Source organism: Colwellia sp. Arc7-D, from assembly GCF_003061515.1.
Taxonomy (GTDB): Bacteria; Pseudomonadota; Gammaproteobacteria; order Enterobacterales; family Alteromonadaceae; genus Cognaticolwellia.
Genome location: NZ_CP028924.1, coordinates 2249185 through 2479870, shown reverse-complemented (window position 1 = coordinate 2479870; position 230686 = coordinate 2249185). Strand labels below are relative to the sequence as shown.

Here is a 230686-nt window from a genome sequence, read left to right as displayed (position 1 = left end):
GGTTTCTTAATAAAATGCCTAATAATATCGGGTTATTTTTAGGCATGACGGGCGCAATTTTTAATGCGGCAGACGCGTTAAACATTGGTTTAGCTAATGTTGGTATTAACAGTAGCTTTAAAAATGATGTAATAGCAGACCTGAGTAATATTGAATGGCAAAGTAATAACGAAAACTATGACTTGCTAGCTCAAGCGTTGAGTAAATTTGTTCAACAAAGTGAGCTAGCATTCAAACTAATACCCTCTAACGTAGTTGACCATCATGCGGTGATTACGCAATTGACTGATTTTGATAATGGCGCAGATATCTATCAAGCTATTTCAGCCCTAGAAACTGATAATGACTGGTTACAGCGAGCACAAGCAAAACTGAAAAAAGGTAGCCCGCTTTCGGCGATAATAACCTATCAACATTTAATAATGAGTAAAGATCTCACTTTAGCAGAGTGCTTCGCCGCTGATCTCAACTTAAGTTTACGTTGTTGTCAGTATCCAGAATTAAGTGAAGGCGTTCGAGCACTGCTGATAGATAAAGATAAAAACCCACGCTGGACCTATGAAAACATCAAGGATATTCCGGCAGAATTACTGACTTGGTTTTTTACCCCTTTAAAAAAACTAAGCAAATAAATTATTAATATCGGCTTTAACTCATTTAATACCTATGTAGTTTAAAGCCGACGTTACAAACTAATAAAAAGATAAACAGAGGATTAACTATGAATTTAAACGGTAAAACTATAGTAGTGACTGGCGGCGGACAAGGTCTTGGTCGTGCAATTGCCTTAAACTTGGCGAAATCAGGCGCAAAATTAGCACTTATTGATCTCAATGAAGAGCAATTGCAAACCACTGTTAGCTTGATTGAAGAAGCAGGTTCGCAAGCTAAATACTATTTAGCAAATGTAACTAATGAAAGTGAAGTAGAAGCAATATTTGTAAAAATTAATGATGACTTCTCAGGTATCGATGGCTTAATCAACAATGCTGGTATTTTACGTGATGGCATGTTTGTTAAAGCTAAAGATGGCGTTGTAAGTAAAAAAATGTCACTAGATCAATTTCAATCAGTCATTGATGTTAATTTAACGGGCGTATTTTTATGTGGACGAGAAGCTGCTGTTCATATGATTGAGGGCAAACGTAAAGGTGTGATCATCAATATGTCATCAATTGCCCGTGGCGGTAATATGGGTCAAACAAATTATGCTGCTTCAAAAGCAGGTGTAGTTGCTATGACAGTTACATGGGCAAGAGAGCTTGGCCGCCATGGTATTCGTGTTGGTGCAATTGCTCCTGGTGTTATTCGCACAGCAATGACAGATGCAATGAAACCTGAAATGCGTCAACGCTTAGAGAGCATGAAGCCTGTTGGTCGTTTAGGCGAAGCTGATGAAATAGCTCATACCGTTAACTACATTATTGAAAATGAATTTTTCACAGGACGTGTTGTAGAGATTGATGGTGGCTTGTGCATGTAAATGCGATACTCATTATCGAATGTGTAGCTTAAATTGTTAAATATATAAGTCATCAGCACAGGCGTGCTCTTATCCTTAAGAGCAAGGCATCGTTAATACTTACTTTGTATATAACGATGCCTTCAGAGTAAATTGCTAGTTTATAGCGTATTTGAAGCAACTAAATAAGAAAGTAATGATGAATAAAGCACTTTTCCTTGATAGAGATGGCATCATCAATGTAGACCATGGTTATGTTCATAAAGCAGAAGATTTTGAATTTTTAGAAGGAATATTTGAGTTATGCCAACTAGCTATAGACAAAGGTTATCAAATATTCGTTATAACTAACCAAGCAGGTATAGCTCGAGGTTATTATGATATAGCGACTTTTGAAATATTATCGAATTGGATGGTTGATGAATTTAGTAAGCACAAGGTAACGATAACCAAAGTGTACTTTTGTCCACATCATCCTACAAAAGGCGTTAACAACTTTGTCATGCCATGCAAGTGTCGCAAACCTGAACCAGGTATGATTAATCAAGCACAGAAAGAGTATGGTATTACCTTAGCGGATAGTATTTTTATTGGTGATAAAGTTTCTGACATGCAAGCAGCCGATAATGCAGGTATAAAATCTAGAATTTTAGTCGATAGCCGCTATACTCAAGAGTCACCTACAGACAATCTTGAGGGTGTAATTCGCATCAATGAGCTAAAACAAGCTATTGAATATATCGTTTAAGCTTGAATTATCGTCATATTGTATAATTAAAAAGCAAACAAACACATTTACGAAATTAAATGCACTTTAGGTATTGACGTGAGGTCAAAAATCTCTAAAATGCGCTCCAGTTCCAAGGGGTCACCCCAACGAACTGTTTTAATAAGTTATCTAGCACGGTTTAGGCTGAATTGGTTAACTTAACGTTTTAAAGAGAGGTTTTGAAAGTTTTAAAAACTTTTAAAATAAATTCAAATAAAACGTTGACATTAAAACTGAGTTGCGTAGAATGCGCATCTCGCTTCAGGCAAGGCCTGCAGCAACGAAGCAAAGCGAATGAGATTTTGTTTCGGTTAGTTTTTTACTTCGAGTATCAACTAACGTTCTTTAACAATTAGTTATCATGCAATTTGTGTGGACACTCACATTAACGTTGATTTTACATAGTTACCTTCGGGTAACAAAAAAAACAGCTTAATATGATGTCACACAAAAAATAAGTATCATTTAGACTTTCGAGTTTAAATATACGTTTTATGTAGTTACTTTCTTCTTTAGTCGGATAGAGAGTGACACGACAGAATTCATTGAGCAGATGTCTTTTCTTAGTCAACTTCGGTTAGTTAAGGTGAGCATCACAAACGATTTTTAATTGAAGAGTTTGATCATGGCTCAGATTGAACGCTGGCGGCAGGCTTAACACATGCAAGTCGAGCGGAAACGAGAATAGCTTGCTATTCGGCGTCGAGCGGCGGACGGGTGAGTAATGCTTGGGAATATGCCTTTGAGTGGGGGACAACAGTTGGAAACGACTGCTAATACCGCATAACGTCTACGGACCAAAGGGGGGGACGCTTCGGCACCTCTCGCTCATTGATTAGCCCAAGTGAGATTAGCTAGTTGGTAAGGTAATGGCTTACCAAGGCGACGATCTCTAGCTGGTTTGAGAGGATGATCAGCCACACTGGGACTGAGACACGGCCCAGACTCCTACGGGAGGCAGCAGTGGGGAATATTGCACAATGGGCGAAAGCCTGATGCAGCCATGCCGCGTGTGTGAAGAAGGCCTTCGGGTTGTAAAGCACTTTCAGCGAGGAGGAAAGGTTAGTAGTTAATAACTGCTAGCTGTGACGTTACTCGCAGAAGAAGCACCGGCTAACTTCGTGCCAGCAGCCGCGGTAATACGAGGGGTGCAAGCGTTAATCGGAATTACTGGGCGTAAAGCGTGCGTAGGTGGTTTGTTAAGCAAGATGTGAAAGCCCTGGGCTCAACCTGGGAACTGCATTTTGAACTGGCAAGCTAGAGTTTTGTAGAGGGTAGTGGAATTTCCAGTGTAGCGGTGAAATGCGTAGAGATTGGAAGGAACATCAGTGGCGAAGGCGGCTACCTGGACAAAGACTGACACTGAGGCACGAAAGCGTGGGAGCAAACAGGATTAGATACCCTGGTAGTCCACGCCGTAAACGATGTCAACTAGCCGTCTGTAGACTTGATCTGTGGGTGGCGTAGCTAACGCGCTAAGTTGACCGCCTGGGGAGTACGGCCGCAAGGTTAAAACTCAAATGAATTGACGGGGGCCCGCACAAGCGGTGGAGCATGTGGTTTAATTCGATGCAACGCGAAGAACCTTACCATCCCTTGACATCCAGAGAAGAGACTAGAGATAGACTTGTGCCTTCGGGAACTCTGTGACAGGTGCTGCATGGCTGTCGTCAGCTCGTGTTGTGAAATGTTGGGTTAAGTCCCGCAACGAGCGCAACCCCTATCCTTATTTGCCAGCGCGTAGTGGCGGGAACTCTAAGGAGACTGCCGGTGATAAACCGGAGGAAGGTGGGGACGACGTCAAGTCATCATGGCCCTTACGGGATGGGCTACACACGTGCTACAATGGCAAGTACAGAGGGCAGCAATACCGCGAGGTGGAGCGAATCCCACAAAGCTTGTCGTAGTCCGGATTGGAGTCTGCAACTCGACTCCATGAAGTCGGAATCGCTAGTAATCGTAGATCAGAATGCTACGGTGAATACGTTCCCGGGCCTTGTACACACCGCCCGTCACACCATGGGAGTGGGTTGCAAAAGAAGTGGCTAGTTTAACCCTTCGGGGAGGACGGTCACCACTTTGTGATTCATGACTGGGGTGAAGTCGTAACAAGGTAACCCTAGGGGAACCTGGGGTTGGATCACCTCCTTATCTTGAAGTAAAACAGCTTAATGAGAACTTCGGTTCTACGAGTGTTCACACAAATTACATGATAACAAATTAGAAGAAGTCCAAACATGCTAGCTTCGGACGTAAATTCTTGAAAGAGAAATAGGTCTGTAGCTCAGCTGGTTAGAGCGCACCCCTGATAAGGGTGAGGTCGGCAGTTCAAGTCTGCCCAGACCTACCAATTTACGCCACTTGCGGCGTTGGTTCATCACTCGTGTAGAAATACCTACACTTCGCGATAAACCGCCTTGCAACTGACGTAAATCTGCGTTTATGTTCTAGCTAAAGTATGTTTCCCATTGCGGGGCTATAGCTCAGCTGGGAGAGCGCCTGCCTTGCACGCAGGAGGTCAGCAGTTCGATCCTGCTTAGCTCCACCACTTCTTCACTAAGAATTGAAAGACCAAACTTAAGTTATGCTTTTTTTAAGCTACTTTAAGTTTGGTTTTTAACCAAGTCACCACCGAATGCGTGTGAATGACAAGTTCTTTAACAATCTGGAAAGCTGATATAAATACCGGTATTTATATGGCAAACACGGTGTCGCGCTGTTGTTTGTAAATTATAAATACCAAGCTGTTGTTAACGGGAATATCGCCTGTTAATGATGGTGATTACGGGTCCTCCTCGGAAACGTAATCAACCCGGTAGTTTATTTACGTTTAGTTTACTAATCGTAATGAATTACCACTCTTATTCAAGACACACTTTGTGTGCGTGAAAATGTCAGACTTTACAATTGAGCGGGTTTTGTCACCTGCTTGTACCAAATAGGAAACTACTTGGGGTTGTATGGTTAAGTGACTAAGCGTATGTGGTGGATGCCTTGGCAGTTAGAGGCGATGAAGGACGTGTTAATCTGCGAAAAGCTTTGGTGAGGTGATAAAAACCGTTATAGCCAAAGATGTCCGAATGGGGAAACCCACCCAAGGTAACTTGGGTATCATTAAGTGAATACATAGCTTAATGAGGCGAACCGGGAGAACTGAAACATCTAAGTACCCCGAGGAAAAGAAATCAACCGAGATTTCGTTAGTAGCGGCGAGCGAACGCGAATTAGCCCTTAAGTGGTTTGTAAGTTAGTGGAATCTACTGGAAAGTAGAGCGATACAGGGTGATAGCCCCGTACACGAAAATAAACTTATCATGAAATCGAGTAGGTCGGCACACGTGAAACGTTGACTGAACATGGGGGACCATCCTCCAAGGCTAAATACTCCTAACTGACCGATAGTGAACCAGTACCGTGAGGGAAAGGCGAAAAGAACCCCTGTGAGGGGAGTGAAATAGAACCTGAAACCGCATACGTACAAGCAGTGAGAGCCGGATTTAGTCCGGTGATTGCGTACCTTTTGTATAATGGGTCAGCGACTTATATTCTGTAGCAAGGTTAACCGAATAGGGGAGCCGTAGCGAAAGCGAGTGTTAACTGCGCGTTTAGTTGCAGGGTATAGACCCGAAACCCGGCGATCTACCCATGGGCAGGTTGAAGGTTGAGTAACATCAACTGGAGGACCGAACACACGTATGTTGAAAAATGCGGTGATGACTTGTGGGTCGGAGTGAAAGGCTAATCAAGCCGGGAGATAGCTGGTTCTCCCCGAAATCTATTTAGGTAGAGCCTCGCACGAACACCATTGGGGGTAGAGCACTGTTAAGGCTAGGGGGTCATCCCGACTTACCAACCCTTTGCAAACTCCGAATACCAATGAGTGATATGCGGGAGACACACTACGGGTGCTAACGTCCGTTGTGAAGAGGGAAACAACCCAGACCGCCAGCTAAGGTCCCAAAGTACTAGTTAAGTGGGAAACGATGTGGAAAGGCATAGACAGCTAGGAGGTTGGCTTAGAAGCAGCCATCCTTTAAAGAAAGCGTAATAGCTCACTAGTCGAGTCGGTCTGCGCGGAAGATGTAACGGGGCTAAACTAGTCACCGAAGCTGCGGATTTGAACTTAGGTTCAAGTGGTAGGGGAGCGTTCTGTAAGCCGTTGAAGGTGAGTTGTAAAGCTTGCTGGAGGTATCAGAAGTGCGAATGCTGACATGAGTAACGATAAGGGGAGTGAAAAACTCCCCGCCGAAAGACCAAGGTTTCCTGTCCCATGTTAATCAGGGCAGGGTAAGTCGGCCCCTAAGGCGAGGCGGAAACGCGTAGTCGATGGGAAACAGATTAATATTTCTGTACTTCTATATATTGCGAAGGAGGGACGGAGTAGGCTAGGTGAGCACGGCGTTGGTAGTCCGTGTGAAAGTATGTAGGCGGTTGTCTTAGGTAAATCCGGGACTTCATTCAACGCTGAGATACGAGACGAGACTCTACGGAGTTGAAGTCATTGATGCCATGCTTCCAGGAAAAGCTTCTAAGCTTCAGATATATAGGAACCGTACCCCAAACCGACACAGGTGGTTAGGTAGAGAATACTAAGGCGCTTGAGAGAACTCGGGTGAAGGAACTAGGCAAAATAGTACCGTAACTTCGGGAGAAGGTACGCTCTCTCGTGTGAATCCCTTGCGGAGTAAGCACAGGAGAGTCGAAGTAACCAGGTGGCTGGAACTGTTTATTAAAAACACAGCACTGTGCAAAATCGAAAGATGACGTATACGGTGTGACGCCTGCCCGGTGCCGGAAGGTTAATTGATTGGGTTATCTTCGGAGAAGCTCATGATCGAAGCCCCGGTAAACGGCGGCCGTAACTATAACGGTCCTAAGGTAGCGAAATTCCTTGTCGGGTAAGTTCCGACCTGCACGAATGGCGTAATCATGGCCACACTGTCTCCACCCGAGACTCAGTGAAATTGAAATTGCGGTTAAGATGCCGTATACCCGCGGCTAGACGGAAAGACCCCGTGAACCTTTACTATAGCTTGACAGTGAACATTGCTCCTACATGTGTAGGATAGGTGGGAGGCTTTGAAACCGTGTCGTCAGATGCGGTGGAGCCAACCTTGAAATACCACCCTTGTATGCGTGATGTTCTAACCTAGGGCCCTTATCGGGCTTGGGGACACTGTCTGGTGGGTAGTTTGACTGGGGCGGTCTCCTCCTAAAGAGTAACGGAGGAGCACGAAGGTTGGCTAAGTACGGTCGGACATCGTACGGTTAGTGCAATGGCATAAGCCAGCTTAACTGCGAGACAGACACGTCGAGCAGGTACGAAAGTAGGTCATAGTGATCCGGTGGTTCTGTATGGAAGGGCCATCGCTCAACGGATAAAAGGTACTCCGGGGATAACAGGCTGATACCGCCCAAGAGTTCATATCGACGGCGGTGTTTGGCACCTCGATGTCGGCTCATCACATCCTGGGGCTGAAGTCGGTCCCAAGGGTATGGCTGTTCGCCATTTAAAGTGGTACGCGAGCTGGGTTTAGAACGTCGTGAGACAGTTCGGTCCCTATCTGCCGTGGGCGTTTGAGAATTGAAGAGGGCTGCTCCTAGTACGAGAGGACCGGAGTGGACGAACCGCTGGTGTTCGGGTTGTTATGCCAATAGCATTGCCCGGTAGCTACGTTCGGAACTGATAACCGCTGAAAGCATCTAAGCGGGAAGCAGGCTTTGAGATGAGTTCTCACTGGAGCTTTAAGCTCCCTAAAGGGTCGTTGGAGACTACAACGTTGATAGGTTGGGTGTGGAAGTGCTGCGAGGCATTGAGCTAACCAATACTAATTACCCGTGAGGCTTAACCATACAACACCCAAGTGGTTTTGTTGTATGAAGTTTGACAAAAGTGTAGGAATACACGCATCACGCATGACAATTGTGTGAATAAGAGAAAAAAAACGTATTTATTATCATTGAGACACGTCTTAATGAACAGCTTTCAAGATTGTACCTTTTTTGTCTAGCGACAATAGCGACATGGCCCCACCTGATCCCATTCCGAACTCAGAAGTGAAACGTGTTAGCGCCGATGGTAGTGTGGGAGTTCCCATGTGAGAGTAGGACATTGCTAGGCTTCTATTTAGAAGAGCCCGTTACGATAGTGACGGGCTTTTTGCTGTCTGGAATTTATAAACTAAAACTCGTTATGTGAGAGGGACACCGTTCCTGCACATACATGTTCTCACGGCATTAGTGCATCTCGGTAATTGCTCCTGCATTACTCTACTAACCTACATCCATGTAGGAACTTGCACGTCATTGCTAGGCTTCTATTAAGAAGATCTCGATTCGAAAGAGTCGGGCTTTTTGCTGTCTGGAATTTATAAACTAAAACTCGTTATGTGAAAGGGACGCCGTTCCTGCACATCCATGTGCTCACGGCATTAGTGCATCCCTGCACATCATTGCTCCTGCATTACTCTACTAACCTACATCCATGTAGGACTTGCGCGTCATTGCTATGCTTCTATTTATAGAAACCCGTTACTGATGTAACGGGTTTTTTGCTTTCTGTCGTTTATAAAATACAAATGGTGGTTAAAAATAAAATAACTATAGTGTGACATGACCACTTTTATTCTCTCGACTACGTTGTTCTACTATTCTATATCTTATTAATCTTTAAATTTTTATCTAAGTGCTTTTAATTCAAAGTTATTTTACATAGGATAAGCTATTAATCAGCGTTTTATTTTAGCGCAGTTGCCTCCCTTATTTTTGATGGAAAATGTGAATCATAATGAATATAGATGGAAAGTTAATAGCCAAAGAATTAAGAGAAAAATTAACTGTTGAAGTTGCCGAGTTAAAAGCGAAACACGGTGTACAACCCTTATTGACTGTCATTATCGTTGGGGACGATCCCGCTAGCCATATTTACGTTAAGAATAAAGTTAAACAAACGCAAGAGGTTGGTATGATCTCTAACGAGATATTATTACCTGCTAATACCACTGAGCAATATTTATTGCAGCAATTAGAACAACTTAATAATGATACTAGTGTGCATGGTATTCTCGTTCAATTACCTTTACCAAAGCATCTAAATGAAAGTGCTGTTATTTCCGCTATTAACCCAGATAAAGATGTTGATGGCTTTCATGCGGTTAACTCAGGTAGATTATTTAATGGTGAAAGTAATGCACTCGTTCCATGTACGCCTCAAGGTTGTGTTTTACTAGCTAAACATCATATAGGTGAAGACTTAACTGGTTTACATGCTGTCATTATTGGTCGTTCTAATATTGTTGGTAAACCTGTCGCTATGTTATTTTTGCAAGAAAACTGTACGATTACGATTGCTCATTCAAAAACAAAGAATTTAGATGAAGTGTGTAAGCAAGCAGATATTTTAGTAGCTGCTGTTGGTATTGCTCAGTTTGTTAAAGCTGATTGGGTGAAAAAGGGAGCTACGGTTATTGATGTAGGCATTAACCGCATTATAACCGAAGATGGTAAAACCAGATTAGTTGGTGACGTTGACTACGATAATGTCGTTACTAAGTGTGGTGCAATTACACCAGTTCCTGGCGGTGTAGGACCGATGACCATCGCTTGTTTATTGAAAAACACCCTGGTAGCGACTAAACGCTATCTTACATAATTTTATAAATAGCTATGGTTAACATTATCTCTATAACTCTCTGATATTTTACAGTACCCAACTAGCAAGGTGTTAATCGTCATAAGTAGAAACGTAAGTGGGTTAATTTTGGCTAGTGATACCAGAGTGGTTACTATATAAATAACAGTGAAGGTTTGGTTGTTTGCTTTGATAACGGTTAAGTCGTTGCCTGAGCTCTTGCGGTAGTGTTTTTATTTCGGCAGTAGAATTATAAGTAACGAAGAGATTCTTTATATAAAGCCCTTGTAATGCAACATCAGCGAAACAGATTATCTTTTTGAATTTAGATCCAAGATGTTCACTATTTATAATTGCTTGTAAAATCACACTCGCTATTTTTTTACCACGCATTACTTTATCAATAACTAAGCCATGTAATAACCAATAATCACCACATACTTGACCTGCAGATAATATAACGCTCGCTACAATTTTGTTATTAAGTTTAACTATGTAGCAATGATCTTTGCCAATAAATCTAGCAGAGTATTGTTGTGATTTATAAAACCTCATAATATCTTTTTTATCTGATTTTAACGCTTCTACAACTTTGTACGGCGATGATTCGAGCTTCATATTCATTAATTTATTTGTTTTAATCCGCAGTAAGTGACACGATGAAGTTTATTTATTAACAATATAAAACGTAGATAAATAGTTATCAAAAACCCAGTAGTAAAATATTTTGCTTATTGATTAAATAGTTTGGCTTAATGTTGAAGTTTACAGGTTATAATAAGCCAATGAATATCTTTATGTGTCAATGTAATAATAAAACACCAGTTAATTAACGTGGAGAGTAAGCTTGCAGTTTAGTGATTTTGGTTTAGATAGTAAAATAATGTCAACAGTAGAACATTTAGGTTTTAATGCACCTACTGAGATCCAGCAGCAAGCAATTCCTGCTGCTATGACTGGTCATGATTTAATAGCATCATCTAAAACAGGCTCAGGTAAAACGTTAGCATTTATTATTCCTGCCATGCAGCGATTGTCAAAGAATCGTGCATTAAGCAAACGAGATCCTCGTGTACTTATATTAACGCCAACCCGAGAATTAGCTAAACAAGTTTTTACACAATTACGAATGTTTACTTCAGGTTCAGCTTTCAAAGCAGTTCTTATTCTTGGCGGCGAAAACTTTAACGACCAAGTAAAAGTACTTGAGAAAGACCCTCATTTTATCGTAGCAACGCCAGGTCGTTTAGCAGATCACTTAACGCAAGGTCACTTTTATCTTAGTGGTTTAGAATTGCTCATTCTTGATGAAGCTGATCGCATGCTAGATCTAGGCTTTGCAGAACAGTTGGCACAAATTAATAAAGCAGCTGATCACCGTAAACGTCAAACGTTACTGTTTTCGGCAACTTTAGACCATGCACAAGTTAATGATTTTGCTTTAGCATTATTGAAAAAACCAAAACGTATCGCTATTGGTAGTGCTCATACTGAACACAAAGATATCACCAAACGTTTTTATCTTTGTGATAATTTAAGCCATAAAGAAAAGCTTCTTGCGCACTTTATTGCCACAGAGAATCATCAACAAATGATTATTTTCACGGCAACTCGTGCTGACACTGATAGGCTTTCTACTTTATTATCTGAGCAAGGGCTTAGTACCGTAGCCCTCAGTGGTGAGCTTAACCAAGGCCAACGTAATCAGATAATGGATGGCTTTAGTAAAGGCCAACAAAAAATCTTGATCACCACGGATTTAGCTTCTAGAGGCTTAGATTTAATTAATGTTTCTCACGTTATTAATTTCGATATGCCAAAGCACACCGAAGAGTTTGTTCATCGTATTGGTCGTACGGGCCGAGCAGGTAGTACGGGCGATGCTATTTCTTTTGTTGGACCAAAAGACTGGATAAGTTTTAAAAACGTTGAAGGCTTCTTACAACAAAAATTAAGTTTTGATACTGTTGAAGGCTTAAAAGCTAAATTCAAAGGAATAAAACCTAAAAAGCCAATAATTGATAGCAAAACCAAAGACAGTAAAAAGTCGGTTGTAGTAACTAAAAAAGCAAAGCCAAAGAAAAATGTGAAAAATACTTTTTTAGCGCAAGATGCTGGAGATTTACCTGTATTAAAACGCAAGCAAACGGTTGCTCCACAAAATATTGAAAATAATGATGTTGATGAAGTCGATTAAATTTCAATAGCGAGTTTAGCTAATAATACCTACAAACCCACTTTCCTGTTTAATTTTAATAAAAAATAAAACAGGAAAGTGGGTTTTCTATTTTATAGCATGAAATTAAAAATACATTCCATTCTTTAAGCTCTCATAAATTCAATTTACGAATACTATCTTCTATGAAAATAATGCCAAATAAAGCCATTGAATGCTGCATTATCATATTCAGCTATTCGCTATTTTTTCTCATATAAACAATACTAATAACAGTTTAAAATCCATTAAATTTATAAAGAGTTGCCAATAGGCAAGCTGTACTCTTTCTTGTAGGGTTACAATACGTGTCAACCAACAATGAACAAGAAGCTAGCATTTTATTAGGAGCCGTTAATCAGCACTTCAGTGTAGATACTGAGCTTCATCAAGGCTTCCAAATAGGCAGTCTTGTAGTAGAGCCTGATTTAGGTGTAATCATCCGAAATGGTCAGCGATACCATTTAGCACCCAAGGCGATGGAAGTTTTACTATTTTTAGCTTCAACTAATGGTGAAATAGTCTCTCGTGAGGATATTCTAGCTTTTGGCTGGGGCGATAATCATGCAGCAAAAACTAATGTAACTCATATCATCAGTGAAATTAGACATGTGCTTGATGACCACAAAGAATGTCCGACATATATTCAAACAATCCCTCGTAAAGGCTACCGTATGCTTTTACCAACAGAGAAAATTTCTACTAATAGCATTTGGCCATTCTCTAACGATGATCTAGAACAAAGTGGACACTCAGCCAAAAAATGGAAGTTATCTTTTTCATTATTAAAAAGTAGCCGACTTATTAACGCTAGCGCGGCATATTTAGTGGTTTCTTGGGTTTTATTACAAGTATTTTCAATTGTATTACCTATTTTTGATGTACCAACATGGGGAGGGAAGTTAGCCGCCTTAGCTTTAGTGGTAGGCTTTCCTATTGTGATCAGTTTTCAATGGTTTAAGGAGTTTAAACTTAGAAAAAAATTTGCAAATGAAGATAATAAACAACCTAAATTTATTTATCGCCAATTCGCTGTTGATAGTTTTTTTGTTTTGCTGATTTTATTTTTTATATATTACATTTCTACTCATTTAATTAAAAAAATAGAAACGGAAAGTACCATTCAACCACTTAATATGACGCTGGAAAATAAGGTACCGATAGTCAATGTAATTGAAAATGCAGTAGCAATTCTTCCATTTCATACTTCAGCTACTGATAATCATCAATACTTTGTTACAGGCTTACAAGAAGAACTGATTAACTTATTAGCCTTAAAGCCTGTTTTTAAAGTCGCCTCTATTCGGGCAATTAATGCTTTGGATCCTGAAGCAAGTATTGAACAAATTAAAAATAACTTGGGGGTTAAATATATTGTTGAAGGAAGATCTAAAACGGTAAAAGATACTTTAATTATTAATACTATCATGACTGATGTAGTTACCGGCTTTCAAGTTTGGTCGGATGAATCTGTAGGGTCATTCGATGGCTTGGTTTTACTTTATAATGAACTGTCGCGCAAAATTATAAGCGCATTACATTTAGTGGTCGTGGGTGATAAGTCAGTTAATAATGTTAATTATATGCCGACAGAAAACTTCTCTGCTTACGATGCTTACTTGCAAGGTAAGGAAAAATATAGAAATTCAAAAAGTATGGCAAGTTTAATTGCAGCAGAGGAGCTATTTATTAATGCCCTGCAATTAGACCCTGATTTTGTTCAAGCATCGTCAGCATTATGCCAGACCTATTTAGATAAATACTTGCTTAACGATGATACAAATGAATACCAGAAGGCACTGAATGTTTGTCAGTTAATTGCAAGTAATGAAACTGTATCTTTTGAATCTCAATTAGCATTAGGTACTTTGTATCGTGTTAATGGCCAATATGAAAAGTCTGAACTACATCTAAACAAAGCAAGGTTGATTAAGCCAACATCAAGCGAGGTACATATATCATTAGCGGCTTTATATGCTAAACAAGAGCAAAGTGATAAAGCTGAAAATTTCTATCAACAAGCCATTGATTTAGAACGGGGTAATTGGCAAAATTATTATGATTATGGGTTGTTTTTATTTTACTCAGGTCGTTATGAACAGGCGATAAGTCAATTTAACAAAGTCATTTTAATCAATAAAAATACTGCCATGGCCTACAATGCGCTGGGCGCAGTTTATTATCTGGTGCTTGATTTCGAACAAGCTAATATTGCTTGGTCAAAATCATTAGCCATTAAACCCACTGCAGTAACCTTTTCAAATTTAGGTACCGTATTATTTTTTATGCAGCGGTATGAGAATGCGGTCGAAATGTATTTACAAAGTGCTGAGTTATCTCCATTAGACCCAACAGTTTGGGGTAATTTAGGTGACGCATATAAATACAGTAAAAATAGTACAGAAAAGGCAAACTCTGCTTACGAAAATGGTCTTAAGTTAGCGAAAAAAAATGCAACAATTAATGATAAAGATCCTAATATTCAAGCACTCATTTCTCGTTATTATTCTGAATTAAAACAATGTGAACAAGCAAAAAAACACCAAAACATTGCGCTTAATCACAACCTAAAAGACCCTTATATTTATTACGACTTAGCAATCGTTTCCATTAACTGTTTCGATGAAGATATTTTGAAGTCGTTTATTGAAAAAGCTATTAATTTAGGCTACCCAAGTAAGCTTTTATTGGCAGACCCGCAATTTTACGACTATAAACATTGGTTGAAAGAAGTTATTTGATGTTATTAACCTGAATAAGGAAGATTCAATGAATACGCTAAAAGTAAAACCCATAAGTACGATGGTTAAAGTATTAATGTTTTTAATCGCGTCTAGCTCTATATTCGCAATGGCAGCGAATAGTAACAAAGATAGGCAGCTAATAATTGAAGTTAACCCATCTACACATTGCGCAATAAATGTGGTTCCATCAGACCATGAAAGTAACTGCGCCTTGTTATACCCTGCAGATAAAAACCCCTGTAAGAATGATCCCGAATGTGTCTGTTCCAAAAAAGAGAAATACATTTCTTGGCAAACAAGTACAGGTGATGAATTCGATATCAACTTTACTGATGGTTCGCCTTTTAAAAGGTGTGACTACAGTGCAGGTCGTGATGGAAAGGTTCGTTGTAAAATAAAAAATGATGGTGACTATTATTATGAAGTCAATGTCGAAGGGTGTGATTCCAACCCTTATGATCCGCGAATAGTAGTTCAATAAGTGTTGGCAGTATTAACTATAATTAAGGTAAGTCATTCAGCAAATAACTTACCTTAAGTTTCAGCTACGTTTATTCTAAACTAATTTGTTAAAACGACTTATTCATCGATAAGTTGTTTCACAAAATACGAACTTTCTTCGCTACCTAAATGGGTTTTTAAATAAGGAAGTATTTCATTCAATTGGCTATTTAATTGCCATGGCGGATTTACAATAAATAATCCTGTACCTGTCATACCGTATTCTTGTGTATCAGCTTGTTGGCAATACTCTACTTGTAATAAATTACGTACATCACTTTTTACGAACGAGTCTTGCATCTGTTCAACTAGTTCACGCTTAACAATCGGGTACCATAAAATGTAAGTGCCGGTTGCGAATTTCTTATAAGCATTAACGATAGTGCGAACGGCTTTTAAGTAATCTTCTTTTAATTCATAAGGCGGATCGATTAACACTACACCGCGTCGGTTTGGTGGTGGTACTAAGCCTAAAACACCTTGATAACCGTCAGATTGCTTAACATGAGACTTATTCCAACGCTGACTGTATTCTTTTAAGTGCTCAATGTCAGTAGGGTGAAGTTCAAATAAATGTGCGCTGTCTTGACGTCGGGTAAACTGTCGAGCGATACCAGGAGAGCCAGGATATAAAGAAAGTTCATCTTGATCACGATTTAAGCCTTTGACTAAATCAATGTAAGGCTCAATGGCTTCAGGTAAATCTTGTTGCTCGATTAATTTGGCAATACCATCTTTATATTCACCTGTTTTTTGTGCATATTCATCGGCTAGTTGATACATACCTGCACCCGAATGGCTATCAATATAATAAAAGCCTTTTTCTTTTCGGGTCATATATTCGAGTACTAAGGTTAATACCGAGTGTTTTAAAACATCAGCAAAATTTCCGGCGTGAAAAGCATGGCGATAACTGAGCACAGTAGCTCCTTTAATAAACGTTAAATAAAAATAAAGGTATCATAATAAGATCATGATACCTTGTTAAGCATTGCTAAATGTGAGCTAAGTCTATACTTGAGAAGCTAAATATTCGTCGTAGCCACCTGCAAAGTCAGTGTATCCACCATCTTCTAATTCGATAATACGCGTCGCTAAACTTGAAACAAACTCACGGTCATGACTGACGAATAAAATAGTGCCTTCAAACTGCTCCATTGCCATGTTTAGTGACTCAATAGATTCCATATCCATATGGTTAGTCGGTTCATCCATAACAAGAATATTAGGCTTTTGCATCATTATTTTACCGAAAAGCATACGTCCTTGTTCACCACCAGAAAGCACTTTCACTGACTTGTTAATGTCATCAGCTGAGAATAATAAACGCCCTAAATAACTACGAACGGCTTGTTCGTCGTCGGTTGGTTGACGCCATTGACTCATCCATTCGAATAAGGTCATATCATTTTCAAATTCATGGCTATGATCTTGTGCGTAGTAACCAATGTTAACGTTTTCTGACCAAGTGTATAAACCTGACGTGGGTTGATACTCAGCTTCGCCCATCATGGTACGTAAAAATGTTGTTTTACCAATACCGTTTTGACCAATAATAGCCACACGTTCGCCTACTTCAATCATCATATTAAGGTCAGTTAAAACCTTATTATCATCAAAGATCTTGTTTAGATTCTCGAGAACAAGGGCATTACGGAATAATTTCTTTTCTTGTTCAAAACGAATAAACGGATTAACACGGCTTGATGGCTTTACATCGGCCAATTGAATTTTATCAATTTGTTTAGCACGAGAAGTGGCTTGTTTTGCTTTTGATGCATTGGCAGAAAATCGCGCCACGAAAGCTTGTAGTTCACCAATTTGTGCTTTTTTCTTGGCGTTGTCAGACATCAATTGGGCTCTAGCTTGCGTAGACGCTAACATGTACTCGTCGTAGTTACCTGGGAATACACGTAACTCACCGTAATCTAAATCAGCCATATGGGTACAAACACTGTTTAAAAAGTGACGGTCATGCGAGATGATGATCATGGTTGAATCACGTGCGTTCAAGGTTTCTTCTAACCATTGAATGGTATGTATGTCGAGGTTGTTGGTTGGCTCATCAAGTAATAAAATATCGGGGTTTGAGAATAGTGCTTGGGCTAATAACACACGCAATTTCCAACCAGGGGCAACTTCACTCATTAAACCGTAATGTTGATCAACAGGAATACCTACACCCATTAATAGTTCGCCAGCGCGACTTTCTGCACTGTAACCGTCCATTTCAGCATATTCAGCTTCTAAATCACCGGCACGCATACCATCAGCTTCACTCATTTCTGGTAAGGCGTAAATGCGGTCACGTTCTTCTTTTATCGCCCACAACTTGGTATGACCCATGATTACAGTATCAACAACAGAAGTTGCTTCAAAGCCAAACTGGTCTTGACGAAGTTTACCAATGCGCTCGTTTGGATCTAAGGCAACGTTGCCAGATGTTTGCTCTAAATCACCACCCAAAATTTTCATAAAGGTTGATTTACCACAGCCATTGGCGCCGATTAAACCATAGCGGTTGCCGCCACCAAATTTTTGTGAAATGTTTTCAAATAACGGTTTAGCACCGAATTGTTGGGTAATATTGTTTGCAGCTAACATATGAATTCCGTAGCGAGTGTTTAGATGAGTTAAGTTAAAGCGTTAACTCATACTTTAAAAATGTAAATAATGCGCGCGATTATACAGGTGTTTAATGATTAGCGAAAGTAGAGCACTTGCTTAACTTTACTTAATCTAGAATACGAAAATAGAAGGGGACTGTAATAGCAAAGAAAAGACGCTTTGAAGGGGGTAAAGTAACAATTAGTCGCTCGGTAGAATAATTATTATAAGCTTTAAGCTACTCATTGAACTTTCATATTACTAATGCTCAGAAAGTTTATCAGGCTAGTCATTATAATTTGTTTTTCAAAATGATTTTTATACAGGTAGGTTTAAGTGAATACTAATAAAATTTTTCTGGTGTGCTTTTATTTTTTAACCTGTTTTGCGTATTGACGCCGTAATGGGCGAGAATCTCATTACCCATTTAAAATTTTAATGTGACACTTTACTTTACTTTATTTTATGTAGACGGGGTGTCCATGCAATTATTTTTGGCAAAGGCTAATGCAAATGCAAACATCGGTATATTCACTATGCACCGATGCTTATACATTATTTATAAAGACTACTTCACGCGTGAGGTATTAAGTTTTAGTCTTCTTTACGGTAAATACTTATCAAGCATATCGCTAGAAGTAACGTCGCAATCATGCCCGAGGCGCCAGCGACACCAGATGGAAGAAAACCATCACGCCCAAAGGTAATTAAAATGCCATTGGCAAACATAGCAACCCCACCCGCTAACGCTGTAAGGCCTCCTATCGCTTTGCCACCTTTAGCTATACTTGTCATTCCAAAAACAAGTGCTGCTAACCCCAATAATACTTTGGCTGCATAGTAAATCATGAAAGACAAAGCAACCACGCCACCAATTAAAGGTTGCGCTCCTTCAATTTCACCTGCAACTTTTCCAAATGATGAAAACAAAGTCAGGCCAATACTCACCTGCACGATGTTAAGTACAGCACTAAAGGCAATAGCCGACCATCCCAGTTGACAATTTTTTGCTTGCACCATGGCTGCACCAGCAAAGGCGACAAGAACAGTAAATATCAATGCTTCTAGCCCCCATGCAAACTGCCTTGAAAAACTAATTTCAGCAGTGTAAAGAGCAGTAAAAATAGCCTGTGTTATCGCCAACACCAATAATAAAGATGCCGTAATTAGCATTGTGCGTTTATTTGTAAATTCCATTATGTACCTCTAATAATTATATATTTAACGCTTTCTCATAGCTTTATTTCACTAGATTAGCCCAAGTTTTATATGGCCCACCACAAATAAGTAGCAAATGAGCGTAAGTTGTTACCTCGCCTAAAACATAAACTATCGAAGCTACTATCAGCATGCAAATGGCTTACACTGTTAAGTGATTTAAACGGGTAGCTATTTTTTAAACAGCATCTTCCATTCAGAATATAAAATCCACTAAATCAAGTTATATACAGAGCTGTTACTGTGACTTAACGCTCTAAAAAGAGTTTTATGGGTGCAGTAGCTTTGAAAACGTCAAATAGATGAGACTTTTTATGACGTAGTTTTCATACCTGAAAATATAGGACAGGCAATACTATTTAATTCTTTCACTCAAACCTATAAAAATAATAATTCTTAGAAATTAGGATGATACCCATTTAAGATTTTGATGTTGTGATATTTTATTAAGCGAGGGTGAACCCACAATTTCGAGAGGACAACTGTATCTATCACGTTTGGGTGAACAATGTTTTAAGGTGTTTCTATCTGGAGCACAAACAAAAAAAGCCTAGCGATAACGCTAGGCTTTTTGACTTTTATCAATAGATTAATAACTTAAACTTTAACGCGGATTGTTACTACGTTTTTTCTTTACAGGGCTTGTCGGTTTTCTGTCACTAAATTGATTATCAGAAAAACGTGTTAAACCTTGTTTAGCTTTATCGCCAGGTTTAGCTTTTTTAGCGGTTACTGGCTTTTTACCATAACGCTTTTCTTGGCCCGGCGAGGTTTTATTGCCTAAGGCATTATTTTTACCTTTGCCGTTATTTTTATAATGCACCTGTTGGCTTTCATTTCTTGTTTCATTAGGTACTAAACAACCAGGCTTACTACCAATGAGTTTTCTTGCAAGGCCCATTTTTGTTAAAGCGTCACGAATAATGCCCCAGTTAGCAGGATCATGATAACGCAATATCGCTTTATGCAAACGGCGCTGAATTGTGCCTTTTGGTACGGATACAGACGCGCTATCTTTTTTTACATTGCGCAATGAATCTATTTCAGTGTGATAAAGCGTTGTAGCGTTTGCCAAAGGCGACGGATAGAAATTTTGTACTTGGTCGAGCTTAAAGTCGTTTTCTTTTAACCATAATGCGAGGTTTACCATGTCTAAATCGGTAGTACCTGGATGCGCTGATATGAAGTAGGGGATCAAATATTGCTTTTTACCGGCAAGTTTAGAGTAATGATCGAACATTTCTTTAAACTTGTTATAGCTGCCCATACCAGGCTTCATCATTTTATTTAATGGCCCTTCTTCGGTATGTTCAGGGGCAATTTTTAAATAGCCACCCACATGATGAGTTGCTAGCTCTTGAACATATTCAGGGGATTCAATCGCTAAATCGTATCTCACGCCTGAAGCAATAAGAATTTTTTTAATACCTTTAACTTTTCGCGCTCTGCGATATAAATTAATGGTTGGAGTATGATCGGTATCTAAGTGACCACAAATAGTTGGCCAAACACATGACGGTTTACGACAAGTTGCTTCAGCTTTCTCACTTTTACAATTCAATTTGTACATGTTGGCGGTAGGGCCGCCAAGATCGGAAATAACGCCAGTAAAGCCCGGTACTTTCAGTTTAATATCTTCAATTTCAGCGATAATAGAATCTTCACTACGACTTTGAATGATACGTCCTTCATGCTCAGTGATAGAGCAGAAAGTACAACCACCAAAACAACCACGCATAATATTGATTGAGGTTTTGATCATGTCGTATGCAGGTATTTTAGCATCACCATATGAAGGGTGAGGTACACGTTGATAAGGTAAACCAAATACACCATCCATTTCAGCTTCTGATAACGGCTTTGCTGGCGGGTTTAACCAAATAAGGCGGCTACCGTGCTTTTGTACTAATGGTTTGGCAGACGTTGGGTTTACTTCTTGATGAAAAATACGTGAAGCATGGGCATAAAGGGTTTTGTTGTCTCTTACTTGCTCAAAGGTTGGCAAGTTAATATAAGTAGTTTCCCATGGTTTTTTCTTGTCTGCCCACGACACATTTTTATGGGCAGCCGCTCTAAACTCACTTAACTGAATAGGTTGCGCTGTTTTCGTTACATCTTTTTCCGCTGCATTTGTTACCATTTCTTCAGCGGCTTTAGCTGCAGCATCGGCCGATGTTGTTGCACAATCAGGCGAGGTCATATCTTGGTAAGGGCTATAAATAGGGTCAATTTTCCCAGGCTTATCAATACTACGTGAGTCAATGCCTTTCCAACCCGGTAGTACTTGGTTCGCTAAAAATGCGCTACCACGTACATCGGTAATGTTTTTAACATCGTCGCCATTGGCAATGCGATGGGCAATTTCAATAAGCGGACGTTCGGCATTGCCGTATATAAGTAAATCAGCTTTCGAATCAAACAGTACCGATTGACGCACTTTGTCAGACCAATAATCATAATGAGCTACCCGGCGTAAACTCGCTTCGATACCACCAATAATAATAGGCACGCCTTTGTAGGCTTCTTTACATTTTTGGGTATAAGCGGTTACGGCGCGGTCAGGGCGTTTGCCACCTTCATCGTTAGGCGTGTAGGCATCATCATGACGCATACGGCGTTCAGCGGTGTAGCGATTGATCATCGAGTCCATATTGCCGGCGGTTACACCAAAAAATAAATTAGGTTTACCTAGTTGCATGAAAGCGTCTTTGGTTTTCCAATCAGGTTGAGCAATTATGCCAACGCGAAAGCCTTGCGACTCAAGCATACGACCAATAACCGCCATGCCAAAGCTAGGGTGGTCAACATAAGCATCGCCAGTTACAAGAATAATATCGCAACTGTCCCAGCCTAACACATCCATTTCTTGTCGAGACATCGGCAAAAATGGCGCAGTGCCATAACATTCTGCCCAATACTTAGGGTAATCGAATAGTTTTGGTGTTGTTTTCTGGGTTGGAGCTAAGTTCATACATTACCTAAATTAATTTTTATACTAGAGACTCGCGTGATTTTATTCACGTTTATAGCCTAACAATGATCATTTACAGTACATTCACATTGATAAGGCGCGCGATTATAACAGAGATAAAAGCTTAAGCCTAAATAAGCTTAACGTGGTTTCTGATATTGACAGGCTTTCATCTTATAAAATTCGTTATTGGTCGTGTTAACGCTTAGTTTTATTGAATATTTAGTCATAGCTTAGTATAACTAGGCGTAATTATTTTGATGAACAAATTTATAACTTTCACAGTATTAACGTATTTATTAACAGTTATTTAATCGTTTAGATAAGTATTCTTTAGTCAGACCCCTTATAAATAAACCAATATAAGTAAAATAAACTATGAAACTACAATTAATTGCTGCTGCTATTAGTTTTTCTTTAGCCGCATGTGCATCAACAGCTCAGAAAAAGGTTACGTTAGATAATAATGCTATGACCAGTGAAGCGCCTGTTAGTGTTTTAGCAACATCTGCTGCAGGCGCGGCAAGTGCAACGACAATTACCCTAGAAAAAATTATGTCTGATCCTGATTGGTTCGGTCGCTCTCCTGAATCATGGTACTGGGGCGATGACAGCCAAACTGTTTATTATCAACAAAAGCAAGTGGGTAATCCCTTAAGAGATTTAATACAAAAAAATGTTTCAACCCAAGGTAATGGTGACGCCGTTAAGTTAGCGCAAATGCATGTTGTGGCTGACACCAATGCGGTATTAAACAACGCTGGAACACATGAAGTTTATACCTTTGAAGGTAATGTTTTTGTTAAAACGCTCGCTACACAAGCGGTGCAGCAATTAACCTATACTTCTGCCGTTGAATATTCAGCCATGTTTCTAACTAATGGCAATGTTGCATATCGTGTGGATGATGTTTTTTACGCACATGATATGAATAGCCAAAAAATTATAGAATTAGCAAATTTAAAAATGTCTGATGGTGAAAGCGCAGCCACAGATACCCCAAACTATATCGCTAACGAACAGCATGAGTTGATAGAATATATTGCTTTGCAAAAGCGTAATAAAGATTTACGTGCAGAACAAAAACGTCAGTTAAGAGTGAAAAATAGCACTGTAACACAAACGAATTTTTACTTCGGTAAAGGTAACGAGGTTGTGCATGCTAGCCTTTCTCCTGCTGGCGATAAGCTAGTAGTAAGTGTTGCATCAGACAAGTCAGCACGAAATGACAGCGATATAATGCCTAACTATATTGCTGGCGATGGCCATATTAAAGCACAAAAGGTGAGAAACCGTGTCGCTGATAACCGCCAATATGCTGAACAACTTTATATACTCGATTTAAGCCAAGGCACTAAAGCATTATTGAATTACGACAGTTTGCCAGGTTTTGATGAAGATGTACTCGCCAGTGTTCGTAAAGAAAACTACGCTCGTGAAGGAAAAACATACACCTCTAAAAAATCAGCACGTAATATTCATGTAATGCAAGCTTGGGATCCTATTCAATGGCAAAAAAATGGCAAGCAAGTTGCTGTAATGTTGGAAGCTTGGGATAACAAAGACCGCTGGATTGCCACCGTTGATTTAGAGAAAAAAGCGTTAGTTTCTCAGCACCGTTTACATGACGATGCTTGGATTAATTACACCTTCAACGAAATGGGATGGTTAAGTAACTCTAGCAGTTTATATTATCTTTCTGAAGAAAGTGGCTACGCACAATTATATGTTAAGCCTATTAACGGCAAAGCCAAGGCTTTAACATCAGGAAGCTATGAAGTTAATGATTTAACTCTATCTGCTGATGAGAAAACAATTTACTTTAAGGCTAATAAAAAACATCCTGGAATTTATGAGATCTATAACGTTGATTTAGCCTCTGGTAAGGTCAAAGCGTTAACTGATTTAGGGGGCATGAATGATTACGCCCTTAGTCCAGATGAATCTAAACTTTTAGTTCAGCATTCAAAAATCACCATGCCGCCTGAACTTTATATTAAAGAATTAGCGAGCAACAGCGAAGCAATTCAAATAACTCACACTGTATCTGAAACGTTTATGGCTATGCCATGGTCTGCACCCAATGTAGTCGCGATTGAGTCTTCACACCAAGAGCAGCCTATTTATTCAAAAGTGTATTTACCTAAAGGGTATGATCAAAATAACACTAAAAATAAAGCGGTAATGTTCAGTCATGGTGCCGGTTACCTGCAAAACTCACACTTAGGTTGGTCAGGTTACTTTCGTGAATATATGTTCCATAGCATGTTAGTACAACAAGGTTACGTGGTTATTGATATGGATTACCGCGCATCAAAAGGTTATGGCCGTGACTGGCGAACCGCTATTTATCGACATATGGGTAAGCCAGAAGTACAAGATATGCGCGATGGTGTAAATTGGTTGGTTGAAAATGCCAATGTTGATGCTAAACGAGTAGGTACTTATGGTGGCTCTTATGGCGGTTTCTTGACCTTGATGTCGATGTTTACTGACCCCGAGTTATTCCAATCTGGATCAGCATTACGTTTAGTGTCAGATTGGGCATATTACAATCACGGATATACCGCCAACATTTTAAATACACCCGCTGATGACCCTATCGCTTATGAGCGTAGCTCACCAATTTACTTTGCAGAAGGCCTAGAGAAACCTTTACTTATCAATGCTCCAATGGTTGATGATAATGTTTTCTTTCAAGACACGGTACGTTTAGTACAACGTTTAATTGAGCTAGAAAAGCAAGATTTTGAAACCGCTATTTATCCGGTAGAGCCGCATGGTTTTGTACAGCCAAGTTCTTGGTTAAATGAATATCGTAGAATTTATAAGTTGTTTGAAAATACGCTTTAAGCGTTAAAGCTTATACACTGTTAAAGGCCTCATCTGAGGCCTTTTTATTATCACAAATGAAGCTATCAAACATTGCGTGAATTTACTTAATGTTGATAAAACTTAACTTTATCGTTTAATAAATAGCAGTCGTAAGTTACGTAAGTTACGCAAACTTAATATAAACTATTGAACATAAGTTAAAATAAAGAGTAAAACATGGACAATATGCTTGGTTATTTAGAAACACTATCCGCTATATTTATATTGCTGCTGGCGTTAGGCGTATGCGCAATTATTTACATGTATATTGTAGATAAAACACAAAATAAACAGGCCATACGCCGTAATTATCCGGTTATTGGCCGCTTTAGATATGTATTTGAAAAACAGGGTGAGTTTTTCCGACAATATTTTTTCGCCATGGACAGAGAAGAACTGCCTTTTAATCGAGCTGAAAGAAGCTGGGTTTATCGCGCGGCTAAAGATATAGATCGCACGGTAGCTTTTGGCTCAACAAGAAACCTAGAACCACCGGGTACTATTATGTTTATGAATTGTGCCTTTCCAACGCTCGAAGAAGATGCGGTGTCGCCAAGTAGTATTACCTTTGGTCTTCACTGTAAAGAGCCTTATAGTACCGACTCAATTTTTAACATCTCAGCCATGAGTTTTGGATCATTATCAGCACCTGCCATTAAAGCGCTATCAGACGGTGCGGCGAAAGCAGGTTGTTGGTTAAATACAGGTGAGGGTGGTGTTAGCAACTACCATTTAGCTAGTGGAGCTGATCTTATTTTTCAAATTGGTACCGCAAAATATGGCGTTAGAGATGAACATGGTCAGTTGTGTGATAAAAGGTTGGCAGCACTAGCGGCTAAACCACAAATAAAAATGTTTGAAATAAAAATGAGTCAAGGTGCTAAGCCCGGTAAGGGCGGTATATTACCCGGTAAAAAAGTAACTGAAGAAATCGCCGCAATACGGGGTATTAAAGTTGGCGTAGACTCAATTAGCCCCAATGCCCACCCAGATATTAAATCGGTTAAAGATATTTTAACCATGGTCAATCGAATTCGTAACGTAACAGGCAAACCTGTTGGATTTAAAGCGGTTATTGGTGAGTCGTTATGGTTGAGAGATTTACTTGAGGAAATTAATCTTCAAGGGGCTGAGTTTGCTCCTGACTTTATTACTATAGACAGTGCCGACGGCGGCACAGGTGCAGCACCTCAACCGTTAATGGATTATGTTGGCTTGCCGTTAAAAGAAAGTTTACCTCTGGTGGTAAACTTATTGGTTGAGTATGGTTTACGTGAACACATTCGAATTATTTGTGCAGGTAAACTGATCACACCATCAAAAGTTGCATGGGCATTAGCCGTTGGCGCCGATGCAGTCAATTCAGCTAGGGGCTTTATGTTTTCTTTAGGTTGTATTCAAGCGATGCAGTGTAACAAAGATACTTGCCCTACCGGTATAACAACTCATAATCCTAAACTACAACAAGGTTTAGACCCAATAAGTAAAGCCGAGCGTGTGGCTAACTACCATAAGTATATTCAATATGGTGTAGGCTTATTAGCGCATTCGTGTGGGGTTAAACATGCAAGAAAATTAGACCGTAATCATCTGCGTGTGATTCAAGACAACGGTTTATCCGTTGCACTTGATAAGCTTCATCCTTATAGCCAACCTAAACATTAGTTCGTTTAGCATTGAAATAAGCCACAGTAAATACAACTAAACCACCGATAGCACCATATAAATGTGCGTCGGTGGCAACACTTGCCCCGATAAGTTGTTCTACATCAGCGCTAGCACCATAAATTTGTTCATGAATAATTTTTGCTATTACGCCTATTAATAATAAGTAGCCTGTTTTCTCATTATGCTTAATATCCATTAATGCTCCCCAAACAAAAAAGCCGTGTAATACACCTGATAGCCCAACATAAAGTGTGATGTTTTGTGCAAACCAGAACATACCAAGGCTACAAATAAGAGCACTGACGATAAAAATAATGAGGTAACTTTTATAATGGTAATATTGACCATGTAACGCCCAAAGTAGAGCTACAGCGGCAGCATTGAGCATGAAGTGATTACCATTTGAGTGAAAAAAATGGCCAGTAATTAAACGCCAATACTCACCTTCAATAATTAATCTACGATTATAAATTAATAAGTCTGACGTTTGGTCATCAAAAATAAAGGCTAATAGAGCGAATATCAATACTAACAATGGGCCAATAAATTGAGTTGTTTTTATGGGGAACGGTTTTAATTGCAGCATGTGTTTTATTATTTTCTGTAAAAATATAAGACAAATAAGAGATAGCTGACTTTAACAGTTGGCACTCGGTTTATAAACACAAGATTTTTAAGGCTATAGATAACTTGCTTAGCTCAAAACTACGATATTGTGTGCTTTACTCGAAACTTGTCCAATCTTAAAAGCTAATAGGTATTAAAAGTAATTTAATAAATGACTTAAACTCGACGACAAACTTACGTAAACTTAGCTTTTATTTTTTAGTTATTTTAATTAAATGTCCAGAGCTTTATGTCAAGAATGTCAGCGCCCGACAAAGGCCTGTATTTGCAAGTTTGCAGTAAGTATTGAAAATGATATTTCGGTTATTATACTGCAACATCCCAGTGAAGTTGGCCAAAGTAAAGGCACGGTGAGTTTATTAAAGCAGTCGCTTGCGAAATGTGAAGTTATTGTTGGTGAAAATTTTGATGACTCTGCTGTATTATCACTGCGACTTAAACATTATGCTGATAAAACAGCACTGTTATATCCCAGCGAGCAGGCATCACTATTAAATTATTCAGCGCTAAAGCCAGCAACACTCAATATTGACAATTATGTTGAAAGTGATGTTGAAAGTGAAGTTGAAAGTGAAGTTAAAAGTACTGTTAAATGTGGTGTTGAAGATGAAAGCACCAAAACACTTACAAATGGCGTATTGGCTGATATTGAATGCATAATTATACTCGATGGCACATGGAAAAAAGCTTATCGAATGTTTATGCTCAACCCTTGTTTGCAGCAAATAAAACATATTGTTTTACCGCAAGGAATAACGAGTCTTTATCAAATAAGAAAGACTAAAAAAGATAACGCGCTCTCCTCTTTGGAAGCTTGTTGTCATGCATTAGCACGTTTGGAAAATGCCCCTGAAAAATATCAAAACCTGTTAAGTAGCTTTGTTAAGTTTAATGAATTTCAACGATCATTTAATCAATCTAATCATTAATTTTAAAAAATGGGTAATAGGTAAGTTTAAATATTAATTCGATACTGCTAATGTACTCACACCAAGCTGGCGCATTTATAAACCCAGCTAGTCTCTATTAGCTTCTCATAACGCTCTATTAAGGAACATCATGTCAAATTTAGTCACTAAAGGGCTTTTCTCTTTACTCTTTATCTCCACCAGTTTATGTGCAACCGCCGCGCCAGATACAAAAAGACAAGACCGCGAACCAGAAGCCGCTACGGGCTTAATAATTAAAAAAACTGTGGTGACAGATCATGCCATGGTTGCTTCAGCAAATCCTTATGCGAGCAAAGCAGGTTTTAATATACTAAAGCAAGGTGGTAGTGCTGTAGATGCAGCGATTGCTGTGCAATTAGTATTAACCTTAGTTGAACCACAATCTTCAGGTATTGGTGGCGGTGCGTTTATGTTGCACTGGGATAAAAAGTCGCAAAAATTAACGACTTTTGATGGCAGAGAAACCGCACCTTCAGCAGCAACCAGCGATATGTTTTTAGATGAAAATGGTCGAGCAATACCTTGGATAAAAGCCGTAGTTGGAGGTAAATCTGTTGGTGTGCCTGGTGTATTAGCGGGTCTAAAAAAAGCGCATGAACAATATGGTAAATTACCTTGGAATGTTCTGTTTAAAGATGCAATTGAGCTGGCAGAAACTGGCTTTATTGTTTCCTCAAGGTTAGAAAAACTGGTTGCGATGGAATTCAATCCTGGCATTACAAAGTTACCAACTATAAAAAACTACTTCTTCCCTGAAGGTAAGGCAATAAAAGCAGGGCAGTTATTAAAGAACCCAAAACTTGCCGCTGTTTATCGTAGTATTGCTAAAGAAGGCACAAAAGTATTTTATCAAGGTTGGATTGCCAAGAAAATTACTACAGCAGTACAACAGTCACCCATTGCACCTGGCCGTTTGACCCTTGCTGATATGAGCAACTATCAAGCGAAAGAATTACCTGCAGTATGTGGCCCTTATAGACAATACCAAATTTGTGGAATGGCACCGCCAAGCTCTGGTGGTGTTGCCATTATTCAAATGTTAGGGCAGCTTGAGCATTTCGATATTGCACAGTATTCGATGAATGATCCTCAGTTTGCTCATTTATTTACTCAAAGTTCGCGTTTAGCTTTTGCTGATCGTAATCGATATATTGCTGACAGTAGCTTTGTTAATGTTCCTACTCAAGGCTTGATAGATAAAGGTTATTTGGCTCAACGCGCTAGCTTAATTAATCTTGATAAAGATATGGGGAATGCTGTTGCTGGCGAACCTGAAGGAGCATTAGCACAAGCCGATGACAATGCTTACGAATTACCGTCAACCAGCCATATTTCAATTGTTGATGAATACGGCAATGCTATTTCGATGACCACCAGTGTTGAAATGGGTTTTGGCTCAGCGTTAATGGTTGAAGGCTTTATTTTAAATAATCAGTTAACTGACTTTTCATTAGACCCTAAAAAAAATGGTCTATGGGTGGCAAACCGTTTAGAGCCAGGTAAACGACCACGCAGTTCAATGGCCCCTATGATGGTATTCAATCAAGATAAGGGTTTAAAAATGGTTATAGGCTCACCTGGAGGCAGTCGAATTATTAATTATGTAGCACAAACTATGATCGCAATTCTTGATTGGCAACTTGATCCTCAATCAGCGATTAATTTGCCACGCATAACTAATCGTAATCAAGTGACCACACTAGAAAAAGGCACAGATTTAGTCGAACTTAAACCAGCACTAGAAGAAAAAGGCCATAAGGTGGTAGTGCGCGACTTAAATAGTGGCATTCAAGCGATTGTGTTATCAAAGGGTAAATTGCACGGTGGTGCTGACCCTAGACGAGAAGGCATAGCAATTGGCTATTAAATGCTAAGTTGTAAACATTAAGCTTTACATAGACATTTATAAAACTTTTAAAGTTATTTTCTAAAGCAACTTTCATCGTTATTTAGAAAACAAAACGGCGTCATTATTGACGCCGTTTTTAGTTTTACTGTAAAAATATTAAAAGGGATCTTTCAATATTTTATCTATAATCCATTTATCTTCTACTTGTATCAGCGATAATCGCTTTACATCTTTTAAATGGTTATTTTGATAATAACCATCAAAGTAAACCGTAATTACTGCAGAGTTTTTAAACTGCTCTCTAACTTTAACACCACTATCGTCTGGGGTTATTTCAACATTATCAAAAGACATATTAAACATATGGCGAGCAACAGCTTTAGTTGATTTATAGTGCAAGATAATACGAGCTAATTTAGGACTACATACCGATGCCGCTTTTTTAATGTTTTGTTCGTTATACAAGGCATTAAAAAATTCAATGGCAACCACTTCAGGGTTGTCAACATTTGTAATTGTATCTTTGGATGACTCGCCACAACCAAAAATTAAAAGCATGAAGCTTAAAGATATAAGTTTTATATAATTCATAAAGTAACAATTATCTGTGTAATATTACCTGCATACTACCGTAATAATTGTTGCTAAACCTAATGTTTTTTAAAATAAAAAAGGCGTGATTATTTATAAATCACGCCTTTAAATTTAGGGTCAATATATAAGGTTATATGCTTTAGGGTAAATGTAATTTTTATCATTTATCCTAAAATAGCTTAACCTTAATAGTTATTACGCTAAGTCTTCTTCACTAAATGAGTCAGTAAACAAAGCGCTTGAAAGGTAACGTTCGGCAGAACTTGGTAAAATAACAACAATATTTTTACCTGCATTTTCTGGTTTTTCAGCAATACGCTTGGCAGCTACAACCGCTGCGCCTGATGAAATACCGGCAAGAATACCTTCTTCTTTCATTAATCTATGCGCCATTGCCATAGAGTCGTCATTTGATACTTGTTCTACTGCATCAATAATAGAAAGGTCTAAGTTACCAGGAATAAAACCAGCACCAATACCTTGAATTTTATGAGGACCAGGTTTTAACTCTTCACCAGCCATTGCTTGAGTGATAACAGGAGAATCTGTTGGCTCAACCGCTACTGAAATAATTTTATGCTCTGCTACGCTTTTAAGGAAGCGTGTTGTACCGGTAATTGTGCCACCTGTGCCAACTCCAGCAACAAAAAAGTCTACATGGCCTTTAGTGTCACGCCAAATTTCTGGTCCGGTAGTTTTTTCATGTATTTCAGGGTTAGCTGGATTATCAAATTGACCCAATAATACAACGTTGTCTGGATCAGCATCTTTAATTTCTTGCGCTTTAGCAATAGCGCCGCCCATACCTTTAGCGCCATCGGTAAGTACTAATTTAGCACCTAAAGCGATTAATAGTTTTCTACGCTCCATACTCATAGTATTAGGCATAGTAAGCGTTATTTTATAACCACGAGCAGCAGCAACAAATGCTAGTGCGATGCCAGTATTACCACTGGTTGGCTCGACAATAGATTTACCTTCGGTAAGTAAACCTTTTTTCTCAGCATCCCAAATCATGTTGGCACCGATGCGACATTTAATACTAAAGCTTGGGTTACGCGCTTCAATTTTTGCATAAACATTAGCTGAGTTTTCGCCACTTATAACACGGTTAAGTTTTACTAGCGGAGTGTTACCAATTGATGTTGAGTTATCTTCAAATATAGTCGACATTATTTTTAATCCTATTGTCTCGGTATAACTAAGTATGTCATACAGATCATTTATTTGTTTGTATGTGTTAACTATCGAAAATTATTTCAATATAGTCAACAATTGTAATTAGGTTAACCCTTTATGGCAGAAAAAGAAGTGATATTTCGGTATCTTATATGCAAAAAAGGAATAGATACCTAACTAAGAGGGCTGCAAGACATTATTTAAAATGTTAAACATTGATTTTATTAGTTATTATGCGTTTGTAAAATAGTTTGCTGTAGAATCAGTTGATTGATATTGTTAACTTTATTGCATGTGTGTACCTGTAAATATACACATCGCCCAACGATAACGGAATAAATGTGACCAAAACTGTAGATAGTCAGGCTGATAATAATAAATCAGAACACCTTGAATCATTGTCAAAAGCGGCAAAACATAAAGCTACGGCAGATAAATTGTCTGGTCAAGAAACGCGAGAAATATTAACTCCACTGGCTTTTAAAATAGATAAATCGTTATTTGGTATGGCACTTGCGGTGCCATGGCGACGCGGAGCAGCACTAACAGTTGACTTATTTTTGGTGGCGCTATTAAGTGAAGTACCCGGTGAGCTTTTGGCATTGTTAGTTGCTGTCACACTTTATAATGTAGGCAGTAAAAAACGGGCGAAAAAGCGAGGAAAAATAAGTGGTATAAGACAAACAATACTTCGTATGATTGCCGCCTTAATCGTTTTCGTTGTATTAATCGACATTCTACCTAAGCTATTTTCTAAATTAGACACAATTAATAACCAAGTTGAGCAAGCAGGGCTATCCAGTGAAAATAAAAAGCAGGGCAGTGATGGCACCAGTAATGACTTTATTAAAGTCACACTTACGCTTGCTGCTAACCTTGCTGTTTCGCACAGTGAGTGTGAAACCTTACCTTGTTGGCAAGAACTCAGTAATGATTTAGCTTCAGGCTATGCTGAACAAAGCACCTCAGCAATTGATGCTAAGCAATTTAACGCTAACTTACTTGAGAATATTACTGAAAAAAGTGATTTAACTGAGCAAGAAATAACGATTATAAGTGCACAGTTACAAAAAGAATACGCGCTTAAGCAAACTGAAAAAACGCTTATAGATCAAGATATGCTGAAAGTTACTGTGCTAAATAACGCAGAAGCAACGAAAGTAAACTTAGACAATAATCCCAATGAAATAGCCGATTCAACGTCGTTAGATGAAGCTAAACAAGTGAATGCTGCAGATATCGAACCAGCCAATCCAAAAGTGTATAAAGGACTTGCTTGGCTTAAAGGGCTAGTTGAAGATTTAGGCTTAGGTTTTGGTTGGGCAGCTTTCTACTTTACTATGTTTACCGCACTTTGGTATGGACAAACACCCGGTAAAAAACTCTTCAATATACGAGTAATTCAGCTCGATGGTACACCATTATCAGTTTGGGATAGCTTTGGACGGTATGGTGGTTATGGTGCTGGAATAGCAACTGGTTTACTTGGTTTTGCCCAGATATTTTGGGATCCCAATAGACAAGCTATTCACGATAAAATATCTTCAACCATTGTTATAAACGACAGTGATTTTGGCAAAAAGAAATATAAACAAAATATTATTGAACACCCAACAGGCGATGCGAGCTAACTCATAACTTATTAGTTATCAAATGGTACATATTGACTAAAGTCGCACCTGATTTAGGAGCTATTGTTGTTCTGTTGTCAGTATTAACGCAGGAACTATTGTCGTAATTATTATCGTAATGATTGTCGTAATTAAAGTTGTAATTAAAGTCGTTTCTGTTGTCGGTAATAATACAGGGAGTTAAGTTGGTAAGCATATTAGGCATTATCGTTGGATAAATGCCGAAGTAAACGCGGAGGAAGGTGTTTTACGCAATACTATTTCACGAGTAGGTAGCCAAAAAAAACATTTATTATCGACGACCTACTGTGAATTTAAATAAGAAGTTATAGTGCCTTAAGGTAACCACGCATAACTAATTTTAGTGTAAATTGTACGTTGCTCACGAGATAAGCTCTTCAATCTATCATCTTGATAACTATTATCTGAATAACCTAAGTAGAACACCGTTTGAGGGTTTATTTTATATGCATAGATAAGTTGCGTAGTTAAGTTATTATCTTTCGCTGTATAAGCGTTAGGGTTATTATCTAAGTTAAAATCAATATCGGTGTAGACCAAGTTGAATTTTAAGTAGCTATTAACATTAAATTGATAAGAAACTCGAAGTTCGGTTAAATTTTCTGTAAATACATTGGCATTATCTGCGTCTAAATCACTAAAGGTATGAGAAAACTCAAACTGCAGATGCTTGTTCACGTTGTAGTTAATACTGCCATAAAGTGCGACATAGTCGCCAAGTCTATTGTTTTCATAATCAATTTTATCACCTACGGTCAATTCAAGATTGGTAAATATTTGTGCTGTAGGTTGAATAGAAGCATAGAAAACCGCTTGATTTTCTTCAAACCGATCTGTGTTACCGTCAATGGTATTATCTATCGGTAAATCAAAATTTAACTCATGGCGACGTAACCCCACTTTATCAGCGGCAACGAGTAAAACATTAAACAATGACTGCATAGGACCATCGATATTAAAGCTTGATGATATCGAGCGCTCAAGTAATTCACCGTTTTCATTGTGTAATATTTGCCACTGCCCAGCAAAGGTCATTTTTTGCCAAGCACTTTCTGGCTCACCGTACATTAATCGGTTAACTAACAATTTACTTTTTTGATAATCTGCACGTGGCATAAAACCAAGATCTGCACGGAACCTTGCACCAATTTCTTGGTGTTCAGCACTAACTTCCCAATATTCTGAGTCATGTTTAAAGTTTAATTTAAAGGCATTATCATTATAGTTTTCTTCTTTACCACTATCAGTAAACTGAGCCGAGTCTTTGGTATCAGCCATCAGCACTTGTGCTTGAAGCGAGTTCGAGTCATTGAATCGGTATTTTGAATCTATACCAGAGACAAAGTTATGGTAATTTTCGGTTTGGCGTAAAGTACTGATCACACCAACTGAAAAGTCCTCGTTAACATCGTAACGATACTTAATAGCACCTGACTCACTATCATCGGTTAACGAGATTAATCTTGAACCCGTATTACCCGGAAGAATAATATTGGTTTGCGTATCATTGGTCATGAATGCGCCGTAAGTGTGTTTGCCTTCAGTGCCGGTTAATTTAGCACCATATTCAGGGTCAGCTATATTACGGGTATACACTAGATCAAAGTTACTGGAAAAGTACTCTGAGTTCTCTACAAAAAATTGTCGTTTTTCGTCATAAAAAAGCGAAAAGGTTTTATTAACACTGAGTTGACCTGAGTCGGTTTCTATATTCGAAAAATCTGGATTTAAAGTCACATTTAACAGAGTGTTGGCATTAATGCCCCAACGTAGGTCTAAACCTGCATCAATGTCGTTTTCAGCTTCCCAGTCAGTTTTGGGGGTGAAAATTTCACGAGTTTCACTTCTGCTGGCGACTAAAGTGGGCGTAAGCATAATGTTTTTACTTGCCTTAGCGTTTTTAAAACCAACAACTTCAGGTGTTTGGCAAAGCCAGCAAGGGTTGTTACGATCTAACTCAATATGAGATATTCTCAACGATGTGTCTCGAGGATAAACTCTAATTAGTTCTATTGCCCAAGTTTTAACGTCATCGTTGTCGTTAAAATTTAGGATATGGTATGGAATAGCTATTTCAACTTGGTAACCATCTTTTGTTATTTTTCCTGCAGACTGCCAAATTCCATCCCAAGCAGGGTCTTTACTGACGGTCATTTCATTAAAAATAGCATCATGTTGTACGCCATGAGGATTTACAAAAAACTCATAATTTAAGCGACGATTATTATATGTGTCTAATTTAAACCCAACTAAATCATCAAACCAGCGTGTGTCGCGGTCGCCTAAGAAGCCTTGAATTAACTCAGGGTTAGGATCTTGTGCAATAAAAGCAATGTAGAGGTAATCGCCATTTTCAACAATTTTTGCATTCGTTGAAACAGGGCTGGGTTTGTTGTTCCACGGGCTGTTTACAATATTCATTGGAACATCAAGAGCTTGTTGCCAAATGAGATCGTTTAATTCGCCATCAATGGTTAATTCAAGCTCAACATGAGGGATATTTAATTGTGCCTGGTTTACGGTATTTTCTTGCGCAAAACTCGGTTTTACAAATAGCATAAAGGCAGTGGCAACTGTAAACAGGCCACGAATACTAAACTTCAATTTTACCACTCCAATATTATTATTATTTTATGTGTTTAACGTAAGTTATATAACGTTAATAATAATTCCTTTTTTTAAATTGTTACAAATTTGCTAACAGATGGCAATATATAGTTCAATTTTGGTATAAAAAAACTACCATTAACGGTGGTTATTTATCAATAGATATAAATTGATACGCAGGCAATAATATTCAAGGTAAGGTTTACTTAAGCCATGCATAACTATATTTCATAAACACGCTGCGCTGTTCTTGCGTTAAATCTTGAATAGTTTCATCACTGTAGTGTTGATCAGAGTAACCTAAATAAAATACTGTTTGAGGATTTATTTTATAGGCATAAAGTAACTCTGAAGAGAGGCTTTTGCTATGACGATTAATATCTTCAGGCGCAATATATAAATAATTACTTGTGTTTCTACTGGTATTGTTAAAAACGACACTTAAACGGAGAAAGCTTTGTACATTAAATTGGTAAGTGGTGCGTAAATCAGTTAACCGGGCAATAAATACGTTTTCTCCTTCTGCATCTAGTTGCCTAACGGTTTGCTTTAGCTTTACTTCAACATGTTTATTGATGTTCCAATTTATATTACTACTGAGGCGATTTATTTTTCCTAAGCGATTATTGCGATAGTCAATTTTATCTCCTCGCGTAACATTAGCGTTTATATAAAGACCTAGCATAGGTTTTGTTTCTGCAAAAATAAAAAATTGATGCTCTGTAAATAACGTGCTGTTATCCGTAATTGCCAACTTGCTCTTATCAAGCCTACTACCTACGCTCTCACGTTTTGTATAGCCAACTCTAAAGTAAGAGCTATAACGAGCATGAAGTTGTGCGTTTATATCAAACTCTTTTTCTATTAATTCATTGTTATCATTGTGAATAAGGTCCCAGTCAGAATATATTTTAAACTGAGTCCACCATTTATTTGGTTCGGCATACCATTTTCGATCACCGCCAACAGAAAATTTATTATGATCAACACGCGATATAAAGCCTAAATCACCACGAAACCCCGCGTTTTGTCGATCATAAGTTACCCGGTAATACCAGTTACTGTCATTATGATAATAACCTGCTTTAAAAGCGTTGCCGGTAAAGCTTTCTGCTTTTATTGTCCTTAATACATTTTCGTTATAAATACAGTCACCAAACTGGCAATCATCGTTATTTTCTGGTGTTGCGCAACGAGCTTGTTCATCTTCTTCGTCGACATTACAAAATTGCTTAAATAAATCGTTTGGATACTGGGTTGTAGAAAATAACGACTGAAATTTAAAAACGTCTTCAGTGTTTAAGCGAAATCTAGCATCAATTCCGTTAACGCGGTTTGAATAATCTTCTGCTGTTCGTAACGTGCTTATCCAGCCAAGTGTAATATCGTTATTTAAACTATAACGATATCTTAATGCCGCCGCCTTTGACTCACCATCAATAGTGGCAACCGACGAAGAACGATTACCTGGTATTAAAATATTGGTATTTTTGTCATCGGTAATAAATAAGCCAAAGGCATGATTGTTTTCACGACCCGTTAATTTAGCGCCGTAATTAGGGGCATTAATGTTACGGGTATAAACCAAATTATAGTCACTATCAAAATAGTCTTGATTGTCGAGAAAAAACAGTCTTTTTTCACGATTAAATAAAGCAAAATTATTGTTTATATTGAGTTGCGCGTTATCGGATTCAACCGTAGAAAAATCGGGGTTTATAGTCGCGTTTAGTAACCAGTCAGGGGTGATTCCCCATCGCAAATCTAAACTACCTTCAGTATTGTTAGTATCTTGCCACTCGTTATTATCATCACGCTCTTGTGCTGCGCCCAAAACAATCGAAGGTGTAACCGTAAAGTTGCTGCCTTGTTTTGCACCTTTAAAACCTGAAGCTGTAGCTATTTGACATATTTCACAGCTGTTACCACGGTCTAAATGAATATTGGATAAACGTAAGCGCTCTTCGCGAGGGTAGTATCTAAGTAACTCTATTCCCCACGTTTGTTTACCTTCGCTTTCTTGAAAGTTTAACATTCTCAAGGGCAGGGCCATTTCAACAATAAACCCATCGTCAATAATTTTGCCTGCGCTTTCCCATATGCCGTCCCACGCATCGCTTTCTTTTTGTGTTACCTCACTTTCAATACCGTCTATTTGTACACCTAACGGATTTACCAAGAAGCGATAGGCACTGCGTTGGTCGTTGTATGTGTCTATTTTTATACCGACCAAATCATCACCCCATGACTTGTCTCTATCTTTTAAAAAAGCTCTTATCTCTTTAATATCAAGGTCTTTAGCAATGAAAGCCAAATAAAAATAACCTTCACTTTCCATTAATAAGGCTTCGGTATGTACGGGGCTGGGAATATTGTCGTAAGGTCGTGTGATATTGTTAATTAAAACTTTTTTAGCAGAGCGCCACTGTGGTTCACTTAATGAAGCATCTATAACAATGTCACCTGAAATCTGGGGTATTTCTATAATTTCATTTTGATTGCTTATTATTTTATGGGCCGTGGTTGCATGCACTAACTGCATTGATAATAAAATAGTTAAAGTCAATACCATTGGCTTTATTGATAAATACATTCGGGCTCCATCGAGGCGAGTTACAAATAATTACATACTGGCGAGTATGCTGAATAAGCAAGTTCGATGTGTCAAAATATATACGACAGTTGGGGCTTTTATCAGGTTAAATTACTTAATAAGGTCGCATTATTTGATTTTTGTGGCAAATTGTCGACGAAAGTATTTAATTACTTAGCGCATTATTGCCTTTTGTTTTGTTTCTAATATAAAAGAATAATCGCTCGAATATTAAAAAATTCTGAAGCATAATAACGGTATCTTCAGTACAAATGATTTGACTTGAAATATACTATGCCAATATACCTACTTGATGTGATCGCCTTAAGCTGTTTCTTTATTTGTTGGGCCGGGTACACTGGTTTTGCACGTAAAAAAGCAAAAACAACAAATTGCATTGCTCGATGTTTACACCAGCATAGAGTGCATTGGATGTATGAAGTTATTGGACGCGATATTCGTGTTGGTGAAGCGGCACTTCTAGCTAACTTAGAACGCAATATTTCATTTTTTGCTTCTTCTACCTTATTAATATTAGCCGGTGTACTTACCTTGTTCGCTCAGGTTGACCGGCTCGAATCTGTTATTGGTTCAATTCCTTATACTGAAACCCCAAATCATGCCATGGTGCAATTAAAGTTGAGTTTGCTGGCGCTAATTTTTGTTATGGCATTTCTACATTTTACTTGGTCATTAAGACAATACGGCTTTTTAAATGTAATGATTGGAGCATGCCCATTTGATGACAGCGGTGAAAACGAAAACCTAAATAAATATGCTGAGCAAATGGCGGTAGTACAAGACCAAGCCGCGCATGCATTTAACTATGGGTTGCGTTCGTATTATTTCTCTATCGCTGCCTTGTGTTGGTTTTTTCATCCGCTGACCTTTATTCTTGCCAGTTTATTTGTTGTTTACACTTTATATAATCGTGAATTTCGCTCAAAAGCGGTAAGAGCGATAACATTAGGACAGCAGTATCTTGATCAGGAATTTGCCATTAGGCACGCAAAAAATAAATCACCCCTTAAAGCTGATAGCAGCACAAGCAGTAAGTAAACATTATGTCAGCTAATAATTACGCTAAATTTTCACCAAAGCATTTTGATAGTTTTGATTGTTTAACATTAGCGCCCGGTATTTACTTTATTTTATTGTTCGTCTTGAGAGCTTATATTATTTGGATAATGTCGGTAACAAACATGCGTGACAATGTGGGCTTTATTCAGTGGGTATATCCACAAACGGCATTGTTTTACTTAAACTTAGCTTCTGGTGTTATCGGCCTTTTTGTAGTGCTTATTTTAAGTTTACGGCGACCTAAAGCGCCCACATGGGTTCGAACCTGTTGGCAAAAATGTAAAACGTTGCTTATTTTAGCCTTAGTGTTTGATTTAACGATTGGAGTGCTAGGTTACTTAATATGGCAGTTGCAGTCATTAGTTTGGATTATAATGCATTGTTTATTGGTAATATCTGCTATTACCTATATTTTACGAAGTAAAAGATTTACCATTAACATTGCCGAGTTTCCTGAAGTATTACCGGAAAATAACACGCGTAAACATAGAAAAACTAAAGGGTTAGAAATTGATTGAAGAAAACACACAAGACGAACGGCTTATAATACTCGATACAGAAACAACAGGTATTAACCCACGAGAAGGGCACCGTATTGTTGAAATTGGTTGTGTAGAAATGATCAACCGGCAATTAACCGGCAGAAATTATCATGTTTACGTCAAGCCTATGGCACATGGTATGCAAATGGTAATGGACCAAGAAGTTATTAATATTCATGGTTTAACCGATGACTTTTTAAGAGATAAACCTAGATTTGAACAAATAGGGCAGGAGTTTTTAAACTTTATCAAAGGTGCACGTTTAGTTATTCATAATGCCAAGTTCGATGTTGGTTTTATGGATCATGAATTTGCCATGATGCCAGGTTTTCCAAAAACGACAGATGTTTGTTCGATTACCGATACTTTAAAAGTATCAAAAGACGAGTTTGGCTCACCTAAAACCTTAGATTATTTAGCGCGTTTTTATAAAGTTGATAAGTTAATTGACCGTACCTATCACGGTGCATTAATTGATGCCCAGTTGTTGGCCTTTGTTTACATAGAGATGACCCGTAAACAAGCTACCTTCAATTTAAACCAAGGTGAAGGCCAAGGTAGTGATGCAAACGCTATTCGCAGACTAACTAATGACCGCCCAAAATTAAAGGTTTTAGCTGCTACTGCCGATGAACTAACAGAGCACGAAAACCGTTTAGCAATTGTCAAAGACAAAGGGGCTGCGCCGCTATGGTTAGAATAAAGAGAATAAAAATAAAAAGGCTTAAAATAATCAATCTTTTGTTAAAAAACGCTATAGGGCGTTTTTTTACTATCAAAGCATTACTCAATAAATTTTTATCTACTACTGTACTTACCTTACTATTTAGCTTAAATGCTAATGCACAGCAATTACCCGCAGAAATTGAATATTACAACGACGATAACGTAACCAACCAAATTCCTTATTTTGATAACCGCTTTCGCATTGACGCTCAACTTGACGAAGTTACTTTGCTGTTTTATCACAAAAATGGCGCTCAGCCCGTGATACTTGTTAGGCCGAACGGTTCGAAATTAAATATCAATAACTATCCTGAAGATAAAGTGCAATGGTTTGATGACAGCACATTCGACATGATTAAAATCAAATCGCCAATGATTGGGCCTTGGCAAGTTATAGGTGAAGTACAACCAAACAGTAAAATCATGGTTGTTTCAGAAATTAGATTAGAGGTAACGCCTTTACCTGAAATTATTCTACAAGGCGAAACACTTAAAATGTCAGGCAGGCTATTTAATGGCGATGTGCCAATTGACAACCCTTCCTTTAAAGATGTTCTTGCACTTGATGTTGATTTTTTCAGTACCAATAATTCAGCGTACGATAACTTCGGTGCAGCGCCCGTTAAACTGGCGTCATTTAGAGACGACGGCAGAGACTTAGACGAACACGCTAAGGACTCAGAGTTTACGGGGAATTCAAATTAGACTTTGCTCCTGGTGAATGGCAACCTATCTATATTGTTAAAATGCCAATGGCCACGAGAGAATTAAGACAAAAGCCGGTGGTGGTGCATAAAAACCCAATAACTATATCGGTAGCAACAACTCAAAACATCAACGGTGAGCATATTGCGACATTTACTATCGATAACACGCTAGTAAAAGCCGAAAGCATACTTATTCAGGGTAAAGTAACGTTTCCAGATCGTCAGGTATTGCCTTTTACGGTTAAGCAAGAAAAAGGCTTAAAGCGTATACACAAAATTGCATTTACTGAACCTGGCGTACATCGTATAGAAACAAGTGTATTCGGCGACACCATTAACGGCAGAGAATTTAGGGCTCAACTGCCCGAGTTTACGTTTAATGTTGAACGCGCAGGTAATTCAGGTACTTCAACTCTCAGTGGTGATACTAGTCATTTAACGTTAGAACAAAAAAAAGCGCAAGCAATGGCTAACGCAGCATTAGAAGCTGAAAAAATGGCCCAAGCATTAGCACAAGCAAAAGCAGATCAAGCGGCGAAAATAGCCCAAAAAGAAAAAGAAACATTATTCTATATTATTGGCGGAAACACGTTAGTGATCATCATTGCGGCACTTATGTTTGTTTTTATTCGCCGTAAAAAGAATAAATAACGAAAAGTTTTCGTATTTATTTGCCTGTTTTGCTGTTAAAAACGTCGGATTGTTCATCAATTAGACATATAAACAAATGAATGGAAAAAACTGGTTGACGGCATCGAATGTTAACCGTATTATTCCCGCCGCATTCAACGAGTTGTTGTTGAAAGCAGTGATTAATGTGTGGAGTGGTAGTTCAGTTGGTTAGAATACCGGCCTGTCACGCCGGGGGTCGCGGGTTCGAGTCCCGTCCACTCCGCCAATTAATCCAAAGGTTGTAAGTCCTTTCAAAATTTACAGAAGCGAGATGTGTGGAGTGGTAGTTCAGTTGGTTAGAATACCGGCCTGTCACGCCGGGGGTCGCGGGTTCGAGTCCCGTCCACTCCGCCAATTGTTTCAAAGGTTGTAAGTCCTTTCAAAATTTACAGAAGCAAGATGTGTGGAGTGGTAGTTCAGTTGGTTAGAATACCGGCCTGTCACGCCGGGGGTCGCGGGTTCGAGTCCCGTCCACTCCGCCAATTGTTTCAAAGGTTGTAAGTCCTTTCAAAATTTACAGAAGCAAGATGTGTGGAGTGGTAGTTCAGTTGGTTAGAATACCGGCCTGTCACGCCGGGGGTCGCGGGTTCGAGTCCCGTCCACTCCGCCAATTGTTTCAAAGGTTGTAAATCCTTTTAAAATTTACAGAAATAAATACGCGGAGTGGTAGTTCAGTTGGTTAGAATACCGGCCTGTCACGCCGGGGGTCGCGGGTTCGAGTCCCGTCCACTCCGCCAATTTATTTAAATTTTTATCTGTGGCAACTTAAAACCTCACACAATTACCTAAAGCAAACCCCAAAGAAAGCACCTCTAAATAAAACTTAATAATCTAAAAAAAACTTAAGCCGCTTAACTACAGTTTAATTATTGCTTATCTAATTTTTTCTTAAAAAAATCACAGTTCACTTAGCTTATATTAAAGTTGATAAAGGGCTTGTAACTCCATTTGCACCGCGCTCTATCACATGGGTATATATTTGCGTTGTTCTAATGTCACTGTGCCCCAATTGCTCTTGTACCGTTCGAATATCAGCACCTCGTTGAAGTAAGTGTGTTGCAAATGAATGTCGTAAAGTATGACAAGTAATATTTTTATCTATACCTGAATTTTTAGATGCTATTTTTACCGCTTTTTGAATTGCCGTTTCGTTTATATGATGGCGTCTTAATTTGTTGACCTCAGGATCTAAATATAAGCGATTTGATGGGAATAAATAGTGCCAATTAAATGTTTTAGCAGCACTTGGGTATTTTCTCGATAATGCAAAAGGCAAATATACTCCAGAGTAATCATCATTCCTCATATCTAATACATAGTAAGACTTTACCAGCGATATTTGTTCTTTGAGTGCCGTAGCCAGTTCAGTTGCTAGGGTAACTGTTCGATGTTTACCACCTTTGCCATTCCATACTTCGATACAATGATAGTCAAAGTTTATATCTTGTACTCTTAAGCGCACAGCCTCCATTAATCTTAAGCCACTGCCATACATTAATTGGCATAGTAAAAGGTGATTTATATTTATAGCCGATAAAAGTGCTTTTACTTCTGGGGTAGTTAATACAGTAGGGAGTTTTGGGTTTACCCTAGATTTATTAAAGCGCAAATCAAGGCTAAGCGGTTTAACTAAAATATGTTTATACAAGTAATTAACAGAGTTTAATGCTAATGCTTGAGATTTTGGCGCAAGATTTAAATTATTCGAAAGGTAACTTAGAAATCTTTCAACTTCTTTATCATGGCAATCTTTAGGATGAACTTTTCCAATAAAAATTATGTAAGCTTTAATCCAATATAAATATGACTCAATAGTTCGTTTAGCGTAGCGTCTGGTCCACATTGTTTCTTTAATGTGTGAGAGAAATTCAGATTTCATTATTATTCCTTAATAATTAAAATAGATACTGTTTATTTGTACAGTATAGCTGTATTTCCCGCTTTATTGTAGAAAGGCAGATTTAATCTGTCTTTCTACTGCCTTTTATTCAGCACCTAACAATAACGCATTGAATAATAATATTAAGTTATGTATATTGATTTGAACAAATATTCATTAGATGGACGTTTCACTTGTGGAAAGTGGGATATTATCTGTCTAATAAACTGTTAGCTGTACAAGGATAAACTCTATCAAAGTAGTCATATTAAGCATTTTTTGGGTTGGTATTTCAGCTTTCATTCTCAGCGTAATCTCGGCAAATGCGATTGACTTTCACCCTGGATTATTTAATGTACTGGATTTTTCTGGTCATTTTATAGCACTTGTTGTTGGTTATATTTTGTGGTGTTATTCAATTTTTTGGCTGTATCATAACTACCAAAAATTAAGTTTATGGTTTGTTCCTTTTATTATTTGTTTGGTTTTCTTTTTTGAAGTTTGGGGTTACTTGTTGGTCATGACCTTATTAATCAAAAAGTACCCATTAATTCCGAGCAACATAAAAGTGTCCAGCTAACAAGGGTTTTCAAGTCGGACAAATTACAGTTGGCTTTTTGTTCGTGCCTCACTTATTTTAGCCAACTGCAATTTGCCGCTTAAAACGGCGTTAGCAGTAAAGGTAAGCATGGAAGTTAGTATCAAAAATTCTATAAATAGATTTGCTCTGGTTTTAGGCGGAGTTATCGCAATACAGGGTATTGGTCTAAATTTTATTATCTCTTTAGCAATCTCGATTGCGTTAGTTTTTGCAGCATCATCATTATTTGGTCAGCCAATTAGAAATGCGATAAAAAGCGGTGTACTGACTAAACAAGAGCTACAAAAAATGCTGCTAGTTTCCCCATATTGTTGGGGCGGAGTTATTTGTTTCATTTTACTGGTAATTATATTCTAGAGTTTACTGCTAACAAGACGTTCAAACGGACAAAAAACAGTTGGCTGTTTCACTCCGTTCACAATTTTAGCCAACAATTTTTTGCCGCTTAACGTGGCGTTAGGTAGCAAAGTTTATGGAAGCAGTATCAAAAATATTCCTAATTGTTGCATTAGTTAGTTGGGGATATTCTCTATACAAGTATTTAGCTGCTGTAGAAATGGTTGCTCAATCCATTGGTGCCGTAGATGATGTTAAATTCCTTGGTATTTCATTACAACCAACAAAGCTTATCTTAATGTCAACGCCACTTTTTACTTTGTCTTTAATTTCTAAGTCTTACGCTGATAAATATCGAAATAATCAGGAATTGCTAAATGGATTCAACTTAGCAAGAAAGTATCTTTTATTTATGCTTTTATGTATGACTTTCGTGTTCATAACTATAATACTTTCAAAAGTATAGAGTTTTACCGTAAGCTACCTAACAAGGCAATAAAGCAGGAAAATTTACAGTTGGCTGTTTTCACTGCGTTCAACATTTTAGCCAACTACAAATTTCCTCTTATTGAGGCGTTATGTAATTATCAGAGGTAGGAGTTTTAGTGAAAATATTTTGGGTGCTATGTTTAGCTTTATTTAATTATTCATGCTCAACTATGAAGACAATTGATCCTATTTATAATCAGGTGAAAGTATCGTATCAAGGGCATAAAAGTTATTGTAAAGGTATTCCTAGGGTTTATAGCGGAATTTCCTATAATGCGTGTTTGTTATATGGGGAGCCAAACGCCAATGGAACTTTAAGTTCTATTAATGGGGTCCCAACTTTTCTTATAGATTCTGCATTTTCCCTTGTAGCAGACACTGTTGTTTTACCTTACACAATTTATACTCAGGTTAACAAAGGAAATATTAAGGTTAATTAATTACATAACAAGGCGCTCAAGAGGGAAAATTTACAGTTGGCTGTTTTCACTCCGTTCAACATTTTAGCCAACAATAAATTTCCCCTTAGCGGGGCGTTAGGCGTCTAAAGGACTGTCGATGTCAATTCAAAGTATTCAAGTTGAAAGAGGTTTAAGTTTACCTCAGGAATATCTTAAATTGCTTTCATCTCTTGATGAGGCAGATGAATATTGTTTCAATGAATATCCTCAAGATGATCCCGACTTTGAAGGTCGTTGTTGGTGTTTCCTAAACGAAGAGGAACTCAACGAAGAAATAGATATGCCCGGTGTAGGTAAATCACCTGCTCACAAACAACTTGAGCTCTATATCAAATGTTTCATTGAATATAGCGATAATCAATTTCTTACTTCTCCTAACGGAAGAGTACCAATTCAGTGTGTCATTAATGGTTTCGTTATTGCCGAAGATAATGGTGATCTATTATATCTAGATCCTCTTGATGACTTTTCCGTTTGGATATTCCATCATGATGGCAGTGACGTAATGAAAGTCGCGAATTCGATTGGTGATTGGCAGTCTCGTGCAGTCGTCGCCTAACAAGCAAATTAACAGGACTAAAAACAGCGGGCTGTTCGCTTCGCTCCATTTTATCCCACTATTTTTAGCCCATTATTTGGGCGTTAGGTTTTATCATGGATAAGTCGGAGAAAAATTTACTACTATGGAGTTTTATTTACTGGGTTGCATGTTTAAATACAATAACCGCTATCGGCTTTACTTTGTTAACTGAGACGTATGATTATAGCTACTCAATTTCAGCTACAAAATTAGCTTTAATTTGCGCGACTTTGCAATTTCTATTTTTAAAATACCAAGGTGGGCTTCCTTTTTACAAACAATTCGGTGTTATCTTCCTAGCAACTTTTATTTATATGTCGTTTCTAGAAGTTGGCTCAAACTTACTTAATTATAATGTGGAAAGTTTAGGGATGTACCTTACTCTTGTCTTTATGTTCTCTTTACCTCTTGTTTTGGTCTCATATTTTGTTAAATTCAGACTATATCGGTACAGTGAAAAACCTAACAAGAAAATTAATCAGGACAAATAACAGTTGGTTTTTGCTCCTGCGTCGCTTATTTTAACCAACTGATATTTGCCCATTATTTGGGCGTTATGTTTTTATTAAGCTTTCTAGTTTGACTGAATAGGAGAAAATGAATTTGTGGGGAATGTACTGGCGATATCTACTTTCAATTTCTTTAACATTAGTCCTCGTCGCATTTTTGAGTGAGCAGCTGAATTTATTAAATGTAGTCAATAATTCTGGCTTACTACCTACAATTTATTGGAGTATTATTGCGGTACTTTTTATTTCAATAACACTTTTTCAAAACAAAGGATTACCTTACGTATTTTTAGGTAGTAGATTACATCTAACTAATAAGGCTTGGTGTTGGTTTAACTTTATGACCATCTCTCTTTTTATAGTGTTAGCGGTAATTGGCTATATTGTTAACCAAATAACTAAAGCGGAAGTATGGGCTCTTTATAAACTATTCGGGCAACCGCTCTGTTTAGTGTTTCTTCCACTGTTTGGCGCATGGTTTATTACAAGGCGCGTAAAAACATAACAAGTGACTATGGTGTCAAACCTTAATGTTTAATTCATTTTTGGATCCCAATAGACACCATCTCTTACCATCGAATTTAAGATCACAATCATCTTCCTAACACACGCTATTATGGCTATTTTCTTTGGTTTTCCCGCGGCGACTAGCCGCTGATAAGTTGCTTTGAAAACGGGGTTACATTGCATTGCTGACATCATTGACATGAACATGGCAGTACGTATTTGATGTCGTCCACCCCGTATCATTCGCTTACCTTTAAAGGCGCCACTTTCTCTATTTATTGGCGCTACCCCGACTAAAGCTGCGGCTTCTTTATTGTTGATATAACCCAGCTCTGGCATGTTACTTAACAGACTAAAAGCAACGACATTTCCGACACCAGGTACACTTTGAATAATGTCGTTTTTTATTTTATATTCGTCACATTGCTCAATCAGTTTTGCCATTTTTTTGTCTATTTTAGTTAGCTGATTATTGATGGCTGTGAGCATAGGGTTAATCGTACTGGCTAGCGATTTAGGCAGTATTTGAAGTCTGTTTTTCTCCATTGTCCGCATTTCCATTAACTGACATCGCCTTGATAATAGGTCACTCATTTCCCTGAGTGTTTCAGGCTTAAGCGTAGATAGTTCGGGTTTTAAGGCTTGGCTATAGTGAGCAATTAACTTCGCATCAAGCTTGTCGGTTTTAGCTAATTGACCAGCAGAGCCCGCAAACTTTTTAATGCGAACGGGGTTGGCAACAACAAAGGGTAATGTCTCTTTTGCGCAAGCAATGATAAAGGCTTGTTCAAGCCGTCCTGTTGCTTCAATGACAATGCGTGTTGGGTTGTGTTTTTTAATTTCTTTTACGGCTTTATTGATACCTTTTTCATCGTTGGTCACGGTGAAGTAAATGTCTAATGGGCGTATGTAAATATCGATTTGAGTTTTACCGGTATCAACCCCGACGTTAATTTCATTTTGATTATTTTGTGTATTCATAATAAGCTGACTCTGCCTTGCTAATTCGGGCTCGAGGCCCCGTTGACTATCCGAGTTTATTGCTTGGAGTTTTATACGATGTTCCCACTTGTTATCGGTCTCTCAATAGAGGAGCCATCATTCAATCGAACTATCGTATAAAAAGGCTTTGGTTGCAGCCAAAGCTTGGGCCTCACTTTACCTAAACTGGTTTTAAAAAAGAACATGGATGTGGGTGTTATTATCCATACAAGTAATTAAACAGGGACTAAAAACAGCGGTCACTTTTTCGCTCCGCTCAAGTTTAGCCCACTATTTTTAGCCCGTTAATTGGGCGTTATGTTTCTAGGTGACTATGAGTTCTTTTCTAACAATGGAAGTTTTACCCGAAGTTGATGATTGTTTAAAACTTAGGGTTAGTGGTTCAAGCTTTGGTTTTTCCGGTCAAGCAGATTGCTATGTTAACGAAAGTGAGTTTCTTGCTTTCACTAAATCGCTACAAGGTTTCCCTAAAAAAATGGATCAGTTGTTAACATTTGATTCAGGCAAAAGTAACACACTTTCAAACTTTGAATTAAGTTTTAGTTGTGTAAATAGTTCTGGGCACGTAAAACTAGAAGTTGAAATTACGCACATAGCATCATACGTAAATTCAAAGAATAATCGTTTTAGTTCCTCATTTAGTTTAGTTATCATGCCTTCGGAAATTGATACTTTTCAAAGTAATCTAATATCAGTGGCAAACTCAAATAATGTTGGTCAATTGGCTGAGTTGCGTACAGAAACATAACAAGAAATTAAACAAGGACAAAAAACAGTTGGCTTTTTGTTCACTCCGTTCACTTATTTTAGCCAACAATTTTTTGCCTGTTAATTGGGCGTTAGGTAGCCATGAAAAGTTTGGTGTCAATAATCGGGTTAAGCGCTGTAGGTTTTTTTTCTATGGTTATAGCGGCAAAACTTTTTTGGTTTGCTTATCCATACCCAAATAATCCATCACAAGATGAAATTAATCTTGTTTGGAGTGTTCATATCATTGCTGAAAAACTTTTTGGGTACCTTGTTATTGTATTTACATCGGTTTATATAACCTACAAGTATAGGTTAACTCACGGCTTTCAAAGTGTTTATTTAGCAATTGTCTGTGCAATAAGTTACAACGTAATAGCGGCTATAATTTGGATAGCCCAATTTGGTTATGAACCTTACTTTGAGCATTCATTGCCTTTAAAGTTATTGTTCATTGTAATAGTCTTGTCAGCAGTTGTATCTCTTATTTCATACCAATGGCTACCTAACAAGGCGCTCAAGAGGGAAAATTAACAGTTTGCTGTTTTCACTCCGTTCAAAATTTTAGCAAACTATAAATTTCCCCTTAGCGGGGCGTTATGTGTTTAGGTGTATGAAACGAATTAAGTGTACTGCTAAAGCAGGGGATTTCTTATTTTATGCTATTGGTTGCGTAATATTTTCTGGGCTTAGCTTTTACGCTTTCGACTTTGTGTTTATTAAATTTATCCTAGCACTTGAAAATATTAATGATAAACCGATATTATATTTCTTTTCAGTATTGTTAACTTTATTGTTGCTTAGCCCTCTTTTGGCGGTTAAGCCATTTATAAAAATTTACAATAAGATAAAAGGTACTGAGCGCTTTATTGAACTTACTAAAGACTATATTAGTTTTCCTAAGTCGCTCAGCTCATTGGAGTTTGAAAAAATTAAGATTAGTACAATTACTAATGTGTATTTTTCTCAAGACCGACATGACAATGATGAGAATTTAATCATAAAATACAATGTAGATTGCCATGCATATATTGATGTTAATTTAGTTAGCGATTTTGAATTAAGACAAATTTACAATAAGCTTAGAATTACAGTCTTACTCTAAAAAAACACATAACAAGGGTTTTCAAGTCGGACAAATTACAGTTGGCTGTTGTTCGTACCTCACACATTTTAGCCAACTGCAATTTGCCGCTTAAAACGGCGTTATAAATACAAAGGATGGTTCCATGAAAATTTTAGGCATAATATTAATACTTATTACTTTTAACTCCTCTGCAAAGTCAGAAAAAGGAGTTGTTGTAAAAATACTTCCTGATAAATTAGTTTTATCTATAGACTGCGAAGCGAAAGCAAACTTGCTAGAAGAAAAGGCTTCGGTTCTCTATACTTGCAAGAATTCAGAAGGTGGAAAATATTTCATGGATTTTCGCTTAAATGATTTAGATTTAGTCGCCGACTTTAAACGAAGCTCAACCGATGTTATTGTTAATGAAAGTCAATTTAAGTCATATACACTTTATGAGATATCAGCAATGGACTCGAAAGGCAATCCTCAAAAGTTTGTTTCTTATTGTACAAAAGAAGTTTGTCTTGATCTAGTTGGTGATTATGAGCAATCAATTAAAGCTTCTATAACGTCGCAATTGCGAGGGTAGTATTCATAACAAGCGCTTAAGCGGGCGTTATAAGTCAAGAGATCGCTAATTGATGAATCTACTACCATACCTATTTTTAGTATTCATAATATCTGGCTGCGCGCCAATGAAAACTCTTTATTATAGCCCAGTAATATCAGGTGAATTGTCTCAAAGCAGATCTGGTTGTGGCGGCCCAAAAGACAAAGTAAGAATTGATCTTTTGGATGATGTATATATACAAGTTAGATTAAAACCTTATTTAATTGACGAGTTTTCAATTCATCTCAGTATTTATATCCCAAAGGATTCAAATTTAAAATTTGAATCCGAGCGTTTCAGTCTAAATAGTGAATGGTCAACCACAGCCAATGTGAAATATATTCAAAAGCTCATATTCGATCAAGATTCAACACACGGACTAAAGGTGTTAAAACTAGAACCTACAACTTTGTTAACAAATCTCGATTTGGATGGAAATAATGATTATGAGTGGTACACAGTTTATTTTGAGCTTATCCTCAAAACAGAAAATAAAATAAAACTCATATTTCCAAAATATAAAATTAATAATCGTCTCGGTACACCTATTGAAATAGATTTTGTTTTAAGTGAAGGTACATTTATTTACCCTGTAAATTGTTGACTTATAACAAGTTACTCAAACGGACGCTAAACAGTTGGCTAGTGCTCGTTCCTTGCAATTTTAGCCAACTATTTTTCGCCGCTTAGTAAGGCGTTAGGTACAGGAGTATATTTCTTAAATGGAAGTCAATTGTAGTAAATGTAGAAGTAAAATAGATTCAGAAAACATCAATGTACCGAAAGATACTGCGTACTGTTTAAGTTGTGAAAGCCTAACAAGTTTATCCTCATTGCTTGAAGCAACCCCAAATAAAAAATTTGACATTAAACAAACCATAAGTGGTATTGCTGTTGATGAAAATGGATATAGTTGGACAATTAATGCATCTAACCGAAGTTTAATGGCACTATTTTTAGTACCTTTTACACTAGTTTGGGCTGGTGGTTCTCTTTCTGGAATTTATGGGTCTCAATTAGTCAGTGGCGAATTCGATCCTGGACAATCACTTTTTGGTCTACCTTTCCTAATCGGTAGTATTGTCCTTATTAGCTTTACATTAATGAGTTTATTCGGCAGAACAGTCGTTAGTTGTGAAAATGGGAAAGCACTGGTATTTATTGGTATAAAGTCAATTGGTTGGTACAGAAGGTTTGATTGGAGAACAATTGAAAGGATCACAGAGAGTGATTCTCGCCAAAATAGTCACTTATCTCTTGAAGGTGCTAAGAGAATAAACTTTGGTTGGGGTTTAAGTAGTGAAAAACAGTATTTTATATCTAATTACCTTAAAACAAAATTAAAAAAGTAACTTAACCGGTTGCTTAAACAGACAAATAACAGTTTGCTGCGCTTCGCGCATTGTAGCAAACGTATTATTTGCCCCTTAGCAAAGCGTTAGGCATATAGGAGTTTCATCTTGGTTCGAATACTTAGTTTAGTTTTAATTGGTGCGTTGTCTGGGTGTGCTAGTACAAAAGATGCAGAGAAAGTATCTGAATATATTTCACCAATTCAAGCAATTGAAAGAGCCGCTGAAGCTTCACCTAAAGGTGTAAAGGGATTCTTTGAATTACATGTAAAAGCTACAGGAAAACCAAGAAATATTGTATATCTAAATTCCGAACTTGATTATCGGGATCCAAGAAATATTTCAATTGCTATTTCTCCTAAAGTAAGGGAATCATTTATAAAAAAACATGGGGAAACTCCTGAGATATTTCTTAAAAATAAAAAAATCATTGTTTATGGCGAAGCAAGAAAAGTGAAGATATCTTTCGGATGTAATGGTAAAAAAAACGAAAATCAGTATTATTATCAAACGCATGTGAGATTCAGTTCTTTAAGTCAACTCCTTATAGTTCAGTGAAATATGCCTAAAAAGTTACCCAAAAGGGCAAATAATAGTTGGTTTTTGCTCCTTCGTCGCTTATTTTAACTAGCTATTATTTCCTCTTAGTGAGGCGTTATGGTGCTTTATATCTCACCATCTAATAAGGAAGTTGTATGTTCTACTCAATACCTCACTTTAGGTTATTTAAATTAATATCAGTTTTACTTTCGACCGTCATGTTCTCTTCAATTGCTCAATCAAAAAACCTTGAAATAAATGCGGAACAACGTAAAGAAGTGGTTGAAAGTATTTCTCAGATCATTATTGAAAATTACGTTTTTCCTGAAGTTGCAGCACAAAATGCTACTTATATTCAAAAGCAATTAAACACAGGGGAATATAGTAAGATTATTGATGCTGATAAATTTGCAACCAAATTAACTTTAGATTTACAGCACATAAACCATGATAAACATATGGAAGTTCGAGTTAATAAGCCTAAAAAAGCCCAATTAGAGCAAGTAAAAACAAATAATCCCCACTTAGAATATTTAAAGCAGGAACAAACAGAGAACTATGGTTTCAAAAAAATTGAAATACTAGACGGTAATGTTGGGTATGTTGATTTCCGATATTTTAGCGGTTTCGACTCAGCAAAAGAAACAGTTGATGGCGTATTGAAAATTATTAAAAATACGGATGCCATTATTTTTGATTTACGAAAAAATGATGGTGGCTCTCCTGAAATGGTGCAATATATTTGCAGTTATTTTTTTGGTGAAAAGACTCATTTAAATAGTCTATATTGGAGAAAAGGAAATAGAACTCAGGAGTTTTGGACTCTTGATGAATTGCCAGGTAAGCGTATGCCTGATGTGCCGTTATTTGTTTTAACAAGTAAATATACTTTTTCTGGTGCTGAAGAGTTTGCTTATAACTTGAAGACTCGTAAAAGGGCAGTAATTGTAGGTGAAAGTACTGGCGGCGGTGCAAACCCGGGCGGACCGATAGAAATAAATAAATACTTTAGTATTAATGTTCCTACAGGCCGTGCTATTAATCCTATTACTCAAACCAATTGGGAAGGTACAGGAGTTATTCCAAATATTGAAACGACAGCAATCAATGCTTTTAATAAAGCTCACGCCTTAGCCATGAGTTCAGCAGAAACATACCGTAATGCGAAAGAACAAAAGGCGCGTTGAGGTTGAACCCAGCACCATTACAAGAACTTCAAACGAAAAATTTACAGTTAGCCGTTTTAAGTTCCTCAAACATTTTAGCCAACTAAAATTTTCCGCTTATTGCGGTGTTATATTTCAAGGAGGATCGATGCACTATTTGGAGATAACTTTAATTGGAATGATTTTGTTTTATCCTATCGTTGATTTAATCATCGAAAAATATAAGTCAAAGAATAAAACTTTCGAATTTTTAAAAATCTCATTTATTATGTGGCTCCCTACTTTATTGCTGATACATCTTTTTTCTAATGGTCAACTTTCAGTTGCCAACTTTGGGTTTGTGATTGAAAATAGCTGGCAAAATATTCTATTTGCATCGTTACTTTTAATTGCAATAATTTATTTACTACTCTTAATCAGATCAATTCAATCAAGTGAGGAGTTAAGAACGGAAATAAAGAGTAAGTTCGCAGCATATAAAGATATTCTACCGGTGACTAAAAATGAAATGCTTGTATTTACATTGATACTTTCTGTTTCAGCGGGAGTATGTGAAGAACTGCTTTTTCGTGCTTATCTTTTTACTCTCATAGATAGTCATATTGGTATGGTTGCTGCAATATTATTAAGTAGTGCTGTTTTTGGCCTTTGGCATATATATTTAGGATGGCAGGAAGTCATTAGGACTAGTATTATGGGAGCCGTTTTTTGTGGTGTTTTCATTTTTACAGGTAATATTATTTTACCCATATTGCTACATATATTTGTTGATGTTTACAGTGGGCTTATGTGTTATTTTGCAATGCGGAAATCATCATCATCTATCATTCAAGAAAGCTAACAAGGCAATTAAGCGGGACTAAAAACAGTTTGCTCGGTTTTGCTACGCTACACATTTTAATAAACAATTATCAGCCACTTAAACGGGCGTTAGCAAGCACAAGGATGCGTCAATCAGATGAGTAAATGGATATTCGCGTTAATTCAATTCTTTCCATTATCTACTTTTGCAACTTTTGCTTTTTGGAATGGAGTACCATCCAATGAACGTTGGCTAGACGCATTTCAACTCGGTGCGTTGTTAGGTTTAATTCAGTTAGCTATTTTATTACCTCAAAATAACCCATTAAATAGACTTGTGCTTGCAGGTAACATCTACCTCATACTCGGTGGGCTAGCTGTTTTTTTCCAACAATGGTGGTATTTAAAACTTTATGACTCATTACGCGAGTCAGCCATTATTCTTTTAATAGCTATTATTGGTACCATTACGACCTTTGCATCTTCATCAGGCTTTATTGCGGTTAAAGGTAGTACCCGAGAACTTTCAATTTACCTACTCGTAGCAACTTTTTTAATGTTACCTTTCGCCATTTATTTTGAGGGAAATCGAACTTATGCAGCAGTTTTTCCTATTATATTTCTAGCAATTTTTCAGCGCTATTTATCTTATATTGCAAAGGAAAGGCTTGTAGTTCAAAGTACTAGCTAACAAGTAAGTAAATAAGGATAAATATAGTTGGCTCTTGCTACTTCGTCGCTTATTCTAGCTAACTATATTTAGCCCGTTAACAGGGCGTTATGTGAATTGATTAAACAATGGAGTGTATATGAAAAACTTATTAGTCCTAACTAGCCTCGTATTTTTAACTGTATCGACAAGCAGTATAGCGAAAAATATATATGGTGATGTACAGGTTACAGATATAGCACCTGCAAATAACTTTATTTGGGAGCGAGCCAATCAAAACACGCCTAAATATCCAATAGAGCTTGCCCGCTCAGGGGTAAGAGGTTGTGCTGTTTTATCTTTTAATATTTCAGCTTCGGGTAAAACTGAAAATGTAGAAATTATCAATTCATTACCTACTAAGCACCTTGGTAAATACTCACGTAAAATGTTAAAAACATGGAAGTGGGTTCCTGTAGTAACAAGTACTGACATTTCTCATGAGAAAAGGACTTTGAGGCTAGATTTCTGTATGGCCGGCGAATCAACGGAGCAATCTCAAAAAGCCTGTATACAGCAAACAAAATTAGCATGTGGCTAATTCACATAACAAGCAAATTAAAAGGATTAAAAACAGCGAACTGTTCGCTTCGCTCCATTTTAGCCTACTATTTTAGCCCATTATTTTGACGTTATGTTTATTTTCATCATTGGAGTTCAATTGATAAATTTCGTTAAAAAATCATTATTATTATTTTGTAGTATTTTGCTTTTTGGGTGTGTTACAACGAACCAAGCCATTGAAAGAAAAAATTATTTTCCTTGGGAGAATGATACTGGCTATACGCAAGTAGTAAAAAATAATAACACGCTATATATCTCTGGTATTACGAGCGAAAAAATCAGCTTTGAAAGCCAAGTAGACGATATATACATTAACATCAAGAAGATACTGTCTGATTATAATGTTGGAACAGATGCTATCGTAAAAGAAGTTATTTTCACTACTGACATTGAAAAGTTAAAGTCAGCAATTCCAATACGTAAGGCTCATTTTGACGGTAAATATCCGTCTGCCAGTTGGGTTGAAGTAAAAAGGCTATGGAGTGAATCCCACTTTTTAGAAGTTGAAGTTGTTGTTGTGTTACCGTAAACATAAAAAAATAAACAAGGACAGTTGGCTACGTTTCGCTTTGCTACACAATTTTAGCCAACCATTACTTAGCCTGTTATTTTGACATTATATTTTTAATCTACATGGAGTGTTCTTAATGAGAAAAGTGGTAGAGTTTAACAAAAGAAAATATTGGGGCTTTGGATCTGTTGATTTAGATGCTCTTAACAATCAACTTGATGAAATTAGTAAAGAGGGTTGGGAGTTACTTTCTATCAATTCTAATACTTGGTTTAATGGGGTTGTCGTTTCGTATACACTTTTAATAGAATCTAATTAGACCGTATTAATAACAAAATATAAGTCATTTAAAGGACAGGAAACAGTTGGTTTTACTCCTTCGTCGCTTATTTTAACCAACTATTTTAGCCGCTTAAGTGGCGTTATACCTATTCAACAAGGATCGAGTTCATGGATAGTCAAAGTTCAAAAATTCAACGGAGTGCAATATTAATTAAATGCTTTATGGCTTTAGTTATGCTTTTTCTAGCCATTAATATTTATACAACTAGCGTTATTGATTTTGGTTCGGTGGCAGGTGCTATTGGTATTTTATCATTGTTACGCGGATTCCTTTGTTCTCCTAGTTTATTATCAATGCCAATTAAAAGTTGGTTAGGAACTGATCATAAACTATCTAAAGAAAGCTATTTATATTTTATTTTAGCTCTTATATTAATTATTGTAAGTGGCTTTTAAAAATAAGTATAAATCGTTAAAGCAGGACAAAAACCGTTGGCTTTTGCTCCTGCGTCGCTTATTTTAACCAACTATTTTTAGCCTCTTAATGAGGCATTATGTTTATATGGATATTTCATTTTATGAGTCTAAAAAAGGCACTAGTTAGCTCCCTTATTTCTTTATGCATTACATCATGTGCATTCCAACCAGCTCTTGATAGCCAACCTTATTGTCAACGTGGTGAAACATTCACCAAAAAGTTAACTTTAAAAGCAACTGATATGGATGACATCGAAATTTGTGAGGATAGAAATTTTGGAGAATGTTTAGTGGAAATAGGTTTAATAGTACCGGTGAGTTTCATAATCTCAGGTAGTGTAGTTTTATTAGGCAATACCTTGTATTGGACAGAGCATACATTGAGCTGCTAAATAAATTGAACAAGAACTTCAAACAGAAAATACAGTTGGCTGTTTTTACGGCGTTTAACTATTTAGCCAACTATATTTTCCGATTAAATAGGCGCTATATTTCAAGGATGATTAGGCATTGGATTCACTGAAGTTAAATGATTATCTCCATTCAAGACCTCCGCCAAAATGGCTTGATGTTTTATGTAAATTACAGCATTTTGCCATAATTACTTACGCTGTAGATCCTGCAAGATTTGATGGACTTTTCCCTGAACGTTTTAAGCTGGACTGCGTTGAAATTAATGGAGTAGAAAAAGCTCTAATTTCTGTAGTCCCATTTATAGATGTCGATTTTACTTCCGCTGTTTATCCATTCCCTAAATTTACTATGGGACAAACCAATTATCGAATTTATATAATCGATAAACAAACCAACGAACGTTGTGTCTGGTTTCTAGGAACTACATTGGATTCTTGGACGCTTGCAGTTCCAAGACTTTTATGGAACTTGCCTTGGTATTCAGGTGAAGTTAAATTCGACTGCGACTTCGATGAATCACAAAAGATATATCGTAAATATAAAATGACTACCGATGCCACTTGGGCTCCAGCGAGTGTTGAATTATCACAAGAAAAAGATGCTTCAATTGAGCTTGCAGGGTTTCCTGATACTGAAACTGGACTTGTATATTTAACTCATCCATTAGCAGGCTTTTATCATCGTAGAGATGGAGTACTAGGTACTTATCGTGTTTGGCATAAGCAATTAAAAGTATCATCTGCAAACCTTAAGTCTGCTAGCTTTGGTTTATTATCTAGATTGGGATTAGTAACACAAGAAGAACAACAAGTTGCACATAGTGTACTTATTGAGCCAATTAATGAATTTACTATTTATTTACCGCCAAAAGTGGTGAAATAGAAATATATCACGCTAATTATTAAAGACGAATAACAGCAGGATATTTGCTCTTTAGTCGCTTATTTTAACTAATTATTATTTACCTATGAGTAAGGCAATATGTGCCAAGGAGTAGTCTGAGCATGGATTCAAAAATAGACTTTTCATCTTATTCTCTAGAAGAGCTTTATTCTTCCTTGGAGAAAATTGATAAAGATATCTACCCTGAGAGAGCAAAACAAATAGAGGAATTAATTCGCCTAAAAGAAGCTGAGAGCCCTGAAGAAATCAATACGATTAAAAATATTGGGGAAAAGTCTACAAAATCTGACAGGTTAGTGGCAGCAATCATAGATGGTGCGTTAGGACTCGCTACTTTGATCCCCGTTTTTTATTACGTAGGTTTTGATGCATTTAAAGAACCATCTATATATTTAATCGGCACTTTGTTTATATACGGTGTTTTTACTACTTTGTTATTACATGGATATCTTTTGTACTATTATGGGCAAACAATTGGCAAGAACTATATGTCTATTCGTGTTGAAAATTTAGATGGCTCCAAAGCTAGTTTAATTACTATTTACTTTAAGCGAATGTTGCCGATGCAGTTAATTGGGTTAATTCCATCCTTTGGACAGTTTATATCAGGTATTGTAAATCCACTCTTTATTTTTGGTAAAGAAAGACGTTGTTTACATGACTATTTAGCTAAAACAAAGGTTAGCTATACAGACACATAACAAGCCGTTAAAGCAGGGAAAATAACAGTTAGCTATATACTCCTTTAACGTATATTTTATCAAACAATAAATCTGCTCTTAGCGGGGCGTTATATGAAAAAGGGTTTAAGCACTTGAATATCAATGCGACTTTATTCGGTCAGTTTGTTTTTGTCTCAATGTTTATCGTTGGTGGTTTAAGTTACTACTTAGGTAAACGTAAGAGTTCCACACCCAAGGTGGTAACATTAATCGGTGTAATATTATGTATTACTCCACCTCTTAACATTGTTTACCTAATTGTTTTAATGCTAAAAAATGATAATGTATCAAAACAAAACCCCTGAAACTTGAGTGTTATTTCTATATAAAAAATCATTAAACCAGTACATGAAATAGTTGGTTTTTATTCATTCGTCGCTTATTTCACCCAATTATTTTAAAGCTCTTTTTGAGATGTTATGTGCTAAGGAAAAAGGATGTATGGATGCAATTTTAAAAAGTTTTATTGGTAGTCATCTTTTCTTGCTCGCTGCCATACTCTTATTATCTAATGGATCTGAAGGTTTACTATTATTACCGATAGTTATTTTTTGGAGCTTATTTGAACTGTCTTTAATAACAGCTTTAATTAATCAGTTATTGTTAAACGAAGAAAAGAAAGGTTCTGTTATCTTGTGGTTTATTGTCATTTTAACTGTACTTATTTTATTTACTCAGATGACAAATTAATATTAGTAGGGTTACTTACCTAACATGAAACTAACATGAAACTAACATGAAATAAAACAAGGACAAAAACAGTTTTCTGTTTCGTTCTTCAACATTTTAGCCCTTTATTTAAGGGATACGTATTAAGAAAATAATGGGGTGTAGAATTGAATCAATTAGCTGAAAAATCTATTGGGTGTCCATATTGTGGAGAGAATATTGAGGTTTTGATAGATCCATCAGACACGGAACCAACAATATATAGAAGATTGCCAAGTTTGTTGTAAACCAATAAATTTCTTAGTTTCTGAAAGTGTAGATGGTGAGCTATCCGTTAATGTTTATAGTGATGATGAAGCGTTTTAATATATACAATTAATAATTTTAAAAGAACAAAAGACTCTGCGCATTTATAAAGGATTGAGATGCAAATTAAACAAGTAATAATAACTTTAACTGTTTATTTTCTTTTGTCGTGCAAATCGACAGATTCAATAAGAAAATCAACACATTCACTTGAAGTAAAAGAAGTTACAGGGATAACTCAATACAAAAAAGGAAATTATAAAAAAGCATTTCATTTACTTAAGGAGCCTGCCGCTTGGGGATATAAAGGCTCGCAATATGTCTTAGCTTATATGTTTTTAAAAGGTCAATATGTCGAGCAGTCAATTTCACTTGGTATGGGCTGGTTAGGCGTAGCTAAAGAAGCAAATGTTAAAGAATGGAATGAAGAGTTTAAATCTTTTTATTCCTATGCCACAGCTCAACAAAAACAAGATATAGATGAAATAGTCAGGGAATACATTAAAAGGTATGGGTTAAAATCTCAACATGTAACATGCCAAAAATCTATTAATACGTCCTCAAATAGAGTCGATGTTAAATGTCATAAGTATGAAGGACTTAGTACGCTGTATGAGATTGATTTGGTTGAGTAATAAGTGGTCTATTAAGCAAGTAAACGAAACACATTAAGCTGGCTGCACTTATTCTTCGCAAAGTTTAGCTAGCTTTAGCCTGTATAAGTTAGCCCGTTAATATAGGTGTTATATTTTGATATAACACTAATTTAAAGCAATACAGCTAAGAGTTTACTCGGTTTCGTTTCGCTACACATTTTAGCAAATTATTATCAGCCCTTTAAGTAGGGGCAATATACAAAAGGAATTTATTGTGAAATCTACAATTATATTTTCATTGTTTACACTATCTATTTTCGTAGGTGGCTTTTTTACAGGAAGCTATATTGGTATAGCTGCTGGTGCGACCCCAGCCGTTAATCAAATCTGGGCTGGCGCGAAAGAAATGCAAGCAGCTATAATTCTTATCAATGAAAATGATGTAGATAAAGCTAAAACACTTTTGTGTAATTCTATCAAAACTCGACTTGTTATTATGAATATGGCTAAGCCTGCGCAAACGACAATTGCTGATCGTCAGCTGCAAGAACTTGAAGAGTCTACATATCAAAGAATAAATAAAGACAAACGAGCATTAGCTGAAATTTGCATCTAAGAAGCTGCTCAAGCCACATTTTCAACCGTTGGCTAGATTCCACTTCACTGCACATTTTAGTCAACAATTAAAAGCCGCTTAACACGGCGTTAGCATTATAAGGATTCGAAGTCAGTTTATGTCTCTAAAAATTAAAACACTTACTTTACCTGTTATTTTATTTTTGATTAGCTCATGCTCTACGACCCCACCAATGGTAGTTCATGAGGAATATGGTGAAATGTTAGCTGACAATGCATTGTTTCAGAAAGATGCTAGTGAATGTGCCTTACAAGCTAAACAAGGGGTTAGTGGCACAACATTAAATCAAAATTCAGAGAGTCATGATGTAACTTTTGCTGGTATTCAACTTTTTTCATTTTTTAACGAGAATGCGTCATGTATAAAATCAAAAGGTTGGCGTATTCAAGAGTAATACTAACAACAGCTCATGAGGGGGTAGCACGTTAAATTTAGCTAGTTGTTACAAAGTTTAGTCAATATATAGCCTTTATTATTTAGTCCGTTAAAATGGGCGTTATACGTTTTTATGTAGAGGTACTCATGAGAATTTTTTTATTAATTTTAGGTTGGTCTTCTGTTGTTGGCAGTTTCGGTGATGGGGCGCTTGGCCTTTATCTACTTTGGCTTAATTATTTAAACGAATGGTCTTTGTTAAGCATTTCAATTAATGATTTCCTAAAAGAGTATGTTCAAATTATATACTGGGTTAAGCAAGTTTCCTTTTACGTTTTACCTGAAGGTGTAGTTTTATGGTTGTTTAATTTGCCAGCCTTATTATATTTTCCAATTAGGATCATCATTAGCATATTTATAGGTTGGTGGGCTTTGTCTAAGGCGGCACAATTATCAAACCAAACAGCACACAGTTAAACGTATGACAAGGATCGAGTTAGTTTGTTTTTGCTCTTTAGTCGCTCTTTAGTTTAATGCTCTACTATTAATAAAATTTGTATTTGGAGGTTTCAATAAAATGAATCTTTTGTCTGATATTTGGCAAAGCTATTTGGGATTACGTACGTGGGTAAAGATCTGGGTTTTTTTGATACTTGTGCCGGTGAATATAGCTTCCATTTTTTTCATGGGAAATCCAGGATCGAGTTTAGTCGTTAGTTTTGCAATTGCAGGTCTGTTATTCAATGCAATACCAATATGGTTTGACCGTGGTTTTTCAAGTGCGATGACAATTCCACATATAATATTTTGGATTCCTCTGACAATTATTCTGGTTAATTATTTAATGATTTCTGAAGTAGTGCTAACGAACAACTACCGATATTTTTTAATCATTCTAATGGTTTGCAATCTAATTTCTTTATCCTTTGATATTCCAGACTTATTTAAATGGCTTAGAGCTAGAAAAAAGACTATCCAATAAATGCATGATAAGTGGGTTATTAGGAACCGCTAAGGTGAATAGAACTCATAATAATTTGTCAGCAGATTGAAGTGTGGCAACGGAGTATCTATAAATATTTGTTATGCAAAATAGTGTTATCTTTTCCAATAACATCAGGAAATTTAGATAGGTCAACGATAATTTAAAATGCTTTTTAGCTTTATTCTAAGCAGAAAATATGAAGATTATTAACTGATGATATCAGCATATTTAGCTTGTAACGATAATACGATACTGTCAGGCGATAATTCTATTTCTAACCCACGTTTACCACCGCTAACAAATAGGCTATTCAACACTTCTGCGCTTTTATCTAACACGGTGACTAAGGCCTTTTTTTGACCTAATGGACTTACACCACCGAGTAAATACCCAGTTGAATTTTGCACTTTATTCACTTCTGCCATTTTAATTTTTTTAGCTTTTAATGACTTTGCTAATTTCTTTAAATTAAGCTGTTTTATAACCGGTATTACTGCAACGGCTAAGTAACTATTGTCGACATCAACCACTAAGGTTTTGTAAACAAGTTCAGCGTTAACTTTAAGCTTTTCAGCTGCTTCAAGACCATAAGACTTAGCACCAGGCTCATGGTTATATTGATGCACTTTATAAGTTAAATTTAACTTGTTTAGTTGATTAATAGCAGGTGTCATTTGGTTTACCCAACGTTGAAAGTCTAATGGATTATTCTACATATATATTATTAATAATTTTTTGTGCTAATTGGTTAATACTTTGTCGCATTTTTTCTACTGCGTGCTCATAGCCATTTTTATCGAGTGACAATGTAAGGGTAAATTTATGGGGTTGTGGTTGTTTTACCGTGTTGCTATTTTGAACCCAAAAAGTACCTGTGAGTAAGGCTTGTGATTGATGTGTCGCATGAAATGCCGTTACTTTAATCGTAATGGCTTCTATTGATGCTTTTGAGGTTGTAGTTGAATTATCTATATAATTAAAACGATTATCTTGTTGATTTAAATCATCTAATAACGCTTGTGAAAAGCTGTTTTGTAAAGGCTCGGCCCACATATGAAAGTGAGAGTAGTGCAGTTGGTGACTTGAAAGTTGCAAAACTAAACTTGGCTGCTTTAGGTAATCGGGTAACTCTAATAAACTAACAGTAATGTTTTGCTGATTTTCATTGCTCACTGTTGAAGCGCTATTATTTGTTGGGCTATTGAGTAAATAGTACTGTGTTTTTGTAGGTGCATTAGAGCTACAAGCCGACACCATCATTACGAGCCAAATAGTTACTATTATTGACTGTCTCATTGTTGCGCTCCATTAAGCTTTGTAGGGGTAGGCTCGGTTGTTTCACCACTATTGAAAATTAAGCTATTGGGTTTATGTTTTAATTGATTTAGCAATGGCTTTAATTCATTCATGGTAGCGTTTAGTGTGTGTAAGGTGGTGCGTAACTCTTCGTAACCTTTAGAGCCTGAAGACATGTCTTTTGTTAAGGTGGTAATACCTTGCAAGGCTTTACTGAGTTCTGCGCTTACTTGTGTTTGCTCAGCTTGACTCAGTAACTTATCAAGGCTTTGGCTTACTCCTTGTAATTCTTGTGCTGTTTGGGTGATTTCTAGCATTAATGTGTTGGCATTCTCACTCATGTTTTTAAGTGGGATATTATTTAGGTTATCAATAAACTGTTCAGCTTTAGCGGTGATTTGTGAAAACTCATCACCGTTAGTTGGAATAATAGGGTAGTTACCATATTTAGCTATTGTTGTGATTTTTTGATCTTTTTTATGCTGTAAATCAACGTATAGACTACCTGTTAGAATATTACCTGTTCGCAAAACTGCTTTTAAACCATGCTCAATCCAATACATGTTTTGCGCTCTCATTAGGTCTTCACCTTTTTTATTATCAGGCATTCCAACTCTACCAGGCTGCAAGCTAATAAGTACGGGGATTTTAAAGTCTTCTTCTATTAGTTTTTCTGGTGGTTGAGAGTGTATTAAATTAGTGGATATCACTTTACCTATTTGTATGCCTTTATATTCTACTGGTGCTCCAACTGATAAGCCTCTGATTGAGTCGTTTACAAGTACGACAAATTCAATTGAGCGACGATAGCGTTCGTCGTCAGCCTCTTCATAGCTGGCGTAAATATCATAATATGATCGTTCACCAATTTTCTCTCCTATGCCCATGCCTTTTGGTATGCCAAATGTTACTCCATTGGTTAACATAGTTTCAAAGTTCCCAGTTTTAACGGTTATACCATCGGAATTTAAATCTAATTGTAGTCCGCTAACATCCCAAAACTTGGTGTTACTGGTGATAAGTTGATGGTATGGAGATTTAACAAAAGCATTGTAATAGACAATACGCTCTTCAAAGTTAAAGTAGATGTCTTCAAATTGGCCGACGGTTAACCCTTTATAGATAATAGGATCACCTTTTTTATAAGCAAACTGGTCGTTACTATTGAGCGTAATATGCAAGCCCGGCGTACCTGCTGGTGTAACTGGTGGAGAGTTTAGCGCGTCAAATAGGTAACGCTCGTTTTCGCTTTTTCCGGGTGCTATTTCGATATATACACCTGAAATTAAAGTGCTTAGGCCTGATATGCCCGCATGAGAAATTTGCGGGGAAACCACCCAAAACATACTGTCGGATACAAGGAAGTGTTCAGCTGATTTTTTTATTTTTGCAGTTACAATGACACCATTACCATTTTTATTTAGCTCAATTTGGCTCACTTCTCCAATATCAACATTACGTGATTTGATTCTTGTTTTTCCTGCTTCCATGCCCTCAGCGGTAGAAAAATGAATGGTTATCTCTGAGCCTGCATTGCTCCATTGATAATAAATCATCCAGCAACCAATAAAGACAGCAATTAACGGGATAAACCAGATTGTAGATACTGTTTTAATTTGTTTTATTGTCGCGTCTGGTGTTTGTGTATCATTCATATTTTTTTCTATCATTCCAAATCAATTGAGGTTCAAAACTCATGGCGGCTAACATAGTAACAATAACTAAGCCTGAAAAAGCTAATGTAGCGGCACCGGGGGTAATGCTCATAGTCGGTCCAAGTTGAATTAAACTCGCAAGTATAATAACGACAAAAACATCGATCATTGACCATCGACCAACAAATTCTGCCATACGATACCATTTAACTCTCTGTAAGCTTAATCTATGACTTTGTTTTTGAACACTATAATTTAACCAAGCCAGGACTAATATTTTAGCCACAGGTATAATAACGCTAGCAATAAAAACAATGGCAGCTATAGGGTAGGAGCCACTTTTCCATAATAAAATTACACCACCAATGATGGTACTGGCCTCGTTTTGACCAAAAAAGTGTGTTGTCATGATCGGAAACGTATTAGCAGGTATATAGAATACAACCGCGGTCAGCAGCAGTGCCCAGGTTTTTTGTACACTTAACGCATGCGCATTTGAGGGAACTTGATCTACACCAAGCTTACTTTGTTTTATTTCAATCTTATGTTTTTTTTCAACCTGAGCTAATAGTTGATATAGCTCACGCTTATCAATATGTAATATGACGATAGTCATCGATAATGCAAAAAGTATGAACGCATAAAAAGATAAACCTAATGCGATTTCAGCCATGGAAATAATTTTAATTAAACTTACTAACGCACCAATGAGGAAAATTTCAACCATACTCCAAGGTATTAGCGTAAATACCATGTTTAACACTTTACGCGCGTGTTTTGGGTATAAACCTTTATTCATGGGAATAAGTAGATAAATTAATGACAATAACACCACGGTTGGAATGGCAAAAATAGTCAGAAACTCAATTAAGGCTAACAGTTGATAATCATTATCTATTAAGACAAAAAAACTGGTAATAGCGTCGAAGTGATTTTCTAAACCATTAGCACTGAATGACAAAAACTTAAAAGGTAAAGAGGCTATTAAAAAGATTAAGGCGGTTATTGAGAATGCAATAATACGTTGATTAGCATTGCGATGAATAGCACTAAGTGTGTAACCACAGCGAGGACATTGTGCTTTTTGCTTTTCTTTTAATATGGGTATATTAACAGTCAGCGCACATTCGAGGCACTGGATCTGTGTTTGGCATATTTCAGTGGTTTGCAAATTGTCTGGCATCGTTAATGCCGCCCTCACTTTTATTATTTTGTTATATCTAAATTAGCATAAAGTTCAGCATTGGAGCTAAATTTTTTTATGAAAAATAGTGATTTACTGTTAATTCTGGTGAATCAATAAACTGAATTTAATCGGTTAAACTTAATGCTTATTGGTACGAGCATTTGTTTAAGTTTACATCATCATAAAGAATTTTATTTAGATAAGATTTTTGATTACTGGGCAGGGCTTAATATTGTGTTTTGACAACATAAACATATCAGGCCGTAGTTATAATTATTAAGTTTGTTTGAATTGAAAATAAAAAAAACGCTGTTTTCAAATAATGAGAACAGCGTTTTTATATTTTAAAATAAACTTATTAGCGTTTAACGGCTACTTTTTTATTCACAACAACTTTAGCTTCTATACGTCTGTTTTCTTTATGAGCTTGTGCAGTATTAGCTGGGTTGATTAACTCTTCTTCACCCATGCCAATTGCTGTTAATCTTGATGATTTAATACCAAACTCATTAATTAACACAGCAGTAATAGCGTCAGCACGCTGTTGAGATAGTTTCTTATTGAATGCTGCAGAACCAGTGCTTGATGTGTGCCCTTTAATTTCTAAAGTGGTATGCGGGTATGTTTTCAAAAAGTCAGCGGCAGCTTTAATGTTTTCAAAATATTCAGGTTTAACAACTGCTTTAGAGTTATCAAATTTAACGTGTAAATGCATTGCATCATTTTCTTCAGTAAAAACGGTACAACCATTACTGTCAACTTTGTTATCAGCTGGTGTCGCTTTACAAAGGTCTTTGCTATCTATTACACCATCGTTGTCAGTGTCTAAAGGCTTAACCATTGCAGGAGTTACTGGTGCTGCTTCCATTGCAGGTTTAGCGCGAACGATTTTCTTTTGTGTATCACCAAAAAAGTAGATAAAACCGATTTGAGCACTTAAATCTGTATAGGCTTCATCTAATTGATAATGTCCGTTACCTTCAAAATAGATTGCACTTCGGTCGCTGATATAGTGACGGTAGCCAGCACCAAGGTTAACCGATAATTTAGTCTCAATAACTTCTAGTGCACTGGCACCCGCCATTAGATAAAAGTTTTCTTTGTTAGGGAATAAAAGGTAATTTAATGCGATATTTGAACCAGAAGGTGTACTTGGAGCCCAACCTACTCGCGTTAAATTTAGGTGAGTATAAGATAATCTGTACTCAGATTTTTCGCTATAGCGATATCCTATTTCAGCACCCATACCATTACCATGCTTAATAAAATCAACATTATTCGATGTGAGTCTATCATCGTCAGTGTTCATTCTTGTACCGTGAATACCGACATAAGTTTTACCAACAAGATCTTCTGCTTTTGGTTGCTCTTGAGCATTAACACCCAGAGCTAAAACTAAACTAGTTATAAGTAGAGTTGTTTTTGTTTGTAGACGCACAATAAAATTCCTTTTGGGATATATGTTAATAAATTGTTTCATAGCGAGTATTTTAGGGTAAATAAGTTGTAATTGCAGCATTTATATGCAAATTTTGAAGTATTTAATACTTTATATTGAACTATTTGTAAAAAATGAGATTTTTTAATAGGGTGAAAATAAACAAAACCTAATTTTTAGATCAGTAAATATAGGCGGGGAGCCTTTATCAATTCTTAAAGCCCTTAGCTAGGGTTGCTAGTAATTTTGTATATTACGAACACATTTTTTACATAAACCTTCCTGTTATCTGAAATAACCAACTGTTTGCACTTATATTTATCTCATAAATTATATTTGATTGTTATACTTCAACGTTATAATGGATTGTATAATCTGGCAAAACGTAAAACTTATTTAGGTAATTATATGAATACAGAAGCAGCATACCCTATTGGCGAACATGGTAAAAAGTGGACTGATGGAGATAAAGAATCATGGTTTCAACAGCAGAATAAAAAACGTAGTTACTATGAGCAGGTTGTAAGTCATTTAGATAGTTTAAATGAGGATTATATTATAGAGCAATATGGCAGCTTACTTTACGATGCTGAAAATTATCCTCTATATGCTCTTAAGTCATTAAATTGGAACGATGATAAACCTAATATATTAGTAACTGGCGGTGTGCATGGTTATGAAACCAGTGGAGTTCAAGGCGCTATTCGCTTTTTGCAAACAGCGGCTAAGCCATTTCTAGATGATTTTAACTTTGTGGTTTTACCTTGTATTAGCCCGTGGGGATATGAAACGATTAATCGTTGGAATCCATTAGCAATAGATCCGAATCGTTCGTTTTATGAAAACAGCCCAGCACAAGAGTCGTCAGCCGTTTATCAATACATTAAAACACTAGAAATTGAGTTTTTGTCGCATATTGATCTTCATGAAACAACCGATAGCGATAATAGTGAATTTAGACCCGCACTTGCCGCTAGAGATGCGATAGAGCAAAAAAACTGGAATATACCTGACGGTTTTTATTTGGTTGCTGATAGCACTAAACCGCAAGATGCATTTCAAAAAGCCATTATTAGCTCGGTAGAAAAAGTTACCCATATTGCCCCCGCTGATGATGAAGGTAAATTGATTGGTGTAGCGTTATCGCAAGAAGGGGTAATAAACTATGCTGCACGTGAGCTAGGCTTATGTATGGGCTTAACTGACGCACCTTATGTAACTACGACAGAAGTTTATCCTGACAGCCCAAGTGCTAATGATGAAATTTGTATTATTGCTCAAGTAGCGGTGATTACAGGGGCATTAAACTACTTAATGAGCCTTTAAGTCGGGGATTTAGCCGATATTACCTTGCATAATAACTAATACATGTTATTTTTCTTGAATAAATTAATTGAGGATGGTTTTTAATGCCAAAAGCTAGTGATATAAAAAAGAATGCCGCGATAGAATATAACGGTAAAGTAATGATTGTTAGAGATATTGAGCGTTCAGTCCCTCAAGGTCGTGCGGGTGGTAGTTTATACAGAATGCGCATGTACGATGTAGTAACCGGCGGTAAAGTCGATGAAACATTTAAAGCCGACGATATGCTTAACTTTGCTGATTTAACTCGTCGCCCAGCGATGTTTTCTTATATTGATGGTGAAGAATATGTTTTTATGGATAACGAAGACTACACACCTTACAATTTGAATGAGTCGTCTGTTACTGAAGAAGTTTTATTCATTAATGAAGAAACTCAAGGCATACAAGTCATTATTGTTGATGGTGTGCCAGTAGCGATTGATTTACCGTCAAGTGTTGAATTAGTTATTACAGAAACTGATCCGTCAATTAAAGGTGGTTCTGCTACAGCTAGAACCAAACCTGCTATTTTATCCACCGGCTTAACGGTGCAAGTACCTGAGCATATATCAACGGGTGATAAAATTAAGATTAATACCGAAGAACGAAAGTTTATGGGTAGAGCAGACAAATAAGTTTTTATTTAGCTTACGGTTAGTTTGGTTTATATCCGAGCTAATGTGGCCTTGTAAAAGCTAGCTTAAAATAGTTAGCTTAGTAAAATAAAACCAGTTAATTCGTTAGCTGGTTTTTTATTTTCGGTAGTATCAAGGTAGAGACTTTATTCTGTTAATTAATTTGCTTTGAGGTCGCTTACTTGCTTTTAAAGATAATAATGAGCGAACATTCATCAAAACATGACATTCAAACACTACATTCAAACACTACATTCAAACACTACATCAAACATTACATTAAACACGACATTAAACACGACATTCAAATATTGAATCCAAATATAAAATTAGCGATGAGATAAATTTACTCGTCAACAATAGTTAAAGTAATTCAGTAACAATTCGTTTTAATAAATACGTTTCACGTTCAATCGATAAGCCTTTTTTCTCACTATTTTTTATAACATCTTCATTGTGCTTAATAGCTTGGTGAATGTTCATCCATAACGGTTGCATACCGTTTTGTAACTCATGGGGTTCAAACTCTGGCGCAAGCAGTTCTTGATCAATGTCGCAGGTATAGCAATAAGAAAGCATATGCATGACATCATAATCTTCTTTATACCAATTACGATATTCTTCATAACAACCAAATGCTTGCACGTTAGTAACATTTTGGGCGCCTGTTTCTTCTCTTAATTCGCGAATAAGACCCGTTACGTTGTCTTCTCCTTCATCAATGCCGCCTCCGGGTAGGCTGTAATCATGATATCGCTTGGTGTAAAGCAAAAGTATGTTTTCACCGTTTAATACAATGGCGCGAGTAGCTTTGCGTGTGAAATGATGATTAACATTTGTATGTAAATCGGTTACTTGTGTTGATTTTAGAAGGCGCATAGATAAATTTTTTAATTACTTTTTTTCATTTATGGGGGTGGGTATACGTTAAATCAATAGTAAGTCTATTAGGTTGATGAAAGATAAATGAAAGTCGATATGAAAGCTTTTACTTTTTAGGTTTTTGATTAAGTTTTAGCTTGTATGTTGTTTCAATTCCAGCCATTTTGGTTTCGTTTTGGTTGTGATTTAGTGTTTTTATGTTTCGATTTGTAATTTATTTTGAATTTTACAGTGTAAAATGAAAGTTACTATGTAATAATACAGGGGTGGTAACGTTAATCAGGAGAGCATTATGGCTCACGAAGAAACAGTGAATGTAATAGAACCTAGCGAAAACGCTAATGGCATGTTAAAAACTATTGATCAGCAATTAACTGATGCTAATGCAGAAATTGACGATCTTAGAATGCAAATTGCTTGGTTAGAACGCTCTTACGAATAAAAAATATTATGTTGAAAAGGCCAGTATGAATTTCATACTGGCCTTTTTTTTACCTAAAATTTGATCAGATAAATACATTTTTGCAAAGTGGGTAGATTCAAGATTCGTTTTTACAAATTAATGACGGCAAAAAAAATTAAATTTTTTATGAAATCGTATGCAGTTGGTCAGACTGCAATTTAATGTGTACTCTCGAAATATTGTCTTTGTTGTTGCCTTACTTCTGATATTGAATTAAATGGGCAGCATTCATGTTTAAGGTTATAAAATGCGTTGTTGTGTATCAAAAATCACTCATTTCAGTAGACTAAAAATTGTGGCTTCAAGCTTAATATTCGCTAGTTTTTTGCCCGGTTGTACAATTGAAGATGGAGAGTCGATGAACTTAACTGATTTAAGTAATGTAGCTGAGATTGCAGCGAGTAATGAACATGCTGAACAAGGTAAGCCTGTTGTTTATCAGGTGTTCACTCGGTTATTTGGTAATAAAAATACTACCAATAAGCCTTGGGGAACGATAGATGATAATGGTGTGGGTAAGTTTAGTGACTTTACTGATAAGGCATTACTCGGCATTAAAGCGTTAGGTGTTAGTCATATTTGGTACACCGGCGTTCCACATCATGCCTTAATTGGTGACTATACAAAATTCGGTATTAATAATGACGACCCAGATGTAGTGAAAGGGCGTGCAGGCTCACCTTATTCTGTTAAAGACTATTACAGTGTTAACCCCGACTTAGCCGATAACCCAGCTAATCGCGTAGAAGAATTTGAAGCCTTAATTGCCAGAACGCATCAACAAGGCATGAAAGTGATTATTGATATTGTGCCAAATCATATTGCACGCGACTATCAATCGTTAGGTAAACCTGAAGGGGTACGTGACTTTGGCGCTGACGATGACAAAACGGTTGAATTCTCAGCGGATAATGACTTTTATTATGTCGTGGGAGAAGACTTTAAAGTACCTGAATCTAATGATGGCTATGCACCCTTAGGTGGTGAAAAGCATCCGTTAGCTGATGGGATATTTAACGAGTCTCCTGCAAAGTGGACTGGCAATGGTTCTCGTGCCGCGCAGCCCAGTATTAACGATTGGTATGAAACCATTAAAGTGAATTATGGAGTAAAGCCTGATGGTAGCTATACGTTTGCAAGATTACCTGAGTCGTATCGTTTCAAAAGTTATCAAGCGCATAGCGAATTTTGGCGTAATAAAAAAGTGCCTAATTCTTGGGTGAAATTTCGTGATATTACACAATTTTGGCTGGATAAAGGCATAGATGGCTTTCGCTACGATATGGCAGAAATGGTGCCCGTTGAGTTTTGGAGTTATTTAAACTCAGCCATAAAAATGACCAATAAAGATGCTTTTATATTGGCAGAAGTTTACAACCCCAAACAATATAGAAATTACATTCAGTTAGGAAAAATGGATTACTTGTACGATAAAGTAGATTTTTATGACCGCCTGAAAGATATTATGCAAGGTCACGGTAATACCTCTGATTTAGCTAATATTGCGCAGCGTTACAGTGATATTGAACAACACTTGTTACATTTTTTAGAAAATCATGATGAGCAGCGTATTGCCAGCCCTGACTTTGCCGGCAGCGCTGAAAAAGCAAAGCCCGCCATGGTGGTTTCCGCGTTAATTAGCCGCTCGCCAACGATGATTTATTTTGGCCAAGAAGTTGGTGAAGATGGCAGTGAAGAAACGGGCTTTGGCGACCCAACGCGTACCACTATTTTTGATTATGCCGGCGTACCTGCACATCAACGTTGGATGAATGGCGGCAAGTTCGATGGTGGCCAATTGTCTGATGATGAGAAAAGTTTGCGAGACTTTTATCAACGCTTGATGACCATTTCAGCGCAAAATAGCGCAATGTTAGGGAATTACCAAAGCTTACATGAAAATAACCGCAAAGCGTTAAGCACTTATAATCATCTGCAATTTGCATTTGCTCGTTGGCAAGCACAAGAAAGGTTAGTTGTTGTTAGCAACTTCGATAGTGAAAATAGCTATCAATATAACTTGCAATTACCAAGCAATTTAGTGAATCAGTGGCAATTACCGGCGGGCGAATACCCGCTAGTAGATTTACTTTATGGCAGTTCAAATATACTAACGGTTCACGCTGATAAAACCGCCACTGTTAACGTGACTATGTTGCCATTAAGCTCTTTTGTTTATCAACTTCAGGCCGTTAAGTCATGATGAAAAAAATCACTTTTGAATCCAAAAAAATAATGCAATCGAGCGCTTTATATCTTCTTGCCTTGATTTTAATATTTATTAGCTGGCAGGGATTAACTCGCGATTATATTGATCATCAATTATTAGGTAACACCTTAGCAGTAAGGACGAGCGATGGTATTGTTGAAATTAATGCGCTTAATCAATCTGCGTTCGAAGTGCATTATCAACCGATTGGTTTCAAGCAATTACCGTCATTTGCTATCGACACCGTTAGCACGTCAAACAATAAAGATGAAAGAAACTTAACGGTTGTAGGTTCTGCGAAAGCGTTAACGTTGAGCAGTAAATTCTTGGTGGCGATTATCAATAAATCACCTTTTAATATTCGTTATACCAAACCCAATGGCGAGTATATCGCTGCTGAAGAGCTTGGGCTTTTTACTCAGCAACCTCAAGCTGTAATACCAAAAGTAACTGTAAAAACTGACGTAATTAAACTTCCCGTGGACAACGAAGTCATTGAAGTAACAGAGTTAAATACAGAGCCTCCGATTGAATTTACTTTAGGGTTTCGTTTTAAATTACAACCTCAAGAGAAAATTTTAGGTGGCGGTCAGCGCGTGTTAGGTATGGATCGTCGTGGTCAAAAAATGCCACTATATAATCGTGCTCATTACGGATACGAGGATCAGTCAAATCAAATGTACTATGGCTTGTCGGCCATTATGTCGAGTAACAAATATATTATCGTCTTCGATAATTCTGCAAATGGCGAGCTTGATATTGCTCACGACGAAGCTGACATATTACAGTTTAGTGCCGTTGGTGGACGCACGTCTTATTTGATTATTGCCGGCGATAGCTATCCAAAATTAATTGAGAACTTGGTTGATGTTACCGGAAAGCAACCATTACCTCCGCGTTGGAGTTTAGGTAATATTGCCAGCCGTTTTGGCTACCATAGCGAGCAAGAAGCGCGTGCTGTGGTACAAAAATATCATGATGAAGACTTTCCGCTTGATGCCATCGTGTTTGATTTATATTGGTTTGGCCCTGATATAAAAGGCCATATGGGTAATTTGAATTGGGATAAAATAGCATTTCCAACGCCGGTTGATATGATCACAGACTTTAAAGCCCAAGGGGTAAATACCATTATGATCACGGAGCCCTTTATTCTAACTTCTTCAAGTCAATGGCAAAGTGCGGTTGAAAATAGCGCCTTAATGAAAAATGACCAGGGGCAGCCTGAAAAGTTTGACTTTTATTTCGGCAATACGGGTTTAGTCGATGTTTTTGATGAAAAGAGTCAAGACTGGTTTTGGCAATATTATCAACAACTCGCCGAGCAAGGTGTGGCAGGATGGTGGGGGGACTTAGGCGAACCTGAAGTGCATCCTGCAAATGGTTTGCATAACTTTGCTGGGGGTAAAGTTACCGGTGATGAATTGCATAATGCTTATGGTCATAAATGGGCTGAAATGGTTTTTAAAAGATTACAGAAATTTCAACCTGAAACACGGCCATTTATCTTAATGCGTTCAGGTTTTATTGGTTCACAACGCTACGGCATGGTGCCATGGACAGGTGATGTAAGTCGCAGTTGGGGTGGTTTTAAACCACAAGTAGAATTAGCATTACAAATGAGCGTGCTCGGTTTAAGTTATATCCATTCAGATTTAGGTGGCTTTGCTGGCGATGGCCCGATAGATAAAGAACTTTATATCCGTTGGTTACAATACGGTGTTTTTCAGCCAGTTTATCGCCCGCACGCTCAAGAAAATGCCAAACCAGAGCCAATATTTCATGACACTGAAACTAAAGATATTTTGCGTGAATACGTTAAGTTACGTTATCAGTTAATGCCTTACATTTACTCGTTAAGCATTGAAAATAGCTTAACAGGTATGCCTATAATGCGTCCGATGTTTTTTGAAGATGAAAGTAAGCTAGATCTTATTGATGAAAAAGATAGTTATTTTTATGGCGATGCCTTACTTGTTGCACCTGTAACGGAGCAAAATGCTCGTCAAATAAATGTGAACTTACCTAAAGGTGTTTGGTTTAACTTTTGGAACGATAAACGTTATTTAGGCAATCAAAAAGTAACTATAGCTGCACCGCTAGATCAAACGCCGGTGTTAGTTCGAGGTGGCGCTTTTATTCCTATGGTTGAAACGGTGCAATCGACCAAAGATTACAAGACCAAAAATTTAACCTTACATTATTACGCTGACACATCGGTAAAATCATCTTCTGCAGTGATGTATAACGATGATGGTAAAGATCCGAATTCGCTCGCTAACGGTGATTATGAAACACTGACCTTTAATGCCATACAACAAGGCAATAACTTGTCGTTAAACTTACAACAAGCGGGTGACTTTTCAGGAATGCCTGCATCACGTAAATTGAGCGTAGTGATCCATCATTACGGTGATACTTCAGCAAAGATAAAAGTAAATAATAAGGCGATAAAACTAGTAGCGAATCAACAGCAGTTAACTGATCACACTATTGCTGCTTGGTATGATAGTAGTGCTAATCAACTGCAAATTAAAGCTGAGTGGAATAAGACGGTGAATATAACTATAAATTAAATGAGCTTATGAGCATTAACATTTTTTAATGCTCATGCTTTACTGAACATAGTTTTGATGTGCAGCTTGCTTTTTAATACCAATATATAGTTTTGATTTGTATTAAAATGTTACTGTTTTTTTACGTAATATATAGCTCTACTTAAAGGTTACACTACTTTTTAACAAGTTAAGCCAAAATACCATAAGCAGTTAAACATACTCAGGTTGAAGGGCACTAATAATTAACTTACACTGATGTTTCGTTGTTAAGAGAACTAAAGCTGTGTTTAATCGTTTGTTAATTATAATGTTTACTCTTTTGTTTGCTGGTCAAACAATTGCGTCTGCTTTTGATTTACACAGCAGCCACCAAAATACAGACTCAACGCAAAATTTGTCTCATCGTAACTTAGATCAATCACATAAATCTCATCAAGAAGGCACGTTAGCTAGTACACTTAATAATGCTGATGCCGGTGAACAAGACCCATTCGATTGTCATCATTGCTGCCATTGTCATGCGCCATCGGTTGTTTATATTACTTGTAATATTTCAACAAGCTTTACGCACAAAAGTAATGATAATATTTTGACCAGAAAAGTAGCCTTAGTGTCACTTTGGATAACACCCGAACATCGCCCACCTATAGTTTAAAACTTACCTCAAATTTATCTGAACATGCAATGCACTGGTTTGGATATTTATGCTTTGTTAATCGATATGTTTTGTTTACTTTAACAACACTCAGCTGAGTTATTTGCTTTATGCAACTCAGTGCTGCGTGATGCGTTTTAGTCAATCAAATAAATAAACCTCGATTTTCAATCTTAAAAGTCATCTTAAAAAACTAAATTAAGAGTATCACTATGAGTAAGTTTCACCCGAGTAGCTTTAATATGGCTGCGCTATTTTTACGTTATATTTCACCTTGTTTAATTATAAATTCACTCGCAAAGCTCGCTGTTTTAACAGGTATATGCACTCTCAGAAAATCAGCGGTTTTATTAGTCCCTTTCACATTAACTACGTTACTTAGTACTTCAGTGATGGCAAGGGAAGTTAATGTGACAAGCGAAAAATCACCAGAAAAAACGGCAACATTGTTAGATAACCATGCCAGTCATGATCACAAAAGAAATAAAGCAACTGAGCAAAAAACCAATAAAACTAAAGTTAATCCACACCAACATGGAGTAGAAGGTGCTGAAGAGGACCATGAAAATCATGGTGAACAAAATGATGTTAACCAAAACTTTTCTCAAAGCGCTTTACTATCCTTATCAAGCGATAAAGAACCTGCAGAAGGTAATCATCAAGAAGGTGTAAGTTTCAGTGTGGAAAAAATGGCACTTGCCGGTATTGAAATTTCAGCAATATCAGCAAAAACATTTGCCAGTCATGTTTATGCACCAGGTGAGATTAAAGCCAATGGCTATAAAAGCTATATTGTTTCTCCGCGCACTGAATCTGTGGTGGTTTCTCGCCATGCCACGCTAGGGCAACATGTTGAAAAGGGCGATGCTTTAGTCACTCTGTTTAGTGAATCGGTTGCCGAAGCACAAGCGAAATATCGTGTTGCCTATAATGACTGGCAACGAAATAAAAAACTCGGCAAAGAAACCGTGAGTGAAAGCCAGTTATTAAGCTCAGAAACCGATTATATTTCTGCATACAGTCGTTTGAAAGCCTTTGGCTTAACTGAAACCGCTATTGCACAAATTGTTAAGGGTAACTTGCTAAATGCTTATGTTGAGGAACTTGGTGAATACACCTTAATTGCACAGCGAGCAGGAGCTGTACTCAGTGATGATTTCTCACAAGGGCAAAGGCTATCAGCAGGTGACGCTATTATGGTGTTAGCAGATGAAAGCGAGCTATGGGTTGAAGCGCGCGTTTCGCCAAATAAGCAATTGAATTTGCCCAAAGGTACGCAAGCGGTTATTGAAATTTCTGATCAATATTTTGTCGCCACTGTCATTCAAGAGGCACATACTATAGACCCAAAAACGCGTACTCGTATTGTACGTTTGGCGGTTAAGAATGATCACGACCGTCTTCATCCTGGCATGTTCGTTAATGTAAATTTTAGCTTTGAAACTAATACGGCAGTAATGGCGGTACCCGAATCAGCACTTATGCGCTCAAGTGATGGTGATTGGACGGTGTTTGTTGAAGATCATCCCGGAGAGTTTACGGCGGTTGAAGTAACATTAGGTCGTTCATTAGGTCGTTATCGTGAAATTATTGGCCTAGCTCCATTAACTCGTATTGTGACAAAAGGTGCATTTTTTGTGGCCTCTGAAATGGCTAAAGGCGGCTTTGATCCGCATAACCATTAATTCATCAATAGCGAAGAAGTAGGAGCAGAATATTATGTTTAATAAAATGATCGATTTTTCTGTCAATAATCGCCTATTGGTGATGTTGATGTTAGCGGCAACACTGGTTGGCTCAGTGTTTATTATCCCACAGTTAAATTTGGATGCTTTCCCTGATGTGACTAACGTACAAGTCGCAGTAAATACAGAGGCACCAGGCTTAGCGGCTGAGGAAGTAGAACAATTAATTACTTACCCTATTGAAGCAGTAATGTATGCCATGCCTGATGTTGAGCAAGTGCGCTCAATTTCAAAAACTGGTTTGTCGGGTGTTACCGTGGTTTTTAAGGAAGGCACGGATATTTACTTTGCTCGTCAATTAGTTTTTGAGCGCTTACAAGCGGCGAAAGAATTAATACCACAAGGTGTAGGTACGCCAGAAATGGGGCCAAATACCTCAGGATTAGGGCAAGTATTTCAATATTTACTGATTGCTGATGAAGATGCTGGTTATGACGCGATGGCGTTACGCAGTCTTAACGATTGGATTGTTAAGTTATTGCTGATGCCGGTTGATGGCGTGACCGACGTATTATCGTTCGGCGGTAATGTTCGTCAATATCAAGTGAATATTGAACCGAGTAAATTACTCTCTTATGAGCTGAGTCAAAGCGATATTGTTGGCGCGCTAGAAAATAACAATAGCAATGTCGGTGGTTGGTACATGAATCGCGGGCAAGAGCAATTAGTGGTACGCGGAACTGGTTGGTTTAGTGGCGGTGCCGCGGGCTTGACTGATATTCAACAAGTTCCGGTTAAAACGGTAGCTGGTACGGTAATTACAGTTGCGGATGTCGCCACCGTTGAACTTGGTAGTGAAATTCGCCAAGGTGCGGCCACTATGACTAGGCGTAGCAAAAATGGTGATATTGAAAGCCTAGGTGAAGTGGTTTCGGGCATCGTACTTAAGCGTATGGGTGCAAATACAAAATCGACCATTGATGGTATTAATGCGCGCTTACCTTTAATTGAACAAGCATTGCCAAAAGGTGTGCGTTTTGAAGCTTTCTACGATCAGTCTGACTTAATCGTGAAAGCGGTTAACACCGTCGTTGAGTCACTTATTCTTGCGTTTATTTTTATCGCCATTGTACTAGCTTTGTTTTTAATGAACTTGCGTGCGACTTTTCTAGTATTAATCTCCATTCCTATTTCAATCGCGATCACGTTAATGATCATGTCGTACTTGGGCTTATCGGCAAACCTAATGTCTCTGGGCGGAATAGCTGTAGCTATTGGCATGTTGGTTGATGGCTCAGTAGTGATGGTTGAAAACATGTTTAGGCATCTTAATCGACCTGATGAAGCGCATTCGAGTAGTGTTATTTCTCGAAATGATACTAAGTTTACTGACAGTGACTCGCATGATGTGTTGCACTATGACCGTAGCGGAATACCATTAAGATTAAAGCAAGCAGGTAAAGAGGTTGCTCGACCAATATTTTTTGCGGCGTCTATTATTTTGGTGGTATTTATGCCGCTATTTAGTTTTGAGGGCGTGGAAGCTAAATTGTTTCAACCTATGGCGATAAGTATTATTTTAGCGGTAATTTCGGCTATTTTTGTCGCTTTGATTGTTGTACCTGCTTTGGCTACTTATATGTTTAAAAAAGGTGTTAAAGCGCGTGAAAGTATGATTTTACGCCCACTTGAACGTTGGTATCGCAAAAGCTTAGCGCTCGCGATGCAACAGGCCAAAATGATTATTGGTATCTCATTAATATTGCTATTTAGTGCTTTGGTTTTAGTACCTAAAATAGGTACTGAGTTTGTGCCTGAATTAGAAGAGGGGACGATTAACCTGCGTGCTACATTGGCCCCGTCTTCGAGTTTAGCTACCGCGTTGCAAGTCGCCCCGATATTAGAGGAAAAGTTAATGGCTTTTCCTGAGGTAGACTATGCACTAAGCCGCATGGGACGAGCTGAAATTGGCGGTGATCCCGAGCCTGTAAACAACATTGAAATCTATATTGGTTTGAAGCCCGTTAGTGAGTGGACAAGTGCGAGCGATCGTTACGAACTACAACGTCTTATGGCAATAGAGTTAGAGCAATTTCCAGGATTATTGCTTAATTTTTCACAGCCTATTGCTACCCGTGTAGATGAATTACTGTCGGGGGTTAAAGCGCAATTAGCGATTAAACTTTTTGGACCTGATTTAACTATTCTCGCATTAAAAGGGCAAGAGATTGAAAGCGCTATTAAATCGGTAGAGGGTGCTCGCGATGTTGCCATGGAACAAATTGTTGGTGAAGCGCAGTTAGTGATTAAGCCTAATAGGCAACAGTTGTCTCGTTTTGGTTTTTCTGTTGGTGATGTAATGTCATTGGTACAAAATGGTATTGGCGGTATAACTGCTGGCCAAGTTATTAATGGCAACGAACGTTATGATATTTATGTGCGTTTACAGGAGAGCAGTCGTAATAGTCGCGATACCATTGCAGAGATACGTCTGCAATCACCGACGGGAGCTTGGGTGCGTCTAGGCGACATTGCCGATATTTCACTTGAATCTGGGCCACCACAAATTCGTCGTGATGATGTTCAGCGCCGAGTGGTTATTCAAGCCAATGTGCAAGACCGAGACATGGGCAGTGTTGTAGCTGATATTCGTGCGGTTATTGCCGCCAATGTTGATTTACCTGCGGGCTATTCAGTCGCTATTGGTGGTCAATTTGAAAATCAGCAGCGCGCGCAGGCTAGACTCGCTATAGTTTTACCTGTGTCGCTAGGGTTAATTGCATTATTGCTATATTTTGCTTTTGGCTCAATAGGTCAAGCCATGCTAATTTTGGTGAATGTGCCATTAGCGATTATAGGTGGTGTGTTTTCATTATACCTTTCAGGGCAATATTTATCAGTACCAAGCTCTGTAGGTTTTATTACATTGTTTGGTGTGGCGGTATTAAATGGTGTGGTGATGGTGGAAAGTATCAACCAAAGAATTCAAGGCGGCTCAGTGGTTTCAAAAGCTGTATTTGAAGGCGCAACTTCACGTTTAAGGCCCGTACTGATGACGGCGATAACGTCTGCGTTAGGGTTAATTCCTATGTTAATGTCTAATGGTGTAGGAGCAGAAATACAAAGGCCTTTAGCGAGCGTTATTGTGGGTGGGCTAGTAACGGCAACTTTGCTAACATTATTTGTATTACCGGTGCTTTTTAGTTGGTTTTCGAAGGCTAAAATAGTGGAATTGAAACGTTAATTTAGCGAATGAAAGCTAGCGTTTTTATAGTGCATGAATAAGGTCAAGGTCGACTTATTCATGCTGTTTTTATTATTAGTACTACCAAGAGGTAAATATGTCTGGTAATCATTCAACATCTCGTAATCACTTAAATAACCACTCACATAACCATTCTCATAGTCACTCTCATGGTCACTCAGGAAACGGGAAATTGACTGTTGCCGTATTGATTAATATTTTACTCACCGTTGTTCAAATTATTGGTGGTGTCCTATCGGGTAGTTTATCTTTGATCGCCGACGCCTTACATAACTTAAGTGATGCTGGCGCGATTTTAATTGCTATTTTCGCCCGTAAAATTTCGGCTAAGCAAGCGGATGAAAATATGACATTTGGTTATCAAAGAGCCGAAATCGTAGGTACGCTGATCAATAGCATTACACTTATTATTGTTGGTCTTTATCTTATTTATGAAGCGATAAGTAAATACTTTAGTCCAACTGAAATCGATGGCTGGATAGTGATTTATATCGCCACAATTGCTTTGGTTATTGATATTGCCACTGCGGTATTAACCTATATGTCAGGTGCAAAAAGTAGCATGAATTTGCGCGCTGCGTTTATTCATAATGTTTCTGATGCTATGGCGTCTGTCGCGGTTATAATTGCTGGCATTTTGATTATATTTTATCAGTGGTATGTTGTAGATGTAATTGCGACGATATTAATTTCAATCTATGTGCTTTATCACGGTGGATTACTAGCGCTTGAAAGTATTAAAATATTGATGCAAGCAGTGCCTGATACATGTGAAATCAGTGAGCTTAAGGAGGATATTGAATTAATTAAAGGTGTGAGTGCCGCTATAGATATTCATGTTTGGCAACTCGATGAACATAAATTGTTTTTAGAATGTAAGGTAGAGCCTGTAACTAACAACGTTTCCATAGATTTAGCTGAGATTAAAACTATGTTAGCAAGTAAGTATGGCATTAAACATTCAACCATTGAAGTTAACCAATCAGGTAAGGCGATAGAATCTAGTTGTTATTAACGTTAATTTTTGATCGCGCTAATAATTAACTTTAAAATTTGCTAAGGTAGAATTCTTGCTTAAATTATTATCAATAAATCAATTGATTGCTTTATTATAACCGCATGTAACATCATGGATAATGAGGATCTGTAATAATGAATTTCGAACAAATTGTTTCGAGCATTAACAATGTTTTATGGGGTGAGGGGCAGGTACTCATTTATGTATTGTTGTTCGCTGGTTTTTGGTTTTCATTTAAGCTGAAATTTATACAAATCCTTAATTTTCGTCATATGTTTTCAGTGATAAAAAACAGCGGTAAGCAGGATAAAAACACCGATGACAATTCTGGTATTAGTTCACTGCAGGCATTGTTTATAGGGTTGTCTGCGCGAGTAGGCACGGGTAACTTAGCTGGCGTAGCTGTTGCCATCTCGCTTGGTGGTAGTGGTGCAATATTTTGGATGTGGGCTATTGCTTTGTTAGGGATGGCTACGGGATTTGCTGAAAGTGTTTTAGGGCAACTTTATAAAGTGAGCGATGACCATAAAGAATATAGAGGTGGGCCAGCTTATTATATTCAAAAAGGTCTAAACCAACGTTGGTTAGCGATATTATTTTCATTGTGCTTATTCTTAGGTTATGGCTTTAGTTTTAGCGCGATGCAAGCTAATACCATTGCCGACTCTTTAAATCACGCATTTAACATTCCGAGTATGTATTCAGGGCTAGTGATCACCATACTTGCGGGTGGCATTGTATTGGGTGGACTTAAGCGTATTGCTCGCTTTGCCGAGTTAGTTGTACCTTTTATGGGCATTGCTTTTGTTTTAGTCGCGATAGCCATTACCTTAATGAATATTACTGCTGTACCTGCGATGCTTTATGACATTATAACGTCAGCTTTTGGTTTACAAGAGGCTGGCGCTGGCATGTTAGGCGCGGCGATTAAAAATGGTATTCAACGTGGCTTGTACTCTAATGAGGCAGGAGCAGGTAGTGTACCTCACGCCGCTGCCAGTGCTAGGCCAGTACCTAATCATCCTGTTACACAAGGTTATGTGCAGATGCTAGGGGTGTTTTTAGACACTATGGTGCTTTGTACTTGCACCGCGTTTATTATTCTACTGGCTGATATTAATTTTACCGGTGAAATGGAAGGTATTCGTGTTACCCAAAATGCTATTACTCATCATTTAGGTGAGAACGGCGTTTATTTCGTTTCTGCGGCTATTAGTTTGTTTGCCTTTACATCCGTGGTTGCAAATTACGCTTACGCTGAAAGTAATTTACATTTTTTCAAACTCGATAATAAGATTGGCCGAACTATATATACAACTATGTATTTAGCGATGGTTTTTTGGGGTTCAAGTGCTAGTTTAAAACAAGTATGGAGCATGGCTGATGTGGCTTTAGGGTTGATGACTTTAGTGAATGTTATCGCTATTGTGCAACTAACACCGACCATAGTTGCGTTAACTAAAGACTATAATGCCAAACGAAAAATTGAAAACGTAAGTGATGCTGATATGGCATTTAACGCTGATGATATTAAACTTCAGGGCAAAGTAGAACAGGGTATTTGGCAAAAAAAGAGGCTTAATGATTAAGTAATGCTAGCCTATAAATCTAACGATAGTTTTAGCTCGTGATGATAGTTCTACTCAAAGCTTAGCTATTGCGCAGTAGAAGTTAGGTTAAATATAGTCAAATATTGTGTCTTATTTTTTTACAATATATAGACCCAATAACAGCAGCTTACAAATTAATCTAATGCTATACTTTTCATTATATTAATGTGTGTTTTTTATATTTAGGAGATTTTTATGGCACAGCAAGGTTCAGGCGGTAATGTGTTAGCCGCGATTTGCAGTCTTTTTATTCCAGGTTTAGGCCAGTTGGTTCAAGGTCGTATATTGCCGGCATTATTGTTTTTTGTTTTTGCGAGCATCTTTTGGGGACTTTCATGGTTAGTATTCCCCATTGCATTTGCGGCAATTACGCATTTATGGGCAATTATCGATGCTGCAAAATTTAGTAGCGGTAATAATTTATGAAAAAGTTAAAAATGCAAAAAAGTGTTGTTTCAAAATTTTCATTTATGCTTGTTACACTCGTATTGCTAGCCGGTTGTCAGTCGGCTTATTACTCAGCTATGGAAAAAGTTGGCGTACATAAGCGCGATATTATGCTCGATAGAGTTGAAGACGCACAAACATCACAAGAAGATGCACAGGTGCAGTTTAAATCAGCGTTAGAGCAACTTACGCAATTGATCAGTTACGATGGTGGTGATTTAGCGACGCAATATGAGATGGTTAATGATCAGTACTTAGCAAGTAAAGCTTCTGCTGATGAAGTAACATCTCGTATCGACGCTATTGAAAGTGTGGCCGATGCCTTGTTTGATGAATGGAATGATGAAATTCAACAATACGCGAGCAATAGCTTAAAGCAACAAAGCCAACAAAAATTAAGAGAAACTGAACGTACTTATCAAAGACTTATTAAGTCTATGTATCGTGCCAAAGACAGAATGGCGCCAGTTTTATCTGCATTAAAAGATAACAGTTTATATCTTAAACATAATTTAAATGCGCAAGCCATTGGTGCTCTACAAGGTGAATATAAAACGATAAAACGTGATGTTGAATCGTTAGTCGCTGACATGAGTCAAGCTATAGAGCAATCTCAACAATTTATCGACTTGTTAAAAGCCGAGTAGCTTGTTAAGCTTTTTAAAAGAGGCTATCGGATAATATTTCGATAGTCTTTTCATTTTTTGAATCATATAAACAGTACAATAACATTTCAATGAAGTTGTTCATGGTTGTGCTTATTTGTTATATATAGGAATCTAGTATGGGTCGTTATTTTAAACGCCTAGTTCAAATTTTAGTTATCAGTTTTATCGTTATTTATGCTCTCATTTGGTTACTCTCACCAACTATAATACGCTACGTTATCAATACTTACGGCTTACCTAAGCCATTACTACTTACCGATAAATCGAGTATTCGCTATAACCCATTTACAGCACATTTAACGATAAGTGATTTAGAAGTAAAAGCGAATGAAAAAAATAGTGCACTTAAACTGCAAAGTCTCAATGCAGAGTTGCATTTGTACCAGTTACTTTTTGATAAAATATATATCGCTGAATTTACCCTCAATGGTATCTTTATTCCTATTACGGTGAACGAATCTTCCCTCAATATTGCCGGTATTGAATTAATGGATGAAAACCCTGTTCCAGTCGAACCTGAGCCTGAAAACGTTCCTGACAGTGGCAACTTTCCTTATCAAGTTATTGTGCCTGAATTCCAATTATCAGATGCACATATTGAATTAATGTATTTTTCACAGAAACATAACATTCAATTAGACTCTATTTCATTACAGAACATTTTATTGTCTCAACGTGAGCAAGATATTAAATTAAACTTGGTCAGCCATTTAAATGGCGCACCAGTTAAAGTGAAGATTGATGGGAGTTTACTGAAACAACAAGGGATTATTAGTGTTGAGCTTGATGCCAAAAATATCGAATTAAATACAGTAAAAGCCTTCTTACCACCAGAGATTTTAACGCTCAAAGGCAAGGTTAGTCATGCCAGTAAGTTTAATATTGCCATTAACGAAAAAGAAACGTTAATTAATTTTAAGGAACTGTTGTTAGCTGTTGAAGACTTAATTGTTGAGCAAGAGAACCTAGCCATTTCAGTTAAAAAGCAAATACTTGAATTTCAATCGCCGCCATCATCTACATCTTCTGTTTTAAAAGCTGATAGTGAAGTTGATAGCAAAGTAGCTAATTCTAACCAATACAATATCGCGTTAAGTAAAGCGCAAACATTAGTTAATATGGGTGAGTTGATGCTGACTATTGATGATCTTAATGTTGTGCAAAACAATATTGCTATTGCGGTTAAAAATCAAAAAGCTCAGGCAAAAAACTTAGCGGTTATAATTTCTGATAATAACCCGATAAGTATCGATACCTTGATTAATGTGACCATCGATGGAGTTACGGCAAATGCAGCAGACAAAGAAGCATTGTTAGCCGAAATTGCAAATATATCGATTAATAATATTGCTCTTCAATATCAAGACAACAAACCGAAAGTAAATATTGAAAGCGTGGTTGTTGCTAAAAGCCAGTTCTCAAAAAATATTGAACAAAAAATGCCATCGTTAGCCGCATTTAACGGTTTAACTGTAAATACAATTGAATACAGCCCAGAGCTTATTGCTATTAATGATATAGCCCTATCTGGGGTGGTTGCTAATGTGTTACTCGATAAAGATAAACAGTTAGCTACACTTGTTGCTCTAAATAGCGCAAGCAGTAATGAAGACACAGATAAAACGATTGAAAATCCAAAGGTGACTAACGAAGTAACGAGCAAGGAAGACAGCAAGCAAATTAGCGAAGAAGCTGCCGAGTTAGACAAAGCTGCTCCCGTGGCGAAACAAGCATTTAGATTAGGTAAATTTACCTTATTAGATGATGCTCAAGTAGACTTTAAAGACAGCAGTGTTACACCGAACTATGAGCGTAATGTCAATATTACGCATCTGCTTTTATCTGATGTTGATACGGGTACCCCTGAACAAGAAATGCTACTTGATATACAAGGGAAAACAGATAAATACGCTAGCTTTGATATAAAAGGTCGCGGTGTTCCGTTTGCAGAACAACAAAAATTCAAACTAAATGCTGTGGTTAAAGAACTCAGTTTACCGGGTGTTTCTAGCTATATTAAACAAGCATTAAAATATGAAATTGAAAGCGGTCAACTCGATCTCACTATTGATGCTGGCTTGACTGGAAATAAAATTAATGGCGATGTTGATATTTTATTAAGAGGTGTAGAGTTTACTGCGGCTGATAATAATGAAAGAGGCGCGATATCTGATGGCTTCAGCGTACCGTTTAATGTTGCTTTAGGTATGTTAAAAGATTCTGATGGTAATGTTGAACTGACCTTGCCGTTAAAAGGTGACACAAACTCACCTTCTTTTGGCTTATCAGGATTATTAACATTACTGGTTAAGCAAGCGACTATGTCAGCAGCGAAAGACTATTTAATTACCACATTTGTGCCTTATGCAAGTGTAATGAAAGTAGCAATGGCAGCAGGTGAGTTTGCACTTAAACTGAGAATAAATGATTTAGTTTATCCTGCAACAGCTATTGAATTAAACGCAGAACAACTAGAGTTTAGCCGACAAATGGCCGTGATGTTGGCAGACAGGGAAAATACCAATGTTAAACTTTGTGCGGTAGCAACGGCGAGTGACATAGAGCTAGCGGATGCGACACAAGCACATTTACCAGAAAATATTGCACGTTTAAGCAAAATATCACAACAACGTGTTGATTTATTCAAGTCTCACTTAGTCGATCAATTAAAAGTGCCTTCAGCTAGGCTATTATTTTGTAAAGCACAAATAGATACATCAGAAGGGGCTAAACCTCGTATTAAGTTTGTTATTTAGTCTACTTTAAAATCTATGACTAATTAAACTCACATGGTCAGCACTAAGGCTGTCCATGTGAACATAGAGCATGAAATAATTCCTAATCGGTTAATGAGGAAGCTCATTAACCGACAATTACTTTACTGAGCTTAACCTATAAAATAGCGGTGCCAATTGAACATTAACCTTTCAAGACTCTTTAATATAATTACGTTTGAAATCGTACGTTTATTTAAAACTAAACGCGGCTTACTGGCGTTATTAGCATTTGCTGCTATCTGGTTTATTATTCTTTATTATTTTGTTGGCTCTGCATCAGCGATTGTTACATCGAACTCGTTTGAAAGTATGGCAAAACAATTATTTGGCGCTTTAGGGCTTTCTGCCTTGTTAGATTGGCCTGTTGCTGAATACGCTATTTATTGGTTAGTGGCGATTTACTTCTTTCCAAGCTTTGCGTTATTGGTATGTAGCGATCAAATTTGTTCAGACAAGCAGCGTGGTACATTAAGGTTTATTACTTTACGTACAACCCGAGCAGAGTTAGTTTTGGGACGTTTTTTAGGGCAATTATTAATCATGTCGATATTGATTTTATTGACTGCTATTGCGACAACTATATTAGCAAGTTTAAGAGATATAACCTTATTGACCGACAGTATTATGCTTGGCATTCAACTGTGTTTGCAATTAATTATCGTGGTAGCACCGTTTATTGCACTTATGTCTTTGCTTAATACTTTTGTTACCTCTGCACGACTTGCTATTGTGGTTGCAACCCTATTTTTTGCCTTAGGTCCTTTATTCGTTGTATTTATAGAATATCAATTTGGCCAAAATTTTTATCTCAACTTAATATTTCCTGGTGGGCAAATCAGTAGTGTTTTATCTCAAAGTAGTGATATTGCAAGTCAATACTTTTTGCCTTTACTACAAACGGCTGTTTTACTCATTGGTAGCCATTTAATGATGAAGAGGGCTTCATTATGAGTTTAATTATTGATGTTCAACAATTAACGAAAAAGTACGGTAATAATACGGCCCTCAATAATGTTGAATTTTCGTTAGAAAAAGGTGCTCCAGTTGCGCTAGTTGGGCCAAATGGCGCTGGAAAAACCACCTTATTTAGTTTGTTATGTGGTTATATACAACCGTCTTCAGGCAATATCAGTGTTTTGGGTCATTCACCCGGACACTCTGCATTATTTGGGCGTTTATCAGCATTACCTCAAGATGCACAATTGGACCCTAGGTTCTCTATCGCTATGCAATTATCCTTTTATGCACGATTGCAAGGCATGAGCCGAAAACAGGCTAAAAACGACACGCTAAGAGTGTTAGAGATGGTGGGCTTATTAGATGCTGTTAACAGTTTACCTAGCGAGTTATCGCATGGCATGCGTAAACGCGCCACTATAGCTCAAGCTTTATTGGGCAGTCCTGAAATTGTGATGCTGGATGAGGCTACTGCGGGGCTTGACCCTGTAAATGCTAGAGAGATTCGTGCAATTGTTGCGGATCATGCTAGTGAGGTTAACTTTATTTTAAGCTCACATGATCTTAATGAGCTTGAACGATTATGTGATCGGGTACTGTATCTAGAAAATGGTAAATTAAAGCAACATCAAACTCATGGTAATAATGTCAATACTCGTTATTTAACCTTGAGAATGAAACAGCAATATCAAGATATAATAGCGTCAATAAGCCAAATACCCAGTGTTGAACATATTGATATGACGCAAGATAGAGAATATTTACTCACGATTAATAATGAGCATGACGTAGGTAATGTTGAAATTGAATTACTCAATATGTTAATAAAAAACAATTGGTCTTACACACAAATTATTAATGGTAAAACTTTAGAAAACCAATTGTTTTAAGCATAATTAGTGGCGCTATTTATCAACAGGAATAAATTCGCCATCTAAACTTTTAGGTATTTGACCATTAGTCAGATTGTTTAGCCATTCTAGGTAATCATCATAAGACATAGGTTTAGCATAAAAATAGCCTTGACCAATATCACAGCCGAAACTGCGCAGGGTTTCTTCATCTAAAGCACTGTTTATACCTTCGGCGACCACTTCTAATCCAAGTCCTTTTGCCATTTTTACAGCAGTTTCAGCAATCACTTTACGTTTAATGTCACTACATACATCTTCAACAAATTCTCGGTCTATTTTGAGTTCTTGGAAGGGTAATTGATTAATTTGAGATAGCGATGAGTAACCTGTACCAAAGTCATCAATACTAATAGTAATACCCAGTTCAATAAGCTTCTCAATAGTATTTATAGCAATATTATTTTGCGCAAAAGAAATAGACTCAGTTAATTCAAAAATAATTTTTTCAGCTTTAATATCACAACGACTAATTATACCGGCAACGTCATCAATAAAATTAGCTTGAATAAGATCTTTACCGCTGATATTTATAGAAACCATATGGTTTAGACCCGTATGTTCAGTAAGCCGAGCCTGTTGAGTTAGCGCCGTTTCTACTACCCATAATGTTAGCGATGGCATTAAACCAAAATCTTCTGCTATCGCAATAAATACATCGGGATATATTGCGCCTAGCACTGGGTGATTCCAACGAATTAAACACTCGCTACTACAAACTTTATTTGTTTTTAGGTCAATCTGCGGTTGATGAAATAACTCAAAGCCTTTATGGGTTATCGCTTGCTCTAAATCAATGGCTAATTGTATTGAAGATGGGCTATTTTCACTGTCTTTTTGCGCATAATAAGTCCATTTGCTTTGGCTAGTTTCGGCATTACTTGCGGCAATTGATGCATTACTGATTAAACTTGCACTTGAACTACCATGCTCAGGATACGTAGCTAAACCAACAAACGCTGATAAGGGTAACTTAAGATTTTTAATCGAGTAAACATCTTGAACTGCTTGTTGAATAGAGTGAATGAATAGCTCTATATTTTGCTCATTATCTACGTTGTTAATCACCATTGCTAAGCTACAGTTTTCCAAATAGCATAGTTTTTCGAGTTGGTCAGTCGTATGAAGTACAGCATCATTGAACCTAAATAATGACGAGAGCTTTTGATTTAAATCTTGAATGAATTTAACTCTAGTTTGCTCATCTATATAAAGCTCAATACGTTGAAATTGCTCAGGCTTAATGACGATAACAGTGAAGTCTTGAATGTCGTCCTTTAAAATTTCATTAATTTTGTGTTCTAGATTAGTTTGTCTAGGGAGATGATTACTTTGATGATAAGCAATCATGGTTAATTTTTCTTGCTCGCTTCGGCGAATGCGTTCAGCTAATGCAAAAGCCATAAAGGTAACTTCAATCATAATGGCAAATAGAAAGGCATGACCGGTTAAAAAGCTATATTCAAGTTGATTTAGCAACACCATAGGTTGAATAATTGCACCAACAAACAAAGGCAACCAAGATAAAAAGTAAAAGCGTGCCCAAGAAAAATCTTGTTTTAAACGATTAAAAATAAGGTAAAGCGCGACAATATAGAATAATGGCTGTATGGAGAAAAATAGTTTGGTTTGTGCTAATTCATCTAATGAAAGTGAATACAGAGCTAATAGACTTATAATAGCGACAAAGCCAATGCAAACTTTATAGGCCCAGTGATTTAATCTGTCATAGCGTAAAAAGAATAAAGTAAATAATAGAAGGAATATAATTAATAAAAAGTCATTAAAGATGAGGTATTGATTAAGTAAGTGCATTACCTGTTCAGAAAAAAGAAAGTACCCATAGCCAGTTAATGATGAAAGCACGGCAAAAGCAGATATGAGGTATCCTATATAGAGTAAATAAACCTTATCTTTGCCAGCAAAAAATAGTACTAAATTATAGATAGCAATAATGAGCAAAATGCCAATAAATGCACCATATATAAGCTGAGACAATAGTAACCTTTGTTCAAAATCGTCTGGTTTAAACAATTGCAAAGGGATATTAGGAGGACCTGAGCTCTTTAGTTTTATTAAGTATTCGCTATAACCAAACTGGTTTAGCTCTAGATTTACTGCAGGATATACGTTTTGGCTAACTTCTAAGTCAGTTAAAGACTTGTCAAAAAGTATTGTTGGTGCTTTGATTGCGCCTAGCTCGTAAACAATAAAGCTATCAAGCATACTATGCTCAGCCATTAAGACTAAATGCTCATTTTCATATGCTCGTCTTTCTTGAATGTTGACTGATAATAGTGATTTTCCGATTGGATAATGCAAGGAAAGCTTTATCCAGTAGCTTTGCTCTGCAAGTGCATAAGGGATACTATTTATGTTACTTTCGATAAATTGGGCAGAGGTTAAAACCTCATTTATATCAGCATTATTGCTCTTATCTATGAAGTAGCTGCTGTTAATGGTAAATGGGCTGTTGAACTCATCAATGTTTTTCTGGTCAATATCATTCACTAAACTAACAAAGCTTAATGTTATGGCGAATAAAATTAAGGCAACAATAGCCGTAGAGATTTTTTTACTTAATTCGGGAAATATCAAAAATAAATACTCTTATAAGTGAATAGTAATTAAGGTTTTACCCTTAGTGCAGTAAACATTTTTTGAGTTTATAGTTTTCAAGTGTCGATAAGCTTTCTTGCAATTATATATGGCTTACTATTTAGCTTATACTTGTTTAATAGCTCAATCGATTTAATACAGCTTAGGCATAATTAAGCTGAAATAAAGATACCGACACGCTTAAATTGAGTGAAAGCTAACTGAATTATAAGCCTTTATCAATTTATACTAGCAATACTATTAATGTAGCAGAAATAGCGAATTCAAGTAATAACTTTAATTTGTATTTTTTGTATTTAATTCATCGTTAAACCTTTGGGCTAGATTATTAGCTTACTTGATGAATTAACTTCAACCTGATTAATATGAAAAAATAGCCAGCATACCAGTCTACCAATGCAAGTGAGAAAACTTAATATGATTAATATGGACTTTAAACAACGGGTTGTAATTAATACAGCAGAAAAAGCTTGGGAAAAAAGCCCTTCACCTGGTGTTATGAGAAAACCATTAGCGCGTGAGAACCGTGAAAGCGGTCATGCAACCAGTATTGTTAGATATGAAGCAGGTGCAAAATTTACTTCACATAATCATCCTTTAGGTGAAGAAATCTACGTGCTTTCAGGTGTGTTTTCTGATGAAACCGGGGATTATCCAGCAGGCAGTTATTTTCGCAACCCTAAAGGCTTTATACATGCGCCTTTTAGCATTCAGGGATGTGAATTACTGGTTAAGCTACACCAAATGTCACCTTTAGATACTCAACGCATCAGTATCGATACAGCTCAACAAACATGGCTACCCGGTTACGGTAATTTAAAAGTAAAGCCGTTACATAGTTTTGAAAACGAAAATGTTGCTCTTGTTTTTTGGCCTGCAGGAGAGAAATTTGTTTTACATAATCACTTTAATGGGGAAGAGATTTATGTCATCAGTGGAGAGCTTATTGATGAACTTGGACATTACCCAGCAGGTACTTGGATCAGAAGCCCACATTTAAGTGCTCATCACCCTTATGTTGAGCAAGATACATTGATATGGGTTAAAACTGGGCATCTAGCAGAAAACTAAAGATTAAATACGGGTAACTCACCACTTATAGACAGTGTTTTATCTTAAATATTGTTAAGCGTTTTCTGTGTATTAACAACTTACACAATTGAAGGAAGAGCGTTGTGGAAATATAGCTTGCGCGTTATAGTTTTACTTGCCCTGTATTGTGCATGTATTGTGCATGTAATGTTATCTGATGATGACTAATATCTGTAACCGTATTGGCACTTAATTAATGGTGATTGTTATAAGTTTGAATTAACTCTTTCATCGGCTATCTTTTGAATAAAGGATGGGTAATGGTTAAGATAACAATAACCATATAAGAGGAGAACATTGTATTTTCTACTCTAAGGCGGTTAAATGTTGATGTTTGTGGATATCTAATTCAATGATTATTAAGTGTGGAAGCACTTTTAATCCATTTTATATTATTAAAGAAAATAGGAATATCTTTGTGACTAATCAAGCTGATTTAAAAAGTGTAAAGTCTATTTTATTTGTCTGTATGGGCAATATATGTAGATCACCGAGTGCAGAAGCGGTATTTCGTCACAAGGCTAAAGCATTTTCGCTGACAATAGACTCTGCCGGTACTGTTGGCTCACATGCGCGTGAGAAACCTGATCATCGTGCGCAAAAGGCTGGTATTGCCCGTGGATATTCTTTTGATAAAATTAAAGCACGTAAAGTTACAGAAGATGACTTTGAAAAATTTGATATTATTTTAGCCATGGATGACAAAAATGTGCAGGATTTATTGAAAATTGCTCCTTCACATTTGCAATATAAAGTGCAGTTGTTTTTAGATTACGCAGAAAATTTTGAGGATACAGAAGTACCTGATCCATATTATGGTGGTGCTAAAGGATTTCAATTTGTATTAGATTTAGTCGAAGATGCTAGTGATGGTCTTATTAAACGGCTTAAAAGCGCATAAGAGTTGCCTCAGTCGAATCTTAAGTTGAAAGGTAAAAGTATAAAAGCGCATTCAGGGCCAGACAGTATTTAATGCTTTTATAGTAAAGTCCTATATGTATATAAAAAATATCAGCACTGTACATAACAAATAAAAAAGCCAATTGCGTAACGCAATTGGCTTTTTGTTTTTAAACTCTTACGTTGATAGTGAGAGTTACAGGATAACTTAACTCAATGTCGGTTTAGTTGGTCCTGCTGATGTTCGGCTAGTAACATTAGCAACAAGTGCAGTTTTACCTGAGGTTGCATGTGCTGCTCTATTCTCAGCGGCTACAAAGTCGCGTGGGATAGTGCCACTAGTTTCAACAGTTTCTGGCTTAGTCATTGGTGCTGATGCTTTACCTGCTGCTTTTTTTGATGAAGCTTTAACTTGACGCTTAATGTTTTTAACTTTAGCGCGCACTTTTACAGGTTTTTCATCAACTGCTGAAGTTTTCTCTGCAGTTACCTCTGAACTTGCTTCAACTACTACATCTGTTGAAGCTTCAGTTTTAACTTCATCTGAAAGTTCTTTTACAGGTGTCGTTTGCTCAACTGTAGCTGCAACAGGCGTTTCTGCAACAGTTTCTGAGACAGGTTCTACAACTGCTTCACTGATAACCACTTCTGTTTTTTCTTCAGCAACTACTACTGTAGGTGTTACATCTTCTACAGGAGTAATAACTGATTCAACAGGTGTTACTGGTTCTTTTACTGGAGCACTAACTTCTTCAGTAGCTTCAGCCTGAGGTTCATCAAAAGGTAAGTTTTGTTGAACTTCATTTTCAGGGTCATTAATAACTTCGCTTAACGCATCTGCTTGAACTTTTTGAACTTGTTCGACAGTTGGGGCAGACTCAGTTACTTCATTCGCTTCGCTAACTTCATTTACGTTAGTATCTGCTGAAACTGTTTCTTGCTCAGGGTAGCGAGCAGTAACAGGATCTTCAGTAATTTCACTTACATCGTTAGTTTCTGTATTTTGTCTACGACGTTGACCGTGAGCACGCATGTGGCGAGGTGAACGTCTACTTCTAGGACGCTGCTCATCTTTTGTCGCGTTAGTTGTTTGCTCAGCAGATGTTGTATCAACATTAATAGTCGCTTCAGTTGCTGCGGTATTAACAATCTTAGCTTCAACATTATTACTTTCAACCACATTAGTGTCTGCGGGTGTGGTGTTAACCACTTTAGCTTCAACTTTAGTTGTTTCAGTCGTCGTCGTGTTTTTATCACTGGTATCTACACGAACTTTTTTACGATTGTTGCGACGTTGACGACGTTCAGCAACTTTTTCTTCTTTAGGTTTTTGAACTCGTTCTTTTTGAGGCTTAGCCGGTGCAGCGCTTTCAGTACTACTTTGCTTTTGAGCATTGTCAGTATTTGCTACAGGTGCTTGGCTTTTACGCTTGTCGTTGCGATTATCATTACGGCTTTCGTTACGAGTGTCATTACGATTTTCGCTACGAGAGTCATTACGGTTATTGCGACGCTGTCCTTGACGACCACGTTGTGGGCGACGTTCATTATTTCTATTGTTAGTTTTTTCTGGTTGTTTGACTGCTGGCTTTACTTCTTCTTCAGTAGCAAAAAGTGATTTAACCCAGTCAATAGCAACTGTGATTAAGTTTTTCTCTGGAGCTTCTTGCTCAACAACAGCTACAGGCTCTGCCATTTTAGGCGCTTGTTTAGGTGAAGACATACCTTGAAGTAAAGGCTCATCACGCTTATTAACTTCTTTATCGAATTTAGGCATTACAGCTTCTTCTGGCACTGCTTGTTTAATCGCCATGTCGTAGCTTGCTTCTTCGATACCTTCGTCTTTTCTTACTCGGATAACTTCATATTGTGGTGTAACCATATTCGGATTAGGGATAATCAAAATATTAACATTGTGATGTTTTTCAATATGAAATACTGAGCGACGCTTTTCGTTTAATAAATACGTAGCAACAGGTACTGGCACTTGCGCCTGAACTTGCTGTGTATTGTCTTTAATGGCTTCTTCTTCCATTAAACGTAAAACAGATAATGCTAATGACTCTACACCACGAACATGACCTGTACCGCTACATCGAGGACAAACACCTTGGCTAGTTTCACCAATAGAAGGGCGTAAGCGCTGACGTGACATTTCAAGTAAACCAAAACGAGAAATACGACCAAGTTGAATACGTGCTCTGTCTTGTTTGACTGCATCGCGCATTCTATTTTCAACTTCACGTTGATGACGAACAGGGGTCATGTCGATGAAATCGATAACCACTAAACCACCTAAATCACGCAAGCGTAATTGACGAGCAATTTCTTCTGCGGCTTCTAAGTTGGTGTTGAATGCTGTTTCTTCAATATCTCCGCCTTTTGTTGCACGGGCAGAGTTAATATCGATAGATGTTAGTGCTTCAGTTGGATCAATAACAATTGAACCACCAGAAGGTAAGCGAACTTCACGTTGAAAGGCTGTTTCTATCTGTGTTTCTATTTGATAATGGGTAAATAGAGGAACGTCGTTGCTATATAGCTTAACTTTGCTTAAAAAGTCTGGACGAACAATCTCGATATGTTTTTTAACACTTTCAAATATTTTTGGACGATCAATTAACACTTCGCCAATATCACGACGTAAATAGTCACGAATTGCGCGTAAAATAACGTTGGTTTCTTGATGTATTAAAAATGGAGCAGAACGGCTAGCAGCAGCTTCTGAAATAGCGTTCCAATGGTGTGTTAAAACATTTAAATCCCATTCAAGCTCTTCATATTCTTTGCCAACACCAGCGGTGCGAACAATTAAACCCATGCCTTTAGGTAGGGTAAGTTTGCTTAATGAAGCTTTAAGGTCGGTACGCTCATCACCTTCGATACGACGTGAAATACCGCCTGCACGAGGATTGTTTGGCATTAATACTAAATAGCTACCCGCAAGACTGATAAAAGTAGTTAACGCTGCGCCTTTTTGGCCACGCTCTTCTTTATCAATTTGTACAATAACTTCTTGGCCTTCGCGAAGCACTTCTTTGATATTAGGACGGCCTTGGAAGCTGTAACCTTTAGGGAAGTATTCACGAGCGATTTCTTTCATTGGTAAGAAACCGTGACGGTCAGCACCGTAGTCAACGAACGCCGCTTCTAACGACGGTTCAATACGGGTGATTTTAGCTTTATAAATATTTGATTTTTTTTGTTCGTGACCAGGGCTTTCGATATCTAAATCGTAAAGTTGTTGACCATCGACAAGTGCTACACGTAATTCTTCAGATTGTGTAGCATTAATTAACATACGTTTCATAGTTTGTGTGACTCATTTTAGTCACAACACACCATTGCTTAGAACACAAAGTAATCTATCGCTATGGTAACAGCAACTTGTCAGCCTCACGGGTGTCAATCTTACTACGCCATATTACGCAGCAAGCTGTTAAAAATTCTGATTGTCTTTATAACTGAGATGTAAAACACCACAGTAAAATTGATTCTTTATGTGCCCAGCATGTGTGCTGTGCGCAACAGAAAAAAAGTGCCTCGTTAATGTTAGTTCGATAATTTTATCGTGTTTTTCTAATATTTTAACGATTGGAAATGTGACTTATTTCTTCTGTTTAATTACATAATTGCTTTATTGCGCGGGACAATATGTTTATGTGTTGTTTTTGACAAGTTACACGCGTCAAATTCACAATAGGCCTTACTTTTAGTATCTGGATAATGATGATTAATAAAATTATCTAACACTAACGTGGCCGCATATTTGCCTCTTACGTCTCGCTTAAAGCATCCTTTTTACTTGTTACGGCTTAAATATAGCGGTAACCATCCTATTATCACACTTTATTTATAGATAAGGCAATAAAATCCTCGTTTAAATTGCCTGTATTTAGAAAAAAACATGTTAAACTGCGCAGCATTATGGTTCTTAGTAAAACAGATATGACAGATAGCCCAAAACCTCAAGTTAGATTTATTACCGTAGACAGTGAAGATGCGGGTCAACGCATTGATAACTTTTTAGTGAAAACCCTCAAGGGTGTGCCAAAGAGCATGTTGTATCGCCTGTTACGTAAAGGTGAAATACGGGTTAATAAAAAACGTACAAAACCAGAATATAAACTTGTTGATGAAGATATTATTCGTGTTGCGCCAATTCGTGTTTCTGAAAATACGAATACGGTGTCGACACAATTAAATGTTGTTGCCAACTTAGAAAAACAAATATTGTTTGAAGACGAACGTTTAATTGTTATTAATAAACCTTCAGGTATGGCAGTTCATGGCGGTAGTGGCTTGAGTTTTGGTTTAATTGAAGCCTTAAGAGCTTTAAGACCTGATGCCCGGATGCTTGAATTGGTTCATCGCCTTGACCGTGATACTTCTGGTTGTTTAGTTGTAGCAAAAAAACGCTCAGCATTACGACACTTGCATGAGCAACTGAGAAATAAAACCGTACAAAAGTTTTATCACGCCTTAGTAAAGGGGCGCTGGTCAACTAAGTTAACGCGTGTTTCTGAAGGTTTGAAGAAGAATGACTTAAAGTCAGGTGAGCGGGTTGTGGTCGTTGATAATATTAACGGTAAAGAATCTGAAACACGCTTCAAAGTATTGCAACATTATAAAAATGCAACGCTTGTGAGAGCCTTTCCTGTGACCGGACGTACCCATCAAATTCGTGTTCATTGTCAAACCAAAGGGCATTCAATTGCCTGTGATGCTAAGTATGGCCATGAAGACTTTGATCTGGAAATGAAAAAACTAGGTTTAAAACGCTTATTTTTACATGCGGCTAGTATTGAGTTTATTCATCCATTAAGTAATGAACGGATTAAAATTGAAGCACCTTTAGAGCCCTCGTTGGAAAAATTGTTAAATAAATTAACCAAAGCGGATGTTCACCCAACGTAAACTTGTTTAGTTTTGTTATATAACCTGAACATGTAATGTAAAACCAAAAGGCTCAATCACCGGATAAAGATATTACCCCGTGACTGAGCCTTTTTCTATTATCCCACCTAATGTTGAGATAGCTGTGAACTAATTTGATTAATTAAGTGTTCTACTTTTATACGAAGAAAAATGAGCCGCTAATTAATTAACTTAGTATTACATTGAGCTGGCTTTTTGATGGACTACATCATAGACAGAGCCAAATGATTGTTGAACATTAAGATCCATGTTCATATGAAGTTTTCTTGCTATATCACTAGTCGATATTACACCACGTATATGATGACTCTCTCTATCTAGTACTAAGCAGTGACGAAGCTGATAATTCTCTAAAGTTGATACCACATCACCAACGGACGCACGCAACAATTCACTATAATCAAAAGCATGAAAATCTGATTTTGGGATCATTAAATCTTTAACTAATATGTCTTCGCGAGCAATACCTTTAGCGAGTTTTGCGACAATGTGCTGTTCTGATAATTCATTTGTACTAATAATACCAATAAAATTATCGTTTTCAGCAACGACTATATTCATTCTAACGTGTGTTTTTAGCATTAATTGTAAGGCGGTTACAGCCATAGTGTCGCCATCAATCATCAGCGCTTTATGGACCTTAAAATCAGTAAATATTTCAACTGCTGGAGAGGCTAAGTTAATCTCTTCAAACTGCTCAGGTGTTATAATGTTGTCTGTTGCTTCTAAGTTAACTAAATGTAATTTTTTCATATGTACCTCAAAATTTATTTCAGCATGGTCGTTCAAGTTTTTAACGACTGATATATGCTTAGGTCAAATTCAGCTGCTTTTTATCAAATGATAATTTGGTTTTTATCATTTTAAATCGATATTTTTCAATTTTGTCATTATTGACCATTCTTAACGCTATGACTCCCGACGTTGAAAATTTAATTGAGCTGCATTACTGAACTAAAATTTAGGTTATTTGTACTTTTATTTAAATGGCTTAGCGATAAACGAATACACTTGGTATTTATTAATATCCTGATACTTAATTTAAAAAAGTTTGAAACGTACAAAAACCTTATTTCATGTGCTGTGGTTTATTAAGAAATAAATGGTGGGGCTCTGGAATGAAAATTTTGGAAGTATGGTTCTATAATGTCAGGGTTGTGGTAACGAACATTAATGTAGGTATAAGAGCGAAGATAATTGGCTGTGTGGGTTAATAGTGCAGGGTTATCAGAATCTAAATCTTCTGTGGTATCAAGTTCAACAGTGTTTGCTTGATTAAAACTTAAATCACTTAACGTAACGCTTTCTATTTCATTTACTGAAACAGTAGTAAGTAAAACCGTTAATATGAAAAAGAGTTTAAACATTAATTGATACTTTTAAAATGTATGTTATTTGTCATCATACTTAATGTTATGGAGCTTGATAATGTAAATTCAAGTTAAAAGTAATAAATATAAAGGGCGAGTTTATATTTATTACTTTAGTCAGTATATTTACATCGTTCGACAAAATATTATTTATCTCTTATATAGTAGATAAAATTAATATTTAAAATCATTTATAGCGACTTAGCCTGCTCGGCTAAAACGTCAACGCCATGTTGTTTCAATAACTCAACAAGTTTGATTAACGGTAATCCGATTAAGCTATTGGGGTCATCGCCTTCGAGTCTTTTAAATAAACAAATACCTAACCCTTCACTTTTGAAACTACCAGCACAATTATAAGGTTGTTCTGCATGAAGATAGTTTTCAATGTCGCTGAGCGAAAGTTCATTAAAATGCACTAAAAATGGTTCTATTAACGTTGTGGTGTAATCTAAACCACTATCATATACACAGAGCCCAGTATAAAAGGCCACAGTTTTGTTACTAAACTTTTGTAATTGCTTAACTCCATTTTCAAAGTTGTGTGGTTTCCCTAAAATTTCACCGTCGCACATAGCGACTTGATCTGAGCCTATGATCAGCGCATCAGGAAACTCTTTAGCCACAGCTTTAGCTTTTTCAATTGCTAAACGTTGAACTAAATCAATTGGAGATTCGTTTTCATACGCGGTTTCATCTACATTTGGTTTAGCGCAAGTAAAAGGAATGTTGAGTTTATTTAAAATTTCTTTACGAAAAGGGGATGTGGAGCCTAAAACAAGTTCTTTCATTAATATCACTCAAAATATAATCAGATTATTGTTAATATATGGACTATCTTGAGTTTTTAAACAAATTTAGCTATTTTTCTTTTGACACAGGCGGGTAGGCACTTTATTATGCGCGCCTTATGAAGAATCTTAAACTCCCGATAACGATAGACCCATCTAGAAGCGCACAGCGAAAGTTAGTGTGTGAAGGATACTTTGAAGTATCTGGGATGAATAGATTGCTTGCTGTGTGTGATGCACAAAGTGAGCAAGTACAAGTAAGTGCTAATTTTAGTGTGGATGAAGTGGGTTTGGTAGTAATATCAGGCAGCTCATCGGCAACGGTTGCATTAACTTGTCAGCGATGTACTGAAGAGTTTGAATTGGAATTAAAGGTAGATTTTACTTTTAGTCCAGTGAAAGACGCTGAAGCCGCAGCGGAGTTGCCGTCATATTATGACGCAATTGAATTAGATGAGAATGGTGAAGTTAACTTGCGAGAGTTAGTGGAAGATGAGTTTTTACTCGAGATTCCATTAATTCCAAGGCATCCAATCAAAGATTGTCAGGCACCGTCTGATAGTGTTTGGGGGGAATTGCCTGAAGAGCTTGAGAAACCGAATCCATTTGATATATTAAAGAAAATTAAATAGTTAAATTTAGCTAATAACCGATTTTAGGAGTAGGCAATGGCAGTTCAAAAGAGCAAAAAGTCTCGTTCAAGACGTGGCATGCGCCGTTCACATGACGCAGTAACGGCAACGCATTTATCAACAGATCCAGTATCTGGTGAAACTCACCGTCGTCACCATGTAACAGCTGATGGCTTTTACAAAGGTGTTAAAGTAATCAATAAGTAATCTGTAACGATTACCTTGATTAATCTAACCATAGCGTTAGATGTTATGGGGGGCGACCAAGGCCCCCACGTAACACTTCCTGCGGCAATGCTCGCACTAGAAAACTTCCCTAATCTTCACTTATTATTGTGCGGTGACGAAACTGTCATTGTTGAAACACTTTCAAAAAAAAATCTTTACCCTCACCCTAGAATAACTATTTTTCCAACAACCCAAGTGGTTGAAATGGACGATAAACCTATATTTGCCCTACGTCATAAAAAACAATCTTCAATGCGTAAAGCGTTAGATCTTGTTAATGATGAACAAGCACAAGCTTGTGTCAGTGCCGGCAATACAGGGGCACTATTTTCTATGGCGCACTTTGTTTTAAAAACCTTACCTGGTGTAGAACGCCCAGCGTTAATTTCGGCATTACCGAGTAATAAACCAGATCAACATGTATTTATGTTGGATTTGGGTGCTAATGTTTTCTGTGATTCAAGTGTATTGTATCAATTTGCGATTATGGGTTCTGTAATGGCAAAAGAAGTCGACGGAATTGAAAACCCGAAAGTTGCGTTATTGAATATGGGTGAAGAAGACAATAAAGGTAGCGATCATATTAAACAAACCGCCAGCTATTTAATGGCGAATGATGATATTAATTATATTGGTTTTATTGAAGGTAATGATATTTTTACTAATAAAGCTGATGTTATTGTTTGTGATGGCTTTGTAGGTAATGTTGCTTTGAAAACATGTGAAGGTGTAGCAAGAATGGTCTACACACAACTACAAGAAATCATCAAAAAACACTTTTTAGCTCAAATTATGGGCAAATTACTGTCTCGACCATTAAAAAGACTCTTTAAACCCATGAACCCCGACCAGTATAACGGCGCAAGTTTGATAGGATTGCGCGGTATTGTGGTGAAAAGTCACGGTAATGCGAATATAACGGCTTTTTATACCGCTATTATTGAAGCGATTACTGAGGTTGAACGACAAGTACCAACAAAAATTAAAGATAAGCTTGAACAGAGCTTATGCCATAAATAATGTTGGTGGCTCAGCTTTAAGTACCTGAACAAAAGGTAAATAAAAGCTTAACAAATTACATCGGCGTAGATCGGGTCATGATTTGCGTGGTTATAGTGGTAAATCAAATTAATATTAGGTCAAATAATGCAAAATAATTTAGCGTTTGTCTTCCCAGGTCAAGGTTCACAATCTCTAGCAATGTTAGCTGACTTTGCTGAGCATGAAGTAGTGCAGAGTACTTTCTCTGAAGCATCTGAAGCTCTAGGTTACGACTTATGGCAATTGGTTCAAGATGGACCGGTTGAAAAACTAAATCAAACTAACTTCACTCAACCAGCCTTATTAACAACCAGTGTTGCTATTTGGCGTTTATGGCATGCTTCTTCTTCAGCAACACCTAAACTTTTAGCGGGTCATAGCTTGGGTGAATATTCAGCCCTAGTATGTGCCGGCGTATTATCGTTAACTGATGCTGTAAAGCTTGTTGAAAAACGTGGCGAATTTATGCAAGCTTCAGTACCTGAAGGCGTTGGCGCTATGGCTGCGATCATTGGTTTAGATGATGAAATGATTATTGAAGCGTGTGCAAAAGCGGCTAATAATGAAGTGGTTTCAGCGGTAAACTTTAACTCACCAGGGCAAGTCGTTATAGCAGGGCATAAAGCCGCTGTTGAGCGTGCTGGTATTTTATGTAAAGAAGCGGGTGCAAAACGTGTTTTGCCTCTACCTGTTAGCGTACCGTCACATTGTGCATTAATGAAAGATGCAGCTGAAAAATTAGCTGAAGAATTTAACAATGTTACGTTTAACGTACCTACTATCCCCGTAGTGAATAATGTTGACGTTGCCGCTGAGTCTTCGGTTGAAGCGATAAAAGAAGCACTTATTAAACAATTGTATAGTCCCGTTCGCTGGACAGAAACTATTCAGTATTTAGCGCAGCAGGGTATTGATACAGCGATTGAAGCAGGTCCAGGTAAAGTATTACAGGGGTTGTTAAAACGCATTGATAAAACTATTAGTTGTCAATCAGTTAATGACAACACATCGTTAACCAAAGCATTAGAATCAGTAGAGTAAATTATATGTTTTCATTAGAAGGTAAAGTCATTTTAGTGACAGGCGCAAGTCGTGGTATTGGTAAAGCAATTGCATCACAACTTAAAGCACTAGGTGGTAATGTTATTGGTACAGCAACATCAGAGCACGGTGCAGCCAATATCAGCGAGTATTTAGGTGAAGGGCAAGGCTTAGTATTAAATGTTACTGACGATGCCTCAATCAGTGCTATGTTTGATTTAATTAAAGAAAAGCATGGTTCGGTTGATATATTAGTTAACAATGCTGGTATTACGCGTGATAACTTAATGATGCGCATGAAAGACGATGAATGGAATGATATTATTAATACTAACCTAACGTCAGTCTTTAAAATCAGTAAAGCGGTATTACGTGCGATGATGAAAAAACGTAATGGTCGTATTATCAATATTGGTTCAGTTGTTGGTACAATGGGTAATGCGGGTCAGGTAAATTATGCTACAGCTAAAGCAGGGTTGATTGGTTTTACTAAATCATTAGCCCGTGAAGTAGCTTCTCGTGGTATAACGGTTAACACAGTTTCACCTGGTTTTATTGATACCGATATGACTCAAACATTGACTGATGAGCAAAAAGAAGGCATTTTTGCACAAGTTCCGGCAAACCGTTTAGGTAAACCTGAAGAAATTGCTAACGCTGTTGCTTTCTTAGCATCTGATTCTGCAGCGTATATTACGGGTGAGACATTGCACGTAAATGGTGGCATGTACATGGTTTAACATAAGCTAGCTTAACGGCTATTTTATGTTGAATTTGAATAAATTATATACAGTCAACAGGTTAGACCAGCAAAAAAGTAAAATTAGAAGCTTGCAAGGTTGGCTTTTGACGAATAAACTACACACAATTTTGAAAAATTGTATTTTCTAGTAAAGGAAGAAATATGAGTACTATTGAAGAACGCGTTAAAAAAATTACTATTGAGCAACTTGGTGTAAGCGAAGACGAAGTAAAAGTTGAAGCTTCATTTGTTGATGACTTAGGTGCAGATTCTTTAGACACTGTTGAATTAGTAATGGCGTTAGAAGAAGAATTTGATACTGAAATTCCAGATGAAGAAGCTGAGAAAATTACAACAGTTCAAGCTGCAATCGATTACGTTACTGCAAACCAGTAATAATAAACGAATGTAATGATTTCAGGCGGTTTAATTACCGCCTGAATTGTTTTTATCGTTTGAAAATATTAATACCCATTTCAAAATCATATACTTTGGTTTTGATCAATTAGATTTACAACTCACAAATATTCAACTCTTTCGGAGGCAGCACATCTCATGAGACGCGTTGTAGTTACCGGTCTTGGCATGCTTAGCCCTTTAGGCAATAGCCCTGAATCAACTTGGCAAAACTTACTACTTGGTAAAAGTGGTATTTCTGACATTACGCATTTTGATACTTCTGAGTATCCAACGCGTTTTGCTGGCTTAGTTAAAGATTTTGATGCACAAGACTACATGGCTCGTAAAGAAGCCAAAAAAATGGATTTATTTATTCAATATGGCGTTGCAGCAGGTGTGCAAGCTATCAAGGACTCTGGCTTAGAAGTTAATGAAGCAAATGCTCAGCGAATTGGAGTTGCGATAGGCTCTGGCATAGGTGGTTTAGGTCTTATTGAAGAAAATCATACAAAATTGTTAAAAAATGGCCCTCGTAAGTTATCGCCATTTTTTGTTCCTTCTACCATCATTAATATGATCTCTGGTCATTTATCTATAATGTTCGGTATGAAAGGCCCAAACATCTCTATAGTTACTGCCTGTACTAGTGGTGTACACAATATCGGTCATGCTGCGCGTATGATTGCTTATGGTGATGCTGACGCTATGGTTGCTGGTGGAGCAGAAAAAGCTTCAACTACGATGGGAATGGGGGGCTTTGGTGCAGCACGTGCCATGTCAACGCGTAATGATGCTCCTCAACAAGCTTCACGCCCATGGGATAAAGACCGAGATGGCTTTGTGCTTGGTGATGGCGCAGGTGTACTTGTACTTGAAGAGTACGAGCATGCAAAAGCCCGTGGCGCTAAAATTTATGCAGAGCTAGCAGGTTTTGGCATGAGTGGTGATGCTTATCATATGACTTCACCGCCTGCTGATGGTGCTGGTGCGGCATTAGCAATGAAGAATGCGATCAACGATGCCAAAGTTGATATTGCTAAAATTGGTTATATTAATGCCCATGGTACGTCGACACCTGCAGGTGATATTGCTGAAACTAATGCGGTTAAGTCTGTATTTGGTGATTTAGCTTACGATGTCATGGTAGGTTCTACTAAATCTATGACAGGTCACTTATTAGGTGCTGCAGGTGCTGTTGAAGCTATTTTTAGCATTCAAGCATTAGTCAATAATGCTGTGCCGCCAACCATTAACCTAGATAACCCTGATGAAGGCTGTGATCTAGATTATATTGCTCACACCGCACGCGATGTAAATTTAGATTATGTTTTATGTAACTCGTTCGGATTTGGTGGCACTAACGGGTCATTAATATTTAAAAAACTTTAATTGATTTATCGTCCACAGACGATTTGTTCAATTAAATTTTATCTAAGCGTTAAAACAACTTGAATTCAATTGCTTAAGCCTGAATACTTAGTATTCAGGCTTTTTTATGGCAATTTGTAAGGTAACTATGACAAGCGTCGCGTTAAGTTTTGTAGATGGACAGCTCGCTGACTCGATCCCGATTAATGATCGCGGGTTAGCCTATGGAGATGGTTGCTTTACCACCGCTTTAATTATTGATGGTGAAGTTGCTATGTTGCCACAACACCTTAACCGGTTAGTTGTACAAAGCCAAAAACTAGGATTACCAGACGTTGATTTAACGACATTGAAAGTCACGATAAATAACATAAGCGCAGATATTCACATTGGTGTTCTAAAAGTTATTATTACGTGTGGAAGTGGTGGACGAGGCTATTCACGCTTGGGTGTTGAAAGCGCAAAAGTGATTGTATCTGTGCACGACTATCCAACAAACTATCCTCAATGGCAAAAAGTCGGAATATCTGTTGGCATTAGTGAACAAAAACTGGGTATTAACCCGATGCTTGCAGGCTTAAAACATTTAAATCGTTTAGAGCAAGTGATGTTAAGAGTAGAACTTGATAAACGCCCAGAAGATGATTTACTTGCTTGTGATGTAAATGGCAATGTAATTGAATGTTGCAGCGCTAATGTATTTTGGTTAAAAGCAGGGAAATGGCATACACCCATGTTATCAACCGCTGGTGTTGCAGGCTTAATGCGTGAAAAAATATTATTAAATTATGTCGATATTACGCCTGCTAATTACGCTTTAACTGATTTGAATAATATTGATGCCATGTTTATAACCAACGCTATTTTAGGTATAGTGCCCGTTAAGATTTTTAATGATCATAAATTAGATATTTCATTGGTTTCAGCCCTACAAAGCCAATGCATGAATACTGAAGTTAACAAAAATGAATAAAAAAATTATTAATTTACCTGTTATAGCCAAAAGGGCACTTTATACTCTAGCCGCATCGGTGTTGTTTAGCATTTTGGCTGTCATTGTTGTCATGTTAATGTCAGAAGAAAAAGCACAACAGCCTTTAGCCATTGAGCAAAATGAGTTTATAACCATTAAGCCAGGTGCTTCTTTTAATGCCTTCTCAACCCTGTTGGTTAATAAAGGGTGGTTAGAAAATAATTTTTGGTTACGTGTCTATGCAAAGTTTAACCCGCAGCAAAGTAAAATTAAGTCAGGTACCTATCAAGTAGCTGCGAAAACAACAGTATCTGAGTTATTGAATTTAATTGTTTCGGGTAAAGAACATCAATTTTCGATTACTTTTATTGAAGGCAGTACATTCAAACAGGTATTAGCCCAGCTTGCACAGCACCCCAATATATCGCATGAACTCACCGACTTATCTCCTGCTGTTGTCGCTAAAAAACTGGCTATTGAGCAGGATAATCCTGAAGGTTGGCTATTTCCTGAAACTTATGCTTTTACTCAAAATGCTACTGATATCAGTATTATTAAAAGAGCCTATGTCAAAATGCAAAGTGCGCTGGCTGAACTGTGGCTCAATAGAGCAGAGAATTTACCCTATAACTCGCCATATCAAGCGCTGATTATGGCGTCTATTATAGAAAAAGAAAGTGGTAAACACGCTGAGCATCCCCGTATTTCATCTGTGTTTGTTAATCGACTAAATAAACGTATGCGCCTTCAAACCGATCCCACCGTTATTTATGGCTTGGGTGATAGATATCAAGGTGATATAACTTACGCTCATTTACGTGAAAAAACCGCTTATAATACATACAAAATCAAAGGCTTGCCGCCAACGCCAATCGCTTTACCTGGTGCTCAAGCTTTGCAAGCTGCTTTAAACCCTGAATTGAGTGATTACTTATATTTCGTTAGTAATGGAAATGGAGATCATATATTTTCCACAAACCTTGCTGATCATAATCGTGCAGTGAATAAATATCAGCGAAAATAACCAGTAACTTACAATAAAGTGTTACTTTTGCATGCGCCAGTAACAAAGTTTATGGAAAATATTTATTATTGAGTTTGTCTGATGATAAATGTTAGGTCCATTTTAATACATTTGTGTTTACGGCTGGCTTTACAGTAGCAATGAGAAATAGAGAATTATATGAATAAAGGTTTTATGGTTGTTTTTGATGGTAGCAATGGTGCTGGTAAAACAACCGTTATAAATGAAGTAGAAAAATATATCTCATCAAAAGGTTTAGATATTGTTTTAACTAGAGAGCCGGGTGGCACAAACATTGGAGAAAAAATCAGGCATATTATTCTTGATCCTACGACTCCAGAAATGTGTGACATGACAGAGCTTATGTTATTTGGTGCAGGACGTGCTCAACATATTCAAGAAAAAATAAAGCCAGCATTACAAGCCGGTAAAATTGTGATTTCAGATCGGTTCGATGCAGCGACATTTAGTTTTCAGCATTATGCGCGTGGTATTGATCTTTCGAGTATCAAAAAAATTAATAACCTAGCACTCAATGGTTTTAAACCTGACATGAATATTATTTTAGATTTAGACCCGGTTGAAGGTTTAAACAGAGTAATGAGTCGTGGCGAAGGATTGGACCGTTTAGAAGATGAAAAGTTGGACTTTCTTATTAAAGCGAGAAATGGTTATCTAAAACAAGCAGAAGAACAGCCAGAACGCTTCGTCATTATTGATGCATCACAATCTAAATCTGCTGTATTAAATGATGTCATTAACGTCATAGATACGTTAATTTTAAAACACAGTTAACAGTTAGGTGTTGTGCAGAAAAGAGCTTGTATCTAATAAGCTTAAAAAGTTAGTAATTAAATTCACAATAGATAAAAATATACATTCGCGTTAAATAACCATTTATAAGTTTTTTGATGCGATATTAGTGACACTTAAAGGTAATAAATGAAAACTTGGTTACTTGCTATGCAACAACAATTATCGCGACAAGTACGCGATAACAAATTGCCCCATGCCTTATTGTTTTCGGGTGTAGACGGTGCTGGGCAAGAAGAAATAGCACAATGGCTTATTAATGTATTGTTATGCCAACGCTTAAAAGAGCATGTCGACAAAACGCTTAACAAAGCTAGTGTGCTTGAAGAGATAAATGCCGATAGTGCTCAACTAGTCGATGCTGTTCTACAGCCTTGTGGTATTTGTAAAACCTGTAAGTTGTTCGCAAATAATAGTTATCCTGATCACCTTACTATAGTTTCTGACAAGAAAAATATTGGTGTAGAGTTAATTCGTGATCTTAGTCACTTTTTTGAAAAAACTGCTCACATTGGTGATATGAAAACAGCGTTAGTTAATCAAGCTGATACCATGACAGTGTCGGCGGCCAATGCTTTGTTAAAAACGCTTGAAGAGCCAACAGAAAACAGCTTTATTATTTTAACTACAGACAGCAGTGATTTATTACTCCCTACCATTATCAGTCGTTGCCATGAATTTGAAATTCGTCCACCGGTAGGTAAAGAACTTTTAGCTGAATTTAATCAACAAGGGGATGATGCCTTTGTAAATCTCAGCCATTTAAGTGAATTATCAGATGCAGAAAGCGCCGTTGCATTTGCGGCATTTCGTGATATGGTCAACAAATATTTATTTGCTCACCAACACCGTGCCGATATACTGGCCATATTAGTTGAACATCAAGCTGGTTATCGGTGGTTAGAGAAAATTATTGTCGATATGATGCGCCATCAATCTGGTTGGCCAACAGTGGGGAGTAATAATGAACCTACTGATAGCATTAATAAGCATCAGTTATGGGATATTTATAATTTAGTACAAGTTGCCAATGGCAAGTTAAAAACAATTGTACAAGTTAATAAACAGTTTTTGAGTGAACAGCTACTCGCCGATATTAAGGTTGTTTTACAAAACAACGAGCAAACAGTAGAGGAATGATTTTGGAAAATATTACGCTTGAATTTATTTCTGATCGTGATTTATATCAGTCATATATGCCATTTATGAAAAATGGTGGTTTATTTATTAGAACAACTGAACATTTTGAATTGGGCGCAGATGTAAATTTATTTGTTACATTACCTGACTCGCTTGAGCCTTCTGAAATTTCAGGCAAAGTTTCTTGGATCACACCTATAGGTGCGCAAAATGGCACACCGGCAGGCATAGGTGTTAGTTTTGTCGAAGATCCAGATAACATTCGTAATCAAATCGATAAATCAATCGGTCGGTTGCTGAATTCGTCTGATCCTACTTTATCTATGTAAAGACTATGTTTTGAACATTGAACTAGTATTTCATATTCATGAAAATTGAATTTTACATAAAATACTAATGTCATTCGCATTAGTAATTCCCATATTAAGTTAAGCACATTCGTGCGGAGTACCCTCGTGTTTATAGATTCTCATTGTCATTTAGATCGACTAAAACTCGAAGAGTTTGACAATAATTTAGATAATGTAATTAATGCTGCACTGACAGAAAAAGTAAACACACTGTTGTGCGTAAGTGTTACTTTACAAGACTTTCCTGCAATGGCCGAACAAACCGCTAAATACGATCATGTGTGGCTTACTTGTGGCGCACACCCGTTAAATCAAGAAGATGAAATAGATCCTGAACTCTTAAGTGATTTAGCAGCGCACCCGAAAGTGATTGCCATTGGTGAAACGGGGCTAGATTATTTTTATGCACCAGAAACTAAACCTGTGCAATTAGACTCTTTTCGCAAACATGTGCGAGTGGCGAATAAATTAAATAAGCCTTTAATTATTCATACCCGCGATGCCCAAGAAGATACTTTAGCTATTTTAAGGGCAGAAAAAGCAGAAAATGTGGGTGGTATTTTACATTGTTTTACAGAAAGCTGGGAAATGGCTGAGCAAGCTATCGCGATGGGATTTTATATTTCATTCTCCGGCATTGTTACTTTTAAAAATGCCGCAGCACTTAGGGAAGTCGCAAAAAAAGTACCCGCTGATCGTTTTTTAATTGAAACAGATTCTCCATATTTAGCACCAGTACCGCACCGTGGTAAACAAAATCAACCTGCGTATGTTGTTGAAGTAGCAAAACACCTCGCGAGTATTCGTGGTACTTCTGTGGCAGAAATTGCCAAGCAATCAAGCGAAAATTTTCATCGCTTGTTTCCACAAACGGTTGTTAGCTAAATTTTTGATAAAAAAATGCCCAAAACTACTGCTAGTTTTGGGCCCAGGGGTGGCTCATATCAACTGAGCCTGCGCTAATAAAACATTCTAATATACTTATCATCCTTGTAGTACACGACAGACATTACGGGGAGCGAACATTAACTTGAAAAACTTTCTGTAAAGTTAAGTGTAGTGCACAGTTTTATAATTGCAAAAATTAATTTTTGTCATTAATCTACCTAATTACAATGGTTTAAAAAAGTAACTATGGTTAGGTAAAGTCAGCTAAATTAAAGGCCTCAAAGCCTATTCATTATACATTCACCGATTGTAATCAACTTATTAGCTATGGCTTAACTGTGCCTTAACTAGGTAATACAAGACTTGTGTGTCATGATATTTTTCATTAATACTAATATTAAAAGAGTTAAAAATTGTTAAATCGTATCTGGAGCGGATTTTTCTTTGTTGCCTTTATTTCTGCAATGGTGCAATGGCTAGTATTTGATCACATTTTAATTTTTGAAGAAATAGTTAACGCTATTTTTACTATGTCAAAAGTTACGGTTGAAATTGCCATTGGCTTGATTGGCATTTTAAGCTTTTGGCTTGGCATGATGAAAATAGCAGAGCATGCAGGAATAATTGACAAACTCGCACGGTTTATATCACCTTTATTTATACGCCTTATGCCTGAGGTACCCAAAGGACACCCGGCAATCGGGTCGATGACGATGAACTTGTCGGCAAACTTTTTAGGTTTAGATAACGCAGCAACGCCACTGGGTTTAAAGGCAATGCAAGACTTGCAGTTATTAAACCCTAATAAAGAAACAGCCAGTGATGCACAAATTCTCTTTTTAGTGCTCAACACATCAGCCGTAACTTTGTTTCCAGTGACGGTATTTGTTTACCGTGCGCAGCAAGGTGCACTTAATCCTACCGATGTTTTTGTACCTATTTTATTAGCGACTTTTGCCTCAACTCTTGCAGGGTTATTTGCTGTGGCCTTTGTACAAAAAATAAAATTATATCAACAGGTTATTTTACTGTATTTAGCGGCTGGTATTGCACTGATTGGCGGGATTGTTGTTTACTTTAGTACGTTGAGTGCTCAGTTGTTGGCCCAGCAATCTTCGCTCATGGGTAATTTTTTAATATTTAGTACGTTGATAATTTTTTTATTATTAGCCTTAAAACGTCAAGTTAATGTTTATGACAGTTTTATTGAAGGTGCAAAGCAGGGCTTTGAAACCAGTATAAAAATAATTCCTTACCTACTGGCTATGTTATGTGCAATTGGCGTATTTAGAGCGAGTGGTAGTTTAGATTTTTTAGTTGACGCTATACGACAGTTAGTTTTATTTTTTAATGGCGATACTCGCTTTGTTGATGCTTTACCTACTGCTTTTATGAAACCTTTAAGTGGCTCTGGCGCCCGTGCGATGATGGTAGAAACCATGAACACTCATGGAGCAGACTCGTTTGCGGGTCGATTAGCGTCAATTGTACAAGGGTCAACAGAGACAACCTTTTATGTTTTAGCGGTTTATTTTGGCTCTGTAGGTATTCGATATAGTCGTCATGCTTTAGCTTGTGGTTTAATTGCCGATGTTGCTGGCATAACCGCTGCCATTGGCGTTTGTTATTGGTTTTTTGGTTAATTTATTTAATTGTCGACAGTGAGCTGGTTTTATTTACTCTACACCTGTCTTAATAATTCCCTCCGTTTAAGCTACTAAGCTTTTTGTTACAGCCTTTGCTGAGCAGGCTCTAGGTGGTTTTGCATCTATATTTTAAAACATACTATTCATCATGGTTATAAGCTAAGTGCGATTAATTATCTTTATTATTGTCGACAATAAATCTGTTTTTATATTGACTAATGCATTTAATTAGCTATTATTAGCTCAAGTTTTTTCAATGTGTCGACAATAATGGCTTTAGATAATCCAACAATGCAAGCGGCGGTGACCACTGCTGATAAAGTTTTCGAACAAATGTTGCATGATATTGTTGAGGGCAACATTGAAGCGGGTAGTAAAATTAGTGAGCCAGAGTTAGCCAAAAAATTTCAAATAAGTCGCTCAACCCTTCGTGAAGCCTTAAATCGTTTAGAAAAATGTCACTTAATTGAGCGTAAAGCCAATGTAGGCTCTCGCGTAGTGCAATGTTCAATTTCTGGTTTGCTAGAGATTTATGTTGTACGTGAAGCTTTAGAGGGCATGGCATGTCGACAAGCAGCACAAAACATGACAGAAGACGAAATTACTGAAATGAGAGCTATGCTTAAGCAACATGCAAGTGCAAAAGCCTTGCGTGACGGTATTGCTTATTATCAAGAGGAAGGGGATTTAGATTTTCACTATAAAGTGATACTCGGTAGTCATAATCAACAGTTAATCAATATATTATGTGGTCAGTTATATCACCTTGTTCGAATGTATCGTTGCCAGTTTGGTATGAACAGTCCGCGAGCAACTAAAGCGTTTGATGAACATTCCCGCATAATTGAAGCGATTGCCGATAGAGATGGCGAATTAGCCGAAATGCTAATGAGGCGTCATATTGCCGCTTCACGTAAAAATATTGAAAACAAAATTGCACAACAGCAATAGCGGCCAGCTATTTTCAGCTATTTTATATTACATAATTTGATAAATAAGGACTTAACAATGTCTACACAATTAACTCCCGGCGCTAAGTTTCGTCGTGCTATAGCGAACAATAAACCCTTACAAGTTGTCGGTGCTATTAATGCCTATTGTGCAATGATGGCTGAAGAATTAGGTCATCAAGCTATTTATTTGTCTGGTGGCGGTGTTGCTAACGCATCATATGGATTACCTGATTTAGGCATGACATCTCTTAATGATGTTATTGCTGATGTTCAACGTATTACTAGCGCGTCTACTCTACCTTTATTAGTTGATATAGATACTGGCTGGGGCGGCGCATTTAATATAGCCAAAACCATTCGGGATATGGAAAAAGCGGGAGCTGCTGCTGTTCATATTGAAGATCAAGTAGCACAAAAACGCTGTGGTCATCGTCCAAATAAAGAGATTGTTTCAACGCAAGAAATGGTGGATAGAATTAAAGCCGCTGTAGATGCACGTACAGATAAAGACTTTTTTATCATGGCAAGAACAGATGCATTTGCACAAGAAGGTTTAGAAGCAGCATTAGAGCGTGCAAAAGCTTATGTAGCAGCAGGTGCTGACGGTATTTTTGCTGAGGCAGTTAAAACCGAAGAACATTACCGTGCTTTTACTGAAGCACTTGATGTTCCCGTATTAGCGAATATTACCGAGTTTGGACAAACAGAGCTTTGGAATAAAGCCGAGTTAGGTGAGTGGGGATGTGCCATGGTGCTTTATCCTTTATCTGCTTTTAGAGCAATGAATAAGGCGGCAGAGTCGGTTTATAAAACGTTACTAAATGATGGTGACCAAAAAGCAGAGATAGAGAACATGCAAACACGCATGGATTTGTATGATTATTTGGGTTACCACGATTACGAACAAAAACTTGATGCCTTGTTTACTGAAGGTAAAAACAAGTAACGAGTATACTTTTTGTAACGAGAAACTAATTTTTAACCATTAGCGGTGAATTTATTACCGTTAAAGGACAAGAGGAAAGAATGATGACAGAGAAAAAATTATCAGGTGCTGGATTACGTGGTCAAAGCGCAGGCGAAACAGCATTATGTACGGTAGGAAAATCAGGCTCGGGCTTAACCTACTGTGGTTACGATATTGCTGATCTAGCTGAAAATGCAACTTTTGAAGAAGTAGCTTACTTACTTTTCAATGGTGAGCTACCTACTGAAAAAGCCTTAGCGACATATAAAGCCGATTTACTTGCTATGCGTGACTTACCGCAAGCATTAAAAGAAGTACTTAAGCTTATTCCAAAAGAAGCTCATCCTATGGATGTTATGCGCACCGGTTGTTCATTTTTAGGTAATTTAGAGCCAGAAAATGATTTTAGCGAGCAAAATAACGCTGCTAACCGTTTACTCGCCGCTTTTCCTGCCATCATGTGTTATTGGTATAAGTTTTCACACGAAGGGGTAGAAATTGACTGTATGTCAGATGAAGCTTCTCTTGGTGGTCACTTTTTACGTTTATTAAGTGGTAAAAGTCCGTCAGCGCAGCATGAGCGCGTTATGGACGTGTCATTAATTCTATATGCTGAACATGAATTTAACGCTTCTACGTTTACGGCGCGCGTTTGTGCTTCAACGTTATCTGATATGTACTCATGTGTTACGGGTGCTATTGGTACTTTACGTGGACCACTGCATGGCGGCGCGAATGAAGCGGCAATGGACATGATTGAAAAATTTAAATCTCCTGCCGATGCAAAAGAACAAATGGCCGGGATGTTAGCGCGTAAAGAAAAAATAATGGGCTTTGGTCATGCAGTTTATAGTACGTCAGATCCACGTAACGTTATTATCAAAGCATGGTCTGAAAAGCTAGCCGCAGAAAACGGTGATACTTCTTTATATGATATTTCAGTCGCCTGTGAAGAGTTTATGTGGGACAGCAAAAAATTATTTTGTAATGCCGACTTCTTTCATGCCTCTACCTATAATTATATGGATATACCGACGAAATTGTTTACGCCAATATTTGTTTGCTCACGTTTAACAGGTTGGGCTGCTCATGTTATGGAACAACGTTCAAATAACCGTATTATTCGTCCTTCTGCGGATTATATTGGTGCCGAGCCACGTAAAGTTCAGCCAATTGCACAAAGGTAAATTGCGCTAGTATCGACCCCATAAAGCCTTATCTTCTTAGATAAGGCTTTATCACTCATTAAATTAATGACAAAGCGTTTATTTTTCCTTTGTCAAAATGTGGATTAAATTATGAATTATGATTACCGCAAACCTTTACCAGGCTATAAACACAACGGCTTAACCATAGATTTTTTTGATACTCGTGAAGCTATTGAAAATATTAAACCTGGCGCTTATAAAACATTACCTTACACATCACGTGTACTCGCTGAGCAATTAGTTCGACGCTGCGATCCTGCTACGTTAAATGAAGCTTTAAAGCAGATAATCGAATCTAAACAAGACCTTGATTTTCCTTGGTATCCAGCACGTGTTGTTTGTCACGATATTTTAGGCCAAACAGCGTTAGTTGATTTAGCCGGCCTGCGAGATGCCATTGCTGAACAAGGTGGTGACCCTTCAAAAGTTAATCCTGTGGTACCGACACAGTTAATCGTTGACCATTCATTAGCGGTGGAAGCACCGGGTTTTGATCCTGAAGCTTTTGATAAAAACAGAGCGATTGAAGACCGTCGTAATGAACAGCGTTTTCATTTTATCGAATGGACTAAAACTGCTTTTAAAAACGTTGATGTTATCCCTGCCGGTAACGGCATAATGCATCAAATTAATTTAGAAAAAATGTCGCCTGTTATACAAGCGCGTGACGGTGTCGCTTTTCCTGATACTTGTGTTGGTACTGACTCTCATACGCCGCACATTGATGCTTTAGGTGTTATCGCAATTGGTGTTGGTGGCTTAGAAGCTGAAACAGTTATGCTAGGTCGTCCATCTATGATGCGCTTGCCTGATATTATTGGTGTAAAGCTTACAGGTAAACGTCAACCCGGTATTACCGCAACCGATATTGTTTTAGCAATAACTGAATTTTTGCGTAATCAAAAAGTTGTATCGGCTTATTTAGAATTCTTCGGTGAAGGCACTAAGAGTTTAACCATTGGTGATCGTGCCACTATCTCAAACATGACACCAGAGTATGGTGCGTCTGCAGGTATGTTTTACATCGATGAACAAACCATTGATTATTTAAAAATTACCGGTCGTGAGCCAGAGCAAGTCGCGTTAGTTGAAACTTACGCGAAACACACAGGCTTATGGGCTGACGATTTAGTTGAAGCACAATATCCACGTGTTATTGAATTTGATTTATCATCAGTAGGACGTAACTTAGCAGGTCCTTCTAATCCACATCGTCGTTTAGCGACAGCTGATTTAGCGTCGAAAGACATCGCTAAAGACTTAGCCGCCTGTAAAGAACAAGAAGCCAATGGCGAAATGCCTGATGGCGCGGTTATTATTGCGGCGATTACGTCTTGTACCAATACCTCTAATCCTCGTAATGTTGTTGCGGCGGGTTTGATAGCCAAAAGAGCCAATGAGCTTGGTTTAGTGCGCAAACCTTGGGTTAAATCATCATTTGCTCCAGGCTCAAAAGTGGCCAAGCTTTATTTAGAAGAAGCCGGTTTGCTTTCTGAAATGGAAAAATTAGGTTTTGGTATCGTCGGTTATGCCTGTACTACATGTAATGGTATGTCTGGCGCGTTAGATCCTAAAATTCAACAAGAAGTTATAGACCGTGATTTATACGCAACCGCTGTCTTGTCAGGTAACCGTAACTTCGATGGTCGAATTCATCCTTATGCAAAACAAGCGTTTTTAGCGTCACCGCCGTTGGTGGTTGCTTATGCTATTGCCGGTACAATTCGTTTTGATATTGAAAAAGACATTTTAGGGCAAGATCAAAACGGTAACGACATTACACTGAAAGACATTTGGCCAAGTGATGAAGAAATTGATGCTATCGTTGCTTCATGTGTTAAGCCAGAGCAGTTCAAAAAAATCTACACACCGATGTTCGATTTAGGTGCTTTTGAACCGGCCGAAAGTCCATTATATGCTTGGGACGAAACCAGTACTTATATTCGTCGTCCACCTTATTGGGAAGGGGCATTAGCGGGTGAGCGTACCATGAAAGGTATGCGTCCATTAGCCGTTTTAGGCGATAATATTACAACTGATCATTTATCACCTTCAAATGCGATTCAATTGGACAGTGCTGCCGGTGCATATTTGCATAAAATGGGCTTGCCAGAAGCTGATTTTAACTCTTACGCAACGCATCGTGGTGATCACTTAACCGCGCAACGCGCAACTTTTGCTAACCCTAAATTATTCAATGAAATGTGTCGTGATGACAAAGGTGAAGTTAAACAAGGCTCATTAGCGCGTATAGAGCCTGAAGGCACTGAATCACGCATGTGGGAAGCGATTGAAACCTACATGGAACGTAAACAACCACTGATTATTATTGCCGGTGCTGATTACGGACAAGGTTCATCACGTGATTGGGCGGCAAAAGGTGTACGTTTAGCGGGTGTTGAAGTCATTGTTTCTGAAGGCTTTGAGCGTATACATCGTACTAACTTAGTTGGTATGGGTGTCTTACCGCTTGAATTTATTAAAGGTGAAACACGTCATACTTATAAAATTGATGGTACTGAAACCTTTGATGTTGAAGGGACAACATCACCGGGCGCAGCGATGTCAGTAGTGATGACACGTCGTAATGGTGAAGTAGTGACCATTCCGGTTAAGTGTCGATTAGATACTGGTGAAGAAGTGTCTGTTTACGCCGCTGGCGGCGTATTACAAAAATTTGCTAACGACTTTTTGGAGTCTACTACCTAAAGCTTTATTTTTGATAATAGCGGCCTTGGTCATGTACAAGTATAGATATGACCAAGGCTACCTCTTTGAACGAGAGTCAGAGTCCTGCTTCAAATGGTATGATTTATTAGCAGTAAATAGAGACTATTTACTGCTTTTTTTATAAAAAATAAATAATAAAGGAGATTGTTATGTCTCAGGTTCCTCAAGTGCACTTACCTCAAGTAAAAATTCCTGCTACTTATATGCGCGGCGGCACATCAAAAGGTGTTTTCTTTAATCTAACTGATTTACCACAGCGATGCCAAGTGCCAGGAGAAGCGCGCGATAATATGCTATTGCGTGTGATTGGTAGTCCTGATCTATACGGCAAGCAAACTGACGGTATGGGTGGTGCAACATCAAGTACCAGTAAAACGGTTATTATAGCTAAAAGTGAGGTTGTAGATCACGATGTAGACTATTTGTTTGCTCAAGTTGCTATAGATAAAGCCTTTGTTGATTGGTCGGGTAATTGCGGTAACTTAACCGCTGCTGTTGGCTCTTTTGCGATAAATGCTGGCTTAGTTGACGCGTCTCGTATTCCAAAGAATGGCGTTTGTATTGTTCGTATTTGGCAGAAAAATATTGCTAAAACTATTATTGCACGTGTACCTATTACTGATGGTCAAGTACAAGAAACTGGTGATTTCGAACTCGATGGTGTCACGTTTCCAGCTGCAGAAGTGCCAGTAGAGTTTATCGCGCCCGTTGATCCATCAGAAGCTATGTTTCCAACAGGTAATGTTGTTGATGAACTCGACGTGCCGGCAATTGGAACTTTTAAAGCAGCTAAGTATAAAGTGACCATGATCAGTGCGGGCATACCAACTATTTTCTTAAATGCAGAAGATCTTGGCTATTCTGGTATAGAGCTACAGGACGCCGTTAATAATGACGATGCTGCATTAGCACGTTTTGAAACTATTCGAGCAGCGGGTGCGGTTAAAATGGGCTTGATAAACAATGTTTCAGAAGCGGTTGCTCGTCAGCATACGCCAAAAGTCGCTTTTGTTTCTGGCGCTAAAGACTATGTAACGTCAAGTGGTAAAGTGGTGTCTGCATCAGATATAGATTTACATGTGCGTGCTTTATCAATGGGTAAGCTACATCATGCAATGATGGGCACAGCAGCGGTTGCCATTGGCACTGCGGCTGCCATTCCAGGTACACTGGTCAACTTAGCTGCTGGCGGTGGTGATCGTGAGTCTGTCATTTTTGGTCATCCATCCGGTACGTTGAAAGTGGGTGCTCAAGCAACCAAGATTGATGAACAGTGGACGGTAAATAAAGCGATTATGAGCCGAAGTGCTCGAGTATTAATGGAAGGGTGGGTGCGTATTCCTGAAGATTCGTTTTAACTATAATATGAGTATTGAGTCAAACTGACGATATACAATGATATAAAAAAGCTGTTAGGAATTTCAATTCCTAACAGTTTTTTTGTCTATGTAAGTCCTTAAATTAAGCCCTCAAGTTAAGTCCTTAAGTTCCAATATAGTATTAGACTAAGTAACGAGTTATTTATTTGCTTTATTATAGCCACCAAAAGAGCCCGCAGGACCAGGAAAAACCACAGGGCTTTCAAAGCCATCTTTGGCAACACTACTTACGCCAAAAAAGTAGTTATCAATTACAATGTTTTTCAATTCAAACTTATTAACATCCCCAACGTATTGACTATGTGTCCATGTTGGTTCAGTTGTTAAGCGCCAATGTACACGATACCCGGCCAAATTTTCGGCCATTTTACCTTCTGGTCGTTGCCACTCTAGGGTAGTTGAAGCTTTTACTGCACCAGAAATTTCAGTATTGGCAGGCGGTGCTGGTGCCCAGGCCATTGCCGCCATAGTGACTGCATTCAGCGATGTTAATTTTGCATTAAAATCAAAGTCTACCCCAGAAATTACATCACCAAATTCACGGCCATTTTCTGTACGTAGGTCTTGATGTTGACGATCGTAATGCTCATTCGTTTCCATAATTCTAACCGCAGGATAACCTACAGCATTAAAAGGGCGGTGATGTCCGCCTCTGCCGAATCTATCTAATCGGTAAACCATCATAACGTCTAAGTTTGGGATGTATTGGTCGGCAATTTTATCAATATAACGAGCGACATTTCTTGAAGGAGAATCAACTTCACCACCGGTAAATCGGCGTTTTCTAGCTTCTTCAGGGGTTTCAACATACCTAACACCTTCAGAAAAAACTCTTGCGGTCGTATTGTTTATAACGCCATTAATGCCTGAAATATTGCCGATCATGTCATTGTTAATTACGGCTTCAACACGCCAGCCTTCTTTTTGAGCAATACCCGCCATAATTTTTCCACCAAACAAGCCTTGCTCTTCACCTGACAACGCAGCATATACAACTGTACCGGCGAATTTATGTTGTGAAAGCACTCTCGCTGTTTCGATAACACCAGCAACGCCCGAAGCATTATCATTTGCACCCGGTGATGCACTGGTAAAATTAAGCGGATCGGAGACACGAGAATCAATATCACCAGACATAACAATATAGCGATTAGGATCAAGTTGGCCACGCTGAATGGCAATGACATTGACAACTTCTGTAGGTTCAGGAATACGTTTTTCCCCTGAAAATACTTGTTTTTGGTAGATTACTTCTAAGCAACCACCACATTGTGCGGAAATTTTTTCAAACTCTGCTTTAATCCAACGACGCGCAGCACCAATACCTTGCGTATCTGACTTTGTTTCCGACAAGGTATGTCGTGTTCCAAAGCCAACTAACGTTGTAACATCTTTTTTTAGTCTTTCTGCGCTGACTTGTTGTTGTATTTCACGTAATACTAATTGCTCATTAGCAGGTACAACAATCGTTGAGGCATAAGTAGGTATTAAAGTGCTCAATGCACAGAATAGACCTAGGCTACTACCGGTAATAAAATTTAATGAGGGTTTAAGTGAAAAACGTTTACTTTGCGAAGGTTGAATAAACATAACGATGTCCTGCTGTCGGTTGTTATTATAATTACCCTGTGAGATTAGCATAACTGATACATTATTTGAGGGTATCCATCCTATTAATAATTCGATTCAACTCAGGTTTAGTTAATTTGAAGCAATAATGAGTTTTCTAAAAGTTAACATGCTGTAGGTTGAGTTAGATTTCAATATCGTTAAAACTCAGATATTGGTTGTTAACTTTTGTACTTGATAGATATAATTTATTGAACAATATAAATACATGTTTTCTAATGATTTTTAAAAAGGTAAAATAAAATTAATATTACGCTAATTGAATTTAAATTACTTAGCACTAACCTCCTTTAAGATAGATGAGTGATAAAGATGCAAATAAACGGTAGCTGTCATTGCGGTGAAATAACATTTGAAGCTGAAATTGACGAAAATAAAGTCTTGTTGTGTCATTGCCAAGATTGTCAAAAATTATCAGGTACAGCCTTTAGAGTTGTGGTGGTTTCTGAGCCAAACGGTTTGACTTTTACGCGCGGAAAAACTAAAGAATACATCAAGGTAGCCGAAAGTGGTAATCGACGAGCTCAAGGATTTTGCCAAAATTGTGGCAGTGCCATTTATGCTACTTCTGAAGATACAAATAACAGGGTATATGGCATTCGAGCGGGTTGTATCGATCAACGTAATCAATTAGTACCAAAAACTCAGATGTGGTTTAGTGCTTCAGTGCCTTGGCTCAGTGATATTGTAAATATTCCAAGTTTTGCTAAGGTGCCCGGTAAATAAATAGTTTTTAGATGTCTAGCAAAATGTACATAGGAAGCAACGGGCTTAATTTTCAAAACTATAAATGTTTAAGCCAATATTTAATTAAAAATAGCTAGTAGGGTTAATATTTCGCATTAAAGTGCCATAATTTTACATATAATTGCTAAATCCTGCTGATAGCGCTTTAATTTAATGCGCTATCAGGGTATGTTATGCGCTTTTATTCTAGGCATGATTATTAATGACTAAAAATACTTTTTATCGTGACTTATATACCCAAGTTGAAGCATTGATAAGTGACGAAGCTGATGTTATTGCCAATATGGCAAACGTAAGCGCCTTATTATTTGAGCAACTATCAGACGTTAACTGGGTAGGCTTTTACCGAATGGTAAATGATGAGCTTGTATTAGGTCCATTTCAGGGCAAAGTTGCTTGTATTCGCATCCCCGTTGGACGTGGTGTTTGTGGTACCGCTGTAAGTGAGAATAAAGTACAGCGTATTGCCGATGTGCATGAATTTGATGGCCACATTGCTTGTGATGCTAGCACTAACTCTGAAATAGTATTACCTTTAACCATGAACAACAAGGTTATCGCAGTACTTGATATAGACAGCGTAGCTTTTAATCGCTTTGATGCTGACGACCAAGTAGGATTAGAAAAAATAATTAGTTTATTTGAAAATGTTATGATCTCTCATGGCGTGTTAAACTAATGAAAGAATTTATTGTTATTCATGACTATCTCGTATCAGAAGCCGTAGTTGGTGATTGGGATGGTCAAGAAGAAGAAGTTGCTGAACGTATTAACGAGATTTATCATACCGTTTATGATTTGGCAGAAGAAGATATTGCACCAGAGATTTTAGAGCAGTTACTTGCTTTGGTGTGGGATACGTGGATAGGGCAAGAAGCCTTAGCTGAAATCGAAAGTGAAGATATTTATGATTGGTGCCGACATTTGTTGGAAAATCGTGAACAATATCTTGCAGATCAGAATGAAAATTTTTAAAAGTTGTATTTATGGAAACTAAAACAGAAAGTGAAGTAAAAGTAGCAACAGACGAAGTAGTTGAAACAACGTCAAATGCTGAAGCAGAAGTTAAACGTATTAGCACGAAAGAAATTATTGCTTATTTAGCAGAGAAATTTCCGGCTTGTTTTTCTATTGAAGGTGCTGCAAAACCATTAAAAATTGGTATATTTCAGGACTTAGCAGAAAAGTTAACGGATGATGAAACTGTTAGCAAAACACGTTTACGTCAAGCATTAAGACATTACACAAGTAGTTGGCGCTATCTAAAAGCGATTAAACTTGATGTGTATCGTGTTGATATCGACGGTAATGACGATGCTAAAATCGATCAAGAACAAGCTGACTACGCGAGTAAAACCCTTGCCGAAAGCCAAGAAAAATTTGGTAACAAAAAATCAAAAGACAAAGCAGGGAAAAAACCTTATAAAGGTAATGCTGCTAAGGGAACTAAACCAGCTCCTAAAGACTCTACTGATAATAGTCGCAAAGAAAAGTTCAATACGGTCAAGTCAACTAAACGTGCTGTTACAAAACCCGCCGTTAAACTTAAACCTGTTGAAACAAGTAATGTTGTGGTTGGCAAAAATATTAAAGTGCAATTGGGTCAATCTTCAATGGACGCTGTGATAACAGAAGTTTCAGGTAAAGATGTTAGCGTACAATTAAACTCAGGTATGGTTGTTAAAACACAAGTTAAAAATATTTTTACAGAATAAATTTGGAGTAAGTGAATGCATAAGTTTTGTCGTTTAGCTGTTGCGGTATCATTGTCATTTGTCAGCATATCAATATTTGCTGACACCAAAGAAGACAATTTAGTTTTACCGGTATTAGCGCCAGAGAGCCAACACGCTACATCTACTAAGCGAATAACGGCGCAATTTACGCGTGCACACTACAAACAAATTAAAATAGATAACTTACTGTCTGAACAAATTTTTGACCGTTATATCAAGCAACTAGATTATGCTCGTAACGTATTTCTGGGCTCGGATGTTAAAGGTTTTGAGCAATATCGCGATGAATTTGATACCGTAATATCTCGTGGTAAACTCGATATTGCCTATGAAATTTATAATCTTAACTTACAACGCAGACTTGAGCGTTATGAGTACGCAATTAGCTTATTAGAGAGCGATAAGCCCTTTAACTTTGAACTTGATGAGTATTACAACTTTGACCGTGAAGATGCCGAGTGGCCTACCTCTACTGCTGAGCTTAACGAGCTATGGCGCAAAAAAGTAAAATATGATGCACTTAATTTAACGCTTGCAGGTAAAGAGTGGGAAAAAATTCAAGAAGTACTCGGTAAACGCTATCGCTATGCTATTAAACGTTTAAAGCAAAGTGAAAGTGAAGACGTATTCCAAGTAGTCATGAATAGCTTTGCACGTGTTGTTGAACCTCATACATCATATTTATCTCCGCGAAACGCTGAACGCTTTCAAATGGAAATGAATTTATCTTTGGAAGGTATTGGCGCTGTTTTACGTGCAGAAGAAGATTATACCGTTATTCAAAGTGTTGTTGCTGGCGGCCCTGCTGATAAATCTAAAGAATTAAACCCTAAAGATCGTATTGTCGGTGTTTCTCAAGACGACAAAGAATTTGTTGATGTTATTGGCTGGCGTTTAGATGATGTTGTAGAACTGATTAAAGGCCCAAAAGGCACTAAAGTTAGGTTACAAGTATTAGGTGAAGAATCTGAAGACGATAGCAGCATTAAAATCGTTTCAATTATCAGAGACACAATTAAACTTGAAGACCGTGCAGCTAAATCAGAAGTCTATTATGAAAATGAAGCTGATGAAAATGCGAAAAAACTAGGTGTTATTACGATACCTAGTTTTTATAACAACCTTTCTCGTGATGTTAAGTTAGAAATAGCAAAACTTAAAGACGAAAATGTATCAGGAATTATTGTTGATCTACGTGGTAATGGCGGTGGTTCATTAACTGAGGCGACCTTACTTACTGGATTGTTTATTGATAAAGGCCCCGTAGTACAAGTACGTGATGGTGCTAACCGCGTGCAAGTTAATAGCGACAAAGATGGTATTAGCTTTTATGAAGGTCCATTAACCGTTATGGTTGATCGATACAGTGCCTCAGCGTCTGAAATATTTTCCGCAGCTATTCAGGATTATGGCAGGGGCTTAGTAGTAGGTGAGCATACTTTCGGTAAAGGTACGGTTCAACAACACCGTGGTTTAGGCCGTGTTTATGACCTGTACGAAAACCCTTTTGGTAGTATTCAATTTACTATTGCTAAATTTTATCGCATTAATGGTGGTAGCACTCAACATCGTGGTGTTTTACCTGATATTGAATTTCCATCGGCGATAGATCCGGCTGACTGGGGTGAGAGTAAAGAAGAAAACGCTTTACCTTGGGACCAAATTCCACAAGCGCGTTATAATAAACTGAAAGATATTAGCCAAGATGTCACTTACTTAACTTCATTGCACAACTCGCGTGTTGCACAAAATAAAGAGTTTAATTATTTGCTTTCTGATATTGCAGAATATAAAGCAGAAAAAGATGATAAGACTATTTCATTAAACTTAGCTGAACGAAAAGAGAAAAAAGAAAGTCGTAAAGCTAAACAGTTGAAGCGTGCAAATGAACGACTAACCATGATGGGTAAAGAAAAAGTTACTGACTTAGATGACTTACCAGAAGATTTAGAGAAGTTAGATCCATTTTTAGATGAAACTGCAAAAATTACTCTCGATTTAGTATCACTAGATAAAATGGTTAAAAAATAGCATTTTTACAACTTCTAAAAAAACCACCGAAAGGTGGTTTTTTATTGTCATGATGCCGTTACTAATTTTTACCTGAAATTTTTGCATAATTATTCTTATTATCCCTTGTAAACAAAGGGCTTGTTAACTGTGATTTATCAAAAAAAACTTGCACTCTATGACAACAGTCGGCATCTTACTCATACTAATAATTTAACCACTATAATAACTAAAGATAATAAGGTGTAAATTTATCTATGTCTGATCCTCAATCAATTCGACAACCGTCTATGTTGGATTCTTTAATTCCAATTATTGTGCTCATTTGTTTATTAATAGCCGGTGTTACCTTCTTTGGTGATAGCTCATCATCTGGACCTAACCAAATTGCACTATTATTAGCTACTGGTGTTGCAGCCGTAATAGGACTTAAAAATGGTCATAAGTGGCATGCTATGGAAAAGGCGATTATCCATGGCATATCAATATCGTTAGGCGCTGTATTAATTTTATTAGCCGTTGGTTCATTAATTGGTACATGGCTGTTATCTGGTACTGTACCGACCATGGTTTATTATGGATTGAAAATTATAGATCCTAGCTGGTTTTATGCTGCAACATGCCTAGTATGTGGCGTTGTTGCAATGAGTATAGGCAGTTCTTGGACCACAGCGGCTACCGTCGGTGTTGCGTTCATCGGGATTGCTGGAGGCTTTGAGCTTTCTGCATCAGTTACCGCTGGCGCAGTGATATCAGGGGCTTATTTTGGTGATAAACTGTCACCTTTATCAGAAACAACTAACTTAGCACCAGCAGTCGCAGGCAGCGAGTTATTCGAACATATTCGATACATGTTATGGACAACTATTCCCTCAATCACCATTGCGCTGATTCTTTTTCTGATTATAGGTTTTAATCACTCATCAGTAGAAGTTGGTAGTACAGACAGCATAGTGTCATTAACGAGCACTTTAGAAAACACATACAACATATCTGCCTTAAATTTAATTCCTTTGCTTATTTTATTAGTGATGGCCTATAAGAAAATGCCAGCATTTCCTGCGGTTGCTATCGGCGCTGTAATTGGTGCTATTTGGGCGTTGATTTTTCAGCAGGAATTAATTTTAGGTATGGCTGTTGAGGGTATTGACTCAACTAAAGCCACGATTATGGTGGTTTGGACTGCTTTCTTTGACGGCGTTGTGGTTGAAACCGGTAATGCAGAAATAGACCAGCTATTAAGCCGTGGTGGTATGTCTGGTATGTTAAATACTATTTGGCTTGTTGTTACAGCCCTAAGTTTCGGTGCTATTTTAGAGCACTTAGGTATGTTGAAAAAGTTTGTCGAGTCAATTTTAGCGAAAGCAAAATCAATTGGTAGCTTGATTGCCAGCACGGTTGCAACATGTATTGGCACCAACTTAATCACTGCTGATCAATATATGGCTATTGTTATGCCTGGAAGAATGTATAAAGAAGAATATGAAAAGCGCGGTTTACATCCTGTTGTATTAAGTCGAACTCTAGAAGACTCTGGAACGATCACATCACCATTAATACCTTGGAATACATGTGGTGCCTTTATGTTTGGCGCTATGGCCTTAACTTCTTATGATTATATATTTTATTGCTTCTTTAACTTAATTAACCCTATTTTAGCCGTGACATATGGCTATATGGGCTTTAAAATTAAAAAATTAGTGACAAAAACTTAATATATTTAAATTTTAATAAATATTCATAAAGCCTGTTTACTACAGGCTTTTTAATATCTGTTACCTGTGTTATTTACTGACAGATATACATTTAGAATCTACTGAGGATGCACATGAGTGATTTTGCCCCAAGATATTTAGCTGATTACAGCGAAGCTAATTTTTCCATTTCCACTGTCGAGCTAAGCTTTGAATTAGACGAATATAAAACCCATGTTACTAATCGAATGAAAATGACACGCAAAGTAGATACAAAGCAACCACTTATTCTAGATGGTGAGCACCTAACGCTATTATCGGTTTCAATAGATGATATCGCCTTAACGAGTAAAGATTACCAAGTAAACGAAGATAGCTTATCTATCGTTATTGACCGAGATGAGTTTACCTTAGAAATCATTACTGAAATTAACCCTGTGGAAAATACCGCACTTGAAGGTCTATTCAAATCAGGGGATGCTTATTGTACGCAATGTGAGGCCGAGGGCTTTAGGCGTATCAGCTATTATTTAGACCGTCCTGATATCATGGCTACGTTCACCACAAAAGTTATTGCCAACAAAGAAAATTTTCCTTATTTATTATCTAACGGTAATAAAATAGCAGAAGGAGAATTAGCTTCTGGTCAGCATTTTGTGCAATGGCATGACCCATTCCCGAAACCTTGTTATCTATTCGCTTTAGTGGCTGGTGATTTTGATGTTCTAAAAGATAACTTCATGACCAGTTCTGGTCGCAATGTAGACCTAGAGATATTTGTAGACAAAGGCAATGTTCATAAAGCCCATCATGCAATGGCATCATTAAAGCATTCTATGAAATGGGATGAAGATACCTTCGGACTTGAATATGACTTAGATATCTACATGATAGTAGCGGTCGATTTTTTCAATATGGGGCAATGGAAAATAAAGGCTTAAACGTATTTAATAGTAAATTTGTATTAGCTGACGAAACCAGTGCAACTGATGTTGATTATTTTAATGTTGAAGCGGTTATTGCTCATGAATACTTTCATAACTGGACCGGTAATCGTGTTACGTGCCGAGATTGGTTTCAATTGAGCCTTAAAGAAGGGCTAACGGTATTTAGAGATCAACAATTCAGTGCCGATATGCATTCTGCCGCTGTAAATAGAATTCAAAATGTGCGTGTTTTACGTTCGCTACAGTTTGCTGAAGATGCCGGTCCAATGGCACATCCTATCAGACCAGAAAAAGTTATAGAAATGAATAATTTTTATACGTTAACGGTTTATGAAAAAGGTGCTGAAGTTATTCGCATGATACATACTTTATTAGGTGTAGATAAATTTAGAGCAGGCATAGATTTATATTTCGAACGCTTTGATGGCATGGCAGTAACTTGCGACGACTTTATTAATGCCATGTCTGATGCATCAAATATTGATCTTAGCCAATTTAAGCATTGGTATACTCAAGCAGGTACACCGGTAATAAGTGTTAGCGAAAGCTTTAATGCTGAACTGTCTGAATACTCATTAACACTTGTCCAAGCTAATGGTAATAATCCTGCATTACATATTCCCGTAGGAATTGAACTAATCGATTTAAATGGTCAAAAAAATCAATCAACATTATTGCAATTAACTCAACAAGAGCAAACCTGGACCTTTAAAGGCTACAGCGAAAAGCCTGTGTTAGCCTTATTAACTAATTTTTCAGCACCCGTTAAAACAAAGTTCACACAATCTGATCAAGCACTACAATGCATAATGACAGATGCAACTGATGAATTTTGTCGATGGGATGCAGGACAAAAGCTGCTAACTACCTATATTATGAAGTTGCTACAGCAGCCGACATTAACGCTACCTGAAAGTTTATATGCAGCGTTTATTGAAATTTTAAATGCTGATATTTCTCCGGCTTTTAAAGCTGAGCAGTTAACGCTACCTAGCTTTAGTGAGTTAGCTGATAGTATTGTAGAAGTTGACCCTATCGCTTTACTTGATGCAATTGAAAGCATGAAGCTTCAATTAGCGAATAAGCTCGCGCCAATGTTTTTAAAGCAATATCAGCAAAATATCCAGGCTGATTATGCTAATGATGGCAAGTCTATTGGCAAACGAGCATTAAAAAATGTTTGTTTAAGTTACTTAAACAACTTAAATGATCAGCAAAGCTTAGTAACACAACAATATAGTAGTGCGAACAATATGACTGATACACTTTCTGCACTTAATTGTGCAGCAAAGTACTCTCATGAAAATTATAATGAAATGATGGCTGACTTTGAGAAAAAATGGCGTGATACACCTTTAGTAATGGATAAATGGTTTTCTATACAAGGTAGTGTTAATGATGAGTCGATATTTGAAAAACTGCCGCAACTTCTCTCACACCCGCTTTTTAGTTTGAAAAACCCTAATAGAGCGCGTTCTTTAATCGGTGCCTTTATCAACAATAATCCGCGTTACTTCCATTGTGCTAGTGGTAGGGGCTATCAATTTTTAATTGAGCAATTAATTAAACTTAACGAAATTAATCCACAAATAGCATCACGTATGATCACACCACTTATTCAATTTAAATCTTTTGATCATCACCGACAAACCATGATAAAGGCTAAACTTGAGCAATTATCTAAACAGGTTGATCTTTCAAAGGATTTAAAAGAAAAACTTGATGCGGCGTTAGCATTATAGGAAAACGTGATGAAGTATTACTTTTACTTAAATATAACGAATCAAGAGTATTTACCTTATTATCAAGGACGAGTTCAGTCGATTGTAGTAATGACAGAGCAGGGCGTTAAAGTAGAGTTTCCTGCTATGCATTTGCGAAAACACTTAACTGGAATGGGTATAAAAGGGTACTTTTGTTTGCAAACATTGAACAATAAATTTTTGTCTTTAGATATAATATCTTGATTAGAGTTATTGCTTTAAACAGTGGTCAGACCATCGCAACTTGACAGCATCGAGTTACAACTTCTATGACGGAGGCTATTTCTGTTCACTATTTGCATATTGTAGCTTAATTATAAGGGCGTTTAAAACAAGTGTTTTAAACGCCCTTTTGTTCTCATCTGATCACTTGATTCAAGTCTTTAATATAAAGGACTTTAAGTAAGGTTTTAGCGCTTGCCACTTGGTCTAAATGATGTAATTATTGTTTCATACCATGTACGTGGATATAAAAATAAAAATGCAGAATTACATCTGGGGAGATAGGAAATGAAAAAAAACCTTCGTAAAGGCTTCTACAAAAAGCCACTGGCTGTCAGTATAGCCGCCGCCTTAATCACATTGGCTTCTGCTAATGTCCAGGCAAAAAACTTTCAGTTAGGTAACTTTGATATCAGTTTTGATTCTACCTTCTCAGCCGGTACAAGCTGGCGCGTAGAAGACAGAAATTGGAATGATAACGTCGGTAAATCTAACAATGTTAATAACGGTTTCGACTTTAGCCAATATCATCCAATATTAAATACTACTCCAAGTGCATCAACAGTTTGGGATGGCGCTGGTAGTTATTCAACTAATGGTGATAATGGTAATTTAAATTATAATTCAGGCGACAGTTTCTCTAAACTTATTAAAGGTTCACACGATCTAGATATACGTTATGACAACATAGGTTTCTTTGGTCGTGCCATGTATTTCTACGATTTTGAAATGGTTGACGGTGAAAGAGCTTGGACTAATCCTAGTTCAGGTGTGGTAAATGACCCGTGCCGTGATGATGATGCACGTGACCAAGTATGTCGCGATCTACGTATGTTAGATGCTTTTGTTTATGGCGACTTTAACTTAGGTGAAATGCCATTTTCTGTTCGTGTTGGTCAGCAAGTCATTAGCTGGGGCGAAAGTACGCTGATTTCTCATGGTATTAGTGAATTAAACCCAGTTGATATTTCACGTCTTAAAGCACCTGGTGCTGAGTTAAAAGAAGCGTTTATTCCATTTGGCGCTGTTTGGGCATCTTTAGGTGTTACAGAAAACTTTAACGTTGAAATGTTTTATCAATATAATTGGGAGAAAACAGTTTTACCAGCACCTGGAAGCTACTTCTCTACTAACGATTTTGCTGGTGATGGTGGTCAATTTAATAACGTACAGTTAAATTTTGCTAGCAATCCAGATATGGATCTTGATTCACTAATTACTAATTTAAATAGCTTAAGAGCTCAAATTTTAAATGGTAACGTACCTATTTCTGATGCGGGTGGAGCTTATGTTGGTGGTTTTCCAACTAAGTTAACACTGCGTGAAGAGGGTGCTGAAAACGATCCTGAAGACGGTGGTCAATATGGTCTACGCCTTTCTTGGTATTTACCTGAGCTAAATGATACAGAAATTAGCTTTTACCACATGAATTATCATAGTCGTCGTCCAGTATTTTCTGGAGTTACAGCTGATTTTACATCAGCTGCTTTAGCTCACGATGTTGGCATGCTAGCATCAACTGAAATAACCTATGACAACTATACTGATTTAAAAGCATTTTCTCGTGTAGAACTTGATTATATTGAAGATATTAAACTTTATGCATTAAGCTTTAATACGGCTATAGGAACAACTTCTGTCGCTGGTGAAGTAACTTTCCGTCAAGATGAACCACTTCAAATTGATGATGTTGAGTTATTATTTGCCGCTATGCCACAACAGTTAGCAAACAATTTAGGACGCTCTGAATTAGATGGTATTTCACAAATGCCAGTTTTTGCCGGTGGAGAGCGTGCAAACGGTTATATTTTATCTGATACATTGCAAGCACAAATGACATTAACTCATCTTTGGGGTCCAAGTTTTGGTGCAAGCCAATTCGTAACATTGCTTGAAGTTGGTGCTATTGATATCCAAGATATGCCTGACCAAGACGTTTTACGTTTAAATGGTCCAGGTACATCTAGAAATGGTGGTGTTGCAGGTAAAGAAGGTCTTGAAATGGCCTTGCAAGATGGTGTTGAAACTAACCCGTTCCCAAGTGCATTTGCATGGGGTTACCGCTTTGTAGCAAAACTTGATTATAACGATGTATTTGCAGGCATTAACGTTTCGCCAAAAGTTGTGTTTTCACATGATGTGAACGGTATTACTCCGGATCCTTTATTTTTGTTTGTTGAAGATAGAAAGTCAGTATCACTAGGTTTAGGTTTCGATTACCAAAGCCGTTGGTCTGCAGACTTAAGCTACAACAGCTTTTTTGGTGGTGTAGGCACAACCAATCAAATGGAAGACCGCGATTACGTATCTTTTAACATTAAGTATTCAATTTAAGGTTGTATGAGGACTATTTTCATGAGAAACATTTTTAAAAATACCTTTAAAAAGGTAACGATAGTATCAATGGCGGTGACGGTAGCATTAGCGTCAGCTTCTGCTTCTGCTAAAGTTAGTGATCAAGATGCGGCTAAATTAGAAAAAGAGTTAACACCTTTTGGTGCGGTACGTGCTGCAAATAAAGACGGCTCTATTCCAGCTTGGACAGGTGGTATTACATCTGCACCTGCAGGCTATACCGTTGGCGATCATCACATTGACCCATTTGCTGAAGATAAAGCGCTTTATACTATTACTGCTAAGAACTTAGCTGAATATAAAAACTTATTAACACCAGGACAAGTTAAGTTATTTGAAACTTACCCTGATACTTATAAAATGAGTATTTATAAATCACGTCGTTCAGCGTCATACCCTGAACACGTTTATCAAGCTACTTTGGAGAATGCGACTAAAACTGAATTAGTTGAAGGTGGTAACGGTATAATTGAAGCGGCAATTGGTATTCCATTTCCGGTACCAAAAAATGGTTTAGAAGCTATTTGGAATCATATTTTACGCTATCGCGGCGAAAAAATTGTACGCGAAGGTGGTCAAGCTGCGCCAACGGCATCAGGTGACTATACTTACATGGGGTTCGATGACCAATTATTGATCCCTTATGGTGTAAAAGGGGTTAAAGCTTCAGAGCTTCAAGAAACTAATATTTTATTTAAGTTCAAGCAAAAAGTTACAGAGCCAGCACGTTTAGCAGGTACAGCTTTATTAGTTCATGAAACAATGGATCAAATAAAGACTCCTCGCCAAGCATGGACTTATAACACGGGTCAACGTCGTGTTCGTCGTGCGCCTAATGTTGCATATGATGCACCAGGTACAGCGTCAGATGGTTTAAGAACAACTGATGACTTTGATATGTTTAACGGTGCACCTAATCGTTACAACTGGACATTAAAAGGTAAGCAAGAGCTATTAATCCCATATAATGATTATCGTTTACACAGTGATGATTTAAAATATGATCAAATCCTTCAGCCTGGTCACATTAACCCAGAGCTAGTTCGATATGAAAAACATCGTGTTTGGGTAGTAGAAGCTAACTTAAAGTCGGATACACGTCATACTTATAAAAAACGTGTATTTTATATCGACGAAGATAGCTGGCAAGTAGCGGTTACCGATATTTATGATAACCGAGACGAGTTATATCGCGTAGGTGTTGCACATGGTATTAATTACTATGAAGTACCGACACAATGGTCAACATTAGAAGTATTTCATGATCTACAATCTCGTCGTTATATCGCGATGGGTTTAGATAATGAAGCTAACATGTACGACTTTTCAGCTGACTTACAAGATGTAGACTTTACCTCTTCAGCATTGCGCCGTGAAGGTCGCAGATAAATAATCATAATGATAAAACGGCTGGCTAGTGCTAGCCGTTTTTGTTTTAAAGTTTTCAAATGGTTATTTATTTTTCATTCCGCGTAATTTTAGCTAAACTAAATTAAGCGGTTAATTTACAAGCGTTGGGCTCTGTTCGCGCTAATACCTCTATAAATATTATTTTTAGACATAATGTCTCAGTCCAAATCAATGGAGCTAATATAGTTAATGATGCGCCTTCTCGTTTTTTTAATCAGTTTTCTTACTATCTCAATTACCAGTGCACAAACGCTAGACGCGATACGTGCTCCTTTAGCGAGCAAATCTCTTTTACTCGATATTACTATTGTAAACAATTCAAAATTAGTTGCCGTGGGTGAGCGTGGTCATATTGTTCTTTCCACCGACGGTGAACAGTGGCAACAAGCTCAAGTGCCGGTACAAGTAACATTAACTGCCGTTTATTTTACTAACGAAAATAATGGTTGGGCTGTTGGTCATGATGCGACAATATTATCAACCAATGACGGTGGTTTGACTTGGCAGCTGCAACAACATTTACCACAGGTTGAAAAACCATTGTTAGATGTACTATTTACAGATGATCTAAATGGTATAGCCATAGGTGCTTACGGTTTATTTTATCGAACCAATGATGGCGGCGAGCACTGGGTTGTTGAATATCATAATGAGTTTCTTTTTCCAGAAGACCAAGCGTATCTACAAGAGTTAAAACTCCAAGATGAGAAAGCTTATTTAGATGAACAAAGCAGTATTTTACCGCATTTTAATCGCGTAGTTGCCGATGGCCGTACTTTATATCTTGCCGGTGAAATCGGTTTAATCGCTAAAAGTAATGACTTTGGTGTCAATTGGCAAAAACTCGACGAAATATATCCAGGTTCATTTTATGACATAAATCGTACACAGGAAGGTAACTTGCTTGTTGTGGGTTTACGAGGGCATATATTCCGCAGTTTACGCAATGGTACTCCTTGGCAAGAAAGTGATAGCCAGGTTACCGCGCTGTTAAGTGCTATAGTACTTACAGACGACGATCGTATATTCGTACTTGGAAATAACGGAGTGCTTTTAGAAAGTCGTGATGATGGCTCTACATTTACCAAACATATTCAAAAAGATGGTAAACCTCTTATCGCAGGGGTTTGGTTTAATAATAAAATTATCGCCGTCTCTGATGTTGGCATTAAAACTATTAACGTAACGAAGTAATTGTCATGAAATTTAATTCTATTATCAATGTTGTAGAAGCAACACTTTTCCGTCGTCGTTTAGCTGTGTTGGTGTTTTTTATGCTCACCAGCATATTTTTGTTGTTTCAAGCCAGCCAAATTAAACTTGATGCCGCTTTCACAAAACACATTCCACTAAACCACAGTTATATGAAAACCTATTTAGAACATAGGGCAAACTTTGGTGGTGCTAATAACGTTTTGATCTCAGTTTGTGATACCAGTGGAGATATTTTTAACCCTGAATTCTTTACTGCCTTAAAAGGCGTGCATGACAAACTGTTTTTTATTCCAGGGGTTGACAGAATTCAGGTTAAATCTTTATTTTCACCAAGCACTCGTTTTGTTGAAATTGTAGAAGACGGCTTTGCTGGTGGTCCGGTTATACCTGCTAACTTTCAACCTGATGAAGCTGGCTTAGCAATTGTAAAAGGCAATATAGAAAAAGCAGGCATTGTTGGTAGTATTGTTGCCGATGATTATAGCTGTTCAATGGTTAAGACTTCATTGATGGAAATTGACCCAAATACGGGTGAAAAGTTAGATAGTATTGTGCTTGCTGCACAATTAGAAAATGAAATTCGTGGTGAATTCGAAAAAGATAATATTTCAGTACATATTATTGGCTTTACTAAAATGGTGGGTGATGTAGCTCAAGGAGCTAAAGGTGTTGTGACCTTTTTTGCCATTGCTATTGCTATCACAACCTTGATGGTATTTTGGTTTTGTCGTTCAATTTCCCTTACTATTTTGCCTATCGCTTGTTCATTAATCGCGGTTGTATGGCAGCTCGGTATGCTATCGACATTAGGTTTTGGTTTAGACCCTATGTCAATCTTAGTACCATTTTTAGTCTTTGCTATTGGCGTTAGTCATGGTGTGCAAATGATTAACTCGGTCTCTAAAATGGTTAATAAGGGCAAAAGTAGTAAAGAGGCTGCGCAACTAAGTTTCAGAGTATTACTCGTGCCCGGTGGTATTGCTTTACTATCTGATACTGTTGGCTTTATGACCCTATTATCAATTGATATTGGTATTATTCGTGAGTTAGCTATTACAGCATCTTTAGGTGTTGCCATGATCATTTTGACTAACTTAGTACTGCTACCTTTGTTAGTTTCTTATATGAAAGTGCCAACAAAAAATGATACAGCAAAAGAAAAAGCCACTTCAGGTACCGATGGTATTTGGCACTTAATGTCTACATTTGCTACCCGTAAAGTTGCTATGTTTATTTTAGCGTTTACTGCTGTACTTTATATCGTTGGCTATATAAATGCGCAAGATATGAAAATAGGCGAATTACATGCCGGAGCACCTTCATTGCATGAAGAGTCACGTTATAACCAAGATACCTTTTTAATTACGGATAAGTACGCTATTAGCGTCGATTATATGTCTATTATCGTTGAAACTACCGCTGATGCTTGTACTTATTACGACCAGATGAGCGTTATTGATCGGTTCCAATGGCGTATGGAGAATGTACCAGGTGTTCAATCAGCTGTTAGTTTAGCCTCAATCGCAAAAATCGTTAATGCAGGTTATAACGAAGGTAACCCTAAATGGCGCGTTTTATCACGTAACCCACAAACCTTAGTACAATCAATCGCACGAGTACCATCATCAAGTGGACTACTCAATAGCGATTGTAGCGCAATGCCTGTTATTTTATTTTTGAAAGATCATAAAGCTGAAACAATTAACAGAGTCGTTGATGCTGTTAAAGTTGTGGCGAAAGAACTAGGTAGTGATAATTTAGTCTTCAAATTGGCCTCAGGCCCTGTCGGTGTAATGGCGGCAACTAATGAGGCAGTAGAAGCAGCTCAAATACCTATGATGCTTTATGTTTATGGCGCGGTAATTATTTTATGTTTATTAAGCTTTAGAAGCTTACGAGCTACCATTGCAGTCGTTGTTCCTCTTTATGTTGTATCAACGTTAGCACAGTGGCTTATGACAGCGCTTGATATCGGCTTAACGGTATCAACATTACCTGTTATTGCATTAGGCGTAGGTATTGGTGTTGATTACGGCATTTATATCCTCTCAACCATGAGTGTCAAACTGCGAAATGGTGCAACCGTTCAAAGTGCCTATTTTGACGCATTGAAAGAGCGTGGTAGTGCAGTATTAATTACGGGCGTAACTTTAGCTATTGGTGTGTCGACTTGGTTTTTCTCAGATTTAAAATTCCAAGTTGATATGGGCATACTATTAACCTTCATGTTTTTAGTTAATATGATTGCAGCTGTACTGGTATTACCAGCTATAGCAGCATTTCTCTGGCCTGAGCGAAAATAAATTGTAATTAATTAATAATATAATTATGCATAAATAAACAAGAAAATGGCCGAAAGGTCATTTTCTATTTATAACTTCTGAATAAACAACTGAATGTTTTCATATCAAACACATAAATAAGCCATTTTTAAAGTAATGCATCTAAAATAGTGCTCGCAATCGCCCGAGTTTATTAATAAGATCAAGATTCTAGACTATTATTCTATAAAGACTAGAATCAAATAATCATTTCAAGCGTTTTATCCAAAAAGGAAAAAGGCATGGCGTTAGTAGACGGTTTACCTTCAGTGATACTTTCGAACGTAGCACAGTTAATAGAAAAAAAAGTTCCAGCGGGAACAGCACCTCTTGTTAAGCAGTTTGCAGAGTTGCTTTATAGAAATATTTCAACCTTAGATTTAGATCATAGAAATGATAGTGACATGTACGGTGCCACGCTAAGTCTTTGGAATACATTAAACGATCATCAAGATGATAACCCTGTTATTAAAGTTTTTAATCCACAGGTTTCAAAAAATGGTTGGAAATCTAGCCATACTATAATCGAAATTATTGTTAAAGATATGCCATTTTTAGTCGACTCTGTGCGCATAGCTTTAAGTCGATTGAACCTAACACCCCATTTAATGTTAAATTCACCAATTAAAATAATTCGTGATAACAAGAAAAATATTACTAAACTTTCTTCTTCTGTTGACCAATCGTTTACATCGACTTCGGTTGAAACGGTATTTTTTATCGAGATTGACCGTCAAAATGACACAAAAGTACTTTCAAGTATCGCCAAAGAGTTGCACTCAGTAGTGAGTGATATTGCCGTAACGGTAAGCGATTGGAAACCAATGAAAGCGCGTTTAAGCACTGTAATTGATGAAGTTAAAAAAGCTAAGTTACCTTGTTCATCTGAAGAACATAAAGACAGTATCGATTTTTTAGAGTGGATTTTAGCCGATAACTTCACTTTACTAGGCTATCGTGCATATCATATCAAAGCTTTAGAAGGTGATATGGCATTAGAGGCAGATGTTAGCTCTAGCTTAGGTTTAATGAACCAATATGACGGCACTAAAGAACGCCTTATTTCTGAACTAAGTGAATCTTCTAGAGAAATTGCTTTAGGAAAAAATTTATTAATTTTAACCAAAACTAATTCTAAATCACGCGTACATCGTCCTGCACACCTAGACTATATTGGTATTAAGCGCTTTGATGATAAAGGTAACGTTATAGGAGAAGAGCGCTTTGTTGGTTTATTTGGCTCTGCTTATTACACAAATAGTGCGCTGCATTTACCACTAATTAAATCTAAAGTGGCTGGGGTTTGTAAAGACTCTGGTTTTGCTGAAGGAACACACGCGTACAAAGCGTTGATCAATATTCTTGAAACTTACCCACGTGACGAAATTTTACAAAGTTCACCTGCTGAGTTATTGAAAAACGTTCTGGGTATATTCCAAATGCAAGAGCGTGATTATTCAGGCTTATTTATGCGCCGTGATGCTTTCAATCGCTTCTATTCATGTATGGTTTATGTTCCGCGTGAGCGCTATAACACCGCTCTACGTATTAATACACAAAAGCTATTACAAGAAGCGCTAGGCAGTAATGAAGAAGTAGAATTTACCACGTACTTCTCAGAATCAGCACAGGCACGTACGCACTATATCGTTAGAGTTAATTCGACAAAAGCAGACATTAATGTGAAAGAAATTGAAAAGAATTTAAACCATGCTGCACGCAGCTGGGATGATAACTTAGCTGACGCGTTAAATTCGCATAAAGGTGAGGCTAAAGGCAAGGCGTTAAGCCGTAAATATATCAACTTTCCACAAGCCTATAAAGATGAAGTATTACCAGGTACCGCGATTGTAGATATTGAAAAGTTTGAAGCGTTAACACCTGAAAATCAACTTGAAATGCTGTTTTATCAGCCACAAGAAGAAGATGCTAACAGCCGCTTTGTTAAATTAAAGTTATTCCATTCAGGTGACCCTATACATCTATCAGATGTTTTGCCAATGTTAGAAAACTTTGGTTTACGTGTTATTGGTGAAAGCCCTTACGCGGTAAAAGCAGATAACGGTGAAGTTTATTGGATTTTAGATTTCTCTATGTTGCTAACAGGCAAGGGTAAATTTAATTTAGAAATTGTTCAGAGCTTATTCCAAGACGCTTTTGCAAGAGTATGGTCACGTCAATTAGAAGATGATGGTTTTAACCGTCTAATTTTAGGTGCTGAATTGGGTGGCCGTGAAGTTTCAATTATCCGTGCATATGCAAAGTATGAACGTCAAATTGGTGGTACTTTTAGCCAAAACTATATTGAAGATACTTTTGCTAGATATCCAAGTATTGCCAAATTATTGATTAAACTTTTTAAATTACGATTCACACCTAATAAAAAGTCAAATGAAAAAGCAATTGAAAAAGTACACACGAGTCTTGAGTCTTCTCTAGACAGTGTTGCCAGTTTGGATGATGACCGCATTATACGTCGCTTTGTTGAAATGGTTAATGCGACTATTCGTACTAACTACTTCCAACCGCATGCTGTAACTGGTGAAAAATCTTACATTTCATTTAAAATTTTACCTTCACAAATTTCTGATGTACCACTTCCTGTGCCAGCATTTGAAATTTTTGTATATTCACCTCAAGTTGAAGGTGTTCATTTACGTGGTGGTAAGGTTGCTCGTGGTGGTTTACGTTGGTCAGACCGTCGTGAAGATTTCCGTACTGAAGTTTTAGGTCTTGTAAAAGCACAACAAGTTAAAAATACCGTTATTGTACCTGTAGGTGCAAAGGGTGGCTTTGTTTGTAAGCAGCTACCTGATGGTGACAGAAATGAAATTTTTGAAGCAGGTAAAGAGTGCTACCGTACCTTCATACGTGGTTTATTAGATATTACTGATAATATTGTCGATGGTGAAATAGTACCACCGGTTAATGTTGTGCGCTTAGATGAAGACGACCCATATTTAGTAGTAGCAGCAGATAAAGGAACGGCGACGTTCTCTGATGTTGCTAACGCTATTTCTGAAGAATATAACTTCTGGATGGGTGATGCTTTTGCCTCAGGTGGTAGCGTAGGTTACGACCATAAAGCTATGGGTATTACAGCTAAAGGCGCTTGGGAGTCGGTAAAACGTCACTTCCGTGAAATGGATATAGATTGTCAAACAACCGACTTTACTTGTATCGCTATTGGCGACATGGCGGGTGACGTGTTTGGTAATGGTATGTTGTTATCAAAGCATATTCGTTTACAAGCTGCATTCAACCATATGCATATTTTTATCGACCCAACCCCTGATGCTGCGAGTTCGTATGTTGAACGCGAGCGTTTGTTTAACTTACCGGGTTGTACGTGGGATGATTATAATAAAGATTTGCTTTCTGAAGGCGGTGCTATTTTCAGTCGTCATTCAAAATCAATTAAGTTGACCCCTCAAATTAAAAAAATGTTGGGTACGCAAAAGCAAACTATGTCTCCGCTTGAATTAATGCAAGCTATCTTAAAAATGCAGGTTGATCTGTTGTGGAATGGCGGCATTGGTACTTATGTTAAAGGCTCGAAAGAAACACACTTAGAAGTAGGTGATAGAGCTAACGATGCCTTACGTATTAATGGCGCGGATCTTAAAGCTAAAATAGTTGGTGAGGGCGGTAACTTAGGTTTCACTCAACTTGGGCGTATTGAATTTGGTGCTAAAGGTGGCCGAATAAATACTGATGCGGTTGATAATGCTGGTGGTGTTGATTGTTCAGATAACGAAGTTAACATTAAAATTTTATTAAACGGCTTAGTGCAAAATGGTGATTTAACCGTTAAGCAACGTAATAAAATTCTATACGACATGACTGACGAAGTGGGTGATATCGTTATTGACGATTGTTACCGTCAAACTCACTCATTATCAATCACTGAATTACGTGGTGGTGGACAGTTAAAAGAACAAGCACAATTTATTAGTGAATTAGACCGTTCAGGTAAGCTAGACAGAGCCTTAGAGTTTATTCCTAGTGATGAAGAAATTGCTGAACGTTTAGCATTAGGTAAAGGCTTAACTCGCCCTGAACTATCTGTGTTACTTGCTTATAGCAAAATGGTACTTAAAGAAGAACTGGTTTGTCCTGAAATAACGGACAATGAATATCATCAAAGTTTATTGATTGAAGCGTTTCCTAAGCAATTGCAAGCAAGTTACAGTGCACAAATGCAAGATCATCCATTACGTGCTGAAATTATAGCTACACAATTAGCTAATAATATTGGTAACGATATGGGCTTTAACTTTGTTCATCGTATGAAGGAAGAAACTGGCGCAACAACGTCAGAAATTGCTAATTGTTATACGATGGCAAGTGCAGTGTTTGAGCTTTCAGATGTTTGGAAACAAATCAGTGATTTAGATAATAAAATTTCTACTTCAATACAAACAGAAATGCTGTTTCAGTTACGTAGAACGGTTCGCCGAGCTACACGTTGGTTCTTGCGTCACCGTAATAAGTCACTCAATATTGCGCAGTCTATCGCTTTTTATCATGAAACATTTGTTGAGCTCTCTAACAATATTGCAAGCTTCATGATTGAAAAAGAAGCTGCACAAATTAAACGTGTTGAAACTGACTTAGTCAAAGCAGGTGTGCCAGAGTCTGTAGCACTTAGAATCTCACTATTGAGTACATTGTTCTCTGTGATGGATTTGGCTGAGATTTCAAAATCTGATGAAGTATCAACTGAACTAGCTACTGATCTTTACTTTAAACTTGGTGCAAGATTAGATTTACATTGGTTCTTAGACCAAATTACTTCTCAACCAGTGAATAATCATTGGCAAGCACTCGCAAGAGCGTCTTTCAGAGAAGAGTTAGATTGGCAACAACGTTCATTAACCTCTGTAATATTACGTGGTCATAAAGCTGAGACTGACGTAGATACTATGATTGAACGTTGGCTTGTAGAAAGCGCTCAACCATTAGAGCGCTGGCAACATATTTTGGCCGACTTTAGAATTGGTAAAACACATGAGTTTGCTAAATTCTCGGTTGCTTTACGAGAATTGATGTTGTTAAGTTTACACTGCGACCCAGTGAAATAAGTGTTAAGATCCCCGCCATGAGCGGGGATTTTTTTGTTTTAATTTTATATCAGGTCGATTTCTCGTACGGTTCTTATTACATTTAATTAAAGAGGTATTATGTTTTACTCAGCTATTCGTAAAGTGTTTTTTAAATTCGATCCAGAAGCAATTCACGAATTAACGATTAAAGGCTTTAAAGCAACAGGTGCTTCGCCGCTCAATAAGCTTTATAAGCAAACTATACCCCATAAGCCTGTTGAGGTTATGGGCATTAAATTCCCAAACCCAGTAGGGTTAGCGGCTGGACTAGATAAAAATGGCGAATGTATTAAAGCGTTTGAAGCTCTAGGTTTCGGCTTTGTTGAAGTTGGTACCGTTACACCACGACCACAACCTGGTAATGACAAACCTCGTATTTTCAGGCTACCTGAGGCTAATGCCATTATTAATCGCATGGGCTTTAATAATAAAGGTGTTGATTATCTTGTCGACCAAGTAATCAAAGCCAAATACAATGGTGTTTTGGGTATCAATATAGGCAAAAATAAAGATACGCCAGATGAAAACGCCAAAGATGATTACATTCATTGCATGCGCAAGGTTTATGATTTTGCTACTTATATAACGGTAAATATTTCTTCGCCAAACACACCCGGTTTACGTTCATTACAATATGGTGATGCGTTAAATGAGTTGTTATCCGCATTAAAATTAGAGCAAACAGCACTCGCTGAGCAATATGGAAAATATGTTCCTGTTGCTGTGAAAATAGCGCCTGACTTAAATGAAGAAGAAGTAAACTCTATTGCAGCGTGTTTAATTGCTAATAATATTGATGGCGTTATTGCTACCAATACCACGTTAGCTCGTGACAAAGTATCACACTTACCTTTTGGTAATGAGCAGGGTGGTTTAAGTGGCGCTCCTGTGAAAGAGCAAAGCACTAAAGTTATTCAATTGCTTGCCAAAGCATTGGATAATAAACTACCGATTATTGGTGTGGGTGGTATTGCTTCAGGTGAAGATGCTCAAGAAAAAATAGCTGCGGGTGCAAAGTTAGTTCAAGTTTATACTGGTTTTATTTATCAGGGTCCTGAATTAATTAAAGACATTGTAAAAAGCTTTAAATAAGCAGCATACCGAATAATATAGCTAAACTTTGCAGAACGAACATTTTAATAAAAACTTATTAAACATCGAATTACTTTAGTTAAAACAAAAAGGCCATCAACGCTTGTGTAGTTGATGGCCTTTTTAATATGTATTAAAAGCTAGTATTACTATTTTGCTAGGTGGACGATTAAGATTTACTGGCTAAAATAGCTTCTAAACGTTCCATACGCTCTAAAAGTAACTGTAAGCTAGTATCAAACTCATTCACTGTTGTGGCGGTAAACATTTGTTGTTTATCACGACTCTTAGCATTGGCATCTAAGGTGTCTAATGCCGACGATAACTTTTTAATTTCAGCTTTTACACTGTTGACGGCGATCATCTGCTCTGAAACAGCATTAATCGAAAATTCTGCTGCCGTAATTTTGTCTTTCAATTCACTTAAGGTATTACTGTGAAGGCTAGTAGTTTCAGAAATTTTATCTTGTTGTTGCCCCATTTTTATACTTTGTGAATTCAATTCTTTGATTTCTTTTTGATTTTTACGCCAAGCTGATGCCCAAAGTTTATCCATTTCAGAAAGTAATAATTCTGTTTTTTCGCCAATTGCTTCTAATTTAACTTTTAAAGCAATGGTAGATTCTCCCATCTCTTCGCCTGTAGCTGAGAGTTGGTTTTCTAATTGTTGTATTCGTTGCGAGCTAGACTCTACAACACTATTAACATTGACTTGTTGTTGATATAAGTACCAACCTGTACCTGCGAGTGCAACATAGGGCATTAACATTAAACATATTTTTGCCACAGAAGAAGGTTTTTTTGATTTAACAGCTTGCTGTGAATTGTCAGTTTTTTGTGTTTTTACTGAAGGGTCACGAGCAACTTTCACTTGATCTCGATCGATGTTAATTGTTGGTAATTCTGGTTCTACACGATTTGACAAAAGAGCATCCTACTAACGGTGGTTATAAAATTAATTGAATTATAAATTAAAGCATAAAGTAACTTTATAATATTTCTTAAATTTTGTACAAAAAAACCGACTAATAAGTCGGTTTTTATTTGATTAAACGTAATGTTAATTACGTTAGCTTTGATCAGTAACTGTCGTTATGAACACTTTGCACAGCTCGACCCGATGGATCTGCCATGTTAGTAAAGCTTTCATCCCAAGCTAATGCTTCTTGTGTGCTACATGCAACCGACTTGCCGCCTATAACACAATCAGCCGCAGTGGCTAAAGGAAACTTCTCTTCAAATACACAGCGGTAAAAGTAAGCTTCTTTACTATCTGGTGTATTTACTGGAAATTTAAAGCTAGCACTGGCAAGCTGTTGGTCAGTTACTTGTGATTCTACATAGGCTTTTAAACCATCAATCCACGAGTAGCCTACACCATCAGAAAATTGCTCTTTTTGACGCCATAAAATCTCTTTTGGTAAATAACCTTCAAATGATTCACGTAAAATCGCTTTTTCCATTTTGCCATTGCCACACATTTTATCTTCAGGGTTGATGCGCATCGCAACATCCATAAAGTTTTTATCTAAAAATGGTACACGTGCTTCAATGCCCCAAGCTGACATTGATTTGTTAGCGCGAAGACAATCGAACTTATGTAAACGATCAAGCTTACGTAATAATTCTTCATGAAACTCTTGAGAATTTGGCGCTTTGTGGAAATATAAATAACCACCAAAAATTTCATCAGCACCTTCACCAGAAAGCACCATTTTAATACCCATGGCTTTAATTTTTCTCGCCATTAAGTACATTGGTGTAGACGCACGAATAGTGGTTACATCGTAAGTTTCTAGGTGATAAATAACTTCTCTAAGTGCATCTATACCTTCTTGCTCGGTAAAGACAACACTATGGTGTATCGTACCTATGCTATCAGCAACGGTTTTTGCAGCAATTAAGTCTGGAGAACCGGCTAAACCACATGCAAAAGAATGCACTTTTGGCCACCAAGCTTCTGATAGATCGTTTTCTTCAATACGTCTAGCGGCAAATTTTTGTGTAATTGCAGATATTAAAGAAGAATCTAGACCACCAGAAAGTAATACACCGTAAGGTACATCAGTCATTAAATGACTTTTAACTGACTCTTCAAGCGCTTCACGAATTTTTTCTTTGCTGGTATTGTTATCTTTAATTGCAGAGTATTTTTGCCAGTTACGTTGGTAATATTTTTCAAGTTTACCCACGCGACTATCTAATACATGCCCTGGAGGAAACTCTTCTACTGTTTTACAAATCGGCATTAACGCTTTCATTTCTGAGGCAACATAGAAGTTACCTTCAGCGTCATAACCAGTATAAAGTGGAATAATGCCCATGTGATCACGAGCAATTAGGTAACTATTATCAACTTCATTGTATAAACAGAAAGCAAACATACCTTGAAGTTTATCGACAAAATCACTACCAAATTTTTCAAACATTGGAATAATAATTTCGCAATCAGACGCCGTTTGAAAAGGGTAATCAGGTGTATGCTGACTGGCTAATGTTTTATGGTTGTAAATCTCACCATTGACTGCTAAAACTTTTGTTTTATCAGTATTATAAAGTGGTTGAGCGCCATGTTCAGTGTCAACAATAGATAAACGTTCATGCACTAAAATTGCATGTTCATTGTTGTAAATGCCAGACCAATCTGGACCACGATGACGAAGTAAGCGAGAATATTCTAAAGCTTTAGGACGAAGTGCGTCTGCACCTGTTTTAATATCTAATATACAAAATATCGAACACATTGAAGTGCTACCCCTTTATATTTATTAATGACAAATTGTGTGATGGATACGTCAGCTAAATTAGCTGAACCGTAAATTGCGGTTTTATTTCAAAGTAAACCTTAAGCTGTTCACAGATAAATTATCGCTCAGCAAACCTGCTGTTGGTACACTTTGACAGTATTTGATAATAAATCAATAGAATTTTTACTCTAAAGTAATAAAAAACCATAATCACATGTGCTTTCGGAATAATAAACGCTAGTGTTAAAAAAATAGATACCTTAATATGTTGATGAAAATAAGCAAAAAATTCGTTTTTTGAACTTAAATTTACTCAAAATAAGAGCTATCAATGTTAAGCACTATAAAAAAAATAAGTATAAAGTCTTTGGCTATCGCTATATCACTAGGTTTAGTGTTTAGTGCTCAGAGTAATGTCGTTAATAATACTGAACTCACCGTTGAAGAATTACGCATAGATAAAGCCATTAAATCAATGCCTGATGTGGCATTAAGATTAAGTGCACGTGTCGACGAGTTCACTCAACAAGTAAATCAGGCCACTAATTATACCGTACTTACGCAGTTAGTTATCCGACATGGTACAGGGCTATGGCTTGATGCTAAAACATCCTTTAATCAATTAAATGATGTTGATGACCGTCCACTTTATTGGGCGCGCATACAAATGAGCAAAGCACTGCGTTCATCTAAAACATTTGCAGATCTTTTCTCTAATCAGCAAGAAAAACTATTGTGGTCACTTGAATTGATTTCACGTGGGAAAATGGATATTAAGTTTGATAAAAATACCGATAAAAAAATATTACTGACCGGCTTTGATCCCTTTTTTCTAGATAAGCACATTGATCAAAGTAACCCGTCTGGTGTTGTAGCGCTTTCGTTAGATGACATCGTGGTTAGCATGGAAGGGCAAACGGCAGAGATAGAAGTGTTAATTGTGCCGGTACGATTTGCTGATTTTGACCAAGGTATGATTGAAGAACTGCTCAAACCTTATATTGCTGATAAGTCAGTTGATATGGTGTTAACGGTTAGTATGGGCCGAGAAAATTTTGATTTAGAGCGTTATCCAGCATTAAGACGCAGCGCCAACGCCCCAGACAATCTTAATATATTAACCGGAGCGACAAAAAGTAACCCACTGGTACCTAAGTTACATAACGCTGAATTACGTGGGCCTGAATTTGTTGAGTTTAGTTTACCGATTTCGTCAATGTTAAAAGGGTCAGGTAAGTATCAAGTTAATGATAATCGAAAAGTATCGACCCTCTCAGGTGGTGCATTTAATGGTCAAGCACTTGTAGATTTAATCAAACAAACTTCGGTTAGCGGCTCAGGTGGCGGCTATCTTTCAAACGAAATTTCATATCGTAGTATATTGTTACGTGATCAGTTGAATCTAACATTGCCAGTCGGTCATATTCATACGCCAAGAATTAAGGCTTATGATCAACAAGCATTAACCGATATTATTAATCAAACAAAAAATATTATTACTCAGGGTGTTGCAGAATTATAATGGAGTAATAGAAACACCAAGGCCTTGTAATGTTTAATCATACCTAGAATAAATAGCCATTAAATAAGTTTTAGAATTCTAGGCAAGGCGCGTGCAAACAACATTACTCGTAGACTTCAAAATTGAGACAAAAAAAACGCTAACCTAGTTAGCGTTTTTCATTTCTGACTTCGTAATAATTACTCAATACACAAGTTTTGCTGAGTATTAAAAATATATAGCGCGTTAAATGTTATTCGTTACATCTACCGATAGCTTTAACATCTGGCCTGGTTGTAAATATTTATTACGATTAAGACTATTCCAACGCTCAATATCTTTGATTTTTACATTAAACTTGTCGGCAATGCGGGCAAAAGAATCTCCTTTGCGAACACGATAATGAATGTTTCGTATTATCGCTTTTTCACTAGGTGTTAAGTTTGTTGTCGAAACTTCTTTAACCGCATTTTTTTGCCAGATAACTAATTTTTGTCCTGGTTTAATGGTGTCTCTAGGTGCCATAGCATTCCATTTAGCAATGCTACGCGTAGAAACATTATAGGTACGGCTTAAATCCCAAAGCGTGTCACCAGACTTTACAATATGTATACGCTTTTCACCGGCTAACACTTTATTTTGTGTTTTAGCTAAACGTTGATTTTGTGATAACAAGTAACTATCTAGTGAGGCTGTTGCAACAGGTATTAATAAATATTTACCGGCTCTTATTTGATTACCTTTAACGTTATTAACTTGCCTGATTAAATCAATTTCTGTATTAAATTTTTGCGCTATTTTACCTAGACTGTCACCATTTTTAATTTTATATCGTTGCCAAGCTAAGCGCTCTTTTTTACCTAATTTTGCTAAGCCTTGCTCAAACTTCTCTATTTTATGGTTAGGCAATAGTAAATAGTGTGGACCGTCAGGATCTGTAGCCCAGCGATTAAACCCTGGATTAAGTCGCTGTAATTCTGTTAATGACAACTCAGCTAGTTGTGCTGCTTTAGCTAAGTCGAGTTGTGAGCCTATATCAACTTTGGTGATCACCGAGCTGTTATCAATTTCGTGTAACTTAATTTTGAGTTCATTGCTTCGCTTAACAATGTCAGCTAACGCAAGTAACTTAGGTACATAAGCACGGGTTTCTTTGGGTAAATCAAGTGACCAAAAGTCGGTAGGTAGATTTTTCTTTTGGTTTTTTCTAACCGCGCGTCTTACTCGGCCTTCACCAGAGTTGTATGCTGCTAAAGCAAGCATCCAATCACCATCAAAAAACTTATTCAAATATTTCAGGTAAGCAATTGCACCTTGAGTTGAAGCAACCACATCTCGGCGTCCGTCGTACCACCAATTTTGTTTCATACCAAAACGCTTACCGGTGCCAGGAACAAATTGCCACATACCAGAGGCACGACCATGTGAGTATGCAAAGGGATCAAACGCACTTTCAACAATTGGCAATAATGTTATTTCAATTGGGATGTCATTCTCTTCCAACGCCTCAACAATATAAAACAAGAAAGGTTCAGCGCGTTTTGCTACGCGTGTTAGGTAAGTAGGGTGTTTTACAAACCAATCTCGTTGACTAGCTACACGTTGATTTTCTGGAATTGGTAGTTTTAAATTACTGCGAATTCTCTGCCAAACATCATCAGAAAAATAGCTTTCTTGGTCGTTATTACCAAGGTCAACATTGCCATCGGCAATAGGGTGAATTACATCAATCGCTTCATCAACCAGTAATGCCTGATTTATCTCTCCAGCAGAAGCTACGTCAATGAGTGCTTCGGCTTCTAAATTAGTTTCATGATTATTCGATTGAGTTTGGTTCAATAATGATTGGCAACCGGACAACAAGAGAACGGTTGCTACAGATAGAGTTATATACTTCATGCGGTGTCTATTTGAATTTACTTGGCGCCAGTGTTACTTATTTAGTGCTGTTATTCAAGATTTGTACAATGAAAATACCTTAGAAATTGTCTTTCCAAGCACGAATAATGGTAAATGCATCTAATTTATTGTTAACAGCCGTTTCACTATACTCACCAGCACTGGTCATTAAACTTGCCTCATGGCTGCGCAAAAAAGGATTTATTTTCTTCTCAAGCATGATTGACGTTGGAATTGTCGCTATATTATTTTCGCGTTTTTGCAGTACTTGATTGTAATAATGTACCAGTTCGCTATTGCAAGGTTCAACGGTTAAGGCAAAGTTCAGGTTAGCTTGCGTATATTCATGTGCGCAATAGACGTGAGTGCGTTCAGGTAGGGCACTAAGCTTTTCTAAAGAAGACAGCATTTGTGCTGGTGTACCTTCAAATAGTCGGCCACAACCACCTGAAAACAAAGTATCACCACAAAATAAGTTATCTTCTGATAAATAAGCTATATGCCCACTGGTATGCCCAGGAAGATCAATTACGCTAAATTCAAAATCTAAGTCGGCTAACTTTACGGTATGGTTTTCATTTAAGGCAACATCACAGTGAGGTATATTTTCACTCTCTGGGCCATATATGGTTAATGGCCATTGCTTATTTTTGCAATACTCAACTAGTTTGTTAATACCACCAACATGGTCAGCGTGATGATGTGTGATCAAAATGGTTGATAATTGTAAGTTTTGCTGTTGAATAAATTCAATGCATACATTGGCGTCACCGGGGTCAACTAAAGCCATATTGTTACTGTCGTGTGACGAAATGGCCCAAATATAGTTATCTGAAAACGCTTTTATCATCGAAACTTTCATTTTAGTGGTGCTTTGAGTTTGCTGCATCTGTGGCTCCTGAGTATACTGACGATATGATTATACTGATTTTTCTAACTGTTTAATATAATGAAACCCGCACTAGCGTTTAGGCAACCTGATTTTCCAACATCATGGCAGCAATTGCCTAATGGTGAGCTCATTGTGGCTAATATTAATCAAACTCTTTCACCTTGGTGGTCAAAGTTTTTTGGTTATCATTTGCTGAAAATTGGTGCCTTGAGTGGCGAAGTCGACAGTTCACAAAGTCTAATTAAACATCAATTAACCTTAAGTAATCAAGCTGAGAAGTGTAACTTAGTAGGTGAAGTTGATGATTTACCATTACAAGAACATAGCGTTGATGTTTGCGTGTTAGCGCATGCGTTAGAGTTTTCGTTAGATCCACATCATGTAGTTCGCGAAGCTAATCGGGTATTAATACCTAATGGCTATCTTGTTATTACAGGCTTCAATCCATTTAGTTTAGTTGGATTAAATCAATTTATTCCCTATAGACGCAATAAAACCCCTTGGAATGAAAGACTATTTTCACCAATGCGGGTGAAGGATTGGCTCCATTTAATGGGGTTTGAAATACAGCTAGATCATCGCTTTCTACATTCAACTTTAGCTGGGCAAGTCACGCAAGGCGTATTGAGTAACCATTGGCATAATATTGCATCGCGCTACTTTCCAAGTTTAGGCTCTGTTTACGTTATTGTGGCGAAAAAAAGGGTATTACCTTTAACACCTATTAAACCTAAATGGCAACTCAGACCTCGCTTTGAACCTGTCAAAGTCCCTTCGATGAACTCATCGAGAAAAACAATAAATAAATTAACTAAGTAGTGATTGATTTTGTGTCATTATTTAACATAAATAGCTAATTAAGGTCAAAATTACCCCATGCAACTTCATGAATTTGAAAACTATTTAAACACCTTACTCAAACCTGAACAAATTAAAGACTTCTGTCCTAATGGTTTACAGATCCAAGGAAGTGATAATATTGCTAAAGTGATTACCGGCGTAACAGCAACTCAGGCATTAATTGATCAAGCTATTGCTGAAAAAGCTGATGCTTTAGTCGTACATCATGGTTTTTTTTGGAAAAATGAAAGCTATGTTATTCGCGGTATGAAACATAAACGCATTAAAGCGTTATTGGAAAATAACATCAATTTATTTGCCTATCATTTACCTTTAGATATTCACCCAATTTTAGGTAACAACGCCCAATTGGCTAAGTTATTTTCAATTAATAATGTTGCACCATTAGAGCAGGGCAATGCCTTAAGTGTTGCAGTTCGTGGTGATTTTACAGATGAACTGAACCCTCAAATACTTGAACAAAGAATCAATGAAAAGCTCAATCGTAAGTGTTTGCACATAGCGCCACCGTCTAATAAATTGATAAAAACGGTTGCTTGGTGCAGTGGTGGTGGACAAGGTTATATCGAGTTAGCCGCAGAGCTTGGTATAGATGCTTTTATCTCTGGTGAAGTTTCTGAACAAACCACCCATGTAGCACGCGAAATGGATATTCATTTCTATTGTGCTGGTCATCATGCGACTGAACGTTATGGCGCAAAAGCATTAGCCGATCATTTTAATGAGCACTTACCGGTAAAGGCCAAATTTATCGATATTGATAATCCTGCGTAAAGTAGGGTTTTCACTCATAAAGTTAGAGTAATGGTTTATGTTTAATTGTTTATGATTCAAAAGTAGTATTTAAGGTCAGTGAAATACTACTTTTAAGAGTGTGTATATTAACTTTTAAACCATTGCACTATGCGACCTAAGATTTCATGCCAAGCCATACTGGTTTGCTGTAATTTTTTCGCACTTGGAAGATAATACTGCCATGGTGTGAGATGATTATTTTTAACCCACGGACTTGCTGGGGCAGCAATAGCGTTTACACCATATTTTTCAAAATAAGCCATGGCCCTAGGCATGTGATAAGCACTTGTTACTAAAACAACATTTCTCTTGAGTACACGTGGCGCAATTAATTGTGCTTCTTCTTCCGTGTCTTGAGGAAAGTTTTCAGTAATAATTTTGTGTGCTGGAAGGCCTAACAGTACTGCAGCCTGTTTAACTTTTTCTGCATTTGAACTGATATCGCCACCTGAAAATCCTGAGGTAATTATTTGTGCTTCTGGATGAAGTCGATAAATACGGACAGCTTCAACTAATCTTGATAGCGAGCTAGAATTTAACTGACCAGTCGCAGGTAGCTCGTCAATCGTAGTATGACCACCTCCTAAAATAACAATATAATCAACAGGCTGCTTACTCCGTGTAAATACAGTGTAGTTGTCTTCTAATGGCGCCATAATCGCATCAGAAACAGGCGGTAAAGTAGACAGCGTTAACAAAGACGTTGCCATTATTAATGCGATAAAGCTGACCTTGGGTTTTATCCGGTAAAATATAATGGCGAAAATGAGCAATAATATAGTAATGCTAAGAGGCATTATTATTAAACTGATTATCTTTTTAAGTAAAAATATATCCATATCAAAATTCCAAATAGTTGAATTATTTCAATCTATTGAAGCATAACAATTAAGTCAATTTTTAGCAGTACCTATTTTTATAAGATGTTTTTTGTTTAGACGTCTAAAAGTCTGTTGATATTTAGTTTTAGATAAGGTTAAATACTCACGCTGAAAATTTGAATAAATTATATGAGGTTGTTGAGCTTTTATATTTGTAGCTAACAATGTTTATGATAATTTTCGCACCAGAAGAGGCGCAATTACCAGGTAAGTAACAAGAGGAGCCCATCCACTGACTGTTACCTAGGGGGATAATTGCCGAGAATGTTGATATTGGGTTATGTCACATTCGGTCACTAAGGCTGAATCCTTAGGGCTGTCACCGCTAAAATTTTTTAGCATAGGGTGGAGAGCTTCTGGCTGAAAAGTACCGTTCGAATAACTTATTAAATCATCGTTATTCGCTCTACACTCAGTCATGCTCTTCCTGTTAGTTATTTGCCTTTAAAATTTACTGAACGTTACAAAATATCACACAGTAAACAGGCTTTTAGGAAGATTATTTATGTTAAACTGTTATTATCTGCCGTTAAATACGGATGCTAGTATCATCGAAAATTTATCTCACTGTATTACTGCTAAAGTTCTACCAACTGCATGTCTGGAGAACTCACATGTCTGCTAAAGTCATTAATAATATTACCGTAGCAAAATTTGGTGGCACCAGTGTGGCTGATTATCAAGCCATGTTGCGCTGTGCCGATATCATTAAAAATAATACAGTTAACCGTGTAGTGGTGGTTTCAGCAAGTGCTGGGGTAACTAACCATTTAGTGCGCTTAAGCCAAGCAGACGTTCCTAGTGAAGAGCGTGAACAAATTATTGGTAATATCGCTGACATTCAATATGCGATAACACAACATTTTAATAAACCTGACGCTATAAACAGTGAAATATCAGCATTACTGATATCTTTGCGTACTTTTGCTGATCAACAAGCTTCAAATCACACCATGAAAAACAGTGATAATATCTTAAGCTTTGGTGAACAATTCAGTTCACGTATATTTGCTCAAGTATTACAAACTGTAGGCGTTAATGGTCATTACTTTGATGTTCGTCAAGTCATGAAAACCGATGATTTATACGGTAAAGCCCAAGTGGATTTATCGCAATTAGCCGCTAATGCTAAAACATTACTGTTACCGCTACTAAAAGATCAAGTTATTGTTACACAGGGTTTTATTGGTAGTGATCAGCAAGGTAACACCACAACGCTTGGTCGCGGTGGTTCTGATTATAGTGCAGCATTATTAGCTGAAGCTATTCAAGCGAGTAACTTGAGTATTTGGACTGATGTGGTGGGAATTTTTACAACCGATCCTCGCATAACCGATCAAGCGCGTTCAATAAACGAAATTAGTTTTGGTGAAGCTGCAGAAATGGCAACATTTGGTGCAAAAATTCTTCACCCGGCAACATTAATTCCTGCCATGCGCCAAGACATTCCTGTTTTTGTTGGCTCAAGTAAAGAACCTGACGCTGGTGGTACAAGAATACAGCGTAATGTTGAATCTAGTCCCACTTATCGCTCGATTGCACTGCGCCGTGAACAAACACTAGTAACCGTTAAAAGCCCACAAATGCTACATGCCAGTGGTTTTTTAGCAAAAGTTTTTACTGTATTAGCAAAGCATCAATTAAGTGTTGACCTAATCACTACAAGCGAGATTAGTGTTGCCCTAACGTTTGATAACCCCTATGGCTCTACACAAGCTTTGTTAACCAAAGCTGTAGTTGAAGAGCTTGAGCAACTTTGTGAGGTTAGCGTTGAACATGGCTTAAGTTTAATTGCGGTGATCGGTAATAAAATTCATGGCACTAAAGGTGTTGGTAGTAGCATTTTTGATAAAGTGAATGATTTTAATATTCGCATGATTTGCCATGGTGCAAGTAATCATAACCTTTGTTTCTTAGTACCAGAAGCCGATGCTAATCAAGTGGTAGAGCGTTTACACGATACACTGTTTAATGGTTAAGCTAGGCGTAAATATGCCGGCTAACTATTTTTAATGAGAGCTTTAATAAAAACTTTTAATTAAAATTAGACAAATACTAAACACTAAAAAGGGACATTTAACTGTCCCTTTTTAGTATTTATGTTTAAATTTTCTCTTAAACAATCGATAACTGTTTATTCGTACGGGAGAGGATCGGTAATATTATTATCAGCAAACGCTTCTAAGCGCTCTTGACACGCACCACATTTACCACAGGCTTTCTCACGACCGTTGTAACAAGTCCAAGTATCTTCATAACTTAAGCCCATTTTCAAACCATCGGTTAAAATATCTGATTTATTATTGGTTAAATATGGGCTAAAAATCTCAACTGCTTCGTAATTAGCTATTTTACAAACATCATTCATTTTCATCACAAATTCAGGGCGACAATCAGGATAAATGGCATGGTCGCCAGAATGTGCACCGTAATATACTTGTGAAGCTTTTACCGATACGGCATAACCTACCGCAAGTGAGAGTAAAATCATATTTCGGTTTGGCACTACGGTTGATTTCATGCTTTCAGCTTCGTAGTGACCTTCAGGGATCTCAATATCATCGGTTAAAGACGACCCGGCTAATATTTGGTTTATCGCCGAAATATCTATTACTTTATGAGCAACACCTAATTGCTGGCAAACTTTACTGGCGCAGGCAATTTCTTTCACATGTTTTTGGCCATAATCAAATGTTAAGGCATAAACTTCTTTACCATCTTTTAAAGCTCGGTTTAGTACCGTGAATGAATCCATGCCACCGGAAAAAATTACTACGACTTTATTACTCATATTTTAGTTCTCTTGAGGTATAATATAAAACTTGCGCATTCTACTCGAAATTATCTAAGCATTAAAGAAATGACCACACGTTATAAAATAAATGAATTGTTTGAAACTCTGCAAGGCGAAGGCTCGTTTACCGGCCAACCGTCAATTTTTCTTCGCTTACAAGGCTGTCCCGTTGGCTGTTCGTGGTGCGATACCAAGCACACATGGGAAATTCATCCAGAGTTAGAAATTAGCAGTAATACGCTATTAAGCAAATCAGAAGAAACTGAACAATGGTCGAATTTATCGTTAGATAATATTGCTGAAATATTCATTCAGCAGAACTATAAAGCTAAACATATTGTGATCACCGGTGGCGAACCTTGCATGGTTGATTTAACTGAACTGTGTTTATATTTTGAAGCATTAGGTTATAGCTGCCAGGTAGAAACATCAGGCACGTTTGAAATTAGAGTATCTGAGCAATGCTGGGTAACCGTTTCACCTAAAGTAAACATGCGTGGTGGCTACAAAATTTTAGCCAGTGCCATGCAGCGCGCTAATGAAATTAAGCATCCGGTCGGTACAGAGCAGCACATAGATGATTTAAAAGCATTATTGGCTGAACATAAAGTCGAAAACAAGCAAATTTACTTACAGCCTATTAGCCAAAAACAACGGGCAACTGAGCTTGCGATTGCCACATGTATTGAAAACAACTGGCGATTATCGGTGCAAGTACATAAATATATTGGTATTGAGTAAGATCATCATTAACTGCGTGTAGCGCAGTTCATCTTCATCTTCATTTTACGAAAATAATAGCAGTGTAATAACTGCTTTTTTTTGGTTTTTATTAGGCTCATATGTCTTCACATGTTGACTTTATATGTTGATTTTGAGTTCAAGTCATACTTAATTTAAGTGTGAATATACTACCTTAAATAGACCACTTTGCCATCATTACAGTCAATTATAAGGTCGAATTGGCATGAATGCAGAATTAATTAAGCTGAAAAAATCAACAAAAATTCATATAAAAAACCTACCACTTTAATGATGTTATATCTTCTCTAATAAACAATAAATTTGATCACTAAAGCAAGCTCCGTAAACTAAAATAAGTGGAAATTAGACTTTTTGATGGAGCAAATTGTAAATATAAATATGACCTTAAGTATCAAGGTTAATTTCTGCGTATAACGTTGGGATAAATTTTATACTCGTATGACGTAAAGATAGAAAGTGCAATAAAATATTATTCCCATATCAGAAACAAAATTTATTGCTAAATAAGCGTATTAATTAAAATTATTTCACACCGAATGTTCCGTAACATCTTCTATTTAAAATTTAAACAATAAAGTTAATTGTTAGTAGGAGAGAGAATGAATAATCAACATAGTGAGCGTTTAAAGGCTGTTAGAGCTGAAATGGGTCGATTAAATATAGACGCATTTATTGTTCCTCATGAAGATGAATATTTTTTAGAAGAAGTTCCGGAGCATAATAATCGCCTAAAATGGTTGAATGGTTTTACCGGTACTGTTGGCGTGGCGGTTGTATTGAAAGAGACCGCGATTATATTTGTTGATGGGCGTTATAAGGTACAGGTTTCTGAACAGGTTGACGAACAACAGTATTATTTCCAAAATTTATCAGAATTTGAAAAGCATGATTGGTTAGGTAAAGCATTATCCACAAAATCACGAATTGGCCTTGACCCTAAACTACATACTTTTGCTTGGTATAATGAGTTTGTACAAGCTTGTACTCTGTACCAAGTTACTTGTGTGGACATTGCTAAAAATATAATTGATCAATGTTGGAAAGACAGACCCCATAAAAAGTCTAAGCCAGTTGAAATATTAGCAGATAAATATCATGGTAAACCAAACAAAATTAAAAGAACCCAAACTGGTGATGCTTTAAAGGCTAGTAATGTTGATTGTGCCATTATTACTAGTCTTGACTCTATTAGTTGGCTACTCAATCTAAGAGGGCGTGATGTTCCTTGTTTACCTGTTTTTTTTAGTACAGCTATCATTAATAAAAATGGCGACGTGATTTGCTTTTTGGCGTTAGAAAACATCACAGAAAATATTATATCTAGCTTTGATTGTGGAGTAAGTTTTAAGGCTGAACAAGAGAGAGATAAATATTTTCTATCTCTTACAAATCAGGTAATTCAAGTTGACCCTCAAAAAGTTAATGCGGATACGATGAATGTATTGCGAAATAATAGTAATACTATAGTTGAAAGTTTAGATCCCATAAGTCTGTTCAAAGCTCAAAAAAATGTCATTGAATTATCAGGTTTCAAAGCATGTCATTTACGTGATGCTAGTGCAGTAGTTAACTTTCTTGCATGGCTTGATGATAATATTAATTCAAAAGTTTTTTATGATGAAGCGGTACTTTCAAACAAATTAGAAAGTTATAGAATGAAAGATGCCTTATATCAACAGCCAAGTTTTGAAACGGTTTCAGCTTCTGGAAGTAATGCTGCTATGTGTCATTACAATCATAAAGATAGTATTCCAAAACTAATGACAAACAATAGTATCTATCTTATTGACTCTGGCGCACATTATCTTGATGGATCTACCGATGTAACTCGAACAGTTGCCATAGGTAAGGTAAGTAGCGAGCAAAAAAGAATGGCAACACTTGTGTTAAAAGGTCATATTTCTCTTGCACAAATGAAGTTTCCTTATGGCACAACTGGCCAACATCTTGATGCCTTTGCTCGACAGTATTTATGGCAACATGGCTATGATTATGCCCATGGTACAGGGCATGGAGTAGGTCACTATCTTAATGTACATGAAGGGCCTCAACGTATTGCTAAGTTTAATAGTGAGGTGGCTCTATTACCTGGAATGGTTGTTTCTATTGAGCCTGGTTATTATCGTGAAAGCGAGTTTGGTATACGTCATGAAAATTTATATTTTATTAAAGAAAGCAAAGCACTTGCTGGTGCAGAAATACCTATGTTAGCGTTTGAAGTTTTAACTCATGTACCGTTTGATCAATCGTTGATCGATAATAACTTGCTAAGTCAAAGTGAAATTAATTGGCTCAATAATTACCATCAACAAGTTTATACTTATATTTCACCTCTAGTCCACGATACATCAAGTATCAACTGGCTTAGAAGTGCAACGATGGCCATATGACACAATAATTATGGCTAAAATAAAGTTTTAATTAAAATTAAAGTATAAATTTCAAAGGGTTATTTATCTTAGTGTGAAATGTGCTGTTTTAGATTATGAATACAAAAGATATTGCGCTTTTTATTCATTTTTTAATCAAATATTTTTTTCTCCTTACGTAGTATTAGATGTGTTGAAAATATAAATAAGTACTGATAACAAAAATAATAAGTACTAATAACAAATATAAAAAGTACTTAACACTAAATATAGAGGGTAGCCATATGTCATTAATCAATCAATTTCTTCCTAAGAAGATTTCGTTAGCAGTAATTATCGCTTTATCAGGAAGCGCAACTGTATATGCAGAAGAAGCAAGCACTAAGAGTAATGTTGAAGAAATTGAGAAAATTGTTGTAACCGCACGAGGAAGAAGTGAAACGTTGCAACAAATTCCAGACTCGGTCACGGTCTTTAGTGATGAAGATATCAAAGCCGCTCGTATCACATCGATTAAAGACTTTTCCTCGTTAACACCTAATTTAAATGTTTCAACCAACTTTCGATCTGGTCTCAATTTTGTCACGGTTCGTGGTTTGATCACACCGCAAGTAGGTGAAGCTCCTATTGCTTATGTTGTTGATGGTATTACTGTCCCTAATTTAGAGTTTATCAACCAAGGTTTGCATGATATTGAGCGAATTGAAGTATTACGAGGGCCACAAGGTGCCCTGTATGGTAAAAATGCGATTGGTGGTGCAATAAATATTGTCACAAAACAAGCATCAGATGATGTTGAAGGCAGTATTCAAGCCTCAATTGCAGAAGGTAATGACAAAAAGCTAAATGTTGCAGTGAGCGGACCTATTGTTGAAGATAAGGCTTACTTTAGGTTTTCAGCCAATTACCAAGATTTTGATGGCTTAATCGATAACTCTTATTTAAATGAAAAAGTTGATTATGTTGATGGGGCATTCGGTACTCAAGGTATGCTTGAGTTTTACTTGACTGATTATACAACACTAACCTTGCATGGTAACTATTCTAAGAAAACGCAAGGCAGTAATTATATGGCGTTTGTGGATGTTGACGAACTGGAAGATTTTTCTATCGAGCCTGATGCGAATGCGGTAGGGCTTGATGAATCAGAGCTTTGGTCTGTTTCAGCTAAACTTGATCATGAAACTGATAATGGTGACTTCACTTTTATCGCTTCAGCAAATGATTCTGACATCATGTTTTTCTCCGATGGTGACTTTACACATCAAGACGCGAGTGAAGACAATTTTTACTTCCCAATTACGCAAATAAACCCAATCGAAGAAGACTCTATCAGTGTCGAAACTCGTTTTACTTCTCCAGGTGAAGAAAGCTTTCGTTGGGCAATTGGTGCGTATTATGAATCAAAAGATAGAACCGTATCTTACGATCAAGTATGGGATTTAACGCCAACAGAGCGTGTGACTTATCAGATGGTTAAGGACAATATTTCAGAAGATCCAAGCTTAGTTTTTGTTGGTGAAAAAACAGTACAAGAAAGTAATGCTTACGCGGTTTTTGGCCAAGCAAATTATGACATGAGAGATGATTTAGAGCTAACAGTGGCATTACGTTATGACTCTGAAGACAGAGATGCTTTTGATGAGCGTGACCCAAATGCTTCCAAAGTGAATGATACCTTTAGCCAGTTACAGCCTAAAGCTTCACTTGCTTGGCAAATGACAGAAGATCACCTACTTTATAGCACCTATTCAAAGGGCTTTAGATCAGGTGGTTTCAATGAATACTCGCCAAGTGTTATTCGTAAATATGATGAAGAAATTTCAGACACTGTAGAGTTAGGGCTGAAAACAACATGGTTTGACGGCAAAATGTGGTTGAACATGTCGGTATTTCATATTGAACAACAAGATGCACAATTTACGCGTTTAAACCCTGACACTTTTACCTTAGAAAATTTAAATATTGATGAAGTGGCTATTGATGGTTTTGAACTAGAGATGTCGGCAACAATAACAGATAACTTAAGCATTAATTTTGGTCTTGGTTTAATCGATAATGAGATCACTAAAAATATAGGTAATGATATTCTTTCGGGTAGAGATTTAGCTCAAACAGAAGAGGGTACAATGCCGTATGTATCTGACTTTAATTTGAATGGCTCAATTGATTATTCACAAGAAGCATTTTCTGATTATGTATTTAAAGCTCGTCTTGCCTTTAATACACTTGGACCTCGTTCATTTGATATCTTCAATGAAGATACGGGTGAATCAGACACGCATACATTTTTGAATGCAAATTTCACCTTAGAGAATGAGCAATGGTCAGCTTCAATATTTGCCTCTAACCTAACTGATGAAGCTTCACCAGAAACGGTGTTTTTATTCAACCCACTAATCCGTATGCGCAACCAACCTCGACAAATTGGCGCACAAGTTCGGTATAACTTCTAGTATTAAACCAATCTCATGATGACAAGTAGAGCACTTGTCATCATGAGTTAATTCTTTTTTATTCAAATTTATATGTTTGGTTCAGTAATAAATTTTATCGCTAACTAGATAGAGTTAATTGTGGCTAAGTTTCAATTAACGTTGGTATATAAGGTACAAATTATGACAGTAAGAGTCGCAACAGATGTTGGTGGAACGTTCACGGATCTTGTCTATATTGATGAAGGTAATGTTAAAGCCGTTAAAAGTGATACAACCCCGCCAAATTTCGAACAAGGCGTAGTTAACGCTGCCATTAAAGCGGATATTGATTTATCAGAAGTTGACTTTTTTGCCCATGGTTCTACGGTTGTTATTAATGCAATAACCGAGAGAAAAGGCGTTAAAACAGGCTTGATTACGACAAAAGGTTTTCGCGACGTATTAGAAATTGCTCGTGGTAATACTCCTGATATTTTTAATAACACTTATCAAAAACCTAATCCTTTTGTTGAGCGTCATTTACGATTAGAAGTTGAAGAACGCCTTGATTATAAAGGAAACGTTGTTACACCAATTAATTTGAGTAATTTACAAAACGTGATTGATTACTTTAAATCACAACAAGTTGAGGCCATTGGTGTATGTTTTTTACATGCTTATTTGAATCCTGAACATGAAATTAAAACAGTCGTCGAACTTAAACGATTATGGCCAGAAATTAATGTGATTGCTTCTCATGAAATTTCAAGCGAATGGCGCGAATATGAAAGAACAAGCACCACGGTATTGTCTGCTTATGTATTGCCGCCAGCGCAACAATATTTAGATAAGCTCAAAAGTAAACTGCGTGCTAACGGTTTGAAAAATGATCCGTTTATTATGCAGTCAAATGGTGGGATTTCAACCTTACAATCTGCTCGCGATAATCCTATTACATTAGTTGAATCTGGCCCTGTTGGTGGCATTTTGGGCGCAGCTGCTTATGGAGAAGTGATTGGTGATGGCAATATTATGGCACTTGATATTGGTGGCACTACAGCCAAATGTTCACTTATTCATGATGGTGCAACACGTATTACGACTGAGTATGTTTTAGAAAAAACCGCTAAAAAAGCCGGCTATCCAATTAAAACCCCCGTTATTGATATTGTTGAAATAGGTAACGGCGGTGGAAGTATTGCATGGATTGATGCAGCTAACAGTTTGCATGTTGGACCGCAAAGCGCAGGTTCTCTTCCTGGGCCGGTTGCTTATGGACGCGGCGGTACGGCTCCTACGACAACGGATGCTAATTTAATTACTGGCCGAATCAACAATGAAAATTTTGCTGGTGGAGAAATTCAGCCTGATATTCAGGCTGTTGAAGCCGCTTTTGATACTTTAGCGCAACAGCTAAATGTAAAGGCCATGGATGTTGCTCATGGTGTGCTAAATATTGCTAACTCTAATATGGTTAATGCACTTAAATTAATATCGGTCAATCGCGGTTACGACCCACGTGATTTTTCGTTAATGGCTTTTGGCGGTGGTGGTGCATTGCACGCAACGGCTTTAGGACAAGAGTTAAATGCTCGTAAAGTGATTATCCCTCCATTCGCCGGTGTTTTTTCTGCCTGGGGAATGTTGATGATTGACTTGCGTAGAGATTATATACAAACCCATAGGTTTAATATAAATAACCAAAGTAAATTGACAGTCATTAATGCATTTGAAGGTGTGATTTCAAAAGCTAATTTAGATTATAAAAATGATGGTATGGCGCAAGATAAAGTCAAACATGAACTCTACGTTGATGCGAGATATACCGGACAAGAGCATACCGTTAAAATTCATGTTCCTGATATTGAACTCGATGATGCGGCTTTTATTGCTGAATTATCAGAACGTTTTCATAAAACCCATCAACAAGAATACACTTTTAGATTGAATGACTCAGCAATTGAAGTGGTGAATATTCACCTTGTGGCTTTTGGCATTTTAGAAAAAGCAAAATTAGAAAAATTGCCAGGAGCACATACCAACAACAGTGCTGATGCGGATGTCGCATTAATAGGTAAACGTTTGGTTTATTTTGATAATAAAACTCAGCAAGAATCGGCAATTTATGATCGTGAAAAATTACAACCGGGCATGAAATTTAAAGGGCCAGCGATTATAGAAGAAAGCACCACCACCACCGTGGTATTACCAAATAACCGAGTAGAAGTGGATGACTTTGGTGGGCTTCATATTTACCTGCGCGATTAATCAGTGGTTGTAACCGTTTACTAAGTTGAGTACAAAATTATGAATAAACACGTTGATATATTTACGATAGAAATTATTAAAAATGCTCTTGTTGCGATTGGCGAAGAAATGTTTTTAGCGTTAAAGCGCAGTAGTAAAAGCCCTATTATTTATGAGTCTTTAGATTATGGTATTGGTGTTACCGATGCAGAAGGCCGCCTTATTTCTCAGGGGAATGGTATTCCTGGTTTTATTGGCACCTTAGATGCTGGTGTACAGAATATTATTGCTAAATTTGAAAGTGACAATATTTATCCAGATGATGTTTTTATTCTAAACGACCCCTATGCTGGCGGTGGTACACATTTATCAGATGTCTGTATGATTCGGCCTGTATTTTTTGAAAACGAACTCGTTGCATGGACCGCTAACAAGGCCCATTGGACTGAAATTGGTGGTAAAGATCCGGGCAGTTATAGTGCTGATGCTACTGAAATTTATCAGGAAGGTTTACAGTTTCCTGGCATTAAAGTTTTTGAAAAAGGTGTTCCAAATCAAGCGTTACTTGATTTAATAGAAGTTAACGTGCGATTACCTGAAATGACGTTAGGTGATTTACAGGCCTGTGCCGCGTCATTAAAAGTAGGGGAACAACGTTTTCTTGCCGTGATGGAAAAATATAGCAAACACGTTACTTTAACGGCCATTGATAAATTGCTTGAACACGGCGATTTAATGGTTTTAGAGAAATTTAAAACGCTTCCCAAAGGTGTTTTTGAAGCCCAAGATGTTATAGACGAAGATGGTATGGGTAATGGCCCCTTTACTGTAAAAGTGAAAGTTACCATTACTAACGATTTATTTACCCTTGATTTTACAGGCTCATCAGCGCAGGCTCCTGGCCCAATAAACTGTACTATGGGTGTATTAATATCGGCGGCTCGGGAAGTTTTTATGGGTATTGTTCAACCTGATGCCCCTGCAACCGACGGATGCTTTCGTCGATTAGAAGTTATTTGCCCTGAAGGCACTCTATTAACGGCGAAGCGTCCTGCACCAGTATCTTCGTATTTTGAAGCTATGGTATGTGCCGCCGATGTTACCCGCAAAGCGCTAGCGAAAGTAATGCCGGGTATTGTGACCGCAGGACAGTTTGGCTCGGTTTGTACGATGAATTTATCAGGAACAATGCCTGAAACAGGTGAACCTTACTTGTTAGTTGAGCCTTTAGTTGGTGGTTGGGGGCTTCAGTTGGTAAAGATGGTGAGTCAGGCCAATTTTGTGTCGGTAACGGTGAAACGAGCAACATTCCTATCGAAATTACTGAGGCCCGTTATGGTGTATTGGTTGAACAGTATGCTTTTAATAATGATTCTTCCGGTGCTGGTGAGTTTAGAGGCGGCAATGGTGTCGTACTCGATTATCGTATACTGTCTGATAATGCTGACATTTCTAGCTTTTTTGGCCGCGGCATCACTGCGCCATGGGGTATTGACGAAGGCGCAGATGGCTCATGTAACTATGTAGAAGTTTTTGACTCAGATGGAAAAGCAAAAGCAAAATTTAGTAGAAAGAGTCGTTATGCGCTAAATAAAGGTGATTTATTACGATTAGTCACTGGCAATGGTGGCGGTTGGGGTAACCCGGCTAAAAGGTCTAAAATTGACGTACTAAATGATGTTAAAAATGGTTTTATTACAGAAAAAGATGCCAAGACTATTTATAATGTTACCTAGTGTGATTAAGACTAAATTAAAATTTTTGTCTGCAGGTTTCTGAAAAATGAGAGTAATTAATGTTGTATAACCTATTTGATAAAAGTAACTCAGATTTAAAGTATGGGCTAAGTGGCTTAGCTACAGCGCCTATAGGCTATCTTGTTTTATTATTTTTACCGGTCTATTTGGAAGTCGTTGGTATCAACTTATCTTTAACCGACCAGCAAATTGGTTGGTTAGCGTCTACAGACTCAATCGGTTTAGCACTGGCAACATTTGTTTTTTCAGTTTATATCAAAAAATTAAATTTTAGGACCGTATTATTTGTAGGTGTAGCGATTACAGTAGTCGGCAATTTACTTTCAGCCTTAATACAAGATTTTCTTGTCCTGTGTTTGGTGAGAGCCATCACAGGATTAGGTGAAGGAATGATTGTCGCTGTAGGGATCAGCGCTCTGGGCATGACAAAGAATCCCAATCGATGGTTTGGATTTTATACGGCGGCAATGGTGGTAGTGCAAGCGATTGGCTTAGTGCTAGTACCGATTATATATGATCATTATTTATTATCAGGCGTCTTTGTTGGTATGGCTTTGTTTTATTTACTACCGCTGGCTGTTATTAAACTATTGCCGTGTAAAAGTAATGATTATTATGTCGAAGAAGATACCGCTCGCCCTAAGTCAGAACCACCGAAGAAGTTACTTAACTTAGCTCTAATAAGTTTACTTTTTTGTTATATTGGCGTCTCTGGGGCATGGGCATATATGTCTTTAATGGGCACTAGTGTTGGTTTAACGTTATCTTTTGTATCGCAAGCACTTGCTTTGTCGATGGTTGCCGGTTTGCTCGGTGCTATATTTTTTGCCCTGATTGGTGATATGAGTAAAAAAATAGCACTCATGCTTATTTCTTTAATTCTCATGGCTCTTTCATTATGGGGTTTAGATAGTAATTTAACAGAACTACGCTATTTAATTGCTTTGTGTGTTTTTGCTTTCTTTTGGAGTATTGCATCAGCGCGAATATCTGCGGCGATTTCGGATGTTGATCATTCTGGTAAATATATCAGTGCTGCGCAAACAGTGTTGGGTTTTGCTTATATTTTGGGGCCAATAATAGCTTCAACTTTAGTACAAGATAGTGGCTATACAAAAGTCATCATGATGGGTTCGGTATTATTTGGCTTGTGCTTTATTTTCTTATTGCCTTTAGCGCGATTTAAAACTATCAATTTAGCTAAATAAGCGTAATCAACTGAACATAACAAGGTTTAGTTCAGTTGATCATTTATTTTTAATAACGAGCTATAGAGTTGATAAGTACTTCATGTTCTAAATATTCTTTGTTTTCTGCTTTTTTATAAATTAAATCAAGAATTTCTCTACCTTTAATAATTCGTCCAAAAGCAGCGAATCCCAGTCCGTCGTTGTATCGTTTTCCACCATAATTTAGTTCAGGCTGGTCATTTATGCAGAAGAAGAAACTTCCATCAGCCGTACCGGGTTCAAACCTAGCCATAGAAATAGTGCCATCTAAATGTGAAATACCCGTCTCTTTTGTTGTTTCATGCACTATGCCCGCTAATAAATTTTGGTGCCCTGGTGGTAAACCTGCTTGAATAACATTTATTTTTGCGTTTGCATCCTCTGCTTGTTCAGCATTATGATTAGTCACTATTCTAAAAATGCTGCTACCATCGAATAATTGATTATCAACATACGTTAGAAAGTTAGTTACAGTGACTGGAGCTTCTTTCAAAAATAGTTTGATAGTGATATCACCTAAGGGTGTTTTCAGTAAAACAGTTGGATAAGTATTCATCATAATTCCGATAGTAATTGTACTTTTAGATACGCGAACATTCATTATGATGAGTATTGAGCAAATATAATTTAGTATTGAAGGCTTTAAACACAATAATCTGCTTATTTTAAAGTAGTTTGAATAGATATATTCATAAGAGGGAAGCATGGCAAAAAAACACATAAAGTTAGACCGAATGAATCGCCGTATATTGTCAGAGCTTCAAAGTAATGCACGTATTAGTAATAATGACTTATCTGACGTCATAGGTTTGTCGCCAAGTGCATGTTTGCAGCGCGTGAAAGCGCTTGAAGATGCAGGTTTTATTATTGGATACGCTATGGTAACTAATGTTGATAAATTATGTGTTAATGTGAAAGCTTATGCACACTTTTCTTTAAAAAGTAATACTTATCAACATTGTGGAATATTCGAAAAAGGTATTAGAAAATACACTCAAGTAGTCGATTGTATGAAAGTTAATGGCGGTGTTGATTATATTGCCTTTATGATGTGCTCAACAATTGAAGACTTTAATCGTGTTTGTAATGACATGATGCAAGATACTTTAGGCATTGAAAAAATTAACAGCCATTTTGTTCTTGATACTGCAAAATGGTTTGGTGGCTACCCTCTTGAAACTCTAGAATGGAAAGCACAAGAAGAATAATAATGTACTAATTTTAGTTTATTGCTTATCTATGTCTGATCCAAGTTTTTACTTTAGAGGCGAAAGCTGAAATATTATGATAAATCTCCCTTTTGTCGGAGTTCTGAGTAGGGCGTTCGAAGCTAAGTCAGAAAATATAATACATTTATTTTTGACTATTATGTAAAAATTAGTGTTTACAAGCATAAGACCACCTTCATCTTTGAGCTTAAACTAGCCCCAACAATAAGTATTGAATTTATTACTTGCCTAAATAGCCACTTTTTCCAATAAAGTGGTCTTTAGTATTAATTTATTTTTGTGATTTTCTATTTAGAGCAAGCAAATAAAAAAGCAGATATTAATGACTTAATATCTGCTTTTTACTTAATCAGTTAATAAATAATTACTTTTGAGGTGTAATTAAGTATTTCTCACCTGTCGCTTGCTTTGAATAAGCTGCCATCGATTTTAATTGTAATACTTCTGCCAACGACACTTCATGTGTGTAGTGGCTAGCAAATGTGGTGGTAATTTCATCTGCAACACGTTTGCGCATAGCAATTACCGTTTTAGTCCCTAACTTACCTAGTGCATTGAATAATAAGAAGCCATTGACACCCCAAGCAAAACCAAAGTTACGATTAAGTGTTATTGGGCCACGATCTAATGCGCCATAAATGTACACTTGTTTGTACGTGTCAGAGCCATAAACGCTATGTTCTTTCATATCACGACACGCAACAACTTCCATACAATTAAGAATGTCACTGGTTAGCTTGCCACCACCAATAGGATCGAACGCGATAGTGGCACCTGTTTCAATAATTGCCGCCGTTAAGTCAGCAAGAAAAGTATCACTACTTGAGTTAACAACATATTTTGCGCCCATATCACGTAACAATGTTTCTTGTTCTGCTTTTCGTACGATGTTGATTAAATCAACGCCATCGGCAATACAAATACGGTTTAGCATTTGACCAAGATTTGACGCTGCTGCCGCATGAATAATAGCTTTATGGCCTTCAGCACGCATAGTTTCAACCATAGCCAATGCCGTAAGTGGGTTCACAAAAGAAGAAGCGCCTTCTTTCGCCGTAGTACCTTCTTTTAATGGTAAACAGCTTTGCACGTTGGCAGAAATATATTGGCGATAAGTACCACCGCCAATAACGGCAACAGTTTTACCCATTAGTGCTTGTGCCGCAGGTGATGATCCTGCCGCTATAACAGTTCCTGCACCTTCATTACCAACAGGGATCGCTTTACCAACACGTGTTTTAACCGCAGGCATAAATTTAGCTGGAACATCTGCTGTAATCTCTGGATTTTGTTCAGTGCCTGACTGTTTTGCTGTTGTCATATCTGCGGCGCTAAAAAGAACGGCTAAGTCAGACGGATTTAATGGTGCAGCTTCAAGACGAATAACCACTTCATCGGCACCAGGTTGAGGTATTTCGATGTTTTTTAAAGCAAGTGTTAATTTATTGTCTTCACTGATAGTTGAAGTTAGTTGGATATTTGACGTTGTCATATTGTTTGCTCCTGCAAATAATGAAATTTTTGAACCAATAAGGTTATGATATTGGTGATACTTTGTTGGTAATTAAATTCAAATAAATATTTTGTCCTAGGGATTTGTCTTGGATATTTATCTTGGTTATTTGGTATTGCCTACTTTCATCGCTAACTCGATGTTATCCGGCGTTTGCCGCTTTAATTTGAGCGGCCACCTTTTGCATAAACTCAGGTATATTGGCCTGACGATCCGCTTCCACTTTTTGGGCGATGGCAGATTGGCTCATGGCATTGTTCCACTCTTTCATTCCGGGTACTTCAGCCAGTACATCCCAGTTAAGTTGACTAGAGCCAAAAGCGCTAACAATAGTGTTTACATAATAAAGGTAGATGTCAGCCATAGTTAATTCTTCACCTGCCACCCAAGGCGAAAACTTGCTTAAGCGACTTAGAGCTGTAATGCCTCGACTTAATACTTGGCGTACTTCAGTTGCGATCGACTCTGGCACTGCTGTACCTGAAAATGCATAAGGTATCAGTCGTCTACTTGGCAGTTCAAAGTATAGCTCAGCCATTTTCATAATTTGACGCACAACAGCACGCTCTCCAGCATTTTCAGGGTATAGCGGAGTTGCTGGATATGTGTCCTCGATAAAGTCGCAAATAACACTCGACTCTGAAAGCTCAAGGCCTTCATCAGTGGTGATAACAGGTACCTTACCCGCAGGACTAATTGCTAGTAATGCTTCACTGCTAGCGTAAAGCAGGTTTTCTTTAAAAGGCAGATCTTTGTATAGCAATACATGTTTCACAAGGTTGTAGTAGTTACTCGCGGCAAAACCGTGCAAAGTTATCATAAGTAAGTGTCCAATTTTTAACGTGAAAGTGTATTTAACTGTGTTTAGTTGCGTTTAATTTTGTTTAATTTTGTTTAATTTTGTTTAATTCGAGATTAAATCCCGAAAGCACAATCAAACCCTCATTTTTTAACACGTTGCCACTAAGGCAAAGTTGTATTGTTTAAGCTAAACCTATTATTACTTGTTTTAATTTGGTTATATATAAGGGAAAATGCGAATCACTATTGCTTTTAAAGCAACAATCAAGCGAAAGTATTTATAATGGAGAAGCCAGTTGGATCAATTACGTGCAATACGCTATTTCAGTAAAGTTGTCGAAACGGGCAGTTTTACCAAAGCAGCGAATGCTTTAAATGTGCCGCCATCATCGTTGTCGAGGCGCGTTGCTGATTTAGAAAAGAGTCTTGGCGCAACATTATTAAAGCGCTCGACCCGAATCGTTAAACTGACAGAAGTAGGGCAAATTTATTATAACGATGTCCAACAAATATTGAATCAACTAGAACAAAGTAATGAAACAGTGCGAAGTTATCAAACAACACCCATGGGGCGTTTATCTATAAGTTCCATGGTGGGTTTTGGTGAAAAAATATTACTGCCTTTACTAGATGAGTTCAGCGAGTTATACCCGGAAATTATATTAGATATCAGTTTAAGTGATGAATTATCAGCATTAGGACGTGACGATGTCGATATTGCGATTCGCGGTGGATACGCGCCAAATGAACGCGTATTAGCCATAAGACTTATGAACAATGGCTTTATCCCTGTCGCTTCGCCAAGTTATTTAGAACAACACGGCATACCCAGCAACGCAATGGAACTAAAAGAACATAATGGCATTTATTTTAAAACGCCAACAGGACCAACGCCTTGGTTATGTAATATGAACGGTCAATGGCATGATGTTTCGGGGCCAGCGATAGCGATTTCAAATAACGGACCGTGGTTAGCAAAAAAAGCGTGCGACGGCGAGGGCATTTTAATGTCAACGCGATGGGCGTTATCTTCATATCTTGAGTCAGGAAAGTTGCAAGAACTTAAGTTTGAACATGAGTTAGCGATAACTCAAAATTCTGATATGGCGGTTTATTTGTTGTATCAAAAACAGCGCTACTTAGTCCCAAAAGTAAAAGCGGCGGTAGACTTTTTAGTACAAAGAATAAAAGAATAAAACGAAGGGTAATTAGTGAATAATGGGGCTCGAGAGTAAGTTGGATAAATTGTTGTATGCTCATATAACTTATTAATGGGTTTTTGTATAAATAATAGATAAAAAACACGTCCTTAAGCTAAAGCTTTTAACTAAGCGACCGATAAATTACTTAATAGGGTTTAGCGATTAAGGATAATCATGGTTAATAATATACTTGGAAGTCAGGCTAATTTAAGCACTATGCTTGCCCAATCAGTTAATAACGCAAACCAAACCTCAGTGACTCCTTCACTTCGCACCAGTGGCGACCTTCAAGCTATTAATGATTTACAAACTAACGCGCCTAAAATAACGAATGAGTTATTAAACCAGCTAAACAGTGAATCGATAGCTAGTAATCAAAAAGTAGGGGATATTTTACAACAGCAACTTACCTCGTTATTTACTATTTCAAGCACGCCTAGCATGCTCAACTATAAACTCTCCAATGAAGAACTTGCCTTACGCACAGTTATAAGCTCTCAGAATGAGGGGTTATTAAAAAAGGAAAGCAGCGGCCAATTAATTGAGCGTTTAAATACGTCAGTTAAAAATATTCAGAATGCTTATGCCAATACTAGCGATATTTTATCCAGCTTAGGGCAGCTTGGGCATGAGCAAAAAACATTTTTAGCTTCAAGCCAGCAACGTGTTGAGCGCACGCTCAATCCTTACATGGAAAGTACTAATCGCAGCAAGTACGAAGATGACGATAACTATTTATTTGAGCTTTCAATAAAAACCAAAGAGGGTGATGTAATAAATATAACGTTTAATTCGTCACAAGGTTACGATGAAAAAACGGGTGAGGCCGTTGATGGTTTTAGTTTAAGCTACGAAGTAAATGGCGATTTATCTGAGGAAGAACACAAGGCACTTTCGCAAGTGCTAAATGGTGTTGGCGAAATGGCTGATGAGTTTTTTAAAGTGAGTGAAAATTCATTTAGTCCTATTATAGTGCCGAACCAAACAGATATGAGCTTAGACTTTTTAGCAGGCTTTAATAGTGAGCAGCTAGCGGGTTTCAATGTGTCGTTTTCAACAACTCAAAATGATGCGCTAGATACAGGCGAAAACAATCTTGATTTAAGTTACTCCATTGATGAAGCATCAAATCAGCAAGCGCTTGTGTTTAAATCAGAAGGTGGCCAAAACGAAATCGATTTTGCGTTAGATATGTCGACCATTGGCGGTAAAGATACACAGCAAATACAGCAATATTTAGCGTCGCTCGATCAAAGCCTAGAAGATAGCCGAGTAAATAGTACCGAGGACGATAAAAAGTCGGCATTTGGTCACAAGGGCGACGAGGCAATGCAGCAAGGCTTTGCATTGTTTAAAGGGGCTTTTGCGAGTATGTCGTCGGCGGCTGAGCGTTATAGCAATTTAGAATCACTTGCAGATCAGCAATTTAATGATGGGCGCGCCATGGTTGCAGACTTGGTCGATAACATGATCATAAACGATAGCCGTTACCAAGGGCTAGCTGATAAAGCCCCCAATACATTAGGATCGGGTATTTCTAAGCTCGCTGATTTTGATGCCACATTTTCTTATGCACTGGATAACGGAGACTATCAGCCTAAAAGCACTATTGAGCTAAGCCAAGCTACTGAGCAAACCCAATTAGGGGATCTTAGTGGTGTAACGCAAAGTAAAAACGTGAGTAGCCACTTTGATTATCAATACAGTCGCCCTGATTATTACGACAAAGAAGAAAGTTATAACGTAGGTACAGCGATTAAGAATAAAGAGCTTGTAGGGCTTGAACAGTCTCACGAAGTTGATGTTGATACAAAAATGCATGCGTTTAACCCGCAAACGAATCAATACGAGCTGCAAATGGCGATGAAAGAGCAAACCGTTAGTAAAAGTGACATTCGATTAATTGATGATATTTGGCTTGAAGCAAACGAGAATAGCCATAACATGAGTAAAAAAGAACGTGTTGAAAGCGATGAAAAGCAAGCCGAATTCAAAACTACAAGCAGCCACTCTCATAACAAGTTAGTTACCTTAATTGGTGATTTAGATAAGTTGGCTGAAAATAAAGATGTAAGACGAGAGTTTTTAACTAACTTATCGCAAGTTAACTTTTTTATGGATAAAAAGTAACGCCTTAGAGTTGTTCACTCCACAATAAATATTGAGTATAGTCGTTAAATTAGTCATTTTAAAATTTAAAATGACTATTAATAGTGCTTAAAATAAATGATTTTCCGCTAGAGGGATAATAAATCAGTTTACCCAAAAAATTATATAAAAATGCCAGTCATTATAACCTAACTTGTAGTAGCTCAGACGTTATCTAATAATGCTAATTATCAGTGTTTAACTAAAACTGAGAGACATCTTTAAGCTGTTAGTTCGACTTGTCAAAGAAACGCTAACTTTTGCCGCAAAAGAGACCTTTGCCCCCTAAATCAGTACCAAAACGGTCTTCTTTGATACGAAAACGGAAGTTTTACTATTTCGTTTTTATGACTTTTCTGTGCGCATTGCTGACATTAATGTGTAATTTTTTGCCATATATTTTCTAATGAATTATTCGTGTTATATTACTGAGATTACTTAGTAATAGTTTTTCATTAGTTAAACCGTTCTAATTTGTTGAAATTGATGATTATTGAGCCATAACTAATCAAAAGTAAGGAGTGGATATTACTGAAAAGTATCCACAATTAGCTGTTAAGTGACTACACTAAAGCTTAATAATGAATCATCCTATCAATATAGTAGATGAGAGAAATATGAAAACATTAGCTAATAAAACTATTTTCATTACAGGTTCCAGTCGAGGTATTGGTCGTGAAATTGCTCTGCGTTGTGCCCGTGAAGGTGCCAATATCGTTATAGCATCCAAATCAGATGAACCTCACCTTAAACTGCCTGGCACCATTCACTCTGTCGCTAAAGAAGTGGAGGATGCAGGAGGTAAATCACTGGCCATTAAACTCGATGTGCGTAGCGAGGCGCAGATAGAAGAAGCTATGCAGCAGGCTGCTAATACCTTCGGGGGTATTGATGTGTTAGTCAATAATGCCAGCGCCATTCAATTAACTGACGTAAAAAACACCGAACTGAAGCGCTTTGACTTGATTCATTCGATCAACACTCGCGGTACATTAGCTTGTTCAAAAATGGCCATTCCCTATTTAAAGGAGGCTGACAACCCACACATATTAACGCTCTCTCCTCCTATTAATATGGGAAAACACTGGTTGGGCGGATATATTCCTTACACTGTAACTAAATATAGTATGACATTACTGGCGCTTGGGTTAGCCGAGGAGCTACGCGCCGAAGGTATTGCGTCCAATACTCTATGGCCTCAAACCACGATTGCTACCGCCGCAATAGAATTTGCTGTTGGCCGTGAACTATTAAAGGTTTCACGTACACCAAAAATTATGGCTGATGCCGCTTATGAAATTTTAACCAGCGAGAGTAAAGTTGTTTCTGGTGAGAGTTTCATTGATGAAACTTTGTTACGTGAGCGTGGTTATACTGAGTTTGAACAGTATAAATACGACCCTGATTGTGATGAGTTATATGTCGATTTATTTGTTGATAAGTATTTTAGAGTTTCCTCTTAATACCCCATATGTAGTAGAGACTAAAAAATTTCGGCTCCACCATGCTCAATTAGCTGTAATGGCTAATGTCTCTAATATGGCATGACCTGAACTGTATTGATGATTGCTTTACTTCCGCTTATGGCTAGCTAGTCTCTAATGGTCACTAGCTTAATGTTAACAAAGATACGTTAGTGGACATTGACATCAATAGATCTCTCAGTTGTTTGAAGTGTTCAGAAGACGTAGATCTACCTTTACCCTGACAGACAACTAAGCCATGAGAGTCATTCAAAGGAGAAGTATTTAGTGTTAAAACTAATACTTAGATTCAAATAGTCCGAATCATTAATCGACTTCAGCCTGAAGTATTTACCCATCTACGTTAACAAATGGTACTTAATCCTTTAGTAGGTTTTACTTATAAAAACCGATCAGATAATATTGATATAATTCACCTTTTCACGGAAACGAAATATCATGAAAAATAAAGGGATTTTATCACTCGCACTCTTACTACTTCTATATTCTTCATGCTTTTATGTTAATGCTAGCCTTATAACATACAATGGTTACAGCTATGACGATTCATCAAATATTGTAAAAAGTGATTCATTAGATTGGTTGAGGTTAGATTTAACAACTAACGAATCAATTTATAGCTTTCTAAATAATGAATTGATTTATTCAACGAGTGAATGGAGACTAGCTACATCATACGAGGTTGAAGGTCTATTCAATGACCTTTTTTCAAGTATAAATTGGAATCTCACATCTTATCCAAGTGACCTGGAAATTTATAAGCGTTATTCATTTCAGGGAAACAATAGTCCAACAAGGAAATTTATAGAGCTATTTGGTTATACTAGTTTGAATGATTTGTTTGACGACCAGCTTCAAGCAAATTCAATTTTTTATGACCCTTATATTAGCAGGATTGGCTATATCAATGTTCATGATTATTACAAATATGGTCAGTTTGGAGCAGCAGTTAATGAATCAGTAAAGTATGCGTTTTTTGATCCATCCACTTCTAATTTCAATATTAATTCTAAATCACCCAGTTTCAGTTTAATGCTAGTAAAAGTAAATGAAGTACCTGAACCATCAAGCTTATATCTTTTAGTCCCGCTCCTCCTAACACTCATAAGATCTAAAAAGAAGTTGAGAAAATAAATATGAAGAAGTTAATTATCATAGTTTGTATTTTTGCATTAACCGCGTGTGCTTCGAAGATGACGAAGCTACCGTTGGGGCAAATAACTAACTAAAGATACTCTCCTGTAGAAATAAATCTCCCTGTCGTTAATGAAGTTAATACCACTAATGTATTTGCACTACCAAGTAACTGACTTGTTATCAGTTGGCTTAAATTTGGCCTATATGAAATTTGCACTCATCAGTTGAACTCACAGCTTAAACCAGCCCCACAAGTGAGTAGAAAGTTTTGGCCAATATTACCCTAAATATGCTTATCAATTTGTAAAAGCTTAATGTCCGCAACTGGCTAGGAGCTGCCGTATTGATTTAGTCACTCGTAACTTCCGCAATTCGCACAAAGTGAGCTTTAAATCTAGTGATACCTAATTCTGCAATGGGCCTCAAAATCGACAGAAGTTATTACTTGCTTAAATAGTTACCTATATAATATAAAGAGGGTTAAATATTATTCGTATTTAACACAAGCTATTTCATATTTCGTCAGTTGATAATTTGTCTAGTGCAACCACCTGATTACGACCATTTTTCTTAGCTTGATATAACGATTCATCAGCCAATTTCATCAATTCATCGAAACTAATGTCATTAGGAAAACCACTCGCCACACCAACGCTTATTGTGACTCTGGCAATATTGCTTACCATACAGTCATCAAAATAGCGTCTTAATTCTTCTGCCAAAAACTTTGCTTGCATAATGTCAGTATCAGGTAGAAATACGAGAAACTCTTCACCTCCCCAACGAAGAATAATGTCAGAAAGTCGTAAGCGACGTTTAAGTGTTTGAGCGACATGCTTTAGCACATCATCACCCATTATATGGCCAAATTCATCATTAATACGTTTGAACCAATCCAAATCTAATAACATTATAGACATCGAAGTTTTTTGTCGTTCACCCAGATTCCAGATAGGATATACAAGCTCAGTCAGGGCACGGCGATTAAATAAACTGGTTAGCGGGTCAATTCTGGCATACTTCTCTGCAGATAACCGGGCGTCATATGCCATTTTAAAATTGAATCCAAACGACATTGACAATAATGACATTTCCAAAAGCATACCTAATTCAATACCTCTAAATGCCCATTGTGTATAGGGAAACAATCCCCACGTTGTCATGCTAGATATGGTCGCTCCACATGTGCCTATTAAGACCGCAGGTACAAAAAACTTGGCTAAATTATTTCCATTTTTAAATGAGTAATAACCAATCACTAACATCCAGACAGACATGGTTGTTAGGATCATGAGTTGTGCCATCACAGCAAATGAACGGCTACCAACGACAACAATAATAAAACCTATAGTGGCTAACCCTCCGTAAATTAATCGTCGATATGAATACAACCGAGGTAAGTATTTTTCTGCCTGTAAATATTCAATGGTAAACACAACCCCTGAAAACAAATAAACAAACATCAGTAAAGGCATAAGCCATTGTTGCATCAATACCTCACTAGGCCAAAGTAACCAGAAACCATGTCCCGTATAAGTAAAGTTGAATGCTGTAAATGAGAATAAATAGAACGAATAAAGACAGTATCTTAACTCTTTAGAGTATGCATACAGCGCTAAGTTATATATTAATAGTATGATTAAAGCGCCATACAAAGCGCCATAAAAATAAGCATTCTGTTGGTCAAATTTATCAACACTTTGTTCATCGCCAAGATAGACAGGGAATGTCATAGGATCATCAGATTTTATACGTAAGACAATATAGGTAATGCCAGGCTTAAATGTAAAAGAGACTGACGGCATACGCTTTTGACGTTCTCGGGAAAGAAATGATGATGTATCACCAAGTTTTACGTTTTTACTTAAAACATTCTGTTGATAAAAGTAAACGTCTAATTCATCTAACCATGCGTTATCAATTTTGAGTATTAATGATTCAGCATTTTCTGTAGTGTTTGTGACGGGTAATACGGCCCAAACTGTACTTTTAGAGAAGCCAAAGCTAACCTGATTTTCATCATTTTTAATAAACGTACCTAAATTAAATTGGGCTAACACTTGGTCAATTTCTAATGAATGTTCATAGTCTTTAAAGATAAACAGCTCTGAATTGACGAGTTTAAATTCAGCATTAGAAGGGAGTGATTTAGCGCCCACAACGCTAGAAAATATGACAAGTAGCACTAGCCATATTTTATAAAGTGATTGATAAATGCTTGTCGATTTATTCACGGTTTAATTTAATTTTTGTGATAGGTTTACAAAGGTTACATGACCGATGAACTTGCAAAGCTAGCTTTTTCAGCTCCAGATTCAATCTCTGTCCAAACTCGTATAAAATTTCCTCCTAGAAGCTTAGTTATTTGCTCATCGTTATAACCACGGCTTTGTAGTCCTGCAACTAAATTAGGGTAATCGGCAACAGATTTTAGCCCTTCTGGTAATGCTCCTTGTACGCCATCAAAGTCAGAGCCAATACCCACATGATCAATGCCTACAAGTTTTATAGCATAGTCAAATTGGTTAAGCACAGCGTCTATAGGCGTCACTGGAATAGGGTGTTTATCCCACCATTTTTTATCAAACAATTTTTCATCTATTAATTCAGTACCTGAAACACTCGCAACTTGGTTTCGTTTTGTTATCGCAGCTTTCTCTTTAAAAAAAGTTTGAAGATCATCTGCCGACTTTCGATTTATAAAAGGTATACCAAAGGATATTTGTATCACCCCACCTTTAGCCGCTATTGCCAGTGCAAGTTCATCACTAATATTGCGTTCAAATCCGGGAGTGAAATGTCTAAAAGCAGAGTGACTCGCAATTACTGGTACTTTGCTCAATAACAGAACGTCTTTCACCGCTTTATCGGATAAATGCGACACATCTACTATCATGCCTATACGGTTCATTTCACTCACAACATTCTTACCAAAAGGGCTTAATCCGCTCCATTGGCGTTGCGGATCATAGGAGGAGTCGCTAATGCGATTACTAGCGCTGTGTGCTAATGTAATATAACGGATCCCGCGTTTAAAAAATTTACCAACTTGATTGATATCATCCTCAATTGGAGCGCCATTCTCCATACCAAGTGCTAGCAATACACGGTTACCTGCTGTTAAAGTTTCGATGTCCTTGGGTGAAGTTAAAAGTCCAAATTTATCAGGATGACGTGCAATTAACGCTTCAATACTATCAATCTGGATATGAGCATTTTGTTTTGCTTTCCCTTGTTGATCATCACTAGCTGAAGTGTAAATTGACATAAAAGCAACATTAAGGCCGCCAGAATAAGCGCTTGAGTAATCAAATTCACGATTAGGTGTAATGGAGCCAAGGTCACGCCACTCAGCAAGTAACTTGCTAGGGGCATCAATGTGTGTATCAACAATGATGGCTTTTTTCGCCAACTCCTTAGCTGTCAGCTGTGTTGTGTTCGCCACTGTGCTTACAGTATTAAGTAACAAAGCTATAACGATGGTGACCGATAGTTGCTTATTCATTGATAATTCATCCTTTTAATATCGAAAAATACTTTTTATAACATTCAAATTATCGGCATGACTATTATCCTAATTCGATAGTCTGTCGAGTGATCAATTTACTTTATTATAGAAGTTAGAATACAACTTGGTAGATGTTAATTCTTGTTGCTTAAAGTAAACAGGTTATAAATTACATTAACCTCGATTAAGTCTTTACCGACGATAAACAGACTCTAAATTTAAACTTTATTTAACCAAAGGCAATTTTACTAAAACATCTACCCCTTGTGCATTTTGCTTATTAACTGCCTTAATTGCGCCATTATGAAACTGGCAAATTAACCGAGCTATGTATAAACCTAAGCCTAAATGAGGCTGTTCATTATTGTGTTTTGTTCTAATGGATACCATAGAGTCAAATAGTTGTTCACTCATTTGCTCAGGCAATAACTCACCATTATTACTAATGGTTAATATTACTTGTTGATTTGACTCTTTAATGCTGACCTCAACATTTGCATCATTAGAAAACTCGACGGCATTAGCGATAACTTTATCTAATAGCTGCGCTATGTGCTCAGGTGAACCTAATACTTTTAACTTTGCCGATGAAATATCGTTAAATGCAAAGTTAATGTTTGGATAGATCAAACGATATCCTTGCATACAGCCATTAAAAACAGGGGCTAAGTCGAATAAGGTTTTATCGGTATTTTGTAGCATTTGTTCAATGCGCGTTGCTTCATTCATATTGGTTAAAATTAAGCTTAATCGTTCAATACCGTGTTGTGCGCGCACTAAATACGGGTTTTCATTCTCAGTGGTTTGTCCGTTTTCATTATTTAGATTTTGTGAACTTAAGGTTTGTTGTTGAATAGCTAAAGTTTCTAACGATGTTCGAACCACGGCAATAGGTGTACGCAGTTCATGCGATAAACGCGACGACATATTTTCTAAATAATGATTATATTGTCCAAGTCGATTAACCGCGGTTGAAAAACTCCGTGATAAATCGCCAATTTCATCGTTAGTAGTTGAGGTATCAACATTACCGCTAATACGACCATGTTCGTCAATTGCCATTTCAGCTTGATTGCTTAAGGTTCTAATGCGGTTTGAAATACGTGATGCAAACAAGAAAAATGCCAAAGCGCCCAATAGCATAATAGCTAAAATAGAGCTGAACAGTTTTTCTAACGCTTGATTTCTCAAGGTGCGAATACCATTAGTTGTTTCTTCAACAATCACAGCACCTTTTACATGTTCGTCAATAAAAATAGGATAGGCAGCTGATAGCACCACCGCTTGTTGGTCAGTGCTCAAACGCCATTGCGACATAGGCTCACCCGCTAAAGCACTTTCAATATGTTTACCGGTGAGATTTTCTGAATCATAGAGTTGGTCAATAAAGTTACGCGGTGGTTGGGTGAGTATTATTTCGTAAAGCGGCTTGAGTATATTGTTTTCAAAGGTTAACCAAACAGAATAGATAAAACTAGTATCCGCATTATCTTCACGTTGGTTATCAAGGTTTACGCGTTTATTCCACACGCCATTGGCTTTTTTAATATTCCCCGTAGTGGCTAATACACGGTGATGTTGATCAACAACCCAAATGCTTGAATTGGTGTAACTCATACCCTTAACAATGCGCTCAATTTCAGGTGAGGGCACTAAAATAGTACCTAAAGTTTCTGCCGAACTTGGGTCTGCTGAGCCAAGAGATGCTTCGATTACACCTAATGGGCTATCAACATCGTGCACAGCAAAGGCAATGTTGTCGTTAAACTCAGTTAATGGCACGCGTACTTCAACATTATAACCTTGTGGTGTATCGCGCCAATGACCTTGAATTTGTCTCGCTGGAACGGGTATGTCATCTGTGATATCTGTAATGCGATAAGCGTCAATCCAGCCGGTGGTTTTATTGCTGATAATAAAACGACTAAACACATTTTGGGGATTGATAAAGGCAAGCTCTAAATGATCATTATTTACAATACTGCGCGCATTGCTGTCGCGATAAATAACCTTGTCGTCGATTACTACAAAGTATAAATATAAATATTTACCGTAAGTACCAACTGCAGCAGTAAAGTTTATTGATAATTGCTCTGGGGTTAATTGACTATAAAGCTGATTGTTTTGCTGATAAAAGTGCGCTTTATTAGCAAAGTCGGGCCAATCTTGATTTAAGCCATCAAGCTGAATCGGCGCTGACAAGCCATAACTGTAGAGGTCTTTACCTTTTTCTACACTGGGTAAAAAACTCGCTTGATTATTAAATAAATTGGCGCGTTCATGCATCGCAGTTGCGAGTGCTCTTGCGGTACCTATGATGGTTTGCTCTTGGCCGTAGCGTAAGTATTTTTCCATTTCCCAGACATATTGGTAGCCAAACCAAGGAATGGTGAATAAAAAACCAGATAATAATAGCAGCTTACTTCTTAAGCCAAAACGCCACTTCATTGCCATATCTATTTAGCTACCTGTTGATGCTATCGTTGTTTGATTCCAGCGATAGCCCATGCCATAGACTGTTTCAATACAATTAAAGTCACCATCAAGTTGGTTAAACTTTTTACGAATTCGTTTGATATGTGAAGTAATGGTGGAGTCATCAACATATATTTTTGAATCTTGCATTAACTGACTACGGTTTTTTACATGTCCTGGATGTTTTGCTAGGGCAAACAACATCCAAAATTCAGTAATGGTTAATTCTACGTGCTGATCTTTCCATTGAATGGTCATTCGTTGACTATCTATTGTTAGTGGTCCAATAGTTAGCATGTGATCTACCTGTTGTGGCTTACCTAAGGCGTCTTGGCGTCGAAATAGTGCGGCTATCCGTGCTGATAAGTGCGGTAAGCTTATATCTTTTGTTAGGTAGTCGTCAGCACCAATACGTAAACCTGAAACAGTGTCTACGTCGCTATCGCGAGCAGTTAAAAATATGATAGGTAAAGTAGTCGACTTTGATCTTAACCATTGGCACAACTCAAAACCTGCGTCGTATTCGTGCTCAAGACCTATATCTAAAATAGCTAAATTGGGCAAACGTAAGTTAAATGCTTCTATTGCGCTATTTTTATTGGCATAGGTTTGTACCTGATAGCCTTGCATGCGCAATACATCAGCGTAGTTTTCTCTAATGGCAGCATCGTCTTCGACAATAGCGATCCGTTTCGACATGTTTATCCTTTATGTGTTTTGGCTAACTACTTTTAATTATCTGGGGTAAATAATATCGAATAAACAGCACTGATGCTGCTAAATGTTGTAATTGCCATAATGTTGCCACATTTGCTCAGTGAATTGTCATTTTTGCGTCCTCTAGTCGTCGTATTTGTGGGTTTTAATAACATCATCAAAACAAAGCAGCTACTTAAACCCTAAGTTAGCAATTATTTATTAAGCACATAACCGACGAGAGAATTAAAATGAAAAATACATTAACAACAAATCCATTAAGCAAAGCATCATTAACCGAAAATAAATGCCAGCAGAGTACAGGTGTGACAAAAACGTTAATTAACGTCGCATTAATTTCAGTGTTAACGGTAAGTCCTGTATTTGCTAATACTGTTGAAGCAACAACACAGCAAAAGGCGGAACAGGAGCGCTCTGCAGAAATAAAAGAAGAAATAGGCTTTGGTACAGGTATGATTATTGGCGCAATTTTAGGAGGCCCTGTTGGTGCTTTTATTACAGGTATAGCCGGTAATATGATTGCAAAAAATATTAATGCGACAGATGAGATTGATCATTTGTCAGTCGCATATGAAGCAGAGAAAGAAAGTAATGCAACATCATTAGCGCGTTATCAAGAAAAAATTGAGCAAGCAGAGCAACGTTATGAAACCGAGTTATTTGCGTTAGAGAAAAATTACCAAGCGGCGAGTTTGCTACAGGCTCAAAACTTGTTAATGAGTTTACAATTTTCAACAGGTTCAAGTGAAATAAAACCGCATTACCAAGAGCAAATTGCAAGTTTAGCGAGCATAGTTCAACAGTCACCTAACTTGACCTTAGATCTTTCTGGCTATACCGATAAGCAAGGCAGTGATGAATTAAATCAGGCACTTTCATTAGCACGAATTAATGCAGTGAAAAATGCGCTTATTGATCAAGGTGTATCAGCCGAACGTATTAGCCTATTTGCTTTTGGTGAACAACAATCTGTTGTTGCATCAACCGATAAAGAAGTCAGTTTTTATGATAGAAGAGTTGTTATTAAACTGAAAAATACGGCGATAGCACTTGAAGATAACAAGGTTGATAATTCACAAACGGCAAAGAACTTTTAAGGGACAATTAAATTGTTTTGAGTTTGCTAGCAGATATAGAAAAGCCAAGGTGCAGACCTTGGCTTTTTATGTTTATCAGGGTTAAACCATCAGAGGTATGTATTTATCTAGCTTATTAAATAAAAACCTAAGGGAGTGTCTATTTACCTAATGTAAACTTAGTATCAGCATCACGTAATATATATAAAGCTGCACATGCTGCTAGCATCGGCCAAGCGGCGAAAAATAATAAATTATTAAAAGCGTCATAATATTGTGCATAAGCTGAGAATGTAGAACCAGCATGCATTAGTAGAATTAAACCGTATGTTAAGCGCTTTTTAATACCGAATAAAAAAGCCATAACTAGCACTAATTGTAATGCACCTAGTACATAAGCAATTACGTCATTAAATCCACTGATGTTATAAAAATGCTCGAATATTTTAATGCTATGAGCAGGGTTAACAAATTTATCTAGCGTCCAAACAAACATCACGATGAAAACACCTACGCGTAAAAGTAGTAATGACCATTGTAGGTTGCTCTGTAAGTTATTGTTGGCTAGGGTAGTATCTGTCGACATGTAAATTCCTCAAAATTAATAAAAAATGTTGGTAACAAAGCTAAAAGACCGAGTTCTAGTGTATAAATTTCATGAATTTTAATTTTATTTTAAAAAGTTTATATAATGTGCTTTTTTGATCGATTTTTACTCGTAATACGCTATTGTTTAATCATTAATGCTGATCTGGAAACGGTTTTGTCTGCTCTGCATACTTAATTTATCTAAATATAAGGTAGTAGCGGGCTAGATAAATATTTTTATTTTTGGAGATAATGATGAAGTTAGATTGTTTTTCAATTAGTTTGGCAGTGAAAGACTTACAAGTCTCACGAGACTTTTATGAAAAGTTAGGCTTTAGTGTCTTTGCTGGCGAAATATCACAGCGGTTTTTAATTATGAAAAACGGCACGACCAATATTGGCCTTTTTCAAGGTATGTTTGAAGGAAATATTTTAACCTTTAATCCGGGGTGGGATCATAATGCTCAAGCCCTTGATGATTTTACTGATGCTAGAGACTTGCTCGCCAAAGTGAAAGCACAAGGCATAGAGGTTAGTCATCAAAATGTTGAGGGTGAACAAGGGCCCGCGAGTTTTTCATTTGTAGACCCTGATGGTAATGCCATTCTTATTGATCAACATCGCTAAATTTTAGTACCAGTATGCCATTAGTGCTTAACGAAAATGCATTTTACATTTAAAGGTCAACACCTTTGACCAAGGCGATAACCTAGCTGGCGAGTAACTATTCAATAACACGTTTAAATGGCGGTAAAGAGTTTAGTAAATCCTTACCGTAGCGCTTATTTACCAAACGTCTATCCATTAACACAATAACACCGTAATCTTTTTCGTTGCGCAGTAAGCGACCTGTAGCCTGAATGAGCTTTTTCGAGGTTTCAGGCACCGAAATAGACATAAACGGATTACCCCCTTTAACAATAATGTATTCGGCCTGTGCTTCTTCTACCGGTGATGATGGCACTGAAAAAGGGAGTTTTGTAATAATAACGTTAGTCAGGTATTCACCGGGTAAATCTAGGCCTTCTGAAAAACTTTGTGTGCCAAAAATAATACTGTCTTGTTTTTTATCACAAAGCGCTTTATGGGTTTCAATAATTTTTTGTCGAGACTGTTCACCTTGCACTAATATACTAAGTTCAGTTTGTTCTCGCAGGGCGGTAACCACTTTGTCCATCTGCCAATATGACGAAAACAAAACTAATGTTGCTTTACCACGTTTGATTTGCTCAGGTAATTTAGCGATAAGTTCGTCTGTAAAAGGCTCTGCACTGGGCTCATATTGCATTTTAGGTATAATAAGTTGCGCATTATTTTGATAATCAAAAGGCGAATCAACTTTTTGGTATTGGCTGCCATCATCGGTTCTTAAACCTGCTTGACGACGAAAATGGTCAAAAGAGTTTAAGGCTAAAATAGTGGCAGAGCACAATACCGCGCCTTCACATTTTGACCAAAGCATATCTTCTAAGGTAAAGCCTACTTCAATCGGTGAACCGCTAATTAAGTAGTCACTTCGTTTACCTTCTATTTGCTCTAACCAACGTGCCATTGGCGCACCTTTTTCACTATCGGTTTTAGCGTACATTTGCCAAAGCGAATTAAAGTTTTCTAAGCGCTGGATCATAAATCCCGACTCAGCTAATAAAGGCTCAGCTAAATACATTTGTGTATCGCCGTCTTTTACCGACTCCATTAACAAGTTATAAAGCTTGTTTAAATGCGCTAAACATTTCTTCGAACTGTCCGTTAAATCTTCTGCCCAATTTTTTAGTGTTTTTGGAATAATACCGTTTTCAAATCGATATTGAAGCGCTTGATTTTGACTTTGTTTATTACTGCTATTTGATGTCGTTTGGTGAAAATAAATACTGCGATTATTGTCAATAAAGCTTAATACTTTTTGCATGTCCGCTAAAATATCTTGGCAATCATCTGCTAATTTTATTGAAGGTGATATAGCGCTGTTCGATTTAACCAGTTTTGCTATTTTATCACCGGTTTCTTGCAACTTACTAAGCCAGTCAATGGCTCCCTTGATGGTCATGCTTGCGCTAGAATGGTCACGCGTTACCTTTGGTAAGTGGTGCGCTTCATCAATTATGTAGAAAGTATCTTCAGGAGCCGATAATATTCGACCGCCACCAAGCTCTAAATCTGCAAGTAATAAACTGTGGTTAACCACTATAACATCAGCTGCTTCCATGCTCTCTCTAGCTTTATGAAATGGGCAATGACTGTGTTCAGATAAATGTTTTAAACAGCTGTGTTTGTCAGCTTGTATTTGTTGCCAAATTTGATGATTAATCGGCTCAGGCCATGCATCAATATCGCCAGGCCAAGTATTATCAGAGAGTGCTTTATGCATTTTAATTAAGGTGCGAATATCACTGGCTTGAGGTTTTTCAGCAAAAGTAAAACCTGCTTGTGGGCTATCGTCATTTGCCACCGCTTGCGCGAGTTTCTGTCGACAAACATAACGTTGTCGACCTTTTGCTAACGTAAAGGTGAAGTCTAAACCACTGTGCTTTTTTAAAAACGGTAAATCTTTATCCACTAATTGCTCTTGCAAAGCCACCGTTGCCGTAGCGATACAGACTTTTTTATTGCGACTTAATGCTAATGGAATAGAGCCTAATGCGTAGGCTAGTGATTTACCCGTTCCGGTGCCAGCTTCAATAGTAATGATTTTACGTACTTTATCGTAATCACCGGCAAGGGTTTTAGCAATTTCAGCAATTAAGAAGGTTTGCTGCTTGCGCGGGTTAAAGTTGGTCAGGTTTTCACCTATAGCTTTGTAGGAGGTTCGAATAACTTGCTTAATTTTATCGCTTAACATCGCGGCTGTAGTTTCCTATCGACAATAGATGATTTACACTGCTGTATATATTAACAGTTTGTTATGAATAATTAGAACCATTAATGCAACTTTCTCCTGATCAAATTCCTCAGCTCCTTGAGTCGATAGATAATAAACGCGGTTTTCTTTTAACCCGCAGCGCTAGCGATCGTAATAATCATATTGAAATAACATTATGGCTGAAAACGCCACAAGGCCCTGTGCAACTGATTATTGATAATGAACGAGCTGTTTTTTTTGTTGAGGTAAGTGATGTAAATCATGCTAGCGATATTTTGGCCAATCAAGGCATTAACGTCGATGAAATAAAACCACTGGCACTAAAAACATTTAAGCAAGTAAAGGTTGCCGCGGTTTATTTTTTAACCTTAAAAGCGTTTTATCAGGCTCGAGAAGCATTAAAACAAAAAGGTGTTAAATGTTACGAAGATGATATTCGTCCCGATGATCGCTTTTTAATGGAGCGTTTTATTACCGCAGACATTACTTTTGCAGGACAAGAGTCACCGTTAAAACTGAGCCAAAACCTCATTCAAAACCACTCTCAAAACCAAACTAGCAATCAACGCTATCGACGCTATGAAAGGGTGAAATGTAAACCTATAGATAAAGCACAGCAATCTGACATTAAACTCTCAACAGTTTCACTCGATATTGAATGTTCAATGTCGGGAGAATTATATTCTATTGGTTTATATAGCGAGCATTGTCAGCAAGTTATGATGATTGCCAATGAACAAGAAATAGCAAATGAGAAAATTAAACATTGTGATGTTGATATTTTATGGCTTGCTGATGAGCAGCAATTACTGTTGAGTTTATTAGCATGGTTTACGCAGCACGACCCCGATATTATTATTGGTTGGAACGTGATCAACTTTGATTTTAACCTGTTACAAAAACGCTACGATTTACACAATATTAAGTTTGCCATAGGGCGAGATAGGAAAACGCCTTATTGGCGCACGAACAAAGCTAGTGAACAGCAGTTTATCGAGATTAATGGTCGTGTGATACTTGATGGTATCGATTTATTAAAAACCGCCACGTATAACTTTCCTAGCTTTTCACTCGATAATGTCGCTAATACTTTGCTCGGCATAGGTAAAAAAGTTGACGATGTTGATAACAGATTACAAGAGATAACCGACAACTTTCATCATAATAAAACGGCACTAGCAGCGTACAACCTCGAAGATTGTCGCTTAGTGGTTCTGATTTTTAAGCATACGCAACTATTAGAATTCGCCATGCTGAGAGCACAGCTAACCGGGTTATCTATTGATCGAATGGGTGGCTCTGTAGCGGCATTTACCAACTTATATTTGCCGAAGTTACATCGTAGTGGTTATGTAGCACCCAATATGGGGGATGGCGATCAAGGCTTTGAATCGCCAGGCGGCTTTGTTATGGATTCGACCCCAGGGCTTTATAAAAATGTATTAGTGTTAGATTTTAAAAGCCTGTACCCCAGTATTATTCGAAGTTTCAATATTGACCCTATGGGCTTGATTGAAGGTTTAAAGTCGCCAGAAACAGCAATAGAGGGCTTTGATGGTGCATATTTCTCAAGAGAAAAGCATTTTCTACCTGATATTATCACCGAGCTTTGGAAAGAGCGTGATATAGCGAAAAAAGATAAAAACGCGGCGTTGTCGCAAGCGATAAAAATTATCATGAACTCTTTTTACGGCATTTTAGGATCGACAGGGTGTCGATTTTTTGATCCCCGTTTATCAGGCTCAATTACGAAACGCAGCCATAGCATTTTAAAAACCACCAAATTATGGATAGAAGCTAAAGGTTATCAAGTTATTTACGGCGATACCGACTCGATATTTGTTCATGTTGGTGATGATCAAAGTGCTGAAAATAGCAGGGCACTTGGCAAAACGTTACAAGCTTACATTAATGAAAAATGGCAAGCTTTGCTTTTAGAACAGTTCAGTATTGTCAGTGAACTTGAAATTGAATTTGAAACCCATTTTATTAAATTTTTAATGCCAACCATTCGTGGCCAAGATGTGGGGACTAAAAAGCGCTATGCTGGTTTAGTGCAAAAAGGCGAAGAACAACAATTAGTGTTTAAAGGTTTGGAAAGTGTTCGCACCGATTGGACTGAATTGGCGAAACAGTTTCAACGTACCTTGTATTGGAAAGTATTTAATAATGAGCCTGTTGTTGAATATATAAAAAAAATGGTTGTCGATACGCTAGCAGGAAAACATGACGAGTTACTCTACTACCGTAAACGCTTAAGACGAAAACTTGAGCTTTATGTTAAAAATGTACCTCCCCATGTTCGCGCAGCAAGGTTAGCGGATGAAATATACCAGCAGCAAGGTAAACCTATGAAATACCAAAATAAAGGCTGGATAGAGTATGTTATGACAATAAATGGTCCACAAGCTAAGGGCTGTCAAAGTGCTGCTTTAGATTATCAATTTTATATTGATCGTCAGTTGTTAGCGGTAGCAGACGCTATTTTGCCATTTATTGGCACAAGCTTTGATGAAATAACCAACAGCCAAATGAATTTATTTGAACGCCTATAGCGCTAATAGCCTTTATTGCTAACCATAATTTACCTTCTGCGCTATATGCGCTAGTGATTTAAAAATTATCTTTAACTGCGCTTAAGAAGTATGACAACTAAGTTATGTCAAAATAAAACGTGCTTATTTAACTGATTCACGTTATAAATAATTATAGATGGCTAGATAGCTATATTGGTTTTTAACTTTAGCGTAAATGTTTATTGTTTAACTATTAATACATTGTCCTTAATGACTTTAGATCGATTTTTTAGCTAAGTATTCGATATATGAAAATAACCGTGGAATGGAATTTATAATGAAAAAAGAAACCAAACTCATTAATGCTGGCCGTAAAAAGCAATGGACACGTGGTGTTGTTAACCCACCTGTTGAGCGTGCTTCAACGGTGGTTTTTAATTCAGTGAAAGAAATGAAGCATGCCACGGCTAATAAAACTAATCAGGTGTTGTTTTATGGCAGACGCGGCACATCAACTTCATTCGCATTTTGCGATGCTATGACAGATTTAGAGGGCGGTGCAGGTTGTGCGTTATATCCTTCAGGCACTGCAGCTATTACTAATGCAATATTGGCGTTTGTTAAAACGGGCGATCATATTTTAATGGTTGATACTGCTTACGAACCCACTCGTGATTATTGCGATAAAATATTAGCCAAACTCAATATTGAAACCACTTATTACGACCCTTTAATTGGCAAGGGCATTGAATCATTAATTAAACCAAACACTCGTGTTGTTTTTCTCGAATCTCCGGGCTCAATAACGATGGAAATACAAGATGTACCTGCTATAGCTGAAGTAGCGCATCGTCACGGCTGTATTGTTATGTTAGATAATACTTGGTCAGCAGGGGTTAATTTTCAACCTTTTGATTATGGTGTAGATGTTTCAATACAAGCTGCAACTAAGTACATAGTTGGCCATTCAGATGTCATGTTGGGCACAGCAACTGCTACCGAAGAACACTGGCCGCAGTTACGTGAAAGCAGTTATATCATGGGGCAATGTACCTCACCTGATGATTTATACCTTGCTATGCGTGGTATTAGAACCTTAAGCGTGCGTTTACAGCAACATGAAACCAGTGCACTTAAAATTGCTGATTGGTTAGCATCACGCAGTGAAGTTGAAACCATATTACATCCTGCACTGCCATCGTGTCCTGGCCATGAAGAGTTTAAACGTGATTTTACCGGCGCTAACGGTTTATTCTCCTTTGTGTTAAATAAAGGGAATAATGAAGCATTAACGGCACTTTTAGATGGCATGGAACATTTTAAAATGGGTTATTCGTGGGGCGGTTTTGAAAGTCTTATATTAGGTATTTCAAACGTTAACAAAATGAGAACAGTCACTAACTGGCCTTATAAATTTCCGCTAATACGTTTACATGTCGGTTTGGAAAATGTTGATGATTTAATTGCAGATTTAGAGCAAGGCTTTGCACGCTTTAATGATGTTTTGAACCAGGAGTCTTAGCAGTAAAAACAAAACCATCATAAGAGAGTTATTAACTATAAGGTTAGTAACTATAATATTTTCAAATAAAAACGCCGAGTAATTTACTCGGCGTTTTTTATCAGACTATAAAATAATGACAAGATGTATATTGTTTACTTGGTATTATTTCTTTCCCAACAAGGTGAAAATTTTCTTAGCGATATCAGTATTGTCTTGAAAGCCGTTAAAGTTTTCACTGCCTTTACCAAATGCAAAAACAGGTACATCGATACCGGTATGAGTGCCTGATGGGCTAATTGAACCCCAGCCGGTGTTTGTTTTCACATCAATTATTTTAGTAATCACATTAAGTACAGATTGATAAGGTCTTGGTGCTCTTTTGCCTTTTTTATCGGCACTAGATAGTGAGTTAAATTGCTTAATAATACCTTGATCAATAAGTTTGGCTTGTTTCATATTGATGATGTCAGCTTCTGTAATATCAAAAGTCATCAGTTTATTCATATTTTCTAAGCTTAATTCATTATCAGTAAACTTTATTGCCATCGCTTGTGGAGACATGGTCATGGCTCTTATAAACTCAGGACGCCATAAATATTTACTATTAATGTTTGGGTCAGTACGTTCGGTTTTCTTACCTATGGTTAAACCACCAGTGCTGTGATCTGCTGTGATCACGACTAATGTATCTGGATTTTGTGCGACATAGCTTTCAAGGTATTCAAGAGTTTTTGCTAAATCGTCCATTTCTGCCATCGCAGCTGCAATATCTCTTGCATGCCCGCCATAATCAATTTGGCTTCCCTCTACTAGCATAAAATAACCATTTTTGTTTTCTAGTTGCTTAATTGCCGCTTTAGTCATCATTGATAAACGATGTTTATTGGTATCATCTAAAGCCCAAGGTAAATTGGTTTTATCAAATAAACCTAATACCGGTTTGTCTTTAGGGATTGATGCTATTTCGCTATATTTATCAATATAGTGAAATCCTGAAGCTATAAACTCTTCCACTAGATTTCGGTCTTCACGAATAAAGTATTCTAAGCCGCCACCTAAATACAAGTCTGCTTTTATGCCGTCATCAATATAACTATCTGCGATAGCGTTATAGTTATAACGGTGTACATTATGGGCCAAGTAAGAAGCAGGGGTGGCGTGATTTATTTGCACGGTCACTACAACACCCGTTTTTTTACCTTGTTTTTTTGCATACTCTAAAACGGTTTCAATAGGCTCTCTGTTAATATCTAAACCTATCGCATTATTGTAGGTTTTAATGCCTGTTGATAAAGCGGTAGCACTGGCAGCAGAGTCTGTTACGTAACCCGATTCAGGATCAGGGTAAGTACTACTTGTGCCGGTAAAGTTACGGTCAAATACGGTTTGTTCAATTTCAGGTGTGTTGGGATCGTCGTTATAATATCTATAAGCACTTGTAAAAGCAGGCCCCATGCCGTCGCCCACTACCATGATGATATTTTTAGGCATGTTATCAGCCATTGTATTTTCTGGAGATTCTTGAGTTGCTTGAAGTTGAGTACAAGACATTATCAAAAGGCTGGTTAATAATGTTGGAATGAATTTTTTCATAGTTATATCCGCTAACTTTATATTTAAATTCAACGGTTTAATTATATAGTTATTAAACCGTTATTGATGATGGAAATTATTATTTAAAAGCGACATCAACCCAAACAAGTCGGTGATCAGACGAAGCTGCACGGTCTTTTATTAATCTAAATTCAGGCTCAACTTTTGTTGGCCAAAATATACCCGAGCCAACAATATTTAGTTGCGCTTTAGATGGCAGCGCATAATCGGCTCGCATGCCCCAGTATGCCGTATGGTTTTTTGCGTTAGGGTTATCTTCTCTGTGCAGTTTTCCACCTTGGCTTGTAGGTTTAGGATCATTTACACGAGTATGTGTAATTAGTTGCTCAATACCCGATTTAATGGCATTTCCATCAACGGCATCTGCATTTAAGTCACCTAAAATAACAAAGGCTTTATCTTCAGCAAGACCGCCAAAGTGATTATTATCATCATAAATATAGCTAGCGGCAGTTGGTGTTAGGTAATCAATCCAAAAACGTATCTCATCAAAGTTTCGTTTACCATTTCGATCTTCTGGTCCGTCAAATACTGGTGGAGTAGGGTGACTTGCTAAAATATGTAGCTCTTCGCCATTAACATTTAATGGAATATCCCAATGAGATTTTGAAGATAATCGGAAGTTATTCCAGGCTTTTTCGTTATACCAAGATGTTTTAGTTTCAGGATTAATTGGCATCATGGCATTTGGCATGTCGCGCCATTTGAATAATTGGAATGTTCTAATTTTATCTTTAACAATGGGATATTTAGATAATAATGCCATGCCAAAATGCCCTGAAAAAAGTCCGTAGCCAAAGGCATCGTTAGGCAGTTCACCTATTTTATTGTCATTATTGAAATCAAATCCAGAAGCAACACCTGTATTAACAGGACCCTGATAGAAGTAAGGATAGGTTATTGCGTTTTCACCTTGTTGGCTTTTCGCTAAGTATTGCGATATGAACAGTTTTAATGATTGATGGCTTTCATCATTTGAATCAAATTCATTTAATAAAATAACATCTGGATTAACTCGTTGAATAATTTCTGCAATATTTCTAATTTGTTGGTGGTTTTGAGTTAATGCTTCAGCCAATTCATTTCCGTTTGGCTTAACTTCTTTACCTAATTCAGAAGGTAAATAATTTAAGGCTTCCATACTGACATTAAATGTAGCGATGCGAAGGGTTGAAGGTGTGTTGTTTGTTGTGCCTGCCATTGTTATACCTGAATATATCAACAACGCTGTTGCTAATGAGTTTATAAATACTTTCATAAGATTTCCTACTTTAACCCACAACCACGTAATATAAAGTCAGTTAAAAACTCAGTGACTTGGGTAATATCATCTTCTTCATAATCTGCACGATTCATGATGGTTAACACTTGTTGCTCAAAGTCAGCATAATGTTGGGTAGATGACCAAATTAAGAATATAAGTTTAATGGGATCAACATCTTTCATTTCACCACTATCAATCCAAACTTGAAATACCTTAGCTTTTTCTCTCACCCACTGGCGCAGATACGTACGAGCAAATTCTTTTAAGTGTAATGCGCCTTGTATGATTTCCATCGCATAAATTTTAGAGGCTTCTGGATGCTCAAAAGACATTTTAACCTTTGATGCAATAAATTTTTCGATAGCAACAACAGGGCCGTCATTAATATCAAGTTCACCAATGCCTTGATCCCAAGTATCTAACGTTAATTGTAAAACAGCGTGATAGATATTTTCTTTATTTTTAAAGTAATACAATACGTTAGCTTTAGGTAATCCAGCATTATCAGCAATAGACTGAACTGTTGCGCCTTTATAGCCTTGCAGGATAAATTCTTTTTGTGCAGCGTTTAAAATAATTGCTTCACTTCTAGCCCGAATACTTCCTTGCTTTTCACTGCTGGTATTGTTGCTCACGTGATTAACCTTTTTATTTATATAAAATTATATTTTTATTATTAACACTATTTTATTGGCTTAATATGACATTTGTTAGCTGAATGCTGAACCTAACATAAATTATTTATCTAATTTGAGCCTTGCCTACAGTTTTACTTATTAAATGAACTGTTTTTATCAAGTTAGTTTTAGTTTTTTCGTTAAAAAATGAGTAGTTTAATTTAAATATTTTGTTAAGACACTGTTTTAATACGTTTTGTATTATTTAATTGGTAAATTTAATGGTTTGAACAAATTATTTTTCGAATGGTTAAATTATGTAAACCATCACAGCCCTTTATAAACTTGCTTAAAATCATACTTTATTTTATCTTGACCAAATGGTTTGTTTTTATGATTTTTTGTTATGCTTAATTGAATTATGTATTGTTTTAGTTATAAGTGTTTTTTTGTCCTGTTTAAAATATTAGCCTAAATTGTTGTTATTGTAGGGTTTAATTGTTAGCGTTGTGTTTTTATGTATTATTTAATTAGCAAATGTAAATTTTTAAATATATAGATGTAAAAGTTTGTAATGAAAATGTAAGAAAACTCTGTTTTAATTTCTCCTGAATAAAGCTTTTAAAATAATAAATAGATTAATAATTAGCTAAGTAAAATTTAAATAAAACATAATACAAAACAAAAATCTAACTTATACCAAGGAATAATATGATGAAAACTCATCGTCTCTCTCGCATTACTGGCGCAGTTGTACTTGCGTTAGGATTGTCAACATCAGCCATGGCTGATGATACGTCATCGTCAATTCGTGGCAACATCTTAACTGCAAGCGGCAATGTAGTTACTGATGCAACGATTACCATCGTTCATGAGCCTTCAGGCACTCGTAAAACATTAAAAGTTAATGATACGGGTAATTTCTCAGCTCAAGGTTTACGTGTTGGTGGTCCATACACGGTAACTATTGATTCTGATGTATATGCAGATAAAACATTAGAAGGTATTTATATTACATTGGGAGATGTATTCCGTCTTAATGAAGTTTTAGATGATGTTAATATCGAACGTATTTCTGTTACAGGTTCTTCAGGATTTTTTGACCCATCAAAAGGTTCTTCTAGTGTATTTAGTGGTGATGATCTTACTAAGTCAGCTGCTTTTAACCGTGACTTGAAAGACATTGTTCGTCAAAACCCAATGGCTGTAGTTAGTAACGACGGCAACACCCTATCTCTAGCAGGTAGTAACCCAAGATATAACAGCTTAGCTGTTGATGGTGTAAACCTGAATGATGATTTTGGTTTAGCTGGTAACGGTTACCCTACAGAGCGTTCGCCAATTTCTTTTGATTCAATTGATCAAATTAGTGTGGCAATTGCACCATTTACCGCTAAAGAAGGCGGTTTCTCTGGTGGTAAAGTGAGCGTTGTTACTAAATCAGGTACAAATGATTTTCACGGTTCAATGTTTATCGAACAAGCTAAAGATGCTTGGGCTGGTACACCTGAAACTGATGATGGTGACAAAATTGATTTAAGCTTTGATGAAGAAACTTGGGGTGCTACATTTGGCGGTCCTATCATTAAAGATAAACTATTTTTCTTCGCATCTTACGAAACCTTTGAATCGCCAAGTTCTGTTGATAAAGGCCCATCAGATTCTAATGTTGCTAATAAAGTTACCCAAGTGTCTCAAGCCGAAGTTGATCGTGTAATCAACATAGCTAAAGACAAATATGGTTATGATGCTGGTAGTTGGGACGACTCTATTCCATTAGAAGATGAAAAATATTCATTGAAACTAGACTGGAATATCAGCGAAGACCATCGTGCTACTTTTACTTATTCACATGGTTCTAGTAACAGTGCCGGTAACCAAGGTGGTGGTAGATCAGATGATTTATACCTATCTTCACATTGGTATAACCGTTCAAATGAGTTTGATACTTATGTTGCTCAGTTGTTCTCATATTGGACAGAAGATTTTTCAACAGAAGTTAAAGTTTCTAAAAAAGAATCTATTAACGGTCAAATTTCACTAGGTGGTTATGAGTTTGGTGAAGTTAAAATTGATACGGTTAATGGTGGTGAAATTATGTTGGGCGCTGATGACAGTCGTCATGCAAACCAACTAACCAATGAAACTTTTCAATTCCGTGTTAGCGGTGAATACTTGTACGAAGACCATGCTATTTCATTCGGTTGGGAATACGAGAAAGTAGATGTTTATAACATCTTCATGCAGCATTATTTAGGTTCTTGGTATTTCGATAGCATTGATGACTTTGAAGCTGGCAACGCAGGATTTTTTGAATATCAAAATAACCCAAGCTTAAATCGTGATGATGCAGCCGCAGAGTTTTCTCTTGGCAATCATGCTTTATATCTTGAAGATAGCTGGGATGTAAATGACTCGTTAAATCTAACTTATGGTTTACGTTACGAGTTAACGGTTAATGATGATGCTCCAAACTTTAACCAAAGCTTTTTTGACCGTTATTCTTATGCCAACAATGAAAACCTTGACGGCTTAGACGTATTATTACCACGTGTTGGTTTTAACTGGACAGCAACTGATGATTTAACTATCCGAGGTGGTGTTGGTCTATTTAGTGGCGGACGTCCTAACGTATTTATTTCAAATGCGTTCACCAATGACGGTTCAAGAATCGCCTTATATCGCAGCGGTAGCGCAGCATTTTTACAAGATGCTGATCCAAGTGGCATTCCACAAACTGCGCAAGACGCAATATCTCAATCTGAGTTAGGTGGACCAAACTCGAATATTGATGCTATTGATCCAAACTTTGAAATCCCTACAACATGGCAGTACAGCTTAGCTGCAGATTATGTTGCTGACCTTAGCAATATTGGTTTAGGTGATGATTGGCGTATAAGTGGTGAAATACTTTATAAAGATATCCAGAAAGATATGGCTTGGTCTGATCTTTCTCGTACTTTAGATACTTCAAAAGGTAATGGTGGTTTAACTGTTGAAGGTCGCCCAATTTATACTTTTGCTAATCCGGATAGAGAAGCCCGTGATGTATTATTAACTAATACGTCTGGTGGTCATACTATGATTGAAACATTGTCAGTTGCGAAAAACTGGAAAAACGGTTTTAAAGCTAACTTCTCATATACTCATTCAACTATTCGTAATCGTGTAGATGCTACTGGTACTTCGTCAAATACAGCATATAACTTTAACCCGGTTGTTGATCCTGAGAATCCTACTATTGGAACATCAGCTTACCAAGTTAAGCATCGTTTAACGTTTAACCTTTCATATAACGCTGAATTGTTTGAAGGTTATAACACTGGCATGCATATGTTTTGGGAGCGTAAGTCAGGTCGTCCATTTAGTTACTTGTTAGGTTATAACAACGATGATGGTTTATCTGGAGAGTTAGATCTTACAACGGCAAACTTACCATACATTCCAACAAGTGCTAGCGATAGCGCGGTTGATTTTGATAATGGTTTAAGTTATGACGAAATTATGGCTGAATTAGCATTAGCTGGTATCAGTTCTGATGGTGGTTACCTTGGTAAGAATGCTTATACAGCGCCTTGGACAACGACTATGGATCTTCGCTTTGAACAAGAAATTCCAGGTTTCATGGAAGGTCATAAAGGCTTGTTCTATGTCGACATTAAAAATGCTTTAGCAATTTTTGATGAAGGTGCAGCACGTGTTTATCAATTACCATTTGGTCAATCAGCAACAGAGATACTAGATTATAGTATCAACGATGATGGTCAATATGTGTATGATTCTGCAAATATTAGTGAAGGTGAATCACCTGCTCAATTTAAAGATAGAGAATCAACTTGGAGTATGAAGATTGGTGTTAAATACACTTTCTAATACCCAGTAGATAATCCTTAATTTAAAAAGCCAACAGTGATGTTGGCTTTTTTTTTGTGAAAATATAAAGTTTGAATTAGCACCTTGTAGTGTTGAATTCTTGATTATATAAGTTGCTTTTCTTTGAGTGATTCACTAGGATAGATAATAACTTGACCACATGGTCAGATAAAGGTTTTTATAATGATGAACATTGAAGAAAATAAATTTATAACGCTTGTTAATGCTGCGAAAGAAGGCTTTAACAATGCTTATGCGCCATACAGTAACTTTCATGTTGGTGCTGCTGCGTTAACCGTTAATGGTAACGTAGTTAAAGGCTGTAATGTTGAAAATGCCTCATATGGATTAACCGTTTGTGCAGAGCGTAATTGTTTAGCACAAGGTGTTATTGCAGGTGAAACATCGTTTTCAGCGATAGTTATTTATACAAACCAAGAAAAATTAACGCCGCCATGTGGTGCTTGCCGACAAGTTATTGTTGAGTTTTTAGCGCCGAATGCACTGGTGGTTGCTGTTAACCATAATAATGATAAAAAGCAATGGACAGTTAACGAACTATTACCAGATGCTTTTACGCCCAAAGATTTACTGGAAAAATAAGGATTTTAGTTGATGTTATTACCACAAGAAATAATTCGCACCAAACGAAATGGTGACTCGCTTACTAAAGCACAAATTCAAAGCTTTGTTGATGGCTTAGTAACCAAAGATTTTAATGATGCTCAAGCTGGTTCAATGGCGATGGCGATTTTTCAACAAGGTATGGAAACCCGTGAAATAATTGATTTTACCATGGCAATGAAAAATTCGGGTGACGTATTATCTTGGCCGGAATTAGAAGGCCCAGTCGTTGATAAACACTCAACCGGTGGTGTTGGTGATAAAGTTAGCTTTATGTTAGCGGCCATTGTTGCAGCTTGTGGTGCTTATGTTCCTATGATCGCCGGTCGTGGTTTGGGCCATACGGGTGGGACAGCAGATAAATTAGAAAGTATTGCAGGCTTTAATGTTCAACCAAGTATTGCTGAATTTAAAGGTATTGTTAAAGATTTAGGTATGGCGATTATCTCGCAAACTGACAACTTAGCACCAGCCGATAAGCGTTTATACGGTATTCGAGATATTACTGCTACTGTGGAGTCTATTCCATTAATCACCGCTTCTATTTTGTCGAAAAAGCTAGCAGCAGGGCTTGATAGTTTAGTGATGGATGTAAAGGTCGGTAATGGCGCTATGATGTCTAATATCGATGATGCCAAAGCTTTAGCACAAAGTATTGTTAATGTAGCGAATGGGGCAGGTGTGCCAACACAAGCTATTATCACTGATATGAATCAAGTGTTAGGCGCTACCGCAGGTAATGCCCTAGAGATGGCTGAAACAGTTAAATACTTAAATGGCTCTCTGCGTGAACCGCGTTTACATGCGGTAGTTGTTTCATTAGCTAAAGCCATGTTAGTCAGTGCAAAAGTTGCTGAAAATGAAGATCAAGCGCTAACAAAGATCAATCATGCCTTGTCTTCTGGTGCTGCTGCTGAAATATTTAACAAAATGATTCATGCATTAGGTGGCCCAAGTGACTTTATGGAAGATCCTTGGCGTTCAATGGAACGTGCAAACTGCATACAAGACGTTATAGCGTTAGATCATGGTTACATTAATGGTATGCAAACCCGTGATATCGGTTTAGCTGTTGTAGGCTTAAAAGGCGGACGCACAGCGAATGGTCAGCAAATAGATCATACGGTTGGTTTCGACCGAGTTTTACCTATTGGTACTTTAGTCAACCGAGGCGATGTTGTAGCGCGTGTACATGCTAGAGATGAAGATTCAGCGCTTCAAGCAAGTCAACAGTACTTAGCGGCGTTAGACATAGGTGAGAAAGCAGCAGAACAAGCGCCTGTGATTTATCAAACTATTACTGGTTAGGCTTTTACTGCTTTAACAAAACACTTTCACAGGCAATAGCAGTGAAATAAAAACAGCGTTAATTCGCTGTTTTTTCATTTTTAATAAAGCATAAATGGGATGACTAAGACTGTGTCGACAAAGATTAGCGTTTTAATCTATTATGATTTCAATGTCAGTCGTAGGGTAAGCACAGCAAGTGAGAATTTCATTTTCACCGATATAAGCTAATGGGTACTCGTGATATTCAACGGTCCCTTTTTTTAATGTACAACGGCAAGCACCGCAAAATCCATCACGACAATGAAAATGTGATTCAATATTTTCTCTTTCTAGGGTGTTCAGTATGTTTTTATCTTCATCGAGGAACGCTAGTTTGTGTTCCTCGACGGTAATACTAAAAGCCATAAATACTATAAATCGAAGTCGTCAAAGTCGTCACTTGATACTGACGAGTCAACTTGTCCAACTAAATAGCTAGAAATTTCGGTTTCTTGTGGTGCAACTTGCACGTTATCACTGACTAAATAAGAGTTCATCCAAGGTAGGGGATTACTTTTAATATCGAATGGTGCATCAAAACCGATAGCACTTAAACGTTGATTACTGATGTATTCAATGTATTGTTTTAAAATGGCCGCGTTTAGGCCGATCATTGAACCATCTTTAAATAGATAATCAGCCCATTCTTTTTCTTGTTCTACTACGTCCATGAAGATTTGTTTACCTTCTTCACGCAATGTAGTGGCAATTTCTTGCATTTCTGGATCGTCACGACCTGACATCCAGTTATTAAGCATGTGTTGTGTGCCGGTTAAATGAAGCGCTTCGTCGCGAGCGATAAGTTTTTTTGCAGACACACAAACACTCACATAACTAATTTATTTTATTTATTTACTAAGAATAATCTGTATTTTCATTCAATACATTTCAATTAAATCGATTTTTAATGTCTAAAGCTGGCTGTTTATAAATAAAAAATTTCAGTTGCAGACACATCACGAATACACATAAATATTTTCCTATTCTATTTGGCTTAGTAGCTCTGAGAGTGATAATTAGTTGAATGTTTAATATGTAATCAAGTTGTCAAAACTGGTAGTTTGACAACTTGGACCGTTGGTGTAAGATATTATCAAACTAAATGACTTGGTACGTTTATTGTGAATAAAGTAACACTAACATTTAAAGATATTGATAAATTCAAAGAGACTTTGATCGAAGATGGAAATCAGCAAATTTTAGACGTTTTTACAATTCTACTTAGAACTGGCTTAAGACTACCTTTAATATTAAATATTGAATTTGAGCATATTAATTTTGATTCGGGTGAAATCTGGATTGATACAATCAGGAAAGGCGGGTTGTATAAAAGTCAGGTAAATATAAATTCTGAATGTTTAGATCTTTTCAAAAGATTAAGACAATTACACCCTCATGATAAATTTGTATTTCAATCAAGAAAAAGCAATTATCAAAAAAATAAAGAAGCGTCTCCGATATCACGACAGAGTGTGAACAAGGCTTTTAAATCAGCAAGTAACAAAGTTTCTGTGCCAATTACTTCTAATTCTCTAAGGCAAGCTTTTTTAGTTAACATATTAAAAGAAAACTTTTCCGAAGGTAATGACTCTATTGAATTAGCATCAATCATTGGACATGAGAAAAAAACTCTTACGATTAATTATAAAAAACCGGAAGATACAGAACTTAAAAGTGATATTCATCAAAATAATTCATGTTCAACTTTTGGTTCAATCTTTCAAATTAAAACGGACTCCCATCAGAAAAGTCACCATGAAGTTATAGCCTCATCTCTCAATTATAATGCGTTATTTAAAGCGATTGAAACGCTTTCATCTATTTACAAAATTGAAAGCGTACATACACTAAAAAATAAATATAATGTTACTAGCAGTGAAACTCTTATAGCAATTGACGTTCTTAAAAAGATTCTTTTAACAAGTTTAACTAAGGATTCACGCCTTCATTCAAATAAAGATTTATCCAAATATAAATTAGCTAGATAAAACATAGAATTAACTTTCTTTTTTATAATACTAGATAATTATTGGGGGTCCTGTGATTAGAAATATGGGTTCATTGTCATATTATGTTCGATATGTTCAAACTAAGGAGTTCCCAGAAAAGGAATTTCCCATTGTTTATTTTTCAGATGGGACTATAAGCTACGCCCTAATGCTATTCATAAAGCATCTGTACGACAATGAACTTGGAAAATCATCCGCACTATCAAATTTGTTTTTAATATGTGGAGAGTTACATGATTTTTACTTGTCAGGATCTGAGTCTGAAAAAAATAATTGGGATAGAAATCCTAGCCTTATGATATCTAATTATCGAACCTGCCGCACACAGGGGACGATTAAAAATCTTCTATGCGAAAGGAATCTGTGGTGGTGTAGGACGGACAAAAATATCGTAAATAAAAGACTGTATTCATTTAAAAAGTTTGAGTCTTTTACAAAGCTTTATATAAATACTGTTGATCTCCGAATGGGCGATTACTTGGGTATTTATACCAAAAACTTATCAAAACAAAACTTTAACCTTCTCAATCATCTAGATGATGATAAAGGATACAAACCCGAACAATATTCAACCTTCAATATTGCCCATTATGGAGATAGACATAATCATGCTAACCCATTGAACCATAAAAGTAAGTTTTTTCCGCCGGACAAGGTTATGGAATTTATTAATCAAGAAAAAAATATAAACTATAAAGCTATAAAATTATTGTGCGCATTCACAGGATTAAGAGAAAGTGAGCCATTACATATTTTTATCACAGATTTAATCCCTACAATGACAGGCGGATATGACGTACTTTTTGGGCATCCTATTGCAGATGATACTTTTGATGTTCAAACTGGTGAATTAATAAATCGAGTTGAATATTTAAAATCATTTTCAGGAAATATATTTACAAAAACAGGGATGGATAAAAGTGAAATATCCTATCTTAGCAATCCAGTTCCAAGACTCGATTTAGTAGGCACGCTTTCAAAATTTGACTTGAATTTTAAAGGGGTGACTTTAAAAAGCAGTATCGAAATAGGAAACTTTGCAGGTTTATACGTGCTGAATTGGACTTTGGAAGCAGCAAGAAAAGAATTTCTCTCATTAATTCCTGAACTTCTTATGCAAAAACGAATAAACCATCCTTATTTATTTTGTAAAGCCAATGGAGCACCTATGACAAAAGGGGCTTATGAGAAAAACTTCCAAAGAACATCTAAACAAGTAACAGGAAAAGTTCTTGGAACGCATACGCTGAGGCATTTTTCAGGTATGTTTTGCGCAAATGGTTTACATCTACCTAAAGAAAAAACCCAACAAATTTTGCGGCATAGAAGTTCTGATAGCACAGCTATTTATTACAATGTAACGCATGAAGAGTTCAGAAAACAATTAACTGGAACAAACGAAAAAACATCGTGGGAAAAGCTCGTAGTAAAATTAGATAAAGAATGGGGTAAAATTAGATGGATATAGTAGAAATAATTAATAATAACATTAATACCTGGATTGATAACTTAGATATAACGCTATCCCAAGACTTAAATATCTTAGAAAATGGTATTGGCTACATGTCAAATAAAGAGGTTCTTTTCAACCCTACCGGAAACATTGCTGTTATAAACCCATTTGCCTTGAAAGTAATTTCTAGAACTATTGGATTAGGTAAAGCATTAAACAACGCTTGCAAAAAAATACAATCCCAAATTTATTTTAACGTGTGCACATTGATTGAACAAGGGAAAACTCCAGCTAAAGCCACATTGTATCCATTTGAATTGGTTGAATTTAAAAGGCTATTTGTTGATAGTATAAACTCTGAACAAAGATTAAATGTTATTGAAACATATATTGAAAACGCTGATTTCCTAGAAATGATAAATAAGGCTACTGCTGCTAGCGCCATAGGAAACACGGCTTTTTCTCCGTATTGGATTGATTGGGAAGATACTTTCAAAGGCATTAATGACGAAACGGCTATTAACTTGATGCTATCTATATGTACGTCTAAAAGCTTTAATATGCCTGATCAGTTTAAAGCTGAGCATGTTTACGATATAGATATAATAAAATCAAGTCCAATATATCATTTCTTACTAATTTCACAGCCATTGTTTAAACAAGACTCTAAGGTTAATAATCATAAATTTAAAGAAATGGAGCATCCTGATACAGGTATAAGGCATAAGTTTATGCAAGGGGCTTTTAATGAATTTTTTATTAATTCAAAAACTAAAAGAAACCCTTTCATAAACTATGTATATCAGGCTTACCAAAGAGCCAAATGGTTACCTCGCTTGCTGAATTTAATCGATAGCGTTGATGGAAAGCTTATATATTTTCCTTTTTTTTTTACTTCAATGAGCTACCGCAAACATTCGGACGACTTTTTAGAATCAACACCGTTTGTTAAGGTTATACGTTCATTAGGTAGAGAAAATAAGACTTTAATTAAACTGATTAATGCACATAATTCTTTTGAGTGTATTAGTGATATACCAGAAAATTACTTCCTTAAAGTGTCTGAAGCAAAAAAAGCAAATCAAAATTACGTGACTAGCACAGGGCTACCTTATAAAGCTTTTGAAAGAGTTATAAACCAAATTGAAAAAGATACAGAATGGAATACTCGTAAGAATTATAAGCCATTTTCTAAATCACAACTTAACCCTCTATCACATAAAAGATTAATTAATGCTGATAAAAATCGAAAGAATCCTGATATGGGCTGGGCTGAAGGTAAATTGTCTAATTCAATTAAAGGTGAAATGTCTAGATTCGCAAACAAGGCGAGTAATTCGAATAAGGCTAACAATATAAATACTTTTGCAGAATGGATTATAAGTCTTCCTGATAAAATTAATACACTACATGACATATCTTCTTTTATGATATACGACCCTACAGGCAATATGTATAAAGGTGTCACATTTTATGAATATATAAAATCGAAAAAAAATAGTAGTGGCTCTGTTATTAGTCTATCCAACCAAAAAGCAACATGGAGTGTAGCGTTTAAAATTCTAGAAACGTGGGCAAAGCTAGAATCGACAAATTTAAGAGCTAAAATAAACAATCCCATACCTCCAGTTAAGGAATTATTCAAAGGGGAACGGCATGTACCATGCTCAACTCACAGGCGACTCATACCTTCTTATGTGTATGAAGAGCTTTTTAGCGTTGCGACTGAGAATGATTACGCCTTTGCTAAGAGTCAGCAACGATTTACAAGTTCATTATTAAACCACCAAACAAAAGAAATGGAAATGAAGTTCCGACCCCATTGCGCTCGAATTATACATTTATTACTTTTAGTTCCTTTGCGTGGTAAACAGGCTAGATGGCTTGATGAAGGGCTTATGGACTCTGAACTATGGGACTTTAAAACTCAAAAATACAAGAAAAACAATGGTCCACTCGCTAATTACGTTTATGAGGATGGTAAAAATCATGAGTCTAGACATGGAAATACAGGAGTTATTTTTAACCCCTATGGTCAAAAAAATAAAGCTTTATGTTTATACATAAGTACAAATAAAACCAAATCTGAAAAAGCTCAAAGAGCAGGCGAAACAGGTTACGAAATACCTTGGCCTTATGAGGGGGCAGATGGGCATTTTAAACAAGTTTATGACATTATCGAAAGCCAGAAAACGTGGAACGATAAATATTGTCCAGCAAGTGTGACTAAACCAGTAAAGACGACAGATGAGAACGCTGGATATTATGATGTTAGTGTGTGGGATGATCTTCCATACTTTACACCTCTTTTTCGAAATCCTCGTAAAGTACGATTATCAGCGATGACATCTGTCAACAAAGAAAAGTATAAATCTCGAGATAACTTGTATTTACCAATTAGTGCAGACGAATTGAGAAGTTATTTCAAATTATTACTTGAAGAAACAGATAGAATAATTAAGTTAAAGTTCCCAGAACTAAAAAATCAAAATGTATTATTCAAAAATGACGGTACAGCTCTTTATGACTTACACGGCTTACGAGTCTTTGGTATTTCCACTTTATTAAATAAAGGAGTGGATGAAAAAGTTGTTCAAATGTTAGTCGGCCATGCAACAGCAATTATGACCGTTTATTATCAAAAAATTGAAGCTAAAAAAATGAAAGAATTGCTCATTCAAGCACAGAATAAACAAGGGGCAACCCAAACAAATGAATTAGCCTTTTTAAGAAAGGGTGAAACATTAATATGCAACTTTGGTTTAGTACCAGAGTGGCAAAATGAAGATGCCAAAAATATTGGAGATCCCAACAGAACTAAAGAAGTTGAATCTATTGCAAGACTTGCTGGTGGGGGTATTTGTTTTGGGTATTCTTGTGCATATGGAGGATTAACATCTTATATAAACTTCAAAGGTCAGGAGGTCTACGAGATAAAACAACTTGAGCAAGGGGCTATGAGATGTGGTAATTGCCGCTATTGGAAAAGTGGTCCTAGGTTCATTTTAGAACAAATTTATCATTTTAATTTAGTAGTTTTAAAAATATCAGAACTGGCCGAACAAAGGACAGCCCTGATTAATAAATCTAAAGACGCTTACAACGACTCTACTGTTGAAAATCCTGAGTTTATGGCCGCTAACTACAGTAAAGAAGTCGATGATATTAATGTTATATCTAGTTCCTATGTTCAAGAATTCGCCAGAAGACAAGCTATGCTCGAAGAAACCTTCAGAGTATCAGGACTAGAGTCAACTAAGACAGCAGAACTGGATGTTTTTAATAAAATGCCTAAAGGAATTAATAGCTATGAAAATTTAAGTGCTTTTGAAGGAGCAATGGAAGTTACTACTCAGGGTGCGGTTTTAGGGGTCAACTTAAATTCAGATACAATCTCCTTCAAGAAACTCAAGAAGTTCTTAACTCAAGTCTCTACAGTTGCAGGTGTCGCGGATAATTTAATATTCAAACCAGACGACGAAGTTAAAAGAGCTGCAATTTTATATAAGATTCAAGGGGTTGTAGAGGATATCGGAAGAGCGTTTACTGATGAAGAGTTTAATGATGCAAGGTTTCTAGTAGATACATTAAATAACTCTGATCTCCTGAAGATTAAAAAGCACCTAATTTCTGCTGATAGAGAAGTAATGAAATTAGCAGATAAAATAAAAATTAAAAAATTAAAAAATTAAAAAGGAATAATAATTTGAGTCAGTTAATTCAAGCACAAAGGTTTTTACAATGTTTATTAGATAGGGAAGATCTCAAAGATAGGAGAGTTCAAGTTGGTTTAAGAAATGTTTCAAAAGCTTGTGAGCACTTGATAAAAAAAAATTTGAAATTATCTTTTGTGAATGTTGGGGATTACATTGAGCAAACAAAATTAAAGCCAACAAAAGGAACTATCAACAATGACTCATTAAACGTCTATAAACCATTAATAAATAAATACAAAGAATGTATATCTGATCAAAATCAGGGGATTCCCACATCTAATCAAATCCTGGGTCATAAAGAGTTACTTATTTATAGCAAAGGGCTGGAAAAGCGACTCCAGATATTATTAAAACAGATTGAGATATTAGAGGATAATTTCACTTCTAAAAATGTGTTCGATTTGGCTGAAACCCTAAATCAACCAGTTAATGACCTTGGTGGCGTTGATGTCATTAAATCATCAGTACTTGCTAAGGAACAAAAAATGGCACTCACGAGATTATTAGAAGCGGATGAAATTAAATTTAAAAAGTTTGGAAGAAAAATGTGTGCTATTGATGAGAGCGATGAAGTAATTCTCCATGCGGTTGAGTATCAATTACTCTTAGAACTTACTAAATAATTACCCATCAAACATCTGTATAATTGAATGAATATTCAATTAAAAAAATCGTATGTTTTAAGGTTTAGTAGTTTCAATCGCACCAATAGATAGAAAACTTCAACCCTGAATTTTAGTCAAGATAATTTCTGCTTTACCTTGATGAATCATAAAGGCGGAAACTAAGGCACCACCAAATGCTATGATGGAAAAATTAACTTGTCACGTCATTTGAGTATGAGTTAACTGCATTAGTATTTTTAATTTAGCTGATAAATTATGTATAAAATAAAAGATTTTATATTATTAGATATTCAAAGTTATTAGGTCATTAGGCTTTACTTTCAAAGCTATACAAATCTTTTTGAGTAGCAAAACACCAATATTTACCTCACCCCTCTCAATTCTACTAATATACGCTTTATCCGTACCAATCTCGTAAGCTAATTCACTTTGAGACATTGCAACAGTATTTCGTATATCTCTGATCCTTTTTCCAATATCTACTAGTTCACTACTCATAATATTACACAATTCGAAAAAGAGTATTTTCACATAAAATTAATTCAAAATCGTTGTATTATATTACTACTTGGTAGTAATATATTACCTTTATTGTAATATGTTACTACTTTTGTTGTGGGATTAATGTAAATGAAGTTAGATGAGACGTTAAAAGTCATAGTATCAAATCCTAAACTGGATCATTTTTCTACAGTCGAAATTCGAACTGCATATATGATTTTAAACACTGAATGCACAATGTCGGCTTCAGAATCAAGAAGATTTGTTTATGCTGAACTTAAAAAACTTGTCAATAAAGGGTGGTTGAAGAAGAACACGTCGAAAAAAAAAGGATTAATAAGTTATGTTAAAACAGAGCTGTTTAATCTAAAACCACGAATAGTAACTTCATCAGTAAATGACAATGAAAATAAGCTAGTTGCGCATACTTTGTTCGAAAACATGCAAGAGCTAAATTGTAGGTTACAAGACTATAAAAACGATCTTTTAGAAGGATTAGGAGAAGCAGAAGAGTATCGTACACTTAGGAATGAATTCCCACAAATGCATGATGAACTTCAACCAAAATATAATAGTATTCGAGAAAAAAATTCGCGGTTACTCGGTAAAATTAAAGCGATTGAAACATTAATTAATAAAAGAGCAGAATTGTAATTATGAAGTTAAGGTTATGGCAGCAAGAGTGTATTGAAACAGCTTTTAGTAAATACTTGTTAGGTTCTAAACATTTTTTAGCCTTAGCAACACCAGGGGCGGGGAAAACACACATGTCATCTTCGTTAGCTGATAAGTTAATTGAGAAGGATATGATTGACTTAGTAGTTTGTCTTGCTCCATCAACAATTGTTGCTAGTGACTTCAAAGAAAGCTTATCTCTTAAATTAAAATCTCGATTTGATGGTTTACTGGGGTCATCAGGGTTGGTTTCGACTTATCAAAATTTACTACATGTTGATGAAAATTTTTGGGAGTTATTTAAAAAGTTTAGAGTATTCGTCATTTTTGATGAAATTCATCACTGCTCAGGAACAAAGTTGGAAAATGCAAATGCTTGGGGAGAAAAAATTATTGAAAATATTAAAGATCAAGCAACTTACACAATTGCGCTAACAGGTACACCTTGGCGATCAGATAAAACCCCCATAGTTTTGTCCAATTATTGCAACTTAACCAATAAAATTATTTGTGATTACAGTTATGGGTTAAAGAAATCTATAGAAGACGGTGTTTGTAGAGTACCGGAAATAATTGCCATTGATAATGACAGTATCTCAGTAGTAGATAAATCAGAAAACTTATCTTTTAACAGTTTTTTAGATTTACTTTCACAAGAAATTTTGCCTTATCATATTATTATTAATGATGAAAATGTCATACTTCAGTTGATAACTAGAGCAAATAAACGGCTTCAATCTATTCGAAATACAAACCCAGACGCAGGTGGTTTAATCATAGCGTATTCGATACAGCACGCTAAAAAAATCCAGCGAATTTTACACGATAAATTAAATAAAGCTGCAGTAGTGGTAACATATAGAGAAGATGATCCTAACCAACTAATTCGTAATTATCGTAATAATTCAGATGAGTGGTTGATTAGTGTTGGTATGGTCTCGGAAGGTACCAATATACCAAGGCTGCAGATATGTTGCCACTTAACGAATATAAAAACTGAGATGCATTATAGACAAATTCTGGGGCGAATTTTAAGGGTGACTAGCTCTGCGGATCAAAGTGCTGTTTTGTATATGCCTGCGGAGCCAAAGCTCGTTGAGTATGCTTATAGAATAGGTCGGGATTTACCAAATGGAGCAGACATTATAAAGTTTGAGAAAATAAGTTCACACTTCAAAACTAAGCTAAAAAAATGTAATCAGTTAATAGACCGAGAAGCAAATGAGATTGAAGAAATAGGAAATTATCCAGTGAATACGAAAAAGCCTGTTTTAAGTTTTTTTAAGCCTGAGCAAAGTCTCTTTCAAGAAAATGTTGTCTATGCTAAGAACCCACTTACTGAGGTTTATGAAAAATCAGTAAATATATTTGGTCGCTTCAAACAAGAAACCTTAGTAATTGATATTCAGGGTGACCTGGTAAATGAAAAGTTTCTTAAATCCTTGAGTAGAGTCTCATGTGAAAATTAAGTATTTGAAATTATGAATAATTAAGCTAGATTAAAATATAATCATGAAGATAAAATTCACAATAAATAATACTTCTTTTCCGATATAAATAAGAAGGTTTAGATATAAGGTAAAGGATTATTAAAATATTCATATTGTATTATTATCCACTTTCTTCGCTATAAACAGTTACGCATCAAGCCTAAATCATGAAGTTGTTTCTAGATGCTTTTTTGTATATGTCCCTATTGCATTGCCTCTAACTGGATACAATTAAGTAACGAAAAAAAGCTTAATAAATAATAAGTTGTAGATTATTATATAGTATTCGAAGTAATAAATAGCTAAATGGTAAAATGCTAGCGTCAATATAGGTAGGTTAAAAATGGACTTTGATAGTCAAAAGGAGTTTGATGAATATGCTCGAAAACAATTTGAGTTGCTTAATCATAAGATAAAGCCTAGTTTCCATAAATATAATACCGAAGGTATAAAGTTAACGAATGCTTTTGATGATAAGTTAGGGCTGAAAAAAGCGCAACGCTGCTTTGAGAAAGCTTTAGCTTTAGCTACTAATAATGAATATACCAAAGCTGTTGCATGCCATGATTTAGGTGTGTTTTATTTTACGCACTTTGCGCGCTTACCTGGGGCGCCTCATTCAAATCTAAATAAAGCAGCTTCATTTTTTTCTCGTGCGATTGCAAATAAACAACGCCAACAATTCCCTGACAAATATGCTTCTAGCCTGTCTCAATTAGCTGCTGTATACCGAAGAGCGGCTAATGAACAATTGTGGTACCTTAGCCGAGAAGAAAGTTTAGTAAAATCAGAGGAATTACATCGGAAAGCTCTCAAAGTGCTTGAAAGATCCATACCAGCTTTTATTCGATTGAACCAGCTTTCAATCATTTATTTAAATTTAGCAGCAACTTTGTTCGATATAGATAAAACTGAAAAAGCCTGTGATTCTCAAGCCAAAGCATTCATTTGCTATAAAGAGGCAATTGACTGGTGTCAATCAAACTTTCCTGTCTCAGATTTAAATAGTAAAATGTCCTTGAAACCAGACAAAATAATACCTCTAACTATATCTAAGTTGACACACTTATCTAAAAGCAAAGAACACAAAGAACTTTGTAAATCAGCTTTGGAAATGGCATTAGTATTTGGACTTGACCCATTAGATATGATGAGAGTGAATCCCCATGTAGATATATCAAATCCAATCGTAGAGATTCAGCTTCTTGTAAAAGAAGCTGATGAAGATAGTAATCCCGAAAATGTTGACAGATTATCAAAAAAGGTACATTCACTGATGGTGGGTCGACAATCAACTGAGACGGACCAAGAGTCAGATAGAGTGGGCGTATTAATTCAACAAGCTAGTTCTGGTTTAGCACGTGTGTTAGTAAAAAAAGAAAAATGTATACAGGCATTTATTACACTTGAAAATACTAGTGCGATGCGCTTTTGTGAAAGTACTAGTTTGTGCTGGCTTCATATTAAAGACCCTGTTGGTCAAGTTCTATTAGGTGCGCTAAGAAAATTAGGTAGCATTTATTATGGTTTGAATGAAATTGCGCTTATGGCAAGCCATGTGAACAAGTCGCAGTTACATAATTATCTTTCTGATAGTGCGAAGTTACTAAAATCACAAAGGTCTCAAAAAACGAACAATGAAGATGTACAAATATTTAATGATTCTAAATATGCCAACATAGTTGATTTTTCTAGCAGGGCCTCGAACCCTTTAGATTTCTTAAAGCAACAAGCTAGCTTATGTTTGGGGGATTTCAAAATATTAGGACAATATATAGATCGATTAGATACAGATTACGTAAAAGACAGGCAGCGTACTTATCAAATCACATTGAATGATTTACGTGAGGCTATTAATACTCACCCAGATCAAGTGTTAGTTAAAATAGATATTGAAGATCACTATAATGATGTATTGGTAATTGTTGCCTATTTACAAAATAATCAAATCACGGCCAGAGGATATTTATTTAACTTACCTAAAAACCTTATCAATAACGTTGCTGCATTTGTTACCGATCATAAAGAAGTTAATACCGATTGGGATTTAGGATTTATTGATTGGAAACTGATGCTCCCTAGCCACTTACACAAAGTTTGTTTGCTTCCTTCATTTTTCGCTTCGCATATACCTTGGGGGGCTACAGGTAAAACAGGTGAAAAACTTTATCAATTGGTCAATGAGGTAAACTGGTTGCCTTCACTGATGTATTTGTATGAACAAGTCAAATATTATGATGATAAAACTACTATTACCAGTGTTGTTGGTGGTGATACATTATTCGATAAATTAGCACTTCATGACAACATTTTGACTGAAGTTGCTGAATCTCAAAATGATTTTTTGCATCAGTTATATCAGTCTAATATTTTTAGTTTTTATGGCCATTGTGAGCATAAACACCCAGATAGACCTAAGCTATTGTTTGAAAATTATTTTGTTAGAGATGCTGATATGCTGCATAGCGTTCGTGGGGCTGAGCGTATAGAGTTTTGGGCTTGTCAAAGTGGCTCTAATATTCCTCTGCATTTTTTACCTAGCCAGGTAAATGAGCCCTTTGGTATGGATATGAGGATGTTAGAGTCAGGAGCTAAAACTGCGATAGGTTCGCTTTGGGCTGTCCCTGAGTTGGTTACTGCACATATCAAAGCAAAATACGATAAGCTTAAAAATAATAATATGAGCGCATCTGAAGCTCTGTTAAGGGCGCAACGCTGGTGGATAGAAAGTGGTGTTGACGAAGAGTTGAATAAAATTACTACCCTTGGTGAAAAAGAGTACCTTAAAATGCTTGAATGTAATTATACTGAAAATCAGGAGTTAAGAGCACTTATGGGGCCGATACTTGCACGAAATTTTAAAGCACCTAATGTAGATATGGCTTTATTGGAACGATCATTAAAGCATCCTTCTGCGTGGAGCGGTATGCGGTTTTGCGGTATCAGTGAACAGCAAAATAAATACATCCCAAGATCGGAACTTTCTTCAGACCAACAGCAAAAGGTGAATACCCTAATTACACAAATGAATTTGCAGGCAGGCTTTATTAAAAATGCAAGATAATGACTTACCAATTACTGATTGGACTTATGATGGGCGGTTAGAGTATGTAAATAAAAATCGACTAGTAATCGAGTTGGTTATTGAGCAGGCCCTAGAAAATTTCGATGAGCAAACAATATCTCTTACATTTCAGACTCAGGGTAAAGCGGTTATTAAGATCATAGACTTGTTTAACGGAGTGCACTTTAACGTCGAAAGCTTACCTAATGGAATCCCTAAAGATATAACTTTGTTTAGCCAACTAGCATTCTGGGTAAAATATAAATCGGCTGGAATGATTTATACCGGAAATAGAACAAATAAGCAGACATCACCAGAACAGATTCCTGAGCCTATAGTAATTAAAAAAAATCATATAGATTTACAGTTAGAAAAGTTAGCGATAAACCTAAATAAACTTAACCAAAAAGTTGCAGCAGACTTGATAGGTTACTGGCTGTCAGCTAATAAAAAGCTCTTAAATGAGTTGTCTTTTATAGAAGAGAGTCCTTGCGAATTAGAAATAGACAATGATGTTTCTGATACACAAAAAACAAGGTATAAGGCAGATGCCTCTTTTAGGTTCTTGTATTTGTTTTTTAATATTAGAGAACACCTGAGCACAGTCGAACTTTATGAAAATAAGTACTTAGTAAAAGGTAGTAATCGTCCGCAGTACGTAGCTAGATATAAAGAAAGTCACCACACTAAAACTCAAATTAGACAAACTATTAAAAGTATAATTGATAAATTTAATGAAATATATGTTGAAACTGAAGACAAAGATTTTATCATTCGTGCGTTGTTTAAATCCATATCCAAGAGTGCGGTACTTGATGTATATGAAATAAATAAAAATGATCCTAGTCATTCAGACTATGTACAAAAGCTGAAACAGCTAAAAGTTAAGCCATCTTTATTAATGGAGCAGGTATCATGAGACTTGATCAGTTATCTTTGGATGAAATGGTACAAGGCCTTGAAGTTGCCGACGACAACTGGGAGATACTTTTACGTCAGCCTGACGCCGAAGAAAAATGGGCTGATGCAATAAATCGTAGAGAACATTTAAATGCTTTTTGTCGCTTAGCTGTAAAGTGGCCAGCAATAATATTTAAATATAAAAAGGTAAAGTCTTTTACCAAGAAGAACATCAACTCACCATTAATTAGTATTTTCAGTTCTGGGTACGAACCGTTTAGTGCTGTTTTGAGTGCTGACTCGCATTCAGATGAAGATAGTTTTTTATCAATTGAAGTTAAATGGGGAAAGCAACAAATCGTTGAACTAGATAACGTTACCTCTATTAGTTTTAAGAGTGATACCGTTATTAATATTTTTTATTCTTATAATGAAGGTGATGGAGTGATTAGCTCAAATGATTCTTGGTGCTTTAAGCCAGAAGAAGGAGCAGTATTACTAACTTTTGTTGAGGGTGATTGCATTGGTAATGATTTTGAGTCTATTTTAAGTCAAGCTAAATCAGTTGCGAGTGTTGTTCTTTTACCTTTATAAATAAAAAGCGAAAAAAATTACTTTCACCTGCGTATAGGGGCACCAACAATAAAAAGGTGCTCCAAAATGTCTACATCTACAAATGCTTTACTCCCAATTGAACAGTCAAAGCTTGCTAATTCGATTTCATTACCTAATTTTCATGTTTGGAAAAATTTTCTGAATTGGCCTCGGTTAAAATCAGTAAATTTAACAAACGATATCAAACTAGTTAAGTCATATAAGTGTTCAAGCCCACAAAAAGTAAAGTGTAACAATTCTTTAGTACGTTTTCGCGTGATCAAAAACTATCGACTTACCTTAATGTATACCATTAGTAATATGTTTTATCAGCTTTTTAACTATCGGAGCGATGAGCGGAAAATTATAAAAATATTCCAATTCATTAACTGTTCACTGCTAGGAGCTGAGTAATGAAATCAATCAATATCGAAAATACACATATTAGAGAGTTAGTTATCAACTGGCACATAACGGAAGCGTGTAATTATAGCTGTAATTACTGTTTCGCCAAGTGGGGTAAACCTAATGAATTACATCGCTCTCTTGAAGCTATAGAAGCACTATTGAATAACCTAGCGGACTTCTTTATTAAAGGGAATTCACCTTTAAAACAGAAGCTTAGCTATGAAAATGTTCGGTTAAATATTGCAGGAGGTGAGCCAATGATGTTGGGTAGTACCTTTTCAATTGTTCTGATGCTAGCTAAACAAAAAGGGTTTAAAACCTCAATTATCACTAACGGCCACTATTTATTAAATAATAAATTTGACCTTCCTAATAATGTATTGGATATGGTTGGGATTAGCTTTGATAGCCAGAATTATGATGTTAGGCGTCAAATAGGGAGAATTGATAGAAAAGGAAACTCTTTAAGCTCTGATGGTTTGAAATTAGCATTAGAAAAGCTATCAAGTACACAACAAGGTCTTAAAACAAAGATTAATACTGTGGTCAATAAGTTTAACTGGCAAGAGGATTTCGTTAGCTTAATATCAGAAATTAGGCCCTATAAATGGAAGGCATTACAGGTCATGCCATATGGTGAAGATAGCCTTCTTATTTCCAATAAACAATTTAATCATTTTGTAGATAAACACAGTAATGCAGGTTTACCAATATTTGCTGAATCTAATATAGCTATGACTGAATCATATTTAATGATTGATCCTAAGGGGTGTTTTTATCAAAACTCATCAAGGAACTCTGGTTATAAATACAGTGATAGCATAAATAAAATAGGTGCAGCAAACGCATTAAAGCAAATTAACTTTAACGAAGCAGTCTTCAAAGCTCGTTATCTACCTATTGAACCAGTTGTGTTAATTAACGAAGGTGCTAATTATGAAAAATGAATCATGTTTTGCGCATATGTTAGAGCAATATCTCCCTCGGGAATTCAATGAAACTGCTATTCATTCAGCTGAGGGGGATTCCGCTCATAATCCAAATATTAACTTATCGTCAAATGAGTATTGTAAGTATAATCCTTTAGGAACACCACTTCGTCCTCGACTTAGAGCTCGTAACAAAGCTGACTGTTGTATCGGGAGGAGTGGCAAACCCAAAAAAACTTATTTTTCATTCGATGAAGCTTATGACGCCGCTAAGTATATACTTCACGTGCGCGATACTGATTTAGAAATATATCCTTGTAGAAAGGGGAGTGGCTGGCACTTAACTAAAGGTTGAAATTTTTTATACCTTAATTAATAAATAGTTGCCTTAATAGTTTTTTATTCACTATCTATGGAGTTTAAAAATACGTGGGCGTAAGTGAAGTTATATATAGTCAGATTATTAACGTTTAAAGAACCGACTTATTAACATCGTTAAGTGCTTATATTTACCTAAATACAGTACTAAAAAACTGAAACTGAAACTGAAACTACAATTGGCAGTTTATTGTTGCTGTATTGGGTTTTTAATAATGAAGATTAAAAAGTGAGCCAAGCGCTCACTTTTTTTGAATTAATTGATAATCTATATATGAACACTAAAGTGTTGTCTCAGTGATGGATGTTGTGAGAATTATCATTTTAGGCTAGGTTTTTAAGGTGTTCTCTTGCTAGCTGCCTAGTTTCTTCTGACACTCTTGGTGAAGTTGAAGAGATTATTGTATTTAGTGCCTTAGTTGCCATTCCAGCTCGAATAATACGTTGAGCATGACCAGTCCTCGACAGGCATGATTTATCTGTATAGTTAGTATCAGATTTTAATGTTTCCACTATATCTTCATTTGATTTAGTGGATGATGAAAAATCAGTAAAGTATTTCACGAAGCAAGCTTGACCTACTGATTGTAATGCTCTGGTAAATTTCTCATCATTCATATTGTAACTCCTTGTATAATTGCCATCTGAAATTTTTCACTCTTCGAATGCTATTTTTGACCGCTACAGTGAGCTGGTATGAAATAAGTGAACGTAAACTTCATGTTATCCCTTTATAACAAGTATGCAAATCAAAAACGAATAACAAGAGGTAATTCTAAAGTGTTATGAAATAACCTTAATTGATATAAAAGTCATAACAGACGACTTTGAAACAAAAGATAGCAGTAATTTCGAATGGATTACAAAAAGGCTTTAATTCAGATAAATATGTAACCAAAGTAGATTTTATGTGGAATATATACCTAACATACTAAAGATGGACAAAAAATAGTTGTTTTTTGTTCCTTTGCCGCTTATTTTAACTAATGTATAATTTGCCACTTAACAAGCTATTGACGCTGTAGAGTAATTAATTCAGCCAAAATCACTAAATTCTTGTGTTTCAGTATTGCGATGTAGGCGATTTACTCGAAAGAGTTATTACATAGTACCTCCGATTCTCAGGGGGCATTTATTACGACCGAGTTATCCTAAAGGCTGGTTAGGCAAGTATACGTAAAAATCTAGCATCGATTAATCACAGGGCATGGAGTAATAAAATGAAAAAATGTGTTTTATTGTTTTAGGAATATCTATTTTGCTTTTGGATGTTATTCCCTTTGGATTAAATAGTAGTATGCTGGCTTTTTTATCTGGTCAACAAATTGTTGCTTCAGACGCTATTTTCGATGTTTTTTAGGGAACAGAAAGACTCTTAAACCTCAAGTTTTAATCGGCTTCGTGCCTGGTTCGCTACTTTTAAATATGGATATGAAAATGAAAAAGAAAATGATGATTCTGTTGGTAGTTTTATTTTATTCCGGTACGTCTTTAGCAAATGAATTAGCTGAATGTGTAGTAACATTTAATATGCTAGCCAGAACATATGAAGCAGCCGAAGGGGCAAGTAAAGGGACTGAAGAGCTTAGGAAAGTTTCAAAAATTTTGGGAAATAAATTGCTCGAGGCTTACCCAGTTCAAGCTAAAGAATTTTTTGAAAAAGAAATAATTAAAATTCAAAGTTATAAAGAAGAAGAGTTAATTGACAAGCTGGCAGTTAATTTTGAAAATTGTAGGAAAAAATTAAGGATATAATAATTATAGACCCTGTAACGTATTAACCGTCACTTTTGTCAACTTATTGAGACCTAAATAATGATTTGAAATCATCCTGTTTAATGCTCACTTAGATACTTTAGCGGCTCTTTCAATATTTGTTTAAGCTAATGTCGTTGGCCAATGGTGTTGAGCCCTGAGGGCGGTAAGATAGCCTTTACCTTTCCCACAATTAAGGTATAACAAAAGTATTAATAGCTGCTTATTTATAAGCAGCTAATTAAAAATCATGAGTATTATTGTTCAGGCTTTCGTTTAAATAGTTAGAGCGACAATTATAGATTTAAGAATCTATGAAATTATCTCGCTAGTATAGAACTTATTTATTATACAGTTACTTGGAAAAGGTTATTTTAAGTATTAACTAGTGAATCTATAACATCCTACGTTGCTTTTTCTTTTCTTCCTTATTGTGTTCTGTTAGTTCGTAAACTAGATCATCAACCACTCTGCATGATCCTTTATTGCCAATTAAATTCATTAATTGTTCTAAATTTTTCATATTATAAGAATTAGTTGCCTCAGTCTTTAAAATAAATGCCAGATCATGCCGATTAATTTTGAGTATGTCGAAAAGTGTAAGCTCTTTAAAATTTTTATCCGCAATACCAATTTTGATTTCATCATAAGTAGTAGAGTAAAAAAAAGTAAAACTATCATAATATGCCCTCCCTCCCAAGCCATATATTCTCCCGTCATCTCGTTCAGCGTACAGTAATTGGACATCTGATTTTAAAAACTCTAAGCCAATAGCTCTGCCGTCAAAGCTTTCGCATATTACATTTTTTCCATTGAGGTTAGATGATGCATAAGATAATTGAGAAAATAGCATTATTAGAAGAAAAATATATTTCATTTTTTTAACCTTTTTTAGTCTTTAATGTTCGGCTCATTGAGGGGAGATTATATCTCCAGTTATAGTGACAAATAGAACCGTTTTATTCTACTTCTGCACTGAAATAATGCTTTTTTAATCCCAACGCAACATAGCTGATAATATACTATACTGATTGAATAAGAACAGTTATTGATACGAAGTTTTTGGTGAAGTGCGCCGGAAAATGAATTTTAAATGTCGATAGGATATTTTAAAAGAATATCTAAATGCGATAGATATGGTTTAACCAAGTATAAAGCTGTGCGCAGGTTATCTAGGAGTTAGCTGCACATTATAGAGTTGTTGGAAAATGTGTATTATTTGAGTTTAAATAATTATTTCCTCTCCCTATGCCTCACATTATAGCGTTTTGACAACGCATTGCTTTACGTCTTAAATTGTAAATTATGGTTAGTAAAATGAATAGAAATTCACCAACAATTTTGATAACTAAATGCTTATTTTTAATCGCTGTAATTATCAGTGTAAATATTGGCGTTACTCATGCAGTTGAGCTAAAAATTGATAAGAATATAAAACAGGGCAATCGTTGGGAAGCTATAGTTCAGAAAAACGTATCAGGCTCTTTTCGCCTTGTATCTTTTACTCAATCTCGACTGGCTTCATATTCAAAGGGCGATTTACTAAAGTTACACATATATTTACCGCAGAAAGGTAAGGCGCGAATTACTGCTAATAACATTGTAAAAAACGATGTAAATTATCAGATGGAAGTCAAAAAAACACATTATAAGAAAGGTTGGAGTGTATTTGAGCCTTGGTCAGTAAATAATGTACTGGATAAACACGGTATCAGAGCCAGAAATTTAGGAATAGAGGCTACATTGAATGATGGAACATATTTACCTATATTGTTGAGAAAAAATGGCATTAATGCTGAAGTTAACAAAGAACAAACTTATGTCCTACATTTTTTCACTCCTGCTAATATCAAATCTATTAAATATATTGTTTTTAACGAGAGTCAGGAAACGCTTAGCGGAGAGATAACAGATCTTTTTGCCTCATCTACCTTTAACCTTGATCTCAATACAGATGAGATGGACAAAGGTTTCTACGAATTAACCCTAAACATTACTTGGTCTAATAATCGAAAATCAACCTACAAATATCCTTTTTACCATGCTGAATATGACATCAATTGAACTAAAACCAGGATATCCACTATTGTTCGCCATTGTTATCATCGTGGTGATGATTGTTGCAGCACTTAGCCTATTTAACAAAAGATCAGACGTGCTAATAACACTTCAGGTCGAAACGCTTTCTTTTGAAACTCGGAATGATCTGAATAACTTATTCGCTTTGAGCAGAACAATTGATAAAAACGACGTTTATGTCCAGAATTTTTCTGTATTTGAAGCTCGCAAATCGTCTATTGGAGGGGAGTCGGCAGCAGACAACAAAATTTCAACCGACATTGGTGATAGACTTAGCTTGAGAAATGTATCCGTAAATGAACTGAATATTCCAGAAGGAGCGATTATTAAGCTCTCATCATTTGAATCTGAAGTAGAGCAAGTGAGTATTCAATTTCAGAATATTGAGTCATCCTTTGATTTCCATCCTATAAACAATGATTCGTCTTATAGGTTTAATACTTTTAAAGAAAAAAAGATCCCTGAAGGTGGTGCAATTATAGTTAAGCCGTCAGATGAAAAATTTAACATGAGTTTCAGATTTGAGGATGCATCAGGGCTTATGGAGAGTGAAATTATTAAAATAGATCATCTTAATATTAATCAGTTGATAAATGAAACTTTGCAACCCTCTATCAAGTCTGGAATTATTGAAGTATTGAGCATAGGAGAAAAAATCAATATTCATAAAAATTCTCGCCTCTATTTTCAGGCAAGTGACATTTTTTATATCACAGACTTGTTCATTAAAAATGGATCAATAAATGTAGTTTTAGAAGGGCATACATCTAGTATTGAATATGGCTCAAATAGAACAAACATAATTCCAAACTATCTTTACTTCTTTGCGAAGAATAATTTTATACTCATAATCTTCAATACTATATTTGTGCTAATTACATTCACGTTGACTTTGGTAAAATTTACTAATGAAAAATAAAATTTGCTTATTACTCTTGATATTCATCTTCACTCAAGCCAGTGCTAATGTCGAGTCAGTCGTCAAGATTCAAAGTAGTGATATGTCTACTAATGGAAACGGGGTAGTTGTAGGTCATGATGATAAATTTGTTTATTTGGCCACTGCAATGCATGTCATTGATGAGATTGACGTTTCAAATGTGTATTTTTACTTTTATCACTATACCGATTTTCCGCAATTTGAGAAAATAGAAATTTTAGGTGGTGAGGTATTAAATAACTTTAAAGATATAGATTTATCCTTTATAAGAGTACCAAAAAATGATTCTCTAAAGAGCTCTCCGATGCTCTCCGTAGAGCTTGGTAGAACACGTTTTTGTAGGGATAGGGAAAAGTCTACAATTTTAGGTTTTTCAGGTGCAGCTACTACAACATTCCAGAAAGTAGAGTCTGAGTTAATGACCTTTGACTATTATGATAATCCAAAGTTTTTTAGGATAGCTTCTCCTTCATTAGACGAGGGTATGTCTGGTTCACCAGTCTTAGGTAATCAGAGCATTTGGAGAGGGATTTTGTTATCAAGATCAAATTCTAATCAAGGACAAGTCCTACATGTAAATGAGATCATCAAAAAGGTCGACGCATTGTCTATTCCAAAAAATCATATTGGTAGCCACCTAAAATCAGGTGTAACTTGGGGCTTATCTTCAATTTATGTTAAACCTAAAAATGGCCAACAGGGTATTAATGTGGATTCGGTAAAAGAATTAAAACTAGAATTGAATCCAAATGGAAAAGTAAGCGGAACATTTACCTCTTCATATTGCTTTACCGAAAAAGGAATCAGATTTGACGATGTTAAGGGAAGCGGGTACTTTTTCAAAACTCCTAGCGCAAATAATCCAAGTTTCTTTAATCCACACTCTATTTTTACTCCTACGATACTGGCTTACCACTTTGTCATTACTCAACCTTCTTTCGCATTTAATTTTCAAACGGGAAAAACCGCAAAGCCAAAACTTCAACTAGAAAATGAAAACTATAGACTTCTGTTTGATAAATTAGATTGACGGATAAGCTTAATGTCATGATCAAATAAATTTTGCCACTCAATTGTATACAGTCATCACATTACTATAATTTACTTTTGTCCAGCAAAAAATGAACAAATAAAGGCGATGTCGTTACACTAAACTTTAATATTATTGCTCTTAACAAACTCTACGATTGATTCCAAGTCACCGAAAGTATCTAAAAGCATTTTCATAGCATGCATACTCACTTGCTCGTCTTCATCTTTAGCTAGAGTGCACCAAGTTTTTATTAATACATTAGGCGGGGATAACCGTTGTTTTTTGACCTCAGTAATACTAGTCATGTTAACTCCATTTTTTGAGACTCCATACATCAAAAGTAGTAAACATTTACAGTTTCTGCAATAGTGCACTGATTTTGTTGCTAGTAAATTTTTGTCATAATTGATTTAAATAATTCAGCAGTTTTAGTTACAGAGTGCTGAGTACTTTCAGTGATTTATCATCAGCGATTATATGGTAAGCGCACAATTAAGCAGTGCGCTTAGCTATAATCGAATTCTAGCTGCACATTCCACGGCATTAAATCTGTTAAATCATCATCGTCACTTTGACGTGCGGGCAATGTTTTGAAAAAATGCTGTAAGTAATAATAGGGGTTAATTACGCGCTTACTTAAGTAAATCAAAATATGTAACCTTATATTGTGTCTTTTTCTTTTATTTTTTAGTAGTCTACATGTGTTGCTTTTATAACCATATCTGATTGAAATTGACCTATATATCTTAATAAGGATTTGCTAAATGAATGGACCTCGCTTCTACTTTCAAGTTGTAGTAATTATCTCCGGTATTTTAGGACTAACGGCCTGTGGTGGGAGTGGCTCGGAAAAAAAGAAAGATCCTTTACCTGAACCAGTAATAGTTGAATCTATTTACTCTGAAGAAGTTAATAATTACTACAGCTTAGATCCTTACACCGATGATACTGACAGTGATGGTCTAAAGGATGATTATGAAATTACGTATTCAAATGAACATATGTCTCCAAGCCTTGCTGATACCGATAAAAATGGTATATCTGATGCGAATGAAGACAATGACCAAGATGGCTTAACTAATCTTCACGAGCAAGAATTAGCAACTTCACCTTTTTCTCATGATACTGACTCAGATGGCTTGACTGACAAAGAAGAAATTACACTAAAGACAGATCCCTTAAAAGTGACAGTGATGAAGACGGACTTCTAGATGGTGAAGAAGTTCAACTTGGCCTTAATCCTTTAAAGGCAGATTCAGATGATGATGGGGTAAGTGACTTAAATGATTCTCAGGAGCTAATATTTGTTAATAATGACTTAATAAAATTAACAGTGGATGCGACTCCGAACTTAAAAAAACATTTTAATGTGACAGTAAACCAAATAGTACCGGCTGATGACTCCTTTACGGTCCCTTCCTCATATCAACTAGATATTATAGATTTACCTGCAAGTTTTATCGAACCAATATCGTTAACACTGAACACACAAACAGATTCCACAAGTACAAAAATATTTTATTATGATAATACGTTAGGCTTACAGCCAGTTCCCGACAGTATGATTGATAACTTGGATGCTACAAATGATTCAATAACAGTAAAAGCTACAGTCCAAGAGCTTATGGGGCTTCAATCAGAAGAAATTTCAACTTTATCTCAAAAGGTCTCATTTAATAAAAGTCCATATATAACCAACTCATCTCTTACTTCAAGTAATATTTTAAGCTCAATTCTTTTTGTTATTGCTAACACGGAAACGAGTAAAGCTTTATATGAACGTTTTTTTACAAAGGAAAACTTATCGCCAAATTTTAAATTTGATTTTTCAAGTACAACGGGAAGTCGAGCCATTAATTTAGGTAGCAATCCTAGTTATACCATTGGTTCTCATATCGAAGAATCAGGGGTGTTGATTAATACCACTGGCGCTATTGTTTTCTCACCTAATGTTAACGTCAATAATTATAGTCTTACGTTATATTTTGATCGGATAGATAAAGAAGGTGTTTTATTATCACAAGAAAATACTGAAAGCTTAGGTAACTACAATTACATATTTATTGACCAACCTTCTAATAAACCCACAGCCGTAACGCTTGTAAAGCAAGATAGTCAGTTCACGATATATCTAAATGGTAAGCCCTATCAGCAAAGAGAAGCCTTAGAAGGCATTCCTGAATACTCTGCGTTTATGCCCATAACCATCGGTAAGCCTTTAAGTAATTGTGATGCAAATAATGATACAACTTCGTGTTTGAACAATAAGCAACTAGAAGGCGTTTTACTTGAAATAGAATTCTACGAGCATGCTCTTTCGCAAGCCGGAGTTCGTAAGACTGTGAATGGTAAATATAATGAGTGGATGTCTGATACTGATACCGATTCAGACACATTGCTTGATGTTGATGAACTATTAGGCTTCGTTATTTATGATGAAGGTAATATTGTTCAAACTAATTATTTGCTCGCCGATTCTGATTCTGATTCCCTTAATGATAATGATGAATTACAAGGTTGGTTAAATATAGGTTCGAATTCGCCATCTTCTTTAACAACTGGTAAGTCGCAAAAGACTAGTACACTGAATAGTCATTCTGGAGATATTGATTATTGTGATGGTCCCTTTTTATCATCAGCCTGTATTTCTTATTTAAAAACATATAAAAAAGTTTCAGACCCATTAACTGATGATTCAGATAAAGATGGGATTAGCGATGCTGATGAATACTTTTTAGGTACAAACTCAAACTCTAAAGATTCTGATAATGATGGTTTGTTGGACAAACAAGAGCTCTATCTTGAAACAGACCCGTCCGATCCAGATACAGACGGTGATGGCCTGATGGACGGTATGGAATATTACTTATCAGGTGAAGTTGCGTTTCCTAATTTAGGTGATGATGGCGTTGTTGATTTAGGTTTAGATCCAACCACACCTAATGTTATAGATACTTATGAAGGTATTGAAGAGATAGAGTTAACCATTAATTACTTATTAGAAAAACAAACCGATGGCATATTCTCTGAAATATTTAATAAGGCAAGTATTGCCATATGGTCATCACAGCTAGAAAAAGTTAAACAGCTAGGAATGAATAATTTTACTTTGCGTAGTCACTTTCATAATGGATATGGTACCAATGAATTTAAATATATAAATTTTAATAATTATTCTGATCAGCTTGCACTTTATAATAAAGCCATAAGTAGAGCTGATTTATTTACAGAATACAAAATAACACATATAGGCTATGGACTAAAAAAAGGGTCTGCGTTTGAGGCTAAAAACTCTTACCAAGCGATAGGACAAATAACAGGAATGTTTGCCGCCTTTGCTCCTATTGCTGATATTCCATTAACTGCCAGAGATTTAACTGCAAATTTAATCTATGGTCGTTTTGATGATGCTGTATTAGATTTGGTTTCTTTGATTCCTGCTGGGGGTGATGCAGCTAAGATTTATGCCAAGATAATTCCTTTAATTAAGAAGTTTAGAAACAATAAGCGATTTGCTAATGTAATCATAAAGCTGTTATCTGAATATGCATCAAAATTCACTAACACACAAAAGATTTCAATCATGGCAACCTTAATTGGTGCGGATGTGTTAGATGCCCTAATGTATGAAGGTGCAAGTAGCTCTGTAAGTAATACAACATCATTAGAAAGAAATGCAATTCAACTATCTAATGAATTTAATACCTCTGCCGCTCCCCTTCGCTTTACCATTGATGAAGTTATAGCTATTGCGAAAGGCGTAGATGTAAAAAAATTAAAAAACCTGCTTGATGACGATAGTATTGAAGTGGTCAAAGCTCCGCCTTTAGCCCCCGACGTAGGTGCTTTTAACGGTGTATTTCATAGGTCTCTTCTTAATGAGCATTGGAAAAATGCACAAGATTTTGTTGAATCTGTGATTAAAGAATCAGGAGCTGTCACTAAACAAGAAGTTACTATGACACCGCCCAAAGGTAAAAAATATATCAATGGAAAAGAAGCTGGTGAATTAGTTAATAAACGAAGAGATGATATTGTTGTAGACAAAGGGGATGTATACAAAAATAGTGATGGAACTCAATCTATAGATGTTGATACTCACGAGGTTAAAGCGGGACCGATGAGTTATTCAAAGGAAATAAGGAAAGAAGTTGAGAAAGATTGTTTACGCTTAAATGCTAAAGGACGTAATGATCAATTCACCAGAATGGATAAGTCAGGTGGGACAACCTTCGTTAATGTAGAAAATGTTACGTGGCACTTTACAGCTAGTGGTAAAACATCAAAGAAAGTTGTCTTAGGAGCCAGTAAGCCATTATTAGAAGCCTTGAAATGTAAAAAATATGGTGGAAAAGCAATTAAAGTAAAAGCCTACTTGCCGACACCTAAATCAACAAGTGCAAAAAGCTCTAATCAAACAAGTAAAATTGCTAAAGCAGTTTTTATTACCAAAGATATTAATGTGGGAGATGCTCCCTTAAATAACTCTCAAAGTACTAGTTCATTTATTAACACGCCTATCCAACT

Annotated in this window: 180 protein-coding genes, 7 tRNA genes, 3 rRNA genes, 4 pseudogenes and 1 riboswitch (2 of these 195 running past the window's edge); of the genes and pseudogenes, 147 read left to right on the top strand and 47 right to left on the bottom strand. The window is 36.8% G+C overall.

Going from position 1 to position 230686, the window contains the following annotated elements; all coding sequences use genetic code 11:
• From DBO93_RS10830 to folD, 9 genes are all read left to right on the top strand, one after another.
• Positions 1–632: the 3' portion of an enoyl-CoA hydratase/isomerase family protein gene (locus DBO93_RS10830; protein ID WP_108456356.1), read on the top strand. The gene continues 535 nt to the left of window position 1, outside the view; 632 of the gene's 1167 nt are visible here — the last part of the coding sequence; its start codon lies beyond the left edge, outside the window; its stop codon occupies positions 630–632.
• A gap of 89 nt (positions 633–721) precedes the next feature.
• Positions 722–1483, top strand: a complete 762-nt coding sequence (locus DBO93_RS10825; protein WP_108456355.1) for an SDR family oxidoreductase — start codon at positions 722–724, stop codon at positions 1481–1483.
• Between the two features lie 175 nt (positions 1484–1658).
• Positions 1659–2210, top strand: a complete 552-nt coding sequence (gene gmhB / locus DBO93_RS10820; RefSeq protein WP_108456354.1) for a D-glycero-beta-D-manno-heptose 1,7-bisphosphate 7-phosphatase — start codon at positions 1659–1661, stop codon at positions 2208–2210.
• A gap of 628 nt (positions 2211–2838) precedes the next feature.
• Positions 2839–4382, top strand: a 16S ribosomal RNA gene (locus DBO93_RS10815).
• 122 nt (positions 4383–4504) lie between these two features.
• Positions 4505–4581, top strand: a tRNA-Ile gene (locus tag DBO93_RS10810).
• A 122-nt stretch (positions 4582–4703) separates the two neighbouring features.
• Positions 4704–4779, top strand: a tRNA-Ala gene (locus DBO93_RS10805).
• Between the two features lie 414 nt (positions 4780–5193).
• A 23S ribosomal RNA gene (locus tag DBO93_RS10800) occupies positions 5194–8084 on the top strand.
• 153 nt (positions 8085–8237) lie between these two features.
• Positions 8238–8352 (top strand): 5S ribosomal RNA (gene rrf / locus DBO93_RS10795).
• The 16S, 23S and 5S rRNA genes sit together here with 2 tRNA genes alongside, the layout of an rRNA operon.
• Before the next feature lie 666 nt (positions 8353–9018).
• Complete coding sequence (folD, locus tag DBO93_RS10790) at positions 9019–9882, top strand: bifunctional methylenetetrahydrofolate dehydrogenase/methenyltetrahydrofolate cyclohydrolase FolD (RefSeq protein WP_108456353.1); 864 nt, start codon at positions 9019–9021, stop codon at positions 9880–9882.
• A gap of 102 nt (positions 9883–9984) precedes the next feature.
• On the opposite strand, the gene DBO93_RS10785 is transcribed toward folD, so the two are convergent.
• Positions 9985–10479, bottom strand: coding sequence for a GNAT family N-acetyltransferase (locus DBO93_RS10785; RefSeq protein WP_162533772.1), 495 nt, complete (start codon positions 10477–10479; stop codon positions 9985–9987).
• A 229-nt stretch (positions 10480–10708) separates the two neighbouring features.
• Here DBO93_RS10785 and DBO93_RS10780 point away from each other — a divergent pair, with 229 nt between their 5' ends.
• The 3 genes from DBO93_RS10780 to DBO93_RS10770 all read left to right on the top strand — a co-directional run bounded on the left by DBO93_RS10780 (position 10709) and on the right by DBO93_RS10770 (position 15301).
• Positions 10709–12058, top strand: a complete 1350-nt coding sequence (locus tag DBO93_RS10780; RefSeq protein ID WP_108456351.1) for a DEAD/DEAH box helicase — start codon at positions 10709–10711, stop codon at positions 12056–12058.
• 326 nt (positions 12059–12384) lie between these two features.
• Positions 12385–14817, top strand: a complete 2433-nt coding sequence (locus DBO93_RS10775) for a tetratricopeptide repeat protein (RefSeq protein WP_108456350.1) — start codon at positions 12385–12387, stop codon at positions 14815–14817.
• A gap of 28 nt (positions 14818–14845) precedes the next feature.
• Positions 14846–15301, top strand: coding sequence for a hypothetical protein (locus DBO93_RS10770; protein ID WP_108456349.1), 456 nt, complete (start codon positions 14846–14848; stop codon positions 15299–15301).
• Positions 15302–15399: 98 nt separating this feature from the next.
• Here DBO93_RS10770 and rlmJ read toward each other — a convergent pair whose 3' ends face one another.
• The 4 genes from rlmJ to DBO93_RS10750 form a co-directional block, all read right to left on the bottom strand.
• A complete protein-coding gene (rlmJ, locus tag DBO93_RS10765) occupies positions 15400–16242 on the bottom strand; it encodes a 23S rRNA (adenine(2030)-N(6))-methyltransferase RlmJ (RefSeq protein ID WP_108456348.1) in 843 nt (280 codons plus the stop codon).
• Positions 16243–16332: 90 nt separating this feature from the next.
• Entirely contained in the window at positions 16333–17925 is a 1593-nt protein-coding gene (locus DBO93_RS10760) for an ABC-F family ATPase (protein ID WP_108456347.1), read from the bottom strand.
• Positions 17926–18522: 597 nt separating this feature from the next.
• Positions 18523–19125 carry a thiamine biosynthesis protein ThiC gene (locus DBO93_RS10755; RefSeq protein ID WP_108456346.1) on the bottom strand — a complete coding sequence of 201 codons (603 nt, stop codon included), beginning with the start codon at positions 19123–19125 and terminating at the stop codon, positions 18523–18525.
• 625 nt (positions 19126–19750) lie between these two features.
• Positions 19751–22117 carry a YgiQ family radical SAM protein gene (locus DBO93_RS10750; protein ID WP_108456345.1) on the bottom strand — a complete coding sequence of 789 codons (2367 nt, stop codon included), beginning with the start codon at positions 22115–22117 and terminating at the stop codon, positions 19751–19753.
• A 378-nt stretch (positions 22118–22495) separates the two neighbouring features.
• Here DBO93_RS10750 and DBO93_RS10745 point away from each other — a divergent pair, with 378 nt between their 5' ends.
• On the top strand, positions 22496–24970 hold the full coding sequence (locus DBO93_RS10745; RefSeq protein ID WP_108456344.1) for a prolyl oligopeptidase family serine peptidase: 2475 nt from the start codon (positions 22496–22498) through the stop codon (positions 24968–24970).
• A gap of 198 nt (positions 24971–25168) precedes the next feature.
• A complete protein-coding gene (locus DBO93_RS10740; protein ID WP_108456343.1) occupies positions 25169–26656 on the top strand; it encodes an FMN-binding glutamate synthase family protein in 1488 nt (495 codons plus the stop codon).
• On the opposite strand, the gene rrtA is transcribed toward DBO93_RS10740, so the two are convergent.
• Complete coding sequence (gene rrtA / locus DBO93_RS10735; RefSeq protein ID WP_108456342.1) at positions 26646–27245, bottom strand: rhombosortase; 600 nt, start codon at positions 27243–27245, stop codon at positions 26646–26648. The genes DBO93_RS10740 and rrtA overlap by 11 nt on opposite strands.
• A gap of 256 nt (positions 27246–27501) precedes the next feature.
• Here rrtA and DBO93_RS10730 point away from each other — a divergent pair, with 256 nt between their 5' ends.
• Positions 27502–28215 carry a tRNA-uridine aminocarboxypropyltransferase gene (locus tag DBO93_RS10730; RefSeq protein WP_108456341.1) on the top strand — a complete coding sequence of 238 codons (714 nt, stop codon included), beginning with the start codon at positions 27502–27504 and terminating at the stop codon, positions 28213–28215.
• Positions 28216–28345: 130 nt separating this feature from the next.
• Positions 28346–30103 (top strand): gamma-glutamyltransferase, encoded by a 1758-nt coding sequence (gene ggt / locus DBO93_RS10725; RefSeq protein ID WP_108456340.1) that lies wholly within the window; start codon positions 28346–28348, stop codon positions 30101–30103.
• A 138-nt stretch (positions 30104–30241) separates the two neighbouring features.
• On the opposite strand, the gene DBO93_RS10720 is transcribed toward ggt, so the two are convergent.
• Entirely contained in the window at positions 30242–30676 is a 435-nt protein-coding gene (locus DBO93_RS10720; protein WP_108456339.1) for a hypothetical protein, read from the bottom strand.
• Positions 30677–30874: 198 nt separating this feature from the next.
• Complete coding sequence (cysK, locus tag DBO93_RS10715) at positions 30875–31852, bottom strand: cysteine synthase A (RefSeq protein WP_108456338.1); 978 nt, start codon at positions 31850–31852, stop codon at positions 30875–30877.
• Between the two features lie 347 nt (positions 31853–32199).
• Between cysK and DBO93_RS10710 the strand changes: the two genes are divergently transcribed.
• A complete protein-coding gene (locus tag DBO93_RS10710; RefSeq protein ID WP_239058967.1) occupies positions 32200–33489 on the top strand; it encodes an RDD family protein in 1290 nt (429 codons plus the stop codon).
• Positions 33490–33825: 336 nt separating this feature from the next.
• On the opposite strand, the gene DBO93_RS10705 is transcribed toward DBO93_RS10710, so the two are convergent.
• A complete protein-coding gene (locus DBO93_RS10705; protein WP_108456337.1) occupies positions 33826–36114 on the bottom strand; it encodes a carbohydrate binding family 9 domain-containing protein in 2289 nt (762 codons plus the stop codon).
• Between the two features lie 205 nt (positions 36115–36319).
• Positions 36320–38710, bottom strand: coding sequence for a carbohydrate binding family 9 domain-containing protein (locus DBO93_RS10700; RefSeq protein ID WP_108456336.1), 2391 nt, complete (start codon positions 38708–38710; stop codon positions 36320–36322).
• A 294-nt stretch (positions 38711–39004) separates the two neighbouring features.
• On the opposite strand from DBO93_RS10700, the gene DBO93_RS10695 reads away from it, so the two are divergent.
• From DBO93_RS10695 to DBO93_RS10650, 10 genes are all read left to right on the top strand, one after another.
• Positions 39005–39769 (top strand): DUF599 domain-containing protein, encoded by a 765-nt coding sequence (locus DBO93_RS10695; RefSeq protein ID WP_108456335.1) that lies wholly within the window; start codon positions 39005–39007, stop codon positions 39767–39769.
• 5 nt (positions 39770–39774) lie between these two features.
• The gene (locus tag DBO93_RS10690; RefSeq protein WP_108456334.1) at positions 39775–40308 is read left to right on the top strand and encodes a DUF2919 family protein; all 534 of its coding nucleotides are present in this window, start codon (positions 39775–39777) and stop codon (positions 40306–40308) included.
• On the top strand, positions 40301–41035 hold the full coding sequence (dnaQ, locus tag DBO93_RS10685; protein WP_220466228.1) for a DNA polymerase III subunit epsilon: 735 nt from the start codon (positions 40301–40303) through the stop codon (positions 41033–41035). Before DBO93_RS10690 ends, dnaQ begins: the two co-directional genes overlap by 8 nt.
• A gap of 38 nt (positions 41036–41073) precedes the next feature.
• Complete coding sequence (locus DBO93_RS10680; RefSeq protein ID WP_108456333.1) at positions 41074–41763, top strand: hypothetical protein; 690 nt, start codon at positions 41074–41076, stop codon at positions 41761–41763.
• Between the two features lie 47 nt (positions 41764–41810).
• Entirely contained in the window at positions 41811–42416 is a 606-nt protein-coding gene (locus tag DBO93_RS10675) for a hypothetical protein (RefSeq protein WP_162533771.1), read from the top strand.
• Positions 42417–42586: 170 nt separating this feature from the next.
• Positions 42587–42663 (top strand) — tRNA-Asp (locus DBO93_RS10670).
• Between the two features lie 51 nt (positions 42664–42714).
• Positions 42715–42791: transfer RNA gene (locus DBO93_RS10665), tRNA-Asp, on the top strand.
• Positions 42792–42842: 51 nt separating this feature from the next.
• A tRNA-Asp gene (locus DBO93_RS10660) sits at positions 42843–42919 on the top strand.
• A gap of 51 nt (positions 42920–42970) precedes the next feature.
• Positions 42971–43047 (top strand) — tRNA-Asp (locus DBO93_RS10655).
• A 50-nt stretch (positions 43048–43097) separates the two neighbouring features.
• Positions 43098–43174: transfer RNA gene (locus DBO93_RS10650), tRNA-Asp, on the top strand.
• A gap of 176 nt (positions 43175–43350) precedes the next feature.
• On the opposite strand, the gene DBO93_RS10645 is transcribed toward DBO93_RS10650, so the two are convergent.
• Positions 43351–44316 carry an integron integrase gene (locus tag DBO93_RS10645; protein ID WP_108456331.1) on the bottom strand — a complete coding sequence of 322 codons (966 nt, stop codon included), beginning with the start codon at positions 44314–44316 and terminating at the stop codon, positions 43351–43353.
• Between the two features lie 688 nt (positions 44317–45004).
• On the opposite strand from DBO93_RS10645, the gene DBO93_RS10640 reads away from it, so the two are divergent.
• The 5 genes from DBO93_RS10640 to DBO93_RS10615 all read left to right on the top strand — a co-directional run bounded on the left by DBO93_RS10640 (position 45005) and on the right by DBO93_RS10615 (position 47797).
• The gene (locus DBO93_RS10640; RefSeq protein ID WP_108456330.1) at positions 45005–45274 is read left to right on the top strand and encodes a hypothetical protein; all 270 of its coding nucleotides are present in this window, start codon (positions 45005–45007) and stop codon (positions 45272–45274) included.
• Between the two features lie 115 nt (positions 45275–45389).
• Positions 45390–45719 (top strand): hypothetical protein, encoded by a 330-nt coding sequence (locus tag DBO93_RS10635; RefSeq protein ID WP_108456329.1) that lies wholly within the window; start codon positions 45390–45392, stop codon positions 45717–45719.
• Positions 45720–45858: 139 nt separating this feature from the next.
• Entirely contained in the window at positions 45859–46182 is a 324-nt protein-coding gene (locus DBO93_RS10630) for a YceK/YidQ family lipoprotein (protein WP_108456328.1), read from the top strand.
• 118 nt (positions 46183–46300) lie between these two features.
• Entirely contained in the window at positions 46301–46762 is a 462-nt protein-coding gene (locus DBO93_RS10625) for an SMI1/KNR4 family protein (RefSeq protein ID WP_108456327.1), read from the top strand.
• A gap of 618 nt (positions 46763–47380) precedes the next feature.
• On the top strand, positions 47381–47797 hold the full coding sequence (locus DBO93_RS10615; protein ID WP_108456325.1) for a septation protein IspZ: 417 nt from the start codon (positions 47381–47383) through the stop codon (positions 47795–47797).
• A gap of 29 nt (positions 47798–47826) precedes the next feature.
• Here the strand turns inward: DBO93_RS10615 and DBO93_RS10610 are convergent, their stop codons facing one another.
• The gene (locus DBO93_RS10610; RefSeq protein WP_108456324.1) at positions 47827–48780 is read right to left on the bottom strand and encodes an IS110 family transposase; all 954 of its coding nucleotides are present in this window, start codon (positions 48778–48780) and stop codon (positions 47827–47829) included.
• A 334-nt stretch (positions 48781–49114) separates the two neighbouring features.
• Here DBO93_RS10610 and DBO93_RS10605 point away from each other — a divergent pair, with 334 nt between their 5' ends.
• The 24 genes and pseudogenes from DBO93_RS10605 (at position 49115) to DBO93_RS10485 (ending at position 63233) form a co-directional block, all read left to right on the top strand.
• On the top strand, positions 49115–49549 hold the full coding sequence (locus tag DBO93_RS10605) for a hypothetical protein (RefSeq protein ID WP_162533770.1): 435 nt from the start codon (positions 49115–49117) through the stop codon (positions 49547–49549).
• A gap of 152 nt (positions 49550–49701) precedes the next feature.
• Entirely contained in the window at positions 49702–50082 is a 381-nt protein-coding gene (locus DBO93_RS10600; RefSeq protein WP_162533769.1) for a hypothetical protein, read from the top strand.
• A gap of 79 nt (positions 50083–50161) precedes the next feature.
• Positions 50162–50653, top strand: coding sequence for a hypothetical protein (locus DBO93_RS10595; protein ID WP_108455940.1), 492 nt, complete (start codon positions 50162–50164; stop codon positions 50651–50653).
• A gap of 124 nt (positions 50654–50777) precedes the next feature.
• A complete protein-coding gene (locus tag DBO93_RS10590; protein ID WP_108456321.1) occupies positions 50778–51206 on the top strand; it encodes a hypothetical protein in 429 nt (142 codons plus the stop codon).
• Between the two features lie 106 nt (positions 51207–51312).
• The gene (locus tag DBO93_RS10585; protein WP_162533768.1) at positions 51313–51831 is read left to right on the top strand and encodes a hypothetical protein; all 519 of its coding nucleotides are present in this window, start codon (positions 51313–51315) and stop codon (positions 51829–51831) included.
• A 118-nt stretch (positions 51832–51949) separates the two neighbouring features.
• Positions 51950–52579, top strand: coding sequence for a hypothetical protein (locus DBO93_RS10580; protein ID WP_108456319.1), 630 nt, complete (start codon positions 51950–51952; stop codon positions 52577–52579).
• Positions 52580–52687: 108 nt separating this feature from the next.
• Positions 52688–53137 (top strand): hypothetical protein, encoded by a 450-nt coding sequence (locus tag DBO93_RS10575; protein ID WP_108456318.1) that lies wholly within the window; start codon positions 52688–52690, stop codon positions 53135–53137.
• Between the two features lie 137 nt (positions 53138–53274).
• Positions 53275–54306, top strand: a complete 1032-nt coding sequence (locus DBO93_RS10570; protein WP_108456317.1) for a S41 family peptidase — start codon at positions 53275–53277, stop codon at positions 54304–54306.
• Entirely contained in the window at positions 54281–55126 is an 846-nt protein-coding gene (locus DBO93_RS10565; RefSeq protein ID WP_108456316.1) for a CPBP family intramembrane glutamic endopeptidase, read from the top strand. Before DBO93_RS10570 ends, DBO93_RS10565 begins: the two co-directional genes overlap by 26 nt.
• 117 nt (positions 55127–55243) lie before the next feature.
• Positions 55244–55777, top strand: a complete 534-nt coding sequence (locus tag DBO93_RS10560; RefSeq protein ID WP_108456315.1) for a hypothetical protein — start codon at positions 55244–55246, stop codon at positions 55775–55777.
• A gap of 118 nt (positions 55778–55895) precedes the next feature.
• Positions 55896–56336, top strand: coding sequence for an energy transducer TonB (locus DBO93_RS10555; protein WP_108456314.1), 441 nt, complete (start codon positions 55896–55898; stop codon positions 56334–56336).
• A 165-nt stretch (positions 56337–56501) separates the two neighbouring features.
• Positions 56502–56888: a RidA family protein gene (locus DBO93_RS10550; protein ID WP_162533767.1), complete on the top strand. Its 387-nt coding sequence runs from the start codon at positions 56502–56504 to the stop codon at positions 56886–56888.
• A 118-nt stretch (positions 56889–57006) separates the two neighbouring features.
• Positions 57007–57189 carry a hypothetical protein gene (locus DBO93_RS10545; RefSeq protein ID WP_108456312.1) on the top strand — a complete coding sequence of 61 codons (183 nt, stop codon included), beginning with the start codon at positions 57007–57009 and terminating at the stop codon, positions 57187–57189.
• Between the two features lie 131 nt (positions 57190–57320).
• On the top strand, positions 57321–57608 hold the full coding sequence (locus tag DBO93_RS10540) for a hypothetical protein (protein WP_108456311.1): 288 nt from the start codon (positions 57321–57323) through the stop codon (positions 57606–57608).
• 122 nt (positions 57609–57730) lie between these two features.
• On the top strand, positions 57731–58021 hold the full coding sequence (locus DBO93_RS10535) for a hypothetical protein (protein WP_162533766.1): 291 nt from the start codon (positions 57731–57733) through the stop codon (positions 58019–58021).
• Between the two features lie 118 nt (positions 58022–58139).
• Positions 58140–58925 (top strand): DUF2071 domain-containing protein, encoded by a 786-nt coding sequence (locus DBO93_RS10530; protein ID WP_108456309.1) that lies wholly within the window; start codon positions 58140–58142, stop codon positions 58923–58925.
• Between the two features lie 122 nt (positions 58926–59047).
• The gene (locus DBO93_RS10525; protein WP_108456308.1) at positions 59048–59647 is read left to right on the top strand and encodes an RDD family protein; all 600 of its coding nucleotides are present in this window, start codon (positions 59048–59050) and stop codon (positions 59645–59647) included.
• Between the two features lie 462 nt (positions 59648–60109).
• Complete coding sequence (locus DBO93_RS10515) at positions 60110–60358, top strand: hypothetical protein (RefSeq protein WP_108456306.1); 249 nt, start codon at positions 60110–60112, stop codon at positions 60356–60358.
• 146 nt (positions 60359–60504) lie between these two features.
• Positions 60505–60703, top strand: a pseudogene (locus tag DBO93_RS10510) (CPXCG motif-containing cysteine-rich protein).
• Positions 60704–60762: 59 nt separating this feature from the next.
• Positions 60763–61278 carry a hypothetical protein gene (locus DBO93_RS10505; RefSeq protein WP_108456305.1) on the top strand — a complete coding sequence of 172 codons (516 nt, stop codon included), beginning with the start codon at positions 60763–60765 and terminating at the stop codon, positions 61276–61278.
• Positions 61279–61513: 235 nt separating this feature from the next.
• Entirely contained in the window at positions 61514–61855 is a 342-nt protein-coding gene (locus DBO93_RS10500) for a hypothetical protein (protein ID WP_108456304.1), read from the top strand.
• Between the two features lie 118 nt (positions 61856–61973).
• Positions 61974–62270 (top strand): hypothetical protein, encoded by a 297-nt coding sequence (locus tag DBO93_RS10495; protein WP_108456303.1) that lies wholly within the window; start codon positions 61974–61976, stop codon positions 62268–62270.
• A gap of 128 nt (positions 62271–62398) precedes the next feature.
• Complete coding sequence (locus DBO93_RS10490; RefSeq protein ID WP_108456302.1) at positions 62399–62728, top strand: hypothetical protein; 330 nt, start codon at positions 62399–62401, stop codon at positions 62726–62728.
• A gap of 100 nt (positions 62729–62828) precedes the next feature.
• Positions 62829–63233: a hypothetical protein gene (locus DBO93_RS10485; protein WP_108456301.1), complete on the top strand. Its 405-nt coding sequence runs from the start codon at positions 62829–62831 to the stop codon at positions 63231–63233.
• A gap of 209 nt (positions 63234–63442) precedes the next feature.
• Here DBO93_RS10485 and ybaK read toward each other — a convergent pair whose 3' ends face one another.
• From ybaK to DBO93_RS10460, 5 genes are all read right to left on the bottom strand, one after another.
• Positions 63443–63910, bottom strand: a complete 468-nt coding sequence (ybaK, locus tag DBO93_RS10480) for a Cys-tRNA(Pro) deacylase (protein WP_108456300.1) — start codon at positions 63908–63910, stop codon at positions 63443–63445.
• A 31-nt stretch (positions 63911–63941) separates the two neighbouring features.
• Positions 63942–64532 (bottom strand): ABC-type transport auxiliary lipoprotein family protein, encoded by a 591-nt coding sequence (locus tag DBO93_RS10475; protein ID WP_108456299.1) that lies wholly within the window; start codon positions 64530–64532, stop codon positions 63942–63944.
• The gene (pqiB, locus tag DBO93_RS10470; RefSeq protein WP_108456298.1) at positions 64529–66187 is read right to left on the bottom strand and encodes an intermembrane transport protein PqiB; all 1659 of its coding nucleotides are present in this window, start codon (positions 66185–66187) and stop codon (positions 64529–64531) included. The genes DBO93_RS10475 and pqiB overlap by 4 nt, the downstream gene beginning before the upstream one ends.
• Positions 66180–67370, bottom strand: a complete 1191-nt coding sequence (locus DBO93_RS10465; protein ID WP_108456297.1) for a paraquat-inducible protein A — start codon at positions 67368–67370, stop codon at positions 66180–66182. Before DBO93_RS10465 ends, pqiB begins: the two co-directional genes overlap by 8 nt.
• Before the next feature lie 361 nt (positions 67371–67731).
• Positions 67732–68811, bottom strand: a complete 1080-nt coding sequence (locus tag DBO93_RS10460) for an OmpA family protein (RefSeq protein ID WP_162533765.1) — start codon at positions 68809–68811, stop codon at positions 67732–67734.
• Between the two features lie 408 nt (positions 68812–69219).
• On the opposite strand from DBO93_RS10460, the gene DBO93_RS10455 reads away from it, so the two are divergent.
• Together DBO93_RS10455 and yeiP are read left to right on the top strand one after the other, a co-directional pair.
• Positions 69220–70137: a M14 family metallocarboxypeptidase gene (locus tag DBO93_RS10455; RefSeq protein WP_108456295.1), complete on the top strand. Its 918-nt coding sequence runs from the start codon at positions 69220–69222 to the stop codon at positions 70135–70137.
• Between the two features lie 83 nt (positions 70138–70220).
• Positions 70221–70793 (top strand): elongation factor P-like protein YeiP, encoded by a 573-nt coding sequence (yeiP, locus tag DBO93_RS10450; protein WP_108456294.1) that lies wholly within the window; start codon positions 70221–70223, stop codon positions 70791–70793.
• Positions 70794–71156: 363 nt separating this feature from the next.
• Here the strand turns inward: yeiP and DBO93_RS10445 are convergent, their stop codons facing one another.
• A complete protein-coding gene (locus tag DBO93_RS10445; RefSeq protein ID WP_108456293.1) occupies positions 71157–71672 on the bottom strand; it encodes an NUDIX hydrolase in 516 nt (171 codons plus the stop codon).
• Positions 71673–71967: 295 nt separating this feature from the next.
• Here DBO93_RS10445 and DBO93_RS18780 point away from each other — a divergent pair, with 295 nt between their 5' ends.
• The 13 genes from DBO93_RS18780 (at position 71968) to DBO93_RS10385 (ending at position 90877) form a co-directional block, all read left to right on the top strand.
• Positions 71968–72117, top strand: a complete 150-nt coding sequence (locus tag DBO93_RS18780; protein WP_182256123.1) for a hypothetical protein — start codon at positions 71968–71970, stop codon at positions 72115–72117.
• A 379-nt stretch (positions 72118–72496) separates the two neighbouring features.
• Complete coding sequence (locus tag DBO93_RS10440; protein WP_239058966.1) at positions 72497–74341, top strand: alpha-amylase family glycosyl hydrolase; 1845 nt, start codon at positions 72497–72499, stop codon at positions 74339–74341.
• Entirely contained in the window at positions 74338–76923 is a 2586-nt protein-coding gene (locus DBO93_RS10435; RefSeq protein WP_239058965.1) for a TIM-barrel domain-containing protein, read from the top strand. Before DBO93_RS10440 ends, DBO93_RS10435 begins: the two co-directional genes overlap by 4 nt.
• A 289-nt stretch (positions 76924–77212) precedes the next feature.
• Complete coding sequence (locus tag DBO93_RS10430; protein ID WP_162533764.1) at positions 77213–77560, top strand: hypothetical protein; 348 nt, start codon at positions 77213–77215, stop codon at positions 77558–77560.
• 212 nt (positions 77561–77772) lie between these two features.
• Positions 77773–79245: an efflux RND transporter periplasmic adaptor subunit gene (locus tag DBO93_RS10425; protein ID WP_239058964.1), complete on the top strand. Its 1473-nt coding sequence runs from the start codon at positions 77773–77775 to the stop codon at positions 79243–79245.
• A gap of 34 nt (positions 79246–79279) precedes the next feature.
• Entirely contained in the window at positions 79280–82489 is a 3210-nt protein-coding gene (locus DBO93_RS10420) for a CusA/CzcA family heavy metal efflux RND transporter (protein WP_108456290.1), read from the top strand.
• 97 nt (positions 82490–82586) lie between these two features.
• Positions 82587–83525, top strand: coding sequence for a cation diffusion facilitator family transporter (locus tag DBO93_RS10415; protein WP_108456289.1), 939 nt, complete (start codon positions 82587–82589; stop codon positions 83523–83525).
• A 137-nt stretch (positions 83526–83662) separates the two neighbouring features.
• Positions 83663–85117 carry an alanine/glycine:cation symporter family protein gene (locus tag DBO93_RS10410; protein ID WP_108456288.1) on the top strand — a complete coding sequence of 485 codons (1455 nt, stop codon included), beginning with the start codon at positions 83663–83665 and terminating at the stop codon, positions 85115–85117.
• A 216-nt stretch (positions 85118–85333) separates the two neighbouring features.
• Positions 85334–85564 (top strand): hypothetical protein, encoded by a 231-nt coding sequence (locus DBO93_RS10405; RefSeq protein WP_108456287.1) that lies wholly within the window; start codon positions 85334–85336, stop codon positions 85562–85564.
• Entirely contained in the window at positions 85561–86232 is a 672-nt protein-coding gene (locus tag DBO93_RS10400; RefSeq protein ID WP_239058963.1) for a DUF2959 domain-containing protein, read from the top strand. The genes DBO93_RS10405 and DBO93_RS10400 overlap by 4 nt, the downstream gene beginning before the upstream one ends.
• A gap of 137 nt (positions 86233–86369) precedes the next feature.
• A complete protein-coding gene (locus DBO93_RS10395; RefSeq protein ID WP_108456286.1) occupies positions 86370–89009 on the top strand; it encodes a DUF748 domain-containing protein in 2640 nt (879 codons plus the stop codon).
• 156 nt (positions 89010–89165) lie between these two features.
• The gene (locus tag DBO93_RS10390; protein WP_108456285.1) at positions 89166–89981 is read left to right on the top strand and encodes an ABC transporter permease subunit; all 816 of its coding nucleotides are present in this window, start codon (positions 89166–89168) and stop codon (positions 89979–89981) included.
• Complete coding sequence (locus DBO93_RS10385; protein WP_108456284.1) at positions 89978–90877, top strand: ABC transporter ATP-binding protein; 900 nt, start codon at positions 89978–89980, stop codon at positions 90875–90877. The genes DBO93_RS10390 and DBO93_RS10385 overlap by 4 nt, the downstream gene beginning before the upstream one ends.
• A gap of 15 nt (positions 90878–90892) precedes the next feature.
• On the opposite strand, the gene DBO93_RS10380 is transcribed toward DBO93_RS10385, so the two are convergent.
• Positions 90893–93496 (bottom strand): EAL domain-containing protein, encoded by a 2604-nt coding sequence (locus DBO93_RS10380; RefSeq protein ID WP_108456283.1) that lies wholly within the window; start codon positions 93494–93496, stop codon positions 90893–90895.
• 438 nt (positions 93497–93934) lie between these two features.
• Here DBO93_RS10380 and DBO93_RS10375 point away from each other — a divergent pair, with 438 nt between their 5' ends.
• Positions 93935–94588, top strand: a complete 654-nt coding sequence (locus DBO93_RS10375; RefSeq protein WP_108456282.1) for a cupin domain-containing protein — start codon at positions 93935–93937, stop codon at positions 94586–94588.
• A 439-nt stretch (positions 94589–95027) separates the two neighbouring features.
• Entirely contained in the window at positions 95028–95510 is a 483-nt protein-coding gene (locus tag DBO93_RS10370; RefSeq protein ID WP_275403650.1) for a low molecular weight protein-tyrosine-phosphatase, read from the top strand.
• Between the two features lie 207 nt (positions 95511–95717).
• On the opposite strand, the gene rne is transcribed toward DBO93_RS10370, so the two are convergent.
• Positions 95718–98819 (bottom strand): ribonuclease E, encoded by a 3102-nt coding sequence (gene rne, locus DBO93_RS10365; protein ID WP_204100616.1) that lies wholly within the window; start codon positions 98817–98819, stop codon positions 95718–95720.
• A gap of 638 nt (positions 98820–99457) precedes the next feature.
• Between rne and rluC the strand changes: the two genes are divergently transcribed.
• Positions 99458–100426, top strand: coding sequence for a 23S rRNA pseudouridine(955/2504/2580) synthase RluC (gene rluC / locus DBO93_RS10360; RefSeq protein WP_108457805.1), 969 nt, complete (start codon positions 99458–99460; stop codon positions 100424–100426).
• A gap of 198 nt (positions 100427–100624) precedes the next feature.
• Here the strand turns inward: rluC and DBO93_RS10355 are convergent, their stop codons facing one another.
• The 3 genes from DBO93_RS10355 to DBO93_RS10345 form a co-directional block, all read right to left on the bottom strand.
• Complete coding sequence (locus DBO93_RS10355; RefSeq protein ID WP_108456281.1) at positions 100625–101200, bottom strand: CBS domain-containing protein; 576 nt, start codon at positions 101198–101200, stop codon at positions 100625–100627.
• Positions 101201–101538: 338 nt separating this feature from the next.
• Entirely contained in the window at positions 101539–101814 is a 276-nt protein-coding gene (locus DBO93_RS10350) for a hypothetical protein (protein WP_108456280.1), read from the bottom strand.
• 194 nt (positions 101815–102008) lie between these two features.
• Positions 102009–102608 (bottom strand): nucleoside triphosphate pyrophosphatase, encoded by a 600-nt coding sequence (locus DBO93_RS10345; RefSeq protein WP_108456279.1) that lies wholly within the window; start codon positions 102606–102608, stop codon positions 102009–102011.
• A gap of 119 nt (positions 102609–102727) precedes the next feature.
• Between DBO93_RS10345 and yceD the strand changes: the two genes are divergently transcribed.
• The 19 genes from yceD to prpF all read left to right on the top strand — a co-directional run bounded on the left by yceD (position 102728) and on the right by prpF (position 122109).
• On the top strand, positions 102728–103240 hold the full coding sequence (gene yceD / locus DBO93_RS10340; protein ID WP_108456278.1) for a 23S rRNA accumulation protein YceD: 513 nt from the start codon (positions 102728–102730) through the stop codon (positions 103238–103240).
• A 36-nt stretch (positions 103241–103276) separates the two neighbouring features.
• Positions 103277–103447: a 50S ribosomal protein L32 gene (rpmF, locus tag DBO93_RS10335; protein ID WP_077286058.1), complete on the top strand. Its 171-nt coding sequence runs from the start codon at positions 103277–103279 to the stop codon at positions 103445–103447.
• 9 nt (positions 103448–103456) lie between these two features.
• Entirely contained in the window at positions 103457–104488 is a 1032-nt protein-coding gene (gene plsX, locus DBO93_RS10330) for a phosphate acyltransferase PlsX (RefSeq protein ID WP_108456277.1), read from the top strand.
• Positions 104489–104614: 126 nt separating this feature from the next.
• Entirely contained in the window at positions 104615–105550 is a 936-nt protein-coding gene (gene fabD, locus DBO93_RS10325; RefSeq protein WP_108456276.1) for an ACP S-malonyltransferase, read from the top strand.
• A 5-nt stretch (positions 105551–105555) separates the two neighbouring features.
• Positions 105556–106290: a 3-oxoacyl-ACP reductase FabG gene (gene fabG / locus DBO93_RS10320; RefSeq protein WP_108456275.1), complete on the top strand. Its 735-nt coding sequence runs from the start codon at positions 105556–105558 to the stop codon at positions 106288–106290.
• A gap of 164 nt (positions 106291–106454) precedes the next feature.
• Positions 106455–106688 carry an acyl carrier protein gene (gene acpP / locus DBO93_RS10315; RefSeq protein ID WP_077286054.1) on the top strand — a complete coding sequence of 78 codons (234 nt, stop codon included), beginning with the start codon at positions 106455–106457 and terminating at the stop codon, positions 106686–106688.
• Positions 106689–106847: 159 nt separating this feature from the next.
• The gene (gene fabF, locus DBO93_RS10310; protein ID WP_108456274.1) at positions 106848–108080 is read left to right on the top strand and encodes a beta-ketoacyl-ACP synthase II; all 1233 of its coding nucleotides are present in this window, start codon (positions 106848–106850) and stop codon (positions 108078–108080) included.
• A 106-nt stretch (positions 108081–108186) separates the two neighbouring features.
• The gene (pabC, locus tag DBO93_RS10305) at positions 108187–109032 is read left to right on the top strand and encodes an aminodeoxychorismate lyase (protein ID WP_108456273.1); all 846 of its coding nucleotides are present in this window, start codon (positions 108187–108189) and stop codon (positions 109030–109032) included.
• Positions 109025–110056, top strand: coding sequence for an endolytic transglycosylase MltG (gene mltG / locus DBO93_RS10300; protein WP_108456272.1), 1032 nt, complete (start codon positions 109025–109027; stop codon positions 110054–110056). The genes pabC and mltG overlap by 8 nt, the downstream gene beginning before the upstream one ends.
• 159 nt (positions 110057–110215) lie before the next feature.
• The gene (gene tmk, locus DBO93_RS10295) at positions 110216–110851 is read left to right on the top strand and encodes a dTMP kinase (protein ID WP_108456271.1); all 636 of its coding nucleotides are present in this window, start codon (positions 110216–110218) and stop codon (positions 110849–110851) included.
• Positions 110852–110998: 147 nt separating this feature from the next.
• Positions 110999–112009: a hypothetical protein gene (locus DBO93_RS10290; protein ID WP_108456270.1), complete on the top strand. Its 1011-nt coding sequence runs from the start codon at positions 110999–111001 to the stop codon at positions 112007–112009.
• Positions 112010–112011: 2 nt separating this feature from the next.
• A complete protein-coding gene (locus DBO93_RS10285) occupies positions 112012–112338 on the top strand; it encodes a PilZ domain-containing protein (protein WP_239058962.1) in 327 nt (108 codons plus the stop codon).
• Positions 112339–112464: 126 nt separating this feature from the next.
• Entirely contained in the window at positions 112465–113244 is a 780-nt protein-coding gene (locus tag DBO93_RS10280; RefSeq protein ID WP_108456268.1) for a YchF/TatD family DNA exonuclease, read from the top strand.
• Between the two features lie 416 nt (positions 113245–113660).
• Positions 113661–114890 carry a spore maturation protein gene (locus DBO93_RS10275; protein WP_108456267.1) on the top strand — a complete coding sequence of 410 codons (1230 nt, stop codon included), beginning with the start codon at positions 113661–113663 and terminating at the stop codon, positions 114888–114890.
• A gap of 273 nt (positions 114891–115163) precedes the next feature.
• Complete coding sequence (locus DBO93_RS10270) at positions 115164–115844, top strand: GntR family transcriptional regulator (RefSeq protein WP_108456266.1); 681 nt, start codon at positions 115164–115166, stop codon at positions 115842–115844.
• 57 nt (positions 115845–115901) lie between these two features.
• Positions 115902–116792 (top strand): methylisocitrate lyase, encoded by an 891-nt coding sequence (gene prpB / locus DBO93_RS10265; protein WP_108456265.1) that lies wholly within the window; start codon positions 115902–115904, stop codon positions 116790–116792.
• An 83-nt stretch (positions 116793–116875) separates the two neighbouring features.
• Entirely contained in the window at positions 116876–118000 is a 1125-nt protein-coding gene (gene prpC, locus DBO93_RS10260; protein ID WP_108456264.1) for a 2-methylcitrate synthase, read from the top strand.
• A 111-nt stretch (positions 118001–118111) separates the two neighbouring features.
• Positions 118112–120730 (top strand): Fe/S-dependent 2-methylisocitrate dehydratase AcnD, encoded by a 2619-nt coding sequence (gene acnD / locus DBO93_RS10255; protein ID WP_108456263.1) that lies wholly within the window; start codon positions 118112–118114, stop codon positions 120728–120730.
• A gap of 170 nt (positions 120731–120900) precedes the next feature.
• Positions 120901–122109 (top strand): 2-methylaconitate cis-trans isomerase PrpF, encoded by a 1209-nt coding sequence (gene prpF / locus DBO93_RS10250; protein WP_108456262.1) that lies wholly within the window; start codon positions 120901–120903, stop codon positions 122107–122109.
• A 159-nt stretch (positions 122110–122268) separates the two neighbouring features.
• Here the strand turns inward: prpF and DBO93_RS10245 are convergent, their stop codons facing one another.
• Positions 122269–123720, bottom strand: coding sequence for a M28 family peptidase (locus tag DBO93_RS10245; RefSeq protein WP_108456261.1), 1452 nt, complete (start codon positions 123718–123720; stop codon positions 122269–122271).
• A 351-nt stretch (positions 123721–124071) separates the two neighbouring features.
• Here DBO93_RS10245 and DBO93_RS10240 point away from each other — a divergent pair, with 351 nt between their 5' ends.
• The 14 genes and pseudogenes from DBO93_RS10240 to pyrD all read left to right on the top strand — a co-directional run bounded on the left by DBO93_RS10240 (position 124072) and on the right by pyrD (position 146376).
• Positions 124072–124485 (top strand): GFA family protein, encoded by a 414-nt coding sequence (locus DBO93_RS10240; RefSeq protein WP_108456260.1) that lies wholly within the window; start codon positions 124072–124074, stop codon positions 124483–124485.
• A gap of 223 nt (positions 124486–124708) precedes the next feature.
• On the top strand, positions 124709–125185 hold the full coding sequence (locus tag DBO93_RS10235) for a GAF domain-containing protein (RefSeq protein WP_108456259.1): 477 nt from the start codon (positions 124709–124711) through the stop codon (positions 125183–125185).
• Positions 125185–125481, top strand: coding sequence for a hypothetical protein (locus DBO93_RS10230; RefSeq protein ID WP_108456258.1), 297 nt, complete (start codon positions 125185–125187; stop codon positions 125479–125481). The genes DBO93_RS10235 and DBO93_RS10230 overlap by 1 nt, the downstream gene beginning before the upstream one ends.
• 11 nt (positions 125482–125492) lie before the next feature.
• Positions 125493–126221 (top strand): RNA chaperone ProQ, encoded by a 729-nt coding sequence (gene proQ / locus DBO93_RS10225; protein ID WP_108456257.1) that lies wholly within the window; start codon positions 125493–125495, stop codon positions 126219–126221.
• Between the two features lie 15 nt (positions 126222–126236).
• On the top strand, positions 126237–128273 hold the full coding sequence (prc, locus tag DBO93_RS10220) for a carboxy terminal-processing peptidase (protein WP_108456256.1): 2037 nt from the start codon (positions 126237–126239) through the stop codon (positions 128271–128273).
• A 236-nt stretch (positions 128274–128509) separates the two neighbouring features.
• The gene (gene nhaC, locus DBO93_RS10215) at positions 128510–129967 is read left to right on the top strand and encodes a Na+/H+ antiporter NhaC (RefSeq protein WP_108456255.1); all 1458 of its coding nucleotides are present in this window, start codon (positions 128510–128512) and stop codon (positions 129965–129967) included.
• 113 nt (positions 129968–130080) lie between these two features.
• Positions 130081–132635, top strand: a pseudogene (gene pepN, locus DBO93_RS10210) (aminopeptidase N).
• Positions 132636–132644: 9 nt separating this feature from the next.
• Positions 132645–132860, top strand: coding sequence for a DUF2835 domain-containing protein (locus DBO93_RS10205; RefSeq protein ID WP_108456254.1), 216 nt, complete (start codon positions 132645–132647; stop codon positions 132858–132860).
• Positions 132861–133166: 306 nt separating this feature from the next.
• Positions 133167–135212: a DUF1302 domain-containing protein gene (locus tag DBO93_RS10200; protein WP_108456253.1), complete on the top strand. Its 2046-nt coding sequence runs from the start codon at positions 133167–133169 to the stop codon at positions 135210–135212.
• A gap of 21 nt (positions 135213–135233) precedes the next feature.
• Positions 135234–136622, top strand: a complete 1389-nt coding sequence (locus DBO93_RS10195) for a DUF1329 domain-containing protein (protein WP_108456252.1) — start codon at positions 135234–135236, stop codon at positions 136620–136622.
• Positions 136623–136832: 210 nt separating this feature from the next.
• Positions 136833–137837 (top strand): YCF48-related protein, encoded by a 1005-nt coding sequence (locus DBO93_RS10190; protein WP_239058961.1) that lies wholly within the window; start codon positions 136833–136835, stop codon positions 137835–137837.
• A 5-nt stretch (positions 137838–137842) separates the two neighbouring features.
• On the top strand, positions 137843–140161 hold the full coding sequence (locus tag DBO93_RS10185) for an MMPL family transporter (protein ID WP_108456251.1): 2319 nt from the start codon (positions 137843–137845) through the stop codon (positions 140159–140161).
• Between the two features lie 260 nt (positions 140162–140421).
• A complete protein-coding gene (locus DBO93_RS10180) occupies positions 140422–145263 on the top strand; it encodes an NAD-glutamate dehydrogenase (protein ID WP_108456250.1) in 4842 nt (1613 codons plus the stop codon).
• Positions 145264–145362: 99 nt separating this feature from the next.
• On the top strand, positions 145363–146376 hold the full coding sequence (pyrD, locus tag DBO93_RS10175; protein WP_108456249.1) for a quinone-dependent dihydroorotate dehydrogenase: 1014 nt from the start codon (positions 145363–145365) through the stop codon (positions 146374–146376).
• Between the two features lie 169 nt (positions 146377–146545).
• On the opposite strand, the gene DBO93_RS10170 is transcribed toward pyrD, so the two are convergent.
• Both DBO93_RS10170 and asnB read right to left on the bottom strand, forming a co-directional pair.
• Entirely contained in the window at positions 146546–147301 is a 756-nt protein-coding gene (locus DBO93_RS10170; RefSeq protein ID WP_108456248.1) for a hypothetical protein, read from the bottom strand.
• Positions 147302–147455: 154 nt separating this feature from the next.
• The gene (gene asnB, locus DBO93_RS10165; RefSeq protein ID WP_108456247.1) at positions 147456–149120 is read right to left on the bottom strand and encodes an asparagine synthase B; all 1665 of its coding nucleotides are present in this window, start codon (positions 149118–149120) and stop codon (positions 147456–147458) included.
• 334 nt (positions 149121–149454) lie between these two features.
• Here asnB and DBO93_RS10160 point away from each other — a divergent pair, with 334 nt between their 5' ends.
• A complete protein-coding gene (locus tag DBO93_RS10160) occupies positions 149455–150645 on the top strand; it encodes a hypothetical protein (RefSeq protein ID WP_239058960.1) in 1191 nt (396 codons plus the stop codon).
• Between the two features lie 225 nt (positions 150646–150870).
• On the opposite strand, the gene DBO93_RS10155 is transcribed toward DBO93_RS10160, so the two are convergent.
• Complete coding sequence (locus DBO93_RS10155; protein ID WP_108456246.1) at positions 150871–152523, bottom strand: LysM peptidoglycan-binding domain-containing protein; 1653 nt, start codon at positions 152521–152523, stop codon at positions 150871–150873.
• A gap of 79 nt (positions 152524–152602) precedes the next feature.
• Positions 152603–153412: a hydroxyacylglutathione hydrolase gene (gene gloB, locus DBO93_RS10150; RefSeq protein WP_239058959.1), complete on the bottom strand. Its 810-nt coding sequence runs from the start codon at positions 153410–153412 to the stop codon at positions 152603–152605.
• A 60-nt stretch (positions 153413–153472) separates the two neighbouring features.
• Between gloB and DBO93_RS10145 the strand changes: the two genes are divergently transcribed.
• Together DBO93_RS10145 and DBO93_RS10140 are read left to right on the top strand one after the other, a co-directional pair.
• The gene (locus DBO93_RS10145; RefSeq protein WP_108456245.1) at positions 153473–154234 is read left to right on the top strand and encodes a class I SAM-dependent methyltransferase; all 762 of its coding nucleotides are present in this window, start codon (positions 153473–153475) and stop codon (positions 154232–154234) included.
• A gap of 57 nt (positions 154235–154291) precedes the next feature.
• Complete coding sequence (locus tag DBO93_RS10140) at positions 154292–155050, top strand: Nif3-like dinuclear metal center hexameric protein (protein ID WP_108456244.1); 759 nt, start codon at positions 154292–154294, stop codon at positions 155048–155050.
• A 107-nt stretch (positions 155051–155157) separates the two neighbouring features.
• Here the strand turns inward: DBO93_RS10140 and DBO93_RS10135 are convergent, their stop codons facing one another.
• The gene (locus DBO93_RS10135) at positions 155158–155781 is read right to left on the bottom strand and encodes an ElyC/SanA/YdcF family protein (RefSeq protein ID WP_239058958.1); all 624 of its coding nucleotides are present in this window, start codon (positions 155779–155781) and stop codon (positions 155158–155160) included.
• Between the two features lie 352 nt (positions 155782–156133).
• Positions 156134–156316: riboswitch (Lysine riboswitch) on the top strand.
• 250 nt (positions 156317–156566) lie between these two features.
• Here DBO93_RS10135 and lysC point away from each other — a divergent pair.
• Entirely contained in the window at positions 156567–157931 is a 1365-nt protein-coding gene (gene lysC / locus DBO93_RS10130; protein WP_108456242.1) for a lysine-sensitive aspartokinase 3, read from the top strand.
• A gap of 155 nt (positions 157932–158086) precedes the next feature.
• On the opposite strand, the gene queC is transcribed toward lysC, so the two are convergent.
• Positions 158087–158743 carry a 7-cyano-7-deazaguanine synthase QueC gene (queC, locus tag DBO93_RS10125; protein WP_108456241.1) on the bottom strand — a complete coding sequence of 219 codons (657 nt, stop codon included), beginning with the start codon at positions 158741–158743 and terminating at the stop codon, positions 158087–158089.
• A 69-nt stretch (positions 158744–158812) separates the two neighbouring features.
• Here queC and queE point away from each other — a divergent pair, with 69 nt between their 5' ends.
• From queE to DBO93_RS10095, 7 genes and pseudogenes are all read left to right on the top strand, one after another.
• Positions 158813–159487, top strand: a complete 675-nt coding sequence (queE, locus tag DBO93_RS10120; RefSeq protein ID WP_108456240.1) for a 7-carboxy-7-deazaguanine synthase QueE — start codon at positions 158813–158815, stop codon at positions 159485–159487.
• 623 nt (positions 159488–160110) lie between these two features.
• Complete coding sequence (locus tag DBO93_RS10115; RefSeq protein WP_108456239.1) at positions 160111–161901, top strand: aminopeptidase P family protein; 1791 nt, start codon at positions 160111–160113, stop codon at positions 161899–161901.
• A gap of 263 nt (positions 161902–162164) precedes the next feature.
• The gene (locus DBO93_RS10110) at positions 162165–164336 is read left to right on the top strand and encodes a TonB-dependent receptor (RefSeq protein WP_108456238.1); all 2172 of its coding nucleotides are present in this window, start codon (positions 162165–162167) and stop codon (positions 164334–164336) included.
• Between the two features lie 162 nt (positions 164337–164498).
• Positions 164499–166565 carry a hydantoinase/oxoprolinase family protein gene (locus DBO93_RS10105; RefSeq protein ID WP_108456237.1) on the top strand — a complete coding sequence of 689 codons (2067 nt, stop codon included), beginning with the start codon at positions 164499–164501 and terminating at the stop codon, positions 166563–166565.
• A 39-nt stretch (positions 166566–166604) separates the two neighbouring features.
• A pseudogene (locus tag DBO93_RS18970) lies at positions 166605–167729 on the top strand (hydantoinase B/oxoprolinase family protein); the annotation flags it as partial.
• A gap of 53 nt (positions 167730–167782) precedes the next feature.
• On the top strand, positions 167783–168280 hold the full coding sequence (locus tag DBO93_RS18965) for a hydantoinase B/oxoprolinase family protein (RefSeq protein WP_239058957.1): 498 nt from the start codon (positions 167783–167785) through the stop codon (positions 168278–168280).
• A 59-nt stretch (positions 168281–168339) separates the two neighbouring features.
• Positions 168340–169509, top strand: coding sequence for an MFS transporter (locus tag DBO93_RS10095; RefSeq protein WP_108456236.1), 1170 nt, complete (start codon positions 168340–168342; stop codon positions 169507–169509).
• 49 nt (positions 169510–169558) lie between these two features.
• Here DBO93_RS10095 and DBO93_RS10090 read toward each other — a convergent pair whose 3' ends face one another.
• Positions 169559–170089: a peptidylprolyl isomerase gene (locus DBO93_RS10090; protein WP_239058956.1), complete on the bottom strand. Its 531-nt coding sequence runs from the start codon at positions 170087–170089 to the stop codon at positions 169559–169561.
• Positions 170090–170234: 145 nt separating this feature from the next.
• On the opposite strand from DBO93_RS10090, the gene DBO93_RS10085 reads away from it, so the two are divergent.
• On the top strand, positions 170235–170738 hold the full coding sequence (locus DBO93_RS10085; RefSeq protein ID WP_108456234.1) for an Lrp/AsnC family transcriptional regulator: 504 nt from the start codon (positions 170235–170237) through the stop codon (positions 170736–170738).
• A 385-nt stretch (positions 170739–171123) separates the two neighbouring features.
• Here DBO93_RS10085 and DBO93_RS10080 read toward each other — a convergent pair whose 3' ends face one another.
• Together DBO93_RS10080 and DBO93_RS10075 are read right to left on the bottom strand one after the other, a co-directional pair.
• Entirely contained in the window at positions 171124–172251 is a 1128-nt protein-coding gene (locus DBO93_RS10080; RefSeq protein ID WP_108456233.1) for a zinc-binding dehydrogenase, read from the bottom strand.
• 163 nt (positions 172252–172414) lie between these two features.
• Positions 172415–173092 carry a glutathione S-transferase family protein gene (locus DBO93_RS10075; RefSeq protein WP_108456232.1) on the bottom strand — a complete coding sequence of 226 codons (678 nt, stop codon included), beginning with the start codon at positions 173090–173092 and terminating at the stop codon, positions 172415–172417.
• Between the two features lie 277 nt (positions 173093–173369).
• Here DBO93_RS10075 and DBO93_RS10070 point away from each other — a divergent pair, with 277 nt between their 5' ends.
• From DBO93_RS10070 to DBO93_RS10055, 4 genes are all read left to right on the top strand, one after another.
• Positions 173370–174269 carry a LysR family transcriptional regulator gene (locus DBO93_RS10070; RefSeq protein ID WP_108456231.1) on the top strand — a complete coding sequence of 300 codons (900 nt, stop codon included), beginning with the start codon at positions 173370–173372 and terminating at the stop codon, positions 174267–174269.
• 180 nt (positions 174270–174449) lie between these two features.
• Complete coding sequence (locus DBO93_RS10065) at positions 174450–176405, top strand: hypothetical protein (RefSeq protein WP_108456230.1); 1956 nt, start codon at positions 174450–174452, stop codon at positions 176403–176405.
• Positions 176406–177040: 635 nt separating this feature from the next.
• Positions 177041–177886 carry an NAD(P)-dependent oxidoreductase gene (locus tag DBO93_RS10060; protein WP_108456229.1) on the top strand — a complete coding sequence of 282 codons (846 nt, stop codon included), beginning with the start codon at positions 177041–177043 and terminating at the stop codon, positions 177884–177886.
• A 459-nt stretch (positions 177887–178345) separates the two neighbouring features.
• A complete protein-coding gene (locus tag DBO93_RS10055; RefSeq protein ID WP_108456228.1) occupies positions 178346–179041 on the top strand; it encodes a hypothetical protein in 696 nt (231 codons plus the stop codon).
• Between the two features lie 515 nt (positions 179042–179556).
• Here the strand turns inward: DBO93_RS10055 and DBO93_RS10050 are convergent.
• From DBO93_RS10050 to pdsR, 4 genes are all read right to left on the bottom strand, one after another.
• Positions 179557–181278 carry a diguanylate cyclase gene (locus DBO93_RS10050; RefSeq protein ID WP_239058955.1) on the bottom strand — a complete coding sequence of 574 codons (1722 nt, stop codon included), beginning with the start codon at positions 181276–181278 and terminating at the stop codon, positions 179557–179559.
• Between the two features lie 35 nt (positions 181279–181313).
• Positions 181314–182549: a dipeptidase gene (locus DBO93_RS10045; protein WP_108456226.1), complete on the bottom strand. Its 1236-nt coding sequence runs from the start codon at positions 182547–182549 to the stop codon at positions 181314–181316.
• 228 nt (positions 182550–182777) lie between these two features.
• A complete protein-coding gene (gene pdsS / locus DBO93_RS10040; protein ID WP_108456225.1) occupies positions 182778–185006 on the bottom strand; it encodes a proteobacterial dedicated sortase system histidine kinase in 2229 nt (742 codons plus the stop codon).
• A 6-nt stretch (positions 185007–185012) separates the two neighbouring features.
• Positions 185013–185726: a proteobacterial dedicated sortase system response regulator gene (gene pdsR / locus DBO93_RS10035; RefSeq protein ID WP_108456224.1), complete on the bottom strand. Its 714-nt coding sequence runs from the start codon at positions 185724–185726 to the stop codon at positions 185013–185015.
• A 248-nt stretch (positions 185727–185974) separates the two neighbouring features.
• Here pdsR and pdsO point away from each other — a divergent pair, with 248 nt between their 5' ends.
• Positions 185975–186841: a sortase-associated OmpA-like protein PdsO gene (gene pdsO, locus DBO93_RS10030; protein WP_108456223.1), complete on the top strand. Its 867-nt coding sequence runs from the start codon at positions 185975–185977 to the stop codon at positions 186839–186841.
• Between the two features lie 139 nt (positions 186842–186980).
• Here the strand turns inward: pdsO and DBO93_RS10025 are convergent, their stop codons facing one another.
• Positions 186981–187406, bottom strand: coding sequence for a DoxX family membrane protein (locus DBO93_RS10025; RefSeq protein ID WP_108456222.1), 426 nt, complete (start codon positions 187404–187406; stop codon positions 186981–186983).
• Positions 187407–187660: 254 nt separating this feature from the next.
• Between DBO93_RS10025 and DBO93_RS10020 the strand changes: the two genes are divergently transcribed.
• On the top strand, positions 187661–188035 hold the full coding sequence (locus DBO93_RS10020) for a VOC family protein (RefSeq protein ID WP_343215930.1): 375 nt from the start codon (positions 187661–187663) through the stop codon (positions 188033–188035).
• Positions 188036–188132: 97 nt separating this feature from the next.
• Here DBO93_RS10020 and dinG read toward each other — a convergent pair whose 3' ends face one another.
• Complete coding sequence (gene dinG / locus DBO93_RS10015; protein ID WP_108456220.1) at positions 188133–190247, bottom strand: ATP-dependent DNA helicase DinG; 2115 nt, start codon at positions 190245–190247, stop codon at positions 188133–188135.
• An 83-nt stretch (positions 190248–190330) separates the two neighbouring features.
• Here dinG and DBO93_RS10010 point away from each other — a divergent pair, with 83 nt between their 5' ends.
• On the top strand, positions 190331–192823 hold the full coding sequence (locus DBO93_RS10010; protein ID WP_204100615.1) for a DNA polymerase II: 2493 nt from the start codon (positions 190331–190333) through the stop codon (positions 192821–192823).
• 298 nt (positions 192824–193121) lie between these two features.
• Positions 193122–194306 (top strand): cystathionine beta-lyase, encoded by a 1185-nt coding sequence (locus tag DBO93_RS10005; RefSeq protein WP_108456219.1) that lies wholly within the window; start codon positions 193122–193124, stop codon positions 194304–194306.
• 144 nt (positions 194307–194450) lie between these two features.
• Here DBO93_RS10005 and DBO93_RS10000 read toward each other — a convergent pair whose 3' ends face one another.
• From DBO93_RS10000 to DBO93_RS09990, 3 genes are all read right to left on the bottom strand, one after another.
• On the bottom strand, positions 194451–195881 hold the full coding sequence (locus DBO93_RS10000; RefSeq protein ID WP_108456218.1) for an alkaline phosphatase: 1431 nt from the start codon (positions 195879–195881) through the stop codon (positions 194451–194453).
• Positions 195882–195960: 79 nt separating this feature from the next.
• Positions 195961–197160 carry an endonuclease/exonuclease/phosphatase family protein gene (locus DBO93_RS09995; RefSeq protein WP_108456217.1) on the bottom strand — a complete coding sequence of 400 codons (1200 nt, stop codon included), beginning with the start codon at positions 197158–197160 and terminating at the stop codon, positions 195961–195963.
• Positions 197161–197168: 8 nt separating this feature from the next.
• The gene (locus tag DBO93_RS09990) at positions 197169–197801 is read right to left on the bottom strand and encodes a TetR/AcrR family transcriptional regulator (protein WP_108456216.1); all 633 of its coding nucleotides are present in this window, start codon (positions 197799–197801) and stop codon (positions 197169–197171) included.
• Positions 197802–198494: 693 nt separating this feature from the next.
• On the opposite strand from DBO93_RS09990, the gene DBO93_RS09985 reads away from it, so the two are divergent.
• The 3 genes from DBO93_RS09985 (at position 198495) to deoA (ending at position 203588) form a co-directional block, all read left to right on the top strand.
• The gene (locus DBO93_RS09985) at positions 198495–201656 is read left to right on the top strand and encodes a TonB-dependent receptor (RefSeq protein WP_108456215.1); all 3162 of its coding nucleotides are present in this window, start codon (positions 198495–198497) and stop codon (positions 201654–201656) included.
• 183 nt (positions 201657–201839) lie between these two features.
• Complete coding sequence (locus tag DBO93_RS09980) at positions 201840–202259, top strand: cytidine deaminase (RefSeq protein WP_239058954.1); 420 nt, start codon at positions 201840–201842, stop codon at positions 202257–202259.
• Positions 202260–202271: 12 nt separating this feature from the next.
• Entirely contained in the window at positions 202272–203588 is a 1317-nt protein-coding gene (gene deoA, locus DBO93_RS09975) for a thymidine phosphorylase (RefSeq protein ID WP_108456214.1), read from the top strand.
• Between the two features lie 132 nt (positions 203589–203720).
• Here deoA and yfaE read toward each other — a convergent pair whose 3' ends face one another.
• Entirely contained in the window at positions 203721–203975 is a 255-nt protein-coding gene (gene yfaE / locus DBO93_RS09970) for a class I ribonucleotide reductase maintenance protein YfaE (protein ID WP_108456213.1), read from the bottom strand.
• Positions 203976–203980: 5 nt separating this feature from the next.
• Positions 203981–204415, bottom strand: a pseudogene (locus DBO93_RS09965) (ribonucleotide-diphosphate reductase subunit beta); the annotation flags it as partial.
• A 315-nt stretch (positions 204416–204730) separates the two neighbouring features.
• Between DBO93_RS09965 and DBO93_RS09960 the strand changes: the two are divergent.
• From DBO93_RS09960 to DBO93_RS09900, 11 genes are all read left to right on the top strand, one after another.
• Entirely contained in the window at positions 204731–205597 is an 867-nt protein-coding gene (locus tag DBO93_RS09960) for a site-specific integrase (RefSeq protein ID WP_162533762.1), read from the top strand.
• 52 nt (positions 205598–205649) lie between these two features.
• Positions 205650–207086: a tyrosine-type recombinase/integrase gene (locus DBO93_RS09955; RefSeq protein WP_108456211.1), complete on the top strand. Its 1437-nt coding sequence runs from the start codon at positions 205650–205652 to the stop codon at positions 207084–207086.
• Entirely contained in the window at positions 207077–210763 is a 3687-nt protein-coding gene (locus tag DBO93_RS09950) for a VPA1269 family protein (protein WP_108456210.1), read from the top strand. Before DBO93_RS09955 ends, DBO93_RS09950 begins: the two co-directional genes overlap by 10 nt.
• 14 nt (positions 210764–210777) lie before the next feature.
• Positions 210778–211410: a hypothetical protein gene (locus DBO93_RS09945; RefSeq protein ID WP_108456209.1), complete on the top strand. Its 633-nt coding sequence runs from the start codon at positions 210778–210780 to the stop codon at positions 211408–211410.
• Positions 211411–212043: 633 nt separating this feature from the next.
• On the top strand, positions 212044–212568 hold the full coding sequence (locus tag DBO93_RS09935) for a hypothetical protein (protein WP_108456207.1): 525 nt from the start codon (positions 212044–212046) through the stop codon (positions 212566–212568).
• Between the two features lie 2 nt (positions 212569–212570).
• Positions 212571–214058, top strand: a complete 1488-nt coding sequence (locus tag DBO93_RS09930) for a DEAD/DEAH box helicase family protein (protein WP_108456206.1) — start codon at positions 212571–212573, stop codon at positions 214056–214058.
• Positions 214059–214422: 364 nt separating this feature from the next.
• Positions 214423–217143 (top strand): CHAT domain-containing protein, encoded by a 2721-nt coding sequence (locus DBO93_RS09925; protein ID WP_108456205.1) that lies wholly within the window; start codon positions 214423–214425, stop codon positions 217141–217143.
• Complete coding sequence (locus DBO93_RS09920; RefSeq protein WP_108456204.1) at positions 217133–218062, top strand: hypothetical protein; 930 nt, start codon at positions 217133–217135, stop codon at positions 218060–218062. Before DBO93_RS09925 ends, DBO93_RS09920 begins: the two co-directional genes overlap by 11 nt.
• Positions 218059–218637 (top strand): hypothetical protein, encoded by a 579-nt coding sequence (locus tag DBO93_RS09915; protein ID WP_108456203.1) that lies wholly within the window; start codon positions 218059–218061, stop codon positions 218635–218637. Before DBO93_RS09920 ends, DBO93_RS09915 begins: the two co-directional genes overlap by 4 nt.
• Before the next feature lie 413 nt (positions 218638–219050).
• Entirely contained in the window at positions 219051–219992 is a 942-nt protein-coding gene (locus DBO93_RS09905; RefSeq protein WP_108456201.1) for a viperin family antiviral radical SAM protein, read from the top strand.
• Entirely contained in the window at positions 219982–220329 is a 348-nt protein-coding gene (locus DBO93_RS09900) for a hypothetical protein (protein ID WP_108456200.1), read from the top strand. Before DBO93_RS09905 ends, DBO93_RS09900 begins: the two co-directional genes overlap by 11 nt.
• Before the next feature lie 347 nt (positions 220330–220676).
• Here the strand turns inward: DBO93_RS09900 and DBO93_RS09895 are convergent, their stop codons facing one another.
• A complete protein-coding gene (locus DBO93_RS09895) occupies positions 220677–220970 on the bottom strand; it encodes a hypothetical protein (protein ID WP_108456199.1) in 294 nt (97 codons plus the stop codon).
• Positions 220971–221789: 819 nt separating this feature from the next.
• Here DBO93_RS09895 and DBO93_RS09890 point away from each other — a divergent pair.
• Entirely contained in the window at positions 221790–222107 is a 318-nt protein-coding gene (locus DBO93_RS09890) for a hypothetical protein (protein WP_108456198.1), read from the top strand.
• Positions 222108–222501: 394 nt separating this feature from the next.
• On the opposite strand, the gene DBO93_RS09885 is transcribed toward DBO93_RS09890, so the two are convergent.
• Positions 222502–222984 carry a hypothetical protein gene (locus DBO93_RS09885; RefSeq protein ID WP_108456197.1) on the bottom strand — a complete coding sequence of 161 codons (483 nt, stop codon included), beginning with the start codon at positions 222982–222984 and terminating at the stop codon, positions 222502–222504.
• A 440-nt stretch (positions 222985–223424) separates the two neighbouring features.
• Between DBO93_RS09885 and DBO93_RS09880 the strand changes: the two genes are divergently transcribed.
• From DBO93_RS09880 to DBO93_RS09870, 3 genes are read left to right on the top strand one after another with little or no spacing between them, the layout of a single operon-like run.
• Positions 223425–224171, top strand: a complete 747-nt coding sequence (locus DBO93_RS09880) for a hypothetical protein (protein ID WP_108456196.1) — start codon at positions 223425–223427, stop codon at positions 224169–224171.
• Entirely contained in the window at positions 224158–225105 is a 948-nt protein-coding gene (locus DBO93_RS09875; RefSeq protein ID WP_108456195.1) for a hypothetical protein, read from the top strand. Before DBO93_RS09880 ends, DBO93_RS09875 begins: the two co-directional genes overlap by 14 nt.
• Positions 225095–226156: a serine protease gene (locus DBO93_RS09870; protein ID WP_108456194.1), complete on the top strand. Its 1062-nt coding sequence runs from the start codon at positions 225095–225097 to the stop codon at positions 226154–226156. The genes DBO93_RS09875 and DBO93_RS09870 overlap by 11 nt, the downstream gene beginning before the upstream one ends.
• A 119-nt stretch (positions 226157–226275) precedes the next feature.
• On the opposite strand, the gene DBO93_RS09865 is transcribed toward DBO93_RS09870, so the two are convergent.
• Positions 226276–226464 carry a hypothetical protein gene (locus tag DBO93_RS09865; protein WP_108456193.1) on the bottom strand — a complete coding sequence of 63 codons (189 nt, stop codon included), beginning with the start codon at positions 226462–226464 and terminating at the stop codon, positions 226276–226278.
• A 459-nt stretch (positions 226465–226923) separates the two neighbouring features.
• Between DBO93_RS09865 and DBO93_RS09860 the strand changes: the two genes are divergently transcribed.
• Entirely contained in the window at positions 226924–227370 is a 447-nt protein-coding gene (locus DBO93_RS09860) for a thrombospondin type 3 repeat-containing protein (RefSeq protein ID WP_108456192.1), read from the top strand.
• Positions 227371–227528: 158 nt separating this feature from the next.
• On the top strand, positions 227529–230686 hold the 5' portion of the coding sequence (locus DBO93_RS09855) for a BspA family leucine-rich repeat surface protein (RefSeq protein WP_162533761.1). 2629 nt of this gene lie beyond the right edge of the window; only the first 3158 of its 5787 coding nucleotides appear in the window; its start codon is at positions 227529–227531; its stop codon lies off the right edge, out of view.

What these genes read in the sequence shown, in the direction of transcription:
- DBO93_RS10740 (WP_108456343.1), top strand. Translation starts at nt 25,169, where the DNA reads ATGGACAATATGCTTGGTTATTTAGAAACACTATCCGCTATATTTATA.
- acpP (WP_077286054.1), top strand. Translation starts at nt 106,455, where the DNA reads ATGAGTACTATTGAAGAACGCGTTAAAAAAATTACTATTGAGCAACTT.
- yeiP (WP_108456294.1), top strand. Translation starts at nt 70,221, where the DNA reads ATGCCAAAAGCTAGTGATATAAAAAAGAATGCCGCGATAGAATATAAC.
- DBO93_RS10180 (WP_108456250.1), top strand. Translation starts at nt 140,422, where the DNA reads ATGGCGTTAGTAGACGGTTTACCTTCAGTGATACTTTCGAACGTAGCA.
- DBO93_RS10490 (WP_108456302.1), top strand. Translation starts at nt 62,399, where the DNA reads ATGAGAATTTTTTTATTAATTTTAGGTTGGTCTTCTGTTGTTGGCAGT.
- DBO93_RS10080 (WP_108456233.1), bottom strand. Translation starts at nt 172,251, where the DNA reads ATGACAACGTCAAATATCCAACTAACTTCAACTATCAGTGAAGACAAT.
- DBO93_RS10290 (WP_108456270.1), top strand. Translation starts at nt 110,999, where the DNA reads ATGAAAACTTGGTTACTTGCTATGCAACAACAATTATCGCGACAAGTA.
- lysC (WP_108456242.1), top strand. Translation starts at nt 156,567, where the DNA reads ATGTCTGCTAAAGTCATTAATAATATTACCGTAGCAAAATTTGGTGGC.
- DBO93_RS09930 (WP_108456206.1), top strand. Translation starts at nt 212,571, where the DNA reads ATGAAGTTAAGGTTATGGCAGCAAGAGTGTATTGAAACAGCTTTTAGT.
- dinG (WP_108456220.1), bottom strand. Translation starts at nt 190,247, where the DNA reads ATGTTAAGCGATAAAATTAAGCAAGTTATTCGAACCTCCTACAAAGCT.
- DBO93_RS10235 (WP_108456259.1), top strand. Translation starts at nt 124,709, where the DNA reads ATGACTAAAAATACTTTTTATCGTGACTTATATACCCAAGTTGAAGCA.
- DBO93_RS10760 (WP_108456347.1), bottom strand. Translation starts at nt 17,925, where the DNA reads ATGTTAGCTGCAAACAATATTACCCAACAATTCGGTGCTAAACCGTTA.
- DBO93_RS09890 (WP_108456198.1), top strand. Translation starts at nt 221,790, where the DNA reads ATGAAAAAGAAAATGATGATTCTGTTGGTAGTTTTATTTTATTCCGGT.
- rpmF (WP_077286058.1), top strand. Translation starts at nt 103,277, where the DNA reads ATGGCAGTTCAAAAGAGCAAAAAGTCTCGTTCAAGACGTGGCATGCGC.
- DBO93_RS10605 (WP_162533770.1), top strand. Translation starts at nt 49,115, where the DNA reads ATGAGTTCTTTTCTAACAATGGAAGTTTTACCCGAAGTTGATGATTGT.
- DBO93_RS10700 (WP_108456336.1), bottom strand. Translation starts at nt 38,710, where the DNA reads ATGTATTTATCAATAAAGCCAATGGTATTGACTTTAACTATTTTATTA.
- DBO93_RS10755 (WP_108456346.1), bottom strand. Translation starts at nt 19,125, where the DNA reads ATGGAATTTACAAATAAACGCACAATGCTAATTACGGCATCTTTATTA.
- DBO93_RS10625 (WP_108456327.1), top strand. Translation starts at nt 46,301, where the DNA reads ATGTCAATTCAAAGTATTCAAGTTGAAAGAGGTTTAAGTTTACCTCAG.
- DBO93_RS10425 (WP_239058964.1), top strand. Translation starts at nt 77,773, where the DNA reads ATGAGTAAGTTTCACCCGAGTAGCTTTAATATGGCTGCGCTATTTTTA.
- DBO93_RS10075 (WP_108456232.1), bottom strand. Translation starts at nt 173,092, where the DNA reads ATGATAACTTTGCACGGTTTTGCCGCGAGTAACTACTACAACCTTGTG.
- DBO93_RS09865 (WP_108456193.1), bottom strand. Translation starts at nt 226,464, where the DNA reads ATGACTAGTATTACTGAGGTCAAAAAACAACGGTTATCCCCGCCTAAT.
- DBO93_RS10160 (WP_239058960.1), top strand. Translation starts at nt 149,455, where the DNA reads ATGTTAAGCACTATAAAAAAAATAAGTATAAAGTCTTTGGCTATCGCT.
- DBO93_RS10640 (WP_108456330.1), top strand. Translation starts at nt 45,005, where the DNA reads ATGGAAGTTAGTATCAAAAATTCTATAAATAGATTTGCTCTGGTTTTA.
- folD (WP_108456353.1), top strand. Translation starts at nt 9,019, where the DNA reads ATGAATATAGATGGAAAGTTAATAGCCAAAGAATTAAGAGAAAAATTA.
- DBO93_RS10730 (WP_108456341.1), top strand. Translation starts at nt 27,502, where the DNA reads ATGTCCAGAGCTTTATGTCAAGAATGTCAGCGCCCGACAAAGGCCTGT.
- DBO93_RS10600 (WP_162533769.1), top strand. Translation starts at nt 49,702, where the DNA reads ATGGTTATAGCGGCAAAACTTTTTTGGTTTGCTTATCCATACCCAAAT.
- yfaE (WP_108456213.1), bottom strand. Translation starts at nt 203,975, where the DNA reads ATGGCTTTTAGTATTACCGTCGAGGAACACAAACTAGCGTTCCTCGAT.
- DBO93_RS10045 (WP_108456226.1), bottom strand. Translation starts at nt 182,549, where the DNA reads ATGAATAAGCAACTATCGGTCACCATCGTTATAGCTTTGTTACTTAAT.
- rluC (WP_108457805.1), top strand. Translation starts at nt 99,458, where the DNA reads ATGACAGATAGCCCAAAACCTCAAGTTAGATTTATTACCGTAGACAGT.
- asnB (WP_108456247.1), bottom strand. Translation starts at nt 149,120, where the DNA reads ATGTGTTCGATATTTTGTATATTAGATATTAAAACAGGTGCAGACGCA.
- DBO93_RS10645 (WP_108456331.1), bottom strand. Translation starts at nt 44,316, where the DNA reads ATGAAATCTGAATTTCTCTCACACATTAAAGAAACAATGTGGACCAGA.
- ybaK (WP_108456300.1), bottom strand. Translation starts at nt 63,910, where the DNA reads ATGACACCTGCTATTAATCAACTAAACAAGTTAAATTTAACTTATAAA.
- DBO93_RS10110 (WP_108456238.1), top strand. Translation starts at nt 162,165, where the DNA reads ATGTCATTAATCAATCAATTTCTTCCTAAGAAGATTTCGTTAGCAGTA.
- DBO93_RS10430 (WP_162533764.1), top strand. Translation starts at nt 77,213, where the DNA reads ATGTTTACTCTTTTGTTTGCTGGTCAAACAATTGCGTCTGCTTTTGAT.
- DBO93_RS18780 (WP_182256123.1), top strand. Translation starts at nt 71,968, where the DNA reads ATGGCTCACGAAGAAACAGTGAATGTAATAGAACCTAGCGAAAACGCT.
- fabD (WP_108456276.1), top strand. Translation starts at nt 104,615, where the DNA reads ATGCAAAATAATTTAGCGTTTGTCTTCCCAGGTCAAGGTTCACAATCT.
- DBO93_RS10155 (WP_108456246.1), bottom strand. Translation starts at nt 152,523, where the DNA reads ATGAAGTATATAACTCTATCTGTAGCAACCGTTCTCTTGTTGTCCGGT.
- DBO93_RS10230 (WP_108456258.1), top strand. Translation starts at nt 125,185, where the DNA reads ATGAAAGAATTTATTGTTATTCATGACTATCTCGTATCAGAAGCCGTA.
- DBO93_RS10555 (WP_108456314.1), top strand. Translation starts at nt 55,896, where the DNA reads ATGAAAAACTTATTAGTCCTAACTAGCCTCGTATTTTTAACTGTATCG.
- DBO93_RS10485 (WP_108456301.1), top strand. Translation starts at nt 62,829, where the DNA reads ATGAATCTTTTGTCTGATATTTGGCAAAGCTATTTGGGATTACGTACG.
- prpB (WP_108456265.1), top strand. Translation starts at nt 115,902, where the DNA reads ATGTCTACACAATTAACTCCCGGCGCTAAGTTTCGTCGTGCTATAGCG.
- DBO93_RS10020 (WP_343215930.1), top strand. Translation starts at nt 187,661, where the DNA reads ATGATGAAGTTAGATTGTTTTTCAATTAGTTTGGCAGTGAAAGACTTA.
- DBO93_RS10395 (WP_108456286.1), top strand. Translation starts at nt 86,370, where the DNA reads ATGGGTCGTTATTTTAAACGCCTAGTTCAAATTTTAGTTATCAGTTTT.
- prpC (WP_108456264.1), top strand. Translation starts at nt 116,876, where the DNA reads ATGACAGAGAAAAAATTATCAGGTGCTGGATTACGTGGTCAAAGCGCA.
- DBO93_RS09915 (WP_108456203.1), top strand. Translation starts at nt 218,059, where the DNA reads ATGAGACTTGATCAGTTATCTTTGGATGAAATGGTACAAGGCCTTGAA.
- tmk (WP_108456271.1), top strand. Translation starts at nt 110,216, where the DNA reads ATGAATAAAGGTTTTATGGTTGTTTTTGATGGTAGCAATGGTGCTGGT.
- DBO93_RS10720 (WP_108456339.1), bottom strand. Translation starts at nt 30,676, where the DNA reads ATGAATTATATAAAACTTATATCTTTAAGCTTCATGCTTTTAATTTTT.
- fabG (WP_108456275.1), top strand. Translation starts at nt 105,556, where the DNA reads ATGTTTTCATTAGAAGGTAAAGTCATTTTAGTGACAGGCGCAAGTCGT.
- nhaC (WP_108456255.1), top strand. Translation starts at nt 128,510, where the DNA reads ATGTCTGATCCTCAATCAATTCGACAACCGTCTATGTTGGATTCTTTA.
- DBO93_RS10270 (WP_108456266.1), top strand. Translation starts at nt 115,164, where the DNA reads ATGGCTTTAGATAATCCAACAATGCAAGCGGCGGTGACCACTGCTGAT.
- DBO93_RS09880 (WP_108456196.1), top strand. Translation starts at nt 223,425, where the DNA reads ATGAATAGAAATTCACCAACAATTTTGATAACTAAATGCTTATTTTTA.
- DBO93_RS09905 (WP_108456201.1), top strand. Translation starts at nt 219,051, where the DNA reads ATGAAATCAATCAATATCGAAAATACACATATTAGAGAGTTAGTTATC.
- prc (WP_108456256.1), top strand. Translation starts at nt 126,237, where the DNA reads ATGCATAAGTTTTGTCGTTTAGCTGTTGCGGTATCATTGTCATTTGTC.
- DBO93_RS10350 (WP_108456280.1), bottom strand. Translation starts at nt 101,814, where the DNA reads ATGTTTAAACTCTTTTTCATATTAACGGTTTTACTTACTACTGTTTCA.
- pdsS (WP_108456225.1), bottom strand. Translation starts at nt 185,006, where the DNA reads ATGGCAATGAAGTGGCGTTTTGGCTTAAGAAGTAAGCTGCTATTATTA.
- DBO93_RS10245 (WP_108456261.1), bottom strand. Translation starts at nt 123,720, where the DNA reads ATGTTTATTCAACCTTCGCAAAGTAAACGTTTTTCACTTAAACCCTCA.
- DBO93_RS10090 (WP_239058956.1), bottom strand. Translation starts at nt 170,089, where the DNA reads ATGATGAATACTTATCCAACTGTTTTACTGAAAACACCCTTAGGTGAT.
- ggt (WP_108456340.1), top strand. Translation starts at nt 28,346, where the DNA reads ATGTCAAATTTAGTCACTAAAGGGCTTTTCTCTTTACTCTTTATCTCC.
- DBO93_RS09860 (WP_108456192.1), top strand. Translation starts at nt 226,924, where the DNA reads ATGAATGGACCTCGCTTCTACTTTCAAGTTGTAGTAATTATCTCCGGT.
- cysK (WP_108456338.1), bottom strand. Translation starts at nt 31,852, where the DNA reads ATGTCGACTATATTTGAAGATAACTCAACATCAATTGGTAACACTCCG.
- DBO93_RS10465 (WP_108456297.1), bottom strand. Translation starts at nt 67,370, where the DNA reads ATGCCAGACAATTTGCAAACCACTGAAATATGCCAAACACAGATCCAG.
- DBO93_RS10095 (WP_108456236.1), top strand. Translation starts at nt 168,340, where the DNA reads ATGTTGTATAACCTATTTGATAAAAGTAACTCAGATTTAAAGTATGGG.
- DBO93_RS10355 (WP_108456281.1), bottom strand. Translation starts at nt 101,200, where the DNA reads ATGAAAAAATTACATTTAGTTAACTTAGAAGCAACAGACAACATTATA.
- DBO93_RS10135 (WP_239058958.1), bottom strand. Translation starts at nt 155,781, where the DNA reads ATGGCAACGTCTTTGTTAACGCTGTCTACTTTACCGCCTGTTTCTGAT.
- DBO93_RS10505 (WP_108456305.1), top strand. Translation starts at nt 60,763, where the DNA reads ATGCAAATTAAACAAGTAATAATAACTTTAACTGTTTATTTTCTTTTG.
- DBO93_RS10195 (WP_108456252.1), top strand. Translation starts at nt 135,234, where the DNA reads ATGAGAAACATTTTTAAAAATACCTTTAAAAAGGTAACGATAGTATCA.
- DBO93_RS09985 (WP_108456215.1), top strand. Translation starts at nt 198,495, where the DNA reads ATGATGAAAACTCATCGTCTCTCTCGCATTACTGGCGCAGTTGTACTT.
- DBO93_RS10385 (WP_108456284.1), top strand. Translation starts at nt 89,978, where the DNA reads ATGAGTTTAATTATTGATGTTCAACAATTAACGAAAAAGTACGGTAAT.
- DBO93_RS10065 (WP_108456230.1), top strand. Translation starts at nt 174,450, where the DNA reads ATGGTTAATAATATACTTGGAAGTCAGGCTAATTTAAGCACTATGCTT.
- pqiB (WP_108456298.1), bottom strand. Translation starts at nt 66,187, where the DNA reads ATGAATGATACACAAACACCAGACGCGACAATAAAACAAATTAAAACA.
- DBO93_RS10055 (WP_108456228.1), top strand. Translation starts at nt 178,346, where the DNA reads ATGAAAAATAAAGGGATTTTATCACTCGCACTCTTACTACTTCTATAT.
- DBO93_RS10475 (WP_108456299.1), bottom strand. Translation starts at nt 64,532, where the DNA reads ATGAGACAGTCAATAATAGTAACTATTTGGCTCGTAATGATGGTGTCG.
- DBO93_RS10025 (WP_108456222.1), bottom strand. Translation starts at nt 187,406, where the DNA reads ATGTCGACAGATACTACCCTAGCCAACAATAACTTACAGAGCAACCTA.
- DBO93_RS10515 (WP_108456306.1), top strand. Translation starts at nt 60,110, where the DNA reads ATGGATGCAATTTTAAAAAGTTTTATTGGTAGTCATCTTTTCTTGCTC.
- DBO93_RS09995 (WP_108456217.1), bottom strand. Translation starts at nt 197,160, where the DNA reads ATGAAAGTATTTATAAACTCATTAGCAACAGCGTTGTTGATATATTCA.
- DBO93_RS10240 (WP_108456260.1), top strand. Translation starts at nt 124,072, where the DNA reads ATGCAAATAAACGGTAGCTGTCATTGCGGTGAAATAACATTTGAAGCT.
- DBO93_RS10400 (WP_239058963.1), top strand. Translation starts at nt 85,561, where the DNA reads ATGAAAAAGTTAAAAATGCAAAAAAGTGTTGTTTCAAAATTTTCATTT.
- DBO93_RS09935 (WP_108456207.1), top strand. Translation starts at nt 212,044, where the DNA reads ATGAAGTTAGATGAGACGTTAAAAGTCATAGTATCAAATCCTAAACTG.
- DBO93_RS10690 (WP_108456334.1), top strand. Translation starts at nt 39,775, where the DNA reads ATGTCAGCTAATAATTACGCTAAATTTTCACCAAAGCATTTTGATAGT.
- pdsR (WP_108456224.1), bottom strand. Translation starts at nt 185,726, where the DNA reads ATGTCGAAACGGATCGCTATTGTCGAAGACGATGCTGCCATTAGAGAA.
- DBO93_RS10570 (WP_108456317.1), top strand. Translation starts at nt 53,275, where the DNA reads ATGTTCTACTCAATACCTCACTTTAGGTTATTTAAATTAATATCAGTT.
- DBO93_RS10345 (WP_108456279.1), bottom strand. Translation starts at nt 102,608, where the DNA reads ATGAAAGAACTTGTTTTAGGCTCCACATCCCCTTTTCGTAAAGAAATT.
- DBO93_RS10560 (WP_108456315.1), top strand. Translation starts at nt 55,244, where the DNA reads ATGAGTAAATGGATATTCGCGTTAATTCAATTCTTTCCATTATCTACT.
- DBO93_RS09870 (WP_108456194.1), top strand. Translation starts at nt 225,095, where the DNA reads ATGAAAAATAAAATTTGCTTATTACTCTTGATATTCATCTTCACTCAA.
- rrtA (WP_108456342.1), bottom strand. Translation starts at nt 27,245, where the DNA reads ATGCTGCAATTAAAACCGTTCCCCATAAAAACAACTCAATTTATTGGC.
- DBO93_RS10000 (WP_108456218.1), bottom strand. Translation starts at nt 195,881, where the DNA reads ATGAAAAAATTCATTCCAACATTATTAACCAGCCTTTTGATAATGTCT.
- DBO93_RS10750 (WP_108456345.1), bottom strand. Translation starts at nt 22,117, where the DNA reads ATGAACTTAGCTCCAACCCAGAAAACAACACCAAAACTATTCGATTAC.
- proQ (WP_108456257.1), top strand. Translation starts at nt 125,493, where the DNA reads ATGGAAACTAAAACAGAAAGTGAAGTAAAAGTAGCAACAGACGAAGTA.
- DBO93_RS10610 (WP_108456324.1), bottom strand. Translation starts at nt 48,780, where the DNA reads ATGAATACACAAAATAATCAAAATGAAATTAACGTCGGGGTTGATACC.
- DBO93_RS10205 (WP_108456254.1), top strand. Translation starts at nt 132,645, where the DNA reads ATGAAGTATTACTTTTACTTAAATATAACGAATCAAGAGTATTTACCT.
- DBO93_RS09920 (WP_108456204.1), top strand. Translation starts at nt 217,133, where the DNA reads ATGCAAGATAATGACTTACCAATTACTGATTGGACTTATGATGGGCGG.
- DBO93_RS10495 (WP_108456303.1), top strand. Translation starts at nt 61,974, where the DNA reads ATGTCTCTAAAAATTAAAACACTTACTTTACCTGTTATTTTATTTTTG.
- DBO93_RS10585 (WP_162533768.1), top strand. Translation starts at nt 51,313, where the DNA reads ATGAAAACTCTTTATTATAGCCCAGTAATATCAGGTGAATTGTCTCAA.
- DBO93_RS10695 (WP_108456335.1), top strand. Translation starts at nt 39,005, where the DNA reads ATGCCAATATACCTACTTGATGTGATCGCCTTAAGCTGTTTCTTTATT.
- queC (WP_108456241.1), bottom strand. Translation starts at nt 158,743, where the DNA reads ATGAGTAATAAAGTCGTAGTAATTTTTTCCGGTGGCATGGATTCATTC.
- queE (WP_108456240.1), top strand. Translation starts at nt 158,813, where the DNA reads ATGACCACACGTTATAAAATAAATGAATTGTTTGAAACTCTGCAAGGC.
- DBO93_RS10410 (WP_108456288.1), top strand. Translation starts at nt 83,663, where the DNA reads ATGAATTTCGAACAAATTGTTTCGAGCATTAACAATGTTTTATGGGGT.
- DBO93_RS10540 (WP_108456311.1), top strand. Translation starts at nt 57,321, where the DNA reads ATGGATAGTCAAAGTTCAAAAATTCAACGGAGTGCAATATTAATTAAA.
- DBO93_RS10415 (WP_108456289.1), top strand. Translation starts at nt 82,587, where the DNA reads ATGTCTGGTAATCATTCAACATCTCGTAATCACTTAAATAACCACTCA.
- prpF (WP_108456262.1), top strand. Translation starts at nt 120,901, where the DNA reads ATGTCTCAGGTTCCTCAAGTGCACTTACCTCAAGTAAAAATTCCTGCT.
- DBO93_RS09980 (WP_239058954.1), top strand. Translation starts at nt 201,840, where the DNA reads ATGATGAACATTGAAGAAAATAAATTTATAACGCTTGTTAATGCTGCG.
- DBO93_RS10105 (WP_108456237.1), top strand. Translation starts at nt 164,499, where the DNA reads ATGACAGTAAGAGTCGCAACAGATGTTGGTGGAACGTTCACGGATCTT.
- gloB (WP_239058959.1), bottom strand. Translation starts at nt 153,412, where the DNA reads ATGCAGCAAACTCAAAGCACCACTAAAATGAAAGTTTCGATGATAAAA.
- DBO93_RS10060 (WP_108456229.1), top strand. Translation starts at nt 177,041, where the DNA reads ATGAAAACATTAGCTAATAAAACTATTTTCATTACAGGTTCCAGTCGA.
- DBO93_RS10535 (WP_162533766.1), top strand. Translation starts at nt 57,731, where the DNA reads ATGAGTCTAAAAAAGGCACTAGTTAGCTCCCTTATTTCTTTATGCATT.
- DBO93_RS10200 (WP_108456253.1), top strand. Translation starts at nt 133,167, where the DNA reads ATGAAAAAAAACCTTCGTAAAGGCTTCTACAAAAAGCCACTGGCTGTC.
- DBO93_RS10745 (WP_108456344.1), top strand. Translation starts at nt 22,496, where the DNA reads ATGAAACTACAATTAATTGCTGCTGCTATTAGTTTTTCTTTAGCCGCA.
- DBO93_RS10590 (WP_108456321.1), top strand. Translation starts at nt 50,778, where the DNA reads ATGAAAATTTTAGGCATAATATTAATACTTATTACTTTTAACTCCTCT.
- DBO93_RS10445 (WP_108456293.1), bottom strand. Translation starts at nt 71,672, where the DNA reads ATGCGCCTTCTAAAATCAACACAAGTAACCGATTTACATACAAATGTT.
- pyrD (WP_108456249.1), top strand. Translation starts at nt 145,363, where the DNA reads ATGTTTTACTCAGCTATTCGTAAAGTGTTTTTTAAATTCGATCCAGAA.
- gmhB (WP_108456354.1), top strand. Translation starts at nt 1,659, where the DNA reads ATGATGAATAAAGCACTTTTCCTTGATAGAGATGGCATCATCAATGTA.
- DBO93_RS10190 (WP_239058961.1), top strand. Translation starts at nt 136,833, where the DNA reads ATGATGCGCCTTCTCGTTTTTTTAATCAGTTTTCTTACTATCTCAATT.
- DBO93_RS10005 (WP_108456219.1), top strand. Translation starts at nt 193,122, where the DNA reads ATGAAAAAAGAAACCAAACTCATTAATGCTGGCCGTAAAAAGCAATGG.
- DBO93_RS10405 (WP_108456287.1), top strand. Translation starts at nt 85,334, where the DNA reads ATGGCACAGCAAGGTTCAGGCGGTAATGTGTTAGCCGCGATTTGCAGT.
- DBO93_RS10525 (WP_108456308.1), top strand. Translation starts at nt 59,048, where the DNA reads ATGGATTCAAAAATAGACTTTTCATCTTATTCTCTAGAAGAGCTTTAT.
- rne (WP_204100616.1), bottom strand. Translation starts at nt 98,819, where the DNA reads ATGAAACGTATGTTAATTAATGCTACACAATCTGAAGAATTACGTGTA.
- yceD (WP_108456278.1), top strand. Translation starts at nt 102,728, where the DNA reads ATGAAGAATCTTAAACTCCCGATAACGATAGACCCATCTAGAAGCGCA.
- DBO93_RS10635 (WP_108456329.1), top strand. Translation starts at nt 45,390, where the DNA reads ATGGAAGCAGTATCAAAAATATTCCTAATTGTTGCATTAGTTAGTTGG.
- DBO93_RS09895 (WP_108456199.1), bottom strand. Translation starts at nt 220,970, where the DNA reads ATGAATGATGAGAAATTTACCAGAGCATTACAATCAGTAGGTCAAGCT.
- DBO93_RS10375 (WP_108456282.1), top strand. Translation starts at nt 93,935, where the DNA reads ATGATTAATATGGACTTTAAACAACGGGTTGTAATTAATACAGCAGAA.
- mltG (WP_108456272.1), top strand. Translation starts at nt 109,025, where the DNA reads ATGAATAAAAAAATTATTAATTTACCTGTTATAGCCAAAAGGGCACTT.
- DBO93_RS10010 (WP_204100615.1), top strand. Translation starts at nt 190,331, where the DNA reads ATGCAACTTTCTCCTGATCAAATTCCTCAGCTCCTTGAGTCGATAGAT.
- DBO93_RS09875 (WP_108456195.1), top strand. Translation starts at nt 224,158, where the DNA reads ATGACATCAATTGAACTAAAACCAGGATATCCACTATTGTTCGCCATT.
- DBO93_RS10545 (WP_108456312.1), top strand. Translation starts at nt 57,007, where the DNA reads ATGAGAAAAGTGGTAGAGTTTAACAAAAGAAAATATTGGGGCTTTGGA.
- pabC (WP_108456273.1), top strand. Translation starts at nt 108,187, where the DNA reads ATGGCAATTTGTAAGGTAACTATGACAAGCGTCGCGTTAAGTTTTGTA.
- DBO93_RS09950 (WP_108456210.1), top strand. Translation starts at nt 207,077, where the DNA reads ATGGATATAGTAGAAATAATTAATAATAACATTAATACCTGGATTGAT.
- DBO93_RS10825 (WP_108456355.1), top strand. Translation starts at nt 722, where the DNA reads ATGAATTTAAACGGTAAAACTATAGTAGTGACTGGCGGCGGACAAGGT.
- DBO93_RS10420 (WP_108456290.1), top strand. Translation starts at nt 79,280, where the DNA reads ATGTTTAATAAAATGATCGATTTTTCTGTCAATAATCGCCTATTGGTG.
- DBO93_RS10140 (WP_108456244.1), top strand. Translation starts at nt 154,292, where the DNA reads ATGCAACTTCATGAATTTGAAAACTATTTAAACACCTTACTCAAACCT.
- DBO93_RS10565 (WP_108456316.1), top strand. Translation starts at nt 54,281, where the DNA reads ATGCGAAAGAACAAAAGGCGCGTTGAGGTTGAACCCAGCACCATTACA.
- DBO93_RS10675 (WP_162533771.1), top strand. Translation starts at nt 41,811, where the DNA reads ATGGCCACGAGAGAATTAAGACAAAAGCCGGTGGTGGTGCATAAAAAC.
- DBO93_RS10595 (WP_108455940.1), top strand. Translation starts at nt 50,162, where the DNA reads ATGAAACGAATTAAGTGTACTGCTAAAGCAGGGGATTTCTTATTTTAT.
- DBO93_RS10145 (WP_108456245.1), top strand. Translation starts at nt 153,473, where the DNA reads ATGAAACCCGCACTAGCGTTTAGGCAACCTGATTTTCCAACATCATGG.
- DBO93_RS10440 (WP_239058966.1), top strand. Translation starts at nt 72,497, where the DNA reads ATGAACTTAACTGATTTAAGTAATGTAGCTGAGATTGCAGCGAGTAAT.
- DBO93_RS10455 (WP_108456295.1), top strand. Translation starts at nt 69,220, where the DNA reads ATGAATACAGAAGCAGCATACCCTATTGGCGAACATGGTAAAAAGTGG.
- acnD (WP_108456263.1), top strand. Translation starts at nt 118,112, where the DNA reads ATGAATTATGATTACCGCAAACCTTTACCAGGCTATAAACACAACGGC.
- DBO93_RS10085 (WP_108456234.1), top strand. Translation starts at nt 170,235, where the DNA reads ATGGCAAAAAAACACATAAAGTTAGACCGAATGAATCGCCGTATATTG.
- DBO93_RS10615 (WP_108456325.1), top strand. Translation starts at nt 47,381, where the DNA reads ATGAATTTGTGGGGAATGTACTGGCGATATCTACTTTCAATTTCTTTA.
- DBO93_RS09885 (WP_108456197.1), bottom strand. Translation starts at nt 222,984, where the DNA reads ATGAAATATATTTTTCTTCTAATAATGCTATTTTCTCAATTATCTTAT.
- DBO93_RS10580 (WP_108456319.1), top strand. Translation starts at nt 51,950, where the DNA reads ATGGAAGTCAATTGTAGTAAATGTAGAAGTAAAATAGATTCAGAAAAC.
- DBO93_RS10435 (WP_239058965.1), top strand. Translation starts at nt 74,338, where the DNA reads ATGATGAAAAAAATCACTTTTGAATCCAAAAAAATAATGCAATCGAGC.
- DBO93_RS09925 (WP_108456205.1), top strand. Translation starts at nt 214,423, where the DNA reads ATGGACTTTGATAGTCAAAAGGAGTTTGATGAATATGCTCGAAAACAA.
- fabF (WP_108456274.1), top strand. Translation starts at nt 106,848, where the DNA reads ATGAGACGCGTTGTAGTTACCGGTCTTGGCATGCTTAGCCCTTTAGGC.
- DBO93_RS10115 (WP_108456239.1), top strand. Translation starts at nt 160,111, where the DNA reads ATGAATAATCAACATAGTGAGCGTTTAAAGGCTGTTAGAGCTGAAATG.
- DBO93_RS10770 (WP_108456349.1), top strand. Translation starts at nt 14,846, where the DNA reads ATGAATACGCTAAAAGTAAAACCCATAAGTACGATGGTTAAAGTATTA.
- DBO93_RS10785 (WP_162533772.1), bottom strand. Translation starts at nt 10,479, where the DNA reads ATGAAGCTCGAATCATCGCCGTACAAAGTTGTAGAAGCGTTAAAATCA.
- DBO93_RS10185 (WP_108456251.1), top strand. Translation starts at nt 137,843, where the DNA reads ATGAAATTTAATTCTATTATCAATGTTGTAGAAGCAACACTTTTCCGT.
- DBO93_RS09900 (WP_108456200.1), top strand. Translation starts at nt 219,982, where the DNA reads ATGAAAAATGAATCATGTTTTGCGCATATGTTAGAGCAATATCTCCCT.
- pdsO (WP_108456223.1), top strand. Translation starts at nt 185,975, where the DNA reads ATGAAAAATACATTAACAACAAATCCATTAAGCAAAGCATCATTAACC.
- deoA (WP_108456214.1), top strand. Translation starts at nt 202,272, where the DNA reads ATGTTATTACCACAAGAAATAATTCGCACCAAACGAAATGGTGACTCG.